We start from the raw sequence: 230,686 nt of genomic DNA on the forward strand, positions 1-230,686 counted from the left end.
ATTATTAGAGAATTGTTATGAAGATGTTAAACCAGATAAATTCATAGAATCTGCCTTAACAATAAGATAAAATACGGTAACAGAATATAAGATAACAACGTAAGTTTTCTTTATGCTTTTAATCTTTTAATTTGATTATTAATAATTTACAAATAATCTATTCTGAAATAAACTAAAAAAAAGAAGCTTGGCGATTAGCCAAGCTTCTACAATTCAAATACTTAAATATGGGATATTATATTATTGACGAGTCCAATCTGATGTCCAGGTATCACTCTCTTGTAATGCTCCTGCATAGTTAGCAGCGTCAAAAAATGCTCCTAGTGTAGAAGGATCAAAATTATCTACACCATCTACCGCAGTAGTATACGAATAAGTTCCTCTAAAACCAGTAATTTCAAAACCAGATGGTATAGCAGTACCTGCACTATTAAAAGGAGCACCAGAACCATCTACAGTAAAATTATTAAAGGTTGCAAAATCTGCGAGATCAACAGTTGCACCACCATGATCTAAATCAAATGACTTTGCATTATCGATAATAGAATTTCTAACAATTACTTCATTATTATTAAGGTTGATCAATGTTTGGTCATCATCAACTTCAATTCCTTTTCCTGGGAAAGCTTTGATAATAGCATTGTACATCGTTACTTTGGTTCCTGCTCTAAATTCGATTCCTTTATTTTCTCCATCACCATCTTCTGCACCGATTAGCGTGATATTAGATAAGGTAGGATTAGAGAATGGTGCTGCATCTGGCGTAGAAGATAAATTATCTGCTTCGATTCCTTTATCTCCAGCTGCAGAAGTTTGCTGTGCGATCCAGAATTGTCCATTTCCAATCCATCCATCTGTCCAGTCAAAAGAATCATCCCCAGCACCAGTTACAATGGCATACTTTAAGTTTACAGTTCCGCCAAAAAACTCTATTCCGTCATCATTTCCATTAAAAGCCTGGATATATTCTAAAGTAGTTCCATTACCAACACCGTATAATGAAAGTCCGTTATATTCTGCATCGTCATTAATTTTTCCTCCTGTATATTCTAAACGTACATAACGTAATATTCCTGAGTTATCTGCCGGATCGGTTCCTCCATAGGTAAGATTTGCAACTTCTGTAGTTGCTGTAGTACCTCTGTTGATAGGGGCTTTACCTGCTAATAATAATCCTCCCCAATCTCCAGGATTAGGAGTAGATTTATTAGACGTAAATACGATAGGTTGCGCTGCAGTACCTTCTGCGATAATTTTTGCTCCTTGCTCGATCGCTAAATATGAGAATACTCCTCCTACATCACCTGCGATAATTTTTGTACCTGCTTCGATCGTTAATGTAACTCCATCTACTACAGATACACCTCCTCTTAGCTCGTATACCTCACTAGATTCTAATGTAACATTTTGTGTAATCTGGCCCTCTAATATTTTGGTTCCAGAAGTGTCACCACCAGAACCTCCCTGGTTGATTGTGATATCTCCGATATTATCTTCCTGTATGGTACAAGCACTAAATAAAACTGCTGTTCCGATTACTATTCCCGTAAGTAAATTTTTAGTTTTCATTTTATATAATGATTAATTTTAGTTGTGTTTTCCGTTTATAATTAAAGTTTAAAAGTAACCCCAAGACTAAAGTTGATTCCGTTATCAAATTTATAGGTGGTAAACTCCTGACCTAAGTCTTCCTGATCCTGGTATCGTTCTATAGATGGGTTTAATAAATTTTTAGCTTTAAGGCTTATTTCAACATGCTTTCCGATCTCATCTTTGAAATTAAAGTTTAGTACTCCAAATCCTTTTTCAAAAATATCTCCTACTCCATTTCCACCAGCAGAATACACTCTATCTCCGAAAATGTTAAAATCTAAAGTTGAAGTAATTTTATGATTACCAAATTCTTTGGCATATACAACATCTGCATTTACCAGAAAAGGAGAAGCTCCTTGTAATTGTCTTTCTACATTAGTTGGTGCAATATTAGAACCATTAAATGTGGTAATGGTTGGGTCAATCTCTACCTTTGTATACATTATTGTAGTATTAACACCAAAGTTTAGGTTGTTCCAGATTGTTTCTTCTGTGTTAAAAAGATTACCCAGGTTCTTTCTATATTCTAATTCTGCTCCAAAGATTACAGCATTATCAGAATTGATAAATGTGTTTACATTTGAAGCTGATGCTACATATACTTTTTCGATTGGGTTTTCGATATATTTACCAAATAATGTAGCCGCTACCAATTCACCTGTCTGCTCAGGAAAGTGTTCCCATTTGATATCTACATTATAGTTATCAGAATTATTAAGAATAGTATTTCCCAGAGTAGCTTCGGTAACATCTTCATCTAAGAAAGGTGCTATTTCTGTGAATTTTGGCAGTGTAACCGTTTTACTAGCTGCAAAACGAAGGTTTGATGTTGAGTTTAACTCATATTTCAAACTTATACTAGGGAGAATAAAAGTTTCGTCTATCTTTTGTGTTTTGAAAGGAGACGTTTCTAAGTCTTGTTGTTCTCTATAAAACACATTTTGCTCAAACAATTCTGCGCGAATACCTCCATTGAAGGTTAGTTTTTCTGTTAATGCATATTGCAAATTTGCATACCCAGCAATGGTTAATAAATCTGCCTCATAAATTCTTGTCGGATTAAGGTTTTCTAAAACAATATATTCTCCATTAAGGAAATTAGTTTCATTTAATAATGCATCCGGATTATTAAAATCTACATTTTGATTTACAAGACTGTTAAGGTTGTAGTTTAACTGATTAGATTCAAAATCTCTATCTTTTGATCTTCCTGCTAATCCAATCGTAAGTGCATTTTTAAAGTTATCATCTTCATCCTTTCCAAAATTAATATCAAAATCAATCTTCCCAGAATAATCATTTTCATTCAATTCCTGATAAAAACGTTGGTTGTTTGCTAAATCCGGACTTGTACGGTTTCCTAAAACAAGGTTTCCATTTTGCAATTCTGTAAACACCAATTGACGTCTGTCGGGTATTAAGCCCTTTGCTTTATTATATGCAAATCCCCAATTTAACTGATACTTTCTTTCGCTAAATCTATGTTCTCCGGTAAGTTGTTGTGTAAACAGGTTATTTTGCTCATAGGTTCCTCTTCTTAAACGAATACCTACATCTGTATCTTCACTACTTACACCATCTGTAAACTCTCTAAGCTCATCTTCGGTATCATTAACAAATAATGTAGTAGCAAGAATCTTATTGTTATTGTTCCATCGGTATCCAATACTTCCTAATACTGTAGTATTCGTAAAATACTCATATCGATCTACATTCTTAAAATTTCCTATTCCAGTAATACTTTCTCCCTGAGAGTTAAAAGCAGCCTGATTACCTCCCAAAGCGGTTCTATGGTTTTGATCAAATGATGCGGTAACCAATACATCTAATTTCTGATCTTCTGCAACTGTAAAGGTTTTTCCACCGGTTATACTCATACCTCCATCGGGAGCATTAAATCTTTTTACAGGATTAAAAGAAGTATCAAAAGGGTAGTACTCTATTTCTGTACTATTATAATTGTAATTCGGAATGTCTAAGAAAACAGGAACTCTTCGTGACCCATCGTCTAATCCCCATTCATCATATTGCCCACCATTAAGTAAGAAAAAATCATTACTAACAGCATTAGAGTTTACTCCCGAACTAAAACCAACTTCTAAAAAACCTTTTCCGGGACGGTCTTTGGTATCAATATTTACACTTGCTCCGGCAAAATCACCATATATATCTGGAGCATACGTTTTATAAATCCCTAAATTCTCAACTATATCGGTCGGAAAAATCCCAAGATCAATAAGTTTTAACTTTGGGTTTAATGACGGAATAGGTAGTCCATTTAAATAAGCATTGTTATAACGATCTCCTAATCCACGAACATATAGTTTATCACTCTGTCTAGAAATACCAGTTGCTTTAGTTAAACCTGTAGCAACATCACTTACTCCTTTTTTAGAAAGTTCTTGCGCTCCTATCTTTTGCTGAATAGTCACCGCATTTTTTTGTTCTAATAAAATAGCTGCTTCAGATTCCTTTTTGGTCGTAGTTTTAATTACAACCTCATCTAATGCAGCCGCGCTTGCTGCCATTGCAGTATTAACTGTAGTGGTTTCGTTTGACTTTACGATTACATCTTTAATGTCTAAAGTTTCATACCCTACAAAACTAAACTCTAGTACATATGTCCCTGGCTCCAGATTTTCAATAGTATATAAACCATCAAAATCTGTAGTCGTTCCTTTTGTTGTTCCTTTAATTAATACATTAGCAAAAGGTAAAGGCTGATTATTAGATTCCTTGTCTAATAATGTTCCGGTAATCGAACCGGTTTCTTGCGCGAAGAGTATTCCTACAAAAAATAACGCAAAAAGTGTAACAATTTTTCTCATTTAACTTGTTCTGAAATTCCCGGCAAAGAACGACAGGCAGTGTTAAATGTGTGTTATTCAAAAATTAATTATGTGTCATATTAATGTTAGAAAATTGTTACCTCTCATTGTTTATAGAATGTTTTCTCAATATTAATCCAGTGTTAGATCTATACATAAACTACTGTAAATAAGAAATTAACCCAGATAAAAATCTTCTTAAAAAAGATCCATTGTATTGTTAAGAAAACAAACAACAAATTAGTAATGTAAAAAAAAATTAAACCTTTCTTAGATTAAAAAATCAAATCATAGAAGGGATATCATTCTTTTTTGAGAGTTTTGGAAAACAAAAAAGACTTCCAATATGGAAGTCTTTTTTGTTTATTTTTTTGTAGTAAAATCTAGTTTTTATAATTCACAACCACATTGTCTTTACCTGACCAAGTTGTTACATCAGCGATTTGATTTTTATTATAATTTACTTCTGATAACTTATCTGCATTCCAGAAAAACCATTTCCCTGTTTTTACTCCATTATCATATTGCCCCATGGCAATTTTCTTTCCTGTAGCATCATACGATTTCCATTCTCCATGAAGCTTACCTTCTTTATTATAGAAACCTTGTTGTCTTACTGTTCCATCTTCAAAATAAAATGTACCTTTAATCTGATCTCCTTGCTTTTCAAAAGTCGGCTTTACATCCTGAGCCATTGCGGTTGCAGAAAATAAAATGGCCATTGCTACTATTATCTTTTTCATGATTTTAAATATTTTAGATTATTTGGGATGTCGACTTATATTATAAAAGTAATATTTATTTTACATTTAAACAACATTTCGGTAACATTAAATTAACATTAATTCCATAATTACCTTATTATCATTCATTTAATACATTAAAAATTGAACCTTTGTAATGTTCAAAATCATCAATCCTATCTCACTTTTGTCATCATGAACAGTATTATATTTATACTTTTGATGACGTTAAATTATTCTGTGTCATTTCATAGATTTATTATATTTAAATGAATAACAAGAAAAGACTTATTGAGGTTGCTATTGTTTTTTTTAAGCTAGGTTGTTTTGCTTTTGGTGGTCCGGCAGCACATATTGCCATGATGGAAAATGAAGTAGTTGATAAAAGGAAATGGATGGACAAACAACATTTTCTGGATCTTATCGGAGCCACCAACTTAATTCCTGGTCCCAATTCTACCGAGATGACCATGCATTGTGGTCATGAGCGTGCCGGAACTGCTGGTCTATTTGTTGCCGGAGCTTGTTTTATTTTTCCTGCAGTAGTCATTACAGGAGCGTTGGCTTGGTTTTATACTTCTTATGGACAGTTACCCGAAGTAACTCCTTTTATTTCTGGTATCAAACCCGCTGTACTTGCTATTATTTTATCGGCAATTCTAAAATTAGGAAAAAAAGCATTAAAAAACTGGGAGCTAGGTATAATAGGAATTTTAGTACTAATTATTAGCTTATTGGGAGTAAATGAAGTTATTGCATTGTTAAGTGCAGGGCTTTTTGGAACACTATATTTTTATTTTAAATCTAAACTAAATACCTCACCTAAATCCATTGCCCCATTCTTCATATTTAAAATTTCTACATTTACTTTTATTAAACTTTCTTCTATAAAAGTTCTTTGGACATTTTTTAAAGTTGGTGCTATATTATATGGTAGTGGTTATGTTTTGTTTGCATATCTTGATGCAGAATTAGTTACAAAAGGCTGGTTAACCAGATCAGAATTGATAGATGCCATTGCAGTTGGTCAATTTACACCAGGTCCTGTTTTATCTACTGCAACCTTTATTGGTTATCAATTAGCTGGATTTTGGGGAGCCATAGCGGCTACACTAGGAATCTTTCTCCCTTCTTTTCTTTTTGTATTACTTCTTAATCCATTAGTGCCCAAAATGAGAAAATCCAAAACACTTAGCTATTTTCTTGATACTGTTAATATTGCGGCGGTCGCTATCATGTTATCGGTATTGTTTGTAATGTCTTTAGATACCTTAATCGACTGGAAAGCAATAAGTATTGCTTTGGTGGGTGTTATTATGATTTTTGGGTTTAAGAAAGTAAATCCTATGTGGATTGTACTTGGAGGATCACTTTTGGGATACGTGCTAAGTCTTGTATAGTGCCACTTTTAACGATAGCTTAAAGTTTTGGTAACATAAAAACTCGCCAAATAAAATATTTTTGGCGAGTCGTAAGACGACATTTGTAGTTTCAAAAAATCATATTAGTTTTTGTCGACTTAGATTTTTGAAATACAGGGCTAACCGAAAACGGTTAGCCTTTTTCATTTCTGCATAAATACTCAAAAAAAACATTTTAATATAATCATTATAAAACATTAAGTTAACATTAACTTAACATAGATACAAGTTCTTTGCAAGCGACAAAAACTAGTATCGATTATGAAATTAAAGAATACACTAACAGCGTTAGTTCTATTTACGCTTTGTTTTGTAAATGCTCAGGAAACTACTGAGACTAAATTTGGAAAAGGAATCTTAAATGTTGTTGCCAAAGACAGCTCATGGAGCATGAAATTTGCAACCAGATTTCAATTACTTTCTACTACCGGTTGGGATATTAACGATAATAATTATAGTAAACCAGAAACCAATTTTCTCGTAAGAAGAGCACGTTTAAAATTTAGCGGTTTTGCTTATAGTCCAAAAATTAAATATAAAATAGAATTGGGGGTATCTAATAGAGATATTTCTGGAGCTTCAGAATTCACTAGCAATGCTCCACGTTATATTCTAGATGCTGTTATAAAGTGGAATTTCTATAAAAACTTTACACTTTGGGCGGGGCAAACTAAACTACCAGGCAATGTAGAACGTGTTATTTCTTCAGCAAACTTACAATTAGTAGATCGTTCTAGGTTAAATAGTCGTTTTAATATAGACCGTGATTTAGGAATACAGTTAAGACATCACTTTAAATTATCAGATAAATTTATCGTTAGAGAAGCTTTTGCAATTTCCCAGGGAGAAGGAAGAAATATTACCAGCGGGAATTTAGGTGGCCATCAATACACAGGAAGATTAGAATTATTACCTTTTGGGAAATTTAAAAGTAAAGGAGATTATAAAGGAGGAGATCTTAAGAGAGAACAAACTCCCAAATTAATGCTGGCGGCAACTTATGACTTTAATGCAGATGCTGTAAAAAACAGAAGTAATCAAGGGTCTTACATGCAAACCGGTACTGGTTTTTATGAAACCAATATTTCTACCATATTTGTAGATGCTATGTTTAAGTATAAAGGCTTTTCTTTTATGGGAGAATTTGCCGATAGAGAAGCTGATGAAGCAATTGCAGTAGAAGAAGACGGGACACCAACCGGAGATATAGTTCAGGTGGGTAATGCGATAAATCTTCAAGCTGGATATTTGTTTAAAAGTAATTGGGAAATAGCAGGACGCTATACTAATCTTAATTATGATGCAATTGTTGGAAAAAATCTTGAAGAACAATATACCCTTGGGGTATCTAAATATGTAGCTGGTCATAACTTAAAAGTTCAATCCGATATAAGTTATACCACTGAAGATGGTAATGGTAGTGGGTTAATGTATAGATTACAATTTGATATACATTTCTAAATCACAAGCTAATACATAACAGTTTGGTAACATTAAGCTGAGAATTGATTATAATATTTGCACCTTAAACAAAAAGTATGGATAATATTTATTTATTAATGGTAGTCGCGCTAGCAATATTAGCGGTTGCCGACCTTATTGTGGGAGTTAGTAATGATGCTGTTAACTTCTTAAATTCTGCTATTGGTTCTAAAGCAGTTTCTTTTAGAACAATAATGATTGTTGCCAGTATTGGTATTGCAGCTGGAGCCGTTTTCTCTAGTGGATTAATGGAAGTAGCAAGGAAAGGAATTTTTAATCCTGGTGAATTCTATTTTGATGAAATCATGATCATTTTTATGGCAGTTATGATTACCGACATTCTCCTTCTCGACTTTTTTAATACACTGGGGATGCCAACTTCGACAACGGTATCTATTGTATTTAATCTTTTGGGAGCAGCAGTATCTATTGCACTAATTAAAATTGGAGCAGATCAAGGGTTAGCTTTTTCTGATTTAGGAAATTACATTAACACCAAGACAGCAACAAAAATTATTAGTGGTATTTTGCTCTCGGTAGTGATAGCATTCTCGGTAGGTGCTATTGTACAATTTATAACTCGTTTATTACTATCCTATAATTTTGAAAAGAAAGCTAAATGGGTTGGTGCTTTATTCGGAGGAATTGCATTAACTGCATTATTGTATTTCATTTTCATGAAAGGAATTAAAGGAACCAATTACGCCAAAGCTATAGTTGATATTCTATACAATGGCGGTCCTGAAGGGCTATTAGATTGGGCTAATAATTATTTTGGTAGTACGTATGAAAATGTAAAGGAACTGGCAAAAGCTCAGAAAAACCTTTTCAAGATAGATGGTGATGCAGGAACAATCAAAATGACCTTAAGAGGATATTTAGAAACCTATGTGTTTCAGATCGTAGCTGCCGGTTTTGTATTGTGGTCAGTATTATCATATATACTTATTAATTTCTTTAAAGTAAATATTTATAAGCTTATTATTATTGTAGGTACATTTGGATTAGCATTAGCTTTTTCGGGTAATGATTTGGTAAACTTTATTGGTGTACCTATAGCGGGCTGGCAATCTTATGAAGCCTGGGTAGCTTCTGGTATTCCTGCTACTGAGTTTTCTATGGATGTTTTAGCCAAAAAAGTAGACACTCCTACCTTACTACTATTTGGTTCAGGAATAATAATGGTACTTACATTATGGTTTTCAAAAAAAGCTCGATATGTTGCCGATACCGAAATTAACCTTTCTAGAGAAGGAGAAGCTAAAGAACGTTTTAAACCAAATTTTCTATCAAGAGGTGTTGTAAGAAGTACTGTTTTGATATCTCAAGGACTTGGTGCAATTACACCAAAACCTGCAATGGAGTTTATAGAAAACAGATTTTCTAAACCTGTTATAGACTTACCAAAGAACAAGACTTATGAAATGCCTGCATTTGATATGGTAAGAGCTGCAGTAAACCTTATGGTTGCCGGAGTCTTAATTTCTATTGCAACTTCTATGGGATTACCACTTTCTACAACCTATGTTACTTTTATGGTAGCAATGGGTACCTCATTAGCAGATAGAGCGTGGGGAACAGAGAGTGCAGTATATCGTGTAGCAGGAGTACTTAACGTAATTGGCGGATGGTTCTTTACTGCTATAAGCGCATTCGTTGCAGCTGCAACAGTAGCGTTTTTGATTAATCTTGGTGGCCCTATAATGGTTGCAGTCTTATTACTTATTGCTGTATTACTTTTGGCAAGAAATACCATTAATTATAGAAAGAGAGTTAAAGCAGAGAAAGCAGAAGATAGTCTTAAAAATTCTGAGAGTAGCTCTGTTCAAGGAGTTATCGAAGAAAGTGCAGATAATATCAAATCCTTTGTAAATAGAGGAAATAAAATTTACACAAGCACGATAGAAAGCCTTGTGAAATATGATTTAATCGCCTTAAAGAAAAGTAAAAAAGGAATTGCTAAACTAGATGAAGAAGTTGAAGAACTAAGAGATAATATTTTCTACTTTATCAAGAATCTGGATGAGTCTAGTGTAGGTGCCAGTAATTTTTATATTAATATTTTAGGGTATCTGCAAGATATGTCTCAGTCTTTAGAATATATCACCAAAGCAAGTCACAAGCATGTAAACAACAATCATAAAAAACTTCGATTTAATCAGATTAAAGATTTAAAAGAAATCGAAGAACAATTAAATGAGTTGTTCAGGCAAATCAAAAAAGCATTTAGTGATAGAGATTTTGATCATATTGATACCATTATTAATGAAAAACAAGAACTCTTTAATAAGGTAAATCAAAAAATAGATAAACAAGTTGCCAGAACGAGAACTGAAGAAAATAGTCCAAAAAACACCACCTTGTATTTTGGATTACTATTAGAAACCAAAGATCTTATTACCGCAACAATGAATTTGTTAGAGACCTATAGAGAACACAAATAGTAGATCTAACTACTAATAAAAATTGCAAAAAAAGGCTAAATATATTGATGTTTAGCCTTTTTTATTTTTAACTTTCACTATACGAATTTGGCACAAAAAACCATCACGTTAAGCAAATGTTATCTACTCACACAACTAATGTTAGCTTATCGTTACCAAATCTATATAAATATGTATACTTCGTATTAAGTGGTATATTTATCCAATGTTATGTAATGCTATACTATAATGAACAAAAAAGATATTTCGATACTATTAGTTGATGATGAACCCGATATTTTAGAAATTGTCGGGTATAACCTTACTGCAGAAGGATATACAGTAATAACTGCAGAAAATGGTGTTGAAGCTGTAAAAGCTGCAAAAAAGAAAAAACCACATCTAATTATTCTAGATGTAATGATGCCAGAGATGGATGGTATAGAAGCCTGTGAGCATATAAGAAAGTTACCAGACTTACAAAATACAATCATTACCTTCCTTACAGCACGTGGTGAAGACTATTCTCAAGTTGCCGGATTTGATGCCGGTGCAGATGATTATATTACAAAACCCATTCGTCCAAAAGTTTTAGTAAGTAAAGTAAAAGCCCTATTGAGAAGACTTAAAGAAGAAGAGTCTTCAGACAATGTTGTTAAAATAGGAAATTTGGTCATTAACAGAGATGAATACAAAATTGTTAAAGACAAAAAAGAAATTGTATTACCAAGAAAAGAATTCGAATTACTATCTTTATTGGCCTCTAAGCCTGGCAAAGTTTTTAAGCGAGAAGATATTCTTGATAAGGTTTGGGGTAATGAGGTCATTGTAGGCGGTCGTACAATTGATGTGCACATTAGAAAATTAAGAGAGAAAATCGGCGATAATAGTTTTAAAACTATTAAAGGAGTAGGATATAAGTTTGTAGTTTAATGGCAGAAAACTTTAAAAAGTCGTATAGATTTGCATATCTATCTTCTTTATATATAACCATATTATTAACGCTCGCATTGAGCGTTTTTTTATACATTCAATCACTGTTTAATCCATTTATTATATTTGGTTTTATAGTGACTTGTTATCTGATTTGTTTTCTCATTATTCAATATAGAGTAGAAAAATTTATTTATCGTAGAGTACGAAAAATCTATGATGATATCGAAATGCTGGAAGTAGATTCTATCGGAGAAGGCCCCGTGACTACAGATATGAGAACTCTTATTAAAGAAGTTGAAAAGTTTGCTCAACAAAGAAAAACAGAGATCGAAACTCTAAAAATCAGAGAAGCCTATCGTAAAGAATTTATGGGTAACGTTTCTCATGAGTTAAAAACACCCCTGTTTACTGTTCAGGGATATATTCTTACCCTCCTGGATGGAGCAATGGATGATCCCGAAATTCTTGACAAATATTTAAATCGAGCAAACAAAGGAGTTGAACGCTTGATTTATATTGTAAATGATCTGGATATGATTACCAAACTTGAAGTAGGTGATCTTAATCTTAATTATACCAATTTTGATATTGTAGAATTAGTACAAAGTGTGTTTGATTTATATGAAATGAAAGCTGCAAAAAAGAATATTGCTCTTACGTTTGATATGAATTATGAAGAACCTGTACTTGTACATGCCGATAAAGAGCGCATACAACAAGTACTTTCTAATTTGATTGTAAACTCAATAAAATACGGAAAAGAAGATGGTACTACAGAAGTAAGCATCGAAGATTTAATCCGAAATAAAACCATTGTTAGAATTACAGATAATGGTGAAGGAATTGCACAAGCCCATATTCCACGATTGTTTGAGCGTTTTTATCGCGTAGACAAAAGTGGATCGCGTAAAGAAGGTGGGTCCGGTCTTGGGCTAGCTATTGTAAAACACATTATCGAGGCACATCATGAGCGCATTTATGTAGAAAGCGATTATCGAGTGGGAAGTGAATTTTCATTTACTATGGAAAAAGTGAAAAAGTTCCCTATAGTCAATATCAGTACTAAAACTACTTAGCCCTCTGTATGCATTTAAATCCCTTAGTTTTGTTAATGTAAACTCGTTCTGGTTACAACTAGGAACTAACTTATTAACCGTTAAACGCTCTGCAAGATATTCTTGCTCAAACTGTCCGGGAGTTGGGATAAAGAAAGCTTTTTTCTTCAGTTTTGCAAGATCCATTACTGTTGTATATCCAGATCTAGAAATAATCAGGTTACTACTATTAATAGTATCTTCCAGATCTTTTCCGGTTAAATAATTATGAATAGTAATATTATTTTTTACAAACGTCTGTTGGGTTTCTTCAATAAGTCCACGTACAAATACAATCCTCTTATCACTTTGTTCAAATTCATAAAACAGTTTTTGTTCTAGTAAAGTACGTTGTGGTTCTGGCCCAGAAAGCAATACCATAATATCGTATTTTTTAGGTACAATTTGATATTCAAATCTACTTAGTGGCCCAAGATAAGTCACGGGAATATTGTTTCTCTTAGGATGCCCTAACTCACCACTAAGATTAGGATCATCTGCCATATCAGGAACCCAACACACATCAAATTTTTTAATATACTTATTATGTAGTTTAGTACTTATAGAAGTAGTTTTTCCGCTTAATACAGTAAGTTGATGTGTAATAAATACCGAAGGAATACTCTTATGTCGTACTCCCATTCTGTTATCAGAGATAATACCACAAAAATTTTCCTCTTCAATGATTTTTTTTATTGCTTTTTTTTCAGCACTAATTGCATGAGCAATTTTAGGACTGTTTAACAACATCTTTAATTTGAAATTACTCCCTTTTTTAGAATACTCTATATTATAAGAAGGGAGTTCTTTGGTAAGTAGCATAGGAAACTCCTTCTTTAATAACGATAAGGCAACCCCATCAGAAGCAATAACAGGCTCCAGACCTTCTGCCAGTAATGCATTGATAATAGGAATACATCGGGTTGCATGACCTAGTCCCCAATTAAGAGGAGCAACAAGTACTTTTTTATTCAAACGTTCTAGTATTTAAGTTGTTATAGTAACTATCAATTTGATTCTTAATAATAAAAGTAATCCTATTTTCTTATGCATATATTTCCTTAATTTTACCAAAAAATTATCTTAAGTGAAATTTTATATTCAAAAACAAGAGTGTATTGATTATTAATTGAATCTGAATGATAACAAATACAGGTATTTCTCGTAGTAAAATGAGGTATAATACAGATATTAGATATAAAAAATTACATCAACCGTATTGAAAAAGACAATATAGAAAAGAGTTGGTGTAACACAAATCGAATTTAAAAGACAAGTAAGTAAAGAAATTAAGAGGAGCAGTGGGTAGTAAGAATAAATTAAAACGATTTAACGAAAACAAAACCTTTCATAATGTAGTAGAACCTACTAGAGAGGATGTAATCAATAATACATTAGGATATAAAGGAAAATGGAATGATAATTTTTTCAAAAACCAAAATCCAATCGTTCTAGAGTTAGGTTGCGGTAAAGGAGAGTATACCGTGGGGCTTGCAGAAAAATATCCTGATAAAAATTTTATTGGTATTGATATTAAAGGAGCACGTTTTTGGCGAGGAGCGAAAACCGCAATAGAAAATGGGATGTCTAACGTAGGGTTTATAAGAACTCAAATAGAATTAATCGATCATATTTTTGAAGAACAAGAGATTGATGAAATATGGATTACCTTCCCAGATCCACAAATCAAATATAAACGTACAAAACATCGATTAACCAATCATGATTTTTTACAACGTTATAAAAAAATTCTAAAACCAAATGGCATTGTACACCTTAAAACAGATAGCGAATTTATGCATGGATACACATTAGGACTACTGCATGGTAAAGGACATAATGTACTCTATTCTAATCATAATGTATATCATAATGAAGGATCTCCAGAGGTTGTAACTGAGATTCAAACTTTTTATGAAAAACAATATTTACAACAAAATAAACCTATAACTTACATCCAGTTTAGGATCACGTAATTACCTCAGTAATTTTGGAAACTGCCAAACTATTTTTAGTTACATTTTTTGCATCACTAGTTGGAGTAATTCCTCCTGGACTGGTAAATATGACTGTAGCCAGAACTTGCCTGGAGAGAGGTAAAAATAACGGAATCTTAGTTGCAATTGGCGCATCAATAGTTGTAATATTTCAGGCATTGATAGCTATTCTTTTGGCTAAGTATATTTTCTTCAATCCGTATGTTAAAAATATATTACTTCGTACAGGAGCAGTCATCTTTTTTTTCATGGCCATCTATTTTTTTGCAAAAGCAAAACAAAAAAGCACAAAAATAAAAGTATATCGAAATAATGACACCAGAAGTTTTTTTAAAGGTGTTATGATGTCTGCAATTAATGTATTACCCATACCCTATTTCTGCGCTATTGCAGCGGGAATGAGTGTTAGTGGAAAAATAGAATACGATACTCTGCGAATTACTGCCTTTATTATAGCAGCTGGAGCAGGAACCTTTGTAACGCTCTATTTTTATGTGTTTTCTTTCCTCAAAATCGAAAAGAAAACTGCATCTATCGCCAAATATTCTAATTATTTTATGGGAATATTAATGTTGATTCTAGTAGTGATAACCTTAGCAAGAATTATATATACATGGGAGTAAAGAAAAATGATATAGATACCGGATCAGAATCTGACACAAATTTTTTTGAAAGAGTATATGAAGTTGCCAAACTTATTCCATACGGTAGAGTCACTTCTTATGGAGCTATTGCAAAATGTTTGGGTGCCGCACGTAGTGCCCGGATGGTAGGATGGGCTATGAATGCCTGTGGAGGTCGTGAAGATATCCCTGCCCATCGTGTTGTAAATAGAAAAGGAATTCTTACAGGAAAACATCATTTTCAAGGTACTAATCTAATGCAACAGTTACTAGAAAATGAAGGTGTTGAAGTTGTAGATAACCAAATCATAGATTTTGAAAAATTGTTTTGGGATCCTATGAAAGAGTTGTAATCCTTCTAATCTCCTAATTTTTGAAAAATTTACAAATATTAGGATATAATCAATAGCGATACTACTATAAATCATTTCAATTTATAGGCTTTATAATCTTAACTTTTCGACCTATCTTTGTGCTTAGGATCAATCTGAATTGATCAAATTAGTTAGAAAAAGAAATAATACTCATGAAGTTAGAGAAATCGGATATCTTAAAAGCATTAGAGACTATCACTGTGGCTGGCGAAGGTAAGAACATGGTAGAAAGTGGTGCTGTAAAAAATGTAATTACTTTTGGTGACGAGGTCATTGTAGATTTAGTTTTAACCACCCCGGCCTTGCATATTCGTAAACGTGCAGAAGTAGATGTAATGAAAGTTATTCATGAGAAAGTATATGAAAAAGCAAAAGTAAAAGTTAATCTTAAAGTTGAAGCTCCTGCAGCTCAACCTCAAAACAACGAGATTAAAGGAAAATCTATCCCAGGAATTACTAATATTATTGCGGTAGCTTCTGGTAAAGGAGGTGTAGGTAAATCTACTGTAACCTCTAATATTGCAGTAACTTTGGCTAAAATGGGATTTAAAGTTGGGGTATTGGATGCAGATATTTATGGCCCTTCTGTTCCTATAATGTTTGATGTAGAACGAGAACGACCTCTTTCTGTAAAAGAGGATGGAAAATCCAAAATGAAGCCCATAGAAAATTATGGCGTTAAGATCTTATCTATTGGGTTTTTTACACAACCAAATCAGGCAGTGGTCTGGAGAGGACCAATGGCGGCAAAAGCACTAAATCAAATGATTTTTGATGCGGCATGGGGTGAGCTTGATTTTATGTTAATCGATTTACCACCGGGTACTGGAGATATACATCTTTCTATTATGCAATCGCTGCCCATAACTGGAGCTGTGGTAGTTAGTACTCCTCAAAACGTAGCATTAGCAGATGCCAGAAAAGGAGTAGCTATGTTTCAACAAGACAGTATTAATGTACCTGTCCTAGGAATTATAGAAAATATGGCATATTTTACACCAGAAGAGCTTCCTAACAATAAATATTATATCTTTGGTAAAGAAGGAGCTAAATACCTTGCAGAGGATCTCGATGTTCCATTTTTGGGAGAGATTCCATTAGTGCAAAGTATACGTGAAGCTGGAGATGCAGGTAGACCTGCAGCATTACAGACAGCAACACCAATAGAAAAGGCCTTTGAAGAATTGACAAAAAATGTGGTTCAGGAAGTAGTAAACAGAAATGATAATCTACCTCCAACCGAAGCAATTAAAATAACAACAATGGCAGGCTGTTCTGCTGTAAAAAAATAGAAAATGACTTCTGAAGAATTAAAAATTAATGTAGAAAAGGCCCTAGATGAAATAAGGCCGTTTTTGGAAAGTGATGGAGGAAACATTTCTTTAATTTCTATTGAAGATGGTAAGATCGTTAAGGTTCAATTAGAAGGCGCATGTGTAGGGTGTAGCGTAAATCAAATGACTCTTAAATCTGGAGTAGAAATGACAATTAAAAAATATGCTCCTCAAATCGAATCGGTACTTAATATAGAATAAGTATATTACTTAATAATACAAAAACCCTATACTTAAGGAGTAAACTCCTTAAGTATAGGGTTTTTTTAGTCCAAAAAATGGGTGTAAAACAGGTATTCTTAAAATGATTAAATGATAAACCATCCAACTCCCTAAAAATGTGCCCAAAATTAATACCGAGAACTTAGATAAAAATCCCCAATCGAGATTCATTACATAATACCCTATTGCAATCATAATTGTTTGATGTAGAATATAAAATGGATACACTGCACGGTTACAGTATGCTAATTTTTTACTCTTCCTATTTAAGAATTTTGCTCCATACCCAAATAGTACCAAAATCCAGGACCACAAATTAATTACTTTAACTAATGCTTCAGAGAAATGTACAAATGTGCTATCTTCTAATCGTAACCATATCCATATTTGCGTACTAAATGTAATAACCCCTATGGTTAATGCTTTAGATTTTATTCGATCTATACTATTCCAGAATTCTTTTCCAGATGCGATGAGAACAAATCCAAAGAAAAATAAAATGAGGCTATTGATAAAATTGAACCAATCATCGATCAAGGCGTGAGTGACAGGAAAAAAAGGTTCTAAAAATGCTTCAGTTAAATATAATGGTATAATAAAAAGATATAGTCCATACTTTTTTTGCACATTTTTCCTGACCCAAATAATTAGTTTGGTCGGATTTTTTTTGATCCAGATAAATACTGGTGAAAGCACTAATGAAAATATTAAAAGATAAGGTAAAAACCAGAGGTGATGCCAACTAAAATTTCCTTCTGGATATATCCCTGTATATGCTATAGTAGTAAAATATTCTACTAGTGAACCAGAAAACTGATGGTTTGCCATACGTTCAAAATATACCTGTGGAGGAACAATAAACAACATTCCAAAAAGTAATGGAATTGCCAACCTTTTAATACGTTCTAAATTGAATTGCCATAAATTTCGGGAAGAAAGCGCATAATAAGTTCCCATACCCGATATTACAAATAAAATAGGTAAACGCCACTGATTTAAAAAAAGCATAGGCCAGCGAAGCCAATCATAAATTATATTGTTTTTAATATGAAACCCCCAGGGCACAAAAAACATTCCTACATGATAAAAAATCAATAACCCAAATACAATAACTCGCAACCAGTCGAGGTCATATCGACGAATTTGTTTCTCCATAATACTTATAAAATTTGTTTTACCAAAAGTGAAGTATTTTGCTCATAACCAGTCCTTAAAAAAAGGGTATTGCGTCTAGAATTATAATTTTAGACACTTTTTACTGGTGTTTAGTCTTAAGAAACAGATTTTTGAAATTTCACAAATGCTTTTGGAGACATTTCTACATGTTTTTTAAAAGCGTTATAGAATGTGGCTTTTGATTTAAAACCAACAGAATTACCAATAGCTTCAATGGTGAGATGATCATAATTTTTATCTAATAACCTTTTTTTCGATTCTTCAATTCGATATTGATTTATAAAATCATTAAAATTCAGATTGGTATTTGCATTTATAATTTGAGAAATATAATTAGAATTAGACCCTAAGCTTTTTGCCAAATCTTTTAATGAAGCTGTAGGCAACAAATAATATGCCTCGTCTTTGATATACGATTTTATTTCTTTTATAGAATTTTGATCATTCTTAATTTTTGAAGTCTCATACTTGTCAGCTATCCACGAATTTTCAAAGAATCTCGATTCTGAAAGCAACACAAAAGTTGTAATTAAAATAAGTGAGGTAAGAAAGATAAAAATATAATGATCACCTGCATCATCCTCAAAATTTAGAAATACTAAAAACACAAGGATAAATGTTGCCAAAAATCCAATAATCGTATTTCTAGAAAAATCATATTTATTAACTTTTATACTATTTGCATTTTTAGTTTTACTAGCATAAAAATGTCTTACTATAAGCCGTATAGATAGTATGATATAAATGATAAAACTGGATAAGACGAGCCATCTAAATTCATCTTTTATCCATAGGTAAGAATAATGGGTATCATCCGGAACAGGGATTCTTTGTATTTCTGAAAAATATGCTCCCAAATATGCATTAATCTTTACAGAAACAGGCTGTATATAATATGTTATCTGAGACAAAAAATATACTGCAGATGGCAAAACATGAATCCAATACTTCTTAAAAGTAATTGAATTTCGTTCGAGAAGCGCATAAATAAACAAATATATCGATGGTCCCAAAAGCAATACCAGTGGCTCGGTACTGTCATTTACATGAGGTACATACTTTAACAGCCCGGTATAACACAAAAAAACATCAATTGCGATAATAGATTGCAGCAATAAAGACCACCCATATATTCTAAAAGCAGTATTTTTTGACGTTCTAAAAAGAATTACCAAACTTAGTAGTATTCCTAAAAACACACCTAAAAACATAAAATATGATACTGGATTATGACGTATCGGGATTTTATCAATTATGTATTGAATACTTTCCATCAAATAAGATCATCTATTCTGTAATAAACTCAGTAAGTTTTTGAGGCCCTTCTAGGGGGACTCTAATGATTTTTAATGTCCCGTCTTCGGTAGTCGAAATTTGCCACTTCATTAAGGTGATACTACCATTTTCGATTTCTATTCCTGTAATAGATCTGGGGTGAACACAACTCCCATCATTAAATAGAGCTAGTTCTCCCGCTTCTGGAAATCGAGGTCTGTGAGTATGACCAATAATAGTTAACAAATTCTTGTTATTGGCAATCCATTTTTTGATTCTACGTTCTATTCGTATAGTTTCTTTGTAGTTTTTTGCAGGACTGGTTGGGTCTGCAATTCCTACTACCTGAAGAGGTTTCCATAAAACCCGTACAAGAAATCTATTTATTCTCCAGCCTATATAATTCATAAAATCTGCCTGGTGGCCATGAATCAGGAAAACTTCCTGCTCTGTATTCTTATGTTTCAATACAATAGCTTCATGGTATTTTATATCAGGAAACAAAGGAACTTCTTTATCTGTATCTGTTTTTTGATCAAAATAAGAACTAAGATGTTTTTTTACATATTTGGGATCTCGATACACCATATCATGATTACCCCAAATCAAATTCAATCTATAGTCTTCGTGAAATAATTGTAATAACTCGTATATATCTTTATGTGCTCTAAATATGGTTTCGAAACTTAAATTCTCCCAAAGTTCATCTCCATCACCTAATTCACAATAGGTAAATCCTTCGGTATAATAATGTTTTAAAGCATGGAAATAAATATTGCGATTATTAGCAAACTCATCTGCAAAACTATTATCTCCCCGGTGACAATCACTAAAAAAGATAAACTTAGATGTATCATCAAACGGAATTACTTTGGCATTTTTATAAGCACGATCCAAACGGGATTGAGAAGACATACACTACGTTTTTAGTAAATATACAATACTATATATTTTATTTGTGCTCGACTACCTAAAAAACATATAGTATTTTAATATTGGTTTGTATTTGATTTTTATTTTAGTTGTCGTGAATACATAGAGTTCTTTACGTATATCTTCAAGCATTTAGGCCCAGGATACCTGATTTATGTCATTTTTATTAGCAAATACTACTCCTATCTTTGAGTAACCTTGAAGCAGATTATTTATGACACGATCACTTCGCATAGTAGAAAGGACCAAAGCTTTTTTTACAGAGATAGGCGATTTGTCATATTTCTCAGGTCGTTTTTTTAAAGAAGTATTTACCAGGCCATTCGAGTTTCAGGAACTATTACGACAGTGCTATAATATGGGTAATCGTTCTTTACTTTTAGTTGGAGTAACCGGGTTTATTTTAGGGCTGGTTTTTACACTTCAGTCTCGACCTACTTTAATGGAATTTGGTGCAGAATCCTGGATGCCTTCTATGGTAGGGATTTCTATTGTAAGAGAAATCGGACCTGTAATTACCGCTCTTATTTGCGCAGGACGCATTGGTTCTGGAATCGGCGCCGAACTTGGATCTATGCGAGTAACAGAGCAAATTGATGCGATGGAGGTATCAGGAACAAACCCTTTTAAGTACCTTGTTGTTACTCGTATTACAGCAACAACCTTGATGCTTCCTATATTAATTATTTTTGGAGATGCAATTGCTTTATTTGGTTCTGCCATTGTCGAAAATTTAAAAGGAGCTGTCTCTTATCAATTATATTTTAATCAAGTATTTGATGCGATAAAGTATAGTGATATCATTCCTGCTACAGTAAAATCATTCTTTTTTGGATATGCCATAGGGTTGGTAGGATGTTACAAAGGATATTACTGCAAAAAAGGAACCGCAGGTGTTGGTGAGGCGTCAAACTCGGCCGTAGTATATACTTCAATGTTATTGTTTGTGATTGATTTCGTAGCAGTATTTCTGGCAGATATATTTTTTGAAATTTAATGAAACCTAAAAAAAACATAACCTCTGTTCTTGAGATCAAAGATCTAAGAAAAAACTTTGGCGATAATCACGTGCTCAACGGATTTAGTCTGCAATTATTTGAAGGAGAAAACCTGGTGGTCATGGGTAAATCGGGTTCTGGTAAATCGGTAATGATCAAATGTCTCGTAGGGTTAATGCAAGCAGATAGTGGTAGTATACGAATAAAAGGGCAGGACATTACTATTTTGGGGCAGATAGAACTGGATCTGCTTCGCACCGAAATTGGTTTTTTGTTTCAGGGTAGTGCTCTATATGATTCTATGACTGTTCGTGAGAATCTAGAGTTTCCTTTACGCAGGCATAAAGATAAATTAAATATGACCGGGCATACCGAAGCATTAGTTATAGAAGCACTAGAAAATGTAGGTTTAGCACATGCAATAGATTTAATGCCATCAGAACTCTCAGGAGGGATGCAACGCAGAGTAGCACTAGCGAGAGCCTTGATTCTAAAACCTAAAATTATTCTTTATGATGAACCTACAACTGGATTAGACCCAATAACTTCTAAAGAAATTATCGAGTTAATGCGTAGTATTCAAAAAAAATACGGAACCTCATCATTAATCATTACACATGATGTGGATTGTGCCAGAGTAATTTCTAACAGAATTATTTTGCTCGTAGACGGAATTAATTATGCAGAGGGAACATATCAGGAATTATCCCAATCAAATAATCCCCAGGTAAAAGCCTTTTTTAAGCATTAGAGGATAGATAAAACTAAAGTGAAACGTTATGAAAAAAACAGCATCCCAAAAGTTGAAACTTGGTGTCTTTGTCGTGATCGGCACAGCATTGCTTATCGCTGCACTATACTCTATCGGAAATCGGCAAAATCTCTTTGGTAGCAATATTAGAATCATGACTCAGTTTACGAATGTCAATGGTCTCGAATTAGGAAATAATGTTCGGTATTCTGGAATTAATGTAGGAACAGTAAGTAAAATTAAGATGATAGACGATACTCAAATTATAGTCGAAATGCTTATTCGAGAAAATATAGGAAAACATATTAAAAAAGATGCCGTAGCAACTATAGGATCAGATGGTTTGGTCGGTAATATGATCGTAAACATTATTCCCAGAGAAAGTAAAAAACTTCCTGTGATTTCGGGGGATACCATACAATCTTACAGTAAAATAGGAACAGATGATATGCTCACCACTCTTAATGTAACTAATGAAAATGCCGCCTTACTTACAGCAGATTTACTAAAAATAACAACAAAAATCATTGAAGGTAATGGGACTATAGGATTATTGATCAATGATTCTATAATGGCAAAAGACCTGAAACAAACTATTTTTCAATTAAAAAATACAAGTACGGGAGCATCACAAGCTATTACCGAACTTAAAGACATCATCTCTTTGGTTAAACAGGGCCAAAGCGTAGCAGGCGTTTTGTTGCAGGATAGCCTATCTGGTCAGAAAATGAAAACCATAGTGAATAACCTAGAGCAATCCAGTGTTGATATCAGTCAGATAACTACAAATCTAGATATAGTATTAAAAGATATAAAAGAAGGAAAAGGAGCACTGCATTATCTAACCGCAGACCCAACTCTGGTTAAAAATATTGATTCTACCATGAATAGTATTAAAGAAGGAACATATCGTTTTAACGAGAATATGGAAGCTCTAAAACATAATTTTTTATTTAGAGGGTACTTTAAAAAACTAGAAAAAGAAAAGAAAAAGGAAGAATCTTCTAATAAAAATAACCATGAAAATTGAACATCTTGAAGAACGAGTTAATGAGTATAGAAATTCTATAAAAACAGTTGTAGATAAAAGAATGCTTTGGAAGAATAAAACCAAAGATATTCTTCTTAAAACCTTACAGGGAATTGTACAACACTATGATATTGGATGGAAAGTTCAGGAATTAAGCTGGATTCATAATAACGAAGCTATAAATATTACTTTTGATTCTTTTCCGCAAGAACTAATAGATTGTACAAACCTAATACCTGCATATCAATTTTTACCTGGAGGAGCCTTGATTTTTTCGCAATCCTACAATGGTGACATTTATGTTTTTATGTTATTCCCCGAGATCGAAAATAAACCTCAAGAAAATAACATGATAGAATTAGGGGTGTATACTCCAGAATCGATAACTCAAAAATTTATTGCTGAGAAAGTAGATGAATTTCTAAAAGAGATTATTAAATGGGAAGTCCCTTCTCTAAAGAATAAAGTAGGGTATTGATACAATTCTGGATAGTTTGTTTCGATATGTGTTCCTAGCTCATTAATTTGTAATCAAGAATAGTAGCTTTAAAATACTTCTGCTTCCCTTTTTTAAGATCCCAGATTGCAGTCATCGTACTCGGAATCAACAATCCATTATAATCTTTATATTCTCCTACTTCTCCAATAAAATCTTCGAGTTCTGTATCTCTATATCTTTTGGTTTTAAAATGATCTATCATCCCGTTTTGGTTAAATATAAAAAAGCCTTCAAGAGCATGATTCTCGTTTACGACAGTAGCCTTTATCGTTCTATAATCTATGGCTTCCCAGGAAATATCAGAGTTTAAAAAACCTATCGGAAACCAGATAAGTTCTCCCAAATACCGTCCTAATGAACTTTGATCTACTTTTTGACCTGTAAACAGAACTATATTTTTTAATCCCAATACACTCACTTTTACTTCACCTTTACCATTAGTATATTTATCTCTGATTAGCATTGGTAATGCTTTTGCTTTCCATATAAATCCAAAATTGTTCGAAGACATGTATTGCGTAGCAGAAAATGGTAACCACTTTTTTTCTGGACTCGTTCTGATCTCTCCTTTTTGCATAAAAATAGCATTGCAATATTTTGGTTTCCCTACAATGTTGACTTTACTAAGGTAGTTTTTCATCAGATCAGGAAAATCATCCAAGTCTTTCTCAGTGATTTTTGCATCTATTTCTCTACTTGTATTGAACAATAGTACTCTTTCTTGTTTTACAGAAACATTAAACGATACTATCCCTACTATAGATATCACAATTAATAGTATTAGTATACTTCCGATTATAACCAATATCATTTTTAAAATTGTTTTTTTATTAAAAAAATATTCAACCTATAATTCTACCATCGCCCATTTCTATAATTCGATCGGTTTTATTTGCAAAATCTATATCATGGGTAACAACCAGAAGTGACAACCCTTCTTCATCACTTAATTGCTTAAAAACATTGAACACATTTTCAGAATTATAACTATCCAGGTTTCCTGTGGGTTCGTCCCCCATAATGATAGCAGGATCATTTATTAGTGCCCTCGCAATGGCAACTCGTTGTTTTTCTCCACCAGAGATGCGTGAAGCTCTTTTTTTGGCAAGATGATCAATTTTAAGGATACGAAGCTTATTCATCGCATCATGCTCAATTTCTTCTATAGATTTTTCGGCTAGTTTTTTGGCAGGAAGCATTACATTTTCTAATACCGAAAATTCGGATAACAGATAATGAAACTGAAATACAAAACCTATATGTTTGTTTCGTATATAAGAGAGCTTCTCTCTTTCTTGTCCTGTGACAAGCTCATTATTAAGGTATAAACCCCCTTCATAATCTGTATCCATAGTTGATAAGATATACAACAAAGTAGATTTACCACACCCAGATTTTCCCATAATAGAGGCAAATTCTCCTTGGCTTACCTTAAAAGAAATATCTTTTAATACATGAAAAAGTACTGGTTTTCTAAAATACTTGTTGATATTTTTGGCTTCGAGAACTGTTTTCATAGTATAATTATTGCCCCCTAATAATACGCACGGGGTCTATTTTTTTTGCTTTCTGAGAAGGTAAATACCCTGCCAAAAAAGTTGAAATCATAGCGAAGGTTATGCCAATGCCATAAAACCAGAGATTATGATTAATAGGATAAGTAGTAATCGTTGGCAGTGCCTCTGTTTCAAAAGGTAACTGATCGATAAGATGAGATAGACCAAATCCAATTAACAATCCTAAAACTCCGCCAACAACACCAATGATTATAGCTTGACTCATAAAAATCAACTGCACATCTTTTCCCGAAAAACCAGTTGCCTTTAGAATAGCAATATCATTCATTTTTTCATAAATAAGCATATTTAGAATATTGTAAATACCAAACCCGGCCACAATCAATAACGTTATAGAAACAGCATAGGTAATTAGATTCCTAATTGTGGTTCCTGTTTCAAATTGTGCATTAGCAGTATTAATATCAATCGCTTTGAGCTTAAACTGTTGCTCTACTTTTTCTGCTAATGTAATGGCTTGTTCAATATGGTGAAGTTTTACATTGATATCTGTGATATAATTTTCTGCTTCTCCCAAAATACGCTGTACAGTTTTAATAGTAGCAAAACTCTGAATGTTATCAATATCGGCAATCCCACTTTGATATATTCCTACAATTTTTAATGGAAAGACATCTCCTTTTATGGTACTGATCTGCACTCTATCGCCAATAGTAAGAGACATTTTTTTTGCGACACCCGCACCTAATAAAATCCCATTATCATTATGCTGCAATGCCTGGGGAGTTCCTTTAACAATATAATCTTTGAAATTAAAAAACTCTACTTCTTTCATAATATCAACACCGGTTAGATTACCTCCCAATTCAATAGATCCTGAGATATAAAATATTTGTGATTTAATCTGTGGTATTGCTCCCCTAACCTTAGGATCTTTATTAAGGTAATTAATAATAGGAAGTGCATTGTGAATTCTTTTCTGACTTTGTTTTGGTTTAATCGAATGCACTACATTAAATGTATTTTGAAGTTCACCATATAAGTCTACAGGTTGTTTTTTTGAAGGTTCAATCTCATTAAAAATATGAATATGTGGTGTCTGATTAAGAATTAAATCATCTAGCATCTTATTCAGCCCAGTCATAAAACAAACCAAAGTAATATATGCACCAATACCAAAAGTCACACCCAAAGCTGCTGTTGCAGTTTGTTTGATTTTGGTCACCAGATGTGTTCTGGCAATGTTTAATATGACTTTCCAATTGGTCATTATTCGGGTTTATAAATCCAGGTATCTTTGGTAATTCCTGATAAGATTTCTACAGTATCCATACTCTGAAGCCCAATAACAATTTCTACTGTTCCTTTTTCAGTTTTCACCTTAGTACCATCAATCAGATATTCTTTTGGTATTGTTAGCACTTCTTTTTTCTGAGCTATGATAATATTTGCCTCTCCAGATAACCCAGGGTATAATACCTCTGGACTTTTATCAAAAAGAGCTTCAACCATAAAGGTCTGATTACGCCCATCTTTTTTAGGGTATATTTTACTCACTTTTGCAGTAAATACCTCTCCATTATATGCATCCAGAGTTATTATAGCTTTCTGGTTTTTTTTAATTTTCACAATATCCACTTCATCAACGAGCATCTCGACAACAAAAACAGTAGCACTACCCACTGCTGCTATGGGTTCTATAGTATTTATAATCTCTCCAAGATTCTTATATAGACCATATACCTTACCATTAATCTTGCTACTAATAGTAAAATCTTTGGTGGTTATTACCGACGTTTTATAATTGTTTTTTGCTTGTTGTAACCGGGTCTTGAGTTCTTCTCGGGTTCTATCGTACTTGTTTTTTAACAGGCTCAAAGAATTTGTAGAAAGTTCATAGGCAAGTTTTTTAGTATCATACTCTATTTTAGAACCTATCTGTTGACTCCACAGGTTTTTCTGACGACAATAATTTATAGAATCATTAGTCATTTTAAGAGTTGCCGATTTAATTTCTTCTTCTATACTACTTAGAATTGCGGCATTACCATTATAGTTTTTTTGAGCAAGTTCAAACGACAACTTAGCATTTTCTGTATTTAACTTAGGGTTACTGTTTATAATCTGAAGTAATGGAGTTCCTTTTTTAACCTCATCTCCTTCTTCTACAAGGTTTTTATCCAAAATACCATGTACCGAAGCATACACTTGATACAAGCTATCTGGCTGGATCGTAACCGATGAGTATACCAATTCTGTAATGCCTGTTACCGCAGGAAGAATTTTTTCTTCTTTATCTGCACAGGATATAAGAACAGTAGTAAAAAACATCCATAATACATGTTTAGACATATATACATATTTTTATCTAATTTCGTTGAAAAGACTGGTTTTCGGAATGATATTTGTCATATTTAAAAAAGATGATAGTCTTTATTTTAGCATAGAGATTAGATCAAAACACCAGCTCTAATGAAGCTCAGAAACTATGTGAATTTTATACTAATACAGAGTAGTATAGATCTAACAATTAAGAACCATAAAATATAAAAAAATGCAAATCAATATTCAATTTGTGCAAATGCCAACTAGTGAAACTATGGAAGGTTATGTACATGAAAAACTAAATAAATTATTCAAAAAATATGACTGGATAATTAAATCAGATGTGTTTTTTTAAAAAAGAAAATGACCCAAAAGGAAAAGGTAAAATCTGTGATGTAGAGTTAAGTTTACCAGGACCAAAACTATACGCTACATCTAATGAGAAAAATTTTGAATTTGCTTTTAAAGAAACGCTTAGTGATCTAGAAAGACAGCTCAAAAAACGAAAACAAGAAATGAAGCCATATATCTAGGCGCTACATTTCTGAAATGAATCAAAAATTTAACAGTCTAAAGTTCAAAAACTGATATTTGTCATGTTTTATGAATCCTAAGAGAATTACTTTAGCTCATGGTTAACAAATGATTTCTTTAAATTTTTAGTTAAAAAGAAATGGGTTTTGTTGTAGAAATGTAACAAAGCCATAACAAAGAAATTAACTCTATTTCTAGGTGAATAGTCCATAAATTATATTTAGCAATAAATTAAATTGAACATTAGGAACTAGTATACCAATTAATAAAATTAATTTCTTTGAAGAAAACAGGTAGGCGAATGCTTACCTGTTTCTATTTTATTAATATATTTAATCATTATTCTATTTACTGGTGTAGTATTATCTACTAATTCTTCTAAGACATGAAATAACGTTATTTTAACAATAACAAAAGTTAATCTAAGTTATTTTTTTATACAAGACCTGCCGGTTCATAACTGAAAAACAACACTTTACGCAACAAAACAACCCATTCGTGTAAGATCGTTTAATCCTTCAAAGTGTCGATTATATATTTAAGGATTATTAATTTTTTAACACAAACTTAATGAAACTTAACAAGTTATTAGGCTTAATAGCCTTAGGGGTTGCGGTAACCATGTTTACCAGCTGTCAAACAGAAGATGAATCTGTAACTACAGAAATTAATCAGGAGCCTTCTAAATCAGAAGCTTCTGCAGAAGTTTATCCTTTAAATGGGAATGAAAAAATTATAACAAAAGACTTTTTTGGTGTCAAAACAGAGTTTAAAAAAGTAGATGGTAATCTTATCCTTGGAGATATGATATTATCTCCCGAACAGGTAGACGAGACCAATGCTCTAGAAAAGGGAGTGATTCGAAGAAATAGGCATTGGCCTAAATCAGGAAGTTATTACTACATTCCTTATACTATTGACAGTAATTTACCAAATAAAAGTCGTGTAACTAATGCGATTAATCATTGGGAAAGCAGAACAAAAATACGATTTGTTAGAAGAACAAACCAAAGAGCCTATATTCGTTTTAGATCAGGATCAGGATGCTCTTCTGCTATAGGAAGAACAGGTGGTCGCCAAAATATCACTTTAGGATCTAGTTGTACCACAGGAAATACTATTCATGAAATCGGACATGCAGTAGGAATGTATCATGAGCAACAACATCCTAGTCGTAATAATTATGTTACTATTAATTTTGATAACATCCGAAGTGGGTATGCATCTAACTTTTATAGAAGATCTTCTTCTTCGGTTAGAACCACAACATTTGATATTGGATCTATCATGATGTATGGTTCTTACTTTTTTAGTAAAAATGGGAGACCAACAATTGTAAGAAAAAATGGAAGTACTTTTAATGTACAACGTCGTGCATTAAGTAGTAGAGATCTAAGTGTGATAAGACGATACTATAACTAAAAAAATCATCAAATTTAGAAAAGGAGAGAAATATCAAATATTTCTCTCCTTATTTTTAATATTCTATTTTTAAACCAATTTGATGTAGTATCCTTAAATAGATTCTGCTCTCTATACTACCCTGATCACAAAATAGTTTTTCTTACCACGTTGTAATAAAACAAATTGATCGTTGATCAAGTCATTATTTGATATCGAGTAAGTATCATTAACCTTTTCTTTGTTTACCGAAATAGAATTTTCTTTCAGTGCTCTTCTAGCTTCTCCATTTGATTTAAGAAATCCTGTATGTTCTGCCAGGGCACCAATCATATCCATACCATTAGCTATCTTATCCTTTGTAATCTCGGCTTGCGGCACACCATCAAAAACATCTAAAAAAGTAGCTTCATCCAAACCTTTTAGATCTTCAGATGTAGATTTTCCGAAGAGAATTGCAGATGCTTTAATCGCATTATCAAGATCTTCCTGAGAATGCACAATAACAGTAACCTCATCTGCCAATTTTTTCTGTAAAACTCGTTGATGTGGAGCTTCTTTATGAGCAGCCACCAGGGTTTTTATTTCCTCTTCGGTTAAAAACGTAAAAATCTTAATGTATTTTTCGGCATCTTCATCACTGGTGTTTAACCAATATTGATAGAATTTATAAGGCGATGTTCGTTTAGCATCAAGCCATACATTTCCGCCTTCAGACTTACCAAATTTAGACCCATCAGATTTTGTAATCAACGGACAGGTCAAGGCATATCCTTTTCCGCCGGCTATTCTTCTAATGAGTTCGGTTCCTGTAGTGATATTACCCCACTGATCGCTACCTCCCATTTGTAAAGTACATGCATGTGCTCTATACAAATGCAAAAAGTCATATCCCTGTACCAGTTGGTATGTAAATTCTGTAAATGACATCCCTTCTGATGATTCTGACGAAATTCGATTCTTAACAGAATCCTTGGCCATCATATAATTTACTGTAATATGCTTACCTACATCTCTAATAAACTCCAGAAATGAGAATTCTTTCATCCAATCGTAGTTATTGACCAATACAGCTGCATTGGGAACATCACTTTCAAAATCCAAAAATCTGCTGAGTTGTGATTTTATAGCCTCCTGATTATGACGAAGTGTTTTTTCATCCAGTAGATTACGCTCTGCCGATTTCCCCGAAGGATCACCGATCATACCTGTGGCACCACCAACCAATGCAAAAGGCTTATGCCCCGCTCTCTGATAATGCGCCAGTAACATAATAGGAACCAGGTTACCGATATGCAATGAATCTGCTGTAGGATCAAACCCTACATAGGCAGATCTCATTTGCTCCATGAGGTATTCGTCGGTCCCAGGCATGGCATCGTGCAACATTCCTCTCCAACGTAATTCTTCTATAAAATTTGTAGTCATTGTACTATAATTCAATTAAGAGCGACAAAGATAAAAATATGGATAATATGCAGCTATGAATATGGTAGAAATTGAATGGTATTGATTTATTGCCCTCACCAATTGTAAAATTTATTCCAACAGGTTTAGCATAACATGTACTGTATATATCAAATCATATTTTCACCTCACAAACAACAAATAAAGTAACATTTTTGCGTTCTTTGTTATTAACATTACACAATGTCATCTATGAAAAAAATACGACCTATTTCTCTAGTTTCTTTAGCCTCTTTTGTCTTTTTTATAACATCAACATATACTACCTATGCACAGGTAGAAAAAGATACTGCATTGGCAGCACAACACTATAGAAAAGCGGATTCTTTGTTAAGGAACAAAAAACGAGATAGCTCTATAATTTATTTTCAAAAAGCTTTACCTATATATGAGAAAAACAAACTCTGGGAAAAGGTAGCAAGTTGTTATAATAAAATCTCAGAAGGTTACAGGCGTACTCGTAAATTAGAAAAATCTTTACAAAACTCTAAAAATGCTTTAGAAATAAGTAACAAGTATCTCACGAATGAGAATGAGCAAGAAGCTCGTGCTTATAGTAATATGGGTAAATATTATGAAAGTATTCCTGATTATGACAAAGCATTATTACACCACCAAAAGGCATTAAATATCCAACAAAAAATATTTCCAGAACAACATATTGATATTGCAACATCTCATATTTATTTAGGTTTAATTTATTATTATACTTCTAATTACCAAAAGGCTCTGCAACATCTAAAAATTGCCTTAGCTATTAACATAAAAAAATTAGGTCCTTACCATCCAAAAACAGGAAAAGCTTATAGTTATATTGGACTTGTATATATACATCTATCAAAACATGAAAAAGCTTTAAATTATTTAAAAAAAGATTTGGAAATAATTTTAAAAAAACCAAAAGAAAACGAATCTTCCTTAGGGCCTTCCTATTTGAACATAGGCATCTGTCATTATTACCTTATGAGATATGACAATGCCTTAAATTATTATCAAAAAGTAGTTCCAATATTTACTACGAGAAATGATTTGTTTGGATTAGCTATGACATATAATAATATAGGTGTTGTTTATTATAAGAAAGGTGAAGATGACAAAGCATTACAATATTATAAAAAAAGTATTGAAATAAACCTTAAAATCAATAATGGACTAAGTCACAAAAAAATTGCTGGCAATTATATGAATAGTGGCATCATTTTCAAAAATAAAAAGGATTACAAAAAGGCATTACTCTATTATAAAAAAGCTTTACCAATTTACAAAACCATATATGGAGAAAATAGTGATGATATGGGAAGTCTATATAGGAATATTGGAGAAGTTTATATGTATGAAAAAAAATATGAGCTCGCATTGACTTATTACGAAAAGGTTTTAAAAATAAGAAAAAAAATCTTTAATAAAGAGAATTTAAAAATTTCAGATATATATCTAAGTATTGCACAGCTGTATCTTGAAAAAGAAATACATACTAGTGCATTACAATATTCTAAAAAAAGTTTAACTATTTTACAAAATTTATATGGAAAAAACCACTTTCATACTATCCAATCCCAAAATCAAATTGCAACTATTCATAAAAGGCAACAGGTTTATAAAAAAGCTATTAACCATTTTGATAATGCTTTACTTGCTAATACCATAAATAAAGGTTCAAAAAAGCACGATAACACCTTCAACCCAAATCGTTACTACGATTTGCATAAGTTATTGGAAACATTAAAAGGGAAAGCCAAAACACTGCAATTACAATACCTAGAAGATCAAGATTTAAAACATCTTGATCAGAGTATCGCTATTTATAAAAATATAGATATGATTATCGATCAAATTAGGCAATCCTACCAAAACTATCAGGATAAAGTAAACTTTGCCAAACAAGTAAAAGAGGTATCTCAAGACGCAATAGCAGCGCACTTATTATTATACGCTTCCAAAAAAAACGAACAATTGTTGGAGAAAGCTCTTTATTATGCTGAAAAAAGTAAGGCTAATACCTTAAAAGAATTACTTAATGATACTAATGCCAAAAATTTCGCAGGATTACCTTCAGAAATAATTGAAATGGGAAAAACGATTAAAACAGATAAAGCATTTTACCAATCTAAAATTACTGAAGAGCATTCAGAAAAAAATATAGACACAACAAAAATCACTCACTATGAAGACAGATTATTTGATATTAATAGGCGACAAGATTCATTAACCCAGGTCTTAGAAAAAAATTACCCCAAATACCATCAATTAAAGTATAAAAACGATATTGTAAGTGTATTAGATATCCAACAACAACTGGATAACACAACTACGTTGTTAGAGTTTTTTACAGGAGATAGTATCACCTATGCTTTTACGATTTCTAAACATGATATTAGTGTACAAGAACTATCTACTCCAAAACTGACTGAGCAAATCGAGATATTTCATAAAAGTATTATTGCCAAAAATACAGGAGCATATAAACAACAAGCATATGCTTTGTATAATACACTTATAGCACCGATTAAAGATAAATTGGTTGGGGATCAACTCATCATGATCCCTGATGGGCCACTATGGCATCTTAATTTTGATCTACTGTTAACTCAGAATGACGATTCTAATAATCCAGCCCTCTTGTCTTATTTGCTTGCCGAATATGCCGTTACCTATGCCAATGCTGCAAACCTGTTGTTTAACACTTTTAAAAGTGATCCAGAAACTAAACCATTACAAGAATGCCTGGCATTTTCTTTTTCAGATAGCACTCAAACTACAGAGACGCGTACAATGAGTATGGCCACTCTAAGAGATGCTGGTGATGATCTACCAGGAACCCGTAAAGAGATCAAGGCCATTTCTGATATTATCGATGGGCAATACTATTTTGGATCACAAGCTATAGAAGCTAATTTTAAGAGCAATGCAGGTCAATACAACATTCTACACCTTGCACTACATGGTGAAGTAGATAACGAACGCCCAGAGAATTCTAAACTCTATTTTACCAAGAGTAAAGACACCATAGAGGATAATCTACTCTATAGTCATGAGCTGTTTGCTTTGGATATCCCTGCAGAACTTACTGTACTTAGTGCCTGTAATACGGGTAGTGGTAAGATTGCCAAAGGAGAAGGGATTATGAGTTTGGGTACTGCTTTTCGGTATGCGGGAACCAAAAGTTTGTTACTCACCAGCTGGGAGGTATCGGATCAAACCACACCAGAGTTAATGAAATATTTCTACACCAATCTTAAGGCAGGAATGCATAAAGGTAAAGCCTTACAGCAAGCTAAACTACAATACCTAAGCACTGCTAATATCAATCGTACAGATCCTTTTTATTGGGGAGGATTTTACCTGGTAGGAGATACTACTGCAATGCAGTTTAATAACAATACCCAACTGTATTGGATTTTAGGATTGGGAGCTGTAGCAGCTATACTCTTGGTGGTGTTTTTGTATAGGAGGAGAATTAAGAAACAATAGATCATTAAATCCATCGCCCTAAATGATTTTTATAACGAAGTGAAAAAGAAGTAATCTACCCTCAATCTGATTACGACTATTCTAATTACACGTTTCTGGCTTTTCACTGAAAACAGGGGGAATGCAGTCTTCAAATAATAATAATTTTCATTTCTATTAATTAAAAATCAATTTATATCATGAAAAAACAAGCAAGTAATTCAAAAAAATTGAATCTTAAAAAATTAGAAATCACAAAATTAAATGGCTTAAACACTATTTATGGAGGGGCACCGCACCATGGAAAAAGTGAAGGAAAAGCACCTACTACAGGTGGCGATCCTGAAGATTCATGTCAACATCAAGGCAGTGTTGCCGGCTGTAAATCTAGAACATTAACAACCATACCCTAATCTCCAATAATATTAGGTGAATTCCTGTTTTAACTAAACCACCTTGTACTTCTAGTGCATTGTGAGTACCAAAAACAGGCTTTTCACTGAAAACAGGGGGAATGCAGTCTTCAAATAATAATAATTTTCATTTCTATTAATTAAAAATCAATTTATATCATGAAAAAACAAGCAAGTAATTCAAAAAAATTGAATCTTAAAAAATTAGAAATCACAAAATTAAATGGTCTAAATACTATTTATGGAGGAGCACCAACTCTAGGAAAAAGTGATAATCAAACACCAACCACTACCGAAGAACCTGATCTTGCAACATGTAGATGTACTGATTATTGCGATTAAGAATATAAAAGACCTCAATAAATTTTTTAAATATTGGGGTCTTTATTATTTAATCAAAAAATGTGCATTATTTGTTTACTTTAGTATCGTAGAATAATATACTATGATATTAGTTACAGGAGCAACAGGTTTAGTAGGAACACATCTACTGGTTAGACTCATACAGGAAAAACAACAAGTACGTGCCTTATACAGAACCGAGGCCAAAAAAGAACAGGCCAAAAAAGTGTTTTCTTCTTATTTCACAAGTGAGGAAAAACACTTGTTTGATACCATAGAATGGGTAAATACCGATATCAATAATATTCCTGTTTTAACTCAAGCTTTTGAAGGAATTACTCATGTATATCATTGCGCTGCCAAAATTAGCTTTAATCCATCTCATTATAAAAAATTAAGAAAAGCTAATATACATGGTACTGCAAATATTGTAAACCTTTGTTTACTCAAAAAGGTAACCAAGCTCTGCTATGTAAGTTCAATTGCAACACTTGGAGAAAATTTATCCAGTTCTCATATTGATGAAAAAGCCGAATGGAATCCTGAAACTCCCAATTCTGTGTATTCAATTACCAAATACGGTGCAGAAATGGAAGTCTGGAGAGGAATACATGAGGGGCTTACCGCAGTAATTGTAAACCCTGGTATCATTATCGGTCCGGGTTTTTTTGATAATGGTAGTGGATATCTCTTTAAAAGAATATATAAAGGAATGAAATATTATACGACCGGAACCACCGGTTATGTAGCCATAGGCGATATTATCGATATTATGTATAAACTTACTACGGGTCCTTATAACAATCAACGTTATATTCTGGTTGGTGAGAATTTGAGTTACAAAAATGCTTTTGGCATGATTGCCAAGGCACTGCACAAACCATTACCTAAAAAGAAAATTTCTCCCTTTTTGATGAAAATTGCCTATAATGTACAACGTGTTAGCCATATTTTGTTTAGAACAAACAGATCCATATTTAGATCATCTATACGAAGTGCATTTTCTACAAGATACTATGAGAATGACAAAATAAAAAAAGAGCTTATCTATAGTTTTACTCCGATTGAAAGAAGCATTAAAGAAACTGCTACTGTTTTTTTGAAGGAGGAGGAGCATTAGTCCTTTTTTTCTTAGCCTCTTCTATCTTTTCCTCGATTACATCTTCTGTAATAACAGGTAGATCCTTAAGCTTAAGCGTATCTTTACTTTTTGCAATAGAATCTTCAATCTTTTTAATAGAATCTTCTTCCTTTTTCAGCTTCTCGTATTTTGCTGTTTCTTTATCCAGATTAGCCTTTACACGAATAAGAATCGCTTCATATTTTTCTATCTGACCAGAATACCAGGCATTATTTTTTGCAAAAATAATACTATCTACACCATGTTTTTTCAGAATAAAATCTTCAGGATTAATACTTTTTTCCTCAAAAATTTTTCTGTTAGAGCTTTTTGCTGCTCTTACAAAAGCAATATCAGTTAGAATTTCAACCATACGGTCTTCTTCTATAAATGATTCTGGTTTAGGGCTTTTATCTATACTCTGGCAAGAAATAATAGTCAGAAAAGCTACAGTATATATTACATTTCTAATCATCTGTCAAAAGTTAATCGTTGTGCGTGTCGCACATCATAGAATTTAAAATTCTTATATACTAAACTTCCATTAACAAAAGTATGCGTAATCCTCGATCTAAAGGTAGTTCCTTCAAAAGGTGACCATCCACATTTATATGAAATATTATCTTTATTTACTGTCCAAGGTGCATTTATATCAACCAAAACAGCATCTGCATAATATCCTTCTTTTATAAAACCTCTTTTCTCGATCTGAAACAATATCGCCGGATTATGACACATTTTTTCAACGATCTTTTCTAAGCTTATTTTATCCTGGTGGTAAAATTCTAACATAGCAGGAAGTGCATGCTGTACCAATGGACCTCCAGATGGTGCTTTGGTATACACATTATCTTTTTCCTCTTTAGTATGTGGAGCATGATCTGTAGCAATTACATCTATTTTATCCTTTAGCAATGCTTTAAACAGAGCATCCCTGTCCTTTGCTGTTTTTACAGCAGGATTCCATTTAATCAATGTCCCTTTTTCTTCATAATCTGTATCAGAAAACCACAAGTGGTGAATACAAACTTCGGCTGTTATTTTCTTTTCCTTAAGCGGAATTTTATTAGTGAACAATTCTAATTCCTTTGCTGTCGAAAGATGAAAAACATGTAATCGCGCTCCCGTTTTTTTAGCCAGTGCTATCGCTTGTGATGAAGATAAATAACACGCTTCTTCACTCCTTATAATTGGATGAAATTTTACAGGGATATCATCACCATACTCTGCCTTATATTTTGCAGTATTATTCTTAATCGTTTCTTCATCTTCACAGTGCACCGCGATTAACAAGTCTGTAGATGAAAATATTTTTTCTAATACTTCTGGATTATCGACCAACATATTTCCTGTAGATGATCCCAGAAAGAGTTTAAGTGCTGCCACTTTTTTAGGGTCTACTTTTAGAATTTCTTCTAAGTTATCGTTTGTGCCTCCAAACATAAAAGAATAATTCGCATAGCTCGTTTTTGCAGCGATTTCAAACTTTTCTTCGAGTTTTTCTATTGTTGTGGTTTGCGGTACAGTATTAGGCATTTCTATAAAAGAAGTAATACCACCGGCTATAGCAGCCCTGGACTCAGTTTCTATAGTTGCTTTATGCGTTAATCCAGGTTCTCTAAAATGCACCTGATCATCAATGACCCCAGGCAATAAGTATTTGCCTTCGGCATCAAAAATGTGCACATCTGGTGATTTTGCACTTATCTGCGGTGCAATTTCTTTAAAAATACCATTTTCTATATATACATCTCCATTAAAAATCTGCCCTTCATTAACGATGTTAGCATTTTTAATAAGCACATTATCCATAATCATATTTCGTAGCGATTAAATAAGCTGTTAAATTTCATTTTTATAACACCAAAAACAGCTTCAGAAATAATTCCTTTGCTCATTTTTGATGTTCCCCTGGTTCTATCGGTAAAGATTACAGGGATTTCTTTTATTTTAAATTTTAATAAATATGCCTTAAATTTCATTTCTATTTGAAAGGCATATCCTACAAATCGAATTTTTTTAAGGTTTATTTTTTCTAATACCTCTCTTTTATAACAGACAAATCCTGCGGTTGTGTCATGAATATCCATTCCTGTTATAAATCGAACATATTTTGAAGCTCCCCAGGATAATAAAACTCTACTCATTGGCCAGTTTACTACATTTACCCCGGTCACATATCTAGACCCAATAGCAACCTGAGAAGATCCTTTTGCACAAGCATTATACAACCGTATAAGATCATTAGGATTATGAGAGAAATCTGCATCCATTTCAAAAATATACTCGTAAGATCGTTCTAGCGCCCATTCGAAACCAGTAATATATGCGGTGCCTAAACCTAATTTCCCTGCTCGTTCTATTAAGAAAAGAGACTCTGGGTGTTCTAACTGTAACTCCTTTATCTTATCTGCAGTTCCATCTTGAGAATTATCATCTACAATAAGAATATGGAAATCACGCTGAAGCGAAAGCACATTTTTAATGATACGCTCCACATTTTCAATTTCATTATAGGTAGGGATTATAACTAAGGCATCCACCATCTAGGCTATTTTTCAGGCAAATATAACTAAATAATTACTAGTTATTTTCTTGTTTTTATGAGTTAATTGATCGTAATTTTGATCCAAGAACAGAATATGGAATTTATTTTACGAGAAATAACATCAACAAATTGGCTAACTATCATAATCACAGTATGCCTGATGCTGCTAGCTACAGCCAAAGGAGTGAATATGCTTCGCTTTACTGATTTCATGATGCTTTTTAGTAACAGTAAATATATTATATCCTATCAAAAGTTAAATAAGCTTTCTTCTTTATTTAATGCGATCTTACTATTGTTTCAGGTCGTTTCGGTATCGTTGTTCCTATATTTATGCTTTGGTGTATTCGAGTGGCAAGTGGTACCCAATCAAATTACATTGTATTTTAAGATTGCAATCATATATACCGTTATCGTTATTTGTAAATTACTTATAGAAAAAATAGTTGCAACTATTTTTTCTATTGACTCTATAATTGATGAATATTTATTTTACAAAGTATCTTATCGTAATTTTATGGGAGTCATATTGTTACCCATTAATATTATATTTATTTATGCTTTACAACCCTCTAAAATTGCGTTCATAATACTCCTAATTTTACTAATTATTCTCAATACAATCATGCTTGTTTCTTTTTACAAGAAAAACGAAAATATTATTTTGAACCACTTATTTTATTTTATTTTGTATCTTTGCGCACTTGAAATCGCACCCTATTTTATACTGTATAAGCTTATTAGTTAATTAGTAAGATCTTTACAAAAAAGAAAGAAAATATATGAAAGTGAAGACAATTTTGGTTTCACAGCCGGAGCCTAAAGTGGAAAATTCACCTTATTTTGATTTAGAAGAAAAGGAAAAAGTAAAAATTGACTTTATCCCCTTCATTCATGTAGAGGGAGTTGACTCAAAAGAAGTAAGGTTACAAAAAGTAGATTTATCATTATATACTGCTATTATCCTTACTAGCCGTAACTCTGTTGATCATTTCTTTAGAATAGCAGATGAAATGCGTTATAAAGTACCTGACACACTCAAGTATTTTTGTCAAAGTGAAGCCGTAGCATATTATTTACAGAAGTATGTTGTATATCGAAAAAGAAAGATATATGTTGGAAAGCGTACATTTCAGGAACTATCTCCTTTGATCAAGAAATATAAAAATGAGAAGTTTTTATTACCTTCTTCAGACAAGTTAAAGCCACTAATTCCTGAAACATTGGATAGTCTAAAAGTAGAATGGAAACAAGCTGTTTTTTACAGAACTGTGGTAAGTGACCTTTCTGACTTAAGAGATGTATTTTATGATATTTTGGTGTTTTTTAGTCCATCTGGAATACAATCTTTATTCGAGAATTTTCCTGATTTCAAACAAAACGATACCAGAATTGCTGTATTTGGAAACTCAACAGTTAAAGCAGCCGAAGAGCACAACCTAATTGTTAACATTCAGGCACCGACTCCAGAGACACCATCAATGACAATGGCGCTTCAAAAATATATTAAAGAAGCAAATAAGAAATAGATAGTTTTATTTATTTTCAATGTATAAAAAAAGGGATCGAATATCGATCCCTTTTTTAGTATTGCAGTGAAAAATCTTATTCAAATTGTTTAAAATTCTTTTTGAAAGAATTTACCAGTTCTTCGGCCTTAGCATCATAAGCTTCTTTATCTGCCCATGTATTTCTTGGATTCAGAATATCTGAAGGTACATCAGGACAGCTTTCTGGCATACTAAGATCAAAATGATTATCAGTAACATAATTTACATCATCAAGTTTACCTTCTAAAGCTGCATTGATCATTGCCCGGGTATATTTCAATTTCATTCGGCTCCCTGTACCGTATGCTCCACCGGTCCATCCCGTATTTACCAACCAGACATTAGCTCCTGTTTTTTCGATCTTATCCATTAGCATATCTCCATATTCTTTAGGATGTAGTGGCATAAAAGGAGCACCAAAACAAGCAGAAAAACTTGGTAACGGCTCATTAACTCCAGCTTCGGTTCCTGCAACCTTAGCTGTATATCCACTAATAAAATGATAAGAAGCTTGCTCTTTGGTTAACATAGAGATAGGAGGTAATACTCCAAAAGCATCTGCAGTAAGGAAAAAGATATTGGTTACCGTTTTACCTCTACTAGGCACCTTGATATTTTCAATATGATCAATCGGATAACTTACTCTTGTATTTTGAGTAATACTAGAGTCTGTATAATCTACAACTCCGTTATCATCTATAATTATATTTTCTAATAATGCTCCTTTTTTAATAGCATTATAAATTTCAGGTTCTTTTTCTGAAGAAAGATCTATTACTTTAGCATAGCATCCTCCTTCAAAATTAAATACTGTATCTTCTTCTGTCCAGGCATGTTCATCATCTCCTATTAATTTTCTCTTAGGATCTGTAGATAAAGTAGTTTTACCAGTTCCTGATAATCCAAAAAACAGAGCTGTTTTACCATCTTCTCCTTCATTTGCAGAGCAATGCATAGGTAAACAATTACGTTCTACCGGAAGAATGAAATTTAAAGCAGAGAAAATCCCTTTCTTAATCTCACCTGTATATCCGGTTCCTCCTATTAAAGCTATCTTTTTAGAAAAATTAAGGATTGCAAAATTATGCTGTCGTGTACCATCTACTTCTGGATCTGCCATAAAGCCGGGCGCATTAACGATCAACCAATCGGGATCAAAAGATTCTAATTCTTTTTTTTCTGGCCTTAAAAACATGTTATATGCAAACATATTAGACCATGGATATTCATTAAGTACCCGAATATTTAATTTATATTCTGGGTCGGCGCATGCATAGCTATCACGCACAAATACTTCTTTTCCTGAAAGGTAATTCGTTACTTTATCATACAATGCATCAAATGCATCTTGATCAAAAGGAATATTAATATCTCCCCACCAGACTTTATCTTGTGTGATATGATCTTTAACAATAAAACGATCCATAGGGGATCGTCCAGTAAATTCGCCTGTATTAATTGTTAATGCACCTGATTTGGTTATTTTCCCTTGACCTTTTCGCACTACTTCTTCTTGAAGATTTTCAGAAGGTAATTGGTAGCGCATTGTAGCATTTTCAATACCGTAATTCTTTAACGAAAACGTTTTCGTAGTTGGATACAGTGGTTCCATATATAATATGTTGTGTTTGTTATGTACGTGCAAAATTATAAATAATAATTACACCATCCGATAAAAAAATCACTTAATCTTTACTAATGAAATTACGAAAAAAACCCATCCAAGTATCAGTAAAAGACCTCCCAAAGGGGTAATAAAACCAATGCTTGACAGAGAAACCCCTAAAACTTCATCGATCACCAAAAGGTATATTGACCCAGAAAAAAGGGTTATTCCCCCCATAAAAAAATAAAAAATACGCTTTCTGGTAACCTCTTGTAAAACAGACATATTCCCCAAAATAATACAAACGATAGCATGATACATTTGATATCGCACCCCGGTAGTAAAAGAATTAATACTTTCTGGATCTACTAACTTCTCTAATCCATGAGCTCCGAAGGCTCCTAATATTACCGCAAGTAATCCCGTCACGGCACCGGTAATCAAAATTGTTTTGTTTGCTGATATTTTATTCATAATTGACTATAACAAGTATTAAATTTTAAACTTTAGACAAAAATTCTTCAAAAATATAATTAATCCGCAGTTATAGAGAACCTAATCTTTACGGTATTTATTACATTCGTATCAAAGTTATCAAAATATCAGAAGGTATGCGAAAGATCTTAGTTATTGGTGCAGGTAAATCTACTGCAGTTCTCATTAAATATTTTCAGGATAAATCTAGTTCAGAAAATTTATATATCACTATTGGTGATATTTCTATTGAAAATGCAAAAAAACTAGCTAGTGATCATCCCAATACAGAAGCAGTACTTCTGGATGTTTTTGATCAGGACTCACGAGAAAAAGCTATTCAAAATGCAGATATTGTAGTATCAATGCTTCCTGCACGGTTTCATATCGAAGTAGCTAAAGATTGCTTACAGTATGGTAAATGCATGGTTACTGCATCATATGTTAGTCCAGAAATGCAAGAACTCGATGCAAAAGTTCGTGAAAAAGGGCTCGTCTTTATGAATGAGATTGGCCTAGACCCCGGTATTGATCATATGAGTGCAATGCAGGTCATTGACAGGATTAGAAATCAAGGCGGTAAAATAATTTTGTTTGAGTCTTTTACAGGTGGCCTGGTCGCTCCCGAGAGTGACACTAACTTATGGAATTATAAATTTACCTGGAATCCTCGTAATGTGGTTATTGCCGGACAAGGTGGTGCCGCAGAGTTTCTACAGGAAGGAACATATAAATATATTCCTTATCATAAATTATTTAGAAGAACAGAATTTTTAGAAGTCGAAGATTATGGTCGTTTTGAAGCCTATGCAAATCGAAATTCTTTAAAATACCAAAGTATTTATGGATTAGATGACATCTTAACCCTATATAGAGGAACCATAAGAAGAGTAGGGTTTTCTAGAGCCTGGAATACTTTTGTACAACTAGGAATGACTGCAGATGATTATACCCTTGCAAATTCGGAAGACATGAGTTATCGTGATTTCACAAATAGTTTTCTTGCCTATTCTCCTTCAGATTCGGTAGAGTTGAAACTTCGTCACTATCTTAAGATTGATCAAGATGATATTATGTGGGATAAACTTCTCGAGCTTGATCTTTTTAACCCAGATAAAAAAGTAGGTATCCCTAATGCTACTCCAGCACAGATTCTTCAGAAAATATTGATGGACAAATGGACTTTGGATGAAGGAGATAAGGATATGATCGTGATGTATCATAAGTTTGGTTATGAGATTAATGGCAAACACAAACAGATAGATGCTACTATGGTAAGTATTGGCAAAGATCAAACATACACGGCAATGGCAAGAACTGTAGGGTTGCCAGTCGCAATGGCTACATTACGAATTCTAAACAAACAAATCACTACTCCAGGAGTACAGATTCCTATTCAGGAAGAGGTATATACTCCTATTCTCAAAGAACTTGAAGAGTATGGTATCGTATTTAAGGAAAGAGAATGCAATTATCTTGGTTATAACCCAGATGGTGTAAAAGGATAGATAAATTAAAAAGCCAGTGCTTCTTAATTCAATCTAAAATCTATTGAATGATTAATTGATTTAATTTTTTAATAATTTCTATTTTTACATTTCAATTATAAACCATTAATTGTATTTTTAGTTGACAATTGTAATTTCAATCCTTATGAAAGGTCAAAACAATACCTTAAAAATTGATGGTATCGATAAAGAGATTTTACGTAATCTCATGGAAGATGCCCGAAGGCCAATTCTTGAAATCGCCAGAAAAGTAGGAATATCTGGCGCTGCAATCCATCAAAGACTTCGTAAGTTAGAAGCTTCGGGTCTTATTGCCGGATCAAAGTTTATTATCGATCCCAAAGTATTAGGATATAAAACAATGGCTTTTGTAGGTGTACATCTGGACAAAGCCGTAAGTAACCCAAAAGCTGTAAAACAATTACGAGACATCCCAGAAGTAATTGAATGTCATTACACTACAGGGAATTGGTCTATTTTTATTAAAATACTATGTAGAGATAATGAACATTTAATGGTTGTATTAAATAAAAACATTCAAGCTATTGAAGGCGTATCCCGTACAGAGACTTTTATATCATTAGACCAGCAAATTGATCGGCAGATTAAGATATAGTATGCTTAACAAGAAATATACTCGGCTATACATCCTAATCTGAATATCCCAAAAAATACAACCTAAACTCTTTTAATCCCTTCTACCCATAAAGATAGAGATAAAGTACAGTAAGGTTGCCAAAGAACCTAAAGCTGCTACTACGTAGGTACGTGCAGCCCATTTCAATGCATCTTTTGCCCCTGCATGCTCCTGGGTAGTAAGCATATTATTATTTTCTAACCATGCTAATGCTCTATTACTAGCATCATATTCTACAGGAAGTGTAATAAATGCAAATAATGTAGTTACTCCGAATAATATAATCCCAATCAGGAAAATAGTATTCCCAAAGATCATTCCTGATGCTGAAAGAACAAGCCCTCCCATAATCACAAAATTAGAGAGTTTACTTGCGATTCCTACAGCAGGTACAATCTTCGATCTCATGGTTAACCAACTATACGACGTAGCATGTTGTACGGCATGGCCACATTCATGAGCAGCAACTGCCGCTGCGGCTGCATTACGCTGATTATATACTCCTTCACTTAAGTTTACTGTCTTATTTAATGGATTATAATGATCGGTAAGCATTCCGGCCGTAGAAACCACCTGCACATCACGAATTCCGTTATCTTGTAGCATTTTTGTGGCAATTTCTGCACCGCTCATGCCGTTTTGTAAACTGATATTAGAATACTTTTTGAATTTACTTTTAAGTTTATTGCTTACATAGGTACTCACCAAGAATATGACACCCGCAATAATATAATACCCCATCATAACTATTCACTTTTTTTTATTGTAATTAAACTTGGTATATAAAATACAAAAACCTCGCCATAATAACGAGGTTTTTGATTAAATAAACTTGAGTTAGCCAATAAATCGAGTTTAATTCAAATATGCATTTACATCTTTTAAAGGAAGATTAAAAGCCTCGGATATCGCAGGATATACGACATCACCGTTAATCACATTTAGTCCTTTTTTAAGTGGTATATTTTCATTACAAGCTTTTTTCCAGCCTTTATTTGCCAATTGTACTGCATATGGCAAAGTGACATTAGTTAATGCCAAAGTTGACGTATATGGTACTGCACCTGGCATATTTGCAACAGAATAATGTACAACATCATCAATAATATATACTGGATCCTGATGCGTTGTTGGTTTTGTTGTTTCAAAACAACCTCCCTGATCTACTGCTACATCTACTACCACAGTTCCTGGACGCATCTCTTTAAGCATATCGCGAGTGATCAATTTTGGTGCTTTTGCACCTGGTATTAATACTCCTCCGATAATTAAATCAGAATCTTTTATATGCTTACGAATATTATACTCGTTAGAATATTCTGTCTTAACATTTGCAGCCATTACATCATCTAAGTAACGTAATCTCTTCATACTAATATCCAAAATCGTTACATCAGCTCCCATTCCTGCAGCCATCTTAGCGGCTTGAGTTCCTACTACACCTCCACCAAGTACTAATACTTTTGCTGGTGGAACACCAGGAACACCACCTAGAAGAACTCCTCTTCCTTTTAATGGTTTTTCTAAAAACTTAGCTCCTTGCTGGATAGACATACGTCCTGCTACTTCACTCATCGGAGTTAATAATGGTAGACTTCGATCTGGATCTTCAACCGTTTCATACGAAACACAAACCGAACCACTTGCAATCATTGCATTCGTTAATGCTTCTCCCGAGGCAAAATGAAAGTATGTAAACACTAATTGATCCTTTTTGATCAATTTATATTCTGGTTCAATAGGCTCCTTGACCTTAATAATCATTTCAGCAGTACTGTATACCTCTTCTATAGTAGGTAAAATTTTAGCACCTGCCTTGATATATTCTTCGTCTTCAAAACCACTTTGAAGACCAGCATTCTGCTGTATGAAAACAGTATGACCATGTCTAACAAGCTCCATAGTCCCGGCAGGCGTAACGCCTACTCTGTTCTCGTTATTTTTGATTTCTTTGGGAACACCAATTACCATATCTTTAATTTTTGTGCCGAAAATATATGTTTTTCGCAAAATACACAATTAAAAAACTCCAAAAAATATAATCTTAATAATTTTGAAGAATCATTGATTTTTCCTAAAAAAATTAGATTTTCAATAGTTTATTTCATTTTTATTGAAATTTTTATAGCAAAAATCAAAAATCACTTACAGATCAATATTTTCTGTTTTTATATTGTTACTCATTTTTTTGAATAAAAAGTAATTAAAACAATAAATTAACATCAAATAACAGTGAAATCATCACATAAAGTGAGGTTGACAATTACACTTTACCTCTTACACATTTTAAGGAACCAACACACTTACAATCAAACTTCTAACCCACTACATTCACAATTTTACCAGGTACTACGATTACCTTTTTAGGTTCTCGACCGGCAAGTTGTTCTTGTGTTTTTTCATGAGCCATCACCGCTGCTTCAATCTCATCTTTGCTTAGGTCTAATGATAACTCCATCGTAAAACGCATTTTACCATTAAATGAAATCGGGTATTGTTTGGTACTTTCTACCAGGTGTTTCTCTTCAAATACAGGAAATGCAGTTATAGATACAGATTCATTATGTCCTAATTTTTGCCATAATTCTTCAGCAATATGTGGTGCATAAGGAGAAATTAATACAATTAGAGGTTCTAGAACTGCTCTAGAAGTACATTTCTGAGCTGTTAATTCATTTACTGCAATCATAAAGGTACTTACCGAAGTGTTAAACGAGAAGTTCTCGATATCTTCTTCTACCTTTTTGATGGTTTTATGTAATGTTTTTAAATTCTCTTTGGTAGGTTCGGTATCGGTTACACCAAACGTCTCTCCATCATGATATAATTTCCATAATCTTTTAAGGAAAGAATGTACTCCCGTAATCCCGGCAGTATTCCAGGGTTTTGCCTGTTCTAATGGCCCCAGGAACATCTCGTACAATCGTAAACTATCTGCTCCATACTGCTCGCAAATACCATCTGGATTAACCACATTGTACTTGGATTTTGACATCTTTTCTACCTCACGACCTACTTTACAGGAACCATCACCTTCAGTAATAAAAATAGCATCTTTAAAATCTGGTCTCCAGTTTTTAAATGCTTCCATATCTAACTCATCAGATGAATTGATCATCGAAACATCTGCATGAATAGGAGTAAATCGAAAAGCATGATAAATTTCTTCAAATGGAAGATCTTTATTTCCATCGTCTATAAAAGCTTCTAATCCCTCCCTTATCTCTTTTTCATAATGACTATTCATGCGAGCCTGAATTTCTTCACCTTGAATGTCATCTAATTTTGATTTCGAAATAAAAATCGGTTTTACCTTTAAATCAAATTTTAAATCATCATCATTTCTAAAATTATCTGTAAGAGCTCTACTAGGTTCATATTCCAACCTATACACAAAAGCACTCGTTCCTAAAATCATCCCCTGATTGATTAGTTTTTTAAACGGCTCATCAACGGTAATGTATGCTCTGTCTTTTAAGAATTTTGTCCAGAAACGAGAATATAATAAGTGACCGGTAGCATGTTCGTTTCCGCCTATATACAAATCTACATTTTGCCAGTACTGCATCGCTTCCGCGGAAGCGAATTCAGTATCATTACCAGCATCCATATATCGAAACGGGTACCATGAGCTCCCTGCCCAACCAGGCATCGTATTTAACTCTAAAGGAAAGACTGTTTCATGATCAATTTTATCATTAGACACCACCTCATTCTTCTCTGCGTCCCATGCCCAAACATCGGCACGACCTAATGGTGGCTCTCCTGTTTCTGTAGGGAGATATTTTTCTACTTCGGGTAGTGCTAATGGTAAATGTGCTACATCGATCATCTGCGGCATCCCATCTATATAATATACCGGAAACGGTTCTCCCCAATATCGTTGACGGCTAAATACCGCATCACGCAATCTGTAATTGGTTTTACCTTGCCCCTGACCTAGTTTTTCTAACTCATAAATAGCAGTCTTGGTCGCTTTTTTATAGTTTAAACCATTAAGAAAATCAGAATTTCCAATTATGGTCTTTTCTTTATCGGCAAACGCTTCTTCAGAGATATCTACCCCTTCAAAAATATTAGTAATAGGGATATCAAAATGTTTTGCAAAATCATAATCTCTCTGATCTCCACATGGCACTGCCATTACAGCTCCGGTACCATATCCTGCCAATACATAATCTCCGATCCAGATGGGTATGGGCGCTTTGGTAAATGGGTGCTCTGCATATGCTCCTGTAAACACCCCACTAATGGTTTTTACGTCTGCCATACGCTCACGTTCGCTACGTTTGGCCGTTGCTTCGATATAGGCTTCTACAGCTGCTTTCTGTTCGGGAGTTGTTATCTTAGCAACCAATTCATGTTCTGGAGCTAATGTCATAAATGTAGCACCAAAAATAGTATCAGGACGTGTGGTAAACACTTCGATTATCTCATTATCATGTTCTTTTACAGTAAAGGTTACACTAGCTCCTACAGATTTTCCGATCCAGTTACGTTGTGATTCTTTTAGAGAATCTGTCCAATCGATGGTTTCTAATCCTTGTAATAATCGCTCTGCATAGGCAGAGATACGCATGCTCCACTGTGTCATTTTTTTACGAATCACAGGATATCCTCCTCGCTCAGAAACTCCGTTTACAATTTCATCATTTGCCAGTACGGTTCCTAATTGCGGACACCAGTTTACTTCGGTCTCTGCCAAATAGGTTAATCTGTATTTTAATAGTACTTCCTGCTTTTCTTTTGAGGAAAAATTATTCCAATCCCCTGCAGTGAATGGTGTTATATTTTCATCACAAACCGCATTTACTTTTGCATTTCCTTCTGAAGCAAAAACAGTTTCAAGATCATCAATCCCTCTCGCTTTATCTGCATCGTTATCGTACCACGAATTAAAAAGCTCTATAAATATCCATTGCGTCCATTTATAAAAATTAGGATCGCTAGTTTTTACTTCGCGACTCCAGTCAAAAGAGAATCCAATTTTATCTAATTGCTCACGATAACGAGCTATATTTTCTTTGGTAGTTATTGCGGGATGCTGCCCTGTCTGGATCGCATACTGTTCTGCCGGTAATCCAAAAGAATCATATCCTTGCGGATGTAATACATTAAATCCTTTATGGCGTTTATATCTTGCATAGATATCACTGGCAATATATCCTAGTGGATGCCCAACGTGTAATCCTGCACCCGATGGATATGGAAACATATCCAATACATAATATTTAGGTTTATCACTGTTGTTTTCTGCTTTAAAAGTACCTTTTTCTGCCCAATATTTTTGCCATCTGGCTTCAATAGTATTAAAATCGTAGCTCATTACGTTTATTTCTGTATTACCATTTTTATGAGAAGTGCAAAAATATGGTATATACTAATATTATTGTGTCTAATTTGAAGAAATGTAATAATATTAGAGGTCTTTTATTTATTTTTTAAAGTTCTGGCTTTAGCCTCCATGGGTAACAAACAACTATATATAAACGTATTTGCAGGTGTTGAAATATCTAATTTTGCTCCTTGTTTTACGATAAAGCCATTAAAATTATCTAATTCTGAAGGTCTGCCTTGCATAATATCACGTTGCATAGAAGCTGTAGAATCATAGGGTTGTTTACCAATAAAAGCCAGGATTCGATGTACAATATCCTCTGGTAATGACACTCCTTTGGCGATACCTACATTATAAATCTCTGCAGCGGTTTGTTTTAAAATACGATAGGTTTCTGGATTTTCATATACCTCTCCGATTGTAGCACGAGTAAGTGCACCAATACCACTAACAGTAGTAATAAACATAAATTTGCTCCAGATATCTACTTCAATATCTTCAGAAATTGTATTAGTAAACCCTGCTTTGTCAAACACTTCTTTCACTACCTCCAGTCGATTCGTTTTGCTTTTGTCTAATTCACCAAAAACAACTTCAGGTTGATGGCCAAAATGAGAAATGATGCCCGGAGCCTCTATCTTACTATAGATTTTACATAATCCTCCCAAAACATGTTTTGCATCTACTACAGAACATACTTTTTCTGCATTATCTGCTCCATTTTGTAATGGAATAACGATAGTATCTTCTTTTAAAATAGGCTGAATTGATTTTGCAGCTTCTGCCACCTGCCAGGATTTTGTACATATCAGTACTACATCTGCTTTTTCTACAGTATCAATCTGATTAGTTGCACAAAATGGGTGAGTTACAAAATCCCCGTTGATACTTTTAACTTGCAGTCCATTCTTTTTAATAGCTGCGAGATGTTTTCCTCTGGCGACCAAAGTTACTTTCTGACCAGAATTAGCTATTTTCCCTCCAAAATACCCGCCGACTCCGCCGACTCCTATAATGACTATATGCATATTAGATTATTCTTTTTAATAGGATTTATGGATTAACTATATACGCTCAAATTTAATAAATTCTTTAAGCTTCATAGCCTTTTGGATCAAAACAAAAAGGGAGTGTCTTTTGTAACAACACTCCCTTGACTGATATAATTATTAAAACGGTATCTTATTTTTTTATAACATATGACAAATAATCGACATATGCTACAATCCCATCATTAGCTTTAGATCTAGCTCCATTCCAGGTTCTTTGGTTAAAGGATGTACCTATGGTATAATTTGAAACAGCCTTATTGTGTTTTTTGTAATCTACCCATTTCTTTGATGTAGTATTATATTGATACACAATATATCTTCTCCCTCCTGATGCTGTATCGCTCCATGGATAACAACTGGCATCACATTCTCCTATTTCTGAGACAACTCTAAAACGCTGATTGCTTCCTGTTTTTACTTTAAAATCGATCACTTGTCCTTTTCCTATTTCTTTTTTTCTCTTATTTATATGACCTTTTGTCGGGAAATGATTGGTATTTTGGTGGTCTATAGTATAACCCCAATGTATTTTTTGGTCTACCAAATACCATCTGCGATTTTTTCTATCATATTTCTCCACATATAATCTTCCAAAAAGCTCGGCTCCACCAGTTTTGTGATCACTACCTTCATGTACAGCAGCATCGAGAGGATCTATTCTAATTGTCTCATAATTTACAAGATCACAATTTGTAACTTCATATTTTATATTCTGAGATACCTTAAACGCTCTATTATTCTTAACATAATTAACTTTATAGGAGATTGGATATCCTGGATTTTGACGGGATACATTTGCTCCTTTTGCCAAAAAATTCACAACCCCATCTAAGTTATTAGCTAATCCAGACAATGATGATGCAATACCATCTGCAGGATTTCCTCCTAATTGCTTAACCCTTACATTGGCATTTCTAAAAACCTTTTTATAACGAGTTTCCAACTCAGAATCAGCATTACCAATTCCTTTATAAGCAAATTTCAAAGCAGCTTCTACATTTAATGCTTTTTCCTTAGACTCGTATATCAAAGTATATAATCTTCCATAGGTTACCGATTCTATGTAAGAAGATGGATTTTTCTTATCATTAGAAACATTTTGATAATCAGTCACATAATCATTTAGGTCTTGTGGAGAAACCCTGTTGTTAAACCAACCATTTTTTCCTATAATCTTATTTTTCGGGGACACAGAAGTAGTAAAAAAACGTTGCTGAAGTGTAACTGCATATCTGGTCTTTTTTTGATTAAAGTTAATCCCCAACTGTCCAGACACATCGACGCTTGGTCCTGAGTATCCTGCTTTTAACGCAACTTGTAATTGTTGTTCGTTGTGTATTCTTTCTATAGATATTTGAAAACTTGCAGGGAAATTTGCACCACTATCATAGTAATTATTTAAAATAGCATTTAGACTATCCTGTACTTTTCCTGCTGTTGGAGCATTGATAGTTCTAGATGTAAAAGAAGGTGTACCAGACAACACATTTATTCTTACTTCTATAGGATTTCGATATTCTCCATCAATCGGAATAGACGAAGGGGATCCTTCTTGTATCGTTCTGGAAGCTAATAAATTACCAGGCCAAAGCAAAGAACCATTAGGGTCTAATAGAAAAAAATTAGAGTCGTTTTGATCAAAAGAAATAGTTTTTGTAATACAGTTTTCTTCTTCTAACCATTTCCCATTAAGATCTTTACCATAATCTTCTGTTATAACCAAATTACTAATACCATCAGGAAGATCTTCATTAAGATATTGTTCTCTTGTTTCTAGATTTTGAGTTATGGTATCCTCTATAATATCATCGTTCTGACAAGATAGTAGTACTCCTAAAAAAAGCCCTGTAAAGGCAATGGCTCTATACCTTAATAATAAACTAGGTTTGTTTGTTTTCATAATTAATTGTGTTTTTGTTAATAAATTGGATTTACGTTAATAAAATTTAGTTTTCATTGAATCAAACCTAATTATTAACCAGTGGAGGGCAAAAAAAGACAAGGGGACAAAAAGTGGACACGGCTTGATAATCAGCAAATTATAAAAGACATAGAATCTTAATTGTTGTTTATACACTATAGCTAATACAATTGACAGTAAAACAAGAAAAATCCCGTTGTACAACGGGATTTTTCTTGTTTTACTGATACTAGTAGTAGTATTGGGTTTACGGACTAAAAATTAGTTTTAATAAGTAATTTATTCCTACTAGCAGTGGCAAAATCCATCATAATAGATCCGTAACGGCCAGAAGTATTGTTTCTAAAATAACTACTTATTTTAGGGTTAATATAGTTAGAAATCTCGGGTATTCTAGGTATACCAAACCAATTTGGTTTGTAACCACTCGCAAAATTAATGTACATCGTATTACTATTTCCGTTTTTGGCAGCTCTCAATAAACTAGTTATACTATTCCATTTATTATTCTTGTCAGAAATTTTGTATTTATCTTGTATCTGTAAAGTTGCATTTGTATTATTTATAGTAAAGGTGGTGTTATCTTTCCAATTGGTAGCATTTATACCTTTGGGTGTACTACTTCTTGTATTAAATCTTCTTAATAATACAATTTTCCCTCTTACGTTATTCAATCTAGGAATATTTTCTCCCAAATACCATTTACTGCGATTTTGGTTAATATAACTGGTTAAAGTAGCTTCAAATGAACGTCTATTATTACTTGGATCATGCTCTTCTTTTACCGACATGATAATGGTTTCTGTAGGATTGCTATTTAAAAAATTAAGGCAATCGTTTAGCACATCATTAAAATTAAGTTTTTGATATACCGATCCATGGTGTATCGTAAAAATGTTATTAATATGCCTGCATCTGATATCCAAAAAGCGAGTGCCGCTATTTAGTTGTTCTCTAATGGTTAAATTTTGGGTTTTTGCTGTACCCGAAAAAAAAGGGTGATCATACCTTGCTCCAGAATCATGTGTCCCAGGAATGCTCAATTCTGAAAGGCTTACATTTTTATTAATTGCCCCCATCCAATTAGATAAGGAATAACTAGGCACGGCTTTTTTAATGTTGCTAGCATCTAATGTGATTTGAGAAACAGTATGTCCAAAATTATCATCCTTTTCGCAAGATTGAAAAAATAAAATTACCGCTACGGCTAAAATGAATTTAGTAATACAATTGATTTTCATAATTATAAATTTTTGGTTTTTGTTAGAGAGTTAAGTTCATAGTCTCTCAAACTTAATTACTGATTAGTGAAGAATAGAAAAAACCAAGGGGACAAAAGGTAGACAGATCTGTAGTACTATTGAAAATAAAGAAGATACACTTCTTTAATTCTCATTTTTTGTATTTATCATTTTGATATAATACTACTTTTTCCTAAAGTATCGTAATCATAAACTTAAAAATACTTTATTGATATACCGAAGTTAATGAAATTGAGAAATCTGTTTTTAAAATTGATAACAAAGTAAAACAGATCCCGTTCTGTAATAGGGTTAACTTGAGTAATTTATTCTAAAATGAGATGCGTTTTAGAATAAAAAGTCTCCTTAACTTTATTATTTTTACGCACAAATCAATTTATTTATGAGCTCATCTTTTGAAAAATACCAAAAACGACGACTAATCTCTTCTTATTTTTCTGTTGTTATTAGTATTTCTTTGGTATTATTTTTATTGGGCTTATTAGGCTTATTGGTATTAAATACTAAAAAAGTAGCGGATCATTTTAAAGAAAAAATTGCACTTACCATTTATTTAAAAGATACCGCCAAAGATGTTGAAATCAAACAACTGGAAAAAACTCTGGCATTGGCAGAATATACTAAATCGACTGCTTTTATTTCTAAGGATGAAGCTGCCGAGGAACACAGTAAAGATATAGGAGAAAATTTTATGGATTTTCTTGGGTATAATCCACTTCAGAATTCTATCGACGTTTACTTAAAAGCTGATTTTGTAGATCAGGCAAAAATTGAAGAAATAAATGCTTCTATCATCAAAAAAGATTTTGTAGATGAAGTGATTTACGATAAGCCTTTGATCTCATTATTAAACGATAATATAAAGCGTATTAGTTTTTGGGTACTTCTCATTAGTGGTATTTTTACTTTTATTGCTGTATTGCTTATTAATAGTTCTATCCGTTTATCGGTGTATTCAAAAAGATTTATCATTAAAACCATGCAAATGGTTGGTGCTACAAAAAAATTTATTCGCAAGCCTTTTGTATGGAAAAGTGTGCGATTAGGCATGATAGGAGCAATTGTAGCCTTAATTGGTGTTGGGATTGTATTATATTATCTTAATAAAACATTCCCAGAACTGGCATTGCTTGATGATGAAATCTTACTTATTATTTTATTTGCAGGTATTTTTGGAATTGGAGTACTCATCACCTGGATCAGTACATTCTTTGCTACGCAACGGTTCTTAAATCTAAGAACTGATGAATTGTATTATTAATCTGTTTTATGGGACCTCTAGAGTGGAATATTGATCCAGAAATCATAAAACTATTTGGAGTATTTCCTCTTAAATACTACGGTCTTCTTTTTGTTTTGGGCATTATATTGGCTTACAGAGTTGCCAAACATATTTATACATTTGAGAATGTTCCTTTAGAAAGACTAGAGAAACTATCTGCCTTTCTTATGATAGGCATATTAACTGGTATGCGACTAGGCCATTGTCTTTTTTATGATTTTGAATATTACTCAGAACATATTCTTGAAATTTTCCTGCCTTTTAAGATTACAAACGATGGTTGGCATTTTACAGGGTTTACAGGACTAGCCAGTCACGGGGGTAGTCTTGGAGCTATTCTTGCCATTATTATATATTCTCAAAAATATAAAACCCCTGTCTTATGGATAATGGATCGCATAGCAATTGTAACCCCTATTTTAGGTGCATTTATACGATTTGGAAACTTTATGAATTCTGAAATCTATGGAAAACCTACTAATGGTAATTATGGAGTTATATTTGTGCGGGATGATATGATCCCAAGACACCCAACACAGTTATACGAAGCTTTTTCATATTTACTGATATTTGGTTTATTATGGTATCTCTATAAAAAGACTAGTGTAGTACAAAAACAAGGGTTTTTATTAGGGATATTATTAGCTGTACTATTTACAGCAAGATTAATCATCGAGTTTTTCAAAGAAAATCAAGTTGCTTTTGAAGATGGTATGATTTTAAATATGGGACAACTTTTAAGTATTCCATTTATACTTGCCGGAATACTTTTGTTAGTCTTTAGCAAAAAACAAACACTATACAAATAAATCAGGCCCTTAAAACAAGGACCTGATTATATTATAAAGGCTATAGTGATACTATTCTTTTTCTGATCTTATTTTTTTACTAATCGTTTAGTGATGGTTTTTCCATCCATAACGAAATTGATCAAGTACATTCCCGGTGATAAATTTACTTCCAAAGTATTGCCATTTATTTTTCCTTGATACATTATCCTACCTGTCATGTTATGTACTTTATATATAGTATTGGCATTGTGTCCCACTATATTAACTTGATTTTGACCACCTAATAACAAGTTAGGATACATCTTTAATTGTTGACTCACTTTGCTTACAGCTACAGAATTATCATGTGATAACGCAGAGGATAATGGTCTTGCAAATACCTGAACCCAAAGATTAGCTACCCTAGCCATTCCTATCTCTGTATAATTAGCACTTAAGATATTTCTTCTATGCCCAGAGCTATTCATCCAGGTATCGTGTACTTCCTGTACGGTGCGCTGTCCATTTGCTATGTTTTCTGCTACTCTGCTCCATGAATACCCTTGATCTTGAACTCTATTACTCACACTTGATCCATTAGAACCTGTATGTGAGAAAAAGTTATTATTTTTCATGTCATTTGCATGAAACTCTGCTGCCGCAACTAGTTTAGCATTCATTTTTAATGGTTGTTTACCATCTGCTGCTCTAGCTTGGTTTACCAATTTTAGAAGATCTAACATTTCTTTAGAAAATCCACCATCGGTTCCTTTTAGCGTAGTGATACTTATTGTATTAGAAAACTCTGATAAATCTCCCTGAACATTTTTTGCTCTTACCGAAAGGCTATACACTGTCTCTGGTGTTAATCCATCTAGAGTAACTGTTTTACTTCCTTTTATGCTTTTTACAACTTCATTATTATTATAAATATCAAAAGTGGTAAGGTTTGTAACTTCCCCTTGAGTCTCCCAGGAAAGACGTACAGAATTACTTGTAATATCAGATCCTACCAAATTTAATGGAGTTGGCGGTGGCGAAGCTTTACCAATAGTAAACGATTTGGATTCTGAAGAAGTGAATGAGCTTCCCGAAACAAGTGTTGTTTCATTTAATGATACTGCATATGATCCTTGCCCATAAGAACAACAAAGTCCATCACCATATGAATCATTAATAATAAATGTATAAACCCCATCTTCTAGGCATACATTTTCTGAAACATCTGGAGCAGAGTTTTGATAACTATTTCCTGATACTACAACTTGCCCATTTTCTCTTTCTATTTTCCAACTGATATCTGAAGCATACCGATCAAAAACAATAGCAACGGCAACTTCTGTACAACTAGCAGTCGCACTAGCCGTAAAACTATTTCTATTGCTGATTTCTGAAACATTTTCAGTTTCGCTATAAATTGCTTTATTCTCAGAATTTCCGAAAACATTAGATCTTGAACTATCAGGATGCTTAGCATAGATAATTGACGTCCAGACAAATACGAATAAAATGATTTTTTTCATGGTTTTAAATTTTTGTGTAATTCTTATTTTTGTTTTGGTTAAGGGAGTAAAACTTAAAACACTGTGTCCTATTGTTTATATAATTGTTAAAATTTATATAATTATTCTTGAAAAAACATAGCTTTGGGTTCTATAAAAAACATCTCATCGTAATCGTTTTTATGCTTAATAGTTAAAAAGATAAGATGCATTACTTTGAAAAAAATAGCACTTATATTAAATCAAAAAACATAATAATATTTCTGTAATGGGTAAAATTGCTAAAATATATCTTTCGATCATTTTTGTACTTTTTATTGCCTTTATGGTAGCAGTAATACAAACATTTCGACCTGTACGTAATGTGCAACCTGATGATGTTATGAAGATTGAAGGAATTGTAACCAACATACAGGAAGGATCGGGGTTTGATATTGTAATTACCCTTAAAAATGATAAACACCACTACTATATTAATCGTGGATTACAATATCAATTAACTGTAGAACAATTACGCTCTGATATTCTTAATAAAAAAGTTACTTTGTATGGTATAGAAAGATGGACTATATTTACCCGTGATAAAAATATGGGACATATATCAAAATTAATAATTGATGATATTGTAATATTTAACGAAATTGATAACGATGAGCATGAAAAAACAATCTAATAAAAATACGCCAAAACCTGATTTTATTTTTGAAAAGAAAAACTATATCGTTATGGCTATAGGGATAGCAGTAATTGCTCTTGGCTTTATTCTCATGGCAGGAGGAGGAAGTGATGATCCTAATGTTTTTAATCCAGACATCTATAATTTTAGAAGAATTCGATTGGCACCAACTATTGTTTTAATTGGTTTTGGTATTGAAATATATGCTATTCTTCTAAATCCCAATAAGAAGAAAAAACAGTAATTTATCATTTTATTTTACGGTAGTTATATCTTTGCGTCAAATTTAAGAAATCCCAAAATTCTCTATGGAAATTATCGACGCAATTATTCTAGGCATAGTACAAGGGCTTACCGAATTCTTACCTGTTTCTTCTAGTGGTCATCTCGAGCTTGGCAAAGCTATTTTAGGTGATCAAAGTGTCCCAGAAGAATCTTTACTTTTTACTGTAGTTCTACATTTTGCAACTGCGCTTAGTACCATAGTAGTGTTTAGAAAGGATATAGTAGAGATTGTAAAAGGAATATTGAAATTCGAAAAAAACGAAGAAACTCTCTTTTCTTTTAAAATCATTATATCTATGATTCCTGCTGTTTTAGTAGGTTTATTTTTTGAAGAACAATTAGAAAAACTTTTTGGAGGCAATATTATGTTTGTTGGTTTTATGTTACTCATTACAGCTGCGCTATTATGGTTTGCAGATAAAGCTAAAAGCACTCGAAAATCGGTTAGCAACTCAAATGCATTTGTAATTGGCGTTGCCCAGGCAATCGCAATGCTTCCAGGAATTTCAAGAAGTGGTGCTACCATATCTACTTCGGTATTGTTAGGAAATGACAAAACCAAAGCCGCTCGCTTTTCTTTCTTAATGGTTATCCCCTTGATTTTAGGAAAAATTGCTAAAGATATACTTGGTGGGGATCTTATTTTTTCATCAGAAAACAGTATTCCTTTGGCACTTGGCTTTCTGGCTGCATTTGTCTCAGGACTTTTTGCATGCACCTGGATGATTTCTTTGGTTAAAAAGAGTAAGTTAACTTATTTTGCCGTATATTGTATACTTGTTGGCTTATTAGCCATCAGTTTTGGTTTTATTAAATAGCCCCCATCTATAATGCTAACCGAACAAAATTATAAAGACGGTCAAATCCTTTTGATCGATAAACCGCTGCAATGGACATCTTTCCAAGTTGTAAATAAACTTCGTTGGCTCATCCGGAAAAATTTTGGTATCAAAAAAATTAAAGTAGGTCATGCAGGAACGCTCGATCCTCTTGCAACAGGATTATTACTTATCTGTACAGGAAAATATACTAAGCGTATACAAGAATTTCAAGGACAAGCCAAAGAATACACTGGGACAATATTACTTGGAGCCACAACACCTTCTTATGATTTAGAAACCGAGATTGATCAGACTTTTCCTGTAGATCATATTTCTGAAGAAATTATTCATAAAACAACTTCTCTTTTTATTGGAGAAATAGAGCAGTACCCTCCTATTTTTTCAGCTTTAAAAAAAGACGGTAAACGATTGTATGAATATGCCCGAGAAGGAGAAACTGTAGAAATTAACTCTCGAAAAATTACTATAACCGAATTTGAAATCACTAAAATCAAATTCCCAGAAGTAGAGTTTAGAGTTGTATGTAGCAAAGGGACATATATTAGATCATTGGCACATGATTTTGGAAAAACATTAAATAGCGGGGCTCACTTAACTGTTTTAAGAAGGACTAAAATAGGATCATTTTCGGTTGAAGATGCGACTACAATTGAGTCTTTTGAAAACCAGTTACGTCCAAAAATTGAAACTACATAAAATATTGTAGAATAAAAGTAGTTATAATTACCTATGGAATTTGTAGAAAAACATAAAGCTTTGATTATCACATCGATGTTGATGGGAATCGTCGTTCTAAGTCTTTACAATATCAATATGATAAATAAGCAAAAAGAACAATCCGAAATCTTAATGGAAATCCCCGAGGAGTTCCTTGCCGAAGAAGAAGAGCCCGAAGAAGAACTAATCGCTCAGGATGATCGACAATTAATTGCCGCCAAAAGAACACATGCCGCTTTTAATGAGGATTTTGAAGACCCAGATGAGTTTGAACAACGAATGAAATCATTAACAGAAGCCGAAAATTCTGCAGAAGAAAGTGAAGAAGCTGCACCAACAGAAGGAGAGGTCCCTATTGATGAAGAGGAAGAAAATGAAAAAAAGGAAAAACCAGAGCCCGAAGGTAAAGAAACCAACAACAGAAACAGCTCTCTTACTTATAGCTTGAAAAACAGAAAATCTATAGATCTACCTAATCCAGTATACACATGTAACGGAAATGGTAAAGTAGTAGTAAAAATCGAAGTCAATAAAAATGGATATGTAGTTAATACCAAAATAGACAAGAGAAATTCTACTACCAGAAACGAATGTCTTTTTGACAATGCTATGGATTATGCCAGGAAAGCTTTATTTTCTCGTTCTGATATCGAAGAACAAGAAGGTACTATTACTTATTACTTTAATTATGGTGGTTAAAGTAATCTAATCTATTAGTTATCCATATTATAAAGCAAGTTAGTGTTTCGCGACACTATTTAGTGTTGAAATTTTTCTCTTTAAACAAATCTAGTAGTAGTATTTATAGTAAGTGAGAAAGAAAAGCTTTTATTCAGTTTGGATAAGGCACCAATCATACCGTATAATTCCCTTTTATTTTAGAACCTTTATTATTTTGGTCAGACTACTATAGTTTGAACTACTTCTAAGACCAATACATCTAAATATGAAACGATACTTATTGTAAACCTTAAGCTATATCCAAGATATATTTAAAAAAATATCAATCTATTGATAAGGTTTATGTTTATAATAGTTTTGGCAAAAATTCACTTGTTTTTTAGGTTGATTTTCTTTCAAAACCATCCTGCCCAGGGTAAATTTTATCATATGAATTTTATGTTATTATAAAGTTATTATTTGTAAAAAATCAAACCAAATACACTTATAATCCATTGATTTTAAATATATTATGTTTTTTCAAAAAGAAAACAACTATCAACTACGGAGATCCCGTATCCTATTTATATCGGTTATTAACTACTTTTATATAGAGGCATTTTACACTTCGAAACAAAAACTTAATCAACTTTATAATAAATCACAAAAATCATGAAAAAAACAATGACAAAAGGGCGTTTTAATTTAGTATCAAAACTTGTATTATCTACTTTTATTTGTTTAACAGCATGCCAATCAAATTTAGATGATGAAATAGAAACAAGTATTGAAAACAATGTAGAAAAAGCAGGAACTGGAGCTAACAGAGATATCAAGCTTGATTTTTACCTGGGCGACAACGGACTAGGGAATCAACAAGGTAATGTCGAGAGCACCGGATGGGTTGCAAATAAGCAGAATCAATGGTCAGAATGGGGAGGAGATTCAAACTTTTATGATCCAGATTGGATTGTCTTAAATCTGATTACCAGAACCACAAAAAATTTAAAAAACCTAGATTTTAGGATTGCTATTCAATTATCAGACGGAGGTAGTTCTGGTAATAATGCTGGCTTAGTTAGATATACCCCTTGGGCAAGCCAAGGTGGGGGATGGTCATCATGGGCCACAGATTCGAATGCGTATGATTTTGATGCTGTTAGGTTTATGATACAAACAAGGCCATATGCAGGATTAACTGTAGAAGATGTTCGGTTTGGAATTCAATTAACAGATGGCGGAACCAGTTCTTCAAAGAAAGGAATTGCTAAATATACTCCATGGTTATCACAAGGTGGAGGTTCTACAGGGTATGCAGGAGATTCAAACTTTTATGATCCAGATGCTATTAGAGTTAAACTAGATATTATTAAGTAATCAAATTTATTTCAGGAAAAAATCTAACATTATTACAATACGTTATTTTTTTTTGAACTCATTTTACCAAACCTCATAAGCTAAAACTTATGAGGTTTTGATATTATATAACTATAACAAATCCGCCAGATCCTCTGCAATATTTGCACCTTTGTCTTTGTTATACCAAACTTGTAAATCTTGCTTAAACTCTGGATCTAAGCTACCGTGTTGCTCTTTATAATCATTTACCATTTGTGTTGCTACAGAAGGTCTGGGACCCCACGAATTTAACACTTCTTTGTTTTGATTATCATACACAATTAATTTAGGTATTGATTTTCCTCCGTTGGTTAAAAAATTATTCATCAACTCATCGTGATCATCTCTAGAGATGATTTTTAAATCTATCCCATCATTTAATTCTGCAAGTTTATTCAATACAGGTAACACATGTGCAGCATCCCCACACCATCCCTCTGTTAATACCACCCAGGTTACATCTAGATCCGTATTAGAAAATGAAGTACTAATAGATTCGTCGATTTTCAAAGTCTTATCCCATCGTTTCATTCTACGGTCATTAAGCATACTATAATTTGTTAATGCTTCAGATTGTTCATGACCAGTAGATTTATTTTTAGTTAATAAACTACTAATCAAACTCTTATATTCTTGGTATGTGAAGGAATTATCAATTCCTTGAGTTATCAATTCGGGTATTGTCATTGTAGTAGGTTGTTCCATAATTATTGGTTTCAAAAATAGGTAAAACAATATTTTTATATCAAAAACGCATAGATCAAAATCGTATAACTGTCAATTTTTGAAGGTTTCTTATACATAGACGATAGTTATCTTTAAAACTTACAGATATTCTATACTCCCTGAAAACAGTGAGTACGTTTATACGGTTAATAGTGTACTCTACATACGATTAGATTTGAATCTTTGTATTCTAGTCTTTTTTTGATTTTAATTATAAAACAGACGTACATATACCATAAAAAGTAGCTCATAACTAATCTAATTATATGGAATCTCCTAAGAATACCGGATCAAAAAACAGTAAAACAAAAACGGATAACGATTATGCTATAGAATTTGAATCTGCAATGAAAAACTGGGGAGAATATTATTCAGACTGGGCAGGATGCAAAAATATTTATGTTGGTGAAGATCGAGAGGTAAAAGGTAATACCATCTATCCCGAAAGTGGTGATTGGGTTGTAAATGACATAAGAGGTAAAAGTGGCACTTATGGTATTGATCATGAATCTTCTAGAATCTATAAAGTAAAACTAAAAAACCCAGAACACTACCCCAAAGTAGATTACAAACAACAAGCATTAAAACTAAAAGTCGATGCGGTAGCACTTATGGAGCGGTACCATTGGTTCTCAATGCTTTTTAGAGACTGGGCACATCAAACAGAAGTAACTCCTTATGGCATATGGGATACCGCCGATGATATCGACAAAGACTATGAAAATGAAAAAACCGAATTTGTAAACGACCCTCATTTAGCTTTATACTGGTTGTTACATTTTGGGTTTTCTTTGGATAATAGATATGAGGAAGTAAAAAACATTGTGCTTACTAACCAATTAGAAGAACAACTAGAATATTTTAAAATGACTCTTGGTTTTTTTAATACAACCGATGCTTTTTATGATCTGCAGATACATGATGAATATTCTTATTGTGATGAGGAGGATAGTTTTGAAAACCTATTCTTAAGAAGACGTGCGCACTTAGTGTTTAATACTCAATCTTATGAATTTAGAGGGAAAGAAGATAATTTACAACAATGGTGGTTATCTATAATTATATATCCCCAGGCAGAAAAAAACATGATCAAACGCATGCGATGGCTAAAAAACAACTTAAAGAAACATAATAAATGGATCGAGTTTGATGAAATAATCAAAACGGCTAAAATAGAAGAAATCAGTTTACTATCTTATATATTGGCATGTAATCCCAATACAAAAGACAAAACAAAACATGCAAATCGTTTTTTAGAAGAACTCCTCGACGGAAAGAAAATCTGGAAAGAAAACATACGACGTAAATTCGTACAAATCATGATTTGGGATTTAAAAGATCTTTTTACAGAAAAAGATACTCTTAAAAAGGCGGTCAATTTTTACTTCAAAGGAAATACTGCCTCCAAAGAATATGCAGATTTATTAACTGTAATGGGAGAACCTACTCCAGATTCTAATACCGTTCAAAAGATTTTAGGAAAACTCGCCGACATTTTTAAAGATTATGATGATTTTGAAACGACCACAGCCGAAAAAGAAAGTTTATATAAAAAAACAGATGCTGTATTCTCTTCTCTAGAAGAAAAACTACTATATCAGGTTATAGAAAACATTAATGAATATGAACTATCAAAACGAGCCTTTTATTTCTTGTATCTAAATGACCTTCCTGATAAGCAACAAACTATTACACAACTGTTTTCTAACTTAGGATTATATCATCATAATATTCCTGAAATTTTCACAAAAGAATTTCCTCACTTAATCAAAGATGAGAACGATCCTAATATCGAAATAGTAAAATCATGGTTTATACTACCCGAAAGTAAATTTGAAAGCAAGTATAATGCACAAAAAGCTCCTGGAGTTGCCTGTATGTTTTTCCTGAATGTTTTATACTTACCTGATATTTTTAATTTCGTTGTCAATACATTATTACTTGATGAAGACACTCTTCAAAAAATACCATACCTATCAGAAGCTATTTTTACACAATTACTTTCTGAAGAATATGATACTAAAATAAACCCTACTAATAGGTTTAATAAAGAGCAAATTGAAACCATGCTCGAAAATACCTTTACGTTTTTAGAAAAAAACCATTCCAAAATTCCCGGAGGTAGTACAGAAGCTATCCGTACCGTTTACCATTGTGAGAATCCACTAGCAAAAAACTGGATTAAAGAACATTACAAAAGTATAGATATTGAAAAACGTTTTGGAAATATGTCTATTGACATGGATGATCTTACCGAAGAAATAAATGATGCTTTAGAAAGTGCTCTGGAATTTATAAGAGATGCAGAACAAAATGTTTATTTAGAATATAAAGACGAAAAATCAGCAAAATTTTGGAAAATAAAATATTACCAGGAAATTTTCACAGTAACTTATGGTAAAATAGGCACAAAAGGACAATCAAAAACAAAAGAATTTAAGGATATAAACACAGCACATAAAGAAGGAAAAAAACTTGTTGAACAAAAAATAAAAAAAGGATATATATCGACCACCGAAAAATATTTTTATCAGAAATAAAACAAAAAAAATATGATTTTAAAGCTAACAGTCAGGAATTTAAATAATAACTTTACAAGAGGGGGAATTATACACTTTACACATTACAGACTTATAGCATTATTTTAAGGGGTTTTCGATAGAAAATTTAAATACATGAAAAAATCATTTACTATAATTATACTATTACTAGGATGTATAACCGCTATTGGTCAGGAAAATAAAATTTACACCTCATTACAAGAGGCATTAATCAATAAAGACCAGACATACAGACTAGATCTTAGCCACACTAAACTCACAAAACTATCTGATTCTATAGCGCAACTAAAACATTTACAATACCTTAATCTGGAAGGAAATGAAATAAGTAAATTACCAGAATCTATTGGAAATCTAAAAAAATTAAGAACACTTAATGTAAAAAAGAATAAACTCGTTGAGCTACCAGGATCTTTTGGTGATTTGCAAAGCATAGAGGTTTTGTTTTTGTCTGAAAATCAAATTATTACACTACCAGAATCTATCGGGAATTTAAAAAAACTAGGATGGCTATTTTTAAAAGATAATCAAATCAAGATGTTACCCGAGTCCTTTGGTAGCCTTACCAGTTTAAAAAAATTAGATTTGAGACAGAATCAACTCGTTGAGTTATCTAATACTTTTAGTAACCTTACCAGCTTACAAGAACTTCTTATACAAGGAAATCGACTTTCAGAATTGCCTCTAACATTTGGAAATCTAAACAATATAGAAGCACTAAACCTATCAAACAATCAAATTGATGAATTGCCTGAATCTTTTGGAAATCTAAATAGTTTAGAGTGGTTGATTTGTAAAGAAAATAAGTTAGATCGTATTCCTGAAACTTTCGGAAACCTTTCAAAATTAAAACTTCTGTACTTAAATGCTAATAAAATAAGTGAGCTGCCAAAATCCTTTCAGAATCTTACCAATTTAAAAGACCTCAACCTATCTGGCAACAGGCTTTCTAAAGCAGAAAAAGAAACAAGCAAACAATTATTACCTAATTGTGAAATTAATTTCGAAAACAGTTACTACTCTTTGCAGAAGGCCTTAGAAAACAAAAAAAATGTTGACATCCTATATCTTTCAGATAGCGAATTAACAGAACTACCAGAATCAATAGGAGAGCTTAAAAATTTGCAAAAGCTATATCTCATAAGCAATCAACTTAAGAAATTACCAAAATCCTTTGAGAAACTTAAAAAATTAGAAACTCTTTCTTTATCCTATAATAGCATTACAAGTTTACCCGAATCACTAAACAAGCTTAAAAATTTAAAACAACTCTATTTAGATAGCAACAAACTCTCTTCTTTACCTGAATCTATTAAAGGCTTAAAAAAATTAAAAATCATCCATCTATCTGGTAACAATTTGTCTGATTTAGAAAAAGAAAAAATCAAAAAACTACTTCCTGATTGTTCGATTTCTTTTTAAAATAAACAGTATTTTAGAGATTTAATCGATAAAACAAACTAAGTATATATTATGCAAAAACACAGATGTGGGTGGTGTATTGGGGACCCATTATACGAAGCCTATCATGACACTGAGTGGGGAGTACCATTACACGACGAACAACTTTTATTCGAATTTTTAATTCTTGAAACTTTTCAGGCGGGTTTGAGTTGGATTACCATTTTACGAAAACGAGAAAATTTTAGGGTTGCTTTTGATAATTTTGATTATAAAATCGTTGCTAAATATAACGATATGAAGAAAGAAGAATTATTACAAAATGCTGGAATCATTCGCAATAAACTAAAAGTAAATTCTGCAATATCCAATGCTCAGAATTTTATTAAAATACAAGAAGAGTTTGGTAGTTTTAATACATATATCTGGAGTTTTGTAGATGGGAAACAAGTTCAGAACAGTTGGCCTCATTATAAAGATTGCCCTGCGACTACAGAAACTTCTGACATCGTAAGTAAAGATTTAAAAAAGCGAGGGTTCAAGTTTGTGGGTTCTACTGTGATTTATGCTTTTATGCAGGCTATTGGTATGGTAAACGATCACGAAGTAGGCTGTTTTAGATACAAAGAAGTTTAACATATCACACACAAAATCATAAAAAATATCAAAAGATGAGTGGAGAAACTAATTTAGCTACTTTAATCAGAAACATGTCTCCTGTATTACAAACTGGTGAGTTTGTTTTTTCTACAGTAAAAAATACAGATCATATCCCCAGAGAAGATAGTATTGGTGAATTTAAAGAACCCGAAGGAGTAACTATTATAATTGATCGTAAAAAGGCAGAACATCTTAATCTCTCTTATGAATATATTGCCTCATGGATAACTTTAAAAATTCATTCTTCACTGGATGCAGTTGGTCTTACAGCTATTTTTTCGACAGAATTAGCAAAACATAAAATTAGTTGTAATGTAATTGCCGGCTATTATCATGATCATATTTTCGTTGACAAAAAAGATGAAAATAAAGCAATTACTGTTCTAAAGAAACTATCTGAAAATTATAAAGGATAGCTTACAATTTTACTCCAAAAGATAAATCTCCGGCATCACCGAGGCCAGGAATAATGTAACTCTTATCATTTAATTTTTCATCGACTGCGGCAATCCAGAGATGAGTATTTTCAGGAAAAACATTTTTAATATATGATATTCCTTGCTCTGAGCCTATTACAGAAACAATATGTACTTGTTCGGGCATACCATGTCTTTTCATTACAGTAAATGTATTCTCGAGGGTTTTTCCTGTTGCCAACATTGGGTCTGCCAAAATCAAGGTTTTATCTTTCAAAGAAGGTGAAGCCAGGTATTTTACAACAATTTCAAAATCATCATCAGTATTTTGATGATCCCTATACGCCGAAATAAATCCGTTTTCTGCAGCATCAAAATAATTTAATAACCCTTGATGCAATGGCAACCCGGCTCTAAGAATAGAACACAATACGATTGCATTCTTAGGCACAGAAATTTCTTTGGTTCCCAAAGGGGTTTGAACTGTTCTAGTTTCATAATCCAACGCTGTACTTAGTTCGTAACTTAAGATTTCGCCTATTCGTTCGATATTTTTCCTAAAACGCATTGCATCTTTCTGTATAGTAACATCTCTTAATTCTAAAACAAATTGATTTAAAATTGAATTTTTTAATCCTAAATTATGAATAACCATTGATACTGCATTTTAAGAAGTTATTAAAACTATTATTTCCAGTTACTTTTTGAAATCAATTAAAGATTAGAATAGATTCCTAATCATATATTACTTCAAATATTTTATAAACGCGGCCCTGGTAATTTCTCTGGCGCCCAGGCTTGCCAAATGATCGGTATACACCTGGCAATCGATCAATTGTATCTCTTTTTTTATTAACCACTCTACCAAGGTAATAAAACCATATTTAGACGCATTACTTACTTTAGAGAACATGCTCTCACCACAAAATACTTTTTTATCTTCCAACAAAATCCCGTACAAACCTCCTACCAAAGCAGATTGTTCCCAAACCTCGACAGAAATAGCATGTCCTTGCTCATGAAGTTTTTTATATGCCTTTTGCATATCGTTTGTAATCCAGGTACCTTCTTGTTCTGGACGTTTGATTGTTGCACAGTGTTGTACAACACTGTCAAAAGCCTTATTAAATGTTACTTCAAACTTATTTTTTCTGATAAGTTGGCGCATACTTTTACTTACCCTAAGTTCTGGCGTAAAAAGTACCATTCTTGGATCTGGGCTATACCATAGGATCGGTTGTTTCTCATCATACCAGGGAAAAATCCCGTTATGATATGCCTCCAATAATCTATCAACAGAAAGATCTCCTCCTATAGCCAAAAGGCCATTAGCATCAGCAAGAGTAACCGGTGGAAATTGTATTGAGTCTGTTAAAATGTACAAAATATACTTATAAACCTTTATACAACGTTAAATATCAATCAGTTGTTTGAATTGACCAAAAAAATCGCAATATTTGTTAGGACCTTTTAAGATAAATTTTGTTCATCATTGCTTTTTTGAGTTTTATTAAAAGGTTAACCTAAAACCACAATAATGAAAAGTCCGATATTATCTTATATCGGACTTTTTTCTTTTTATTAAATAGTGTGCTTAAAACCTATTTAGAACGGTAAATCATCATGTTCTTCTTCAGAAAAATCTTTTGCAGGCTCAAAGGCATCTACTGGTGGAGTTGGAGGAGCAGAAGCATTCTGAGCTGCAGGTTGCAAACTCTCAATTCTCCATCCCTGGATAGAATTAAAATACTTAGTTTCTCCTTGTGGATTTACCCACTCACGACCACGTAAATTAATACTTATTTTTACATCCTGACCAACTTGAAAAGGGTTTAATAAGTCACATTTATCCTGAACAAACTCTACCATGATATGTTGTGGGTATTGCTCTTCAGTAGTAACTACAATTTCTCTCTTTCTAAAACCATTGCTTCCAAAGGTTTGAGTCTCACCGATCATCTTTACTTTACCTTGTACTTCCATCTTATTGAATTATTATTTTGCTGCTAAAATGTTCCATGCTGTATCTATATCATCCTGATCAAGATACTGCTTTGCAAATTTATGAATTTCTATTAGGTTAGCCTCCTGAATTTTACCCTTAATATCATTATGGTTATTAACAAATTCTAAAGCTTCAGTTTTTGTTGGGATTCCTTCTACATTTCCTAGCTTACCTAAATCGTTTCCTGTAAAAATAGTACTGCTTCTTATTTCTTCTGGCAATGCATCTACACCAATCCCTATAGAGCTTAATGGTTTAGGCACTTCAAACATTCCCATGTTGGCTCTACTGTACCAATTACCCCCCATACGAGCAACCTGATCTATCTTATGCTGATCTATTCTATTATTTTCGTCCATCACATTCTCATTAATATGCATAAGAACGACCTCACAGATAATAAGATTACCCGCTCCTCCTTCGGTACCCATAGGAACTACCTGATTAACCTTACATTCAAACTGTACCGGAGATTCTCCTACACGATATGCTTTAACTTTTTCTGAAGGAACCATGGTAAGCCCAGATTTTACAAATTCGTTAACCCCTTCTGGATACTCTGTACTTGATAATGACATCTGCTGTACAATATCATAATTCACAATATTAATGACTACTTCTTTGGTAGATTCTGCATTTTCTAATGTATGTTTAGTTGTATTATCTCTTACTCTTCTCGCCGGAGAAAAAATAAGAATCGGTGGATTTGCACTAAATACATTAAAAAAACTAAACGGAGATAAATTAGCATTGCCATTTACATCCATCGTACTAGCAAAAGCTATAGGTCTGGGACCGATTGCTCCAAGAATTAAACCATGTAATTTTCCTGTAGTAACCTCTGACGGATCGATTGTAATCATAATTTGTTTTATATTGAGCAAATATAACCAAAGTTTGGTTTTAGAATCATTAAAAAAACAGGTTTTAGAATCTGTTTTATAAACAATAAAATCGTTTTAAAACGTTTATATTTAGGATTTAGTTAACTAGTCTGTATGAATTTTTCTGATGAGCGTAATTTTTCGAGCTATTTTATTATTATAGCTGTTTTAGTAATAACTGGCCTCGTTTTATGGAATACATCGTTATTTATGCAACGTCTTAAGGATGACGAACGAACTAAAGTTGAAATATGGGTGCAATCCCAGAAAGCATTAGACAGCGAACAATCCGATGATTATCTTGAGTTATCTATTGTAATAGGAGCAACAAATAATTCTATACCTATCATCATTACAGATTCTAAAGGTGATTTTATTAGAGATTCTTTAGGAAAACCTGACCCAAGTTATTTTAAAAATTTATCTAAAAGTGAAGTAACAGATGAAGATAAGCTTAAGTCATATTTAAAAACGTTAAAATCTGAAAACGACCCGATAGAACTCGATCTTAAAGATACCGTTCAATATATTTATTATGGAAATTCGGATATTTTAAATAAACTGAAATATTACCCAATGACCATTGCCATCATTATATTTTTGCTAATTGGAGTAATTTATTTCTTTTTTACTACCTCTAAAGCTAGTGAACAAAATAAACTATGGGCAGGTATGGCTAAAGAGACTGCCCATCAAATCGGCACACCATTATCCTCATTGGTAGGTTGGAACGAAATCCTTAAAACCGAAAATGTAAATCCAGAATATATCGTAGAAATAGAAAAGGATATTGAGCGACTAAAGATAATTACAGAACGTTTTTCTAAAATTGGTTCTATTCCCAATCTCGAAGATGTTGATATTGTAGAAGAAACCCGAAATGCTTATACATATCTTCAATCCAGAAGCTCTAAACTCATTAATTTTTCGCTTAATTTACCCGATAAACCTATTCAAGTATCATTAAACTCCCAATTATATAGCTGGACAATCGAAAATCTCGTAAAAAATGCTATTGATGCGATGCGAGGAAAAGGAGATCTTGAAATTGACCTTATAGATGATGCAAAGCGGGTATTTATACGAATTAAAGATACTGGTAAAGGTATTCCTAAAAGTAAATTCACCAAAATTTTTGAACCTGGATATACATCTAAGAGCAGAGGATGGGGTCTGGGTCTATCCCTATCAAAAAGAATTATAGAAGAATACCACTTAGGAAAAATTAAAGTTCTTAAATCAGATATTGGTAAAGGCACTACTTTTCAAATCACACTTCGCAAGTCTGGAGTTACTTCTTAATCTTAAATTTTCTTAAAAAGGTATAACAATATTTTTTTCACAACGTTATAGAATACCTATTAAACGCCAAATCTAAACAAAGTGAAAACTGAGTATATTATTTTAAAGGAAACAACTCTTAACAATAATTGTCCAGAATGCTACTCTACTGATGGCATGGTACTTTCTTTCAAACAGCAAAGACTAAAATCAAAATTTCTGGTAAAAACCAAAAGCAATGTTGTCGAAAGTATTAACTGTAACAAATGTGAAAATCAAATTTTTCCAGGACAGTGGACCACAGATATAGAGAGAGTATATGATTACCATAAAAAAACAATCACTCGTCAATCTGGATCATTACGTTTTACCAAATTGTTTTATATTCTAACACTTCTTGCAATAGCTATAGCAGCTTTTCTGTATATCTATCTTTACAGACCTGATCTTTTAGGAATCTAATATTGTTTCATAACCCCTCGTAATTCATCTGTAATCAGAAATGTTTTGTCTGTATTAAAATCAAAACAAACTGCTACATCATGACCTTCTGCACAAAGTACCCCTTCATCATTATACAAATGATGATGTAACCCAAAACTAGAGTTTTTAATAAATTCGACTTTAGTTTTAATTACTACATTTCCCGGAAAAAACAAAGGGTTTTTAAAATCACATCGGGTAGAAACCAACATCGGTCCTTTTTTAGTTTCGGCATATAATGTTGCCAAACCGGTTACTTCCCAGAATTGAACACGTGCACTTTGCATATATTTCATGAAATTTACATTGTTCACATGCTGATAGGTATCCATCTCACTCCAATCAATACGAAGTTGTAGAGATAATTTAAAATCCGATTCTTGCATATGTCTTTATAAATTCGAATGAATCTCTTTTGCCAATGTTTTAAAATCAGACTCTGTCATAGAAATTTTATGCTGAAAAGTCATTTCTTTCATTTCATTTAGCGGAATTAAATGTACGTGTACATGTGGTACTTCTAGACCTACAACGGCAATACCAACACGTTTACAAGAAACTGTTTTTTCTATAGCTTTAGCTACTTTACGAGAAAAGCGCATTAACTCCAGATATTCGTCTTCATCCAGATCAAATATTTTATCTTCTTCTTTTTTAGGAATACAAAGTGTATGTCCTTTTGCATTTGGACTAATATCCAAAAAGGCGTAATAATTCTCATCTTCGGCCACTTTATACGATGGAATTTCGCCATTTACAATTTTAGTAAATAGGGTAGACATTAATTAAATTTTAGTTGGGTTACGGTTTTCGAAATATAGTTTATTTATCTGTAAGTCAAAACCATAAAAAAGCCTTTTTTAAAAAATTAAAAAAGGCTTGTAATAAAATCTAAAAAATTACTTCTTTTATTCTCTTGAAATCTCTACAACATCAAACTTCATAATCCCATTAGGAACCTGTATTTCGGCTATTTCGCCAACACTTTTTCCTAATAGACCTTTTCCGATAGGAGAATCTACAGATATTTTTCCTGTTTTAAGATCTGCTTCACTTTGTGCTACCAATTTATAGGTCATTTCGGCACCATTAGTTTGATTTTTGATCTTTACAGTAGAATGTATAAGGGCTTTAGATGTATCTAATTGAGATTCGTCAATTAAACGTGCATTCGAAAGAGTTTCTTCTAATTTAGAAATTCTCATCTCTAATAATCCCTGTGCTTCTTTTGCGGCATCATATTCGGCATTTTCACTTAAATCCCCTTTATCACGCGCTTCAGCTATCGCTTGAGAAGCTTTTGGGCGCTCTACATCCTTAAGTTGACTTACTTCGTCTCTTAGTTTTTTAAGCCCCTCGGCAGTATAATAAGATACTTTGCTCATAACTTCATCGTTTATATAAATACAAAAAATCCCATAAGAATGGGATTCGTTATTCAAAGATAACAAAAATTTTACTGAAGACTACAAATTTACGTAATTTGCCAATACAATATTAGTGTTATGAAAAAGACTTTATTTTTAGCAAGTATCCTTTTGATTTTATCATGTAGCAGTGATGATAATGGAGATAATAATCAATTTCTACCTCCTTCGAGTGTTAATTATCAAATCAATCTTAATTTACCTCAGTTTAATCCGCTTAAATTTCCAAGTAATCATTTGGTAGATAACTCAGAAAACGGAAGTATTAAAGGAGTCATCATTTATAATATTGATAATACTCAGTATGCTGCTTTTGAGCTTAGTGACCCTAATCATGCTCCCAGCTCCTGTTCTACTCAGACAATTGATGGGATCACCGCTACTTGTAATTGCGATGACGGAAACAGTTACAATATTGTTACTGGACAGCAAACCTCTGGAGAGGGTCAATTTGGATTAAGGCGATATAATGTGCGACGAGAAGGAAATACGTTATTTATATCTAACTAGTTATACAAAGAAAAAACAACTTGGTTTTAGTCTGTATCTTGTCTTTTTGAAATCACAACTTTAAAAGAAAGCGGAAAATCAAAATCCATTAACTTAAATTCATACTCATCGTTCCAGGATGAAGGAGCATATGTATACTCTGTTTCCCCTTGTAAACCATACCTGTAAACCTCTATTTCTCCACAATTATTTCCTTTAGAAAGCGATAGCTGTACACCTGTTTTTGTTGGACCACTGGCACCGTGTGTTGGGCGTTTATGAGAATAACCTGTTAATAGAATAGACAAAGAGTCTGTAAGCATTACTGGTACATTAGGCTTTAGTTCAACCAGTATTGGGTTTACATATTGTATTACTCCTATACCCTCCTCTTGTTGGGCATAACTTAAATGATTCCAAAAAAGAAAAAGAGAAATTACAGCAATTATCCTACTCATAAAAATAAAATTACACATCCTATATCCAAAACAGTTTTAGCCCTTAAATATATTACAATTTATTTCCAATTATAGGCCCAATCTTTCCAAACCACTTCTAATCCTTTATTTTTAAGCATTTTTACTACATCTCCTGTAGAACGTTCATCAGAAATCTCGAACTGTTCTAAAGACTGTGGTTCTACGACATAACCTCCCGGATTAGTTTTAGATTCGGCACTTATAGAAGTGATTCCCAGATTTACAATATGTTCTCTAAACACTTCACTTTCTCGAGTAGACAAAGACAATTCTACATCTTCATCTAACAATCGAAAAGCACATATTAACTGTACCAAATCCGAATCTGTCATTGCTACTTTTGGCTCTAGCCCACCGCTATGTGGTCTTAGTCTCGGAAAGGATATCGAATATTTTGTTTTCCAGTATGTTTTTTGCAAATAGTTAAGATGCAATGCTGTAAAAAAGCTATCCGCCCTCCAATCTTCTAACCCAAAAAGAGCTCCTAATCCTATCTTATGAATTCCTGCTTTACCTAATCGATCCGGAGTTTCTAATCGATAATCGAAATTAGATTTTCTTCCTTTTGGATGATGTTTTTTATACTCTTCTTTGTGATATGTTTCTTGATACACCAATACGGCATACAAACCATTTTTAATTAATAGTTCATAGTCTGACTGATCTAATGGCTGCACCTCTATCGTAATATTGGCAAATTTTGATTGTATGAGCTGTATGGCATTATTGATATAATCTACTCCCACTGTCCTATTAGCTTCTCCCGTAACCAAAAGGATGTGATCATAGCCTTTGGATTTTAGAAAATCTACTTCTTTTAGAATTTCTTGATCGGTTAATGTTCTTCTCGGAATTTTATTAGTCATACTAAATCCACAATACGTACATATATTTTGACATTCATTACTTAAGTACATAGGGGTATACATCTGGATGGTGTTGCCAAAACGTTTTTTAGTAGTATAGCTACTTATTTGCGCCATATGCTCTAAATATGGTTTTGCTGCAGGAGAAATCAATGCTTTAAAATCTTCAAGATCTCTTTTAGGTTTTTCTAGAGCATGAACAACATCTGCTTCTGTCTTAGAAAAAATGCTAGACAGTGTTGCTTCCCAATTATATTGTTCGAATATATCTTTGAAACTACTCATTCAAAAAACTTGTTAACGGACTACTCGCCTCTGCATGTTGTCTAACAGGGGCTAATTTTGAGTCATATGCCATACGACCTGCCTCTACAGCCATTTTAAATGCTTTTGCCATCGTTATTGGTTGTTGAGATACTGCAATAGCCGTATTTACTAATACTGCATCTGCACCAATCTCCATCGCTTGAGCCGCATGAGAAGGGCTTCCGATACCAGCATCTACAATTACAGGAACATTACTTTGATCTATGATAATTTCTAAAAACTCTAATGTCTTTAAGCCTTTATTACTTCCAATAGGCGCACCTAGCGGCATCACACATTGCGTTCCTACTTCTTCTAATCGTTTACATAAAACAGGATCTGCATGAATGTATGGCATGACTACAAATCCTTGTTTTACTAATTCTGAAGCTGCTTTTAAGGTTTCAATAGGATCTGGCAATAAATATTTTGGATCCGGATGAATCTCTAGCTTTATCCAATTGGTCTCTAGTGCTTCTCTTGCCAATTGAGCAGCAAAGATTGCTTCTTTAGCATCCCGAACTCCAGATGTATTAGGGAGTAAATTAATTCTCGGATGATCTAAATGTTTTAATATATCATCGTTTTCATTATTAACATCAACTCTTTTTAATGCTACCGTTATTAGTTCACTTTCTGATATAAGTAATGCATCCCTCATTAACCGGGAAGAGCTAAATTTTCCTGTCCCAGTAAATAAACGGGATGAAAATTCTTTATCTGCAATTTTTAATTTTTCCATTTCTTAACGATTAGCTGATAGCTTTTGAACCATTAGCTTTTTTATAGTTTCTATTTTTTTCTCCAGATTCACCTGGTTTGTCAGTTCCCCAGAAACAGCAATTCCTGATACTCCTGTCTGCATAAGAGTTGTAATATCCTTTTCTGTAACACCTCCAATTGCAATTACGGGTAATTCTGAATTTATAACTTTTAATTTGCCAAGAATATTTGTGTAACCATCAATCCCTAATACCGGACTTAGTTTCTTTTTGGTTATTGTATGTTTATAAGGACCAAGACCTATATAATCTACACCATCTTCTATATGTTGTATACAGTTTTCTAATGTATTTGCAGTACCGCCTATAATAAAATTATCTCCCAGAATTTTTCGTGCCTCTCGGGGATTCATATCATTTAAACCCAAATGTATCCCATCTGCCAGAACAGCTTTTGCTACACTTACATTATCGTTGACAATCATAATAGCATGGTATTGATCACAGATATTACGGCATTGTATTGCTGTATCCAGATATGTTGCTATATCTTCATTTTTAAGACGTAATTGTATCCAACTACAACCTGCTTTACAAGCATTCTCTACATTTTTAAGATGATCCTTTGGGGTTTTACCTTGCGAAATATATTGTAAACCTACTTCTTTCATAATCTTTATTATTAAATTCTATGATATCCCAGTAAACTACTATTAGAACTCAGTACTTTTTCGGTATATCTTTTTCCTCTATAACAAGCTTTAAGCAAAGAAAACCCTAATGCCAAATGTGTTGTGATTGCAGAAGATAGTACACAACCGCTTCCGTGTTTTTCTGATATGTTTTGTCTTTTTGGGTTCAACACAAACTGTTTCCCTTCGCTAGTGAACAACTCATCTTTTCCAATCGCTTCTTTCCTATGTCCTCCTTTAAGAAAAAGGTTCGTTTTATTAGCAATATGAGCGATTGTTTCTTGTATGGTTTTATCTTTGTATAACCTCTCTATTTCATCATAATTAGGCGTGAGAAGATAGATTTTATCTAATATTTTTTCAAAATAGTTCTCGGCATCAAGAGAATTGGTATTAGAAGAACGGAAATCAAAATCTGAACTAGACTTTAATACTGGGTCTAAAACAATTTTAATGGTATTATTTTTTTCTAATAAAACATCAATAATTGCATTAAGTACTTCCCAGTTCTTAACGATTCCTATTTTTACATACGCTATTGCAAAACGATCAAATAGTATTTCTACTTGACTTTTTATCACATCAATATCCGTCCAATAACATGTTTTGAATTCAACATCATTCTGAATAGTATTTGCAGTACAAACAGACAAACCATAGCCCTTTAATGCTTCAATCGTTTTAATATCTGCAGTAAGTCCGGCTCCGCTTGACGGGTCAAAACCTGCTATGGTAAGTATGTACGGTCTTTTTATCATTTTTATTAAGAGTCAGCTTTAAGTAATTTGTATAGTTTTAAGCTTATCATAAATTATTTTGAAACTTTCTAACGAATCCTTTGTATTCCATATTCCTCCTAAAACACCTACTCCTTTAAATCCCAAATCAAATGTTGCTTGTAATGTGTTTTCATTAATTCCGCCCATTCCTATAACAAATTCATCTAGATCATTGACATCAAATCCTTTTCCAGTATAACCAACTTTTGAAATTGAACTAAAAACAGGACTTAATAACACATATTCAAAATTAACCGGGCAATTTTTTATATCCTCTTTAGAATGAAAAGAGCTACTTACTTTATAGCTTTTTGTTTTATAATTATTAATATATTCTTCTAGTTTTTCTTCTAAATTCAATCGTGGTTGTTCCTGAATATGAATTCCTCTCAAATTAAATTCTTCGCATAACTCATGAAATTGATGTATCATAATACGGTTGTAGTATTTTGCATCAATTTGGTTGAGCAAAACTCTGTATCCTTCAATATTCATAGTTGGTTTACGAAAATGTAGTTTTTCTAAACCATTATCGAATAGTGAATTGATTTTATCGGCTTCACTTTCTAATTCTCGTTCTGAGGTTAATATGATTAGCATAGATTTTAAATATCAGGTTTTAGTTACCGGGTATCAGCGATCAGGTATCGGGTTTTTGGTATCAGGATTATTGAAACCTGACACCTGATCACTGTGATCTATAAATACACTTCGCTTCCTTTTTCTTTAAATTCTTCTGCTTTTTCCTGCATCCCTGCTTCGAGTGCTTTTCTATCATCAATTTCTTTTTTTGCAGCATAATCGCGTACCTCCTGAGATATTTTCATCGAACAGAATTTTGGGCCACACATACTACAGAAATGAGCGATTTTTGCACCTTCTGCCGGTAGTGTTTCATCATGATATTCTCTTGCCAGTTCTGGATCCAGAGATAAATTAAATTGATCTTCCCATCGAAACTCAAAACGCGCTTTACTCAAGGCATCATCTCGATGTTGCGCTCCTGGGTGTCCTTTTGCTAGATCTGCGGCATGCGCTGCCAGCTTATAGGTGATCACTCCTGTACGTACATCTTCTTTATTTGGTAATCCCAAATGTTCTTTTGGGGTCACATAACACAACATGGCAGTCCCATACCAACCTATCATAGCAGCTCCGATTCCCGAAGTGATATGGTCGTATCCAGGAGCAATATCAGTAGTCAAAGGGCCTAAGGTATAAAAAGGTGCTTCTCCACAAGCTTCTAATTGTTTATCCATATTTGCTTTGATCATATGCATTGGCACATGTCCTGGTCCCTCGATAAAGGTTTGCACATCATGTTTCCATGCTATTTTTGTTAATTCTCCCAGTGTTTCTAACTCTGCAAACTGTGCCTCGTCATTAGCATCTGCAATACAACCAGGGCGTAACCCATCTCCTAGTGAAAATGCCACATCATATGCTTTCATGATCTCGCATATTTCTTCAAAATGCGTGTATAAAAAGCTCTCTTTATGATGCGCAAGACACCATTTTGCCATAATAGATCCTCCTCTAGAAACGATACCGGTGATACGCTTTGCCGTCATAGGCACATATGCTAAACGCACTCCTGCATGAATAGTGAAATAATCTACTCCCTGTTCTGCCTGTTCGATCAATGTATCTTTAAAAATTTCCCAGGTTAAATCTTCGGCTTTACCATTCACTTTTTCTAATGCCTGATAGATAGGTACTGTTCCTATGGGTACTGGTGAGTTACGGATAATCCATTCACGGGTTTCATGTATGTTTTTTTCCTGTAGAAAGATCCATGATATTATCTGCTCCCCAGCGACATGCCCATACTGCTTTTTCTACTTCTTCTTCGATACTTGATGTTGTAGCAGAATTACCGATATTAGCATTGATTTTTACCAAAAAATTTCTCCCCAAAATCATAGGTTCACTTTCTGGGTGATTGATATTAGAAGGGATTACGGCTCTACCTCGTGCAACTTCTTCTCTTACAAATTCTGGAGTAATTACCTCGGGAATACTAGCTCCAAAATCTTGACCAGGATGTTGTTTAGAAAGGCGTTTTACTTCTTGAAGTTTTTGATTTTCGCGTATTGCTACATATTCCATTTCGGGAGTAATGACACCTTGTTTCGCATAATACATCTGGGAAACATTTTTTCCTTTTTTAGCTCGTTTTGGCTTACGAAGATGGTTAAATCGAAGATGATCCAAACTAGAATCATGTAGTCTCTTATTACAATATTCTGAAGAAAAACTATCTAATTCTTCTACGTCTCCACGATCTAAAACCCATTGCTCCCGAATAGGTTCGATCCCATTATGTACATTGATCTCTTTTGAAGGGTCGGTATATGGACCACTCGTATCATAAACAGTAACAGGTTGATTAACGGTTCTTTTTTCTGTAATGCTATCGACCGTATCACTTAACTCGATCTCTCGCATTGCTACCTTAACTTGTGGATGAATAGCTCCAGGTACATAGATTTTTTTTGAACTTGGAAAAGGTGTGGTACTAATTATAGTGTCCTGTGGTGCTGTATCTTTTTTCTTCATGAATATTGTATTTCAGGTTTTGATTATACCTTTTGCTGTTAGTTTTTCTTACGGTATTAATGATTTGTAATTAACTCTACCCTCCTTGAGTAGCTTTTATGATTACTATATCATCATCGTTTTCTATCATTGTTTGTTCCCATTCTTCTTTAGAAATCACTTCATTATTAATGGCAATAGCAATTCCGTTAGGAAGAATATCTAATTGTTCTAACAATTTTTTTATTGAACTGTTTTTTGAAATTGATTGAGATTGATTGTTAACGTTTATGGTCATTTTTTTTATATTAATTCCATAAACTTTAGGTCGTAATTGCCTAAATAGAGAAGAAAAATCACATGTATAAAAATGTGATATTTACTTTTCCCTTCGTCGGTACTAACCGCATCAGGTTCAAAGGGTATTTCTCAGACCTAACCGAAGTTAAGGACACCCCTAAAGTTTATGTTATAAAAGTAATAAAACTTATATAAAAAAGGAGGTTAAAGCCAAGTTTTAACCTCCTTTTATTTAAAATTTTAATGTTGCTCCAAGTAAAAAATTAATCCCTGCCTGTGGATAAAAACCTGCTCCCTCGACAGTAGTTACTGTGCCTGGATCAGAAAAATCATCATCAAATGTAAAAAAGTATCCATTAGACACATATTCCTCATCAAAGACATTATTAACCAATCCTGTTAATACTATAGATTTAAAAACAGGAATATTTTTAATTTCATATACCACATTAAGGTCATTTATAAAGAAATTATCGAGTTTCGAAACCTCACTATCAATATTTCCCATGTATTGTTCTCCTACAAACTTAGATAGCAACCCTAATTGAAGATTTTTTATAGGGCGATATATAAACATATTACCCGCTACAATATTAGGAGAATATGAGATGTTTGTATCTCCAAGATTTGCTAAACTACCATCTCTAGAGGTTATAAAATCTTTATTCTTATTCGTACTTAATGAAACATTGGGTTTAACTACAAATTGATCAGAAAGTGTAATATCTGCATCTATTTCGATTCCCAAACGATAGCTTTCTCCACTAGTTGCTCTAATTGGCGCACCTACATCATCTAATGCTCCTGTTAGTACCAATTGATCTCTATACCACATATAATAAAGGTTGGTATTTACTATTATTTTGTTTTTTGCTAATCGCCATCCTAGCTCAATATCATTAAGTCTCTCTGCTGTATCTATCCCATTTTCAAAATCATCTCTTCTTGGCTCCCTATTAGCTCTGGCATAAGATACATATAGATGATTTGCATCATTTACATGAAAGGTTGCTCCCATTTTTGGGTTAAAGAATGCGTAGTTTTTATCTACTTGAAGTGCTACTCTTTTTGAAGTTAACCCTGAGGTTTTATAATTTACAAAACGCCCTTGCAAGTCTAAAAATGCACTCCATTTATCATTAATTCTATAGGTGGTTTTACCAAAAACAGAGTATTCGGTTTTCTTTCCATTTCCAAAATAGTATTTGTCTCCGCTCTGAAAACCGATAGGATTCTCTGTCCAAATAATTTCACCAAAATGATCTCCGTCATAATAACTATAGAATCCACCAAAATCGATATCGAGATTATTATCTTTATAATTCACACTAGCATTTGCAACATAAAAATCGTTCTGCAACCATCTTTTACGAAGGTAATCGGTTTGTGTAATTTCTTCTCCGTTAACAGTAACAGGATTTACTCCTAAGAACGCCAAAGTAGCCTGATCAGAAAATAACACATTACTATAATGCCACTCATCTACATATTGCTCAAAGAATCCTCGACCATACGTATAATTTAGGCCTAAATTTGTAGACCAGTTATTATTATACTTTTGGTTCCAATGCAATTGGTAATGATCTTGTTTATAATTATCTACTTCATTTTCATAAAACCCTTGAAGATTTCCTTCGGCATCATATTGAAATCCTATTGGATTAAATCGCCTGTCATTTTCTAAAGTAGTCTTATCAATACCATTCCACGATTGATATGTAATCTCATGTCCACCAAAAGTAATTGCTTTAATTAAAGTGTTATCGTTTACATAAGATCCTTGTACGAAATACGATTTTAAATCTGAAGAAGCACGGTCGATATAGCCGTCTGATGCGATAGCTGATAAACGCCCTGCTATTTCTATCTTTTCGTTAATTAACCCTGTACTAAATTTTAGGTTATGCTTTCTGGTTCCGAAGGACCCCACTGTATTCGAAATTTCTGCATTAGCTTTTTCAGAAACAGCGTCTGTTAATAAGTTTAAACTTGCTCCAAAAGCTCCCGAACCATTAGTTGAAGTTCCTACTCCACGCTGAAGCTGAAGATTTTCGACAGAAGATGCAAAATCAGGAAGGTTTACCCAAAATGTCCCCTGGCTCTCTGCATCATTAAAAGGTATCCCATTTAATGTAACATTTACCCTTGATGCATCACTACCTCTTACTCTAATATATGTATACCCAACTCCAGTTCCTGCATCAGAAGTCGTAACTACTCCAGGTAAATAATTTAATAAAATCGGAATATCCTGACCTAGATTACGTGTCGCCAGTTCCTCTTTAGACAAATTAGAATGGGTGATAGGTGAATCTGCCTCTACTCGTACAGATTTTACTAAAACCTCATCTAGTTTTTCTATCTTGGTTTGAGTAGAATCTGTTGATTTTTCCTGAGCCGTAAGGTTAATGCTCAATAATAAAAGTGTAAGATATAATAATACGTTTTTCATCCGTAAACATTCATTACGAATAAAAGGGGTTATTATTCTGTTATAAAATTAATACTTAAAAAAAGCTTGATACCATTAAGAATATACATACTACCTAAAGTTTTGGTATTTTCTATAATGTCATCTTGCTTATCACAAAAGAGGCACATCGTACCTTTTTTGGTTCCACAGTCCCTTGGCAACATTACTCGCCCAGGTTCATCGGGTATGATCTCAGCCTTTTACATTTTAAACTTAAAAAGCACCCCTTTTGAGATTTTGGCGCAAAAATACTGTGTTTTATTGATTTATTGTACATTTATTTGATGTAATGTAGAATCTATACTAAAACAAAGCAATGCTTTGGGGTTTTTGAAGTTATAAAAGGGTTATGAAGAATACGAAAAGATCGGTTACTTTTAAAATTATTGCAGGTTATCTACTTGCAGGTTTACTTGCTGTAACTGCATTTTGGGTTATCTACCAGCAATTAGGCAATTATACTCAAATTACCGAAATCAAAAATCAAAATAACGAAAAACTCTTTCTTGTTGGTGAAACGATAACAGGATTATACGAGGCCGAAAGCTTAACAAGAAATATCATTCAAACTTCTGATGTTAAAAAGTTTATTACTTATAAAGCTAAAATAGATACCATCTTAAAAACGATTAATCAGGTTTCTGAAATATCTGATGATACCTTACAAACTCGAAAAATCGATAGTATCAAACATCTTATTGATAGTAAAAATAAAAACCTCGAAGAGCTTATTAAAGTTTATGAGCAGCGAAAACAAAAAGGGTTATACGAGACTGCTATTGATGAACTGGAAAAAGTAAACAAAAGCTTTGGCGGGTATACCAAATACGATATTCGATTTAAAAAATATGATCCTCGTACAAGAAGGGCACTGATAAACATTCTAGAATTAACCAAACAAGATAATGCAAAACGACTTACCAATCAGACAGTCGATTCATTAGCTACTTCTGTAAAACAAGTACTTGCTGAGCTTGAACAAAAGGATAAGAAATATAGGCGTGAAATAACGTTAAAGGAGAACAATCTTCTCAAAAAAGATCAAATCATTACAAAACAGTTAAGAGATTTACTTGCTTCTATTGAACGTAATGAAAGAAATGAATATTTTGCACGTCTAGAAGCTTCAAGTCAGGTTTTAAATAATACTGCATATATTATTGTAATAATTGCAGCCATTAGTCTGCTAATAGCAATTATATTTCTGTTTTTGATTACTAAAGATGTTTCTAAAAGTCAAAAATACCGTAATGAACTCGAAGCCGAAAAAACATATACCGAATCTCTTTTAAAAACACGGGAATCTTTAATTAACACGGTTACTCATGACCTTCGTTCTCCTTTAAATACGGTTATTGGATATTCGGATTTATTAGAAAGAACCGGGCTGGACAATAAGCAAAAGCATTATCTGGATCACTTAAAAAAATCATCAGACTATATTCTTCACCTGGTAAATGACCTTCTTGATTTATCAAAACTTGAGGCTGGTCGAATGGTAATTGAAGAGCTTCCGTTTTCTCCACAAAAATTAATAGAAAATACGATTTCTAGTGTTATTCCTATAAATGATAAGAAAAATCTTGATATTAGGATTATAACAGATCCTCAATTAAAAAAACAGTATTTAGGAGATCCTTTTAGAATAAAACAGGTATTGACAAATTTGGTAAATAATGCTTATAAATTTACTAATGAAGGCTCTATAACAATTGACAGTAAGGTTATCGAAAATGGTTTGTCGGAAAAACAATTGGTTATATCTGTAAAAGATACAGGAATCGGAATTACAAAGGAGCAACAGCATTATATTTTCGAAGAGTTTTCTCAAGGAGATGATAATACCGAGAAAAAGTACGGTGGTTTTGGTTTAGGGCTTGCCATTACCAAAAAAATAATTAAACTCTTAAAAGGTAAAATCGAATTAGAGAGTGAACTTAATGTAGGTAGTAAATTTACATTTTATATTCCTTTTAAACAGTCTGGAACATTAATCCTCGAAGAAGAGTCAGAAGTCATAGAAATACAGAATCTTACAAATAAGAAGGTTTTGATCGTTGATGATGATCCTAGTCAATTAGCGCTAACCAGTGAGGTAGCTACATTAGCTGGTCTGACTTATGATATTTGTAAAAACGGTATTGAAGCGATTTCATTATTACAGACCAATACATACGATCTTGTGCTTACTGATATTCAAATGCCAAAAATGGGTGGTTTTGAACTTTTACAATCTATAAAAAGTAATGCAAATCAATCCGCTATACCAGTTGTTGCATTATCGGGTAGAACAGATACTTCTTTTACAGAGTATCAAGAGGCCGGATTTGCTGCCAGCTTGCGAAAACCATATGCCCCAAAAGAATTAATTGATCTTATTGCCAAGATACTTAGTGTTGATTTAACCAATTATAATGGGACAACTCATAATGGTCTTAACCTATCTAACGAACAATATTCTCTTAGTGATCTAATGCTTTTTGCACAAGGTGATTCTGATTCTTTATATGCAATTCTAGATACATTTTATGAAAGTACTATTGACAATGTTAAAGAACTAAAAACAACAATCAGAAAAAAAGACATCTATCATATTAAAAAGATTGCTCACAAAATGCTTCCTATGTTTAAACAGATCAAGGCAAAAGAAGTAGTACCTATTCTAGAAAAGCTAGAACATCCGGATCAATATCTTCTTAATAAAAAAGCGATATTACATCTAACAAATGAAGGTATCGAAAAAATTGAAGATTTAATTGATAAATTAAAAGTAGAAAATTAAAGACTAATATCGTACTGTTTTAATTTATTGTACAGTGTTTTTCTATCTATCAAAAGCATTCTGGCAGCTTTAGCTTTATTTCCATTTGCTTTTTCTAACGCATCAAGAATCAATTCTTGTTCATTTTGGTTTTTAAACAAGCCATAATTTTGTTTTGCATTATGAGGAGCATATGCAATATCATTTGGTAATACATCTAATGTAATCATATCACTTTGAGAAAGAAGAACAGATCGTTTTACCATATTTCTTAATTCTCTTAAGTTACCAGGCCAATTGTATTTTTTAAATGCTTCCAATACTTCATCTGTGAATCCAACTACATGTTTTTCTAATTCGATATTTGATTCTTCAAGAAAGTGATTTGCAAAAAGCATCAAATCTTCAATTCTATCTCGCAATGGTGGCACCTTAATAGAAAATTCATTTAATCTATGATATAAATCTTCTCGAAAATCTCCTTCTTTTACGGCATGACTAAGATCTTCATTAGTAGCGACTATTACTCTAATATCTACTTCTATTTCTTTATTACTACCTACTGGCTTGATTTTTCGTTCCTGAAGTGCTCTTAACAATTGAACTTGTAGTTCATAACTTAGATTACCTATTTCATCTAAAAATAATGTTCCTTTATTGGCAGCCTCAAAATGACCCACTTTATCATTTACCGCACCGGTAAAGGATCCTTTTATATGCCCAAAAAACTCACTAGAAGCTATTTCTTTAGGAATAGCTCCGCAATCTACCGCTACAAATGGTTTATCTGCTCGCTTACTTGCTTTATGAATACTGCTTGCAACATATTCTTTACCTGTACCACTATCTCCTATTACTAAAACAGACATACGTGTAGGAGCTACCAGAGCGACATATTCATTTAGTTTTTTGGAAGCATCACTAACTCCACGAACAAAAGAATCATTAGCCCTTTTTGGTATTTTAGGCTGTGTTACATTAGTTTCCTTTTCTTTAACTGTTTTGTCTGATATAGGTTTTTGTTTATATAGTGCTTTTTCTATAGTATGTAGTATAGTATCTGGATTAAACGGTTTTGAAACATAATCAAAAGCTCCTTGTTTAATAGCACTAACAGCCATATTGATTTCGGCATAACCTGTCATAATAATTACTTGAGTATCCGAGCTATGTTTTAAAATTTCGGCTAATAAGGTAATACCATCACTATCGGGTAATCTCACATCAGAAAGTACAACATCAAAAGTTTCTTTCTTTATTTTTTGAATAGCTTCATTACCAGAAAATGCTGTAAAGACCTCATATTCCTTTTTTTGTAAAAAGGTCTTAAGCATTGTACAAAAAGCCACATCATCTTCAACGATAAGTATCTTAGACATATTTAAAAATTTATTCTCTAAAAAAGCTATTGTATAAAATTACGATTTAAAATACTTAGTTCGAATAAAAACATAAAAAAAGAGACCCTTGGGATTGAGTCTCTTTTTTAGCACTAAACAACTTTATATCGTCCTTGGTTGCAAAACGATATCCTTTTCTACCCCTAGATTTAAGATTTATTGTCGTTTGGCTTTATCCATTCGCCATTAGCGCTTGCAAATACAACTTTTGTATTATCGTCTTTACTTTGCAGGATAATTTTATACGTATTATCCTTAGACATATATGCTTTTACAATCCTTAACTCTGCAAAATCTTTGGCAGCTGCTTCTTGAATTGATAATGGCAATTCTACAATATTAATTTCAGTATATTCCTGCTGCTCATACTCATAATCTCTAAATTCGAGATCATCACTAAGAACGGCTAATTCGTCCTGAGCAACAACACCCTGTGCCGAAAAGATACTTACTACAATCGCTACTATCATTGGTAACTTTTTCATTTTGGGTTACTGAATTATTTCTACAGTTAATAAATAGTAATAATTGTTCCAAAGATGTAATCATAAGTAAAAACAATTTAAATGCCTGATTATCAATATATTATTGTTTTTACATGTATAAATGTATTAGTGTAGAAAATGTAGAATCCACACAAAAGTGTAGAAATATTACACGCTTTTAAAAAAGAGATTAGCTCATAAAGAAGGTTTTTTGCGATTAGCTTTCTTTAATGAATGCTTTTGTTTACTATCCAGACGTTTTTTGATAGCTGTCCTAGAAGGTTTAGTTTGTTTTCTTTTTTTAGGAATATAGAGATTGGCTTTAAGAATCTCTAAAAGCCTTTTAATCACTAGTTCTTTATTTCTATGTTGACTTCTACTATCACCACATTGTAATAATAAAACACCAGATTTGGTTAATCGTGAAGACAACTTTTGGCTCAACCGTAATTTTTCGTCATCGGTAAACCCTGCCGATGTCTTGATATCTAAAGCTAGTTCTATTTTTGAAGATACTTTATTTACATGTTGACCTCCTGCTCCAGAGCTTCGAATAGCTTTAAATTTTAGCTCATTTATGACTATAGAAGTATTCACGAAAAAAGAGTTACCTGGTGTGCAGACTTAAGCAAATCATTTACTGTTTTCACGGGGTTAAATGTAGTTAATGGCACTTCTACAAATACACTAATCCAATTTGCCATTGCACCATTCCATAACCCAGGAAGCTCCAGTGCTTTAAGAATCTTACCATTCAAAGTTTTTTGGGTAATAAATCCTGCATCAGGATCTACAAAATCAAGTAGGTTAAATTTCTTACCGTTATAATCCCGTACACCACACACCAAATCAACCGGGTTAAAATGAGTAGCACTACCAAGAATTTCTTCTTGTCTTCGATCTTTTTTATCAATTTGTGGTGCTTCGATAATCTGTAATACTAATCTTCCATTTTCTCGCTTTATCCAAAATGGGCCTCCTCCTGGTTCTCCTTCATTAATTACCATACCACAAACCCGAATAGGTCGATTTAAGGATTCTCGTAAGAATTGAAGTTTATATTTATCAGAAAATTTATCAAAATCTAGCGGCAATCTTACATTAAGCTGGCGTACCAAAAACTTCTTGATGTCTTTTAGCTCTGCTTCTGAAGGCTTCTTTTCATCGATTGCATTTAATATTCTAAATACTTCGTCCTGAATTTCGATAAGCTTACCTGCTAATACTTTTTTATATCCAGAAACCTCATCTTGATATTTACGTACCACTACATTATCTATATTTTTAATGTAAATAATATCTGCATCCAAATCATTTAAGTTTTCGATCAACGCTCCATGTCCTCCTGGTCTAAACAACAAACATCCATCTTCTTTTCTAAACGGCTCATTATCTTCTGTTACTGCGATAGTATCTGTTTCTGACTTTTGAAATGAATAGGTAATACTAAAATTAGTATTGGTCTTCTCTTCAACTTTTTTCTTAATTCTTTCAAACTCACCTTTAAAAGCTTCGAGATGGTCTTTAGAAATCGTAAAATGCAGTTTAGAATCGCTTTTATCGTTAGTATTATAACCGGCTGCCTCATATAAATGTTCTTCAAAAGAGGTTGCTATGCTATCATCATATTTATGAAAAGGAAATAATCCCTTAGGAAAGGTTCCGTAATTTAATCCTTTCTCTTTTAGCATCATTTCGACAAAAATATACAATTGTTTCCCTTCGGATAAGGATCTAAATTTAGGATAGGCACTTTTTACTTTTTCCATAACTATATCATAGAATGGAAATTTTTCTAAGCCTATTAAAAAAAGACGTATTGCATTTGCTTTTTCATGATTTGTATAGGAGTTAAGGCTTTCTTTCTTAAAATCATAATTATCAAGAAACCGAAATAAATCTTTAAACATTCGTGTAGCTGCACCCGATGCAGGGACAAACTTTATCGTTTCGAGATGCTGCACTCTAGAATCGTATAACTTGGTAAGTTCTGATTGGTAGTGTTCAGAAAATTTAAGGATTCCATTATCCAGTGTCGCTGCACTTCTTAATGCTACAAAAGGGATTTCGTTTTTAAAAGTTTCTATTTGTGTAAGTACCTTATCAATCGTTAATCCTTTTGATTTGATTAACTTAATATCTTTATCTGTTATATTCACTTTTATCTTCTATTAATTGGCTAATGTGTGTCAATGCTTTTTCAAAACGAGATATTTTATCTCCTTTTAAGACGATGTATGGAAGATTATGTTTATCAAGACATTCTTTAAATCTTAAAAACATTTCTTCTCGTTCGTGGGGTTTGTCCCTTAGATCATCGGCAATCCAAGGAATGTCAATATAAGTTAAAAGATACAAATCATAAACATTTTCTAATGAAATTTTATTTAAGGTTTCGGGAACAGCTCCATCGTAGTATGCTTCTGAATATACTTTGAGTTCTAAAAGATTTGTATCACAAAACAGTAGGGTGTTAACTTTTTGAGCGATTTCATTTTCTAATTTCATTTGCCCTTCTGCAATCTGAATCATATCATCATATACACATACTTCTTTAGATTCGTTCCATTTTTTTTGCAAATATTCTCGCATGTATTCGGGAACACACTCCGTATTATAATATGCTGCCAATTGTCTGGATAATGTAGTTTTGCCCGTACATTCTGGACCAAACAATACTATTTTTATACAATTGCCGGGTCGTTGTCTAAGCTTTTCTTCCATGTGATATATCCAAAAATTGCAATAATCGTAAACACTACATATTGCAAACTGGTAAATGTAAATCCTTTATAAAAATATAACGGTACCGAAATAACATCTCCGATAATCCAAAATATCCAATTTTCAATTTTTCTTTTTGCCATTAACCACATTCCAACAAAGAATATCGCTGTAGTTAAGGTATCTATATATGCTGCCCAATCATTTAACTTATCAAAAACAACATAAACTCCATACACAAAAAGCAAGGTCATGACAAAAATTATTGCAGATATATTCTTTTCTTCAGTAGTTGTTCTTGCAATGGGAGTAACATGTGTCTCATCTATTTTTCGGGTCCAGATATACCACCCATAAATACTCATTATGAAATAATACGCATTGATCATCATATCTCCTAATAATGACCATTGTAATAATAAATACACATAAATCGCAGTACTTATAATACCCGTTGGATACACCCAAATCTTATTAAACCAAGCAAAAATTACACTTAGCAGACCAAAAATTGCAGCTATAATCTCGAGAGTTATATGTAAATCGGAGTATTCTGAATACTGTCCAAATAAAAATTCAAAAATGGGGTTCATAATCACTTCTATTACTTTTTACCATTTTCATATACACCAAAACGTGATCCATATCTCCAAACGCGTTTTTAATTTCTAAAGTCAAAAAAGACATTACTTCATCATACTCTCCATAGACTTGAGTACTTAAAGGATTTTCTATAACTGTAAATTCAGATGCCCTTAACCGTTTTATAAAACGAATAATATGTTCTTCAAAATCAGCTTGAAGTGGGGTAAGGGTTAATTCTATTGATATTTGCATGTTATCTTTTTTATGATATTTTCCAAAAAAATATTCATGTATTCGTAGCTACAAAATTTATATTTCAGAAGCTGGTAAAGCATATACACAGGTAAATCCTTCAAATTCTATAAATGCCATATCATAATGCGTTATTTCATCTTTATAATTAACAGCGCCATAAACAAATGGATATTCTAATGTAAAAGGAGAAATATAAACATGTTGCTCAAAACTTAAGCCTGCCGTTGCATATAACTTATACAAAGATTCTTTGGCTCCCCAAATTATAGTTAATGCACGAGTCTTATCCAGATTTTGTTTTTCCAGAGCATCATTCTCAAAATCATTCACAAATTTATGAGCAATTCTATGAATCTTTTCTCTTTGTTTCTCGATATCAATCCCAACAAGTTTATCACTAATTATGATTCCTGCATACTCATAAGAATGGGTGATTGAAATTTGTTTTCCATCTTTAAGATGTGGTTTTCCAAATTCATCATAATACAGATCATGATCGGTATACCCATATGCAGCCAGCAGATGCCTAACGCTCATAAAGCCTCTGCGATGCATATCAGATTTCATATTATCTACTCTATTCTGGCAATGTTGTGTTAATTCTATTCCCTGACAGAGAGAATCATAAGATTCTTCAATCTTCCAAATCAACACATTAGTACTTTCATCTACTGTTATAGTTTTGTAAAGAGGCATTTAAATTCTTAAAGTTATTATGTACCTTTGCAAACCGAAAAAGGAATATTATTCCATTTTTCGGGAAACGAATTTAGAACAATTTAGTGCGAAATACCAGAAAGCACTTCATAAACATAAAATTAACTACTATGAGTACTAAAACTGTACCTTATGTTCCTTACAAGGTGAAAGATATTTCATTAGCTGCCTGGGGAAGAAAAGAAATCGAATTAGCTGAAGCAGAAATGCCAGGACTTATGTCTCTTCGTGAAGAATATAAAGATGAGCAACCTCTTAAAGGTGCTCGTATTGCGGGTTGTTTGCATATGACTATCCAAACTGCAGTGTTAATAGAAACACTTCAGGCTCTTGGTGCAGAGGTAACCTGGAGTTCTTGTAACATATTTTCTACTCAGGATCAAGCTGCAGCTGCAATCGCAGAAGCAGGTACCCCAGTATATGCCTGGAAAGGTATGAATGATGAAGAATTTGACTGGTGTATAGAACAAACTCTATTTTTTGGTGAAGATCGTAAACCTTTAAATATGATCCTTGATGATGGAGGAGACTTAACTAATATGGTTTTAGACAAGTATCCTGAATTGGTAGAAGGAATCAATGGTTTATCTGAGGAAACAACTACTGGAGTTCATAGATTATATGAGCGTATGACAAATGGAACGCTTCCTATGCCTGCGATTAATGTAAACGATAGTGTTACTAAATCAAAATTTGACAATAAATACGGATGTAAAGAAAGTGCTGTAGATGCGATTCGTCGTGCTACCGATGTAATGCTTGCTGGTAAACGTGTTGTTGTTTGTGGATATGGAGATGTAGGTAAAGGTACTGCTGCATCGTTTAGAGGAGCAGGTTCTATAGTAACTATTACTGAAATTGACCCGATTTGTGCTTTACAAGCAGCCATGGACGGTTTTGAAGTGAAAAAACTAGAAACTGTTGTTGGAAAAGCAGACGTTGTTATTACCACTACCGGAAATAAAGATATTGTTCGCGGAGAACACTTTCAAGCAATGAAAGATAAAACCATTGTTTGTAATATCGGGCATTTTGATAATGAGATTGATGTGGCTTGGTTAAATTCGCAAAGCGAGAAAATTGAGATCAAACCTCAAGTAGATAAGTACAACATTGGAGGTAATGACATTATACTTCTTGCCGAAGGTCGTTTAGTAAATCTAGGTTGCGCAACAGGTCACCCAAGTTTTGTAATGAGTAATTCATTTACCAATCAGACTTTAGCACAAATTGAACTTTGGACTAATCTCGAAAATTACGAAAACAAGGTATACATGCTTCCGAAGCACCTAGATGAAAAGGTAGCAAAATTACACCTTGCTAAAATTGGAGTAGAACTTACTGATCTTAGCAAAGATCAAGCTGAGTATATTGGTGTAACCGTTGAAGGACCTTACAAGCCTGAATATTACAGATACTAAAAAAAGATCGCTGTAGCGGTTAGATTTTAGAAATAAATCAAGAAACCCCTTATCTTTCGATAAGGGGTTTTTGTTTAGAATAACAATAGTATTATTATTTCTTTTTCCTGAAGATATAGCTCATCCATACAGGATCATTCTCTTCAGAAACAATAGATTGTCGATCTACGAACTCCCAATTCGCAGCATTCATATAATTCAATAAATCAGAGGTTTTCTCTAGGTCTTCTAGCTGCTTAATGGTTATTTGCTTACCTACCAAAGATGTTTGCTCCTCTACCTTAATTCTTTTTACCTTACCTCTATTATTTGCTTTTTGAATTACAATAACCTCGAGATAATCATATTTAGGAATATCTTGCGAAGTAGCGGTAAATGCTATGCATAAAAAGAAGATAAAGGATACTGTTTTGGTTAGTATAGTATTCATAGTTTTCTATGTATTTAGTACACTTTGCATTTTAAATAGTAAATAAAACGCAAAGTGTACCTATTTTTTTATTTCTCATATCCATTCAATATCATTGTTTTTTGATTATGAATGTATAGATCAGAGATTACTTTGCCTTTTTAAGGATATATTTAGCCATTTCCTTAGCTAGTTTAGCATAACTCTCGGCTATTCTGTATCCAGAGTTATAATCGGCTCCATAAAAATTACTTCCTGGCACTTTAAAATACTTTGTAGAGAATAATATTTTATCAGGATTACCAGTTTCATATACAATAATCGTTGCATTTACTTTAGAGGGTTGTTTCATAACACCCACATTATAACCTGGATAAATCCATGTTGTTTTAACTTTCATAGTATGGGTAGCGCCATCCAGGTTTTTTTCAACTTTAACAACCCCACCATCAAAACGTTTATTGAAAGACTCGATATACTTTGGCTCATATAAATTTTCGCGATCAGCAAACCAGGATTTTTTAAATTTTTCACCTTTACCAGCTTCTTTAGCTTCTCGCTTATCCATTTTATTTTTTAGGAATTCTTCTTCAGTATCAAATTTGTCAACTTTAAGATTTTCGTAGTCGAAAACTAAATTATACGCTGTGATACCTTTTAAATTTTTAATACTTCCTTCCTGGTCTTTTCTTTTTTGACTAAAAGCAAGGGTAACAGTCATTAACAATGTTAATAATAATAACTTTTTCATGATTAGGTTTTTAAATTTGATGATAAATATATTTCTTTTTTTTAAGAATAGGGAAAAAGTCTTTAACTACTCGGTTCTTGGAGGTTAAAACAAAAATTCCTTAAACTCAAAGTAGACATTAGAGAATTTATGATAAACAAAAAACCCTTTTCTATATAAGAAAAGGGTTTTTTTATATTACAAAGGAAAGATCCTTTATGCTTCAAATGGAATTATAGAAACATAGGATTTATTGTCTTTCTTTTTAGTAAATTTCACTAAACCATCTACTTTAGCATGTAGAGTATGATCTTTACCTGCATATACGTTTTCACCTGGCTTGTGGGCTGTACCTCTTTGTCTTACAATGATGTTACCAGCCACGGCAGCTTGTCCACCAAATATCTTCACACCTAAGCGTTTCGATTCTGATTCTCTACCGTTTTTCGAACTACCAACTCCTTTTTTATGAGCCATTTTCTTTCGGTTTTATATTGTTAATACTTACAGGGATTACCTGCCGTTTTTTATTTTCCTTGTAAAGCTTCAATTAATTCTGCTTTCTTCATAGAAGAAATCCCAGAGATTCCCTGCGCTTTAGCCATCTCTTTTAATTCAGCTACTGTCTTAGCGCTTAAATCTTCTTTATCAGCTTTTGGCTTTGCTGCTTCTTTCTTAGGAGCAGCTGCTTTAGTTTCAGCTTTTGGAGTAGAAGCTTTTACTTCTTTCTCTGCTTTAGCTTTTGGTTCAGCTTTTTTAGTTGCAGTTTTCTTAGCTCCAGAAGTTACTATACTTTCGATAATAATTTCTGTAAGAGATTGGCGGTGACCATTTTTAACACGGTATCCTTTACGTCTCTTTTTCTTGAAAACAATAACTTTATCACCTTTAAGGTGTCTTGTGATTTTTGCTCCTACTTGAGCTCCATCTATAGCTGGGGCGCCTAAAGTAACTTTATCTCCATCTGCCGCAAGAAGAACTTTATCAAAAGAGACTTTATCTCCTTCTTCTCCTGCTAAACGATGTACAAATACTTTTTGGTCTTTTGCAACTTTAAATTGCTGCCCTGCTATCTCTACAATTGCGTACATAGCGTAACGTTTAATTAATTATTTTTATAAATAAAGAACTGCACCTATTTCTAAATAGGCGGGTGCAAATATACTGCTAATTAATTAAATGGCAAATATTTTATACCTCTACAGGCTTTGAATTGTGATTTTTTTTAGGATTCCAGCTTTCTTTAAATAATTGCATAAAAGATAATGTAAGCACAAAAGTAGTAGCAAACCCCATAACTGCTGCAACAAACACAACTACCCCTACTCCCACATGATAATGCGAACTCCAATTCGCCAGCATTTCTGGTAAGAAATTAGTGTTGATATTAGTTACATATATTGCAAAAAAGATAATAAAAATAACTGTAGCATTAAACCCTGTAAAAAGTCCTGCCATAAATCCTTTTTGATATTCAAAATCACTTCCTTTTTCCCGTTTGTAGTTTTTCATGGCTTTGTACAAACCAAGAGCAACTATAATACCATTACCTAAACTAAAAACAGGCTTTGTTTGCACACCAACCAGAGAAAGGAGTAAAAAATATGCAATAAGTCCAACCGCAATAAGGAGTCCATATCTAACAGGAATAGTTGATTTTTTCATGGTTTCGCTCTTTAGGATTCTCTCTTAAAAGTAAGAAATTTAAGAGTTTTTTAACCTTAAAAGCTTGTTAATTTATTGTTTAGCAATAAGATAGAGAACTATCTATTTCTATTAGCTAAATATACTCCCAGAATAATAACTCCAGAAGCAAGTACTTGATACAATGTAAATTTCTCATTATCCAATATCCCCCATAGCATAGCTACAATAGGAATAGTATAGGTTACCGAAGTCGCAAATACAGGTGTACTTATCTGCACTAGTTTATTAAACAATACTTTTGCAATACCTGTACCTACTATGGCAAGTATAGAAATATATATCAAGCTCATATGCACTTTTGGACTAGTAACTACTTCGGCTTTAAAAAACCCCGAAAAACATAACACGACCAAAGCAGGGATCACTAATACAATAAAATTTCCGTTAGCAATTGCCATAGGCGGGATATGCTGCATATACCTTTTTATGATATTTACATTTATTGCATAACATACGGAAGCACAAAGCACTAATAGTGCATACCAATAGTTTTGATTTGGGTTTACCGAAGCCCCTTCTAATATCAGAGCAACACAACCTATTAGCCCCACAATCACACCAAAGAATTGATTTTTACTAAATCGAATAGAGAAAATCAACATCCCCAGAATCAAAGTAACCAGTGGTGTGGTAGAATTAAGGATTGATGCTATACCACTATCAATTTCTGTCTCGGCAAAGGCAAATAAAAAAGCAGGGATAAATGTTCCTGCAAAGGCAGATATGATCACCCATTTCCAGTCTGATGCTGCTATTTTTCTCATGCTTCTAAATCCGATCAAGAATAAAAATGTTGCTGCAAACAATGTTCTTAACGCACCCAATTGTAGCGGCGTAAGTCCGATCAATGATTTTTTGATAAGAATAAATGAACTACCCCATACCACAGAAAGTACTGCCAGATATATCCATTTTAGTCTTGTGTTTTGCATTTTTGCGAAGTAAGTTGCAAAAGTGATAAAATTATAAGTACACAGAATACCTTTTGGAAGAAAATTAACTATTAAAAAGCGTATTTGAAGTTTTTTACTCTTTCCAACGAAGCGTTTCCATAAAATACCTCATATCATTACGCAAATAATTCGCAGCAGGAAGTATAGAATCATAGTTAGGTTTCACCTTAAAATACATAGAACCTACTATAAAATGCCGAATACTATCGGTGACATAAAACTGAGATGGAGAAGCTGCATCACCAGAAACCTCATAAAACATACCATATACTTTATTTTCTTCATTTGCATATGGTGTTTGTACAATCCCATCTGCTTTGATTACATGTTCCTGAGTAAGGTTTTGAGCATCCCTAAGTAATGAATCCAGGTTATTGTTAATTTCATAATAAGAAATATACATCGTGGCTCTTAGTTTTTTATACTCTAGATTGTACCAACAATTTTTATTTCTTCTCGCTCTACGTAGTTCTGAAAATTCGTTTTTTTCAAAAGAATAAGGACAAGGCAATGCCAACTCTTTATACTTGGGAGCAGGGTAACTTAAACGCAGCATCCCTTCTGGTTTAGGCAGTATTTCGCCCCCGCAAGAAAATAGCATACATATACTGGTCACTATAAAAAATCTAACTATTTTCGTTTTCATTAATGGTCAATTTCACTTGTTTTATTCGCTTATTATCCAACGATTCTATTTTAAAAGTATACTGATCTACTACAATAATTTCTCCACGTTTTGGGAAACTTCCAGAGATCTCTAGCAACAAGCCTGCAATAGTTTCTGCATCCCCTTTCTTTTCTTCAAAAACCTCATTATCTTCCAGTTTCAGTACTTTATAAAAATCTTTTAAAGCTGTTCTTCCTTCAAAAACATAGTTTTGATCATCTAATTTTGAAAATATTAAATCTTCATCATCAAACTCATCACTAATATCTCCTACAATTTCTTCTATAATATCTTCGAGAGAAATCAAACCACTGGTTCCTCCATACTCATCTACAACTATAGCCAGATGATTTTTTTTATCCTTAAAATCATTAAGTAAATCATCTAGTTTTTTATTCTCTGGTACAAAATAAGGATCTCTTAACAGAGATATCCAATCAAAAGAAGATGTATTAATATAAGGCAATAAGTCTTTTACATACAGAATCCCAATTACATTATCGATACTATCCTCATACACCGGAATCCTGGAATATCCTTTTTCGATAACTACAGGAAGAATTTCTTGATATGCAGTTGCACTATTTAACGCAAAAATATCCATTCTAGGATGCATCACCTGCTTAGTATCTGTGTTTCCGAAAGATACAATACCTTCTAATATTTTCTTCTCTTCGTCTGTAGTATCCTTGTCTGAGGTTAATTCTAATGCCTGTGACAATTGATCTACACTTAAATTAGATTTCTGTTTTCCTAATCGGTTATGAATCCCAACAGTGATGCTACGCATTGGCATACTAACTGGCGAAATGGCCCAATCCAGAATTGCCAGGGGTCTTGCCATAAATTTAGCGAACTTCACCTTATTTCTACTGGCATATAGTTTGGGTAAAATTTCACCAAACAATAAAATCAAGAATGCTGCGACTCCGACTTCTACTACAAATCTCACATTAATCCAACCTAGCCAAACATAATCAAGATTGCTAAAATATATCTTCCCCAAAGTATCAAAGAGCAACACTATCGCTATATTGATAAAGTTATTTGCCACTAATATGGTGGCTAATAACTTTTTAGGGTTATCTAGTAATTTAGATACAATCCTAAGATTCTTAGACGCATTCTCTTCATCTTTAAGATCTGTGGGAGTTAAAGAAAATAGAGCTACTTCACTACCAGATATTAATGCAGAAAAAATGAGCAGCACTACCAGTACAACCACATTAATAGTTTGCATAAAATCGAAAACAAATAGTGAAATAAATAACGGTTCAGGATCAGGGTCCAAATTATCTTTGTTTAGTTAGACATATCAGAACGGAAGATCATCATCTTCTGTTGCTGGTGAATTAGATGAAACTTCCTGCGAATTGCTGGTAGCAGGTGTGTTAGTTTGTGGGGTATTCTGAGGTTTATGCTCAGAAGGTTGGTTCTCATTCTTAGGTGTAAGAAAAGTAAAATCTGTACATTGTATTTCTGTACTATACCTGTCTTTTCCTTGCTCATCTTGCCATTTTCTGGTTTTAAGACGGCCTTCAATATATACCTTATCTCCCTTATTAAGGTATTTCTCGCAAATTTCTGCAGCTTTATTTCTAACCACGATATTGTGCCACTCTGTAGTGTTTACACGTTCTCCTGTACTTTTATTTACATACGAATCATTAGTAGCAAGAGGAAATCTGCCTATGCAACTACCTCCTTCAAAATAATGCATCTTTACCTCATCACCCGTATGCCCTATAAGCATTACTTTATTTAGTGTTCCAGACATTTTAGTTTATGGTTTGTTGTTTTGGTTTATCATTGCAAAGAAATGACAAACTGTATTAAATAACGCTATCCTAATACTTCTTATTTTTCAAAGTAACTTCAAATAACTTTGTTTATAGTAAATGTAATAAAAAAATTAATATATAAATGATCTCTCGATGGTCTTAACTTAGGTTTTAGATCTTTTTAACCTGTTGTGCTTTGAGGTTCTAAATTCATCAATTTTGCTAAAAAAAGGCATCTATAAAATTACCCAACAGAATAGGAACGGGATAGGTATGTATTTCCTCATAATCAACAATTTTTTGATCCTGGTTTATTTTTGAAGGCATATCTGATTTAACGATATAAAATCGGGTATATAAATGCTGATGAGATAATTTATGCACAATAGCCTCTTGTTGATGAGGTACAATCTCATACTCTTTATCTTTTATCATTTCTCTAAAAACAACATGAGATGCAATAGCATCTGTATCTATAGCATCACTTTCTATTAAAGGAAACTCATATAATCCTTTCCATATACCACTACCTACTCTTTGTTGGATGATCGTTTTTTTATCTTCTGTAAAAAACACCAAATAATTAAAGTAGCGTTTTTTGATTTTTAGTTTTTTGATTTTAACTGGCAATATAGCTACTTTTCCATTTTTAAGTGCTTCGCAACTATCTTGCAGTGGACATACAATGCAATACGGACTTTTGGGTTTGCATTGTAGTGCTCCAAACTCCATAATTGCCTGGTTATATTCTGCTGGCTCTTCATGATCCATTAAGGTTATCGCAAGTTCTTTAAATTCTTTTACTCCTTTTGTACTATTAATAGGAGTATCGATTCCAAAATATCGTGACAATACCCGGTATACATTTCCGTCTACTACAGGAACCGCTTCGGCATAACATATAGAAGCTATAGCGCTCGCTGTATAATCGCCAACTCCTTTTAATTGTATGAGACCTTTATATGTATCGGGAAAAACACCATTTAAATCATTTGCTACATATTTTGCCGTAGCATGTAGATTTCTGGCTCTCGAATAATACCCTAATCCCTGCCATAACTTTAACACTTCTTCTTCACTTGCATTTGCAAGATCAAATACCGTTGGAAAAGTTTCTGTAAACGACATATAATAAGGTAATCCTTGCGCCACTCTGGTCTGCTGAAGTATAATTTCACTGAGCCAAATATGATATGGATTTTTAGTTTCTCGCCATGGCATCGACCTTTTATTTTGTAAGTACCACGTAATGAGTTTTTTAGAAAATATCATAGTAAAATTATAAGTTTTGCAAAATTAAACGTTTAAAGATGAAAATATCATCTTAAGTATTGATATTTTGGATTTTAAATTCTTATATTTGCCCCCTTGAAAATTTAAAAACCCCTAAATAGGTAATATAATGACTAAAGCAGATATTGTAGCAAAAATTTCAGAAAAATTAGGAATAGAAAAAGGTGATGTTCAGGCAACGGTTGAAACCTTTATGGAAGAGGTAAAAAGTTCACTAGAGAGTGGAGATAATGTATACCTTAGAGGATTTGGTAGTTTTATAATCAAAACCAGAGCAGAGAAAACAGGCCGTAATATTTCTAAGAACACTACGATCAAAATTCCTGCACACAATATACCTGCGTTTAAACCTGCAAAAGTATTTGTAGAAGGTGTAAAAACTAACGTAGAAGTAAAATAAATAATTATAAATATAAAAAGTACACACTATGCCAAGTGGTAAAAAACGTAAAAGACACAAGGTAGCTACGCACAAGCGTAAAAAAAGAAGAAGAGCCAACCGCCATAAGAAAAAGTAGTTTCTAACTACTTTTTTCATTTAAAAAGTTAAGTTCTTTGAAATCGAAATAAGACATATTACCCCACTACCGGTATCTTTGTTTTATTTCAACGGAATTGTAAAAATTCCTGTGAAAAAATTGTTTAATCCATCTCGATAATTATCGGGATAAAAATCTAATCAGAGTGAACAACGAATTGATCATTAGGTCAGGTTCCTCTACGGATTTTGCCTTATTAAAGGATGGAAAACTAATTGAATTACATAAGGAAGAAGACGACAGCGATTTTTCGGTAGGTGATATTTTTATTGCCAAAATCCGCAAATCTGTCCCAGGTCTAAACGCCGCATTTGTTAATGTAGGCTATGAAAAAGATGCGTTTTTGCATTACCACGACCTTGGTCCTCAAGTATCTTCTTTACTTAAATTCATAAAACGTGTAAGCACAGGTAAATTAAAAAATTATTCTCTTAAGGATTTTCCTTTTGAGAACGATATTGATAAACACGGTACTATTACCAATGTGTTAAAATCAAATCAATCACTATTAGTACAGATAGTAAAGGAACCGATATCTACCAAAGGCCCTCGAATTAGCTCAGAGCTTTCGATTGCTGGTCGATATATTGTTTTAGTTCCTTTTTCGAATCGAATTTCTATTTCTCAAAAAATAGAATCCTCAGAAGAAAAAGAACGTTTAAAAAGGCTTGTAAAAAGTATTAAGCCAAAAGGTTTCGGAATTATTGTACGTACAGTAGCAGAAGGCAAAAAAGTAGCAGAACTAGACAAAGATTTAGAGAATCTAATGGGACGATGGCAAAGCATGTGTAAAAAAATGCACAAAGCTCATCACCCTTCAAAAGTACTAGGTGAAATGAATAGAGCATCTTCTATATTAAGAGATGTATTTAATGACACTTTTACTTCTATTGTTGTAGATGATGAAGATCTCTGCAACCAAATCAAAGAGTATCTGCAAGAAATTGCTCCAAAAAAAGAATCAATTGTAAAACTTCATAATCCTAAAATACCAGTTTTCGAAAAATATGGTATTGAACGGCAAATCAAAACAAGTTTTGGCAAGACGGTGTCTATGAGTAAGGGTGCTTATTTGGTTATAGAGCATACAGAAGCGATGCATGTAATCGATGTAAATAGCGGTAACCGATCTAATAAAGCCAAAAACCAAGAAGATACTGCACTAGAGGTAAACCTAATTAGTGCAGCTGAAGTAGCCCGCCAACTGCGTCTTAGAGATATGGGAGGTATTATTGTAGTCGATTTTATCGATATGAATAATGCAGATAACCGTAGAACGCTCTTCAACCAATTGCGAGAAGAGATGAAAGACGATAGGGCAAAACATAAAATTTTACCGCCAAGTAAATTTGGCTTGATTCAAATCACGCGACAGCGTGTTCGACCAGAAATGAATATCAAAACCCGGGAGGATGATCCAAACGGAATAAATGGCGAAGTTGAGGCGCCTATAGTATTGGTAGAAAAAATTAAAGTCGAACTAGAAAAATTAATTAAAAAAGAACATAAAAAGATAACGTTAAGTGCGCATCCTTTTATTGCAGCTTTTTTAACCAAAGGATTTCCATCCACCCGATCCAAATGGTATTTTAACCATAAACGATGGGTAAAGATTGTACCTAGAGACGCTTACACGTATTTAGAATATCATTTTCACGATAAAAATGGTGAATTGATAAAATAAAATTAAACCCGGCCTGATAACAGTGCCGGGTTTTTTGTTTTTAATGATGTTTATGCAGCTATCATAAGTAAGCTACAATTTCTCATTCCTAACCTTCTACTATACTTTTCATCCATAAAATTATATGTAACAAAAACATTATTAATAAAAAAAATCCCAGTCCCGAAAAATGAAACTGGGATATCGTATTCTTGACCTATGAAATCAATCTCATATACCATCTGTATCATGAAAAATACTATACTCTTCGTCTTATTAACCCTCACAGGGTGGCATCTTAGTGCCCAGGTAGTACTATCAGACAAGAACTATGTACATACTACAGTTCCGCAAACAGCCTTGACGATTGCAGAAATGGAGAATGTAAACTGCTCTAATATCAATGATATCGATAGGGCTATAGAGAGTGTTACTTATTTTGATGGATTAGGTAAGCCTATTCAGGAAAGAGCCATCAAAGCCTCACCAGATGGTAAAGATATTGTGACTCATATCGAGTATGATGCCTATGGCAGACAAGCAAAGCAATATCTACCTTTTGAGGCAGACAATACGATAGGGAGTTATAAAGAGATCAATATTAATACGGATATCAATCAATATTATAAGGATACCTATGCTAATGATTTTCCTGGGATTAGTGATCTTACACAAATTAACGCCTATTCAGAAAGTATTTTTGATAAATCTCCTCTTAATAGAGTAGTAAAAATTGGCGCACCTGGTACAGCCTGGAAAGCAAACCCCAGTAGTGATGCAGATCATGCTATAAAGACAGATTGGTATACTAATAAAGCTAATGAAGTGGTGTATTTTAAAGTTGATTTTGCTAATCCAAATGATACTGAGGCCCCTAGTCTGGTAAAGGATGGGCACTATGCCGTAAATCAATTGCACATAACTATTACTCAGGATGAGAATTGGACTCCGGCAGAAGGTAACAACCATACGACCAAAGAGTACAAGGATAAACAAGGTAGAGTGATCTTAAAAAGAACCTTTGCCAATGTTGGAGCGCCGAGCGTAGTCGAGGCGCACGACACTCATTATGTTTACGATAGATTTGGGAATTTAACCTATGTAATCCCTCCAAAAGTAACCACTAGTGATGGCGTGAGTCAGAGTGAGCTTGCCGAATTGTGTTACCAATACAAGTACGATCAGAGAAATCGCCTTATCGAAAAGAAAATTCCTGGTAAAGACTGGGAGTATATTGTCTATAATAAACTAGATCAACCGATTCTAACTCAGGATGCCAACCTAAAAGCAGATAATGCCTGGCTCTTTACCAAATATGATATTTTTGGCAGGGTTACCTATACGGGTAAGATTACCGATAACCGAGATAGAAAGACCATACAACAAGCTGTGAATACAGAATCTACACTATGGGAACAACGAGATGTTGCTTCCCAGATCGATGGGACTACCATCTATTACAGCAACACGGCATTCCCAAAAACAAACCTGGAGTTACATACCATCAACTATTATGATGATTATGGCTTTGATCTTGCAGGATTAACCAATCCCGGTACTGTATATGGCGAAACTATATCAGATCAAACCAAGACACTACCTACAGGAAGCAAGGTACGAGTACTTGATACTTATGATTGGATCACTACCGTTACTTGGTATGATAAAAAAGCACGACCTATATACGTAGCTAGTAAAAATGAATATCTTAACACTACAGATATCATAGCAACCCAATTGGATTTTGTAGGTAAGGTAGAACAAACCAAAACTACTCATACCAAAGACAATACTACACCAATTATAACCATAGATACCTTTACCTATGATCATATGGGTAGGATGCTTACCCAACGACAATGTATAGAAGATACTTCTGGGGTCAATTGTACTGGTAATACAGGAGTTACACCAGCAGTAACCTTATCACAACCGATTACCCAAACCACAACTACTGTAGCGGGTAATACCATTACCTTATCTAATGGATTTCATTTTGCAGCTACGGCTAGTACTTCTTTCCTTGCTAAGATCCAGAACGAGGAATTCCCGGGAGAATTGATTGTATCTAATACTTATGATAAGTTAGGGCAACTAACTTCTAAAGAAGTTGGTGGTGGATTACAAGATGTACATTATACCTACAATGTACGAGGATGGTTAAAAAACATCAATCAGGATAGTTATGATGATAATGACCTGTTTGATTTCACCATCAATTATAATACCCCACAACATGGGGCTACAGCTTTATATAATGGAAATATCTCTGAAACAGCATGGAAAACTCAAAGTGTAAACCCTAATCCTCCGAACAATCCGGTAAGTAGTTTCTATTTGTATAGTTACGATGCACTTAACAGGATTGTAAGTGCAACAGATAATACTGGCAATTATTCGATAAGCAATATCACCTACGACAAAACAGGAAATATCCTTTCCTTAAACCGAAAAGGGAATCTTAATGAAGCAGCTACTTCTTTTGGAGATATGGATATGCTAGCATACACCTATGATAGCGGTAATAAACTCTTAAGAGTGACTGATACCGGGAATACGACTTTTGGTTTTAACGATGGCACCAATACCAATGATGACTATGCGTATGATGCTAATGGTAATATGACCCAGGATCAAAACAAAGGGATTATAGGGATCACTTACAATCATTTAAACTTGCCTAAAACAGTAACGGTAAATAATGCTTCTCATAATGGAAATATTACCTATATTTATGATGCCACTGGGGTAAAACTAAAAAAGATTGCAACAGAGGGAAGCTCTTTAATTACTGAGTATGCCGGCAATTATATCTATAAGAATGGTACACTAGAATTCTTTAACCATGCGGAAGGAATCGTAGAGCATGAAACCGATGGATATAAATATGTATACCAGTTTAAAGATCATTTAGGAAACATCAGACTCTCCTACAAAGATGCGGATAAAAATGGTTCTATATCCCAAAGTGAAATTATTGAAGAGAAAAATTATTATCCCTTTGGACTACAACATCGAGGTTACAATTTTGCAGTGAATGGGAGCAAACATAACTATGGTTTTGGAGGGAAAGAAGAACAGAATGAGCTTGGTTTAAATTTATATGATTATCATGCTAGAATGTATGAACCATCAATTGGAAGAATGATGAATATTGATCCTCATGCAGACAGTTATTATGGAATTAATCCTTATAACTATACGCTTAATAATCCTGTTTTGTTAATCGATCCCGATGGGAAAGATACTGTGATTTCAATAGAAGGTAATACCATAACTGTATCTACACAAATTTATATTCATGGTAGCGGAGCTACTCAAGAAGAAGCAAATAAAATTCAAAAGAGCATTCAATCACTTTTTGGAAAGCATAATGAGTTTAAATACACAGATGAAGATGGTAACGAGTTTGACGTAAACTTTGAAACATCAGTAGATATATATGATGAAGAAAACACAGAATTAGCAGAAGGTGATAACCTTATTGAAGTTAAAAATGAAGAAGGAAGATCAGAAGTAAGTGAATTAACAGGAGATACAGGTACTTGGTATTCTAAAGAAAAAACAGCTGGAGAAAATTATGGGATATATCCGCATGAATTTGGACATTTGGTTGGATTAAAAGATAGATATTCAGTTTTACACTCCCTAGTTGGAATAAATAAACCTGATAAAAATTGGGAAGATAATTTTATGGCAGATGGGGCCACTATGAATGTCCAACAACGTAATATTGATGGAATTGTAAAAGGGGCAGTAAAAAGTTATAACAGGTACAAAGAGCAATATAGTGATCAAAAGAGTTCGAAAAAACCATACAAATACATAAAAAATACATCTTTTAATAGAATTAGAGGAAATTGATAAAATTTAGATTATGAAAAGAATAATTATTTTTTTAGTAATAAATATAATAGGATTTTTTTTTCAACTCTATGTGTTGATGCCTCATTGTTATCCCTGTAGACCTGGAGAACCCTGTTCTATATGCATGGGTAAAGAGCAAGGAATATTCCTCATTGCTTTACTTCTATTTGATATTTTTTATATATTAAAATATTTTATTAAACCCAGAATAAAGAAAAATAGATAACCTGTTAAAAGAAATATTTTCCTGCTAGCGTAGATTAAAACCAGATCGCTCAGATATGATAGTACAGAAATGTTTTCTGAGCTTCCCTGCTCCCGTTAGCGTCTCACCAGTAGTGTCAAAGCTGTAACAGTATATCAGGACAAGACAGTCTGAGTTTCATATTCCAGATCTTAAACTCGTGACTTTGCATCATAATGCTACTCCTAGTCGTGGATTCCGGATCAAGTCCGGAATGACAAGGATAATGGATTCTGGCGTAAGCCAGAATAACAGAACAAACCTAAAACCTAAAACCTAAAACCTAAAACCTAAAACCTTACTCCTCCAGCTTTTTTATGAAATACGAGGGGTATATCCCTGTTTTTTTGTAGAACGTTTTAGAAAACGCCTCTGCGGTATTAAAACCGACCTCTTGCGCAATAGCTTTAATCGTATATTTTCTGAATCTTGAATCAGATTGTAGTTTCTCTACTACAAAATCGATACGTAGGTCATTGATGTACTGACTTAACGTTTTCTGTTTGCAACAATAGATAAATAATCGTCCTGGCTTAGATACGCCAGGACGATTATTTTTTACTACTTCTTGATTAGTATTTAAGTAGTACTTATTTATTACAATTGTAATAAATATTTATCTATGCGCAACAAGATCATCAATATCTGTTTGATTACCGCCACATTGAGGAGGTCTTTGATGGCTTCGGCAACCTGGTCCAGATTGATCACATCCATTTATTGCTACAGTTTCCATACTCCCAGCTTTTATCTTCGACAGTTTATGCATTGTTAATAATGTAATGTTCAGTTTTTTTAGCCCCAGCTTCTTTGTTTGATGTTGATTTTTCATGAGTTTTTATGTTATGAGTTCAAAACAAATGTAGGGGATTACCTTAAAAAAATAAGGTAAAAAAAGGAAGTGCCAGTCTGTATTCTAAGAAATCAGACTATTAACATTCTCATAATCAATGATTTGCCTATTTACCCTTTTCAAGCTGTTTGATAAAGTAAGAAGGGTAAATTCCCGTCTTTTTGTAGAAGGATTTAGAAAAAGCTTCGGTAGTATTAAATCCAATTTCGCGAGAAATCGCTTTGATGGTATATAATCTAAATTTGGATTCGCGCTTTAGTTTTTCGATCACATAGTCAATACGCAATTCATTTATATACACACTAAAGCTTTTTTTCTTATAGGTATTAATGATCTTAGATAAATATTTAGAATTGGTCTGCAATTTTTTGGCCAACTCCCCGGTAGTAATATTCGCCGATAAATAGCCTTGTTTATCTTCAAACTTTTGCAAGCCTTCTAAGACTGAGTTTACAATCTCCTCAGAAATCCCTATCGCCTCTGGTGTGGCAGGATGCTTATCCGAAATTTCTTTTAGTGCGGTAGCATCAAGGGTTGGTGCATGCATCAATTCTTTAAAACGTTTTCTATACCTTACATTTTTAATATAGATCAACACTACAACAATGATCAGTATTATAGCAAAAATGACGGCAATGATAAATTTTATACTCGTCTTTTTCTCTTTTTGCTCTAAAACATTAATTAAATTCTGCTTTTCTTCTAATAGTTTTGGAGTATCATACTCCTGCACTATTTTTTTACTCAGGTTTTTATAATTGGTATCCAGGATACTATCTACTCTAAATAACTTATCAATATAATATAACTGTTTATTTTTATCATCTATCGATTTATAATGATCGATCAATAGTTCATACCCTTCTCGCATTTCCATAGAAACAAAACCCGAACGCTCATAGGATTGATCAATTTTTAATAAGTACTCCAGGTGCTTTTCGTTTTCACCAAATTCTTTATACAATCTTGCCAGGTAAACATATGCATTAACCAATGATTCCTCTACTCTTGGCTTATATTTCTCAATAAATGGTAATGCTTTGTTAATACTATCTAGTGATCTTTGATATTGTTGCTTATAGTATAAATTAATCCCTTCATGCAATACAAAAAAAGGATAAATATCTAAACTATCTTTAAGCGATTCTTGTATTCCTTTGGTATTATAAAAAGTGGCAGAATCTCCATACTCTAACTTTCTATAGGTATCTGCTAAATACCATATAGTTCCCAAATGCCCTATCCCACCTATATTATTATCTTCTTCATAGTCTATAACCTCTTTAAAGATTACTACAGCATCATCAAGTTCTCCAATTTCTCTTTTTATACTGCCTATATTATGTTTGGTTAGGTAGTAAAAGTCTTTATTATTAGATGCATTAGCATACTTTAAGGCCGCCAAATAACTATCCAATGCTTTAGAATAATCTCCTATCTGTCTATATTCTCCTCCTTTAATAGAATATGGCACTGCAGGATATAACTTATGGTTTAAATCTTTACTTACCGCGATTGAGCTATCCAAATATGCAATTCTTTCAGGAAATTTGTTTTTAAACATAAATACCGCAGATCGATATGCTTTGGCAAGAGAGAGTGGGTCATTTTTCTGTTTTGCTTTGACTAATAACGTATTTGCATAAATTTCATGCCTAATAGAATCATTATAATACTTAAAGCCTAGCTTTTCAATCTCATCAAATGTTTTATTCTTTAACGAATCCGGGATGGTAAACGTACCCGTATTCTGGGCAACCCCCGGGATCATATATAAAAAAAAGATACTAACGATAAGTACTAGTTTTTTCATGATACAGTATAGCTTACTTTTGTTTTTTGGTATCGTACTAAAAAATCATAACACACCAACTCATAAAATCGTTGTTTGGATCTAAAGGCACGGTTTACCAGCATATGTATATAGCTGCTTAGCAAATCGTCTAATGGCATTTCTAATTGGTTATCTTGCTGTGCTTCCATAATCTTTTGTACTACTCCTAATGATTGTTTTGCTTTGTGATCCAGCAAATCATCTAAGACTTTATAATCTTCCTGCATAGAAGTTGTCTCTAAAAAAGAAGAAAGCTTGCTTTTTAACCCCCTATATTTTTTATCTAATTGTTTATTTAGTCCCTTATCGGCATGAAATTCTCGCTTAAATCCCATGCTGTTTCGGGCTACCAACTCTAGTTTTTGTTGTTGTTCATAGCCAAAACTGTTTAACAATCTATCGATTGCTTTTACTACAAATAAAAAGTACAATTCTTCATCTTCGATCAACGCTATGGCATCCAGTAACATGGTACTGTCATAAAAAAACAGAGCTTCAGAAATCCCTATGGTATTTGTACCATAGCGTTCTAATTCTCGTATATAGGTATCGGTTTGCAGTTTATATACTACCCGCTGTTCTACATAATGTTGCATCGCAGCATTAATCTGCAGGATCACGGTTCCTATCGCTCGTATATCAGGTAAACGAAATCGTATCCTAATATGAAAATCGGGATCTCCGTAACGTATAAAAAACCAGGAGTCGATCAGACCTTGTTCCAGCAACTGCGCAGTGAGTGGTTTTATGGTTTCGGTAAGGAGTACATCAGACGTACGAGCACCACAATATATCTTATAATATAGCCACTCATCCCCCAGTATATATGTTCTTTTTGTACTCATGTAGTATCCCCCTTGTTTTGTGTTTTTACTGCTTTGTCATTCCTGCCCTTCGATTTTACTCAGGATAAACTAAAGGCAGGAATCCAAAAATGATCTTAATTATACCTCAACTGCTTTTAATGCTTCGGTGTTCTTTCTTGTCTGCTCTAGTTTTTCTTTATTATACAGCGAGATTACAAACTGGTTGGTATAACTCATACCTTCTTGCTGTACGATACCTTTTTGCTCATTAGACTGTCCTTCTTCTGCAAATAAAAACTCTTCTAATACGCATGTTTTTTTATTTTTTATAGTGTCTAACCACATGTTTATCGAGTTTGTATTCTCCATATGGATCAGCAAAGTATTATCTCCATCTATCAATTGTACCATCTTTGGTATATTATGTTTTGCTCTCCAGGTGGATATCATTGCGATCCTGTTGTTTTCACTATTTTCTTTTAGAAAAAGCAGGTCTGCCATAGTGATCTTCCATCGGGCTTTTGCCAATATAAACTCTTTATACACTACCCTGGGTAAAAAAGTATGCTTCTCTAACGCTTCTCCCCAATAAAACCCAAGGCCTGGTCGACCACCTTGCTTTTGTACATCACATAAGAAATGATATACCGGCAATGCATTAGCACTATAATTATGGGCATTGGTCAAACGAGGAATAATTTCTTTATTAAGTGTTTTAGAGCGTAATATAATACGACCATATCGCACCGATATCATTAAATCTGATATAGATACCTGTTGCTCTATTGGTACATTAGATTTTCCTAAATACGGGATTTCATACTCACGTATGGTTGCCCTGCGAATCACATTACCCGTCCTGGATTCTGGTAAATGAACAACTTCGGCCAGGATCTGGTTTTGATACATTTCTTGTTCTATCGCTGCAATACCTTGTACATGTTTTAAAATATCCTCGTTTCCGGTAGAAAACCGCCCTAACAGATTTGCCGCAGAGGATCCTCCTACAGAAGAAAATATCATCTTTTCTTCACCATCAACCGTTGCAATTTGAGCAATTGTCGACATAGTATCGGGCAAATCACCCCAGTCTAATTCGAGATGTTCAACATCTTTATCTTCGAGCGATAGCGTATATTGGTTTTCCTTATGTATATGTTGTAATTTCTTATTTAGAATTTCCTGTACCGGGGTCCAGTGCATTTCTTGTTTTGAAGCCGGTTTGGAAGGAATATACAGATCGTCTAAAAAAGAAGTAGAGTCACTGGCATCCTGATGCTGAAGGTATCCAATACCTACCTCGGTATCTAAAACAGTAGCCAGAGGAATTTCCTGAGTTTCGTATCGTTTTGTAAATGCATCTTTAAACCGTTGTAAGTGCGTTTCTGATGAAGCGCTATTCATTCTATTTAACAGCTCTAGTGCTCGCGTTAACTTATATCCCCATCGTATATTTAATTGATTAGACTGTGCCTGGGTATACATATCGGTCTGAAAAAGGTATTTTAACTCGAAAGGTGTTTCTAGCTTTGCTACCCGCTCACTAAGTTTTAGGTATTCGCCAGGTCCATTACCCAGTTTCTGATCTATTTGTTCCAGAAATTTTTTATAGAAATCAATCTCTGTTAGTATAGCATCTGTACCTTCTATCTGACTCAAACAGGTTTCTAACTGTTCTAAAAAATCATCTCCGGTTACAGAGGGTTCTATCTCACTCACCAGGATTTGATTGTCTATCAATTCATCTATAAATTCTGAAGCTTCTTCATGGGTAATTTCGTCATCAACCAGAAGAGAAGCTAATTCGTTTATCTTTTTACCAGTCCTGGCACTCTCGATTATAGCTTCGAGATACTCTGCATAGGCTACCGCCTCGATAGAGTGTTCTCGTCTATTATATTTGTTATACTTGTATTCTATATATCGATATTGATCTCCGATTTTATACAGGCTATTATTGGTATACCACAATAGCTGTTTTTTGATGACTTCTTCTTTGGCCATCTTTTGCGAGAAAGCCACCAAAAAGTTCATATCAAACCGCGTTTGTCTTTGATGAGTATCATAATTAGACAATTCTATTGCTGTAGTCTTGCTAAAGGTTCCTATACTACAACCGGCAAATAACCCAAAGGGAGTACAACGCGAACTCATCCTGGATAGATATTTTAACAAAGATGATTCTAATCGTTTCTTCTTTTTAACATCTTTGAGTTGTCCCGACAGCCATTTCTCTATTTCAGAAAACAGTTCTGGTGATGCCAGAAAAATAGCTTCTCTAATGCTGTCATTTTTCCAGACATCTTTAAACATTTCTACAGGTATCTCCTTCTCTTTGGTAAGGTTATGATAAAAATCTAATGGTAAAAGGGGAGTTCTTAGACAAAACTGATCAAAGAAGGTATATGGATTTTTTAGTTTCAAGAGGTGTTGGTATTATTCTATACTTATTTAACAGGATATAAATATACTATTTTCTGTTTTAAGATTTCTTTTAGATAATTATAACAAAACTATATGATAATCAATTGATTACCATTTTAAACTAAAAGTCTGTATTCTGGGAATCCCGTGTTTGTTTTCAGGAATCACGACTTCTTTCCCTTGTTTTTGGGGCTTTATCAAAGGTATATTTGATCAAATCAAAAAACGTAGCAGTCGCTTTAGTTTCACTCAAAAAATCAAAACTTATGATACACGTACTGATCAATTTCATTTCACAATTCACCTCTTTTCTGATGGATCATTTTATCATCATGTATCAATCTATTGTTAACGTTTAAAGAATATTCCAATATGAAACAGTTATTTCCAAAAGAAATTATAGAAAACACCATAGAGGTACATCAGTTTGAACATAGTCGTAAAAGTAAGATGATCTATACAACGATATTAGTTGCTTTTATTATTGCATTGGCACTATTACCGTTCATCAAAGTCGATATCTATACTACGGCAAGAGGAATGCTAAGGCCTAGTAAAGAACGAATTGCTATTACTCCGCTTCAATCAGGTAAAGTTGTTTTTGTAAATATGGTGGATAATCAAAAAGTAAATAAAGGTGACACCTTGCTTATGACGAACACTTCTGTAGTAAAGGAACAAATCACCCGATCCTCGACACAGATTAAAGAGACCGAACAGTTTATTACAGATTGCGAATATCTGATCAATACAGCTAAGCCGAAATTCAACAACATACAATCGGCACGTTACCAAAAAGAATATCTGTACTTCACTCAAAAAATACAGGAGCTAAGAACCCGATTTGAAAAAACAAAAATCGATTACTTGCGTAACCAAAAACTGTTTGAAAAAGGAGTAGTCGCCAAAGTAGATTATGAGAACAGTGCTTTTGAGCATCAACTGGCATCGAGTACACTGCAACAATATCGAAAACAACAAAAAAATAACTGGCAGGCCACAGTAACAGAGTACCACAACACCATAAGAGAATTAAAAGGTGGATTAACTCAACTAAAACAGAATCAAAAAGAGCTGTTGATTACGGCACCAATAGATGGGATTCTTAAAAATGTTTTGGGTATCGAGCCGGGTAGTTTAATTGCAGGAGGATTAACTATTGCCGAAATATCTCCCGATACCGGACTGGTTGCAGAATGTTACCTCTCGCCATCAGATATAGGATTGGTGGGTCGGAATAAATCGGTGAATTTTCAAATCGATGCTTTTAACTATAACCAATGGGGATTAGCTACCGGAAAAATTCTGGAGATCAGCAAAGATGTAGATATCATTAATGAACGACCTGTTTTTAAAGTACGCTGTGCTATAGATCAGGGGCATCTCGAACTTAAAAATGGTTTTAAAGGGAGTTTTAACAAAGGGATGACACTTAGCGCACGATTTCAACTTACGCAACGCACCTTGTATGAATTACTTTATGATAAGGTAGATGACTGGTTTAACCCATCGAGTCCCACTATAGCAGAAGTAGTGAATGTCGAATAAATGAATTGTGAAGTTGAGAAATACGAAAGCGATAAGCTAGACGATAGAGGTCTGGTGTAATGGTCGTCAAGTTGAACTTTTAATTGTCAGTCTGAGCGTATCGAAGACATCTGAATACTCAAATTTGAAAGCACTTCGACAAGCTCAGTGTGACATAGAATTTTAAATCTTATTCTTGACTAATCTAGATTGGAGATTGATAGTTCGAAGTAAAAAATATAAAATAATGAATATGAAAGTGATAAGTAAAAAACCCTGTTACACTCTTTAAAAACAGCGTTTTGTAAGTGAGACAAAAGATGCATAAGTCTCAACACTCACTACTCTTATCTCAATACTAAATAAATTATGGCTAAAACAAAAATAAAACAACACGATATCACTGATTGCGGTGCGGCTTGCCTGGCATCAATTTCGGCACATTATAAATTGCAACTGCCAATCGCACGTATTCGACAGTTTGCAAGTACCGATAAAAAAGGAACCAATGTATTGGGATTAATCGAAGCTGCCGATAAACTCGGGTTTGAAGCCAAAGGAGTACGTGGGGATCTGGATAGTTTGTTTAAAATCCCTAAACCTGCCATCGCTCACGTGATCGTGAATGAAAAATTACATCATTATGTAGTGATCTACGAAGTAACTAAAGAGCACATCAAAATAATGGATCCGGGAGATGGTAGGTTTCATAAAAAAACACATGAAGAATTTAATAAAGAATGGACAGGAGTATTGGTACTACTACTACCAAAAGAAGATTTTACAACAGGTAACGAAAAAGTATCGGTTTATAAACGATTCTGGTTTTTATTAAAACCGCATAAAGGAGTATTGACACAGGCTTTTGTTGGGGCAATCATCTATACCTTATTAGGGTTCTCTACCTCGATATACATCCAAAAACTCACTGATCATGTTTTTATGGGTACCAGTACCAAACTGCTTAATCTGTTAGGAATTGTTATGGTCACATTATTACTTTTAAAACTAATAGTAGGAGCATACAAAGATGTTTTCCTGATCAAAACCGGGCAACAGATCGATTCGCGACTCATTCTTGGGTATTATAAACACCTGTTAAAACTACCACAGCAATTTTTTGATACGATGCGGGTCGGAGAGATCATCTCCCGAATTAGTGATGCTGTAAAAATCAGAAACTTTATCAATGGAGTAGCCTTAAACCTAACCGTTAATATTCTAATCCTGATATTTTCTTTTGGATTGATGTTTACCTACTATTGGAAACTGGCGCTGATCATGCTGGCGATTATTCCAATATATGCGATCATATATGTAATTACGAATAAACTAAACAAGCGTACAGAACGAGGGATTATGGAAAAATCTGCAGATCTGGAGAGTCAGTTGGTAGAATCTCTAAACGCTGTAGGAACTATCAAAAGATTTGGTCTTGAAGGCTTTGCCAATATTAAAACAGAAACCCGCTTTATTGGGTTATTAAAAATAGGATACAAGTCTGCATTAAACAGTGTATTTTCTAACTCCAGTACCGGTACTATTGCACAATTATTTACCATCATCCTATTATGGAGTGGTTCTTTTTTTGTAATTCAAAAAGAAATTACTGCCGGAGAACTTATGGCTTTTTATGCGATTATAGGATATTTTACCAATCCTGTTGCCAGTTTAATCAGTGCTAATAAACAGATCCAAAATGCATTGATTGCAGCAGATCGTTTGTTTGAGATCATGGACCTGGAACGCGAAGAAGGGGAGCAGAAAATAAAACTCACAAAAGATAGCATTGGTGATATCAATTTCTCTAGTGTAGGGTTTAGATATGGCTCCAGAGTAGAGGTTTTTAAAGATTTTAATCTTGAGATTCAGACAGGGAAAATCACAGCCATTATCGGGGAGAGTGGTTCGGGAAAATCTACTCTGATGTCTTTACTACAAAATATCTACCCTATCCAGAAAGGACAAATATCTATAGGAAATCAGGATCTGAAACACATCGAGAATGGTAGTCTAAGAGATCTGGTAAGTGTGGTGCCACAAAAAATAGATCTATTTGCCGGTAATGTGATAGACAATATTGCAGTAGGAGAATTTGCTCCAGATATAGAGCGCATTATGGAAGTATGTAAAGCCATAGGTATTCTTGAATTTATAGAAAATCTGCCTAATAGCTTTGCTACATATCTGGGAGAAAACGGAGCTACCTTATCTGGAGGACAAAAACAACGTATTGCCATTGCCCGAGCATTATATAAAAATCCTGAAGTATTAGTCCTAGACGAAGCTACCTCATCACTGGATAGTACTTCTGAAAATTATATCCAGAAAGCAGTACAAAGTCTGCGCGATCAGGATAAAACCATCATCATTATTGCCCACCGATTAAGTACAGTGATTAATGCCGATAAAATTGTAGTACTCGAAAAAGGGAAAGTAGTAGAAGAAGGAAATCATGAAGTATTATATGCCCGACAGGAAAAATACTATGAACTATGGCAAAAACAAATGCCAGTAGTAGATCATATCCCTAAAATAAATGCTGTTGCATAGCGAAGATGGTTCGGTAAAATTTAATTGATAATTATGTTTTTAAAATGCTAAAAAACTTTTTAATCTAAAATACCTGGTTATGAAAAAAATAGAGCGTCAAATTGAAGTCATAGAACGATTAAATCGGTTGATACGATTAGGAAAAACAGGAACCCCTGATCAATTATCCGAAAAATTGGAAATCTCAAAAGCATCTTTGTTTCAGATTCTTAGAGTAATGAAACAACTTAATGCTCCTATTGTATTTGATATCGCATTACAGAGCTATGTCTATGAAGAATCTGTAAACTTTACTTATGGTTTTTATACCCGTAAACTTTATGGAGAAGAAGTACTAGAAGTATCTTCTTATAGTGCTCAAAGTATTATGATGCAAGTAGATTTTAAATATCCAAGTCTAAGAATAGTATAATAACATTTAAAAAATAAACTCATGGAAAATTATGATCCACAAAAAAACGAAAGCAACCTAACAGAGCACAAATTAGAAACCGATTTTTTACAACAAGAAATCAATGATCCAGAACTAAAACATGTGATATCTGATGTTATTTCCTACTCTGAAGAGTATGAAATCTATATAGATCATGATGATATGAACGATTGGATGTTGTAACAGGATTATAAATCGATTTACAACATGCAATCACATTAATCATTAAGCTATTTATTAATCAAAAAACAAACATTTATGAATATTATCATCAAGCAAATCGAAATGATCGAGAGAATTGACCGACTCATACGCCTACAAGCCACGGGAACTCCAGTAGAATTAGCATCGAGATTAGGGATCTCCAGAGCGCAAACCTATCGGATTATTGATATTATGAAAGAGCTAAATGCTCCTATCACTTATGATTTTACAATACAGAGTTTTGTATATGAAGAAAGCGTAGGTTTTAAATTTGGGTTTTATACAAAAGAACTCGATGCCACAGAGGTTAGGTCTGTTAACGGAGGAAATTCTTTTAAAAGATTACAATGCCTGGCCGCTATCATATAAAATGAAATCTCACAGATACAACCATAGACAAAAGGATTTATATCATTTATTTATAATACTTCCTATAATTTTAAATTGTTCAATATAGATAAACAGAAAAATCATGAAATCAATTCTATTACTAATTGTATATCATACTTATGTTTAACGCAACTATATAAATACACAAACCTAAATTTGGAGAGTAAAATGAAAAAATCTTTTGAATAAAAATCCTGGAAAATCAATTTTCCGGGATTTTTATATTTCACCCTTTCGACTTTATCATTTTAACGTGAATAATGGATAATAAAATTTCGTCAGTTTGAGTGCCAAATCTCTGATTTGGTGTATCGAAAACAAGAAAATTTATTTCTAAAAAGTACTTCTCGACACTAAATTCTTACAGAATTTCACTCGAAGTGAGATATCTGCTATTATACATTATTCACGTCATTTTAATAAATTTTATAAGAGCATCTCATAAAATGAGACCATCGCAAACTATCATTGTAGTGTAAAAGAGATAGCGTAGCTGTCTTTACAGCTATAACAACAAAATCATTAATCATTAAATCGTAAAAAATGAAAAATTTAAGTAACAAAGAGGCATTAGAAACCAATGGAGGATCAGCATTTCCTATTCCTAGTTGGTTACAACCTTTAGCAGATTATTTCTTTGGTGTACCAAAAGAAGAAAAGGAAAACTACACAAATTCAAATAATCACTAATTATAAAAAAATGAAAAAATTTTATTGATATCTGCTACTACACGTAAAATCATTTGCGAAGTTATCCCTGGTTTTTTTTAATATTCCAGCTACTTCGTTTACCCTATCATAATCATCGATAGTAAAAAAGAAAAGATCAAAAGAATTAGATCGTAAAAAAACGAACCATTTGGATTGATAACACATCAGTGTTTGCATTGTAAAAAAAGAGTCTTGTAGTAACAAGACTCTTTTTTGCTTTATGCCAAACAATAAATACTCTTTTTTCCTGAAAAAGTATTAAGAAATTATAGTATGTGTATTTCTGAAAACATCTTAATAACTATAGCCTGCTATCCTGAAAATAAATACTAGATCAGACTCTAAGAAACACGAATAGTAAGGTGCTTAATAGGTTTCGAACATGTCTTAATTAAAAATAATCATGAAAAAATGAAAAAAAAATATCAGTCTCACAAGATGAGACAGCCCCACAGTATCATTGTATTGTGAAAGGGAAACAACAAAACTTTTCACGACTGTTGCAACAACAAAAAACAGTTTACATATCAATTTGACGGAATAGATAGTGTAAGCATAAATTAAAAAAACATTAATCATTAAATCGTAAAAAATGAAAAATTTAAACAACTTAGAATTTCAAGAATTATCACAACAAGAGGCAATAGAAATCAATGGTGGATGCCCTTGGTGTCTTGCTGCTGGAGTTGCAATAGTAGGTGCATTCGTAGTAGGAGCAGCTGTAGGATTAGCTGTAGGTATAAGCAAAGGTATCAGAGAAGAGCTTGATAAAAAATAATAATTTATAAATAATATAATCATGAATACATTAAAATTAGAAAACGTAAACGTTCAAGAGTTAACTGTTTTAGAAACACAAAAAATTGATGGAGGAACTGTAGTGCCTTATGGTCCTATTGTAACCGCTATTACAGCAGCAGCAGCAGGTGGATACCTTGCAGGAAAAGAAATTGGTGAAGAAATAGGTCACTGGATTGGAAAAGCAATCAAATATTTCTCTGAATAAGAAATCAACTTTTTGAAAGCTAAATTATTTCCACACATAAATTATTTTGTGTGGGAATAATTTGCTTCATAATACCAAAAAAGAAGTTTGTAATACTAAAATTTTATAATTGATATGAAATCTAAAGTAATAACAAAATTTAAAACAATGCTTATATATATCATCATCATCATTGCATTTTTAGGTTTCTTAGGAGGCTTAAAATTAGGAAAAAAACTTGGCAATAAAGTAGGTAAAACAATTGCTATAGAGTATTTAAATAAATAATTTTTAAACTGAATATTATGGAATCAAAAGTATTAATACATATCACAAAAGAAATAGAAACAGTAGAAGACACAATACAGATAGAAGAATTTATTACTGATTTATTTGTGTATACCAAGCAAAAAGATAATGATGTTTTCTATAGGAAAGATGAGGATAAAATGTACACTGTAAATGAGATATCAAAAAATGTAACTTATATTTCACTAGATGAAAGGCAACAACAAATTGATCAATTTAGGAAGCTATTTTCTCAAATAGATATTCGTAAAAAAGAAGAAAAAGAAAGTAGAAAAATTTTTATTGAAGGTAAAGGCAATATGGTTGTACTATCTGGAGAGGTAAAAATATCTAAATTTCCCGACATTGAAAATACTGCAAACCTAGGAGCATACAAATTACTAAACAAATCAGCACTGGTAGATATTGATATAGAAAATAACGAAATCACTGATTATGCAGATATTAATGTTAATATTCAAGGAAAAAGAATAAAAAGTAAAACTGTGATAAAAAACATCGAGGTTTTAACCACCGATATTAATCGATATGATTATTTACTTAATTATTCGGTAAACTAACTCCCTAATCTTCTATGTGTATAGAAATCTATCTAAAAGAATCTTTGTGATTTTCGGATAATCTTATGAATCCTATGGTCGTTCGATCGTTCGGCTATCTGAAAATGCATTGCATTCACTCTATTGTATAACCGAAAAAACATTTTATTTTGGACCAAACGGTATTAAAAGTTCTTTTGCAACTTAAAAGAGAACTCTCGCTAGAAATTTCTAGTGAGAAATTAGAATCACTTTTGCTTAGTCATCAGGATTATCCCAGTATCTTTTCTTTTTCTGATACATTAAAAAAAATAGGTGTCGAAAATAAGGCAGGGAGAATCTCATCGGATCAATTACAGCAATTATCTCCTATTTTTCTAGCGTATTCTATAGAAGATGGCCTGGTAATCGTTACTAAAATTTCAAGTACCGAAATAAACTACTATAGTGGTAATAGTAATACCCTTATTGTAGAAAGTTTCGAGGGTTTCTTACAGAAATGGAATGGTATTGTACTTTTGATTGATACCGATGCTATTGTTGAGATGTCTAACGAAGATTTGACTCGTGAAAAACTAAAAAGAACGAAGCATTTTGGAGCTTTGTCTTTATTAGTTATTCTTATCACCTTATCGATAAAAAGTTATCATGGAGTATTTAATCTGTTTTTACTCACAAAATTAGCAGGAACTCTTATTAGTCTACTAATAGTATATACCGAGGTTAGCATCATACATAAATCTAAATTTTGTAAATCTAACGATCATATAAACTGCGAGGGTGTCTTAAATTCTGGGGCTTCCAAAATTTTTTCCTGGCTTTCTATGTCAGATTTAGGGTTATTATACTTTTCAGGAAGCTTTATAGCAGTTTGCATTGCCTCTATGACCTCTAATTTCAAGAGTGTTACTTTTTTGATAAGTATACTTTCCTTTTTTGCATTTCCATATATATTTTTCTCTATTTACTATCAATATAAAATAGTCAAGAAATGGTGCATGCTGTGCCTGGCAATCCAAGGGATATTTTTTATAGAAACCTTACTTTCTTCATATTTTCTTTTTAACAATAACTTCGAATCATCTATACAGGGGTTTCTCATACCTGGTATTTCTTTTTCACTCATCATCATTATATGGTCTTATCTGAAAAACCCTGTATATAAATATTTTCAATTTAAAGAAAGTATGTACAAATATGCAAGGCTAAAAAACAATCCCGAAGTTTTTACACTGCTACAAGAGAAAGAAAACCTTCTTAATACTTCTTTTACTGAAAATCATATCGTATTCGAAAATTCTAAGGATATTGATAAAAGAGCAGCTTTGGTCATAAATCCTTATTGTCATCTTTGCGCAAAGGAGTTCCAAAAAATCCTTGAAATCAATAAAACTTCTGAAGGTATCAATTTCTCGTTGATTTTTTCTGATACAGACAGCAATGAAATCTCACAATTTCTTATTGAACTGTATTATAAAATGACAAAATCAGAATTCTTATCCGTATTAAGTAAGTGGTTTGAACACAAGAATCTAAATACGCTAAAAGAAAAGTACGCTATAGAAATATCTGAAAAATCAAGAGCAACCTATGCCCAACACAAAAAATGGTGTACTCAGAATAATATTCTGCAAACTCCGCTTACTATTTTTAATAATAGAAAATTATCAAATCACTATACTATAGAAGACCTTATCACATTCTAATTGTATTTTCTATACTTTTTTTTAGAAAAAAATGTAGCGTCTCATAAGATGAGACATTCACCTCTTATCATTGTACTATCAAAAGGAAGTGAAAAGACTTATTACCATAAAACAACTATTAATCATAAAAACGTAAAAAATGAAAAATTTAGAAAAACTTGGAGTTCAATCGTTAAGTACCACTGAAACCAGAGAAATACAGGGAGGTATTTTTCCTCCAGGATTTTACACAAGTTTAATAACTGAGGCTGTTATCTTGATACATAACGTAAAAAAAGTAATCAAACAATTATAACAAATTACAAAAATTAAGCATCATGAAAAATCAAGTTATACCCCAGTACACATTATTATCAGCAAAAGAAATTACGACCATCAATGGTGGTTGCGGAGGAGAGGACATTGAGTGTCCAGAATTAGAGCTAATACAAGAAGTGTTAGACAATTTAAAACATCTGCTAGCAGTGCTCTAAACACTTTAGTATCATTAATAATCATCAATCTTAAAACAAAAATCATGAAAAATTTAAAATCATTCGAAGCATTAAACAACGCTCAATTAAGTACTATTAATGGTGGTCTGGTTATCCCAAACCTGGGAGATCTGGATACATTTCCGATTGTACCATTTGGTGATCCTAGAGAATGGGATAACTATTTCCCTAAAAAAGAAACTCCTGGTTTCTAAAACACTTTAATTTCATCAATCATCAATAACCATCAATCTTAAAACGAAATCGCATGAAAAGTTATAAAGCTGAATCCTTTCGGGAATTAAATGCATCAGAACTAATCATAATAGAAGGTGATGCTTTTTTTTCTGCAATTTCTACCTCTGATACACCAGGATTACCTGGCCTTGACCACCAATTTAATAAAGATTGGGGATGGGTCGGAAGCGGTCTCGGAGGTCAAAATACTAGCTTGTAAACTAATGAGTAAAGTTAGTGAGTTCATTTATTTTCTCCTATAATCTATTTGGTTATAGGAGAATTATGCTTCTAAGCTCTTCTTTACAAAAGAATATTCAATTCTATACATCTCTCAAAAACATACACCATGACAAACGAAAAAGAACTACTCTATAAAACCCTTGAAAATTTTAATGGAATGGGGAAAATTGAAGCTTATGATCTAACCCATAAGTTAGAAACCCTTTTGTTTTATGCATCTAATCCAATTAATGCCAAGGAACTTAAACAGCTGATAGTTTCTGATATGGATCATGATCATGAAATTGATCCTTTTCATTTTACCATCCTGCCAAATGGTAATTTTTGTGAGTTTGTAGGTTGCAATAATTGGATGCATGTTTATAAAGAAAACAAGAGAATATTACCCGATTGGCCAGTTTTTGAAACTTATTATTTTAAAACAAGATATGCTCCTTTAGAACTTAAAAAACTAACCAAAAAGAATCTTTTACAAGATGTAAAAGAAAAAAATGAAGATGAAAAAGTAAGAGTCTTTTTAAAGCAATATAATGTTTGTAAAAAGGATGTAGTGACCAATAGATTATTAATTTTAGAAGCATAACTTTTGGGGTAATTATAAAAGTCACTGTACATTTGTGGTCATGTATAGAAATCCCATTACATCTATAACTGTAGCCGAGGCATTGCGAAAAATGGAGCGCTATTGTGCCTACCAGGAACGTTGTCATAAAGATGTAGAGGATAAATTAAGGACGATGAAACTTATCCCAGAGGCTAAAGAAAAAATTATCCTACACCTTCTGGATCAAAATTTTCTTAATGAAGAACGTTTTGCCAAAGCCTTTGCCCGGGGGAAATTTAATATCAAAAAATGGGGTAAACAACGAATAGTACGTGAACTCAAATTTCGTAATATCTCACCCTACAATATAAAAACGGCACTTAAAGAAATACCCGAAAAAGAGTATTTTGAAGCTTTTCATAAGCTTGCCGAAAAAAAATACCACAGCATTACCGAGCAGAACAAAAACAAAAAACGCAAAAAACTAGTTGATTATCTTTTGTATCGAGGCTGGGAGACCACTCTTGTTTATGAAAAAGTAAATGAGCTATTTTCTGTGATTTAAAAAGGGGCAATATATCAATTTAAGAAATACTGCCCCCTTTAATAAAATTTCTATTTACTTAACAGAGCGATCGCTCTTTCTATACCACTATCTTTTTCATTAACAAAATCATCGTTCGAGAATAATGGAACCCTATTCTCTTCACCTGGACCAACCCCAATCGCTTCATAAACCTTTCCATTAGCATCACTATACACCTCATTAGACAATGCTATTGAAGCTCCGTTTGGTAAAGTGTGTACTAAAATATCTGAAAAAACTCCATTTGTATTATCACCAACTAATGTTACATAAGGTAAATCTTTCATACAAAGTGTAAAAACCTCTGCTGCACTTGCTGTTAAAGGGCTTGTTAATACTACTATATCCTCCTTATATTGAAAATCACCTTTGGGAGTCATAGATACCGATGTATTTTTAGTAAAACCGTCTCCTAATTTTGCTTTTTTAGAAAATGCAAGTCGTTCATGATCCAAAAATCGCGAAGCTATATTCACTGAAGCCATATCATATCCCCCACCATTAAAACGAACATCGATTATTAATTTAGAAACTGCCGCACCTTTAAGGTCATTCATTATTTTGTCTAATACCGAGTTTAATATTTCCATCTCATTTTTTGTGGTATCGCTATACCCTTCCATTCCCAAAATATTAATATATGCGATATCATTACCAATCATCCCCCAGACTATTTTTCCTTTTTCATCAGCTTTAAATTCATTACCTAAATACTTTGATGCTATAGTTTGTAATTTCTGGTTATATAGTGTATTATAATCTTCTCCAGATTCGATAATTAAGTTTCCGCTTAAACTTGAATTCAATCTAGAAATCAGATCAGGAGAACCTGCATTGATCGCAATATTATTATCCTCATCATCAATACCAACATGCCCATCTTTCAAAAGAAAAACTAACTCCCCTAGGGTATCATAAAAATTCTCTGAAGTTACTTGTTCTCTTAGGTTCTTGTATTGCGACCAGTTTACATTTCTTGTTTCAAAAAAAGCATAATAATCATTAAAAATATTCCAAAAATGATCAAAATTAATCTTTGGATCTTTAGTATTGGCAATCTGATCAGGGAGGCAAAACTCATTTTGATTTAATAACCTCTTAAACTCAATACTAGATGCGCTAAGCTCTGGAGCTCCTACTAATTTGTCAGGGCCAATTAGATCTAGCGGTATACCCCAGGATTCTTCTGGCACAAAATTATTTTCTATAATAGTGCATCCAACAGAATTTATACCATACAACACTTTTGTTGTGTCGGTAATCTCTACAACATACCCTTTATCTTCGGCTAACCAAAAGCCATTTATAGTTTTTTCTGGTTCAGGCTGGGATTGATCATCATCAGACTGACAAGCTGTAAACAAAATCACGGATAAGATTAAAAAACATCTCTTCAAGTTTTTAATACTGTTGTGTAAATTCATACTAATCAAATTTTTAAAAGTTACATTTCATTGACAAATAAAAAACCTATCGGTTGTATTAAAAACGATCGCAGTGAAGTACTTGCAAACATCAATTTATAAATAGACCGATATGCAATTAATTATTGCCAAAACTAGGTAGGGCTTATAAAATCGATGTCCGATATTATTAAAATTTAAGAATTCGAAACCTTTTTATTTTTAAACTTAAATTGATTAGGTATCAATCCAGTTTCTTTTTTGAACGAAATGTAAAATGTAGTCTTGAATTTAAATTCTGCTTCTAGTCCTATGATTAATAAACTATACTTAATAGTTTATTGACTTAAACTAGGATAACGATAAATACAATCTTTTTGAAGAACTGCATAAATTTCCAGAATATTTTTCAAAATCCAAATCGCCTAAATCATTATAAATGATAAACAGATACAAAATTTCAGTATGTCTCATATTTTGAGACTCTTGCTGCTTAAGTTTGAACCAGAAAATGATAAAAGCTAAAGAACTTATGAAAGAAGCTTTTGGGCAAACTAATCGCTAGAATACTAATTAGAATCATAAATCTGTAAATTATTTAACTATGAAAAATTTAAACGAATTGAAAGTAAGCGAACTAAGTCTTGAAGAAACTACTCAAATAGAAGGAGGAGGCCCCATTGGAGACTTAATTGATGATATTGTAGAAGTTGTAGAAACTGCTATTGAAGTGATTAAGAATTTAAAAAAATTCACCCCAACCTTGTAAACATGCTAAGAGATTTTTAATCAGATTCTTCTCTGTTATTAAACACCCTTAGAAAACAAAACCTTGGCAATGAGTAAAAACTCAGTAGTCGAGGTTTTGTTTATTTATATCATTTTAAGGACTCTATATCTCTTCTTTAGTGTATCCGTTTCTTTTATTCGTTCGCAGAACTGCCTTATTATTTTTATAATCGATCCACTTCTCTCCTCTGGTTTTTCGCATAAAATTATCCAGATATCGCATAAAAAACACGTTATAACAAGCTTTAGAAAACTGAACAACTCCCTGGGGCGCAGAACGAATACTCATAGAAAACCCCGGAGTTAAATACGTCATCTGATGCCAATATCCTTCTGGCATATACAATGTTTCGCCATGTTTTAAATTTGCAATATACCCTCTGGCATGTTGTAATGCAGGCCATTTTTCAAAATCCGGATTTGCATAATCTATTCCTTGATGAGATAGTAATGAATGTGGTAATTTGTATAAATATTTTGTTTCTGAAGGTGGAAATAATATACATTGTTTTTCTCCGTGAAAGTGAAAATGAAGAATATTAGCTAAATCTATATCATAATGCATAAAAACTTTAGAGCCACTACCTCCGAAAAACAAAAATGGTAGTTTTTTCATAAATTTTAATCCTATCTCCTCTGGATATCTAAAATCTTGTTGAAGCCGAGGTACTTCTTTCAGCAAATTATATAAAAAAATACGATAATTGGTAGGCCCTTGTTCAAGTAGAGTAAGATATGCTCCCATTCTCATACTAGTATGAGCTTCATTAAATTTACGCTCAGACGAAACAGGTCTGTCATCATACAAAGGAACGGTCTTATCACCTGCTATATCGTTAATATAAGAAAGATTCCATTTGGTATACGCTGGCCAATCTACAATTAACCGTTCGATTACAACCGGCTTTTGTAGTGTTACATATTTCTTAAGAAATTCCTCTTTGGTAATTGATTTTACCCTTGGTATTTGTTCTAAATTTAATTTCACTTACTAAAAATAAGCCCTAAAAATTAAGGCGATATCTGCCAAAAGTAGGTGATGGCAATATTATACTGATCTACATAAGCGTAGTCTGATGATAAAAAGATGCAGCTAAAAATATGTAAACGCTTATTAACCCTCAATAAGGGTTTTATCACGTTTCTATTTATCTGCTATCACTCCTTTAGCTTTTTCTTTTGCTGCTTGGTTTCTTTCGATAGTATGATCTGGTCTGGACCATTTAGGTTTTTCTCCCAGAGGTTCAAATACAGAATCTTCTGCTTCGACTGTTTCTGGTTGAGCCTTTTTAACAAATGGTTTTTGCGGATTAAGTCCTAATGTTTTAAACATCTCCATATCCTTATTTACATCTGGATTAGGGGTCGTTAATAACTTATCTCCTGCAAATATAGAATTTGCCCCGGCAAAGAAGCACATGGCTTGCCCTTCTCTACTCATTTCGGTCCGTCCTGCAGATAATCGTACTTGTGTTTTTGGCATTACGATTCTGGTAGTAGCTACCATTCTAATCATATCCCATATTGCTACGGGTTTTTCTTCTTCCATTGGTGTTCCTTCTACAGCAACCAATGCATTTATAGGTACTGATTCGGGTTGTGGGTTTAATTTTGATAATGCTGCCAACATTCCTGCTCTATCACTTACTTCTTCTCCCATACCAATAATACCACCACTACAGACAGTTACATTCGTTTTACGAACATTATCAATTGTTTTTAATCGATCTTCATAACCTCTTGTAGAGATTACTTCTTTATAGTATTCTTCTGAAGTATCTAAATTATGGTTATAGGCATATAATCCTGCCTCTGCTAATCGCTGAGCCTGATTTTCGGTAATCATACCTAATGTACAGCATACCTCCATATCAAGTTTATTGATCGTACGAACCATTTCGAGCACATTTTCAAATTCTGGCCCATCTTTAACATTACGCCAGGCAGCTCCCATACATACTCTAGAACTTCCCGAAGATTTTGCACGAAGTGCTTGTGCTTTTACCTGTTGTACGCTCATCAGGTCATTACCCTCGATATCGGTATGATATCTGGCCGCTTGTGGGCAATACCCACAATCTTCAGGACACCCTCCTGTTTTAATAGATAACAGGGTAGATACCTGTACGACATTGGGATCATGATATTCGCGATGAATAGTTGCTGCTTTATACAGTAAATCCATCATAGGTGTATTGTAAATATCAAGAATCTCTTGCTTGGTCCAATCGTGTCTAATAACGCTCATAAATCATCTAAATCTAAAAGTCAAATGTAAGAAAATCTGGTGTATTTGTATCAATTAATATGATAAACTCATATCACAAAAATTAATGCTTTATCTCTAAAAAACTCTCAAACAGTTCAAAAAACTTTTCGGGTTCTTCTAGATACGGGTTATGGCCACTTTTTTCAAACATTACAAACTTTGCCTTAGGCATATAGGTTTTATACTGTATTGCAAATTCTGGTGTTGATACACCATCATAACGGCCGGCAATGATTAAAGTCGGTGATTGTATTTTCTTTAACTCTCTTCTGAAATCTATATCTCCCATATCACCTGTAACATGAAAATCAGCATCTCTTCCAACAATGGTATAATACACATCAGAGTTCCATGAACGTTTTACATCTTTAGGGACAGGTTGCTTTAATTCTGTATTATGATAGTATATATATTTTGTTGGAAAATCCCCATATACTTTTGAAAATTCAGAATCACTCGATACAAACCCTTCTGATCGTAATGAGTCTACTACTTTCCATTTTTCTGGAAAGTGTGTCTTGGCATAATGATTATAGCTATCGCAATTTGCCTGCCACATTAATCCACTATGAAACCCATTAATTAATATCATCTTCTCTGTATATTGAGGATATTTTAGGGCATAAGCTTGAGCAACTACAGTACCATAAGAATGTCCTACTACTGTCCATTTAGACAACTGCAACGCTTTTCTAATACCTTCTAATGTTTCTACATCCCCTTGTATTGAATATTCCTTAATATCTTTGGCATCATCGGATAGGCCTCTCCCTAAACCATCAAAAAAAATTACTTGTCGATTTTTATGATATTTCCCAAAATTACCTTGCATATAATCATGAGAATTTCCGGGTCCTCCCGCAATAAATACTATTGGATTTCCTTTGCCTTTGGTTTCTACATTAATCTTGTATCCATTAATATTGATTAACTGAGACTCAAACTCACCATGAATAGTTTCTTGTGCCTGAGCTGAAAAAAGTAAGATAAGACTCCCTAAAAAAAGAGTGATTTGTGTTTTCATGTATTCTAAATCTTTTTAATGACTTGAGAACGTATACAACTATGCTTCAATATCAAAAATTTTATATTTCAAATATCGCAAAATTAAAGACGCTCGAGCAAAATACTAACGGCATTACCTCCAAAACCAACAGCATTTACTATCATTTTATTTAACTGCTTAGGAAACTTATCATATGCTACATAGGGTACCGGAATAAATTCCTGATGTTTTAGCATTAGTACTGCAAGCTCCAGACTCAAGATCCCGCTGGCACCAAAGGTATGTCCTATTTTCCATTTATTAGTTGTCAAAGCTGGTAATGAATCTTTAAAAACAGCTTTAATAGCATTATATTCTGCCAGATCTCCTTTTGCTGTACCCGGTGCATGCAATACAATAGCATCTACCTCATCTGCAAGGGTTTCGCCTAAAGCCAATTTCATGGATTTTTGAAAACAATCTGCCTCTGTAGATATCGATATATTATGCTTTAATGGTTCTGTAGCATAACCAATACCTCCTATTAAAGCCAAAGCATTTTCTTTTACTCCTTTTTCTAAACATGCAATAGCAGCACCTTCACCAAGAAACATAGAATTTCTTTTTTTATCCCAATTCATTGCTTGGCATGGATATGCCACCTTATCATTTGATGCGTATATCTTAAGGGCTTTCATTTGTGCAATCGTAAATGCCGTTAATGGGGCTTCGCTTCCGCCTACCAAAAATTGATCTGCCAAACCCGATTGCAACCAGGCAACACCATTAAGCACAGCATGTAGTGCTGTAGAACATGTAATCGAGTGACTTATTTCTGGTCCGGTGGTTTGTAAATCATGAGCAATCCATGATGAAATATTTCCAAGCGTAGTCGTAGGTGAACTTAATGTAGACGATTTACCGCTTTTGAGAAATTCCTGGTGGTATTTTTCAAAAAGCCCTGTTGCCCCACGAGAAGAACCGATGTTAATTCCAAAATTACGATCTTCATTCCATCCAGCATTTCTAACTGCTTGTCTGGCTGCAAAAACACCAAAAAGAACTGAGTCATCCAATGCCTCATAATGAGAACTCTCTGCTCTTAGTTCTTTTATTTTCTGTTTTACGTTTTGAGAAAGTAATGCAATCGGGGCTTGTTCTCCTTCAAAATCTTTAAAAGAGATATGATGTGATGGATCTTTATATGCTTTCCATATATCGCCAGAAGAAACTCCCAATGGAGATATAGAAGAAATTCCTGTTATTGATATTTTTTGTTGCAATTTTCAATTTTTGGCAAATGTACAGGTTTGTTCGATCTTGTTCAATAGTTATATCATTTATCATAAGATTTTAGTAACAAAAAACACATTTTAGATACTTATCTTTATAGGATATAATAATAAAAATTATGGAGGATCATATACAACAAAAAAGCTGGTTTGCCAGAAATTGGGGCTGGGCAGTTCCTGTGGGAGGCTGTCTTACTCTAATTGTTTTATTTTTTATTTTTTTAGGCTCTCTGATATTTGGTGTAAGTGAATTAATCACTGAATCTACTCCTTATCAGGATGCTCTTGTTAAAGTAAACGAAGATGAATATGTAGTAAATATCCTGGGAGAACCTATAGAGACTAATGGTATAATGAATGGTAGCCTTTCTTATAAAAATAACACAGGATCTGCAGATATATCAATTCCTATAAAAGGGCCAAAAGGTGAAGCACAATTATATGTTGTAGGTACTAAACAAAATGACCAATGGACGTACAAAGAAATGTATGTAATCATTGATGAAACCGATGAACAAATTGATTTATTAGGATATAAACAAAATGAATATGACAACGAAAACCCATAGTAATTTAGTAGTATTCGGAGTACCAGTACTTCTTATTTTGTTAGTGGTTTTGATCACCAAATCACAAATCTTCGCTTCAAATACCGGTGCATTATCAATTGGGATCACTCTTGATCTACTTTTTACGATACCTATTGTTTATTTTGTATTAATCAAAAAGAAAAATATTCCTAAAACTACTATCGTTCCTTTTTTTATTCTAGGAATGGTTATCGCTTCTTATATTATTCCGCAAGAACATCAGTCTACACTAAATTGGGCAAAAAACTGGATTTTTCCTTTTGTAGAGCTGGGTGTAGGTGTTTTTGTATTTTATAAAGTTCGCCAAACCATAAAACGATATAAAGCAAATGCAAAACAAGAGTTAGATTTTTTCTCTGCATTAAAGGAAACCTGTGGTGAAATTGCACCTGGTAAAATTGCAATATTTCTTACTATGGAGCTTGCGGTATTCTATTATGGATTCGTATCCTGGAAAAAGAGAATCCTAGCAGAAAATGAATTTACCTATCATAAAAATAGCGGAACCATTTCTTTATTAGCGGCACTTATCATAATCATTGGTGTCGAAACCTATGTGCTACATGTTCTTTTATTAAAATGGAGCGTAATTGCGGCCTGGATTGCAAGTATATTAAGTGTATACTCTAGTATCCAGATCTTTGGTTTTTTAAAATCTATTATTAAAAGACCCACCACCATAGAAGGTGATATTTTACATCTACGTTATGGTATCCTTAGTGAAACTACAATAGACATTAACAATATTGCATCTATCGAAATTACAAACAAAGAAATCGAAATCGATACTAAGACTATCAAATTATCTCCACTTGGCGAGTTAGAAAATCATAATATGCTAATCACTTTGAAAAAAGAAAATATGTTTTCTGGACTTTATGGAATGAAAAAGACATATACAACGATAGCATTTTTCATTGACGATAAAGAGAGGTTAAAAAAAATGTTAGAAAGCAATATCTTACATTCCACAAGCAAATAAATCATCTATTTTTTATCTACTCTGTCTCAATCATTTTATCAATTTTAGAGATTCTAAAACACTAGTATATACAGACATATATTGCTTGTTATTTACATCAGATCCTTGTAAACTTAAGGAATATTTATAATTACCAATTACAGTAAATATTGTGTGACATGTGCCGTAGTCAGTTGGGTAGGTAATCCAGCATGCTCTATTCCCCAATAGTTCGGTTTCTTTTTTAATAGTTATTTTAAAAAGAGGTAACCCTGTAATTTCGTGAAATTCAATCCATAAATTAACAAAATCTTTCATTTCTTGTTCTAATGTTTTTGTTTGGCCTCCTAAGTTTTCAATTTCAAATGCGATAACAACAAACTCTTTTGAAAATTTATCTCTATTATTTTTTTCATATTCTGGACTATACAGGTATATAAAATTGATAGATTTATTCGAACCTTCATATATAGAATTTGTTTCAAGTAACCAATCTTTTGGGTTTTTAAATTCGATATTGAAATCTGGAATTTCATGTTTTTTATACTCTTGAGCAATCGTATTTTGTGATACCGCAATAAATGTTATTAGTATATATAACTTAATATAATCCATTTATTTTTTTGTATTAAAGTTTTCCTTCCCTTTAATTGTTTGTGCTGAGTTTCGGCAAGGACAATTTCATTAGAATTTGAAATTTTGTTTAGCGTAGTTTCAAAACTAAGAATAGTGTTTATGTTTTTACACCCTGAAAACAGGGTTATTGTACCAAGTATGGATAACAAAAGGATGTACAACTATAAAAACTAAAGGAATTCTTTAATTTTAATAATAGGTTTAACAATTCAATATCTAAACACTCTCTAATAACTCGACAATAGTAGCATACACTTTCTGTAACTGTTCCTGGGTAATTACATACGGGGGCAGAACATATACTGTACTTCCTAGTGGTCTTAATGCTACACCATTTTTCATGAAATGGTCAAATATCTCATATCGTTTTTTACCATAACGATCCATCTCGATATCCAGATCCAGAGCGTAAATCACTCCTGTCTGCCTGGTTCTTTTAACTTTTGGGTGGTTTTTGATTTTAGTATCAAAATCCTTGTGAGACATTGTTATTCTGTTAATACTATTTTGGATTTCTTCACTTTCTAACAGCTCTATCGCCGCAAGGGCTACTGAACAAGCGATAGGATTGGCAGAATAGGTATGCGCATGAAAAAAAGCTTTACCAATAGAATCATCAAGAAAGGCATCATAGATTTCCTGGGTACAGCTTGTTACTGCCATAGGTACGAATCCTGCTGTTAAAGATTTAGACATCGAAATAATATCTGGTTTGGTTTCTATATGATCAGAAGCAAATGTTTTTCCGGTTTTTCCAAAACCTGTCATTACCTCATCTGCAATGGTAATAATAGTATTGTCTTTACAGATAGTAAGAATTTGATCCAGATATCTCGCTTCGTACATATGCATTGCATTGGCTCCCTGTACCAGTGGCTCATATATAAAAGCAGCTACTTCATGAGTTGCAATACATTCTTGTAATTCTTTTATAACACTATCAATATTTTCAAAATTTGGAGTAGGAATACGTTTAACATTTATAAAAAAATCTTCAAAAGGGCCATTATAAACCGATAATCCCGAGGCAGACATCGCTCCAAAAGTATCCCCATGAAAACCATCTTCAAAAGCGATAATTGTGTTTCTTTTTTCACCTCTATTAAAATGGTATTGTAGTGCCATTTTAATTCCTACTTCATTGGCAGTAGAACCATTATCTGAAAAGAATATCTTTTCCTGATTATCTGGTAATATTTTGATTAATTCTTCAGATAATTTTATAGCAGGCTCATGTGTAAAACCTGCAAATACAATCTGATCCAGCTGCTGCATCTGATGTTTCACTTTCCCTAAAATATAATCATTGCAATGACCATACATAGCAGTATACCAGGATGCAATCCCATCAATATATATATTCTCATCTTCATCATAAAGCAAAGCTCCTTTTGCTTTTATAATTGGTAATGCTTCGGGATGTATTTTATGCTGGGTGAGTGGATGCCAAAGATGTTTTTTATCTCTTTCTTTTAAAGTCATATAGGTGTCGCTTCCGCGGAAGCGAATATTTTTTAGTGAATATTAAAGTGATTTTAATTGATCTCTAAACAGTTCTGCATATTCTGAAACTACCATTTTATCAAAATAAGGTTCATTGCCAATTCTTCCTATAACTGAGGCTCCTGTCATTTTTTTTATGATACTTTCGGTAGTTTTATGTGCTGCCCCATTAAAAATAATAGACACGTTAAATCCTTTTTCTTTTAAAATCTGGATGGTCATTAAGGTATGATTAATACTTCCTAAATAATGCCTAGAAACTACGATAACGTGGTAATCAGAGTGTATTAGATCCAGGATTGTATTGTTATCATTTAATGGCACCAATAATCCTCCGGCACCTTCAATAACCAAATCATTATTGGTTTTGGGGAGTGTTATTTTATTGATTTCAATAGAAACCTGATCAATTTCTGCTGCAGCATGCGGGCTCATCGGGGTTTTTAAGGCATAGCTATTGCTGTGAAACTTAGATTTCGAATTAGACACCAATTCTTGTACTTTATCGGTATCCGAATATTCTAAATCTCCTGCCTGTATTGGTTTAAAGTAATCAGCCTGCAGTGCCTCGACCACAATTGCCGAGGTTATAGTTTTACCTACTTCTGTACCTATCCCTGTAACGAATATCTTTTTATTCATTTTAAGTAAAATATGTGATTACAGTTCTCACATCTATATTTTGTTTTTTGATTAATTGGTAACATAAACAATAGAAGAAGAACTAAACTTTTAATGCTATCGATTGTTGAATCCAGAACTATTTTTTCTCCATTACATTTTGGGCAACAAATAGATTCTCCCTGATCATCTATAGCATATTCTTGTATACTTTCTATAATCTGCAGTGCTTTCTGTTCGTCTTCTGCTTTTACTCTCAATTTAACGCCTCCGATGGCGTTACTAACCAAAGGATCTGTATCAATAGTATGCATATCCATAGTAAAAACCTGGATTCCTTCTGATTCTATTCTTCCTTTGATGATCAATGCTTCTGCCGAATATTGAAAAACAGCGACAGTTTTAAATGTTTCGCTCATATGCATACAAAAGTAGCAAGTAGTTCTAAGACTTCCGAGATTTCTTCTTTAGAATTATAAGAATGTAAACAAAAGCGCAATCGTTCTTTACCTTGTGACACGGTAGGTGACAAAATTGGCTTGACATCAAATCCTTTTTTCTGGATCTCGTTTGCTACTTTTTTTACGTTTTCATTACCCGAAATAATACAGCAATGTATTGCAGAATCACTTTTAATAAATCTTGATGTTAGATGTTTGGATTCAAGCTCTTGGGTAAAAAAAGTAATATTTTCGATAAGTTTTTTAATTTCAGGTGTACGTTGAAGTTCTTCATACGCCATTTGGATTGTTGCGATAGAGTGTGGTGGTAATCCGGTGGTGTATATAAAACTCCTACAAAAGTTGACTAAGTATGTTTTTAGATCCTTTGATCCTAAAATAACCGCTCCATGGCAACCCAAAGCCTTACCAAAGGTATTGATCCTTGCAAAAACCTGATTTTCTACTCCTAATTTCTGAAGTAGCCCCACACCATAATCACCAAATACGCCAGTCGCATGCGCTTCATCTACAATAAGGTGATAATTATATTTTTGGCAAAATGCTATTAAAGATTTTAAGTCTGGACAATCTCCATCCATCGAAAAAACCGACTCTGTAACGATATATATTTCTTGATCACTTCTCTCTTTTTGATTTCGCTCAATCTGAAACTTTAGATCTTCTATATCGTTGTGTTTAAACTTATATGATTTTGCATTACTCATCTGCATCCCATCTCTAATGGAGGCGTGTATTAGTTCATCATAAAAAATAATATCTCCTCGTTGAGGTACAGAAGAAAAAAAGCCAACATTAGCATCATATCCAGAATTAAAAATCAAAGCTTCTTCAGAGTTATGAAAATCTGCAAGCATTTTTTCTGCTTCTACATATAATTTATGATTTCCAGAAAGCAAACGAGAACCTGTCGCTCCGTTTTTTTGTATTGTTTTTTCAATCAATAATCGATGTGTCCCATTAAAAATTTCCTTTGATGATGTAAACCCCAGGTAATCATTAGACGAGAAATCGATGAGAATCTTTTGTTCAGAGAGTTTACGAAGAGCATTACTCTTTTCTCTATTCTTAAATTTTTTATGAAGCTTTTCTGGAAATAGCATAATAATTTCAAAAATAAAACAAATACTTCTTACAAGCAGTCAGGTTTTTAATGAATACTAATTTGACTATAAAACTACTGTTTTATTCATTCTGTTTTGGCTTAATATAATATCTCATGAAACTTCTATAGTATTTGAATACATATCAACTACAGTTGGGGTGAATCTTGAAGAAGATAAGTTTCCTCAATTGATAGTTTTCGTAGGTTGTTGGCTTATTTCTAATCTGAAAAATGAAAATGATTATATGTTTGTAAGACGTATAGTATCAACAGGTTTTGATTTTATTGATTTTGAATTGGCTGGTAGAGAAATTTTGACTAATGAATATCCTGATCATAAAGATATAATGAAGTGATTTAAACTTTTTAATAACGAATTGAAAAAAAATTAAATCACTTCATTAAGAAAATTCACCAGAAACTAAAAACACCTAATTATTAAGCATTTGTTCTATGTTTAATTACGTGCTCTTTTAGGGTAAGGAGGTCGTACTTGCTTTTTAGGAGGATTGTTTTGTAACTCCTTTAATACTATTTCAATTGCTTTTTCTAGTTGAGGGTCATTTCCTTTAATAACTTCTGAAGGTAATTGCTCAACTTCAATATCTGGAGCGACTCCCACATTTTCTACTATAAACCCATCTTCTGTCCAGATGGCAACATTAGGAGCAGTTACACTAGCGCCATCAATAAATTCTGGAAATCCTAATATCCCAACTAAACCTCCCCAGGTTCGCTTACCGACAAGTTGGCCTACCTTAAATTTTCTGAACATCCAAGGCAACATATCACCTCCAGATCCTGCAGTTTCATCAATAAGCATGACTTTAGGGCCTTGAATAGAAGCGCTTGGAGTTTTCAGATCTTTACCATATCTAAAATTCCAATGAGATTGATATGGGTTTAATAATAAATTAATATAATAGTCAGCTATCTGACCTCCACCATTGAATCGTTCGTCGATAATGATAGCTTTTTTATTGGCTTGAGGAAAAAAGTATCTTTTAAAATATTCATGTCCAGCTGTTGCTGTATTTGGCACATATACATAGGCAACCTGTCCATTAGTGGCTTCGTGAACTTTTTTTAGATTACCCTCAACCCAATCCCGATTTCTTAATCTGTATTCGCTTGTTATTGGGGTTGTTTTAATCACTCTAGAGTCTTTATTGTCTGAGTTTGGCCCTACAGTTAGCTCAATTATTTTGTCTGCTGTGTTTTCAAAAAAGCTAAATAAATTATCATTACTATTTATATTCTTTCCGTTTACAGCTAGTAAATAATCTCCTTCTTTAACTTGAACACCAGGTTCTGTTAAAGGAGATCTAAGTTCTGGATTCCAGTTGAGGCCGCCATATATTTTTTTAAATCGATATCTGTTATTGACAATTTCATAATCTGCTCCCAGAAGTCCCCCAGGTATTTGTTTAGGGATATTCAATCGATCTCCTCTTCCTTGTAGACGATGGTGTCCTACAGATAATTCACTACACATCCATTGGATTACTCGATTTAAATCATTTCTAGAAGACAAATGTGGTAAAAACTGTGAGTATTTCTCTTTCATGCCTTTCCAGTCTGATCCGTGCATGCCTGGATCATAGAAATAATCTCTATTGATTCGCCATGCTTCCTCAAAAATGTTCTCCCATTCCTTAGTAGGGTTTATTTTTACCTGAATATCATTGATGTTTAAAACACCTTTGCCATTTTTTGGTTTTTTGCCAGTTTCGGCAACCCCCCATTTATTACCTTTATTGTAAAGCATTTTTTTACCATCAGAAGAAATTACGTAATTATCTAATTCCATAACTTCTTCATCTTTTCTTTCTTTTAGGTCATATTGATGTAGTTTTGAGGGCTCTTCAGAATCATTATTATTAAATGATATGTATAATATTTTATCATCTTCTCCTGAATTTAAATCATAATAATTTCCGCCTTTTATAGGGAGATCAATAATTCTATTTTGAATTCCATCAATATCTATCTGTAAAGGTTCTTTAGGATTGTTCTTTTCTTTTTCTGAGTCTTTTTTATCTTTAGTAGATTCTTCTTTCTCATCTTTTTTTGGTTTTTCTTCATCACTTTCTTTTGCAAATGGCGAGATGATATCTTTTTTCAGCGTTGCTAAATAAATTGAATTCGTCAGAGACATATCTTGGTTTGATTGATCAAACCAGTTAACTACAGGGCCGGCATCTGTTGAAGCGAAAAAATACAAGTATTTCCCACCGGGATCAAAAACAGGGTTACTGGCATTACTTAATCCATCAGATACTGGATAAGATTTAGAATCTTTAATGGAATAAAGGAATACTTGTTCGAAATTACTGTCAATTATTTTAGAGTATACAATCCAATTAGAGTCTGAAGACCAATCTCCAAATAGATTTCTGAATGCGCCGGGAAAATAGTATTCGTCATTAGCTATTTTAGTAATTTTTTTTGAGGCGATATCTAAAATGTATAGGTTTCGGCCATTATCTGAAAAACTAATTTTTTTACTATCAGGTGACCAAGTAGTATGCGCATAAAACCCTGTTCCTGATAATTTATATTTCTTAGGTTCTCCTTTTCCATCTTGAGGTTTGATATATAACTCATATTCACCAGAAGCATCAGAGAAATATGCGATTTGTTTACCATCAGGTGACCAAGCTGGATATTTTTCATGATCACCGGGACTTAATGTAATATTTCTAGAGTTTCCTTTATTTTCAGGTACAGTAATGATTTCGCCTCTATAATCAAATACGACTCTTTTTCCTGAAGGTGATATATCTGCAGAACGAATATATCTATTTCCTTTAATGTAGCGTTCACGTAGCTCTAATAAATCTGTAGCAATACCGATCTTTAGCTTGGTTGATTTTTGTTGTACAATATTATATAAATGAAGATACCCCGCTTGTTCAAAAATAATTTTATCAGAACCAAGTTTAGCATTTGTTATTGGGAAATCATTAAATTGTGTAAGTTGATTTATTGCTTTAGATGTGGTATTATAGGAAAATAGATTAAACTCTCCATTTCTATCGCTTAAGAAAAATACTCTATCTCCTTTCCACATAGGTTGCACATCATTGCTACCTCCTTTTGGTTGAGGAATCTTAACAATAGATTTATCATTGAAAGAGAATAACCAAATATTGGCAGTTGTTCCTCCACGGTAATTTTTCCATTGATGAAACCGCCCACGAATTGGGGTATAAGCCATATTTTTACCGTCTGGAGAATATGTTGCATGCCAAGCATTAGGAATCTCTAATTCTTTAGGAAAACCACCATCAATAGAAACTTGATACAATTTTGAGTACCTATTGGTATGAACTGCTCTTTGTGAATTGAATAAAACTGATTTTCCATCAGGAGAAAAACCAAGCGTAAAATCTCGAACAGGATGCCAAGTAAGCCTTTTTGGTATCCCTCCATTTGTTGGAATGATAAAAACATCTATGTTACCATCATATTCAGCGCTGAATGCTATAGATTGCCCATCAGGAGAAAAGACAGGATTGGATTCAATACCTTTATCTATGGTAAGTCTTTTTGGTTCTGATCCATCTAAATTGGCAACCCACAAATCATCTGCATATATAAATGCAATATGATTTTTTCCTATGGCAGGCTGCATCATCATTCTTGTATCTATTGGATCGATAGAGAATAATTGAAATGGAATAAAAAATAAAATAAATAGAATAAAAGTAAGTGCCGAATTTAGTTTTTTCATGATTTATATGATAAATAATTTTGAATATAAAAACCCCTGTGAAAATACAGTTTTTATGGAAAAAGTTTGTTAATCAAATTCTAAATTCCTAAAAACATTATTTGTTATAAAGATTGTAAAATCGATACTTTCAAGGAATGTTATTGTTTACTAAATGAAGAGAATTGTTTTCAATACGATTATCTAGTTTTTGCTTTAGCTTTCTCGAAACCATGTTTCAAAGGTACCACGAGGTTTTAGAAATTAAAAAATAGGTTTTTTTAATAAAAAATTATCGTTTATCAATAATTTTTATATATTTGTTATCGTTAAACGATAATAAAAATGGAAACAAAACAAGTTTTAAATGCAATGAAAGTAATATCCTGGGTTATATTCATTGGTTTATGTATTAAGTTGGGAGCAATACTTATTTCGAGTACACTAAGTCTTTTTGTAAATGAAGAAGCTGCAAAGAATCTATATCTAGGTTTAGATTTATCAAACCTTTATAACTTTTCTATTCAGTATTATATCATGGTTCTATCACTAATTGTTTCCATACTGGCCTTTAAGGCTTATATGTTTTATTTAGTAATTAAAATTTTTTCAAAGATTGATTTTGACAAACCATTTACTCTTGCTATAGCACATCTAATTTCCAGCATTAGTTACGTTTCATTATGGATAGGTTTATTAGCATATTTTGCAACCAGATATAGCAAAAGGTTATTAAAAAAAGGGGTTGTTTTTGAACACGATTTCGGAAGCTCAGAATTCCTCTTTATGGCAGGAATTATATTCATCATTGCATTGATCTTCAAACGAGGAGTTGAAATTCAGTCAGAAAACGAATTAACAATATAATTATGAAAATGTTCGGAAAAAAATCATTATCGACTCTATTATTTTATTTGACTAGAGTGACTACTATTGGGTACGGGATTTTTCTATTATTTATTGTATTTGCCATGATGAGTAATTCTTTTCTGAATATCTCTGATCATAATTTTCAGATTAAAATTCCTTTTACCGATTCGGTAATAAAGGGAGCATATGAAATCAATACATTTGTGTCAATTATTATGTTTTTCTTATTTTATGTATCATTTTTTTATGTCTTATCACTTGTTTTTAAGACTTTTAAAGCAGAAATTCTATTCTCAAAAAATGCAATACAGTATTTAACTTATTTCACAATTATAAATTTATTCTTTCCCATACTATATGGCGGTATTCAGTTACTTATTTTTCAAGGTGGAAATTTTAATGACCTCTATGCAGTGTTTTTACATATCATACTAGGTATTTTTGCTCTTTTTATTGCAACTATATTTAAACAAGGAGTTCAACTACAGGAAGAAAACGAACTAACAATATAACTATGCCAATACTTGTAAATCTAGATGTGATGCTTGTTAAGCGAAAAATGAAGAGTAAAGAATTGGCAGAAAAAATTGGCATTACCACTGCTAATCTCTCGATACTTAAATCCGGAAAAGCGAAAGCTATACGTTTTTCGACACTAGAAGCCATTTGTAAGGTTTTAGATTGTCAACCATCCGATATTTTAGAATATACCGAGGAATAAATTTATCTCTAGAATTAAGTAATCTCAATTTTCTAAACCACTTATTATAGACAATGATCATATATCATTGCCTAAGTAAACTATTGTCTAACCTTAAATCGAAACAGAAATGAAAAAGATTAAAAAATGGAAATTATTCCTACTTTATCCAATATTAGGAATACTTACCTTAATTCTCATGATTATAATTTACAAACTAAATCAAAGTACTGTTATATTAACCAAGAATGGTATTTACAAAACACTTCAGGTTCCTGTAAAATCTAAATTCATTGATTTTAACGCTAATTTGGCTGGAGTTGCCGATGCCTCAACGTTTGATGATGATTTTATTGAAGGCCCAATTGTTACCTATCAAAAAGACAATACCATATCTGTAGATTGGTACCAAAATAATGAAACACATCATAAAACGTATGATTCTACTATTAAAAACTTCTCTATTGACACCAAAAAACAAATTCTGAATTTCTCTCTACCAGAAATTAAAGTCCCCGCTACAGAAATTACTACTACTCCTGATAAGATTGCCTTTATTAGTGACATTCATGGAGATTATGAATATATGGATACTCTTTTAAAAAACCTTAAAGTTATTGATTCTCTTGGTAATTGGTGTTTTGGAGAAAACCATTTGGTTATTGCAGGCGATATGGTTGATCGTGGAACTAAAGTAAGTACAGTACTCTGGAAAACAGTTCAGCTTTCGGAACAGGCAGAATTAGCTGGAGGAATGGTTCATTATCTACTCGGAAATCATGAACAGTATATTCTAAGAGGTAATTTCAGTCGTGTAAATCCTGCTAATTTGTTTGCCATTCAGCAGATGATGTCTTTTAAAGATGCTTTTTCTAATAAAACATATTTAGGGCAATGGTTAAGAACACGACCAATACTACTAAAAATCGGAACAACCTTAATTACTCATGGAGGAATTAGTCCCGAAACCGCAGCAAAAAAATATACTATTAAGCAAATAAATCAAGCTATTGGGGAGTATTGGGATAACAAACCTATTGATGAAAATCTTAAGGAAATTATATTAGGAAAAACAGGAGTAACTCAATATAGAGGCTACATAAGAAAAAACGATGAAATTAAAAAATCTTCAAAAAAAGAAGTAGAAGAGATTCTTAAAGTTTATAATGCATCTCATATAATTGTCGGGCATACTAATGTACCAACTATTAAACCTCTTTATGATGGGAGTATATACAACATTAATGCCATTGAAACATCTCCGCAGGCATTAGTATTTGAAAACGGAATCCCGAAAATTATGAATACCGGAATTATAAAAGAAGAAAAAACACCACAAGTATATTCAAGGGATTTTTCTTTTTTCGAAGCAAATGATTTGAAGATGGTAGCATTAACAATCAGAAATATTGTTAAACTTTCTAGTATACCCCATCCTTATTAAAAAGTTATCTGAAAAGAATTATAATTAATACCTATATTTGAGTTTCATCATCATTTCACACATAAATCATAAGCCAATCATAATGAAACTAGTACAGTTATTAATTGTAATACTATGTGTTCAATTCAACTTCTCTCAATCAAAAAACCAGTATCATATATCTTTTGAAAATGCTGTTCATCACGAAGCTAAAATACAAGCTACATTTTCTGACCTAAAAACAGAGACTATTTCTTTGCGAATGAGTAGAACATCACCCGGGAGATATGCTCTACATGAATTTGCCAAGAATATATATGACGTAAAGATTACAGACAGTCAAGGTAAAAAAGTTAAGGTAACCCGCCCTAACCCTCATCAATGGGATGTTTCTGGTCATGATGGCACCATTAAAGTATCCTATATTCTATTTGCAGATCGTGGAGATGGGACGTATTCTCAAATTGATGAAACCCATGCACACCTCAATATTCCTGCTACTTTTATGTTTGCTCCTGCTCTTAAAGATAGAGCTGTCGAAGTGACTTTTGATACTAGAAAAGATCTAAACTGGAAGATTGCCACGCAACTTTTTCCTGTTGGAAACAATAAATATACCGCACCTAATCTACAGTATTTTATGGATAGTCCTGTAGAAATTAGCAATCACTCGCTAAAAGCATTTACCGTTCAATCTGAAGGTTCAGAATACACCATACAATTTGCATTACACCACTTAGGGACCGAAGAAGAAGCTAATACTTATTTTGAAAAAGTCAAAAAAGTAGTACTGCAAGAGAAAGAAGTGTTTGGAGAATATCCAAAATTTGACAACGGAACCTATACTTTTTTGGCCTGTTATATGCCGAATGTATCTGGTGATGGTATGGAACACAGAAACTCTACTATCCTGACCAGTACTCGTAGTCTTGCAAAGGAGGGAATGGACAGAAACATAGGAACTGTTTCTCATGAGTTTTTTCATGCCTGGAATGTAGAACGTATACGACCAAAAACATTAGAGCCTTTCGATTTTGAAAAAGCCAATATGTCTGGAGAATTATGGTTTGCAGAAGGATTTACCAGTTATTATACGGGATTAATTTTATGCAGAGCAGGTATTATAAGTCAGGAACAATATATACAAGGGTTAGCAAGGTCTTTTAATTATGTATGGAACTCTCCTGCCAGAGTGTATTTTAATCCTACAGAGATGAGCTACCAAGCTCCTTTTGTAGATGCAGCAACATCTGTAGATCCTGTAAACAGAGGAAATACATTTATATCATATTACTCTTATGGCAGTATGCTAGGGTTAGCTCTGGATTTATCCTTAAGAAACTATAAGGATAGCCTTAATCTTGATGACTACATGAAGCTTGTTTGGCAAAAATATGGAAAAACCGAAATCCCGTATACAGAAGAGCATCTGTTAACCACACTGCGCGAATATGCAGGAGAGTCGTTTGCCAATGATTTCTTTACTAAATATATCAGTAATAGCAAGGTTCCTGATTATAAAACTCTATTTGTTAGTTTTGGAATTTCAATGGTTAATAATCCTAAAAAGGTCTACTTTGCAGGAGTGCCTGTAAAGTTTAAAAACAACGATGCTTTTATCTCTGATTACCCCAAAAAGGATTCTCCTGCTTATATAACGGGATTAGATAAAGATGATGTTATTCTAACGATAAATGAAGATGCTGTTGCAGATGAAAAACAATTATCTGAGGTACTAAAAAAATACACTCCTGGCGAAAAGGTAACGATAACCTACAAAAGGTTAGGTAAAAAAGTAAAAGCTAAAATGACTTTTACTGCACACCCAGATATTGAAACCAAATTATTACAAAACGCTAGTAAAGAAGCCCTAAATAAACGTGAGAACTGGTTAAAAGCTAAATAATACACAATGAATATAACGTACACTGTTATTAGTTCTGAAGTAGAATTGCAACAAATTTTAGTACTTCAGCGTGATAATCTACCGATTTCAATTTCTCAAACAGAAAAAGAAGCAGAGGGTTTTGTTTCTGTGCAACATGATCTTGATATTCTAAGAAAAATGAATAGCAAACAACCTCATATCATTGCTAAGGATGGTGATAAAGTGGTTGGGTATGCATTGTGTATGTTAAAAGATTTTAAGGATGAAATAGAACTCCTAAAACCTATGTTTTCTATCATCGAAAACCACTTAGACCCTTCGATATCCTATGTAATAATGGGGCAAGTATGTATTGATAAAGCCTATCGTAAACAAGGAATTTTTAGAGGTTTGTATCAAACCATGAAAACCGAATTACAAGACAAATATAATCTCCTAATCACCGAAGTAGCATCAAATAATTTGCGTTCTTTACAAGCGCATTATGCCATCGGTTTTAAAACATTAATCACTCATGAGTCTGATGGTATAGAGTGGCATCTTATTCGTTGGAACTGGGCATAATACTAGATGCTCTTGTATTCTCTAAACCATACCCCAAGTCTTTTCCTTTTTGTATTCTAGGAACCCCTTTGGTCATCCATTTAGGAGCAGGCTCACCTTTTAAATAATAATCAAAAAACTGCATCATTCTAATAGAAAGGTCCTGCTTGTTTTTTACTTTTTTCAGATTATGAGCTTCCTCATTATACACTAGTAGCCATACCGGTTTTTGTAATCTACGCATTCCCATAAACATTTCTATACCTTGATAATAAGGTACTGCCCCATCGTTATCATTATGCATCATTAGTAAGGGAGTTTCTATTTTAGGGATACCAAAAAGTGGTGAGTTTTCAATATAAAGATCAAATCCATCCCATAGATTTTTACCTAGCCTACTTTGAGTTCTTTCGTATTGAAATGCTCTACTCAATCCCGATTTCCACCTGATTCCTCCATAAGCAGAAGTCATATTACTCACAGGAGCACCTGCCATCGCTGCTTTAAACTTATTAGTAACAGTTACCAAATATGCCACCTGATATCCACCCCAGCTTTGTCCTTGGATCCCTATATTATCTCTATCTATATACCCTAATTCTTCTAAAGCTTCTACTCCCGAAACGATACAATTATATGCACTGGCTCCTGGTTTACCTTCGTCATATACGATATCAGGAACAAACATGATATAATCATTACTTACCAAATAAGATGGGTTTACAATAGATGCACTGGGTCTGGGCATATGATAATCATGATAGCTATCGGATCGTTTTTCATAAAAATAAGTGATCAAAGGGTACTGTTTAGAAGGATCAAAATCTTCGGGTTTATAAATAATGCCTTCAAGTTTTTTACCATCATATGTTTTCCATGAAAATAACTCTGCGGTTCCCCATTTAAAATCTTTTTGATGTGGGTTTACTGCTGTTATTCTATCAGAATTCTGAAATGTATTTGTAGTTATATAAAGATCAGAAAATGTAGTGAAGTTTTGTTTTCTATAGCTATATACTTCAGCATTCTTTGCTTTTTTATAAGAGCTAATACGAAACCCTGAAGGTCTGATTTTTTCAATCAATTTCCCTTTTCGTAAAGTATACAAGCCCGAAGCTTTTGTCATCTTATCAAAACTGGTAATCAATAATTCTTTATTACAATATGTTGCTTTGTTTTTTTGTTCAGGATCCAACATTTTTGTTCTATACTCAACATTGTTTTTCCTTCCATTTTGCGTAAGATTTATCGGTTTTTCTTTCCCAGAAAGAGCAACTCGCCAAATATCAAACTTATCATAAATCAATGCATTTCCTTTTGAATCAAATCCTCCAAAACCGTAAGGAAATGGTAATGAAGGGTGATCATCATCTTCGTCATAAAATGCTACATCCAACTCTTTGGTAAGGTTTGTTTTTTTCAAGGCAGGTAAATCAATCGAAAACCAATGTTTTTCTTTCATGTCATAATGCAGTGCATATTGTCCGTCTGGAGAAAGAACAGGTTGTCTTCCTTTATTCCTAAGAATCAAATGTTTATTTCCTGTATTGGTATCAATCACATAATAATCTTTTGTCCACGGATAATTCCATGAACGCATTATATCATAAGGAGATGTTGTTGCTCCTATTATATATTGCTGTTGTTTATTTTTATCAAAATTAAGTGTTTCGATAGTATGATCCTGAATATGAACATATTGGTTAGATTTGGTATTATAGTATGATAAAAACGCCTTTTTATTAAGTTGTTCAAATTTTGATTTCTGTTCTGGCTGAATCAATTTATCCTGCCAGTTCCATACATCTACCTGTGGTATTTCATCTTTTAATAATGTAGTATCTTTTGAGTATACTACTTTTGGCTTCGAGTAAAAATACAACCTATCTCCATTATCAGAGAAAAAAGGGGTTTGATCCTTACTCAATTCCCAGTTCTCTCTAAGGTTTTTATCCGGGATATTTACAAGCTCTTGTAGTTTATTATTTTTATAATAGTACATCTCAAACCTTAAGGAGTCTATTGCTGTAGAATCAACCGCAGATAGATAAACAAATTGATTTCCGTCTTTATATACTGCCAGTTTATCATAAATATATTTTGTAGTATCAATAGCAATTTTTGCTCCAGACGTTAAGTTATACTCATAAACTCCAATATCTTTTTGTTTATCCTTTTTATTTTTTAATGTATAATAAAATGTCTTTCCCTTCTCGGGTAGAATAAAATCTTTTATTTGATGAATCGTATCTTTTTGTTTTGTTTTTAGATTGTAAACTAAGGCATAATTTTGTTTAAATGCCATTGGAGCATTGCTGTCTATACTATCGTTTCTTTGTTCAGATAGGTTTTTTTTCTTTCCTATTCTCTTTTTTACTTTTTTAAAATTTTCGACAACCAACCATCCTTCTTGTTTTTTAGGCATTTTATATTTTTTCACCCTTAAGATAGAATCATAAATAGTATTATTTTTTACATCGTAGATAAACAATGCATCTTTAGTTCTATTTTCTTTTTTTACTTCTTCCTTTTTTTCTTTTCTGGTGAGTTGATATTTAGGTCTTTTCTTAAAGACCACATAGTTCTCATCTGAGGATATTGAAGTATTGTACCCATTAGGGTACTTAAATTTAGTTTTATTTTGAGTATTATATATCTCTATATAGCCGTCTCCTCTTTTAGTATTGGTTTCAATAGTAGATACAATTAATTTCCCTTTATCTGATACTTTAACATCAGTAATATTTTTCCATAAATCGTAGTCAGCATGAGTCAACGTTTTTTTCTGAGCAGAAATCAATGAGGTGCTTAGTATAACTACAAAGGTGATCAGTCTTTGAATCATATGTAAGGTTTTAACATTAGAGTGATTAATATGCTCTGGAAAAGTATAAAACCTTTTTACCAAAAAAGGCTGTTTAACATAATTTTATCTAAAAATCAATGATTTAGATTAACTATCACTCAATTATTAATCATTTCCAAAAATTTACCTATATATTCTTTTTCGTAATCAAATAGTGCTTTAATATGCTTGCCCTTTACTTTCCAAAATTCGGTATTATCTTTATTTGAAGATTCGTATAGTTTTTTACCCAAATTATATGGTACCTGTTTGTCATTATGACTATGTATTACCAATACAGGTTTTTTGATTTTTTTGATTTCTTTTTCTGCGGGAAAATCATTATTCATTAACAAAGGTACAAGCGCTTTAAAGTTTTCCATATGTAATGCATTTGCATATACTTTTCCGATATCAGGAAAGGAACTAAACGTACCTTCTACAATAAGGCCATCAATTTTTTCTTGTCTTTCTGCTGCATTCATTATTGCAAAAGCACCTCCTAATGATTGCCCCCAAATAATGATCGGAGTATCTATAACATCTTCATGCTTTGTTATTTCATCAAAAATATAAAGCGCATCTTTTTTTAGTTGTACAGAATTATCTGCTGTTCCTGTAGATTTACCAAAATTTCTTCGCTCAAAACTAAATACCTGAAATCCCTTATCTAATATTGATTTATAATATTTCTGAGATGACATTAAATGCATTCCTTTTCCCGAATAATGTATAATTGTTCCTATAGGAGGAATAGTAGGATCTGGTTTAAAAAGCACTGCATGAATCTTTACATTGTTATCTACCTCATAATAATATTCTTGATGAGCATATTCGGTTTGAAAACTATCATATGTAAGGCCATTAGTTTTATATATCATTGTATCAGTAAATCTCGAAAATCGAATCCACAAAACAATTATAATGAGAATAGAAATAATAGTTATCGCCAACCATTTTATTGTTTTTACTATTTTTTTCATAAGTGTAATTTTTAATTAATGACACAAATGAAAAGAACTCTGTACTCTGAAAAAAAAGAAAGTTATCGCTACTTATTTTTTGTGGTAAACAAATACATTTTGGGGTGAAATACTATTAATTCTTGGCTAATTAGTAGTGTTTTTTACAGATGTAAAGTATGTTTTTGATACCGGAATATAGCCTTCAACATTTTTTAACTGAAGTTTTGCATTTTGAGCATTTCCTTTTAATGAAATAATAAAATCTGGATTAATTAAATATGATCTATGTGCTTTGATTAAAGGTGAGAGCTGTTTTCCTATATTTGTTAAGGTATTTCTAAGCATTTTCTCTTTCAATAATTTCTCTTCTACATAATATATATACACGTAATTATCTTCAGACCTGACATAAACAATTGATGTTTCTTCTACAGAAAACAACTCCTTTTTTAATGCACCTTTCAACTTAGTTTTTGATTGTTCTATAGGAGGTTTTTGCTTTTCTGATATCACATTATTCATCGATTTGTAATGGTTTCTCAATAAAGCCGTGACTACAAGCATGATGACACCAAATCCCAGAAATACCATTTTAAACCAGTTTAAAAACAAAATTAAAGTAAGTCGTTCTGGTGTTTTATTAATGATCACTTCTGTGTAGAAAAAAGCAATTATAATGGCGATAATTATAAAAAATAAGCAAAAAATCAGTTCTTCTATCCATTTCCAGATTTTGAAACGTAAGTAATATCCATTAGAAAAAATTACGGCAATCAAATATGTAAAAAACACAATAATCCCATATCCTGTAAAGTAGAGGGTTTTAAAAGGACTTGTAAAATTATTAGATCCTAATGGGTGTAGAAAAACAATAATAAACACTACTATTATGCCTAGAATGGCAGCGATCAAAAAATGGTATCTAAAAGATATTGAATATGGACATGATTTATTTAAAAGCATAAAAAATCCCTATTAATAATTTAATAGGGATTAAATATATAATAAAAAAACCTTAATTAAGTACCGTACTAATCTGCAAGTACAATAACTTTATTATCTTTCATTTCGATAGTTCCCGAGGTAATAGAAAGTAGTGTTGCTCCATTTCCACCTTTGGTGAATTTATCGGCAACTTCTTCTTCTAGATTCATCTCACCATACACTTTTACATCTCCTTTTCCTAGCAAAGAAACAATAGGTGCGTGATTATCTAACATCTGAAACTCTCCATCTATTCCTGGTACAGCAACCGAAGTTACTTCACCACTAAATAATATTGCTTCTGGAGTTACTATTTCTAAATACATATTTTTAAGTATTGAGTATTGAGTAATTAGTATTTAGACCATAATGAGAAAGAAATTAATCTCACTACTCAATTACTAACTTCTCACTACTGTTTTATGCCTCTGCTAACATTTTTTCACCAGCTTCTATAGCTTCTTCGATTGTTCCTTTAAGGTTAAATGCTGCTTCTGGCAGGTGATCTAATTCACCATCCATAATCATTGTAAATGCCTTAATGGTATCTTTAATATCTACTAAGCATCCTGGGATACCAGTAAATTGTTCTGCTACATGGAATGGTTGAGATAAGAAACGTTGTACACGACGCGCACGTCCTACAGCTAATTTATCTTCTTCAGATAGTTCTTCCATACCAAGGATAGCAATAATATCCTGTAATTCTTTATAACGTTGTAATAGCTCTTTTACTCGTTGTGCACAATTATAGTGCTCATCACCAAGAATGTCTGCCGAAAGGATTCTTGAAGTAGAATCTAGTGGATCTACCGCTGGATAGATACCAAGCTCTGCAATTTTACGAGATAATACTGTTGTTGCATCTAAGTGAGCAAATGTTGTTGCTGGTGCAGGATCGGTAAGGTCATCTGCAGGTACATAAACTGCTTGTACAGATGTAATCGATCCTTTCTTTGTAGAAGTAATACGTTCCTGCATCACACCCATTTCTGTTGCCAATGTAGGTTGGTAACCTACCGCTGATGGCATACGTCCCAGAAGTGCTGATACCTCAGAACCTGCTTGTGTAAAACGGAAGATATTATCTACGAAGAAAAGTACATCTTTCCCTTGTCCATCTCCAGCTCCATCACGGAAATATTCTGCTATAGTAAGACCAGATAGTGCTACACGAGCACGTGCTCCTGGAGGCTCATTCATTTGTCCGAATACGAAAGTAGCTTTAGATTCTTTCATTACTTCTTTATCTACTTTAGAAAGATCCCATCCTCCATTTTCCATAGAGTGCATAAAATCATCTCCGTATTTGATAATTCCAGATTCTAGCATTTCACGAAGAAGGTCATTACCTTCACGTGTTCTTTCTCCTACTCCTGCAAATACAGAAAGACCACCATGTCCTTTTGCAATATTATTAATCAACTCCTGAATAAGTACTGTTTTACCTACACCGGCACCACCAAATAATCCAATCTTACCTCCTTTTGCGTAAGGCTCAATAAGATCAATTACTTTAATTCCCGTAAATAAAACTTCTGTAGAAGTTGATAAATCTTCAAATTTAGGAGCTTGACGGTGAATTGGAAGTCCTTCTTTTCCTGCTTTAGGAAGATCACCAAGACCATCAATCGCATCCCCAATTACATTAAATAGACGTCCATATACGTCACCACCTATTGGCATTTGGATAGGAGCTCCTGTTGCAACTACTTCAATTCCTCTGCTCAATCCATCACTGGAATCCATTGCAATAGTACGCACAGTATCTTCACCAATGTGAGACTGAACCTCTAACACTAGTATACTACCGTCTGTTTTGTTAATTTCTAACGAATCATAAATTTTTGGTAATTCAGTACCAGCTGCGAATTCTACATCGATAACCGGACCTACAATTTGAGATACTTTACCCGTAACTTTAGACATTATATAACTATTTAATGTTTAGTATTTAACTATGTTAAAAAAACCAAGTACTCAACCATACTGAATACTAGCTTTTTTCAGGCTGCAAATATAGTCTTTTAAAATGAAAAAAATAACTCAATTTCTTTAGTTTTTTTCAAGTAACACTTTACTTCTTTTTTCAACTCCCATGACATCTCTTTTTTTACGGTTATATGATAGGTTCGAATTGTTTGAATGAATTAGTTTTTCGAAATAAATATTTTCCTTATTTTTAGATAAAACTCGTTAAATGGAAACTTATGCAACCGCATTAAGCTATGCAATACCCGGCTTTATTGTACTTATACTTATCGAATATTTAATTAGTAGATGGAAAAAAATACCGGTTAATGAAGGTATGGATACAATTTCGAGTATTAGTTCTGGTATCACAAACACGCTCAAAAGCCTGATAGGCCTTACTGTTATTATTTTAAGCTACGAATGGATGGTTGAACATCTGGCTTTAATAGAAATTAAATCTACAATTTTGATATATATCCTAACCTTTATCGGGTTGGATTTTGTTGGCTATTGGTCACACCGCCTTAATCATACGATAAATGTATTCTGGAACCGGCATATTATACATCACAGTAGTGAAGAATTTAATTTAGCATGTGCTTTACGTCAAAATGTATCTGCAATAGTTGCTATTTATTTTTTTCTATATATCCCATTAGCATTAGTTGGAATCCCTGCAAATATAGTCGCATTTGTTGCTCCTATTCATTTCTTTGCTCAATTTTGGTATCATACCCGACTGATCAACAAAATGGGGTTTTTAGAGCATATTATTGTTACTCCTTCTCATCACAGGGTTCATCATGCTATTAACGATGAATATCTGGATAAAAACTATTCTGAAATATTCATTTTCTGGGATAAACTTTTTGGAACTTTTCAAGAGGAATTACAAGACAAACCACCGGTTTATGGTGTAAAAAAACCTGTAAACACCTGGAATCCTTTCTTTATCAATTTTATGCACATTTGGGGAATATTAAAAGATGCTTGGAGAACCCGAAATTGGCTTGATAAAATTAAGATATGGTTTATGCCAACGGGATGGCGACCAGAGGATGTAAAAGAAAAATATCCTATACAAATCATTACAAACCCTTATTCAAGACAAAAATATAAAACAGAAAGTTCATTGATATTAAAATTGTGGTCATGGGTTCAGCTTGTAATCACAGTAGCACTTATGTATTACTTATTGATTAGTGTTGCCGATCTGGAGTTTATCCAAATTGTAAACTACTCTATCTTTCTAGGAGTATCGATATTTGCTTATACATCTCTAATGGATCGACATATAATTTCTTTGTTTGCAGAATGTATTAAACTTGCAATGGGATTGTATTTTATACTTTACTATGGTAGTTGGTTTGATATTGACACCATTTTTCAGGGAGCTACATTTGTAGTTTTAGGATATATACTTATATCTTTTTTACTTTCTATATATTTTCAATTAATAGAAAGAAATTACAATTCTCATACTATTCAGCAAACAGCATAAAAAACCCACTTTAGAATACCTAAAGCAGGTCTTATTATTTTAGATTACACGTTCTATTTTAACAAAGCCGAATAAAAAGTTGGATAATCTACTGCTTTTACCATTGGCAGATTAGAACCGTATGTAGTATTTACAGACTCTATTGCTTTATTTGCTAAAAAAGCATAGCCTCTAGCTGTAGGGTGCACTCCATCTAAAGAAAAAGCACCACCAAAAACCAAATCATCCCGCAGTAAAAAATCATCAAACATTACTCCGTTTTCTGAAGCTTCTTTAAGAATTGTATTTGCATCTACAAATGCTAAACCAGCTTGCTGTATTGCCGTACTTATTATAGTATTAAACGTAGTAGTCGCAGCAGATATTTCCTGTTGTTCGGAAGGTATTAACACCCATTTATCTTCTAAAGGAACTGAAACTCCGTTTATTAACAATGGATTTCCTCCAACGGTAGTACCAATAAAAGAAGAACTTGGTAATATTAATAAATCTTCTGCGGTAGCATGTCTGTAATTTGGCAGACCAGACGTAGTTAGATTTGTTAGACTTTCATCTTCTATTACTACTGCATTTTGCCCTGCTGCAAACTCGATTGTTCTGGCTTTTCTTTCTGCTTCATCAATTCCTCCAAGGCCTTCTATTTGCAACAATCCTGCATTATAGGCCGCATATCCCTGATTAACAGCTCCTGCTGTTGCAGCATCTAAAGGAACAGGGTTATAAGGCACAGTTGTAAAATGTGGTATAGATGTTACATCAGGAATATTAAACGCTACTCCTTTTGCTTGACCAGAAGTTAACGTGGTAATTATCGCATTATAAGCCTGCGTAAATATAGTTTCATCTGTAATCGGATCTGTACCATCTCCTCCCGACAAAGCATATCCCAAAACATCGTTATTACCGATCCATAACGAGAAAAATGTTGGATTCTGAACCATAGCATCTCCAAGTACAGAGGCTGTAGGGCCAGAAGCAATTCTCACAAAATAAGGATTAGCCATACTTGGTAACCCTGCTACATTACCATATCCTGCTGCAGGTAAATGAAAGCTTTTGGCTCCAGGAATTCCCATATTATTAAAAGGTCCTGATATTATATTTGTTATTTCTGTGGTAGGTATTTCTGGAGTATCATCTCCTGGTGTGGTTCCTAATAATCGTGGGCCTGATTCATTAGGCGGATCAGGATTTGGATCACTATAAAAATAAAATCTTGGATTTAAAGTAGGGGTTCCTGCTATCAGGGCTCCTCCTATATTATCATTCATTAAAGGCTGTGTAAATTCTCCTCCCCCTGCCAGAGCAAATTGCTTTGCTAAAATATTAGGCATCGAATTTTCCTGTCCAGCAATAAACAAGGCGCCATCTGTAAATCCGGCAGCTAGAGAATTTCCTAAGGAAACATATTTTGAAAAATCTGCGTTCCCTGAGGTAATTACTATTTCTTCACCTGTGGTAGAAGCATCATCATCCGATTCGCAAGAAATACATCCAAAAATCAACAGGAGTATTAACCATTTATATTGAGTATTCATCTGTTCTTTTTTTATTGTTTTTTTTAATCGTAGCCTACAAATTATTTATTGATAAGCCTATGTAATACTGGGATCCAATAAATCCAGTTCCAAATGCTGTGAAGTATTCATCTCCTCCAATGTTAGTCGCACCAACTTTAAGAGTAGTTTTCAGTTTTGGAATTTTATAATTTATCTGAGCATCGATTACCGAGAAAGATGGTACATTACCATCTCCAAATGAAGCTTCCCACAAGTAGTTATCAGTCCAACGATAACTCGTGTTAAATCCAAAATTTTTAAACAAATTTGCATGTCCAAACGTAGCTTTTACTTTATGTTTTGGTGTATTAAAATTAGTTCTGAAATCAGGATCTTTATCTTTATCAAAATCCTGTTCGGCGTAAGTATAATTAACACCTAAATCAAAATTCCCCGGAATCCTGGTATTTACACCAATCGTAGCTCCAAAAGATTTTATATCTACATCTGAGTTTGTATATGCTTGATACACTTTAAAATCATCATTCTGTAATGCAAGAAGTGATAGCGTTCCATCTCCTACCTGACCGTAATATGGCACTAGCACATTTTCAGTTGATATAAAATCTTTATACTGGTTATAATACCCGCTTAGATCAATGACAAATTTCTTTATTTTACCACGATACCCTATTTCGAAAGCAGTAATTTTTTCTGGCTCTACAAGGGTTGCTCCAGAAGCCTCTGGCGCTCCATTTGTCACAGAACTTGCCGAAAATGAATTTTCATAGGCCGCTCTACCTGTTATAGTAACTGTATCAGACCCTACAATAGTTTCGCCTGCTCCACTTAAATCATCAAATGATCTTACATCTCTATCTAAATTATCTCTTGCTGATCCAACCAATATTGCGCGTCCTACATCCAGACCAATATATAAATCCTGTGTAGTTGGGTTTCTAAACCCTGTTTGTACAGAGGCACGGATATTATGATTTCGCTCATTACCCAAAGTGTATCCTATTGATAATCTAGGTGATAAATTACCATCAAATAATTCAGATTTATCATATCGTATAGATCCTGTTACTTTTACTCTTTCGTCTGCAAATTTTTTCTGAATTTGTGTGTATGCTCCATATTCAGAATACCTAATTGGTCCATCAAAATCCGTAAAGATTGTACCTGAAGAATTCAATTTATACTCTCTAAATGATCCTCCTACCTGAATATCTGCAAAATCTCCTGTAATATGACTTAAATTATAGTTAACATCTACATGTTTTAACTGAGAAGCGTCTTGAAATTTTGATCCTGTTAATAGATTAGGATCACTGGTTACTGCTTTAAAGGCTTGTTCGAATTCTGGTGTTCCTGGCATAAAACGACCTGTATCGGCTGTTTGTCTCCCAATAAGGTGCGCCTGCTCTGGCAATTGGCCCGCTAATGTTGCCTGAACGAAAGCTCCTGCATATTCTCCAAACCAAGTTTGATCATCTTTCCATTTTCTATTAATATTAATTCCGGTAAATCTTGTATCATAAGAATCTCCCGCACTTTCATCTGTTAAATATCCTCTAACAAAAAAATTATTGTTTTTAAATTCTAATTTATGTTGCTGCAAGAAAAAATTACGAATCGAATATCGATTTGCTCCTTGATAAATTGTAGTTCCTCTACCTATTTTTCCGTTATAAATAACTTCAAAATCATTAGCAAATGGCCTATAGTGTAATGCTGCATCAAATTTTATACTTTCTGCTTTATTAGCATTTAAATCTTGCTCATTATACCCTGTTCTACTAACACTTTCGTCTGGCAGCAAGTTTTCGGCTCCAGCCGGTAAAACCCCTCTATTTACAAGAGCTTCTCCTACACCTCTTATATTTGTACTTACCTCATCACCATACACATTAAGACCGTCATAATTAGGGTCTGACCTATCTGTAGCTGGGTTTAAAACATTAACAGTACTGGTTGCAAACCAATCTGTACCTCGTAAGTATGAGAAATTTGCTTTTGCGGCGAATTTCTCTGAGAACTTATGCGCAACCCTAATTCCGTAATCATAAAACTCATTATCTCCTGCTGCTTCTTGTGAGGTAATTCCGCCTTTAAAATATGCACTAATCCCATGATGATCAAATGGGTTTTTACTTGTCATAAACAGAATTCCATTAAAAGCATTCGCTCCATATAGTGCAGAAGATGCTCCAGGCAATAGTTCTACACTATTGACATCTAATTCTGTCATCCCTAACAGATTTCCCAATACAAAATTAAGAGCGGGCGCTGTGTTATCCATTCCATCTACCAATTGCACAAAACGCGTATTAGCAAAATCTGCAAAACCTCTAGTATTAATTGATTTAAATGTTAAACTGTTAGTATTGATATCTACTCCTTTAAGATTTTCTAATCCATCATAAAAATCTACTGAAGGTGTATTTTTAATTTCTTTAATTCCGAAGCGTTCAACACTTACTGGTGATTCGAATATACGTTCTGGAGTTCTGGAAGCCGAAATGACTACTTCATCAAGCTCTGTACCTTCTTTCAATACAATAGTCAAATCTACAGTTTGTGAAGATATATCTATTGATGAAGATTCAAATCCTACAGAACTGGCTATTATTGTAAAAGGGGGTGATTCCTGAACTGTTAAAGTAAAAATACCGTCAAAATCTGCTACTGTTCCGGAAGAAGAATTTTTTAATGTAATATTAGCTCCTGGAATAGGTTGGTTACCATCATCAACGACTTTTCCGCTAATTGTTGTTTGCGCAGTAGCAATAATGCATACCATCATCATTATTACTAATGTAATTTTTTTCATGCCCCTAAGTTTTAATAGTTATGACAACAATATACGTTTTTTTAGTAATCTTTCAATAAAATAGCCAAAACTTTGTGATTTCATTATTGAAAAAACCATTATGCAGCATTATCATCATTTAGTAGTTTTTATTTATTATTCTACCCCTATTAAAAGTTCTAATAAAAGCTAAAAACCCTATCCGAAAATTTCCAGATAGGGTTACCATATTTTAATTGATTTCTATTTAAGAGAACTCGTTATTCTACAGTTACAGACTTTGCAAGATTTCTTGGTTGATCTACATTTTTATCCAACATTACAGCAATATAATATGATAGTAATTGCAGTGGTATTGTTGTAAGAAGAGGTGTCAAAAACTCTTCTGTTTCTGGTATTTCTATAACATGATCAGCCAGTTCTTTCACAGTAACATCTCCTTCTGTAACAATCCCGATAATCTTTCCTTTTCTGGATTTAATTTCCTGAATATTACTTACCACTTTATCATAGTGTCCTTTTTTGGTCGCTATTACAACAACTGGCATTTGTTCATCAATTAATGCTATTGGCCCATGTTTCATTTCTGCTGCCGGGTATCCTTCTGCATGTATATATGATATCTCCTTTAATTTTAATGCTCCTTCTAATGCAACAGGAAAATTATAGCCTCTACCTAAATACAGGAAATTTTTTGCATCTTTATAGGTATCTGCGATAAACTTAATATGATCATTAGACTCTAAAGTCTTTTTAACTTTTTCTGGAATTCGTTCTAATTCCTGCAGGTAATAATGAAAATCGCTATTAGAAATTGTTCCTTTTCTCTCTGCCAGTTTTAATGCTATTAAAGATAGTACTGTTATTTGAGTCGTAAATGCTTTTGTAGAAGCAACCCCTATTTCTGGTCCGGCATGGGTATAAGCTCCAGCATGAGTTTCTCTAGAGATTGAAGATCCAACCACATTACAGACCCCAAAAACAAAAGCTCCATTTTCTTTAGCAAGTTTAATTGCAGCCATTGTATCTGCCGTCTCACCACTTTGTGATATTGCGATTACAACATCATCCTGATGTATTACCGGGTTTCGATATCTAAACTCTGATGCATACTCTACCTCGACAGGTATACGAACTAATTCCTCAAAAATATATTCTGCTACTAAACCTGCGTGCCATGAGGTACCACAAGCAATAACAATGATGCGTTTTGCATTTAATAGTTTAGCAAGGTTATCATCGATACCTGCCATTTTTATAATTCCTTCTGCAACTCGCATTCTACCTCTATAGGTATCGCTAATCGCATTAGGCTGCTCATAAATTTCTTTGAGCATAAAATGATCATATCCTCCTTTTTCTATTTGCTCCAGATTAATTTGTAGTTCTTGCAAATATGGATCTACTGGTTTATCATCTTTAATATTCCTTACTTTAACCCCCTTATTTCTTCTTACAACAGCCATTTCACCATCTTCGAGGTAAATTGCATTATTTGTATATTCTATAAAAGGAGATGCATCTGAGGCTATAAAAAACTCATCTTCACCCACACCGATAGCTAGCGGACTACCCAATCTTGCAACAACAATCTCATCTGGTTTTTGCTTATCAAAAACAGCAATTGCATACGCCCCTATAGTTTGATTTAGAGCGATCTGAACTGCTTTACCCAGTTTTACATTTTCTTTAGTCTTTACATCCTCTATAAGATTTACTAATACTTCTGTATCAGTTTCTGAGGTAAATGTATATCCTCGATTAATCAATTCTTTACGGAGAGCATCATAATTTTCTATGATTCCGTTATGAATGATTACCAGATTACCAGAGTTAGAATAATGTGGATGTGAATTCACATCATTAGGAACTCCGTGTGTCGCCCATCTGGTGTGTCCTATTCCTATAGTTCCTTTTGTAGGAATTTCTTTTAATAATCGCTTTTCCAGATCTGCTACTTTTCCTTTGGTTTTAGACAATTTGATGTCTTTTCCATCGTAAAGAGCTATCCCTGCAGAGTCATAGCCTCTGTACTCTAATCTTTTTAAACCTTTTAAAACAATTGGATAGGCTTCTCTATGCCCTATGTACCCTACAATTCCGCACATAATTTAAGTTTTTAAAATATTGTTAGTTTTCCTTTGATGATGTATAAAAAATATCAAGTTTTAAACGTTTTGATTCAGGAACATTTACTCCATTTCCATAGAGCACTGTCCCTTCATGGGAAACTATTGATGAGGAGGGAATCATCTCATTTTTAGTTGTAGGGGTATCGCCTATTGCGTTTGTTAATATGTTTACGTTTTGAGACACTGATAATCCTAGTTTAGTATTTTCAATTTCACCTTTTAAAATGTTTAGGATATGTTGTGTCATTCTTATTCTATAAAATTCTCCGTTCTTATCAGAATCACGACTGATTCTTCCCAAATGGCTAATAACAGAAGTCAAGGGAGTATCTGCATTAGCACTTCCATCCAAAAAATAATCGAGAAGAACTCCTCCTGTCTCAATATTAAATATAAAGATTCTTTCGGGTTCTGTATCTCCTCCCGTTACTTTATCCTGGTCTATATAGAATTTTAAACTTGCATCGTTAATTAACCAATCTTGCCTTTTTAAGAAACTAAGTTCATTTTCTTCTTCGCCATTTTCATTAGTAACATTGCCTCCAAATAAATCGATTACTGCATATGAACCATCACCACCTTTTAGATACAAATTATCTTCTCCATTTACCATATCCTGGTTCTCTTCTTTTAGCTCTTCAGCAATGGTTGGATCTAAGGTAGTATTTATAGAATTTATAAAAGTATTAGTAAAATTTAAATCCAGTTTATCTTGTTTAATTGTAGTAACCTCATTTGCGGTTTCTTCAAAACTGTAATAAAGGGTTATCTGAGCATTTCTTGTATTAAGGTATATTAGATTTCCGTTATTATTAACAGGTTCTACCTTAATATAAATTCCTCTAAAATAATTTCTAAAATTATTTACACTGCTAAGTTCTGGACTACCTACTTTATCCAGAAACAACGTTGAAAACAGGGTTTTTGCCTCATCTGGAAGTTCAACTCTTAACCTAGGAGTTAACCGCTCTCTTTTGGTTGTAGTCTCCCCATTGGTAACCGTTTCGGTTGTTGTAATAATTTCTTTAGCAGAAGGAACAAAACTATTATTAGTATAAAGCAATGTTTGTTCTACTTCTGCACCAAAATTAGTTTCGACATCATCAGAATAATAGACTTGTCTTTCATTAGATTCTGGATCAAAATCTCTTAAAAAGTAATTAGATTTATACAACGAGAGTTTAACAGGTTGGTTTCCATAAATTGAATCCAATCTATAAGTAGTTGCTGTCTCGGTAACATTACCTATTTGAACCGATGCTGTGCTTGTCGCGGTACTAAAATATGGCAAACTAAAAACAACACTGTCTAATACTGCTTTAGTCCCGAAAGTTGGATCAAATTTTGAAGGTTCAATCTGGGATAAAATACTATATACTGATTGTCCATATATAGGATCATTATAGACTCCTAACAAATTAGAATGAGCAGTTCCTCGTTGATCAATTGGCAAACTATTTGTACGTACTCTTTCGAATTTTTTACTATATGCTATCGGCTCTATAGAGTACTGCTTGTCTTCAAAATTAACACCTCCAACAACCTCACTACCAACAGAATCAAAATCATCGTTACAAGACAAAAAGGTAAAAACAACAGCTACTATAGCCGTTATTCTAATTAAAATATTCTTCAATTTCATAAATAATTTCGTCGTTTTGCTTACGCTTACACCAATACCTCTGTCTGATAGAAGTTTTCATAGGCATCAGCAAATTCATCTGGTTTTTTATATTCTAAAACTGGTTGGTCTATTGTTTTTAAATGTTCTACAAGCTCAGATGGAATTTCTTCGGACCCCACAATAATAGCATCAGAATTATCAACAGCCACCTTCATAAGGTTACTATATGTTGGTTGAGCTAAATCACTTATTTTTTCTTCATCTATTCCGTCAAACTTTACTTTTTCCAACATATTCTTATCCAATATCCCGTCATAACCATTATTATATACAGAAGTAACAATTTTACTTTGACCAAAAAGAGGTTCATTAGCATAATAATTCTTTAAGTATAATGGTAAAAGAGAAGCTAACCATCCATGCACATGAATCACATCTGGTGACCAGTTTAATTTCTTAACTGTTTCAATCACTCCTTTGGCAAAAAAGATTGCTCGCTCATCATTATCTGGAAATAATTTTCCTTCTTCATCAGTTAACGTTGCTTTTCTTTTAAAATAATCCTCATTATCGATAAAATAAACTTGCATTCGTTCTTTTGGAATCGAAGCAACTTTAATAATAAGGGGCATATCCAGGTCATTAATCACTAAATTCATACCCGAAAGCCGAATTACTTCGTGCAACTGATGCCTCCTCTCATTGATATTGCCATATCTAGGCATAAAAATTCTTATTTGCCCCCCTTTATTATTTACCATTCTTGGTGCTTCAAAAGACATAGATGAGATTTCAGTCTCTGGCAGGTAAGGTATTACTTCTGATGATACATACAATATCCTCTTATCTTTCATATAATCGATACTTTTATCGTCCTCCTTTTGGAATTAATTTTGCAAAATTACGAAAATTTATGCAGTCTGCCAGTAATATCTTATTTTTGCACGCCTTTAAGTTATACACCAAATGCGGGTACACGGAAAAAGACGAGATATACTAGACGATGTTGCAGCTTTTAATAAGCAGAACAAAACTATTGGTTTTGTTCCCACAATGGGAGCATTGCATAAGGGTCATCTTGCACTAATAGAAAGAGCTCTCAAGGAAAATCAAAAAGTTGTAGTTAGTATTTTTGTAAACCCTACACAGTTTAATACTACCGAAGATTTAGTTAATTATCCTCGAACTTTGGATTCTGATATTGAGCTTTTATCAGAATTATCTAAAGAAATAATTGTATTTGCTCCTACACCAAAAGAGGTGTACGGAGATGAAATGTTATCGATTAATTATGATTTTGGGGGGTTAGAAAATGAAATGGAGGGCAAATACAGGCCTGGTCATTTTGATGGAGTCGGGACAGTCTTAAAACATTTCTTTACTATTGTTAATCCAGATAAAGCCTACTTTGGCGAAAAAGATTTTCAACAACTTCAAATTGTTAAAAAATTAGTTGAAATTGAAAAAATGTCAGTTCAAATTATTGGTTGCCCTATCTATAGAGAAGAAAGTGGATTAGCTTTAAGCTCTCGAAACAAAAGACTTAATCAGAAACAACTTAGTGAATCTCCTTTGATTTATTCGACTCTGAAGCAGGTAAAAAAAGACTTTGGCACAAAAAGTGTTCATACCTTAAACAAATGGGTGTCAGAACAATTCAAAAACAATGATGAGTTAAAATTAGAATACTTTGAAATTGCAAAGGTACCTGACTTAAAGTCCATTAAACGAAAACAAAAAGATACCAAATACAGAGCTTTTATAGCTGTATTTGCAGGAGAAATAAGACTCATTGATAACATTGCCCTAAATTAAAAAATAACTAACTTTGTAACATGTTTGTACACGTAGTAAAATCAAAAATTCATCGCGTTAAGGTGACTGGTGCCGATCTTAATTATATCGGTAGTATAACAATAGATCAAGATCTAATGGATGCTGCTAATATTGTTGAAGGAGAAAAGGTACAGATTGTAAATAATAATAATGGAGAGCGTTTAGAAACTTACGCTATCCCAGGACCCAGAAACAGTGGTGAAATTACATTAAATGGTGCTGCTGCTCGAAAAGTAGCAAAAGGAGACGTATTAATACTAATCACCTATGCCATGATGGATATTGAAGAAGCTAAAAACTTCAAACCAAGACTTCTTTTCCCAAACGAGGAAAATAATTTATTAAAATAAATAGTGAACCCTAAACTTATAAAGTTTCTTAAAATTATACTCCCTTTAGCATTGGGAGTTTTTTTAATTTGGTATTCCATCACTTCGGCAACCCCAGAAGAAAGACAAAAAACGCTTCAGTATATTACGCAAGCAGATCCCAAATGGATTATTCTTTCTGTAATTTTGGGAATTATCTCCCATCTCTCAAGAGCATACCGGTGGAAATTTTTATTAGAACCTTTGGGGTATCCAATCAAACTATCCAATAGTTTTATGGCTGTTATGGTGGGATATCTTGCAAATCTGGGAATCCCAAGATCTGGAGAAATTCTACGTGGTGGTACGATATCAACGTATGAAGGTGTTCCTTTTAAAAAAGCTTTCGGAACCATTATCTCAGAACGAGTTATTGATTTGCTTATGCTTTTATTAGTGATAGGCATCACACTACTTTTTCAATCAGAACTTCTTTTATCGTACTTAGAAGAAAAAATTGCAAGCCCTTTTATTACTCTTGCTATTTTACTTGGACTAATACTTTTCGGAATAATGTTCCTTAAAATCATAAAAACTTCTAGCAATCCAATACTTATTAAATTGCGAAATTTTGGAAATGGTCTTCTAGAAGGAGTAAAAAGCATTTCTAAGATAAGGCAAAAAAGAGCTTTTGTGTTTCATACTTTTCTTATATGGACACTTTATGTCGTGATGTTTTATGTTATTAAATTTACGGTTCCCGAAACTGCTTCTTTATCTATAGGCCCCATATTGGCCACCTTTGTAGCGGGATCATTTGCTATGTCTACTACTAATGGAGGTATTGGTGCATTTCCTATCGCTATTGCTGCAATTTTATTACTTTTTGATATCGAAAAACCAGCAGGAGAAGCTTTTGGCTGGATATTATGGACCTCACAGACCGCAATAAATATAGTCATTGGGGCGTTATCCTTTTTGTTTCTCCCTATTTTAAATAGAGAACAATAACGAAATAATTTATATATTGTCCCTTGCTTAACCTTAATCCTAATACTTATGAAAAAAAGTGTGACTCTTATTATAGCTTGTATTTTTGTTGTTTCCAGCTATGGACAAACAATATATGAGTCTTTCAGATCTATCAAATTAGACCAAAGTAGAGAGTTAAAAATTCAGCTTCCGCGTAATTATAAGAAAAATGAAGACAAAATATATCCCTTGATTATTGTTCTTGATGGGGATTACTTATTCGAACCCGTTGCCGGAAATGTGGATTATTTTTCCTATTGGGAAGATATGCCAGAATCAATCGTTGTTGGTGTTAATCAAAGAAAAACCAGAGAAGATGATTGCAGATATGATACCGCAGAGTTTTTACCCACTCTAAAAGGAGCAGAATTTTATGAATTTATAGGACAAGAGCTTGTTCCTTACCTAAATGAAAATTATCGTACCGCACAACTTAAAATTATTGTTGGGCATGATTATACTGCTAATTTTATAAATTACTTTTTGTTTAAAGACAATCCTATTTTTCAGGGATATGTATGTATTAGCCCAGAATTAGGGCCACCAATGGGGGATCGAATTTCGAGCAAATTAGAGACTTCATCCGACATTTGGTATTACCTGGCTACTGCAACTAATGATGCCGATAATATCAAAAAGAACCTCATTGCATTAGATGAGAAACTCTCTGTAATAGAAAATCCTGAAATGAGCTATTTCTTTGATAACTTTGAAGAATCTTCTCATTATACTTTGGTTGGAAAAGCTATTCCTAATGCTCTCGAAGGTATTTTTGAAATGTATCGCCCGATAAGCAAGAAAACATATAAAGAAGTTCTTCTTACACTAGAAACTTCGCCCTATGACTATCTTGTAGATATGTATAAAACTACAGAAAAACTGTATGGTATTAAACGTAAAATAAGAATTAACGATTTTATTGCTGTATCTACTGCTCTCGAAAAAAAGGAAAACTGGTCAGAATTAGAACCTTTAGGTAAGCTAGCTATAAAAGAGCATTCTGATTTAATGCTGGGGCATTATTATTTAGGTATGTTCTATGAACAAACAGGAGAACCCAAAAAAGCTATGAGAGCTTATGAAAGTGGTTTTCAACTCTCTGAAGTTGCTTTCTTAACCAAAGATTATATGCTGGATAAGGTTAACAAAATTAAAGAAGATTTTGGTTGGTAAACCTACCAGTCACACGCATAAAAAAAGATCCTGAAAACAGGATCTTTTTGTTTTTTGAATGCTATTGATTTTAACAAATCATACATTCGATATAGCACTCGTAAGGCGTCTGACCCGTTTGCATACAGGCTCCCATGCATGCACGATCAATACAGTTGGGTCTTCCTCCTCCATTAATTTCTTTTTGAGCAATTTTACGTATTGGTTTTACTCCTGTCAATTTTAGAATTTTCATGATTGTATACTATTATTGGTTAAGTACTAAATATACTATATTTTCAATTAAGAAAGTTGGTTTTTGAAATCCAAGCAAAAATATTTGATAGTTATTTTAGGAGTTCATTTTTGTGTACTGTATTATTAAAATAATAGTATTTTTACACTCTTATCAATCTTCTATGGCTAAGACCAAAACTGTTTTTTTCTGTCAGAATTGTGGAGCACAATACTCTAAATGGCAAGGACAATGTACATCCTGTAAAGAGTGGAATACTATTGCCGAAGAAATCGTTCAAAAAGCTTCGACCAGTGATTGGAAAAGTGCTACATCTAGTCCTAAAACAAATAGAACAGCCAAGCCCTTACGAATTTCAGAAATTGACACTAGCCAGGAAGCTCGTTATAATACAGATGACGCCGAATTAAATCGTGTACTTGGAGGAGGGTTGGTGCCTGGTTCTTTAACACTACTGGGAGGCGAACCAGGAATAGGAAAAAGTACATTGCTACTACAAATTAGTCTTAAATTACCATATAAAACATTATATGTTTCTGGAGAAGAAAGTCAGCAGCAAATCAAGATGCGTGCAGAACGTATTCATTCTAAAACAGATAATTGCTTAGTGCTTACCGAAACCAAGACTCAAAATATCTTTAAGCAGATTGAGGAAACTCAACCCGATATTGTTATTATAGATTCTATCCAAACCTTGCACAGTGATTATATAGAAAGTAGTGCAGGAAGTATTTCTCAGATCAGAGAATGCACTACAGAATTAATCAAGTTTGCCAAAGAAACGGCAACGCCTGTAGTATTAATTGGCCATATCACAAAAGATGGTAATATCGCCGGTCCAAAAATTCTGGAGCATATGGTTGATACCGTACTACAGTTTGAAGGAGATCGAAACCATGTATACAGAATTTTACGTGCTTTAAAAAATAGATTTGGATCTACTTCTGAATTAGGGATTTATGAAATGCAGGGAAGCGGTCTACGAGAAGTTACTAATCCCAGCGAGATTTTAATTTCTAAAAAAGAAGAAGAATTAAGTGGTACCGCTATAGCTTCTACTGTAGAAGGTATGCGACCACTCATGATAGAAGTACAAGCTTTGGTGAGTACTGCAGTATATGGGACCCCGCAACGCAGTGCAACAGGATACAACCTTAAACGTCTTAATATGATCCTGGCAGTTTTAGAGAAACGTGCTGGTTTTAGGTTGGGAGCCAAAGATGTATTCCTTAATATCACAGGAGGCATCTCTGTAGATGACCCTGCAATTGATCTGGCAGTAGTTGCTGCCATATTATCCTCAAGTGAGGACATTCCTATACCCAAAGACTTTTGCTTTGCTGCAGAGGTTGGCCTGGCAGGAGAAATACGCCCGGTAACCAAAGTAGAACAACGTATACAAGAAGCAGAGAAACTAGGTTTCTCTACTATCTTTGTTTCTAAATACAATAAAATATCCTTGAAAAATACTCAAATTCAAATTCAGATGGTTACCAAAATCGAAGATGTAGTTGAGTTTTTATTTGGTTAAGGAGCGGGGTTAGGATTATTTTCATGTACTGCCTCAATCTCATCTAAAATTGCATCAGAAAGTGTGATATCGATACTACCAATATTTTCTTTTAACTGATCCAGTGATGTAGCACCAATAATATTACTAGTTACAAAAGGACGGTCATTTATAAATGCCAAAGCCATTTGAGTCAAGCTTATACCATGTTTTTTTGCTATCTCATTATACGCCCTTGTTGCTTCAAACGATTTCTCGTTATGATATCTTGCAAATTGCGGAAATAAGGTTACTCTGGCATTTTTTGGGGTTTCCTCGAGATATTTTCCTGTTAATTGCCCAAAACCAAGAGGAGAATAGGGTAAATGCCCAATATTTTCACGATGTAAAACTTCGGTAAGACCTACCTCATCTTTTCGGTTTAATAAATTATATGGATTTTGAACTGTAATCATTTTTGGTGCTCCTTTTCGAGCTTCTTCAGCATAGCGCATTACCCCATAAGGTGTTTCATTAGAAAGACCTATTTGTCTTATCTTTCCTGCCACAACAAAATCCTGAAGGTAACTTAATACTTCACCAAAATTATCCTCCCATCGCTCTGCTTCGTCATGTGCATATCCTCTAACTCCAAAGAAATTGGTGTTTCGTTCTGGCCAATGCAATTGATACAGATCAATATAATCAGTTTGTAAGCGCTGTAAGCTTTTATGTATCGCATCAGTAAATTCTGCCTTTGTAAAACCTCCTGTACGAATATGATTAACAAAATCTCTGGGGCCTACAATTTTGGTAGCAATAACTACCTCATCCCGTTTATTTGTTTTTTTTAACCATGTCCCGATAATTCTTTCTGTACTTCCTTGGGTTTCCTTATTTGCCGGCACAGAATATAACTCTGCCGTATCAATAAAATTAACTCCTTTATCGATGGCGTAGTCTAACTGTTGATGCCCTTCTTCTTCGGTATTTTGCTCTCCCCAGGTCATGCTTCCCAGGCATATTTTACTTACTCGTATATCTGTACCAGGTAATGTAGTGTACTTCATTATTTTGGTTATAAATTTTTAAGTTGAGAATAAAAAAAACTACAAAATGAGCTACTTAACCCTTTTATAATTTATATAATATAAAATTGAATTCATGATCAAAAGTAGAAACTCTTCTCTTAGTTAGTGTAAAAATTATCATAATAAATCTGATGAAAACATAATCTATATTTCTGCATCTTTTCTTTTCTAAATGTGAAATAAATCCACAATTGGTATATCGGATCAACAGTTTTGAAGTAACAACCCGAAAACACAAAAAACACAATCAATTGATAATCAATATTTTAAACATTATAGAAATTGTTTCAAACTCTGGAATGATAATTTCTTTTTATATAGTAAAGTATAACAAAAACTAATTCTAAAAAATATGAAAAAGATAAGTATCATAGCTGCTATATGTGTTGTTCTATTTTCATTCGAAACCGTATCTGCACAAGAAGTCGAAGAAGCTTTACCTATTACTAAAATAGAAGCTTCTACCAATCAGCAAGATTACAAACAAGTTAAAATAGACAAGCTTTCTGAAATCATTAAAGCCGCTGTTGAAAAAGATTTTCCAGAAGCTAGTATTTCTGAAGCCTATACTGACAAGATTGGAAATTACAAATTAATCCTTGCTATAGGTAACGACACTAAAACGGTATATACCAACGCTAGGGGAGAATGGTTTGATCCAAATAAAAAAAGGTGATACCAAGTTACTGACTTCTTCCTTATTTTAACCAGAAAAGAGCTTCTTATATAAGAAGCTCTTTTTTTAATCAAAACGGATACGACTACCCCTTGTCGCATCCGTTTCACACACTAAACCAACCTAAAATTATTCCTCCAACATCCATCAAATATATTTTAGGAATGAACCTATATTATCTTGTTTCTATATCTAAACACTACATTTCTTCCTTTCGAATTTTACTTTTTTACCCCTTGTTCCAAGTTTAGATACTAGATAAAGTGTTTATATGCTCATTGGTTTACTCAAATGTAAAGCGCAATATCATTTTACAAAACACAGAATGAGTGAACGGTAGTTTTGAGTTAGGGAACTCTTATTTTGAAGTATTATACCAAACTAAGATATTTGTTTGGTGTTATTCTGCATATATTATATTCGCCTCCTGGATATAATGATCAATAAGGTAAGCGGCCAGGTTTGTATTTTTTTGTGCTCTATCCAATATCCAGGCATCAGAGCTTACTACAATATGTGCTGAGCTTGCTAATTCCTTATCTGGGTTATTAACCAAATCTATTGTCCAGGGAAAATCATGCTGTTCTGCTAATTCCCGAAGTGTTGTTTTTAATCGCCCACTGTTAGAAACCGGAGCATCAAAATACCAATGTACCCCACTTACTCCAAGTTTGTTAAGTGTATTTCCTATTATTAGAAGGGCTTCCTCTGTTTTTTGAACTCGTTTATAGGTGCCATGAACACCAGATACATCGCGATAATATCCATCAAGTCCTTTAAAAATATATGCTCCAGACAAGGCACTTTCGAGAATAATCAATAAGTTAAATCCGTCTATCGCTATGATTTGCCCTTTTAACATTTTTGACGTTACCCTATTTTTATTACGAATCGCAATTTGTTGTTCACTACAACTCATACCACGCAAAGCTCTTTGCTGTCGTGCATTAAGGGTATAGCGATTTCCTACCAACTGTACAGATGATTTTTCTGCATAACCGTGAGAAAGGAGATACAACATATCTTTTGCTGCTGCTTTTAATTTTTCCTGCATCGGTAACTCTCCAAACAATCGATCATCACTAGCTTCTCTTCCTCTATTGCGAGTAGTCATTTAGATTTACTTTGATAAAATAGTATATAATAAGTGATGTATACAAACAAAAAAAGCGCTCTCAGCGCTATCTCTATGACATTGGTAATATCTCTATTACTTTACCATATACATTTTTGGTCCACCCGTTAAGGCGTCCTCGGTTATTACCGATCAGCAATCCTCGTTTAGCATTTTTTCCTTTGACCAAATGCGTAAAACAGTTCCCTCTCACTTTACAAAAAACAATGTCTCCTGCTTCGCAATCTTCCCAATGTACGGGTTCAAGTATTACAGGTTGTTTTGATTTTAAGATGGGTAACATAGAATTACCAGGTTCTTTGGAGACAATAGTCTCACCATTCAATAGTTTTTGAATTTTCCAATTCATCATACATAGTTTTAAAAATTAAACATAAATTCATAAACTATGGAGTATGGTATTCTATATCAATTGAATTCCAAAGAACTTGTACAAAAGTAGGCATTTAACTTGAATTATCCATAACTCTTAGTTAACGGTCGTCTTATTTAGGCAAATCTATACTTTAAACATCTTTCAAATGGATCCCAGCCTACGCTGGGATGACAACTCAAATAATTAAACAAATATCAAGTATTGTTTGTTCTCCTCCTATACAAAAACACCACCAAGAGTATAGCTGCTACAGCTCCCAATCCTAAAATCCAATACAGTTGGGTATTGTTATTAAACTGCATTGCAGTAGTATCTCCTACCAGGTAAAATCCTCCCCAATAAAAAGGATCTGTACGATTGATATTAGCAGTACTTAGGTATTGTAGTTTAGCTTGCTGTAAGGCTTTACCTTTATGCATTCCTGCCTTAAGATTGGTGTAGAAATATTTCATTAACTCTGGTGTGGTTTGATCCGATACCTCCCAGCTGGTGAGTAACAAACTTTTGGTCCCCGCATACCGAAAAGCAGTACCCAAACTCATAATCCCTTCTCCTTTGGCAATCTTACCACTACCTGTATTACAGGCACTAAGTACAGTGAGTTCTGCAGGGATATCCAGAGCAAACAGCTCATGACTATAGAGTAGGTTGTCTTCTATGGTGTCTTTACTCTTGGTAAAATAGAGTTTAGAGTTCTCTGGGCGTTCGTTATCTACCTCTCCATGTAGTGCAAGGTGTAGAATGTTGTATTGACCTGCATTGCTCTTAAAATTAGCTTCTATAGCTTGTGATCCAAAATAGTATTGCCCATCGATAATATCAGAAATGGCCTTGATCTCTTTACGGGTTCCTGGTAGATCATCACCAGCATCTCTTAGAGTGGCCATACTCATTGTACGGGAGTCTGTAGTTTGAGTACTATCTGAAAAAGAAAATGCCAGGCATTCTTGTAATGGTTTAGTTTCTGGATCACTTTTAAAAGAATTAAATAATAGTGTTGCAGCATTGGCATAGGTAACCGCATACTCTTTAAGTAAATAAGATAAAAGGGCTGGATTATTAGAATCATCTTTTTGAGTGAGTATTAATTCAAAATTAAGATGCCATAATGGTCCATCGGGGATAATGATGAGTTGATCTCCAACCAATTTATCTTTAATCGGTGCTATAAGTGTATTATACAAAGCATATGCTTGTTGTTTATATACTCCTGTATTTTTGGCAATAATACTTTTACGAAATGCCTCAATTTGCTTGGTAAGTTTTGGAGTAGATAGTTCTTGTACATTAATTTCATGTTTAGAAATTGTAAAAGCATAAGTAGTACTATCTTCTGTAAAAAATTCTACTACTGTGGTCATATCATCCAGTTGTTGTTGGATATCACCAGCCGATATAACATCATTTTTATATTTAAGTTGATGGTACTTGGGGTAATTTTTTTCTAAATTCTCTGTCAATGAATCTTGTCGCCTATTAATATCAAATAGTTTATTCTCATAATAGGTAACTTTTGAAGTATCGATCTCTTTTTCTGACTGCTCTTCTGTGATTTTGGATTGATAAAAAGATCTGTTGGTTCTTAGTTCTTTTTCTAATGCCACTAAGTCTTCAGGTAGTCCTACGAAGTTTTTAGCAACCGAGGTATTCAACAATTCTTTTAAGGTGTTGGCTTTACTCTTTTCGACGTAATGTATCGCTTTTTCTAATGGTTTTGGATCTTGTTTGTTTTTATATAATAATTGCGCCTTAATTGCATCTTTATAGATTTCTTTTGTTTGTTTTGCGAACCATACTTTATCCTGATAATTCTGAAAAGATTGTCGGATATGACTGATCAATATATCTGCTTTTTTATAGACTATAATACTTTGATCAAGTTCCTTTATGTTGTTATTTTTTAAGTATTGTAATTGTAACGTTTTGGCTTTTTCATGAAGAGCTTCTAATAGTAATTTTGACTCAAAAAAATAATTTGGATCAAAAGTATTCTCTAAAATCATCTTATCATCATTTTTGATATTATTTAGTAATGCCTTGTTAAAATAAAAAAGTGCTTTCGGGTACTCTTTTAATTCTTTATAAGTTATCGCAGTTTTAATGTAAGAATCAACCGTAAGCATATGTTGTTCTCCATATTCATTTTGCAGAATGCTTAAATTCTTTTGATAATATAATAATGCATTATCATACTCCCCCTTTTTAAGGTAGAGATCTCCAATGTTTTTATATGATTTTGTGTTTTCAAAATTATTTTTATCAAAGATTGTACTACGTATTTCTAAAGCTTTTTTAAGATAATTTAATGCTGTATCATACTCTCCTTTATCAGTATAAACGTTTCCTATATTTGTATATATATTTGCAACTTTATCATTGTTTTTCCCATATGAATCCTTATAGATTTGTAATCCTTTACTATAATATTGTAATGCCTTATCATACTTTTTTATATCTCGAAAATTAACCCCAATATTCATATAAACATCTGCAACCTTTGGATGATGTTTTCCATAGAAATCAAGCCTTATATGTAGGCTCTTTTTAAAGTATTGTAATGCTTTATCATATTCTCCTTTATTAATTAAAACAACTCCTATATTAACATATGTTACAGATAATCCTTTTAAATCTTCTTTTTCAGTATAAATCGCCAAAGCTTTTTGATAATAATTCAAAGCATTATCATCTTGTCTAAGGTCAGAATAGGATGTACCAATATTAGTATAACCATGACCCACTTGAAGATGATTTTCTCCAATTTTTTTGATTATTATTGCAAGATTTTTTTTATAATATTCAAGGGCTTTAAAATCTTTCCCAAGGCTATCATAAAAAACACCAATATTATTATATGCGTTCGCGGTTTTTTGATGTTCAGCACCAAAAATAGTTAAGTTTATCTCTAATACCTTTTTTTGAAAACGTATAGCCTCTTGATAATCAGATATATAATAATGTATTATCGCTAATTTACCATATGATATTGCAATATCAGGATGGTTTCCATGAAACAACTTCTGTTTAATTTTTAATGCTTTTTGAAAATAAGGTAAAGCTTTATCATAATTGGGAATTCCTTGATAATAATTCCCAATATTATCATACGCTCTAGCTTCTTGAAATGTATTTTTTCCAATATAGTTAGAATTGATCTCTAATACTTTTTTAGCACTAGAGAGCGCTTCTTCAAGTTTTCTGTTTCGCCATTGATTTTCTGATATTCCATTATAACATGCTGCTAACCTTTCCCAGGTTTTTGCATTTTTATAAATAGGCAATGCTTTTGAAAAGAATTCTATAGAACTATCATACTTCTTATCTATTAATAAAGAATCTGCCTTTTTAAAGTATTGTGATGCTATTAATGTATCATTTGTTACTTGTGCATAAGTACTATATGATAGAATCGTGAAAAAAGTAATCCAAAAAAGAAAAACTGAAAAAGTCAATTGTATTTTTTGCATGAATAGTATATTTAGTTGATGGGTAAATAACTAAAAACGTTAGTCTTGTTATGTTTATTTCATGCATCCTTTTATATAAAAAAATGAATTCGATTGTAGAACACTTAATCATGAATCCCAGTCCCGTTCTTCAACGGCATGATAAAGTACTGGGATGACAATTCAAATGATTAAATAAACATCAAGTATTGTTTGTTCTCCTCCTATACAAAAACACCACTAAGAGTATAGCTGCTACAGCTCCCAATCCTAAAATCCAATACAGTTGGGTATTGTTATTAAACTGCATTGCAGTAGTATCTCCTACCAGGTAAAACCCTCCCCAATAAAAAGGATCGGTACGATTGATATTAGCAGTACTTAGGTATTGTAGTTTAGCTTGCTGTAAGGCTTTACCTTTATGCATTCCTGCCTTAAGATTGGTGTAGAAATATTTCATTAACTCTGGTGTAGTTTGATCCGATACCTCCCAGCTGGTGAGTAACAAACTTTTGGTTCCCGCATACCGAAAAGCAGTACCCAAACTCATAATTCCTTCTCCTTTGACAATCTTACCACTACCCGTATTACAGGCACTAAGTACAGTAAGTTCTGCAGGGATATCCAGAGCAAACAGCTCATGGCTATAGAGCAGATTATCCTCTATGGTGTCTTTACTCCTGGTAAAATAGAGTTTAGAGTTCTCTGGGCGTTCGTTATCTACCTCTCCATGTAGTGCAAGGTGTAGGATGTTGTATTGACCTGCATTGCTCTTAAAATTAGCTTCTATTGCCTGTGATCCAAAATAGTATTGCCCATCGATAATATCAGAAATGGCTTTGATTTCTTTACGGGTTCCCGGTAGATCACCACCAGTATCTCTTAGTGTAGCCATGCTCATTGTACGCGTCTCTGTAGTTTGAGTACTATCAGAAAAAGAAAACGCCAGACATTCTTGTAATGGTTTAGTTTCTGGATCACTTTTAAAAGTAGTAAACAACAGATTTGCAGAATTGGCATAACTAACTGCATATTTCTTAAGCAAATACGATAAGAGAGTTGGATTATTAGAATCGTCTTTCTGGGTGAGTAATAACTCAAAATTAAGATGCCATAGCGGTCCATCGGGGATTATGATCAATTGATCCCCGACTAATTTATCTTTAACCGGTGGTATAAGTGTATTATACAAAGCATATGCTTGTTGTTTATATGCTCCTGTGTTTTTGGCAATAATACTTTTACGAAATGCCTCAATTTGCTCGGTAAGTTTTGGAGTCGATAGTTCTTGTACACTAATATCATGTTTAGAAATCGTAAAAGCATAGGTAATACTATCTGCAGTAAAGTATTCTAATAAAGTAGTTTCTTGATCTAACTTTTTTTGAATATCGACAATTGAAATTACTTTGTCATTATACTTTAAATGGTAATATTTAGGGTAATTCTTTTCTAATACCTCATTTAATGAATCTTGCTTCCTGTTTATACTAAATAATTTATTTTTGAATTCTATTAATTTACTTGATTCAGATTTTTCTTTTTGGATTTTTGATTGATAATAGGATCTGTCAATTTTTAATTTTTTTTCGAATTTTATTATCTTTTCAGGTAATCCTGAAAACCTTTTAGAATCATTATTAATCAATTCTATTAAAGTGTTTGCTTTACTTTTTTCAGAAAAATAAAGAACATCTTGTAAATCTAAAATATCATTATTGTACAGCAACATTGATCCTTCTATCCCAATCTTATTAATATCTTTAGCCTTTTTAGAAAAAAATACTTTGTCCTTGTAATTCGTATTATGAAACCTTGCAAAACGTATCAAAGAATCTGAAATTTTACATTGTTTCTGGCTTTTCAAAAGGTTATTCGTATTCAAGTTTTTTCTGTATGCCAATAAATATGCTTTAGCTTGCCCTTCATAAGAACTCAATAAAACATTATGATTCAAAAAATTAGAAAACTTTACTTCTGTTGAAGAATTAGACCTTAGGTTTGATTCAACTGCTTTTTTGAAGTTAGAAATAGCCAAAATATAGTTATTATTAGCCAAATTAGCATTTCCTATTAGGTTGTAAATATGAGATACTCTAGGGTTATTTTCTCCATATTCACTAATTCTTATTTCTAAGGCATCTTGAAGGTATTTTAAGGCAAGATCTATATTCTTACCTCTAGTATATAATTGACCTATTTCTTTATAACTATTGGCAAGAGATACATGACTTCCTTTATATCTTTTGTTTTTAATCTTTAGGGATTTCATGAAAAATTGAAGCGCTTTATCCTTTTCATCTTTAAGCATATATACTGTTCCTAAGTTATTATAACCATCTGCAATAGCGATATGACTTTCTCCATAAATTTTTTCTTTTAAATCAATTGATTTTTTTAAATACTCTATTGCTTTTATATAATTGTCCATTTCTTTATAAATAAGCCCCAATTTGTTATAAATAAAAGCAAACTCTCTATCGTCTTGATTGTTTTTTTCTAATAGACGAATGATTCTCTGGTTGAAGTCAAGAGCCATATTCAAACGCCCTGTAAGATGATATATACTGGCAAGATTATAATAAACAAGATAAAGCTCTAAGTGATCCTCTCCTAACTCCTTTCGGATCATTTTTGAAGTCTTCACTAATATTTCTGACGCCAGGTCATAAAGCCCTTGTTCTTTGTATGAATTGGCCAGGTTAACATTAACTTTTCTTAGTTTTAAATGACCTTCACCAAAAAAAGATTTTTCAATAGCTAATACTTTATTTTGATACTTGATTGCAGTATCAATTTCTCCCTTAATATAATGATATACTCCCAAGTTACCAATAGAAAGACTTGTTTGTAAATTGTTTTCGCCAAAATATTCTTTTCTGATGTTAAGACTTTTTTCAAAATTATCACGTGCTTGTTCGAAATTCCATTTTCGGAGATGATAATGCCCCTTTATATCATAGATATCTGCTATTTTATAATGACTAGACCCATGATGTTTAGTAATTAAAGCAAGTGCCTTTTCAACATTTTTTCTTACGTCTTCATACTTACCTTTATAAATATTTATCCTGGCCAAATTAATATAGAAATTGTATAAATCTGAAGGGTATTGAAAAGCTAGTTTTTCTCGAATGTTTAATGCTTTTTTATAATATTCTTCGGCTTTTTTATTATTGGATTTTATGTAATAATAATAATCTCCTAAATTATCCAGAACTTTTGATTTTTGCTGATCTAATTTATGAGTATAACATAAAGACAATGCCTGTCGCATAGAAGACATTGCCTTTTCATCTTCAATTAAAAAGATGTAGTTTGATGACAATCCGTTATAACAAGCTACAACACGTTCCTGGGCTTTGGCTTTTTCATAAATAGACAAAGCTTTTTTAAAATAAACGATAGAACTATCTGAATACCTATGTACCAATAACGAATCTGCTTTTTTATAATATTGAAAAGCTGGTAAAGTATCATTTGTGACTTGTGCATGAGTAGCCTGTAACGATAGCATACACAAAATAATAGAGAAAAAGGAGGTTAGAAAAATCGATGATAATTTTTTCATAAGAGAGCTTTAATCGATAAACGTAATTATAGTTTTATATTTTATCACATACATAGTTCTATCTCTTTAAAGAGAAGTGTACTGTTCTAAAAAATAGATCACCTAATAAAAGTATGCTCCTCTTTTAGATGATCTTTGGGTAGGATTGATAACAAAGATATAGGTTTATATCTTTTTAGTATTCATTTTTTGTTCTTGCCTATGAACAGATTTGATGTAGCGTTTACTTTATAATGAACTCATCTTAACTTTTTCTAGAAAATAGAAAAAGTTAAGATTTAAAATTTCTTGTCACACTGAGCCCTTCGATAAACCTGTCCTGAGTTTATCGAAGGGCTCAGGACAAGCTTGTCGAAGGGCTTTCAAGTCTGCGTTTTCAAATGTCTTGGACAAGCTACTATTGACGTATTTAATAATGATTTATTTTTCATAAACTTATATACTCATAAATTTCATCTAATTTCCTTTGATTCGGCTTTCTGTTCATTTTAGTTCACAAGGTTTTTATTTGATAATATTGAGTTCGTGAATCTACGATTTCTTTGCTCGCCCGGCAGCAAACAGAAACAAAAGAAAAGGCACTTTTTCAAGGTATTTTTCAGTTGTACTGAAAACCAGTTTTGTGTTGCTAAAATCTTTCCAAGGCTTCAAGATTTTCTAACGCAAAACAAATCTTATACTGGTGAAAAAGATTTTCAAAGCCCTGCTTTGGAACGTCAGCTTAAACACTGGATAAAATATATTGGATGTCTCTAGCTGACAATTATAAACTTAACTAAACGATATTGCAGACTCAGGATGAAAGATATATGTACATCATCAACCATAGAAACAATTTAAAAACGAAAAACTATGAAAGAGTAAATCCTATCATTGTAAACCAATACCAGGACAAATTAAAAGTTGTAGACTTAGGGCGATACCCCTTTACAACACCCTTCGAAGCGTTACTGAAGTCCTTCGAAGACTGCCTTTATGGCCTCGAACCACAAAAATTATCACTTTTACCCCTCCTGCCAAGCCCTTTATGCCATACGATATCAGCTCGAAGCCTGAATGTATCACTTCGAAGGGTCATCACCATCCCTCGAAGCATTAAAATATCAGCTCGAACCATCATTTGATAGGGTACCCCCCATGTCGACAAGGGGGCACCCCCATATCGTGAAGGGTTGTATCGTCTTAAAAAAGCATCAAGAAACTATCCCATAAAAAACACCTGAACTTACATTGGTTCTCGATACATTTTGCTTCACTATGTTTCACAAAACACTCGAACAGACAATATTGCTTCAATTATCACAATGCACCCTACTGTCTCTTCGAGTGGTTTATTTGTAGTGTAACGGAAAATAAATTGTATCGAGAAGCGTTTTAATTTGTAATCTTACCAAGGTGAAAATTTATTACGTATATATATTAAAATGCTCGGATAAAACTTATTATACAGGAGTGACTTCTAATCTTGAAAAAAGATTATTTCAGCATCATTCAGGATGCTATAAGAATTCTTATACCTCATCAAGAAGACCAGTACATTTAGTCTTTTACTGTGAGTTTACCAATATTAATATCGCTATTGAAAAGGAAAAACAAATTAAAAAATGGTCTAAATTAAAAAAAGAAGCATTAATAAATAATGAGTATGATAGGCTTCCTAATTTAAGCAAGAAGCATTTCAATAAGTGATCAGTTCTCGATACATTTTGCTTCACTATGTTTCACAAAACACTCGAACAGACAATAGTACTTCAATTATCACAATGTACACTACTGTCCCATCGAGTAATTTTATCAGTAGTGATAGCGGTTGATAAAATTGTATCGAGAAACAGTTCGTGCTATACCTTATTCGCTTTTTTTAGCGATACCGCATTTTCTTCGGATAGTTCTTTCGGCGAGGGCTGCGACATTTCTGGCCCGATCCTCAGAGCCTCCGTCTTTAATAACCTCATTATATATGGTTTGGTTTTCTATAAGACCACGTAGGATACAGGTAAATCCTGGGCTGTCTTTACCTCTGTAAGGATTCTTTTTTTTGGGTTTTGCGATCAACTCCCCGAACAAGCGATCTTTTAATACGTTATCTTTTTGGACTTCTACTACCAACGTATATAGGACATTTTGATCTTCTGGATCCATATCATTCACCTTATCCATGGCATTAGAATATTCATCATTGGTGAAATTAAAATATGCATAGATGTCAAAGTAGTTGTTTTCTCCTTTTTCATCTTCCTGCACTTCTTCTTCACTTTGTATTTCTTCTTCATTCTGGTACCCTTCTTCGCTTTCCTGGCTTACTCCTTTGATCACGGATACTAGTAATATTATAAAAATGGGGAGCCTCTTCATTTGTTCTATAGTTTTAAATTAATTTAGGTATAATAAACGTTTGGCAACGCCCTTTTGTTACCTGCTTTCCTTATTTTTATACTTTTATATAAAAACAGTATGCTTTTTCATTATATGCATAAATAAGGATTTTATTTTTGTTTACTAAATACGTGGCATGCTTTTTGGTTTTTATCAAATAAATTACCTATTTTGAGGCAATTTTTAAGGTTATTTTAACAATAAAATAAATTTTATCGCGTTCTGATAACCGGTGTAATTAACCTATAAACTATAATACATTATTTTAACACCCAAACATTATGAAAAAATTATTTCTACTTCTATTTGTGCTAGGCGCAGGATTATCAACTCAAGCTCAAGTAACTTGGGAAGAAATGAGCAAAATTTATGATGAGGAATTATATCCTCTCGCAAAAGATGTTTCTGAAATGACAGATAAAGTAATTGCTAATGGCAATGTTGTTTCTATTGTGAAAGATACTGGTACGACTTCTGTTCAGAAGATACAAGATAAGTCTGTACCTGTTAAGTATTTTGACTACTACCTTCTTACTGCTAATGGCAGAAAAATAGGTCCATTAGAAGCTATGCAAGCTCACAAAGTGGTACATAAATTCTTAGACGTACTAAAACGAGTTAAAGAAAATGCATCCCAAGATAATACAAAAGAAATTGAAAACATACTTAATAGTTTATAAGTAAAATAAACTCAAAAAGAGCGACACAATGTGTCGCTCTTTTTGTTTCTAATTACTTCTTACTTAAATATCATTCAATAGCTTAGTGATTTCATCCAATTTTGGAGTTAGGATCACTTCGATTCGCCTGTTTTTACTTTTTCCTGTACTAGTATCATTAGAGGCTACGGGAGCAAACTCTCCTCTACCTGCTGCAGTGATATTTTGTGGGTCAATTTTCTGGTTTTGTAATAAAATATTTACAATCGCAGTAGCTCTCTTGGTAGACAAATCCCAGTTGCCCGATAGCTGTCCGTTACCTGTGTACGGTACATTATCGGTATGCCCTTCTATCAAAACAGCGATATCGGTATTATCACCCAATACCCTACCTAATTGTTTTACTGCTTTTTGCCCTTGCGCTCCTACTGCCCAACTACCAGATTCAAACAGTAGTTTGTTTTCCATAGAAATATAGACTTTACCATTACGCTCTTCTACAGTAAGGCCTTTGCCTTCAAAATTTCGCAGTGCTTTGGATATTGCACTTTTAAGTGCCTGCATTTTGGCATCTTTGGCTGCAATTAACCCTTCTAATTCATCTACTCGTTTAGAACGAGAAGCGAGGTCTCTCTGTAATGCATCCAAACGATTACGTTCTTCGGCCAGCGCTCTTTCTTTTTCTTCCAGTTGCTTTAGCAGTTCTCTGTTTTTCCTGCTATTGGCTGCAATCGCTGCCGAACTGTTTTTCTCTAATGCGTCATACGAGTCTTTTAGGTTTTCATAATTAGCCTGTGCCGCATTATATTTTCCTTGCAAATCATCTCTCTCGGCTTTAACCTTTTGATATTCGGCATCTAATTGCTCTAATGCCTTTCTAGTGGCATCACTTGTTTTTTCTAAAGCTGCTAATTCGTCTTTGGTTTTACGGTTTTCTCGCTTTAGACGAGCATACTTGCTTTCTAATTCTTTGTGTACTTTAGAAGAAACACAAGAAGTCATAAGAGTACCGACAAGTATAACAGATACGATTCTTTTTATCATTTTATGTTGTTTATGGGGTTGTTTTAACTATAAAAATAAAGGAGCTTAAAAGTCGCCTAGTTATGATTTGCTTCGACAAGCTCAGCATGACATACGTCATATTAATATTCTCCATTATCTAAAAAGCATTTTTTTTTAATTAAAATCTACACATCTAATTCGACTACAATAGGGCAGTGGTCGCTATGTTTAGCTTCTGATAGAATAACGGCTCTTTTTAAATTATCTTGTAAAGGTTGAGATACCATACCATAATCCAAACGCCATCCTTTATTATTTGCCCTGGCATTAGCTCTGTAGCTCCACCATGAATATTGATGTGGCTCTGTATTAAAATGTCTAAAAGAATCTATAAAACCACTATCGATAAAATTACCGATCCACTCACGTTCTACCGGTAAAAATCCTGATACTTTTTTATTGCGTACCGGATCATGAATATCAATTGCTTTATGACAGATGTTATAATCTCCTAGTATCACCAGGTTGGGATGTTCTTTTTTAAGTTCATTAATATAGGTCTGAAAATCTGCCATATATTTCAGCTTATGCTCCAAACGATCCATATTGGTGCCACTGGGTAGGTATAAACTCATTACCGATACTCCATTAAAATCAGCTCTTAGATTACGGCCTTCAAAATCCATATAATCAATCCCAGTACCATACTCTACATGATCAGGTTTTGTTTTTGATAGAATAGCAACACCACTATATCCTTTTTTCTGAGCACTGTACCAGTAATTATGTGGATATCCGGCTTCTGAAAACAGATCGAGATCTAACTGTTCTTTATTTGCTTTTATTTCCTGAAGACAGATCACGTCGGGGTCAGTTTGTTGTAACCATTCTAAAAACCCCTTGTTTATTGCTGCTCTAATTCCGTTTACGTTATAGGAGACGATTTTCATACTCAAAATACTATTTGGTTTACATAATTCAAACAATGTCGTTTAGTTAAGGATAAGATTTAAAATTTCTTGTCACACTGAGCCTGTCGAAGTGCTTTCAAATCTGTTTTTTCAAATGTCTTCGACAGGCTCAGACTGACAACTAAAAGCTTAACTAAACGACATTGATAATTCAAATCTACCAATTATTAAAGAAAATAAAGCGTCATATCGATACATTTTAATCATCAATTATGAATTTAAATTGGCATATAAATCCCATCATATTCTAATAAATTTTTATGATCTTTATAGTAAACAACCACAAATCATGAAAAACATGCTTAAAACCGCCTGCTTACTTCTACTATTTAGTGCATATAATTGTGTTCCCGCCAAAGGTGTAAATTCTGAAAGTGCTACAACCACAAAAAATGATATTCAAATCTCGACATCAAAAGAAATGATAGAAAAAGGATTTAGTAAAGGTACTATAGTAAGTAGTAAATCTGAGGGGTGTCCTTATATTCTAAATGTTGAAGAATATAAAGATAACCTGGATCCTATTAATCTTGGTGATTTTTATAAAGCCGAGGTTCCCAAACAGGTTTGGGTAAAATTTTCTAGCCTTAGAATGGCAAGTAGATGTAATAATGCTCGTCCGGTTTCTATTACAGAAATCAATACGCGTAAAGAATAAGCATATTATTTTAACCGGTTGTGCATTTTAGACTTTTTAATTCGAAATTCGTCAATTCGAGTGCTTCGATACTTCGGCGTAGCTCAGTACAGGCCGAAGAAGTGTATCGAGAATAGAGTTTTGAATCAAAAAAGCTATTCTCGATATATTTTGTCTCCATTCCATTACTACAAAACACTCGAATTGACGCTTTTTTGTACTATTAGTTTCTCAAATGCACAATGTATTATTGTACAACAAACCTCGTAGCGTCTGCTTTTCTTTTGTTACCAAATCGTGCAAAATAGACTCCTGATCTCGCATAGGACATATCCAGATCGTATACAAATCTACCATTAGCATCTTTTCTCACTATATTAGAAACGATAACTTGTCCTAGAATGTTAAAAATATAAAGTCTCGTTTCGGTTTCTGGGCCAGAGTCTGATTTGGTAATCAAAAATTGGTTGTCAGGTTCTGTAATTACAATCAATCCTGTATTTAACTCTTCATTTTCTCCTATCTCTACGGTATAATCATGAGTTGTTCCAAAATCCATCGAACCACAGGGATTATTAAGAGGAGCTCCGCTATTGGTATTAACATCTCCTGCACGAATTCTAAGCAAATGACTTCCTAACAAAGCATCAGCGGCAATTGAAACCGTAAAGTCCTGATCGGTATCAGCAGCTTCGATAATTTGATTATCAACCAAAAGTTCTGATTCTTCAAAAACGATATTGTCATTAAAATCAATCCACATAGATACTCGCTCTGATCCATTATTATCTGCAAATCCAGTTTGTACGGTTAATGTATAGTTTCCTATAGATCGATTTAAATTGATAGTAAAGTCATTTGTAAAATCTTCATATCCTGTATCACAGGTAATTTGAGTATTCGTAACATTTGCCAATTCGAAAGACTTAATTCCATCTCCAAATCGCGCACAATTTGCTGTAGGTTTACAAAACGCTCTTTCTATTGTTCTGGTAATAGTATCATTAGTTGTATTTTGATCTGCTGCTAAAGCCGTTCCTAATAGAAATTCGAAAGTCCCCGTTCCTGTAATATCTACCAGAGTAGTAAATGTATAACTTGTTTCTGTTTGTGGTTGCAGGGTACCTGTAAAAACTTCTTCTACTCTGGTTCCATTATTTAAAGTATAAAAAACCGGAATATTAGTTTGCGCAGCAGAACCAAAATTATATAGTGTAATAACAACGGCTTCTGAAGAAGCTGTAATACCACTATCGAGAGCAGGAGATGTTAATTCTGCCACTCCTACATCAACAGAAAATAAATTATTGAGCGTTACCTCACTACAATCATTTTCGGGATTGATATCTCCCGCTGCATTAGTTTCTGCTGTTATAGTATACACTCTTTCTGTACTAAGATCTGCATTGGTAGCAAATGAAAAAGAAGCTGTTCTTAATGGTGCTATAGGACCTGCTAACAGCTCACTAACCGGGGGTCCTCCATTAATAGAGTATGTAACCTGTATATTACTTTGAGCTGTAGTCCCAAAATTCTTAACGGTTACGGTAATGTTTTCAGAATTGGTAAAAGTGGCATCATTTCCTGGCGTGTCTATACTTACTACTCCTACATCGGTTGTAACTGCACCAGCCACTTTAAAAACTCCTACAACATTTCTTGAGTTGTCTCCTGTATTTTCAAAGTATTCTGCAATGTGCCAAAACGTTTGATCATCGACAGGGTCTACAGTAAGCTGTGCATAATCTCCGTATCGTTGTGGATCTCCTTCGCGTTGTATATCGGTTCCGATCTTGATATCTTGCTCTGCTACGGTCATCGTTCCTAATGGATCACCTGCAAGTCTACCGGTATATCGAATTGAAGCAAAACTATCTGCACTCGCCCCGGTACTTGTTGTACCCATTGTTGTGTACCCCATACCAATATTACCATAAATATCCATAGCCATACTCCCACACCAGGCACTTTTACCATCGGGAGAAGTATAGGTTCCTTCTTGAAATACGGTCCAGGGTTGACCATCTCCACTTTGTCGTAATTCGTACCAACGTATTCCTGCTACATCATCTGCATCTGCATCTATATCTACGACATGATTAAGTACTACAGAGTTATAATTACAAAATCGCCTGTAATTACTGGCAAACATAACTGCCCCTTGCAATGCATCAATATTTCGATCGCTACCAGGTTGTGGTAAGTTACCAAAAGACCCGCCATCAAAAGTAGAGTCAAATGGTGTTACCGTAAGTTCTTCTGCTTCTGTAATTGTAGATTGACTGGGAGAAACCCAGTCTACATTAACTTTCCATAATTTTAAAATATCCTGATCAACACCTTCCCACTCATCATCCTGAAAATAAATAATTCTAGCATCACCATCAGGAGGTAATGTTTTTCCTAAAGCATTAAATGATGCCGGACTGTAAAACCCTCCTATTCTAGCTCCAGGAAGTGGAAATCCCACCATTTTTACATTTTCTTGTTCTGCTCCTTGTAGCATTTTTTCTCTTTCGATTACAAATACGATCTCGCTGGTTTGTACCGAATTTTGATCTTTATTAGCTGTTACATAGTATCCATCAGACCAAATTGAAAATTTTGTGTAATCAGGAAACCCTTCTGTATTAAATCGATAGGTATACCATCCGTCATTTACAGGATCTGGTCCTTGGCCTACAGCTACCAAAAATCCATCTGGAGTATTAGAAAACTGAGTGATTACAAATCGATCTGCAAAACTATCATAAAATACAATTGGATCTCCAAGAGTTTCTCCTGGGAATATATTGGCTAATGATGACGAAGCCACTAACTCATTACCACTTCTATCGTGTATTGCAAAAGCAAAGTTTTTGGCACTTACATAATGATTAGGACCAACAGCTCCTGTAGGATCTGAAGGAGCTCTATTGCTAGAATTTGTCTCGAATGTAAGAGAAGGAGCTTTACCTGCTCTCATCATCTGATTGCTCTTTTGTTTTGCAAGTAAAGGATCCATTCCTTTTGGAAAACCTTTTCCCGGAACAATCTTATTTGCATCTGTTCTTCTAGGATTAATCTTACCTTCTCTTGGTTCACCCGGCAATAGTTTTTTCCCTGCCAATGGCCCTATTGCCCTCATATAAGTAGCAGTAGTTACCATACTGGCATTCATGGTTTCTTTCTTTTGTGAAAATCCAATGGTAACAAAAAACAGAAAAGAAACTACTACAATTTTCTTTAATAGCATAAGCAACAATTTATATTAAGACCTGGCTCTTTACTTAGAGACTAAAATACAACTAAACTTCAAAATAAGACAGTTGTAAGGCACTTTATCCTAAGTATTGATAAAAAAACGGTTAATTTTAAAAAAAATTATCAATAATCATCAATGATTATATTGTATTTCTGTTTTTATCAAAATAAAAAAACTGCCTCGTAATGAGGCAGCTTTACCAGGGAAAAAACCTATCCCAAAATTATTTTAACCAATACTCGGCATCTGTTTTTTCAGAAATGATAGTCTTAAGCTCTGTAATCGCCACTCGTTTCTGTTCCATAGTATCCCGATCTCGTATGGTAACCATGTTATCTTTTTTAGTATCGTGATCTATTGTAATACAAAATGGAGTACCATTGGCATCTTGTCTTCTATATCGACGTCCAATAGCATCTTTTTCGTCATAAATAACATTAAATTTCCATTTTAGATCATCAACAATCTGTTCTGCAATCTCTGGCAGGCCATCTTTTTTAACCAAAGGAAGTATTGCTGCTTTTACAGGCGCAACAACTGCTGGTAGTTTTAACACCACTCTACTACTACCATCTTCTAATTCTTCATCTTGTAATGCGGTAGAGAATACTGCAAGAAACATTCTATCTAATCCAACTGACGTTTCGACAACATAAGGAACATAGCTTTCTTTTAACTCGGGATCAAAAAACTGTAATTTCTTACCTGAGTGTTCTTCATGGGCTTTAAGGTCAAAATCTGTTCTGGAGTGAATTCCTTCTAATTCTTTAAATCCAAATGGGAAATTAAACTCAATATCAGCTGCAGCATTTGCATAGTGTGCTAGTTTATCATGATCGTGAAAACGATAATTCTCTTTACCCAATCCTAGTGATAAATGCCAATGTAATCGGGTTTCTTTCCAGTATTCATACCATTTCATTTCCTCACCGGGGCGTACAAAGAATTGCATTTCCATTTGTTCAAACTCCCGCATTCTAAAAATAAATTGGCGCGCTACGATCTCATTTCTAAATGCTTTTCCGGTTTGAGCAATTCCAAACGGTATTTTCATTCGTCCCGTTTTCTGAACATTCAGGAAATTCACAAAAATACCCTGAGCAGTCTCTGGCCTTAAGAATAAATCGGTAGCAGATTCTGCAGATGCTCCTAATTTAGTACCAAACATTAGATTAAATTGTCGCACCTCTGTCCAATTTTTGGAACCAGTATCCGGATCAGCAATTTCTAATTCTTCTATCAGTGCTTTTACATCTGCAAGATCTTCGTTATCCAAAGATTTTGCCATACGCTGTAAAACCTCTTCTTTTTTAGAAAGGTATTTTACCACTCTTGGATTAGTAGTTACAAATTGGGCTTCATCAAAATCATCTCCAAAGCGTTTTTTGGCTTTAGTGATTTCTTTTTGAGCTTTTTGATAAAGCTTCTCTGCATAATCCTCGATAAGTACGTCGGCTCTATATCTCTTTTTAGAATCTTTATTATCAATAAGTGGATCACTAAAGGCATCTACGTGACCCGAAGCTTTCCAGGTTGTAGGATGCATAAATATTGCAGCATCAAGACCAACAATATTCTGGTGCATATTCACCATACTTTTCCACCAATATTCTCTTATATTTTTTTTAAGCTCTACTCCATTTTGACCATAGTCATATACTGCACTTAATCCATCATAAATTTCACTAGAACCAAAAATATACCCATACTCCTTAGCATGGGCAATAACCTTTTTAAATTTATCTTCTTGCTTTGCCATTGCGCAAAAATAACTGAATTTAAATGAATTGAAAACGAATCTGATTTTGTTTTTTATAAAATCTTCATCTGTTGCTAATGCAGGGATTACTTATCGAAAGTAATTTCTGACAAAAGCATAAAAAAACCGTCATATTTTAAGCAATATGACGGTTATTAATTATATATCTAAAAAATTATTTTAGTTCAAACTGAGTGTTTGAGATCATTTTTGGTCCAGAGAATACATTTACAATATAGTTTCCTTTAACTAATTCTCCTTCTGCTGTATCTACTAATACACAAACATCTAGTGCTTCATTTTCGTAGAATACTTTATTAGTCCCACTATAAGTAAGTGTTGCACTATCAAAGTTTACAGCTATTTTATCTCCTATCAAAACATTACTAGGATTAACCACCTGTACATAAAGATTTTTATCTCCTTTTTCGGTTAATTTATTTGGTGCAAGTGTAAAACAAACTCTTACTTTTTCGGCTCTTTTTGCCCTAGTAGTAGTTGATATTTTACCACTGCCACGTACACGTACTCCTTCTGCTTTGATATTTGCCGCAGTAAGTGCCGAACCTCTTTCTACAATATCAGCAAGTTTGCTGTTTTGAGTCTGTAAAGAGTCTGATAAGATTATTCTTTTATTTAATGCAACAGAAGTACTATCTAAATCTGTAGTTAATTGTGTATTTGCAACCGTTAAACTATCTGCAAGCTTAAACAATCTTTCACGTTCCTTCTTAAGTTTACCTACTTCTCTTCTGTAACGAGAGATCAAAGCCAGGTTAGCATCATTATCTTTTACGCTATCCAATAGAACTACGATACGTTCTTTTGCCTTAAGTAAATGATCATCCATTACTTCATTAAGGGCAATAGCATTGTCATACTTTGTTATCAATTCTCCTAATTCACTTTCAATAAGATCCTTTTCTTGTTGCAAAATTGCTTTATTTTGCTTCTCTTCGTTGTAAAACTTATACGTAAATATCCCTAGAATAAGTAACAGTGCTCCTAGAACACCGATAAGGATCTTAAGGGTTAAGTTATTGTTTTGAGTTGTCATAATTAAGATTTATAATTTTTGATGGTTATTTTAATAGCTAAATATAATAATTAATGTTAATCTCCCTAATAAAATGCTAAGAGACTTAGCGTATTTATTCTACCCTATATATTGTGCTGCCTGTGACAGTCCTTTATATGCGAATGAAAGGTTACTGTGTACTTCTTGTAGACACGAGCTTCCTTTGGGCAATTTTCATAACGTAAACGCAAAAAAAATTGAAAAAGTATTTTATGGCCGTGTCAAAATTGAAAATGCTACTGCTTTATTTGTATTTCATAAAGATAGCTTAGTACAAAATTTAATTCATAATCTAAAATATCGCGGAAGAGAAGAAATAGGAAAAGAACTGGGCAAATGGCTTGGTCAGGAACTAATTCAAACACCTGAATACCAGTTTATTGATTCTGTAATACCAGTTCCTTTACACAAAAGAAGATTACGGGAAAGAGGATATAATCAAGTAGGAAAATTCGGAGTCGAAATTGCCAAAAAACTAAATGCCGAATATATTGATTCTGTTTTGAAAAAAATTTCCTACAATAAAAAACAATCCAAACGCGGAAGAATTAGCAGATGGATAAACACTGTTGAAACATTCGGAGTTCAAAATGAGTCCTTACTTGTAAATAAGCATATTTTGTTGGTTGATGATATTGTTACGACAGGGGCTACCATAGAATCTTGTGTAAATGCATTAAAATCTATTCCTGGTATCAAAATAAGTGTCGCCACAATTGCTATAACAGAATAATTAGAATAAGGTTTGATATACAATAAATTTACATTTGAAACCTTGTTATATAAACGCAATTGATCCAACACACTTCTATTTATAAGTCAATTTTGAATTAGCTGTTAAATAGACTTTTATTAAGTTTTTTGTTTTTTAAATATAGTTGTTTCTTTGTGTCCTAAAATTATTGCGGAGATATGAGCAAAAGAATACATATGATATTGCTTACCTTGGTATCACTTGTCATCGTGATTGGTTGTGCCAAAAAAGGTTCTATAACTGGTGGCCCCAAAGATGAGACTCCCCCGGTTTTTATAAAAGCTATGCCTCCCAATTTCTCTACAAATTTCGACAAAAAAGAGATCAGAATCTATTTTGATGAATATGTAAAATTAAAAGATCCTCAAAAACAAATTATCGTTTCTCCTCCTATGGATCCTAAACCAACCATTACTCCTTTGGGAGGGGCTAGTAAGTACATAAAAATTAAATTTCTCGATACCTTATTAGAAAACACAACCTACAGTATTAATTTTGGTGAAAGTGTAGTAGACAATAACGAAGAAAACCCTAATCCTTTTTTTAGGTATGTTTTTTCTACAGGAGATTCCCTTGATTCATTAAGTATAAAAGGTATCGTTGGCGACGCTATTCAAAAAAAGGCAGATTCTTATATTACCGTAGCGTTGTATGAAATTGATGAAAACTACTCTGATTCACTAGTATATAAAACCGTTCCCAGATATATCACTAATACTTTAGATAGTTTAGCTTTTAGCTTACAGAATCTGAAAGAAGGAAAATTTAAGCTCATTGCGTTAAAAGATATTTCTAACAACTATACCTATGAGCCTAAACAGGATAAAATAGGGTTTTATGAAGAGATAATATCACTTCCTGAAGATACTGCCAAAGTTTTTAACCTTAACATATTTAAAGAAGTTTTGGATTTTAAGGCACTAAATCCTAAACAAGTCTCAAAAAACAAGCTTATTTTTCCATATGAAGGTGAAGTAGATAGCATGAAAATCAAGCTGCTAAGTGAAGCACCAGATACATTTGAAACTCGAATCTTTCCTGATAAAGACAAAGACACATTACATTATTGGTTTAGACCATTTTTTGAAGCCGATTCATTAATATTTGAAGTAACTAATGTCAAAAAATATCGAGATACTATACTTACCCGGTTTAAAGATCAATATAAAGATTCTCTCGTAGTATCCTCTGATATTGGAGCTACACTTCCACTTAATAAAGATTTTGTTTTTACCGCAAACACTGCTCTGGATAGTATTAATGAACAATTAATCTCTCTAACCGATAAGGATACACTCGAAATTCCTTTTTCTATCAAATTAGATATTGCAAAAAATGAAGCACAACTAGCTTTTGAAAAAGCTGAGAGTAATGCCTACACTTTACAGTTTTTACCAAACGCTATTAAAGATTTTACCGGCAACGTTAATGACACTATAAGAATCAATTTCAGAACAAAGAAATTAACAGATTATGGAACTATTTTCTTAACACTTCAGAAAGTAGAAGCTTATCCGATTTTGGTTCAAGTCACTAACGAACAAGAAGAAGTGATTTCAGAAAAAGTTGTGCAACGTCAGGAAACTTTGGTTTTTGATTATCTCGACCCGTCCAAATATTACATCAGAATCGTTTTTGACAGTAATAATAATGGTAAATGGGACAGTGGTAATTTTTTAAAAGGAATACAACCCGAAGAAATCCGTTACTTTGCCGAACCCATTGATGTTAGAGCAAATTGGGAAATAAAGCAAACCTTTACATTAGATTAATTTAAAATCATCTTTATCGTCGAGAAAAGGTAATTTATTTCTTGTTTTTTTGACATGAGAAATATCTAAGGTTGTATACAAAATAGCCTCTCTCTCGATAGGGTTTTCTTCTAAAACCGAATTCCCTAAAACATCATATACTCCAGAATGACCATTGTATTCATATCCTTTACCATCTAGGCCTACGCGATTTACCCCGATACAATAACACATATTTTCGATAGCTCTGGCTTTTAGCAATGCATCCCACGCATCAATACGAGGTTTTGGCCAACTGGCTACATACAATAACACATCATATCCCGAAGTATTTCTCGCCCATACCGGAAACCTGAGATCATAACAAATTAGTGGTTTAATTTTCCAACCCTTATATTCTATAATTACATCTTTTTGCCCTGCAGTAAAAACGTCTTGTTCTTTGGCTAGTGTAAATAACTGGTGTTTATCATATACCTCACAGGCCCCATCCGGAAGCATAAAAACCAATCGATTATAATAGTTTCCTTTTTCTTCAATAATAATACTGCCTACAATTGCACAATCTGCCGATTTGGCCATCTTTTCTAACCATTGCAACGTATCTTCACCCATTTTTTCTGCTACTTCTATTACATTCATTGTAAAGCCTGTAGTAAACATTTCGGGTAAGATAATTAGATCTACTTTCTGGGATATCGAATTAATTTTTTGAGTAAAAGCTGCACGATTTTGTACTGGGTTCTCCCATGCCAGATGAGATTGGATTAATGCGACATGTAAGTTTGTATTCATAACACGAAAATAGTAAAAATCTTCATTTTTAATACTTATGTAATATACCGTTTACATAAATTTAGTGTTGTAAAATCTACTTCTATCAATAAACACCTTAAAAACCATCACTTTTTTTAAGGGATTCACCACAAAGCTGTTTTCTTAACATGTATAGTATTTATTATCCCGTTATGTTTGAGATTACATAGAAAACCTGGATTAATAAAAACTTAAAAACAATACTTATGAAAAAAAACACTCTAGTAATCATCAGTTTTATTTTCTCTCTAATTTTAGCTTCTTGTGGAGGAAAAAATAATACTACATCAAATGATAGTGAAGAAACAATAGCTGAAACTTCAGCTGTAGCTTCTTATGACCTATCAGAAAAAGGAATCCCTGCAATTATTGAAGGACCAATAGAAGCTACTATAGGAGAAGGAATGGGTGCTGGAGAAATTGATGGTATAAAAACAATAAGTTTAGGTATAACAAAGGATAAATTTAAGCTAGAGATAAATATGGATAGTGCGCCTTCTGAAAGAACATTAGACGAACTTGTTGCTTTTCATAAGGAATTAAGTCAAGAAGAAGAGGGGTTTGAATTGATAAAAGAAGATTCAAATGGTTTTATTTACAAAACAACCGAGGATGGAGAAACTAATCACAATTTTAATTATGTTAAAATGAATGAAAAAGGAGATGCTTTAGAAATGACAACTGGATTTAGTTTGGTCAACTATACTTTAGAAGAGGTAGAAAAAATGTATGAAGCAGCTAAAAAAGCTACTTGGAAATAGTTTTGTTACCAACAAAATCACCTGGTTGTGAAGCTTTACAGGGATAATAAATTTATATAAGATCGTCTAATAATTACTTTTTAGACGATCTTATTTTTTTATATCCAAATACAACACTTATATCTACTTCTTTTCACCAACTAATTATTTTAATCCAGGCTAAAATCAAAAAGCAAAATAATATAACAACAAACTTTATGGTATTCTAGATAATCTCTATTCTTTTTTCCAGAAAATCCTTATTTTCGCACACTTAATAGAAAGAACGATCAAATGAGCACGAAGTTTCCTGAATATAAAGGACTTGACTTACCTAAAGTAGCTGACGAAATACTGGATTTCTGGCAACAGAATACCATATTTGAAAAAAGTATTAGTGAACGAGATGGAGCAAAACCGTTTATCTTTTTTGAAGGCCCTCCTTCTGCAAATGGGTTACCGGGAATTCATCATGTAATGGCTCGTGCAATTAAAGATATTTTTTGTCGATATAAAACACAAAAAGGATATCAGGTACAACGTAAAGCCGGGTGGGATACACACGGACTTCCGATAGAACTTGGTGTAGAAAAAGAATTAGGAATTACCAAAGAAGATATTGGTAAAAAAATCACTGTAGAAGAGTATAACGAAGCTTGTAAAAAAGCCGTAATGCGTTATACCGATATCTGGAATGATCTTACTCAAAAAATAGGATATTGGGTAGATATGAGCGATCCATATATTACCTATAAGTCCAAGTATATGGAAAGTGTATGGTGGTTGCTTTCTGAGATCTATAAAAAAGGATTATTATACAAAGGATATACGATACAGCCATACTCTCCCAAAGCAGGTACAGGACTAAGTTCACACGAACTGAATCAACCAGGTACCTATCAAGATGTTACCGACACCACAGTTGTAGCTCAATTTAAAGCTAAAAATGAAACATTACCCTCATTTTTGCAGGAGATAGAAGAAGCTATTTACTTTTTGGCCTGGACGACAACTCCATGGACTCTTCCTTCGAATACAGCATTAACAGTAGGTCCTAAAATTGATTATGTAGTTGTAAAAACATTTAATCAATATACTTTTGAACCGATTCATGTTGTTCTTGCAAAAAATTTGGTAGGAAAGCAATTTGCTGGCAAATTTGTGCAGGCAGAAACCAAAGAAGAGCTTACAACTTTTAAAAAAGGAGACAAAAAGATTCCTTATTTCATCTTAAAAGAATGTAAAGGAGCAGATCTGGTCGATATTCGTTATGAGCAACTTATAGATTATGTACAACCTTATCATAATCCAGAGAATGCTTTTAGAATTATTGCCGGTGATTTTGTAACTACCGAAGACGGAACCGGAATAGTACATACTTCACCAACTTTTGGTGCAGATGATGCCTTTGTTGCTAAACAGGCAAAGCCAGAAGTACCAGCATTATTAGTAATGGATGAAAATGATAATCTTGTACCTACTGTAGATTTACAAGGACGATTTATCCCACAAATGGGTGATTTGGGTGGTAAATATGTCAAAAATGAGTATTACGATGATGGTGAAGCTCCAGAGAAATCTGTAGATGTAGAAATAGCCATTAAACTAAAAATAGAAAATAAAGCTTTTAAAGTCGAAAAATATGTACACAGTTATCCAAATTGCTGGCGTACCGATAAACCTGTCTTATATTATCCTTTAGACTCCTGGTTTATCAAAGTAACCGATTTTAAAGATCGCATGCATGAGCTTAATTTGGGTATTAACTGGAAACCTAAAGCAACTGGTGAAGGCCGTTTTGGTAACTGGTTGGCTAATGCTAATGACTGGAATTTATCTCGATCTCGATTCTGGGGAGTTCCATTACCGATCTGGAGAACAGAAGATGGTAAAGAAGAACTTATTATTGGCTCTGTCGAAGAATTAAAAGCTGAAATGACTAAGGCTGTTGATGCAGGAGTGCTCGATAAAGATATATTCTCAGATTTTGTTGTTGGCGATATGAGCGAAGAGAATTATGACAAAATCGATCTTCATAAAAATGTAGTAGACAAAATTACCCTGGTATCTTCTTCGGGAAAACCAATGAAACGTGAGAGCGATCTTATTGATGTATGGTTTGACTCTGGATCAATGCCTTATGCACAATGGCATTATCCTTTTGAGAATAAAGAAAAGGTAGAAGCAGGAGGAAGAAAAGCCGATTTTATAGCCGAAGGAGTAGATCAAACTCGTGGATGGTTCTATACGCTACATGCTATAGGAACTATGATCTTTGATGATGTTGCCTATAAAAATGTAGTATCTAATGGTCTTGTATTAGATAAAAACGGCCAGAAAATGTCTAAAAGACTTGGTAATGCAGCTGATCCTTTCGAGACTTTAAAAACTTTTGGACCAGACGCTACCCGTTGGTATATGATTAGCAATGCTAATCCCTGGGATAACTTGAAATTTGATGCTGAAGGAATTGCAGAGGTTCGACGTAAGTTTTTTGGTACACTATATAATACGTATTCATTCTTTACTTTATATGCTAATATTGACAATTTCACGTATGCTGAGGCAGATATTCCATTAGCAGAACGTCCCGAGATTGATCGTTGGATTCTAAGTGAGCTACATACCTTGATCAAAAATGTAGACACCTATTATAATGATTATGAGCCTACCAAGGCAACCAGAGCAATCTCTGATTTTGTTCAGGAAAATTTAAGTAACTGGTTTGTACGCCTAAGTAGAAGAAGATACTGGAAAGGCGATTATCAAAAAGATAAAGTTTCTGCTTATCAAACATTATATACCTGTATGCTAACAATTGCTAAATTAGGAGCACCGGTAGCGCCATTTTTTATGGATCGATTATATAAAGATTTGGTAACGGGAACCAAAAAAGAAGCTTTTGAAAGTGTTCATTTGGCACATTTTCCTGAGTATAATCAGGATTTTGTAGATACATCTTTAGAACACAAGATGCAAAAAGCCCAGACCATATCTTCTTTGGCACTTTCTCTTCGTCAAAAAGAAAAAATCAAAGTTCGGCAGCCATTACAGCGAATTATGATTCCTGTGCTAAACGAAGCCGAAAAGAATGAAATCAATGACATTGCAGACCTTATAAAAAGTGAGGTTAATGTTAAAGAAATAGAGCTTATAGATGATGCATCAGGTATCCTGGTAAAGCAAATTAAGCCTAATTTTAAAACATTAGGCCCTCGCTTCGGAAAAGATATGAAGCTGATTGCCAACAAGATACAATCTTTCGATCAAGAAACTATTAAAATTCTTGAACAAACAGGGCATTTTGATGTAGAAATTAATGATAAAATTATTACATTAGGTACCGATGATGTAGAGATAAGCTCTCAGGATATTGAAGGTTGGTTAGTAGCAAATTCTGGAGCTTTGACTGTAGCATTGGATGTAACGATAAGTCCTGAGCTTAAAAAAGAAGGAATCGCCAGAGAACTTATAAATCGTATTCAAAACATTCGTAAAGATAGTGGCCTTGAGGTGACTGATAAGATAAAAATTGTTTTTCAGGAAAATGAAGCCATTCAAGAAGCTATCGCCACTAATGAGAATTATATTAAAAATGAAACCTTAACCGAGACAATTGAATTTGCATCAGATGTAATAAATGGTACAGAAATTGCGTTTGACGACATTGCAACCCAATTGATAATAAAAAAACATTAAGAAGTATGGCAGAAGATATCAAAGTAAGGTACAGCGACGCTGATTTAGCGATGTTTAAGGAAATCATCGTAGAGAAAATGGAAAAAGCACAGAAAGATTTAGAATTAATAAGAAGTGCTTACAAAAATGACGGAAATAACGGTACAGATGACACTTCACCAACGTTCAAGGCATTTGAAGAAGGAAGTGAAACGATGTCTAAAGAAGCAAATACACAACTTGCAATTAGGCAGGAAAAGTTTGTACGCGATTTAAAGAATGCTTTATTACGTATTGAAAACAAAACATATGGTATTTGTCGTGTAACAGGAAAATTAATTAATCCTGATCGATTAAAACTGGTTCCGCATGCTACATTAAGTATCGAAGCAAAAAATATGCAGAGTTAAAACAAACAAATAATCTATAATTATAGATTTGACCTCACCGGTTTTTTAAACTAGTGAGGTCTTTTTTTTATCTTGTATGTAACCTTTTTAAAAAAACAAGGTATTAGTAATAGAACCCAACCAAAAGAGTAACATCTTGAAAAATCTAACTGACGAAGAATTAATGATTCTGGTATCCAATGGCAACCTGGATGTAATGAGTATCCTTTTTGAAAGATACCATATCAAAATCTTTAATTTCTTATTAAAAATGACGAGAGATCGAGAGATCAGCCAGGACATTACACAAGAAGTCTTCTATAAAGCAATTAAATATAGAACTTCTTATAAAAAAGGAAAGTTTTCATCATGGATCTATACCATTGCCAGAAATATATTTAGCGATCATTATCAAAGTCAAAAAACAGTCGCTCAACGTTTCGAAAATATTGAATATAAAATAGAGCAAAAAGAACAAGATCATATTGAAATAAAAGAGACTAGTGAAGAATTATACCGAGCATTAAATCAACTTAATAAAACCGATAAGGAGCTCGTTGTCATGAATAGGTATCAAGGAATAAAATACCAGGAAATAGCCGAGATTACAGGCTCTACAGCAGGAGCTGTAAAAACCAAAGTTCATCGGGCTATCCATAAATTAAAAGATTATTATTTACAAAACATATAATTGTTATGAACTGTAAAGACATACAAAATCAACTGATCGATTATATAGATCATAATCTGGATCAGGAAACATATGAAAAGGTAGAAGCACATCTCAAAAATTGTAAGCAGTGCAAAACAGCCTTACAAGAACTTCAAACCGTTTTTGAAGCCGTACATCATACTTCTTCTCAAGAACTTCCGGATAAAAGTTTACAAATGAACTTTGAAGAAATGTTGAGAAAAGAAAAAGAGATACTCAATGATCCTAAGATTGTATCCTTAAATCCAAAAACCAAAAGTTCATGGAAAACAGCTTTACAGATCGCTGCAACCATTGCACTTGTTTTTTCTGGGTATTTCTACGGAAAACTAGAAAACACCGCATCACTTTCTGAGGAAATGGCGGTATTAGAAAAAGAAAAATATCAAATGAAGCAAACGATGACCATTTCTTTAATAGAAAATGAATCTGCGAGTAAACGCCTACAAGCGGTAAACTATGCAGAGGAATTTGAAAAACCCGGAAATGATATCCTTAATGCTTTAATCAATAAAATGCATTATGACGATCATAGCAATGTGCGATTAGCTGCAGCAGAAGCACTGGCAAAATTTTCGGATTCTGAGATGGTTCGTAAAGCATTAATCAATGCCTTGGATATTGAACAAGATCCAGGTATACAAATTGAATTAATTCAAATATTAGTTTCTATTCAGGAAAAACGCGCAGTTCCTTCTATGGAAAAATTACTTCAGAATGAAGAAACACCCGATTATGTAAAAGATCAGGTAAAAATCGGGTTACCAAATTTAATTTAAAAATTCAATCAAAAAACAAATAGTCATGAAGAAAATAGCAATCGCATTACTAGTATTTATAGTAGTAGGAAATCTAACTGCACAAGATTACAAACACTCTCTACAAGGAATCAAAAAAGTAAAAATAGCCTCAGAATCTGGAGTTATAGCAAAGACTCACAGCCAAAATGAAGTATTGATCAAAGGAGAAGGAAGAGAAACTCCTGAAAAAGCCAGAGGATTAAAAGCAGTATATTCTGGCGGAAGCGATAACACTGGCATAGGAATCTATGTTCAAAAAGAAGGAGAAACACTTATTATTAGAAATCTCAAAGGTATGCATAGCGAAACCTTAGAGATTTACCTCCCAAAAGAGATCAACATTACGACAGAGAGCAGTAATCTGGGGAGCTTATCTTTTAGCGGGTTTTCTTCTGAAATAGAAGCAAGAACCAATGTAGGAGGTATTACATTAAAAAATGTTACTGGCCCCATTGTAGCTAAGACTGCGACTGGCGAAATTAATATTGTATTCGACAAAGTAAGTCAAAGTTCACCTATTTCTATTGTATCTGCTACAGGAGCGATCGACGTAAGTCTGCCATCCAGTACTCCGGCAAACTTAGAATTAAAAACTTCTATGGGAGAAATCTATACCGATTTTGATATAAAATTTCCTGTTGAACATAAAAACATGAAGGTAATCAGTGGTAGAAGAGCTATAAACACCAAGCTAAATAACGGTGGCGTTGATATTACATTAAGGTCATCTACGGGAAATATTTACCTGAGAAAAAAATAATAGAGGTCATCAATTAATCAAAAAAAACAACGAACATGAAAACTGTATTAAAACTCATCCTGCTGTGTTTTGTTTCATTACAAATACAAGCACAAAAAGTAATCCAAAAAGAACTTACTACTTCTGCTGATCTAATCAAGGTAGAATTTAAATTTGCCCAAGACATCGTTATCAAAACATGGGATAAAAGCAACGTGTCATTAAAAGCCAACGTAAGTATTAATGGCGGAGAATTTGATGACTATTTTAACTTAAAAATAAAGAACACCTCATCTGTTCTGGACATATCATCTGATTATGGTGATCTATTTGACAAGTGGAAGAAAGAACGTGGATCAAACAATAAAAACAATTGGGGGCCTTGTAATAATTTAGACATTGATGCTATGTACACCCTATATCTTCCAAAAAATTCTACACTAAGGGTAAAAAGTATTTCTGGAAATGTTGAGTCTGAAAACTATCAGGGAGAACTAATTGTAGATATTATTAGTGGAAATATTGATATCAAAAACTATAACGGAGATCTTAATCTTAAAACCATAAGTGGAGATATTGATATTAATGTCTCAAAATCAAGATTAAAAGCCGAAACAGTTACCGGAATGATTTATTCTGATAAAGACATGAAATTTGATCACGGCAAAAACAGAGTAGTAGGAAGTAAGGTAACCGGTACTTTTGGAGATGTGAGAAGCGAACTAAAACTTGGAACCGTGAGTGGTAGCATATTCATTAGAAAGCAATAAATACTACAAAAAATACCATTTTAGGTATAAAAAGAGTTTAACGATATCAAACATTTTATAATGATATCGTTAAACTCTTTTTATGTAGTTGGTACTGATAAAAGTATTTAGAGGCGAGTAAAATGATAAAAAAAAATCGAAGAAACCTTAATAAATAAGAGGGATTAACACTATTTGCACATTTGAATTTGTCTTTCGGACTCTGCGAATTTGAGATTCACTAATAAAACACTATTTTTGTCCGTCGCTTTTAGCACCCAAGCAAACCAGTACTATATGTCCTTAAAGAAATCTATTTTAGTTATAATTTTAGTGTTACTTATTGATCAGATCACCAAAATTTATATTAAAACTCATTTTACTCTTCATGAAAGTGTAGAGGTATTTGGTTGGTTTCGTATCATATTTGTGGAAAACAAAGGCATGGCCTGGGGATTTGAACTTCCTGGGAATTATGGCAAACTGGTTCTTACTCTATTTAGATTGGTGGCCATCACCGGTATCGGATATTGGTTGTATGATTCTGTTCGTAAAAACAATCCCACTATTCTTACTTTTTGTATTGCATTGATTTTTGCCGGTGCTTTTGGAAACATTATTGATTCTATATTTTATGGGATTTTATTTAGTGAAAGTACACCTGTAGAGATTGCAAGTTTCTTACCAGAAGGCGGTGGTTACGAAAGTGTTTTTTATGGTAAAGTGGTTGATATGATTCAGTTTACTTTCTATGATGATATTTTGCCAGATTGGATTCCGTTTATGGGAGGCAAACATTTTTCATTCTTTGATCCTGTATTTAATATTGCTGATTCTGCAATAAGTATTGGTGTATTTCTATTGATTGTTTTTAACAAAAAAGCATTTCCAAAAAAATAAAACAGATCTTAAACCCTAACTAGATCAATATCCTCTCGAAGTCATTTAGCTTAATAGGTTTAGTAAGATAATCTGATACTATATCAATAGATTTGGCACGTTCTATATCTCTAGAGTCTATTGAAGAACTCACTACATAAAGGTCAATTTTTTTTCTAATTTGATTTTTGATTTTAGAGAACTCATTCAAAAATTCCCAACCATCCATCACTGGCATATTAAGGTCCAAAAAGATAATCTGTGGTATCTCTTCGTTTTCTTCTTGCTGTAAAGATTGTAGAAAAAAATCTAAAGCTTCTTTACCGTTATTAAAAACTAAAACAGATTCTGATAGTTTTTTTAGTTCAATAATCTTACTTACCAGATTAATATAAATAAGGTCATCATCAATAATACAAACGCTTTCTATATTTTGGGGCATTTTTTATAGAGTACAAAATTAAAGATATCGAAATATACAAAAGTATTTCTTAATTTAGGAAACCTCTATTTATTTCTTAATCGAATACATTTTTGTTGGAGTAACACAAAAATCAAGCGGTATATCTGCAGTAGTTACATTTTCTATTTCTTCTTCAGCAGAAAAAAAAGAAAGGCCGATTTTTAAAGTATTAGGATTACATTTTGCCAAAAATTTATCATAAAATCCTTTTCCGTAACCTACTCTATTTCCATTTTGATCAAATGCTAGTAGTGGTACAAAAACTACTTCTATTTTATCTTCGGGAATCGGGATTCCATCAACTGGCTCAGGAATTCCCCAGGAATTTACTTTTAATGCAGTAGTGTCTGTGAGTAAAAAATGCTGTAATGTATTGTCCTTAAAATTACTTTTTGACACGATTACGTTTTTATCCTTTCCCAAGAGAATATTCAACAAAAACTCTGTATTGATTTCTTTCTTTTGATGAATAGATAGAAAAATATGATAATACGACTTTTCCCAAACAGGTAGCTCGAGTAATCGGTTTGCGATATCAATACTTAAGTTCTCAACTTCTTCGTTACTTAAATGAGACCTAAGGGTTTTATATTTAGTACGCAGTTCTTTTTTATTCATTTACTAATTCTTTGGTTATACGAAAAATAGCATCTCCTTTATACACAATCGAGGATTCATTTACATTGATAACATATCCTTCATTATTTGCTTTAACCACATGTCTCATTTTACCATAAGGGTCTGTAATTGTTGCCATAACCTCTCCTTTTTCTATATGTTTACCAATGGGTACTTTAATATGTAATAAACCACTGTATTTTGCGCGCATCCATACACTTTTAATAACAATCTGAGTATCAGAATCACGAACTGGAGCTTCGAATTCGACTTTGAGCATTCCCAGATAGTCCAAGATTCGCATAGTCCCCTGCACTCCTTCTCTTGCTATTTCTTTGCTACTGTTTTGAGATTTTCCTCCTTCAAACAATAATATATCTTTTCCTTTCTTGGCACAAGTAGCTCGATATGACCCCTCTAGATTCTTAGACAAAAGAGTAAATGGGGCATTAAAAATCTTTGCTAACCCTATCAATCTTTCATTCTTGGGATCCACTCTGATATGCGGAGCATTAAATCTACTGGCTCCCCCGGTATGAAAATCTAAACAAAAATCTGCCGCTGGTAAAATCTCATTTATAAATTGATAGGCAAAACGACTGGCTAGAGACCCATTTTTGGTTCCTGGAAAAACCCTGTTAAGATCCCGACCATCGGGAAAAAAACGATCCATACTTAAAAACCCAAATACATTAAGTACAGGGATACATATAACACTACCTTTTGCAGGTTTATTGATTTTTCTAGCAATGATTTGCCTCACAACTTCTACTCCATTAATCTCATCTCCATGAATTCCTGCTGTAATAAGTACTATAGGGCCTGGGTTTTTTGATCTTTCTATAATTATCGGTATTTCTACTTTAGTAGAAGTATATAACTTAGCTATATTAAAATTTATAGTTGTACTCGTACCAGGTAATACTTCTTTACCAAGAATATTAAGTATATTTTTTTCTGTTACTTTGGTCATTGTGTTATAAACTTCTTTCAATATAACGAATAATGGTTTTTGCGATATCTTTTCCTGTAGCGTTTTCTATACCTTCTAATCCGGGAGAAGAATTAACTTCGAGAATAAGAGGCCCTCTATCACTTTGTAGCATATCTACACCTGCTACGCCCATTTTTAAAGCTTTCGCCGCCTTTATAGCCGCTTGTTCTTCTTCTTCACTAAGAGTAATCACTGATGCACTACCTCCTCTATGTAAATTAGATCGAAACTCACCTTCTTTCCCTTGTCTTTTCATAGCTCCAACGACCCGCTCATCAACAACAAGAACTCTAATATCTGCTCCTTTGGCTTCTTTTATAAATTCTTGTACAATTACACGAGCCTGTAGTCCATTAAACGCTTCTAACACAGATTCTGCAGCCGTTTTGGTTTCGGCCAATACAACACCTAACCCCTGAGTACCTTCTAGTAATTTAATAATTAGAGGGGCTCCCCCTACATGAGATATCACTTCAGAAACATCTTTAGAATAATTGGTAAATACTGTTTTGGGAAGTCCCAACCCTGCTTTAGATAATATTTGTAAACTTCTTAGTTTATCTCTCGATTGTAGTAATGCCTGTGACTTAAGTGTAGTAAATACATTCATTAACTCAAACTGGCGTACTACTGCAGTCCCATAAAAAGTGATAGAAGCTCCAATTCTGGGAATCACAGCATCTACATGATCTAATTTTTTACCTCGATAATAAATTTCAGGCTTTTGTTTTTCAATAATAATATCACAATTAAGAGGGTCTATCACCTGTACATTATGCTTGCGCTTTACTGCTGCTTGAACCAAGGCATTAGTAGAATACAAACTCGTACCACGAGACAAGATTTTAATGTTCATTACAAATTTTGATTATAAGACTGATTTTCTAATTGGGGGTCAACTAAAAACTTACCGCTTAAAAATTTGCGTCCAATCAATACCGGAAAACGCATATCATCGCGAGAAGACAATGTGAGGGTTATGGGGTGCGTTTTATCAAATACAATAATCTGTGTCCTAATGGCATATCGTACTTCTACTTTTCCATTATTACTTTTTACTGCTGTAATATCGTAATTTTTAAATGTAAATTTTTTACCATTATATTCTGAATGCGTTGCATCAAGAAGACTGCATTGCAATGTTTGATCAATCTCTCTGATATCGATACAATGAATAGATGAAGTATATGCCCCAGTATCGATTTTGGCATCGATACCTTTTAGCTCTAAAAGAGGAAAATCCACTTTATCAGTTCTGCCGATTATTTTCTTTTCTTTCTCCAAAAGATATGATTGATATTTGCTACTAATGTAATAAAAATCAATAAGCATTGTATTACATCCTCTCTATTTAATAGAAAACCATAACACGAACAGTAATTAACAAAAATTTAAACCCCCAATATTTGCATTACAATTCAGGTAAACCCTTAACTTTACCATTAGAATATGCAAGAAGCTACTTTAGACATACAAATTAAAATATTACCTACCAGCCCTGGAGTATATCAATATTATGATAAAGACGACACATTGCTTTATGTAGGAAAAGCAAAGAACTTAAAAAAAAGAGTTTCTTCTTACTTTACAAAAAATCACGATAACTATAAAACTAAGGTTCTTGTAAAGAAAATTTATACTATAAAACATATTGTTGTCGAAACAGAAACAGATGCTCTGTTACTAGAAAACAATCTGATTAAAAAATATTTACCCAGGTTCAATGTCATGCTCAAAGATGATAAGACATATCCATGGATTTGTATCAAAAAAGAGCGTTTCTCAAGGATATTTCTTACTCGTAATCTTATCAAAGATGGCTCAGAATATTATGGCCCTTATACTTCGGTAAAAACAGTACATGTGCTTTTGGATCTTATCAAAGAACTATATCAGCTTAGAACATGCACTTATGATTTATCTCAGGAAAAAATAAATAATGGAAAATATAAAGTTTGTTTAGAGTATCATCTGGGCAATTGCAAAGGGCCTTGCGAAGGATTACAAGATGAAAAAGAATATCTCGAAAACCTTGAAGCTATTCGTCAAATTGTGAAAGGAAATTTTAAAGATTCTCTAAATCGTTTTAGGAATCAAATGATGATACATGCAGAGAAAATGGAGTTTGAAGATGCCCAGCGAATTAAGGAAAAAATACAAATACTAGAAAACTATCAGGCAAGATCAACCGTAGTGAATCCTAAGATAAGTAATGTCGATGTGTTTTCTATCATATCAGATGAATCCTATGGGTATATAAATTTTCTTCAACTGTCCTATGGTGCTATAATTAGATCTCACACTACAGAAGTTAAAAAGAAATTGGACGAATCTGATAAAGAACTTTTAGAACTTGCCATTATCGAACTCAGGCAACGTTTTAACTCTACATCCAAAGAAATATTTGTTCCTTTTAATGTAGAAGTAGGAGAAGGTCTAAAAATCACAATACCACAATTAGGTGATAAAAAAAAGATCGTAGACCTATCTTTAAGAAATGCAAAATACCATAGACAAGAACGTTTTAAGCAAATCAAGATCATGGACCCAGATCGGCATATAAAACGTCTGATGGCACAAATGAAAAAAGACTTAAGGCTACCCGAAGAGCCAAGACATATAGAATGTTTTGATAATTCGAATATTCAAGGGACTAATCCTGTTGCCGCCTGTGTAGTATTTAAAAATGGAAAACCCAGCAAGAAAGAGTACAGAAAATTTAATATAAAAACAGTAGAAGGTGCTAATGATTTTGCTTCTATGGAAGAAGTTGTATATCGACGTTACAAACGATTAACCGAAGAGGACCAGCCATTACCACAACTAGTAATTGTAGACGGAGGAAAAGGGCAGCTTTCTTCAGGGTTAAAAGCTCTGGACACATTAGGCTTAAGAGGAAAAATAACCATAATTGGTATTGCCAAGCGACTAGAAGAGATTTACTATCCCGGTGATTCTATACCATTATATTTAGACAAAAAATCAGAGTCTCTAAAGGTTATACAACATTTACGAAATGAAGCACATCGATTCGGAATCACCTTCCATAGACAAAAAAGAAGCAAAGCTGCTTTGGATACCGAATTAGATTTAATTCCTGGGATTGGAGAAAAAACCGTTATAGAATTATTAAAAACCTTTAGATCTGTAAAAAGAATAAGTGAAGCTTCTAAACACGAATTAAGTGAAGTGATTGGAGATTCACGCGCAACCAAAGTGTACAATTATTATCTTTCTAAAAAAGAATAAGCGTGGCCAGACACAATACATTAAGATTTTTTTTATCCGGGATACTACTTTTAGTGTTCCTTATTCCTAATATAATTTGGTCGCAAGAAAAACAACCCTCAGAGATTCATGATGATCCCGCTATAGAAGATGTAAAAATAGGATTAGTCTTAAGCGGAGGTGGTGCAAAAGGACTTGCTCATATTGGCGCTCTAAAAATAATAGAAGATGCGGGAGTACGTATCGATTACATTGGTGGTACCAGCATGGGAGCTATTGTAGGAGCTTTATATGCCTCTGGATATCGTGCAGCAGAACTCGACTCTATCTTTAGAACTGTTGACTTTGATGCATTTATACAAGATGAACTTCCGAGAAGTGCCAAAACTTTTTATGAACGAGAAGACTCAGAAAAATATGCAGTAACTCTTCCTTTTGATAAATTTAAAATAGGTTTACCCAAAGGGTTATCTAAAGGGCAGAATTTTTATAACCAATTCTCGCGATTTACAGCTCATGTAAGTGAAGTACGCGATTTTAACAATCTCCCAATCCCCTTTTTCTGTATGGCGACTAATATTGAAACCGGAGAACAAGTACTTCTGGACAAAGGATACTTGCCCGATGCTGTTGCTGCCAGTGGTGCATTACCCTCTGTTTTTAGCCCAGTAGAATTAAATGGAATTTTAATGACAGATGGAGGAGTGACCAATAACTATCCTGTTAAAGAAATTAAAGAAAAAGGAGCCGAAATAGTTATAGGGATTGATGTACAAGACAGTTTAATGTCTAGAGACCAGCTAACTTCGGTAACCGATATCATGCTTCAAATAAATAACTTCAGAACTTATGAAGCTATGAAAAACAAAGTTTCTGAAACAGATTTATACATTAAACCTTCGATAACAGATTTTTCGGTAATATCTTTTGACCAGGCTGATAAAATCATTGCTAATGGAGAAAAAGCTGCATTTGCAAACTATGAAAAGCTCAAAGCAATTGCAATGCGTCAAAAACCTGGACCAAAGAACCCTGTAATTGCTAAAAGCTCAGAAAACATATTGGTAAGCAGTTTAGCCATTTCGGGAAATGAAAGATATACAAGAGCCTACATCAAAGGGAAGCTAAAACTAAAAACTCCTAGTGTTACAACTTACGGAAAATTAAATGAAGGCATTAACAACTTATCTGCAACAGGAAACTTTGATCGTGTAAGCCACAAACTTATCGATACAAAAGATGGTAAACACCTAATACTTAATGTAAAAGAGAGTGACAACAAAATGTTATTACGTTTTGCACTTCATTATGATGATCTATATCAAACTGCAGCCTTAATTAATGTTACTAGAAAAAGCCTATTATTTGACAATGATGTATTTTCTGCCGATGCAGCTTTAGGTGATAACATTCGTTATAATCTGGACTACTATATTGATAAAGGTTTTTATTGGAGTACCGGAATAAAATTTCGTTATACCAATTTTAAAAAAGCAATTGATTTTGATTTTATAGGAAGGTTTGGAGAAATCCCGGATTTAGATATTAATACCATTGATGTAGACTATGCCGACTATAATGCGCAAATCTATGCAGAAACCTTATTACAACAAACCTTTTCTGTTGGCTTGGGTGCAGAGTACAAACGCCTTAGTATTATTTCTGAAACATTTGGAGAAGATGAAAATCAAATTCCAAGAACTGTATTTGAAGATAGTGATTATTGGAGTGCCTTTGGATATATTAAATTAGATACATATGACAATAAATATTTTCCGAAGCGAGGATTTTTATTTGAAGGAGATATTCATACTTATCTTTTTTCTTCTGACTTTACTGAAAGTTTTGATGAATTCTCAATTACCAAAGCGCAACTAGGGTTCGCTACACCTTTATATAATGCACTTTCTATGAATATTAGCCTAGAGGCGGGTACTAAAATTGGAAATACTTCCCTAAGTTCTCTCGATTTTTTACTTGGAGGTTTTGGCGCTAAAACCATTAATAATTTTATTCCTTTTTATGGATATGATTTTTTTGGAATGACAGGACAAAGTTTTGTAAAAGCCTTACTATCTGTAGATTATGAGATATTTAAAAAGAACCATATTAACGCATCTGCCAACTTTGCAAATGTAGGCAATAAACTATTTAGTACCGGAAAATGGTTTGAAGATCCAGAATTTTCTGGATATGCCTTGGGGTATGGCCTAGATACCTTTGCTGGACCAATACAAGTCAAATATTCTTACTCCCCAGAACTAGACGAAAGTAGCTGGTTTTTTAGCATCGGTTTTTGGTTTTAAAAAATTATACTGCGAAAGAATAGAAATATTTACGATATTTGTAATGTTATGAACTTGTTTTGGCAGGATTTATTATTATTACTACACTACCTTATTAAGCGCAATCCCGAATAAGGTAGATCTGCTGTTTATTATTGTCTTATCAAAAAAAGTAGTTAATATTTTAAATTTGCAACATCATGCCTTTTTATCATACTCTTGGGGAAATCCCTCCAAAACGTCACACCATCTTTAAAAAACCAGATGGTAATTTATATTATGAACAATTATTTGGAACAATTGGTTTTGACGGAATGTCGACCAACTTATACCATTGTCATAGACCAACACAAGTAAAAGAAATCAAAGGAAGCTATAGTGTAGCTCCCAAAGTAGCTATAAAAAACAATATCAAATCTTATAGATTTCACGGTTTCAAAGTGGATCCAGAAAAGGATTATCTACAAAGTAGAAAAAATGTATTAACCAATAGTAATGCAAGCATTATTTTATCTGCTCCGCAGGAATCCACTACCGATTATTTTTATAAAAATACTGATGCCGACGAATTAATTTTTATTCATCGTGGAAGCGGAAAGTTTCGAAGTCACTTAGGTAATCTCGATTTTAAATATGGAGACTATATTTTAATTCCCAGAGGAACTATTTACAAACTCGATTTTGATACTTCTGATAATCGATTGTTTATTGTAGAATCAAGAAGACCAATTTATACTCCAAAAAGATACCGTAACTGGTTTGGGCAATTACTAGAACATTCTCCGTTTTGCGAACGTGACATTAGGGTTCCTTATGAATTAGAAACTAATGATGAAAAAGGAGATTTTTTAATTAAAGTAAAAAAGCAGGACGAAATTTTTGATATGATCTATGCAACACATCCATTTGATGTAGTAGGATATGATGGATTTAATTTCCCCTATGCTTTTTCGATACACGACTTTGAACCTATTACTGGTAGAATACATCAACCGCCACCAGTGCACCAAACATTCGAGACAGATGCTTTTGTAATTTGTTCTTTCGTACCAAGATTATATGATTACCACCCAGAGAGTATTCCTGCACCCTATAATCATAGTAATATAGATAGTGATGAAGTGTTATACTATGTAGATGGTGATTTTATGAGTAGAAATGATATTGATGCAGGGCATATTTCCTTACATCCTGCCGGGATACCGCACGGTCCTCATCCCGGGGCAGTAGAACGAAGTATTGGAAAAACCAAAACCGATGAATTAGCTGTTATGGTGGACACCTTCAAACCTCTTATGGTTACCGAAGAGGCTATGAAAATAGCCGACGAAGATTACCATAAATCCTGGCTTGAGTAACCTTTAGAAAATGTTTTATAACCAAAATAGCTTTAAAAAAGATAATTTGTTATGCTAAATTACAGGAAAGATATTACAGCGCATTTAAGAGCCATGTGGTAATGTTTTTAAACTAAACGATTCGAGAAAATTATAAATACCTTTTTCTCATTGATTTATTTTTTAACTATATTATTTAAAAACATTATGTCGACCAATATAACACCTCAGAACTTAGAAAAAATAGTTCCTCAAGCAGAAGATTTCTTGCCGCTATTAGGAACAGATTATGTAGAACTCTATGTGGGTAATGCCAAACAAGCTGCCTACTATTATCAAGCAGCATGGGGTTTTCAAATTATTGCCTATGCCGGATTAGAAACAGGACGTAAGGATAGCGTTTCTTATGTACTACAACAAGATAAAATACGATTGGTTCTTACTTCTCCCCTACAACCAGATGGAGATATTAATAAACATATAAATGCTCATGGTGATGCCGTAAAAGTAGTTGCTCTATGGGTTGATGATGCTACCAAAAGCTATCAAGAAACTGTAAAAAGAGGTGCTAAATCTTATATGGAACCCACCGTCGAAGAAGATGAAAACGGTCGTGTTGTATTCTCAGGAATCCACACTTACGGAGAAACTGTACACATTTTTGTAGAACGAAAAAATTATAATGGTGTATTCTTGCCTGGTTATATGGCTTGGAACAAGCCTTATAAAACAGAAACTACAGGTCTTAAGTTTATTGACCATATGGTGGGTAATGTAGGATGGAATGAGATGAACAAATGGTGCGAGTTTTATGCCAAAGTTATGGGATTTGCACAATTAGTATCTTTTGATGATAAAGATATTTCTACAGAATACACAGCCTTAATGAGTAAGGTAATGAGCAATGGCAACGGACGTATCAAGTTTCCAATAAACGAACCTGCCGAAGGAAGAAAAAAATCTCAAATTGAAGAATATATCGATTTTTATAATGGTGCCGGAGTACAACACATAGCATTAGCTACCGATAATATTATTGAAACCGTTTCTGCACTTCAGAATCGAGGGATAGAATTTCTTACTGTTCCTGCCAGTTATTATGAAACTGTTTTGGATCGAGTTGGCGAAATCGACGAAGATCTTGCACCACTTAAAGAATTAGGAATTCTTATCGATCGGGATGATGAAGGGTATCTGCTTCAGATTTTTACCAAACCAGTCTTAGATCGCCCAACAATGTTTTTTGAAATTATACAACGTAAAGGAGCTCAATCCTTTGGTAAAGGTAATTTTAAAGCATTGTTCGAAGCTATCGAGAGAGAACAAGAGCAAAGAGGTACACTATAGAATGCCTTAACACCACATTTTAAGAAAATAGACTTATTATTTTCTTGCCATTTATATACCAATTATTTAGAACTCATCTTTTAATTGGTATATAATGTATGGTATAATATTTCTAAAAATCAAACAAAAGTTTCTCATACAAATAGTTTCCTAAAAAGTAAATTATTATGAGTTATAAACTTTCAAGAAAAACAATACAATGAAATTAGCAACAATAAAAAATAATAGCCGAGACGGACAACTAGTTGTAGTAAGCAGAGATTTAACCAAAGCTGTAAAAGTTCCTGAAATTGCTCAAACCATGCAGGAAGCTTTGGATAATTGGGATGATATCTCTCCTAAACTAGAAAAGGTGTACGACCAGTTACAAAATAATACATTACCAAATACTTTTGATTTTGATCCAACAGAAGCCATGGCCGCAATCCCCAGAGCATATCATTGGGCAGATGGTAGTGCCTATGTTACTCACGTAGAATTAGTAAGAAAAGCCAGAAATGCCGAATTACCAGAAACGTTCTGGACTGATCCCTTAATGTATATGGGAGCTTCTGATGCGTTTATTGGAGCAAATGAAGATATTAAAATTGAAAAAGAAGAATGGGGAATAGATTTTGAATCTGAAGTCGCTGTAATAACAGATGATGTTCCTGCTGGTGTAAGTGCAAAAAATGCTCAAAAACACATTAAACTTGTAGCAATCATTAATGATGTTTCATTAAGAAATTTAATCCCTAATGAGTTAGCTAAACAATTTGGGTTCTATCAATCAAAGCCATGGACTACATTTTCTCCAGTAGTAGTTACGCCAGATGAACTAGATGATGCCTGGAGTAATGCTAAAGTACATCTACCATTGACCTCTACATTAAATTCTAAAGTTATAGGATCGCCCAATGCCGGAATCGATATGACTTTTGATTTTGGCCAATTAATTGCTCATGCTGCTAAATCAAGATCTTTAATGGCAGGGTCGGTAATAGGATCAGGTACCGTTGCAAATCAAGGAAGTCCTAATGGATCAAGCTGTTTGGCAGAAGTTAGATGTTTAGAAATTATAAAAAACGGTAAACCATCTACTCCTTTTATGAGTTTTGAAGATCGTATAGAAATCGAAATGAAAAATAAAGAAGGAGAGACTATTTTTGGAAAAATAGATCAGGTAGTAAAACAATACGAGCCTATAAATTAAGTAAATTATAGATATACTATTTTTAATCAAAAAACGAATCAGTCTATCCTGTGAGAAATAGATCAAATCTTTTTTCAGACTTATGACTGTTCTTGGTTAAAAAAGCAACCAAAATATACTCTTTTTATCAATTAAAGCTATTTTTTGATTTTTGAGAAAAATGCATTTTTCACAGCAAACGATATAAACTTTTGTTAAATTTCACAATAAAAAAACGTTTTCGTTTGATAATTATTCAAAAAAAGTCCATTTTTGCAAATATAGGTGGAGTGGTTACTGCCTATATCTAAAACAATAATTATTCTCATAATTTAAGTTTTTAGTTGGTTAATAAAAGTAAAGAAGAGAGCTGTGGTGGCTCTCTTTTTTTGTTTATATTTTTAGATTAGATAACAACATTCATTTTTATCTCTTCATATTAAATAGTATTTTTGGAATGGATATTGTAATTAATAGGTATATCAAATAATAACAATGCCCTAAACTATGAAAAAGTATATTATAATATTGCTTTTGATAACAAGTATAGTTCCTGCTTTTGCTCAGGATAGCCATAAAGCATTCGATTCTGGAGAATGGTTTAAGTTTAGAATTCATTATGGCCTTTTTACAGCTAGTTATGCTACACTTGAAATTAAAAAAGAAAAGTTAAATGGGAAACCGGTACATCATATAATTGGTACAGGTAAATCATCTGGTTTTTTAAGCGTCTTTTTTAAAGTAGAAGACTATTATGAAACTTATATTGATATCAATAGAGTAAAACCATATCGTTTTATTCGAAAAATAAATGAAGGAGGACATACCAAGAATATAGAAATTAACTTCGATCATAATGAAAACAAAGCATTAGTTTTCAACAAAAAGCACAATACAAAAAAATCTTACCCTATACAATCTGATGTACAGGATATGATGTCTTCTTTTTACTACTTGCGTAATAATATTAATACATCTTCTCTAAAAAAAGGAGACGAACAGTATGTAAATATGTTTTTTGATAATGAAAGCTATCGTTTTAAGTTAAAATTCTTAGGGCGAGAAGTAATTAAAACCAAAATGGGTAAAATTGCATGTTTAAAATTTAGACCCTATGTTCAGGCAGATAGAGTTTTTAAAGAAGAAGAAAGTATGACTGTATGGGTTAGTGATGATGACAATCGAATGCCTGTAAGAATAAAAGCTGACATCCTAGTTGGTTCGATAAAAGCAGATTTAGATGCATTTAAAGGACTTAAACACCCATTTAAAATTATAGTAGATTAATGAATGAATCTATACAACCAGAGATCGCCGAAAAAATAAAGCAACTAGAAAAAAAATTTAAAAATTCTGGCCAGGATTTGGGATCATATTTAGATGGCCTGCTTCATGATCGATATTTAACCTATTGGGATTATATACATTTAGACACTTTATTAAGTTTACAAATCCCTAGAACACATTTTCCCGATGAAGAAATTTTTATCACTTATCATCAAATTACAGAGCTCTATTTTAAACTAATTATACACGAGCTAAAGCAAATTATTGATGATAAATTACAAAATGCAGCGTTTTTTACCGCTAAAATTGATCGGGTAAATCGTTATTTTAGAGTCCTGATCAATTCTTTTGATGTCATGATTAGAGGAATGGACAGAGAACAGTTTCTTAAGTATAGAATGTCTCTTCTACCTGCAAGTGGTTTTCAATCTGTACAATTCAGGTTGATCGAGATATATTCGACCCCTCTGGCAAACCTTGTAAGTACCAAAGAAAGAGATCTATTTTCTGAAAAAGATGTCCTCGAAGAAGTATTCGAGCATTTATACTGGAAATCTGGTGCTACCGATAAAGAAACAGGTGAAAAAACACTTACCCTTAAGCAATTCGAATATCGATATACTCCAAGAATGATGCGTATTGCTAACCAAGTACAACACAGTACTATTTTTCATAAATACCTCGAACTACCAGAAAAAGAGCAAAATAATGTGCTCCTTATCGAAGCATTACGTACTTTTGACACTAATGTGAATGTTAACTGGTTATTAATGCACATGGGTGCCGCCTATAGGTATCTCAATAAAGAGAAGGGTGAAGTTTTGGCTACCGGAGGAACAAACTGGAAAAGTTTCTTACCTCCAAGTTTTCAAAGGATCATGTTTTTTCCTAATCTTTGGACCAAAGAAGAAAAAGAAAACTGGGGTCAACAATGGGTTACTCATCAATTTAATACCGCAAAATAAAATAGTCGTCAGTTGAAGCAAATAGGTTATTTACTACTTATAGCGGTAGTATTATTTTCATGTCAGAAAGAAAAAAAAGAAGCAAAAATTATTGTTCCTGAAGTTATTGAGGAAGAAAAAGCACCTCCTATCATAACCGAATTCGGTTATGTCCTAAATGATTTTAATGTTGTGAAAGACACCATACGTCCCGGAGATAGTTTTGGTGCTATTATGGATACTCATGGCATAAGTAGAACTAAAGTATTCGAGATCACAAATACTATTAAAGATACTTTTAATGTAGCCAGAATCCAGGCAGGAAAACCTTATATGCTTCTTAAATCAAAAGATACTACAGAAAAAGCGCAGGTATTTGTATATCAAAATAACAAAATCGATTATACTGTGATCGATTTTAGAGATAGTATTATTGCCAAAAAAAGTAAAAAACCGGTAACACTGGTTGAAAAAACTGCTTCAGGAATTATAAACAGCAGTTTAATGCAAACATTTGATGATATGGATCTCAATTTTTTGGTTGCATATAACATGGCAGATATTTATGCCTGGACTATTGATTTTACTAGATTACAGGCAGGAGATAGATTTAAGGTAGTTTATACCGAGAAATTTATTGATGACACTATTCCTGCTGGAGTTGACCAAATTAAAGCATCGTATTTTGAGCACAGAGGTAAACCAATCTATGCCTTTAGGTTTATGGATGATTCTATTAACAATTCTATAGATTATTATGATGAAAAAGCTAATAATCTGCGAAGAGCGTTTCTTACCGCTCCGGTAAAATTTAGTAGAATTTCTTCTAGATATAATCTTAAACGCAGAATCAAATACTATGGTAATAAAGTAAGGCCGCATCGAGGTACTGATTTTGCCGCTCCTATAGGCACGCCGATATTAGCCACTTCAGACGGAGTCGTAACCAAATCTGAACGAAGAGGTGGAAATGGTAAATATGTAAAAATAAGACATAACGCTACTTATGACACTCAATACCTACATATGAGTAGACAAGCTGTAAAAGTAGGTGAGTTTGTAAAACAAGGAGATGTTATAGGATATATTGGGATGACCGGTAATACCGGAGGTCCCCATGTATGTTACAGATTCTGGAAAAACGGAAAAGAAGTAGATCCGTTTAAACAAGATCTTCCGGCTTCAAAACCACTAGCCGATAGTCTTAAACAAAGGTTTCATAACCACATTCAACCTTTAAAGACCGAATTAGATAGTATTTCTTTTAAACCACAAAAACCACAGGAAATTTTATAGATCATGACATTACCAACTATTAACCCAACCACCACAAAAGCCTGGGAAGCATTACAATCTCATTACAAAACTATAAAAGACACACATCTTAAAAATCTTTTCGAAAAACAGCCAGATCGTGCTACTGCCTTGTCGATCGAATGGAAGGATTTTTATGTAGATTATTCTAAAAACAGAATCGATAAGACTACAAAAAAATTGTTATTAGATCTGGCTAGAGAAGTAAAACTTGATGAAGCCATACAACGTTATTTTGACGGAAGCACTATCAATGAAACAGAAAATAGAGCTGTTCTACACACGGCTCTTAGAACGCCATCAACATATCAAGTTACCATTGATGGTAAAAATATAATTTCAGAAGTTACAAACGTAAAAGAAAAAATAAAGTCCTTTAGCCATCAGGTTATTTCAGGAAATCTTAAAGGATATACAGGTAAAGCTTTTACCGATATTGTAAATATTGGTATTGGAGGGTCTGACCTTGGCCCTACTATGATTACAGAGTCCTTAGCTTATTATAAGAATCACCTTAACCTACATTTTATTTCTAATGTAGATGGAGATCATGTTCATCAAAACTTAAAAAATTTAAACCCAGAGACTACTTTATTTGTGGTTGTATCTAAAACCTTTTCTACTCAAGAAACGATATCCAATGCTACAACAGCAAGAAATTGGTTCACCAAAAATGCACCAAAAGAAGCGGTAGGAAACCATTTTGTAGCCGTATCAAGTAATATTTCTAATGTGACCAACTTTGGGATTGCAGAAGAAAATATCTTCCCACTATGGGATTGGGTTGGTGGTCGTTTTTCTTTATGGAGCGCAGTTGGGCTATCTATATGTTTATCTATAGGTTATGAAAATTTTGAAGCTCTGCTAGCAGGTGCTCATGAAATGGATGAGCATTTTAAGAATACTCCTTTTGAAGAAAATATTCCAGTAATTTTAGGAATGCTTAGTATATGGTATAATAATTTTTTTAATGCAGAAAGTGAAGCTATTATCCCGTATTCTCAATATTTGCATAGATTACCGGCATACCTGCAGCAAGGTATTATGGAAAGTAACGGAAAAAGTATTGATCGCAATGGTAATCCTATTAACTACCAAACGGGTACGATTATCTGGGGTGAACCAGGCACCAATGCCCAACATGCCTTTTTTCAATTGATTCATCAAGGGACAAAATTGATTCCAGCAGAGTTTATTGGCTTTAAGCACTCTTTATTTGGGGATCAGGATCATCAAAATAAATTAATGGCCAACTTTTTTGCACAAACAGAAGCCTTGATGAATGGTAAAACACAAGAAGAAGTGCTTCAGGAATTAAATGCAATAAATAGCTCTGAAGAAAGACTGAAAAAACTATTACCTTTTAAAGTATTTGCAGGTAACAAACCTACTACTACTATTTTAATTAACACCCTTACTCCTAAAAACTTAGGAGCATTAGTATCAATGTATGAACAACGTATTTTTGTTCAAGGTATCATATGGAATATTTTTAGCTATGATCAATGGGGTGTAGAATTAGGTAAGCAATTGGCTACTACTATCTTATCAGAAATCGATACTCATGAGGTTAAAAAACATGATTCGTCAACAAATACGCTTTTACAACGGTATTTAAAGAAATCTGAATAATAAATCTATTTTCAGGGAATAAAAAAATAAGTTTCAAATCAATTTGTAATCATAAATTGATTTGAAACTTATTCTCTTTTTGGTGCTAGTAATATGTTAATATTAATCTATTTAGCGTCTATTTTTCATACTCTGGACGTTTTTTTTACTTAATGTTGCAAGATTGTATCAATTTTTAATTAACAATTTATTAGTTAATAACTTTTTAATATCTTCAATTAATTAATAATCAATCTGGTACAAAAAAAAATTATCTTAAAAACTATAATACAAATCTGTATAAAATTTAACATTTTAATAAACTATGCACGCATAAAGATTCGTTCTTTTGCGAAGATTATTAACTCTATCAAATATTTACGAAACTGGATACGATTTAAATGATTTTCAAACCTTTTAGTGTCATTATTTTAATCGTTAAGAGTTTCATGAGACAATTAAAAACAATTAAAACACACTCATGAAAAAGATTACATTTTTATTTGTTGTAATCCTTATGGCAGTCGTTGGGGAAACGTTTGCGCAAGGGGTAACCAAATCTTCCATTAATGGTAAGATAACTGATAATACAGGACAAGCTCTTCCTGGTGCCAATGTAGTTGCGATCCACACTCCATCTGGAACAAAATATGGTGCAATTACCGATTTTGATGGCTTTTACAGAATAGCAAATATGAGAACTGGTGGACCTTACAAGGTTACTATCTCTTATGTTGGTTTTAAGGATTATGTAAAAGACAATACTTTTCTTCAATTAGGGGACTCGCAAAATATCAGCACTCAAATGATTGAAGAAGCTAGTGCACTTGAACAAGTTATAATTACGGTAACTAACAATAGTGTTTTTGATTCTGGTAAAACAGGTACAGAAACTACGGTGACAGAGAGGCAAATTAATTCTTTACCTTCGGTATCAAGATCTGTTGCCGACTTTGTAAGAATTACTCCTCAAGCTCAAATAACTGAAGGAGACGATGGTTTTTCTGTTTCTTTAGCTGGGCAAAATAACAGATACAATGCTTTGTATATCGACGGGGGAGTAAGTAATGATGTATTTGGTCTTGCTGGATCAGGTACCGATGGTGGTCAAACAGGAGTAAACCCATTCTCAATCGATGCGATTGAAACTTTTCAAATTAACATTGCTCCTTTTGATGTAAGACAATCAGGATTCTCTGGAGGTGCTATAAATGCAATCACTCGATCAGGAACAAATAACATAGAAGGATCTGCCTATACGTATTTTAGAAACGAAAGTCTTACAGGAAAAACTCCTCCAGATTTAGTAGGAACTGGAGAATCAAGAGAAAAATTATCTGATTACTCTGCAAAAATTTATGGTGCTCGTATTGGTGGTCCAATCATAAAAGACAAATTATTTTACTTTGTTAATTATGAGAGAGAAGAACAAGAAACTCCACAGCCATTTAACTTTAGCAACTACCAAGGAAATGCTACTTTGGCTGATGTTCAAAATCTATCTAATTTCTTACAGACTACATATGGTTATGATACTGGTGGGTTTGACAATAACACAAGAACATTAGACAGTGATAAGTTAACTGTTAAATTAGATTGGAATATTAATGATAACCATCAATTAAGTGTAAAGCACAATTTTGTAAAGGCTGATAATTTAGAAGCAAGAAATAGTGGTAACAGAAATATTGGTTTTATTAATGGTTCTGAGCTTTTTAAAAGTACTAAAAATGAAACTACTTTAGAATTTAGTTCGTCTATAGGAAGCTGGGCTTCTAATAACTTGCTTATTGGTTATAAATCGGTAAGAGATGATCGTGATCCTTCTGGTAATCCGTTTCCAACTGTTGATATTCGTGATGGTGGAGGAACAATTTCTTTTGGAGCAGAACCATTTTCTACTGCAAACTTATTAGATCAGGATATTGTTAATATAGCTAATAATTTTGAGATTTATAGCGGTAAACATACTGTAACCATAGGTACTCAACATGAGTTTTCAAAAATTAAAAACTTATTTTTCGCTTTTAATTACGGAGATTACACCTTTAATAGTTTAAATGATTTCTTTAATGGTATTATTGATGAATATCAAAAAGGATATTCTCTAGTAGGAGGTACTGCTGTAGGTGATGAGTCTTCTGGAGCATCCGAATTTAAATTATACCAACCAAGTTTTTATGTTCAGGATGAAATAAGCGTAACTGATAATTTTAAACTAACAGCTGGATTAAGAGTTGATGTTCCTATTTTTGATGCGGGTGCTGAAAATGCTGATTTTAATGATAGAACTATTCCTCTTCTTGAAGCTGCAGGAAAAGATCTTCAAGGAGCAAGAGTAGGTGAAAAAATTAGACCTTCTGCACATTTATCTCCTCGTGTTGGATTTAACTGGGATGTAAAAAATGACAAGACTACTCAAGTACGTGGTGGTTTTGGTATTTTTACTTCAAGAATCCCATTAGTATGGCCAGGTGGTTCATATAACAATAATGGTATTACTGGTGGATTTACTGGCGGATTTAATCTAGATCCTTCTACAATAACTTTTAACCCAAATGTTAACCAACAACCTGTAGCCGTAGCACCAGGAACTGGAGAAACAGCAGGAAATATCGACATTTTCACTCCTGATCTAAAATTACCTCAGGTAATGAAATATAATATCGCTGTTGATCAAAAATTACCGCTTTGGGGATTAATTGCAAGTGCAGACTTTTTATACACAGATGTTATTACTAATATTTATTATCAAAACTTAAATATTCGTGGACCAGAAGGAACTTTAAATGGTGCTGATAACAGACCGTACTACAGTGATAGTTTCGGAGATCGAATCGATAACACTTATGGAAGAATAATTCTTGGAACCAATACTGGTGAAGGATTCTCTTATAATACATCTTTTACCCTAAGAAAACCTTTTGACAACGGATTTCAAGGAAGTGTATCCTATTCTTATGGTGAATCAGAATCCATTTTTGATGGTACTTCTTCACAAAACAGCTCACAGTGGAGAAATATCCAAACGGTAAATGGTAAGAACTCTAACATCCCAAGATCAAGATCTGATTTTTCACAAGGATCTCGTTTTTCTGCTAATGTTAGTTATGAAAAAGAATACCTAGGGTTTATGAAATCAACAATTGCATTATTTTATGAAGGTACACAAGGCACCCCTCACTCTTTTGTTTACAGAGAAGGTAGAGACCTTTTAAATGATGATTCTAGAGATAACGCTCTTATCTACATCCCGTCAAACGCAAGTGAAATTAACCTTGTTCCTTTTAGAGATAGTGACGGAGACATCATCCCAGGATCAGCTACTCCTGCAGAACAGTGGGCTTCATTAGATGCTTTTATAGAAGGAAATGATTATTTAAGAAAAAGAAGAGGAGGATATGCAGAACGTAATGGAGATAGAGGTCCTTGGAGTCATGCTATTGACTTAAAATTCTTACAGGATTTTTATATCAAAACTGGAGAAAAGAAAAATACGCTTCAGCTTTCTCTTGATATTTTCAACTTTACTAATCTTTTAAATAAAGATTGGGGAAAACGTAAATTTATCCCTGGAAATATTGCATTAATCGAAACGGTAAGAGGGGGAACAGCAGATCCTGAGTTTACCTTTGATGCTAGCTCTTTTGAAGACGGAATTGAACAAATAGATGACAATGGCCTTCAATCATCTAGATGGCAAATGCAAGTAGGATTACGTTATATATTCAACTAAGAAATTTATAAATCAAATATCAAAAACCTCATTCGAAGATCGAATGAGGTTTTTTTATGCTCTCAATTTCTGCTCTTTATTATTATCTATACCTAAATGAATAATAAACCATCACAAACCTCGTTGTAAATTTCTGATATTGAAACATTTATAGCAGTCTATTTTTTTTTCAAAAAAACACTGTTTTATTTGTAAGTATCCCTATATGATAACGACAGTAAAAAATCCAACTTTAACATATATATATTAACACAAAAACAATACTATGAAAAACTTACTTCAATGGGGGTTAGTCCTTGCAATATGTGTAGGGTGTAAAAACGATTCTAAACAAAAAGACAAAGATTACGTCCCTGTTTCCTCAATAGGAAATAAGGCGGTTGCAGTATCAGAACTTGACAAAAAAGCTCGAAAAACTTTTGGTGTATTACCCAAAATAGCAGAAAACCCAGAAAATCCTATAACCCATGAGAAAATAACTCTGGGTAAAACACTTTATTATGACAAACGACTTTCTAAAGACAATACACAAAGTTGCAATACCTGCCATAATCTAAAAACATATGGAGTTGACAATCAATCTTTTTCGATAGGTAATGATGGTAAACCAGGAGGGCGTAACTCTCCTACAACTCTAAATGCCGCACTACATATGGCTCAATTTTGGGATGGGCGAGAACCCGATGTAGAAGCACAAGCCGGAGGTCCTATATTAAATCCAATAGAAATGGCAATGCCTAGCGAAACAGTAGTAGTAGATCGAATATCAAAAATCGAAGAATACGTTGAGCTTTTTGCCAAAGCTTTTCCAGAAGAGAAAGCCCCTATAACCTACAGAAACATAGAAAAGGCCATTGGTGCTTTTGAACGAAAATTAATTACTCCTTCTAAGTTCGACAAATACATGGCTGGCGATGGTTCTGCATTAAACAAATATGAAAAGAAAGGTATGGAAACTTTTATAAGTGTTGGTTGCATTACCTGCCATACAGGGGCACTACTAGGAGGTAATATGTATCAAAAATTTGGGCTTACTGTAAATTATTGGGAGTATACAAACAGTGAAAAAATAGATAACGGTAGATTTGATCTCACTAAAAATGAAGTCGATAAATACGTCTTTAAGGTTCCTTCGTTACTTAATATTGAAAAAACAGCACCTTACTTTCATGATGGTAGTGTTAAAGATCTTAAAAAAGCCATTTCAATTATGGGAGAAACTCAGTTAAATCAAAAATTAAATCCACAGCAAGTTAACGAGATTTATTTATTTTTAGAAACCTTAACAGGAGAGGTTCCGCAGGAAGCTTTAGAATAAAACTAATATATCTAAACTTATTATGAGTAACAATAAGTACAAATAGACCAGACACTTTCTAGAATAAGTCTAAATAAAGACTCCTATCCTACTAGGATGAGGCTTTTTTATGCATTATATGTACCTTTGAATAAACTAAACACATCATTATGTACGAAGCTATTCAAATCGTCCATTCGTATTGGGCTTACCTTGTTGTTCTTATCGTTACACTAGCAACTATTAATGCCCTTGCTGGGTTTTTTACCAAAAGAGAATATGCTCCTAAAGACTTTAGAGTTTCTCTATTTGCACTTATTGTTACTCATATTCAGCTTTTAATAGGTATTATTATTTTCTTTGTATCTCCTCTGGTAGTTTGGTTCTCAGGAACTCACAAAATGGGAGAAATTATGAAAGATGCTACTTTACGATTATATAATGTAGAACACCCTATGGTAATGATCTTAACCATTGTTTTTATCACAATGGGATACTCTAAACATAAAAAGAAACTTACTTCTACACCTAAATTTAAAACACTGGCTATTTTCTATACCATTGCCTGGATTCTTATGCTATCGAGAATACCTTGGGCACAATGGTTTTAAAAGTAATTTAGTTATAATACTAAATTAGACTCATAAAATCTATAATGCTTGTCATTCTGGTTTGCGGTAGAATGGCAAGTTTAATTAGTATAAAAGCAAAATCGTTATATACATAATCACGATTAACTCCTAATCTCTATACTCCATAAGCTGTTAAAACCAGTTTTCTTGGGCCTCCGTAATTTCTATGCTCACAGAGATAAATACCTTGCCATGTTCCTAGATTTAATTCTCCGTTAGTAACAGGAACCAAAACAGAAGCCCCCATCAATGAAGCTTTAATATGAGCAGGCATATCATCAGGACCCTCATAGGTATGTATATAATAAGAAGCATTTTCTGGAACCATAACATTCATATGACTTTCAAAATCCTGTCGTACTGTAGGGTCTGCATTCTCATTTATAGTAAGACTAGCAGATGTATGCTTAATAAACACCTGTAACTGACCTACCTGTATTTGCTTTATCTCATTTATTTCGGCAAGAATTTTAGAAGTAATCAAGTGAAATCCTCTGGGATATGATGGTAATTGTATTTCTTTTTGAAAAAATCTCATGGTATTGTCCCGGTACAACTCGGAATTCCTTTAATTAATATTTAATCTACTTTGGCAGGTGCTATCAAACTGAGTAAAGCTCTTTATTTACTGGCAATTTAATACAAATTTTACAGTTATAATACCCTGTATTTACCCTAACTCTAATACCTTTACAATTTAAAATTATAAATTACTATGGATCTATCACAAATCAAAATGGTTGCTACAGATATGGATGGCACACTTCTTAACACTAATGGTGAAGTTAGCCGTCGTTTTTTTGAACTTTTTGAAGAGTTAAATAGCCTGGGTGTAACCTTTGTTGCTGCTAGTGGAAGACAATACTATAGTATTATTGATAAACTAAAACCAATTAAAGATGATATCTATGTCATTGCCGAAAACGGAGCTCTGACTATGCAACAAGACAAAGAACTTCAGACTACAGAGATCGATCGCGAAACGTATCTGGAATTACTTGATATCACTAAAAAATTACAAGGCTCACAAGTAATAGTTTGTGGAAGAAAACGAGGGTATATTGAAGATTACGGGCAAGATTTTATCGATATGTTTAATGAATATTATTATCGATATGAAATTGTGAAAGATCTCGCAGAAGTAATCGATGATCAATATCTCAAAATTGCGATTTGCAATCAAAAAGGAGCAGAAGAATACCTCTATCCTGCTTTAAAACATCTAGAGAACAAATTGAAAGTAAAAGTATCTGGAGAAATCTGGCTAGACCTTTCTCATAACCTTGCCAATAAAGGCCATGCACTACAACAATTGCAAAAAAATAATAATATATTACCAGAAGAGACTATGGTTTTTGGAGACTACAACAATGACCTCGAAATGATGACCAAAGCAACATATAGCTTTGCTATGGAAAATGCCCATCCAAACGTAAAGGCAATTGCCAATTACTCAACAAAAAGTAATAATGACAATGGTGTAGAATATATGCTACATAAGATGATTGAAGCCAAAAAAGCTAACTAAATCTGCTATTTTATGTTAGCCTGAGAAATATCAATCTCTATAGTAGCTCTTTCTCCTGTTGCCTGCCAAAAATTAAAGAAAAAATTACCCCAATCAGGAGTTCCTTTTTTAGTAAAGTTATCTAGATCTTTATTGATAGCTGTAATCCTTTCATCACTTAATTTTGAAGTAGAAATAACCACAGTAATCCCTTTAAAGCTTTTCTGAGAATTCTCTTCAGAAGGTACGCGGGCTCCATTCTTTGTAATAAGATCTGCTGCTGTAAAAGTTGTAATTTTATCTGCTGTAAATTTACCTCCACCTGCTACTGCTTGTGGATTTTCAGCCACTTGAACCGATTCGAGTTCGCTTTCTTTTATTAATCCCATAAGGTATAATTCTAAATTACCATACGCAAGCGTGTTTCCTCCATTGGCAAAAGTGCCAAATCCATCTTCACCATCTATTTTTCCTTGATAATTACCGCCTCCTAAATCAATAAGCTCGTCAAAACCACCAAGTTGTCCTCCTACGCTAGAATATCCCCAGTGACCACCAACTGTGGTTGGGATAAAATTATAATTTGCCCAATAATGCATGATTTCATGTAAAAAGGGACCGTTTTTAATATATTCTGTTCTAGGCATATGAATAACACTCTTTAATACACCTTTAGAACCATACGATGCAGTATTATCATAAATAGATGATCCCACACCTTCTATATCATTTTTAACTTTTTGATTTACTCCATAATACAAACCATTAGGCTGTTCGGTTTCAACAGAGAGTATAAAAATAAAATCAAAATTGTCATTTAAATACTCATATACCTTTTTAGACACCATAGCAAAATCGCCGTTTCCGGCAATAAACTTATTGTAATCCGCTTCCGATAAAACATAGTTTATAAGCTTACTGTCTTTACCTAAAATAAAATCTTCTGCAAAAACAGTCTGTTCTCCCAATGGATCTGGGTCAACTCCAGTATCGGTAGGATCTGTAGTATCATCATCTTTGCTACAAGAAAGAAAACAAAAAACAAAGAAAGCTATAAAAGATAAGATTTTTAAACTCTGCTTTAATTGGGGCTTTAGCATGATATAAATTCTTAAGTTATAAAAAAACAACGCTATAACAGACACTTTATTTGAATTACACAACAAATAAATTAAACCTATTTACAAGGAACTAATAACCGAATCTCTAATCATTTAGTTTTAATACTGCCATAAATGCTTCCTGAGGAATCTCTACATTTCCTACCTGGCGCATTCGTTTCTTTCCTTTTTTCTGCTTTTCTAATAATTTACGTTTACGAGAAATATCACCACCATAACATTTGGCTGTTACATCTTTACGAAGAGCTTTTACGGTTTCACGAGCAATAAATTTTGCTCCAATTGCTGCCTGTATTGGGATATCAAATTGTTGGCGAGGGATTAATTCTTTTAATTTCTCACAAATCTTTTTACCAATATCATAAGCATTATCTTTATGTAATAATGCAGATAACGCATCTACAATATTTCCGTTAAGTAATATATCAACCTTCACCAGTTTAGAAGAACGTAAACCAATCGGCGCATAATCAAATGATGCATATCCTTTTGATACTGTTTTTAAACGATCATAAAAATCAAATACGATCTCTGCCAATGGCATATCAAAGGTAAGTTCTACTCGTTCTGTAGTTAAATACGTTTGATTAGTAATCTCTCCTCGTTTCTCAATACATAAAGACATTACGGATCCTACAAAATCAGATTTGGTAATAATAGAAGCTTTGATATACGGTTCTTCTACTCTGTTCATAGAAGAAGGGTCTGGTAAATCAGATGGGTTATTTACAATTATGACATCATCAGGGTTTTTATTGGTAAACGCATGATAAGATACATTAGGTACCGTAGTGATCACGGTCATGTTAAATTCACGCTCCAGTCGTTCCTGGATAATCTCCATATGTAACATCCCCAGGAATCCACATCTAAAACCAAAACCTAGTGCTGCTGAACTCTCTGGCACAAACACCAAAGAAGCATCATTAAGTTGTAATTTTTCCATAGAATTACGAAGCTCTTCATAATCTTCTGTATCTACAGGATAAATCCCTGCAAATACCATGGGTTTTACATCCTCAAAACCTTCAATAGCATTTTGTGTAGGTGTTTTGGCATCTGTAATCGTATCTCCTACTTTTACTTCGCGTGCATCTTTAATACCTGTAATAAGATATCCTACATCTCCTGTTTTGATTACCTGTTTAGGTTCCTGATTTAATTTTAATGTTCCTACCTCATCAGCAGAATAGTTTTTCCCGGTAGCCACAAACTTAATCTGTTGCCCCTTTTTAATTTCACCATTAACTACCTTAAAATATGTTTCTACACCTCTAAACGAGTTATATACCGAATCAAAAATCAGGGCTTGTAATGGCTCTTCAGGATTTCCTTCTGGTGGCGGAACACGTTCTATGATGGCGGTAAGAATTTCTTCTATACCTATTCCCGTTTTAGCACTTGCAGGAATTACTTCTTCGGCATCACACCCCAAGAGATCTACAATATCATCAGTTACTTCTTCTGGATTAGCACTTGGTAAGTCTACTTTATTGAGTACCGGAATAATTTCCAGATCATTTTCGAGAGCCAGATATAAATTAGAAATTGTCTGCGCCTGTATACTTTGTGCTGCATCTACAATTAGTAGTGCTCCTTCACAGGCTGCAATAGAACGAGAAACCTCATAAGAAAAATCAACATGACCCGGAGTATCAATAAGATTAAGGATATACTCCTCTCCTTTATGTTTATATTCCATCTGGATTGCATGACTCTTGATCGTAATCCCACGTTCACGCTCCAAATCCATACTATCAAGTAATTGTGCTTGCGCTTCACGAGCGGTTACTGATCCGGTAAAGTCCAATAATCGATCTGCCAGTGTACTCTTGCCGTGATCAATATGTGCAATAATGCAAAAATTTCTAATATTTTTCATGTAGTCTCTCTCTTGTATACCATCAAATCTAACATAATCATTTATAAAGGTATATCAATCATTTTTAAATACCCATTATGGGTTTCATTCTTCTTTTCAATACGTTTTGGGCATGACCCATCATTACATTATGGGTCGGGCTATCCGCGCTACATGGTAGCTTACTCCTATCCCTCACGCAATTTTCATCCTCTTAATGACTTGCAAATATAATCGATTTTAGAAGGTTTATACTATCTCTCCCAGTATTTTTAGATCTTACCTATTTCAAAAAAACAAGACTTCGCAGATCATAGAGATCTGCAAGGTCTTAAAGAATTTGTATTTTTGCCAAAAAAAG

Annotated in this window: 209 protein-coding genes, 1 pseudogene and 1 riboswitch; of the genes and pseudogenes, 104 read left to right on the forward strand and 106 right to left on the reverse strand. The window is 33.2% G+C overall.

All coding sequences use genetic code 11. The annotated features are described in order from the left end of the window. Window positions 1-240: 240 nt before the first annotated feature. The 3 genes from NNH57_RS14885 to NNH57_RS14895 all read right to left on the reverse strand — a co-directional run bounded on the left by NNH57_RS14885 (window position 241) and on the right by NNH57_RS14895 (window position 5,164). Window positions 241-1,569: a hypothetical protein gene (locus tag NNH57_RS14885; protein WP_108809170.1), complete on the reverse strand. Its 1,329-nt coding sequence runs from the start codon at window positions 1,567-1,569 to the stop codon at window positions 241-243. A gap of 41 nt (window positions 1,570-1,610) precedes the next feature. Continuing rightward, window positions 1,611-4,421 carry a TonB-dependent receptor gene (locus tag NNH57_RS14890; protein ID WP_074407053.1) on the reverse strand — a complete coding sequence of 937 codons (2,811 nt, stop codon included), beginning with the start codon at window positions 4,419-4,421 and terminating at the stop codon, window positions 1,611-1,613. A 383-nt stretch (window positions 4,422-4,804) separates the two neighbouring features. Then, window positions 4,805-5,164 carry a toxin-antitoxin system YwqK family antitoxin gene (locus tag NNH57_RS14895; RefSeq protein WP_074407052.1) on the reverse strand — a complete coding sequence of 120 codons (360 nt, stop codon included), beginning with the start codon at window positions 5,162-5,164 and terminating at the stop codon, window positions 4,805-4,807. A gap of 269 nt (window positions 5,165-5,433) precedes the next feature. Between NNH57_RS14895 and chrA the strand changes: the two genes are divergently transcribed. The 5 genes from chrA to NNH57_RS14920 all read left to right on the forward strand — a co-directional run bounded on the left by chrA (window position 5,434) and on the right by NNH57_RS14920 (window position 12,502). Further along, the gene (gene chrA, locus NNH57_RS14900; protein WP_074407051.1) at window positions 5,434-6,564 is read left to right on the forward strand and encodes a chromate efflux transporter; all 1,131 of its coding nucleotides are present in this window, start codon (window positions 5,434-5,436) and stop codon (window positions 6,562-6,564) included. Window positions 6,565-6,846: 282 nt separating this feature from the next. Next, entirely contained in the window at window positions 6,847-8,046 is a 1,200-nt protein-coding gene (locus NNH57_RS14905) for a porin (protein WP_074407050.1), read from the forward strand. A 77-nt stretch (window positions 8,047-8,123) separates the two neighbouring features. Further along, a complete protein-coding gene (locus NNH57_RS14910) occupies window positions 8,124-10,511 on the forward strand; it encodes an inorganic phosphate transporter (RefSeq protein ID WP_074407049.1) in 2,388 nt (795 codons plus the stop codon). Window positions 10,512-10,739: 228 nt separating this feature from the next. Beyond that, on the forward strand, window positions 10,740-11,423 hold the full coding sequence (locus NNH57_RS14915) for a response regulator transcription factor (RefSeq protein WP_034239607.1): 684 nt from the start codon (window positions 10,740-10,742) through the stop codon (window positions 11,421-11,423). Continuing rightward, complete coding sequence (locus NNH57_RS14920) at window positions 11,423-12,502, forward strand: sensor histidine kinase (RefSeq protein ID WP_074407048.1); 1,080 nt, start codon at window positions 11,423-11,425, stop codon at window positions 12,500-12,502. Before NNH57_RS14915 ends, NNH57_RS14920 begins: the two co-directional genes overlap by 1 nt. Here NNH57_RS14920 and NNH57_RS14925 read toward each other — a convergent pair. Then, window positions 12,440-13,495, reverse strand: coding sequence for a glycosyltransferase (locus NNH57_RS14925; protein ID WP_074407047.1), 1,056 nt, complete (start codon window positions 13,493-13,495; stop codon window positions 12,440-12,442). The two genes, NNH57_RS14920 and NNH57_RS14925, sit on opposite strands and share 63 nt — an antisense overlap. 326 nt (window positions 13,496-13,821) lie before the next feature. Between NNH57_RS14925 and trmB the strand changes: the two genes are divergently transcribed. The 5 genes from trmB (at window position 13,822) to NNH57_RS14950 (ending at window position 17,049) form a co-directional block, all read left to right on the forward strand. Next, window positions 13,822-14,496 (forward strand): tRNA (guanosine(46)-N7)-methyltransferase TrmB, encoded by a 675-nt coding sequence (gene trmB / locus NNH57_RS14930; protein ID WP_074407046.1) that lies wholly within the window; start codon window positions 13,822-13,824, stop codon window positions 14,494-14,496. Between the two features lie 14 nt (window positions 14,497-14,510). Continuing rightward, on the forward strand, window positions 14,511-15,140 hold the full coding sequence (locus NNH57_RS14935; protein ID WP_074407045.1) for a LysE family translocator: 630 nt from the start codon (window positions 14,511-14,513) through the stop codon (window positions 15,138-15,140). After that, window positions 15,131-15,493, forward strand: a complete 363-nt coding sequence (locus NNH57_RS14940; RefSeq protein ID WP_074407044.1) for an MGMT family protein — start codon at window positions 15,131-15,133, stop codon at window positions 15,491-15,493. The genes NNH57_RS14935 and NNH57_RS14940 overlap by 10 nt, the downstream gene beginning before the upstream one ends. Before the next feature lie 173 nt (window positions 15,494-15,666). After that, window positions 15,667-16,806, forward strand: a complete 1,140-nt coding sequence (locus NNH57_RS14945) for an Mrp/NBP35 family ATP-binding protein (protein ID WP_074407043.1) — start codon at window positions 15,667-15,669, stop codon at window positions 16,804-16,806. A gap of 3 nt (window positions 16,807-16,809) precedes the next feature. After that, entirely contained in the window at window positions 16,810-17,049 is a 240-nt protein-coding gene (locus NNH57_RS14950; RefSeq protein ID WP_074407042.1) for a NifU family protein, read from the forward strand. Between the two features lie 48 nt (window positions 17,050-17,097). Here NNH57_RS14950 and NNH57_RS14955 read toward each other — a convergent pair whose 3' ends face one another. The 3 genes from NNH57_RS14955 to NNH57_RS14965 form a co-directional block, all read right to left on the reverse strand. Continuing rightward, window positions 17,098-18,225, reverse strand: a complete 1,128-nt coding sequence (locus NNH57_RS14955) for an acyltransferase family protein (RefSeq protein ID WP_199915452.1) — start codon at window positions 18,223-18,225, stop codon at window positions 17,098-17,100. Window positions 18,226-18,341: 116 nt separating this feature from the next. Further along, window positions 18,342-19,520: a helix-turn-helix domain-containing protein gene (locus NNH57_RS14960; protein ID WP_074407041.1), complete on the reverse strand. Its 1,179-nt coding sequence runs from the start codon at window positions 19,518-19,520 to the stop codon at window positions 18,342-18,344. Between the two features lie 13 nt (window positions 19,521-19,533). Further along, window positions 19,534-20,436 (reverse strand): metallophosphoesterase family protein, encoded by a 903-nt coding sequence (locus NNH57_RS14965; protein ID WP_108809171.1) that lies wholly within the window; start codon window positions 20,434-20,436, stop codon window positions 19,534-19,536. Between the two features lie 232 nt (window positions 20,437-20,668). Here NNH57_RS14965 and NNH57_RS14970 point away from each other — a divergent pair, with 232 nt between their 5' ends. Genes NNH57_RS14970 through NNH57_RS14985 form a run of 4 tightly spaced genes read left to right on the forward strand, consistent with a single transcriptional unit; the run spans window position 20,669 to window position 23,711 of the window. Further along, window positions 20,669-21,451 carry an MlaE family ABC transporter permease gene (locus tag NNH57_RS14970; RefSeq protein ID WP_074407039.1) on the forward strand — a complete coding sequence of 261 codons (783 nt, stop codon included), beginning with the start codon at window positions 20,669-20,671 and terminating at the stop codon, window positions 21,449-21,451. Beyond that, window positions 21,451-22,203 (forward strand): ABC transporter ATP-binding protein, encoded by a 753-nt coding sequence (locus NNH57_RS14975; RefSeq protein WP_074407038.1) that lies wholly within the window; start codon window positions 21,451-21,453, stop codon window positions 22,201-22,203. Before NNH57_RS14970 ends, NNH57_RS14975 begins: the two co-directional genes overlap by 1 nt. 28 nt (window positions 22,204-22,231) lie before the next feature. After that, entirely contained in the window at window positions 22,232-23,233 is a 1,002-nt protein-coding gene (locus NNH57_RS14980) for an MlaD family protein (RefSeq protein WP_108809172.1), read from the forward strand. Further along, window positions 23,223-23,711, forward strand: a complete 489-nt coding sequence (locus NNH57_RS14985; protein WP_074407036.1) for a hypothetical protein — start codon at window positions 23,223-23,225, stop codon at window positions 23,709-23,711. Before NNH57_RS14980 ends, NNH57_RS14985 begins: the two co-directional genes overlap by 11 nt. A 34-nt stretch (window positions 23,712-23,745) precedes the next feature. Here NNH57_RS14985 and NNH57_RS14990 read toward each other — a convergent pair whose 3' ends face one another. The 4 genes from NNH57_RS14990 to NNH57_RS15005 are packed head-to-tail and all read right to left on the reverse strand — an operon-like array spanning window position 23,746 to window position 27,601. After that, window positions 23,746-24,543 (reverse strand): DUF6544 family protein, encoded by a 798-nt coding sequence (locus tag NNH57_RS14990; RefSeq protein ID WP_108809173.1) that lies wholly within the window; start codon window positions 24,541-24,543, stop codon window positions 23,746-23,748. A 31-nt stretch (window positions 24,544-24,574) separates the two neighbouring features. Further along, window positions 24,575-25,249 carry an ABC transporter ATP-binding protein gene (locus NNH57_RS14995; RefSeq protein ID WP_074407034.1) on the reverse strand — a complete coding sequence of 225 codons (675 nt, stop codon included), beginning with the start codon at window positions 25,247-25,249 and terminating at the stop codon, window positions 24,575-24,577. 7 nt (window positions 25,250-25,256) lie between these two features. Next, window positions 25,257-26,519 (reverse strand): ABC transporter permease, encoded by a 1,263-nt coding sequence (locus NNH57_RS15000; RefSeq protein ID WP_074407033.1) that lies wholly within the window; start codon window positions 26,517-26,519, stop codon window positions 25,257-25,259. Then, window positions 26,519-27,601 (reverse strand): efflux RND transporter periplasmic adaptor subunit, encoded by a 1,083-nt coding sequence (locus NNH57_RS15005; RefSeq protein WP_108809174.1) that lies wholly within the window; start codon window positions 27,599-27,601, stop codon window positions 26,519-26,521. Before NNH57_RS15005 ends, NNH57_RS15000 begins: the two co-directional genes overlap by 1 nt. 314 nt (window positions 27,602-27,915) lie before the next feature. Between NNH57_RS15005 and NNH57_RS26520 the strand changes: the two genes are divergently transcribed. Beyond that, window positions 27,916-28,107: an HPF/RaiA family ribosome-associated protein gene (locus NNH57_RS26520; protein WP_328517066.1), complete on the forward strand. Its 192-nt coding sequence runs from the start codon at window positions 27,916-27,918 to the stop codon at window positions 28,105-28,107. A gap of 571 nt (window positions 28,108-28,678) precedes the next feature. Continuing rightward, window positions 28,679-29,530, forward strand: a complete 852-nt coding sequence (locus NNH57_RS15015; RefSeq protein WP_074407031.1) for a M12 family metallopeptidase — start codon at window positions 28,679-28,681, stop codon at window positions 29,528-29,530. 111 nt (window positions 29,531-29,641) lie between these two features. Here NNH57_RS15015 and tyrS read toward each other — a convergent pair whose 3' ends face one another. Continuing rightward, complete coding sequence (tyrS, locus tag NNH57_RS15020) at window positions 29,642-30,937, reverse strand: tyrosine--tRNA ligase (RefSeq protein ID WP_108809175.1); 1,296 nt, start codon at window positions 30,935-30,937, stop codon at window positions 29,642-29,644. 231 nt (window positions 30,938-31,168) lie between these two features. Between tyrS and NNH57_RS15025 the strand changes: the two genes are divergently transcribed. The 4 genes from NNH57_RS15025 to NNH57_RS15040 all read left to right on the forward strand — a co-directional run bounded on the left by NNH57_RS15025 (window position 31,169) and on the right by NNH57_RS15040 (window position 36,301). Beyond that, window positions 31,169-34,447, forward strand: a complete 3,279-nt coding sequence (locus NNH57_RS15025; RefSeq protein ID WP_254504196.1) for a CHAT domain-containing protein — start codon at window positions 31,169-31,171, stop codon at window positions 34,445-34,447. A 179-nt stretch (window positions 34,448-34,626) separates the two neighbouring features. Further along, complete coding sequence (locus NNH57_RS15030; RefSeq protein ID WP_074407027.1) at window positions 34,627-34,839, forward strand: hypothetical protein; 213 nt, start codon at window positions 34,627-34,629, stop codon at window positions 34,837-34,839. A gap of 159 nt (window positions 34,840-34,998) precedes the next feature. Next, entirely contained in the window at window positions 34,999-35,181 is a 183-nt protein-coding gene (locus NNH57_RS15035; protein ID WP_074407026.1) for a hypothetical protein, read from the forward strand. 103 nt (window positions 35,182-35,284) lie between these two features. Next, window positions 35,285-36,301, forward strand: a complete 1,017-nt coding sequence (locus tag NNH57_RS15040) for an NAD-dependent epimerase/dehydratase family protein (RefSeq protein WP_108807308.1) — start codon at window positions 35,285-35,287, stop codon at window positions 36,299-36,301. On the opposite strand, the gene NNH57_RS15045 is transcribed toward NNH57_RS15040, so the two are convergent. From NNH57_RS15045 to NNH57_RS15055, 3 genes are read right to left on the reverse strand one after another with little or no spacing between them, the layout of a single operon-like run. After that, on the reverse strand, window positions 36,270-36,776 hold the full coding sequence (locus NNH57_RS15045; protein WP_074407024.1) for a DUF4296 domain-containing protein: 507 nt from the start codon (window positions 36,774-36,776) through the stop codon (window positions 36,270-36,272). The genes NNH57_RS15040 and NNH57_RS15045 overlap by 32 nt on opposite strands. Further along, window positions 36,773-38,113 carry a dihydroorotase gene (locus NNH57_RS15050; RefSeq protein WP_025664413.1) on the reverse strand — a complete coding sequence of 447 codons (1,341 nt, stop codon included), beginning with the start codon at window positions 38,111-38,113 and terminating at the stop codon, window positions 36,773-36,775. Before NNH57_RS15050 ends, NNH57_RS15045 begins: the two co-directional genes overlap by 4 nt. A 2-nt stretch (window positions 38,114-38,115) precedes the next feature. Continuing rightward, on the reverse strand, window positions 38,116-38,847 hold the full coding sequence (locus NNH57_RS15055; RefSeq protein ID WP_025664414.1) for a polyprenol monophosphomannose synthase: 732 nt from the start codon (window positions 38,845-38,847) through the stop codon (window positions 38,116-38,118). A 96-nt stretch (window positions 38,848-38,943) separates the two neighbouring features. Here NNH57_RS15055 and NNH57_RS26555 point away from each other — a divergent pair, with 96 nt between their 5' ends. Both NNH57_RS26555 and NNH57_RS15060 read left to right on the forward strand, forming a co-directional pair. Beyond that, window positions 38,944-39,597, forward strand: a complete 654-nt coding sequence (locus tag NNH57_RS26555; protein WP_074407023.1) for a DUF4271 domain-containing protein — start codon at window positions 38,944-38,946, stop codon at window positions 39,595-39,597. Between the two features lie 34 nt (window positions 39,598-39,631). Continuing rightward, window positions 39,632-40,378, forward strand: coding sequence for a uroporphyrinogen-III synthase (locus NNH57_RS15060; RefSeq protein ID WP_074407022.1), 747 nt, complete (start codon window positions 39,632-39,634; stop codon window positions 40,376-40,378). A 76-nt stretch (window positions 40,379-40,454) separates the two neighbouring features. Here the strand turns inward: NNH57_RS15060 and pckA are convergent, their stop codons facing one another. Beyond that, window positions 40,455-42,011 carry a phosphoenolpyruvate carboxykinase (ATP) gene (gene pckA, locus NNH57_RS15065; protein WP_074407021.1) on the reverse strand — a complete coding sequence of 519 codons (1,557 nt, stop codon included), beginning with the start codon at window positions 42,009-42,011 and terminating at the stop codon, window positions 40,455-40,457. 69 nt (window positions 42,012-42,080) lie between these two features. Continuing rightward, on the reverse strand, window positions 42,081-42,479 hold the full coding sequence (locus NNH57_RS15070) for a DUF423 domain-containing protein (RefSeq protein WP_074407020.1): 399 nt from the start codon (window positions 42,477-42,479) through the stop codon (window positions 42,081-42,083). A gap of 137 nt (window positions 42,480-42,616) precedes the next feature. Here NNH57_RS15070 and NNH57_RS15075 point away from each other — a divergent pair, with 137 nt between their 5' ends. Both NNH57_RS15075 and NNH57_RS15080 read left to right on the forward strand, forming a co-directional pair. Then, complete coding sequence (locus NNH57_RS15075) at window positions 42,617-43,987, forward strand: saccharopine dehydrogenase family protein (RefSeq protein ID WP_074407019.1); 1,371 nt, start codon at window positions 42,617-42,619, stop codon at window positions 43,985-43,987. 145 nt (window positions 43,988-44,132) lie between these two features. Next, complete coding sequence (locus NNH57_RS15080) at window positions 44,133-44,603, forward strand: Lrp/AsnC ligand binding domain-containing protein (protein ID WP_074407018.1); 471 nt, start codon at window positions 44,133-44,135, stop codon at window positions 44,601-44,603. Window positions 44,604-44,675: 72 nt separating this feature from the next. Here the strand turns inward: NNH57_RS15080 and NNH57_RS15085 are convergent, their stop codons facing one another. The 6 genes from NNH57_RS15085 to NNH57_RS15110 form a co-directional block, all read right to left on the reverse strand. Continuing rightward, a complete protein-coding gene (locus NNH57_RS15085) occupies window positions 44,676-45,368 on the reverse strand; it encodes a zinc metallopeptidase (protein WP_025664420.1) in 693 nt (230 codons plus the stop codon). A 111-nt stretch (window positions 45,369-45,479) separates the two neighbouring features. Then, window positions 45,480-46,595 (reverse strand): alanine dehydrogenase, encoded by a 1,116-nt coding sequence (gene ald / locus NNH57_RS15090; protein ID WP_074407662.1) that lies wholly within the window; start codon window positions 46,593-46,595, stop codon window positions 45,480-45,482. Between the two features lie 346 nt (window positions 46,596-46,941). Beyond that, window positions 46,942-49,950, reverse strand: a complete 3,009-nt coding sequence (locus NNH57_RS15095) for a leucine--tRNA ligase (protein WP_074407016.1) — start codon at window positions 49,948-49,950, stop codon at window positions 46,942-46,944. A gap of 104 nt (window positions 49,951-50,054) precedes the next feature. Beyond that, the gene (locus NNH57_RS15100; protein ID WP_108807306.1) at window positions 50,055-50,990 is read right to left on the reverse strand and encodes a 2-dehydropantoate 2-reductase; all 936 of its coding nucleotides are present in this window, start codon (window positions 50,988-50,990) and stop codon (window positions 50,055-50,057) included. 154 nt (window positions 50,991-51,144) lie between these two features. Next, window positions 51,145-52,914, reverse strand: coding sequence for a thiol-activated cytolysin family protein (locus tag NNH57_RS15105; protein WP_108807305.1), 1,770 nt, complete (start codon window positions 52,912-52,914; stop codon window positions 51,145-51,147). Between the two features lie 275 nt (window positions 52,915-53,189). Continuing rightward, window positions 53,190-54,176, reverse strand: coding sequence for a phosphatidylinositol-specific phospholipase C (locus NNH57_RS15110; protein ID WP_108807304.1), 987 nt, complete (start codon window positions 54,174-54,176; stop codon window positions 53,190-53,192). Between the two features lie 403 nt (window positions 54,177-54,579). Here NNH57_RS15110 and NNH57_RS15115 point away from each other — a divergent pair, with 403 nt between their 5' ends. Next, window positions 54,580-55,458 (forward strand): cell division protein FtsX, encoded by an 879-nt coding sequence (locus NNH57_RS15115; protein WP_074407012.1) that lies wholly within the window; start codon window positions 54,580-54,582, stop codon window positions 55,456-55,458. 8 nt (window positions 55,459-55,466) lie between these two features. Then, window positions 55,467-56,288, forward strand: coding sequence for a prolipoprotein diacylglyceryl transferase (lgt, locus tag NNH57_RS15120; protein WP_108807303.1), 822 nt, complete (start codon window positions 55,467-55,469; stop codon window positions 56,286-56,288). A gap of 68 nt (window positions 56,289-56,356) precedes the next feature. On the opposite strand, the gene NNH57_RS15125 is transcribed toward lgt, so the two are convergent. Further along, a complete protein-coding gene (locus NNH57_RS15125; protein WP_074407010.1) occupies window positions 56,357-57,772 on the reverse strand; it encodes a CAP domain-containing protein in 1,416 nt (471 codons plus the stop codon). Window positions 57,773-58,019: 247 nt separating this feature from the next. On the opposite strand from NNH57_RS15125, the gene NNH57_RS15130 reads away from it, so the two are divergent. The 6 genes from NNH57_RS15130 (at window position 58,020) to NNH57_RS15155 (ending at window position 62,308) form a co-directional block, all read left to right on the forward strand. Then, window positions 58,020-58,424 (forward strand): hypothetical protein, encoded by a 405-nt coding sequence (locus NNH57_RS15130; RefSeq protein ID WP_082994799.1) that lies wholly within the window; start codon window positions 58,020-58,022, stop codon window positions 58,422-58,424. Further along, on the forward strand, window positions 58,408-58,671 hold the full coding sequence (locus NNH57_RS15135) for a DUF3098 domain-containing protein (protein ID WP_025664427.1): 264 nt from the start codon (window positions 58,408-58,410) through the stop codon (window positions 58,669-58,671). Before NNH57_RS15130 ends, NNH57_RS15135 begins: the two co-directional genes overlap by 17 nt. A 64-nt stretch (window positions 58,672-58,735) precedes the next feature. Further along, the gene (locus tag NNH57_RS15140; RefSeq protein WP_074407009.1) at window positions 58,736-59,530 is read left to right on the forward strand and encodes an undecaprenyl-diphosphate phosphatase; all 795 of its coding nucleotides are present in this window, start codon (window positions 58,736-58,738) and stop codon (window positions 59,528-59,530) included. 12 nt (window positions 59,531-59,542) lie between these two features. Beyond that, window positions 59,543-60,250: a tRNA pseudouridine(55) synthase TruB gene (gene truB / locus NNH57_RS15145; protein ID WP_074407008.1), complete on the forward strand. Its 708-nt coding sequence runs from the start codon at window positions 59,543-59,545 to the stop codon at window positions 60,248-60,250. 33 nt (window positions 60,251-60,283) lie between these two features. Beyond that, window positions 60,284-60,970: a hypothetical protein gene (locus NNH57_RS15150; RefSeq protein ID WP_074407007.1), complete on the forward strand. Its 687-nt coding sequence runs from the start codon at window positions 60,284-60,286 to the stop codon at window positions 60,968-60,970. Window positions 60,971-61,603: 633 nt separating this feature from the next. Further along, window positions 61,604-62,308 carry a hypothetical protein gene (locus NNH57_RS15155; protein ID WP_108807302.1) on the forward strand — a complete coding sequence of 235 codons (705 nt, stop codon included), beginning with the start codon at window positions 61,604-61,606 and terminating at the stop codon, window positions 62,306-62,308. 111 nt (window positions 62,309-62,419) lie between these two features. Here NNH57_RS15155 and NNH57_RS15160 read toward each other — a convergent pair whose 3' ends face one another. Next, the gene (locus NNH57_RS15160) at window positions 62,420-63,034 is read right to left on the reverse strand and encodes a thioredoxin family protein (protein ID WP_199915401.1); all 615 of its coding nucleotides are present in this window, start codon (window positions 63,032-63,034) and stop codon (window positions 62,420-62,422) included. 287 nt (window positions 63,035-63,321) lie between these two features. On the opposite strand from NNH57_RS15160, the gene NNH57_RS15165 reads away from it, so the two are divergent. From NNH57_RS15165 to NNH57_RS15180, 4 genes are all read left to right on the forward strand, one after another. After that, window positions 63,322-65,595, forward strand: a complete 2,274-nt coding sequence (locus tag NNH57_RS15165) for a WGR domain-containing protein (RefSeq protein WP_199915400.1) — start codon at window positions 63,322-63,324, stop codon at window positions 65,593-65,595. A gap of 135 nt (window positions 65,596-65,730) precedes the next feature. Continuing rightward, window positions 65,731-67,038: a leucine-rich repeat domain-containing protein gene (locus NNH57_RS15170; RefSeq protein WP_108807301.1), complete on the forward strand. Its 1,308-nt coding sequence runs from the start codon at window positions 65,731-65,733 to the stop codon at window positions 67,036-67,038. Window positions 67,039-67,089: 51 nt separating this feature from the next. Then, a complete protein-coding gene (locus NNH57_RS15175) occupies window positions 67,090-67,653 on the forward strand; it encodes a DNA-3-methyladenine glycosylase I (RefSeq protein WP_074407005.1) in 564 nt (187 codons plus the stop codon). 35 nt (window positions 67,654-67,688) lie between these two features. Next, window positions 67,689-68,093 (forward strand): ACT domain-containing protein, encoded by a 405-nt coding sequence (locus NNH57_RS15180; RefSeq protein ID WP_108807300.1) that lies wholly within the window; start codon window positions 67,689-67,691, stop codon window positions 68,091-68,093. Between the two features lies 1 nt (window position 68,094). Here NNH57_RS15180 and upp read toward each other — a convergent pair whose 3' ends face one another. The 4 genes from upp to NNH57_RS15200 form a co-directional block, all read right to left on the reverse strand. Beyond that, window positions 68,095-68,748 carry a uracil phosphoribosyltransferase gene (gene upp / locus NNH57_RS15185; protein WP_108807299.1) on the reverse strand — a complete coding sequence of 218 codons (654 nt, stop codon included), beginning with the start codon at window positions 68,746-68,748 and terminating at the stop codon, window positions 68,095-68,097. A gap of 90 nt (window positions 68,749-68,838) precedes the next feature. Continuing rightward, window positions 68,839-69,477, reverse strand: a complete 639-nt coding sequence (aat, locus tag NNH57_RS15190; RefSeq protein ID WP_108807298.1) for a leucyl/phenylalanyl-tRNA--protein transferase — start codon at window positions 69,475-69,477, stop codon at window positions 68,839-68,841. A gap of 221 nt (window positions 69,478-69,698) precedes the next feature. Then, the gene (locus NNH57_RS15195; protein WP_074407001.1) at window positions 69,699-70,076 is read right to left on the reverse strand and encodes a DUF3127 domain-containing protein; all 378 of its coding nucleotides are present in this window, start codon (window positions 70,074-70,076) and stop codon (window positions 69,699-69,701) included. A 12-nt stretch (window positions 70,077-70,088) separates the two neighbouring features. Then, a complete protein-coding gene (locus tag NNH57_RS15200) occupies window positions 70,089-70,961 on the reverse strand; it encodes a flavin reductase family protein (protein ID WP_074407000.1) in 873 nt (290 codons plus the stop codon). Window positions 70,962-71,096: 135 nt separating this feature from the next. On the opposite strand from NNH57_RS15200, the gene NNH57_RS15205 reads away from it, so the two are divergent. Then, a complete protein-coding gene (locus tag NNH57_RS15205) occupies window positions 71,097-72,284 on the forward strand; it encodes a sensor histidine kinase (protein WP_074406999.1) in 1,188 nt (395 codons plus the stop codon). Window positions 72,285-72,365: 81 nt separating this feature from the next. Continuing rightward, window positions 72,366-72,725: a hypothetical protein gene (locus tag NNH57_RS15210; protein WP_074406998.1), complete on the forward strand. Its 360-nt coding sequence runs from the start codon at window positions 72,366-72,368 to the stop codon at window positions 72,723-72,725. Here the strand turns inward: NNH57_RS15210 and NNH57_RS15215 are convergent. The 3 genes from NNH57_RS15215 to greA all read right to left on the reverse strand — a co-directional run bounded on the left by NNH57_RS15215 (window position 72,722) and on the right by greA (window position 74,131). Then, window positions 72,722-73,132 (reverse strand): acyl-CoA thioesterase, encoded by a 411-nt coding sequence (locus NNH57_RS15215; protein WP_074406997.1) that lies wholly within the window; start codon window positions 73,130-73,132, stop codon window positions 72,722-72,724. The two genes, NNH57_RS15210 and NNH57_RS15215, sit on opposite strands and share 4 nt — an antisense overlap. Before the next feature lie 6 nt (window positions 73,133-73,138). Next, a complete protein-coding gene (locus NNH57_RS15220; protein ID WP_074406996.1) occupies window positions 73,139-73,528 on the reverse strand; it encodes an HIT family protein in 390 nt (129 codons plus the stop codon). Window positions 73,529-73,654: 126 nt separating this feature from the next. After that, window positions 73,655-74,131 (reverse strand): transcription elongation factor GreA, encoded by a 477-nt coding sequence (gene greA, locus NNH57_RS15225; protein ID WP_074406995.1) that lies wholly within the window; start codon window positions 74,129-74,131, stop codon window positions 73,655-73,657. A gap of 120 nt (window positions 74,132-74,251) precedes the next feature. Here greA and NNH57_RS15230 point away from each other — a divergent pair, with 120 nt between their 5' ends. Beyond that, complete coding sequence (locus tag NNH57_RS15230; RefSeq protein WP_108807297.1) at window positions 74,252-74,683, forward strand: Rieske (2Fe-2S) protein; 432 nt, start codon at window positions 74,252-74,254, stop codon at window positions 74,681-74,683. Between the two features lie 26 nt (window positions 74,684-74,709). Here the strand turns inward: NNH57_RS15230 and NNH57_RS15235 are convergent, their stop codons facing one another. The 9 genes and pseudogenes from NNH57_RS15235 to NNH57_RS15275 form a co-directional block, all read right to left on the reverse strand. Continuing rightward, the gene (locus NNH57_RS15235; protein ID WP_074406993.1) at window positions 74,710-75,120 is read right to left on the reverse strand and encodes a hypothetical protein; all 411 of its coding nucleotides are present in this window, start codon (window positions 75,118-75,120) and stop codon (window positions 74,710-74,712) included. A gap of 59 nt (window positions 75,121-75,179) precedes the next feature. Further along, window positions 75,180-76,292, reverse strand: coding sequence for a 2-iminoacetate synthase ThiH (gene thiH, locus NNH57_RS15240; RefSeq protein ID WP_074406992.1), 1,113 nt, complete (start codon window positions 76,290-76,292; stop codon window positions 75,180-75,182). Beyond that, window positions 76,285-77,055, reverse strand: coding sequence for a thiazole synthase (locus NNH57_RS15245; protein WP_074406991.1), 771 nt, complete (start codon window positions 77,053-77,055; stop codon window positions 76,285-76,287). Before NNH57_RS15245 ends, thiH begins: the two co-directional genes overlap by 8 nt. Window positions 77,056-77,058: 3 nt before the next feature. Next, complete coding sequence (locus NNH57_RS15250) at window positions 77,059-77,706, reverse strand: thiamine phosphate synthase (protein WP_108807296.1); 648 nt, start codon at window positions 77,704-77,706, stop codon at window positions 77,059-77,061. Window positions 77,707-77,717: 11 nt separating this feature from the next. Next, window positions 77,718-78,485, reverse strand: coding sequence for a hydroxymethylpyrimidine/phosphomethylpyrimidine kinase (locus tag NNH57_RS15255; RefSeq protein ID WP_108807295.1), 768 nt, complete (start codon window positions 78,483-78,485; stop codon window positions 77,718-77,720). Between the two features lie 18 nt (window positions 78,486-78,503). Next, a complete protein-coding gene (locus NNH57_RS15260) occupies window positions 78,504-79,106 on the reverse strand; it encodes a beta/alpha barrel domain-containing protein (RefSeq protein WP_074406987.1) in 603 nt (200 codons plus the stop codon). A 98-nt stretch (window positions 79,107-79,204) separates the two neighbouring features. Continuing rightward, window positions 79,205-81,065: pseudogene (gene thiC / locus NNH57_RS15265) on the reverse strand (phosphomethylpyrimidine synthase ThiC). Window positions 81,066-81,141: 76 nt separating this feature from the next. Beyond that, window positions 81,142-81,342, reverse strand: a complete 201-nt coding sequence (gene thiS / locus NNH57_RS15270; protein ID WP_074406985.1) for a sulfur carrier protein ThiS — start codon at window positions 81,340-81,342, stop codon at window positions 81,142-81,144. A gap of 71 nt (window positions 81,343-81,413) precedes the next feature. After that, window positions 81,414-81,513, reverse strand: a riboswitch (TPP riboswitch). Window positions 81,514-81,576: 63 nt separating this feature from the next. After that, the gene (locus NNH57_RS15275) at window positions 81,577-83,796 is read right to left on the reverse strand and encodes a TonB-dependent receptor (RefSeq protein WP_108807294.1); all 2,220 of its coding nucleotides are present in this window, start codon (window positions 83,794-83,796) and stop codon (window positions 81,577-81,579) included. A gap of 370 nt (window positions 83,797-84,166) precedes the next feature. Between NNH57_RS15275 and NNH57_RS15280 the strand changes: the two genes are divergently transcribed. Next, a complete protein-coding gene (locus NNH57_RS15280; RefSeq protein WP_108807293.1) occupies window positions 84,167-86,599 on the forward strand; it encodes a hybrid sensor histidine kinase/response regulator in 2,433 nt (810 codons plus the stop codon). On the opposite strand, the gene NNH57_RS15285 is transcribed toward NNH57_RS15280, so the two are convergent. The 8 genes from NNH57_RS15285 to NNH57_RS15320 form a co-directional block, all read right to left on the reverse strand. Then, the gene (locus NNH57_RS15285) at window positions 86,596-87,957 is read right to left on the reverse strand and encodes a sigma-54-dependent transcriptional regulator (protein ID WP_108807292.1); all 1,362 of its coding nucleotides are present in this window, start codon (window positions 87,955-87,957) and stop codon (window positions 86,596-86,598) included. The two genes, NNH57_RS15280 and NNH57_RS15285, sit on opposite strands and share 4 nt — an antisense overlap. 170 nt (window positions 87,958-88,127) lie before the next feature. Then, window positions 88,128-88,463 (reverse strand): hypothetical protein, encoded by a 336-nt coding sequence (locus NNH57_RS15290; RefSeq protein ID WP_074406981.1) that lies wholly within the window; start codon window positions 88,461-88,463, stop codon window positions 88,128-88,130. 195 nt (window positions 88,464-88,658) lie between these two features. Beyond that, on the reverse strand, window positions 88,659-89,060 hold the full coding sequence (gene arfB / locus NNH57_RS15295) for an alternative ribosome rescue aminoacyl-tRNA hydrolase ArfB (protein WP_108807291.1): 402 nt from the start codon (window positions 89,058-89,060) through the stop codon (window positions 88,659-88,661). After that, window positions 89,057-90,622: a DUF4301 family protein gene (locus NNH57_RS15300; RefSeq protein ID WP_074406979.1), complete on the reverse strand. Its 1,566-nt coding sequence runs from the start codon at window positions 90,620-90,622 to the stop codon at window positions 89,057-89,059. Before NNH57_RS15300 ends, arfB begins: the two co-directional genes overlap by 4 nt. Next, window positions 90,606-91,187: an AAA family ATPase gene (locus NNH57_RS15305; RefSeq protein WP_074406978.1), complete on the reverse strand. Its 582-nt coding sequence runs from the start codon at window positions 91,185-91,187 to the stop codon at window positions 90,606-90,608. Before NNH57_RS15305 ends, NNH57_RS15300 begins: the two co-directional genes overlap by 17 nt. Then, the gene (gene pnuC, locus NNH57_RS15310; protein WP_074407657.1) at window positions 91,148-91,780 is read right to left on the reverse strand and encodes a nicotinamide riboside transporter PnuC; all 633 of its coding nucleotides are present in this window, start codon (window positions 91,778-91,780) and stop codon (window positions 91,148-91,150) included. Before pnuC ends, NNH57_RS15305 begins: the two co-directional genes overlap by 40 nt. Beyond that, entirely contained in the window at window positions 91,764-92,024 is a 261-nt protein-coding gene (locus NNH57_RS15315; protein WP_074406977.1) for a hypothetical protein, read from the reverse strand. The genes pnuC and NNH57_RS15315 overlap by 17 nt, the downstream gene beginning before the upstream one ends. Window positions 92,025-92,081: 57 nt before the next feature. After that, complete coding sequence (locus NNH57_RS15320) at window positions 92,082-92,723, reverse strand: 4'-phosphopantetheinyl transferase family protein (protein ID WP_074406976.1); 642 nt, start codon at window positions 92,721-92,723, stop codon at window positions 92,082-92,084. A gap of 131 nt (window positions 92,724-92,854) precedes the next feature. On the opposite strand from NNH57_RS15320, the gene ahcY reads away from it, so the two are divergent. After that, window positions 92,855-94,165 (forward strand): adenosylhomocysteinase, encoded by a 1,311-nt coding sequence (gene ahcY / locus NNH57_RS15325; RefSeq protein WP_074406975.1) that lies wholly within the window; start codon window positions 92,855-92,857, stop codon window positions 94,163-94,165. 94 nt (window positions 94,166-94,259) lie between these two features. Here the strand turns inward: ahcY and NNH57_RS15330 are convergent, their stop codons facing one another. The 10 genes from NNH57_RS15330 to mutY form a co-directional block, all read right to left on the reverse strand. Continuing rightward, window positions 94,260-94,595 carry a hypothetical protein gene (locus NNH57_RS15330; protein ID WP_074406974.1) on the reverse strand — a complete coding sequence of 112 codons (336 nt, stop codon included), beginning with the start codon at window positions 94,593-94,595 and terminating at the stop codon, window positions 94,260-94,262. 127 nt (window positions 94,596-94,722) lie between these two features. Continuing rightward, on the reverse strand, window positions 94,723-95,325 hold the full coding sequence (locus NNH57_RS15335; RefSeq protein ID WP_074406973.1) for a hypothetical protein: 603 nt from the start codon (window positions 95,323-95,325) through the stop codon (window positions 94,723-94,725). A gap of 195 nt (window positions 95,326-95,520) precedes the next feature. Further along, the gene (gene rpmA / locus NNH57_RS15340; RefSeq protein WP_034239735.1) at window positions 95,521-95,781 is read right to left on the reverse strand and encodes a 50S ribosomal protein L27; all 261 of its coding nucleotides are present in this window, start codon (window positions 95,779-95,781) and stop codon (window positions 95,521-95,523) included. 50 nt (window positions 95,782-95,831) lie between these two features. After that, complete coding sequence (gene rplU, locus NNH57_RS15345; RefSeq protein ID WP_108807290.1) at window positions 95,832-96,395, reverse strand: 50S ribosomal protein L21; 564 nt, start codon at window positions 96,393-96,395, stop codon at window positions 95,832-95,834. Window positions 96,396-96,495: 100 nt separating this feature from the next. Beyond that, window positions 96,496-96,969: a DUF4199 domain-containing protein gene (locus tag NNH57_RS15350; RefSeq protein WP_074406971.1), complete on the reverse strand. Its 474-nt coding sequence runs from the start codon at window positions 96,967-96,969 to the stop codon at window positions 96,496-96,498. Window positions 96,970-97,067: 98 nt separating this feature from the next. Then, window positions 97,068-97,943: a DMT family transporter gene (locus NNH57_RS15355; RefSeq protein WP_108807289.1), complete on the reverse strand. Its 876-nt coding sequence runs from the start codon at window positions 97,941-97,943 to the stop codon at window positions 97,068-97,070. Window positions 97,944-98,037: 94 nt separating this feature from the next. Continuing rightward, window positions 98,038-98,610, reverse strand: coding sequence for a gliding motility lipoprotein GldD (gene gldD, locus NNH57_RS15360; RefSeq protein ID WP_074406969.1), 573 nt, complete (start codon window positions 98,608-98,610; stop codon window positions 98,038-98,040). Continuing rightward, entirely contained in the window at window positions 98,591-99,922 is a 1,332-nt protein-coding gene (locus NNH57_RS15365; RefSeq protein ID WP_234423319.1) for a gliding motility-associated protein GldE, read from the reverse strand. Before NNH57_RS15365 ends, gldD begins: the two co-directional genes overlap by 20 nt. A 24-nt stretch (window positions 99,923-99,946) precedes the next feature. Further along, a complete protein-coding gene (locus tag NNH57_RS15370) occupies window positions 99,947-100,408 on the reverse strand; it encodes a single-stranded DNA-binding protein (protein ID WP_025664476.1) in 462 nt (153 codons plus the stop codon). Window positions 100,409-100,634: 226 nt separating this feature from the next. Next, window positions 100,635-101,684, reverse strand: coding sequence for an A/G-specific adenine glycosylase (mutY, locus tag NNH57_RS15375; protein ID WP_108807287.1), 1,050 nt, complete (start codon window positions 101,682-101,684; stop codon window positions 100,635-100,637). A 130-nt stretch (window positions 101,685-101,814) separates the two neighbouring features. Here mutY and NNH57_RS15380 point away from each other — a divergent pair, with 130 nt between their 5' ends. From NNH57_RS15380 to NNH57_RS15390, 3 genes are all read left to right on the forward strand, one after another. Beyond that, entirely contained in the window at window positions 101,815-102,105 is a 291-nt protein-coding gene (locus tag NNH57_RS15380) for an HU family DNA-binding protein (RefSeq protein WP_024768281.1), read from the forward strand. A gap of 284 nt (window positions 102,106-102,389) precedes the next feature. Further along, the gene (locus NNH57_RS15385; RefSeq protein ID WP_074406966.1) at window positions 102,390-103,928 is read left to right on the forward strand and encodes an Rne/Rng family ribonuclease; all 1,539 of its coding nucleotides are present in this window, start codon (window positions 102,390-102,392) and stop codon (window positions 103,926-103,928) included. 228 nt (window positions 103,929-104,156) lie between these two features. Further along, window positions 104,157-107,771: a DUF6443 domain-containing protein gene (locus NNH57_RS15390; RefSeq protein WP_159099149.1), complete on the forward strand. Its 3,615-nt coding sequence runs from the start codon at window positions 104,157-104,159 to the stop codon at window positions 107,769-107,771. Window positions 107,772-108,316: 545 nt separating this feature from the next. Here the strand turns inward: NNH57_RS15390 and NNH57_RS26560 are convergent. The 5 genes from NNH57_RS26560 to NNH57_RS15410 all read right to left on the reverse strand — a co-directional run bounded on the left by NNH57_RS26560 (window position 108,317) and on the right by NNH57_RS15410 (window position 113,935). Beyond that, on the reverse strand, window positions 108,317-108,634 hold the full coding sequence (locus NNH57_RS26560) for a helix-turn-helix domain-containing protein (protein WP_082994844.1): 318 nt from the start codon (window positions 108,632-108,634) through the stop codon (window positions 108,317-108,319). After that, window positions 108,635-108,850, reverse strand: a complete 216-nt coding sequence (locus tag NNH57_RS15395; protein ID WP_074406963.1) for a hypothetical protein — start codon at window positions 108,848-108,850, stop codon at window positions 108,635-108,637. 127 nt (window positions 108,851-108,977) lie between these two features. Continuing rightward, on the reverse strand, window positions 108,978-110,684 hold the full coding sequence (locus NNH57_RS15400; protein ID WP_108807285.1) for an AraC family transcriptional regulator: 1,707 nt from the start codon (window positions 110,682-110,684) through the stop codon (window positions 108,978-108,980). Further along, complete coding sequence (locus tag NNH57_RS15405; RefSeq protein WP_108807284.1) at window positions 110,681-111,550, reverse strand: thiopeptide-type bacteriocin biosynthesis protein; 870 nt, start codon at window positions 111,548-111,550, stop codon at window positions 110,681-110,683. The genes NNH57_RS15400 and NNH57_RS15405 overlap by 4 nt, the downstream gene beginning before the upstream one ends. 99 nt (window positions 111,551-111,649) lie before the next feature. Next, window positions 111,650-113,935 (reverse strand): lantibiotic dehydratase family protein, encoded by a 2,286-nt coding sequence (locus NNH57_RS15410; protein WP_108807283.1) that lies wholly within the window; start codon window positions 113,933-113,935, stop codon window positions 111,650-111,652. A gap of 372 nt (window positions 113,936-114,307) precedes the next feature. On the opposite strand from NNH57_RS15410, the gene NNH57_RS15415 reads away from it, so the two are divergent. The 17 genes from NNH57_RS15415 (at window position 114,308) to NNH57_RS15495 (ending at window position 125,354) form a co-directional block, all read left to right on the forward strand. Continuing rightward, the gene (locus tag NNH57_RS15415) at window positions 114,308-115,483 is read left to right on the forward strand and encodes an HlyD family secretion protein (protein ID WP_074406959.1); all 1,176 of its coding nucleotides are present in this window, start codon (window positions 114,308-114,310) and stop codon (window positions 115,481-115,483) included. 348 nt (window positions 115,484-115,831) lie between these two features. Further along, the gene (locus NNH57_RS15420; protein ID WP_108807282.1) at window positions 115,832-118,015 is read left to right on the forward strand and encodes a peptidase domain-containing ABC transporter; all 2,184 of its coding nucleotides are present in this window, start codon (window positions 115,832-115,834) and stop codon (window positions 118,013-118,015) included. 79 nt (window positions 118,016-118,094) lie between these two features. Continuing rightward, window positions 118,095-118,427, forward strand: coding sequence for a hypothetical protein (locus NNH57_RS15425; RefSeq protein ID WP_074406957.1), 333 nt, complete (start codon window positions 118,095-118,097; stop codon window positions 118,425-118,427). A gap of 21 nt (window positions 118,428-118,448) precedes the next feature. After that, entirely contained in the window at window positions 118,449-118,631 is a 183-nt protein-coding gene (locus tag NNH57_RS15430) for a hypothetical protein (RefSeq protein WP_074406956.1), read from the forward strand. 75 nt (window positions 118,632-118,706) lie between these two features. Then, on the forward strand, window positions 118,707-119,021 hold the full coding sequence (locus tag NNH57_RS15435) for a hypothetical protein (RefSeq protein ID WP_074406955.1): 315 nt from the start codon (window positions 118,707-118,709) through the stop codon (window positions 119,019-119,021). Window positions 119,022-119,585: 564 nt separating this feature from the next. After that, window positions 119,586-119,732, forward strand: a complete 147-nt coding sequence (locus NNH57_RS15440) for a hypothetical protein (protein ID WP_159099148.1) — start codon at window positions 119,586-119,588, stop codon at window positions 119,730-119,732. A gap of 613 nt (window positions 119,733-120,345) precedes the next feature. Continuing rightward, window positions 120,346-120,531 carry a Blp family class II bacteriocin gene (locus NNH57_RS15445; protein ID WP_074406953.1) on the forward strand — a complete coding sequence of 62 codons (186 nt, stop codon included), beginning with the start codon at window positions 120,346-120,348 and terminating at the stop codon, window positions 120,529-120,531. Window positions 120,532-120,552: 21 nt separating this feature from the next. Then, the gene (locus NNH57_RS15450) at window positions 120,553-120,759 is read left to right on the forward strand and encodes a hypothetical protein (RefSeq protein ID WP_074406952.1); all 207 of its coding nucleotides are present in this window, start codon (window positions 120,553-120,555) and stop codon (window positions 120,757-120,759) included. 114 nt (window positions 120,760-120,873) lie between these two features. Then, window positions 120,874-121,026 (forward strand): hypothetical protein, encoded by a 153-nt coding sequence (locus NNH57_RS15455; protein ID WP_159099147.1) that lies wholly within the window; start codon window positions 120,874-120,876, stop codon window positions 121,024-121,026. A 17-nt stretch (window positions 121,027-121,043) separates the two neighbouring features. After that, window positions 121,044-121,607 (forward strand): hypothetical protein, encoded by a 564-nt coding sequence (locus NNH57_RS15460; protein WP_074406951.1) that lies wholly within the window; start codon window positions 121,044-121,046, stop codon window positions 121,605-121,607. A 149-nt stretch (window positions 121,608-121,756) separates the two neighbouring features. After that, window positions 121,757-123,292, forward strand: a complete 1,536-nt coding sequence (locus NNH57_RS15465) for a vitamin K epoxide reductase family protein (RefSeq protein WP_108807281.1) — start codon at window positions 121,757-121,759, stop codon at window positions 123,290-123,292. Window positions 123,293-123,431: 139 nt separating this feature from the next. Next, a complete protein-coding gene (locus tag NNH57_RS15470; RefSeq protein WP_159099146.1) occupies window positions 123,432-123,587 on the forward strand; it encodes a hypothetical protein in 156 nt (51 codons plus the stop codon). A gap of 22 nt (window positions 123,588-123,609) precedes the next feature. Next, window positions 123,610-123,765 (forward strand): hypothetical protein, encoded by a 156-nt coding sequence (locus NNH57_RS15475; protein WP_159099145.1) that lies wholly within the window; start codon window positions 123,610-123,612, stop codon window positions 123,763-123,765. A 44-nt stretch (window positions 123,766-123,809) separates the two neighbouring features. Next, window positions 123,810-123,980 carry a hypothetical protein gene (locus NNH57_RS15480; protein ID WP_159099144.1) on the forward strand — a complete coding sequence of 57 codons (171 nt, stop codon included), beginning with the start codon at window positions 123,810-123,812 and terminating at the stop codon, window positions 123,978-123,980. Between the two features lie 53 nt (window positions 123,981-124,033). After that, the gene (locus NNH57_RS15485) at window positions 124,034-124,222 is read left to right on the forward strand and encodes a hypothetical protein (protein WP_108807279.1); all 189 of its coding nucleotides are present in this window, start codon (window positions 124,034-124,036) and stop codon (window positions 124,220-124,222) included. A 129-nt stretch (window positions 124,223-124,351) separates the two neighbouring features. Further along, window positions 124,352-124,828 (forward strand): hypothetical protein, encoded by a 477-nt coding sequence (locus NNH57_RS15490; protein ID WP_074406948.1) that lies wholly within the window; start codon window positions 124,352-124,354, stop codon window positions 124,826-124,828. Window positions 124,829-124,868: 40 nt separating this feature from the next. Beyond that, window positions 124,869-125,354: a regulatory protein RecX gene (locus tag NNH57_RS15495; protein WP_074406947.1), complete on the forward strand. Its 486-nt coding sequence runs from the start codon at window positions 124,869-124,871 to the stop codon at window positions 125,352-125,354. Between the two features lie 50 nt (window positions 125,355-125,404). Here the strand turns inward: NNH57_RS15495 and NNH57_RS15500 are convergent, their stop codons facing one another. Further along, window positions 125,405-126,799: a S41 family peptidase gene (locus NNH57_RS15500; protein WP_108807278.1), complete on the reverse strand. Its 1,395-nt coding sequence runs from the start codon at window positions 126,797-126,799 to the stop codon at window positions 125,405-125,407. Window positions 126,800-127,382: 583 nt separating this feature from the next. Between NNH57_RS15500 and NNH57_RS15505 the strand changes: the two genes are divergently transcribed. Further along, on the forward strand, window positions 127,383-127,547 hold the full coding sequence (locus NNH57_RS15505; protein WP_159099143.1) for a hypothetical protein: 165 nt from the start codon (window positions 127,383-127,385) through the stop codon (window positions 127,545-127,547). A 123-nt stretch (window positions 127,548-127,670) separates the two neighbouring features. On the opposite strand, the gene NNH57_RS15510 is transcribed toward NNH57_RS15505, so the two are convergent. The 4 genes from NNH57_RS15510 to NNH57_RS15525 all read right to left on the reverse strand — a co-directional run bounded on the left by NNH57_RS15510 (window position 127,671) and on the right by NNH57_RS15525 (window position 132,104). After that, entirely contained in the window at window positions 127,671-128,555 is an 885-nt protein-coding gene (locus NNH57_RS15510; protein ID WP_108807277.1) for a cupin-like domain-containing protein, read from the reverse strand. Between the two features lie 156 nt (window positions 128,556-128,711). After that, window positions 128,712-129,815 (reverse strand): biotin synthase BioB, encoded by a 1,104-nt coding sequence (gene bioB / locus NNH57_RS15515; RefSeq protein ID WP_074406944.1) that lies wholly within the window; start codon window positions 129,813-129,815, stop codon window positions 128,712-128,714. Window positions 129,816-129,897: 82 nt separating this feature from the next. Next, window positions 129,898-130,860 carry an alpha/beta fold hydrolase gene (locus NNH57_RS15520; protein WP_108807276.1) on the reverse strand — a complete coding sequence of 321 codons (963 nt, stop codon included), beginning with the start codon at window positions 130,858-130,860 and terminating at the stop codon, window positions 129,898-129,900. Window positions 130,861-130,943: 83 nt separating this feature from the next. Next, the gene (locus NNH57_RS15525) at window positions 130,944-132,104 is read right to left on the reverse strand and encodes a beta-ketoacyl synthase N-terminal-like domain-containing protein (RefSeq protein WP_108807275.1); all 1,161 of its coding nucleotides are present in this window, start codon (window positions 132,102-132,104) and stop codon (window positions 130,944-130,946) included. Between the two features lie 128 nt (window positions 132,105-132,232). Here NNH57_RS15525 and NNH57_RS15530 point away from each other — a divergent pair, with 128 nt between their 5' ends. Together NNH57_RS15530 and NNH57_RS15535 are read left to right on the forward strand one after the other, a co-directional pair. Next, entirely contained in the window at window positions 132,233-132,682 is a 450-nt protein-coding gene (locus tag NNH57_RS15530) for a cytochrome c oxidase assembly factor Coa1 family protein (RefSeq protein WP_108807274.1), read from the forward strand. Further along, the gene (locus NNH57_RS15535) at window positions 132,663-133,685 is read left to right on the forward strand and encodes a hypothetical protein (RefSeq protein ID WP_234423318.1); all 1,023 of its coding nucleotides are present in this window, start codon (window positions 132,663-132,665) and stop codon (window positions 133,683-133,685) included. Before NNH57_RS15530 ends, NNH57_RS15535 begins: the two co-directional genes overlap by 20 nt. A gap of 30 nt (window positions 133,686-133,715) precedes the next feature. Here NNH57_RS15535 and NNH57_RS15540 read toward each other — a convergent pair whose 3' ends face one another. The 5 genes from NNH57_RS15540 to NNH57_RS15560 form a co-directional block, all read right to left on the reverse strand. After that, on the reverse strand, window positions 133,716-134,279 hold the full coding sequence (locus NNH57_RS15540; protein ID WP_074406939.1) for a hypothetical protein: 564 nt from the start codon (window positions 134,277-134,279) through the stop codon (window positions 133,716-133,718). A gap of 237 nt (window positions 134,280-134,516) precedes the next feature. Continuing rightward, entirely contained in the window at window positions 134,517-135,782 is a 1,266-nt protein-coding gene (gene bioA / locus NNH57_RS15545; RefSeq protein WP_074406938.1) for an adenosylmethionine--8-amino-7-oxononanoate transaminase, read from the reverse strand. 42 nt (window positions 135,783-135,824) lie between these two features. Beyond that, complete coding sequence (bioD, locus tag NNH57_RS15550; RefSeq protein ID WP_074406937.1) at window positions 135,825-136,445, reverse strand: dethiobiotin synthase; 621 nt, start codon at window positions 136,443-136,445, stop codon at window positions 135,825-135,827. Then, the gene (locus tag NNH57_RS15555) at window positions 136,442-136,843 is read right to left on the reverse strand and encodes a putative signal transducing protein (RefSeq protein ID WP_074406936.1); all 402 of its coding nucleotides are present in this window, start codon (window positions 136,841-136,843) and stop codon (window positions 136,442-136,444) included. The genes bioD and NNH57_RS15555 overlap by 4 nt, the downstream gene beginning before the upstream one ends. After that, complete coding sequence (locus NNH57_RS15560) at window positions 136,840-137,988, reverse strand: aminotransferase class I/II-fold pyridoxal phosphate-dependent enzyme (protein WP_074406935.1); 1,149 nt, start codon at window positions 137,986-137,988, stop codon at window positions 136,840-136,842. Before NNH57_RS15560 ends, NNH57_RS15555 begins: the two co-directional genes overlap by 4 nt. 142 nt (window positions 137,989-138,130) lie before the next feature. Between NNH57_RS15560 and NNH57_RS15565 the strand changes: the two genes are divergently transcribed. Then, entirely contained in the window at window positions 138,131-138,346 is a 216-nt protein-coding gene (locus tag NNH57_RS15565; protein ID WP_255411996.1) for a cupin domain-containing protein, read from the forward strand. Between the two features lie 101 nt (window positions 138,347-138,447). On the opposite strand, the gene NNH57_RS15570 is transcribed toward NNH57_RS15565, so the two are convergent. Then, a complete protein-coding gene (locus tag NNH57_RS15570) occupies window positions 138,448-141,726 on the reverse strand; it encodes a S41 family peptidase (RefSeq protein ID WP_074406933.1) in 3,279 nt (1,092 codons plus the stop codon). Between the two features lie 324 nt (window positions 141,727-142,050). Here NNH57_RS15570 and NNH57_RS15575 point away from each other — a divergent pair, with 324 nt between their 5' ends. The 6 genes from NNH57_RS15575 (at window position 142,051) to NNH57_RS15600 (ending at window position 147,150) form a co-directional block, all read left to right on the forward strand. Further along, window positions 142,051-142,572 (forward strand): DUF2975 domain-containing protein, encoded by a 522-nt coding sequence (locus tag NNH57_RS15575; RefSeq protein ID WP_108807271.1) that lies wholly within the window; start codon window positions 142,051-142,053, stop codon window positions 142,570-142,572. Window positions 142,573-142,574: 2 nt separating this feature from the next. Beyond that, entirely contained in the window at window positions 142,575-143,087 is a 513-nt protein-coding gene (locus NNH57_RS15580) for a DUF2975 domain-containing protein (protein ID WP_074406931.1), read from the forward strand. Between the two features lie 2 nt (window positions 143,088-143,089). Continuing rightward, entirely contained in the window at window positions 143,090-143,296 is a 207-nt protein-coding gene (locus NNH57_RS15585; RefSeq protein ID WP_025664510.1) for a helix-turn-helix domain-containing protein, read from the forward strand. Between the two features lie 109 nt (window positions 143,297-143,405). Next, window positions 143,406-144,719: a metallophosphoesterase gene (locus NNH57_RS15590; protein WP_108807270.1), complete on the forward strand. Its 1,314-nt coding sequence runs from the start codon at window positions 143,406-143,408 to the stop codon at window positions 144,717-144,719. 82 nt (window positions 144,720-144,801) lie between these two features. After that, window positions 144,802-146,604 carry a M61 family metallopeptidase gene (locus NNH57_RS15595; protein WP_074406929.1) on the forward strand — a complete coding sequence of 601 codons (1,803 nt, stop codon included), beginning with the start codon at window positions 144,802-144,804 and terminating at the stop codon, window positions 146,602-146,604. Window positions 146,605-146,610: 6 nt separating this feature from the next. Further along, on the forward strand, window positions 146,611-147,150 hold the full coding sequence (locus NNH57_RS15600; protein WP_074406928.1) for a GNAT family N-acetyltransferase: 540 nt from the start codon (window positions 146,611-146,613) through the stop codon (window positions 147,148-147,150). Here the strand turns inward: NNH57_RS15600 and NNH57_RS15605 are convergent. The 5 genes from NNH57_RS15605 to atpD form a co-directional block, all read right to left on the reverse strand. Beyond that, window positions 147,128-149,974 carry an alpha/beta hydrolase family protein gene (locus NNH57_RS15605; protein WP_132065813.1) on the reverse strand — a complete coding sequence of 949 codons (2,847 nt, stop codon included), beginning with the start codon at window positions 149,972-149,974 and terminating at the stop codon, window positions 147,128-147,130. The genes NNH57_RS15600 and NNH57_RS15605 overlap by 23 nt on opposite strands. Before the next feature lie 119 nt (window positions 149,975-150,093). Next, window positions 150,094-150,957, reverse strand: coding sequence for an alpha/beta hydrolase (locus tag NNH57_RS15610; protein WP_108807268.1), 864 nt, complete (start codon window positions 150,955-150,957; stop codon window positions 150,094-150,096). Between the two features lie 126 nt (window positions 150,958-151,083). Then, complete coding sequence (locus tag NNH57_RS15615) at window positions 151,084-151,902, reverse strand: LytR/AlgR family response regulator transcription factor (protein WP_082994795.1); 819 nt, start codon at window positions 151,900-151,902, stop codon at window positions 151,084-151,086. 68 nt (window positions 151,903-151,970) lie between these two features. Continuing rightward, window positions 151,971-152,249: a F0F1 ATP synthase subunit delta/epsilon gene (locus NNH57_RS15620; RefSeq protein WP_106790997.1), complete on the reverse strand. Its 279-nt coding sequence runs from the start codon at window positions 152,247-152,249 to the stop codon at window positions 151,971-151,973. Window positions 152,250-152,343: 94 nt separating this feature from the next. Further along, a complete protein-coding gene (gene atpD / locus NNH57_RS15625; protein WP_074406923.1) occupies window positions 152,344-153,852 on the reverse strand; it encodes a F0F1 ATP synthase subunit beta in 1,509 nt (502 codons plus the stop codon). A gap of 271 nt (window positions 153,853-154,123) precedes the next feature. On the opposite strand from atpD, the gene NNH57_RS15630 reads away from it, so the two are divergent. Continuing rightward, complete coding sequence (locus NNH57_RS15630; RefSeq protein WP_108807267.1) at window positions 154,124-155,398, forward strand: sterol desaturase family protein; 1,275 nt, start codon at window positions 154,124-154,126, stop codon at window positions 155,396-155,398. 53 nt (window positions 155,399-155,451) lie between these two features. Here the strand turns inward: NNH57_RS15630 and NNH57_RS15635 are convergent, their stop codons facing one another. From NNH57_RS15635 to NNH57_RS15655, 5 genes are all read right to left on the reverse strand, one after another. Next, window positions 155,452-156,936, reverse strand: a complete 1,485-nt coding sequence (locus NNH57_RS15635) for a G-D-S-L family lipolytic protein (RefSeq protein ID WP_108807266.1) — start codon at window positions 156,934-156,936, stop codon at window positions 155,452-155,454. Between the two features lie 34 nt (window positions 156,937-156,970). Then, a complete protein-coding gene (locus tag NNH57_RS15640) occupies window positions 156,971-159,733 on the reverse strand; it encodes a TonB-dependent receptor (RefSeq protein WP_108807265.1) in 2,763 nt (920 codons plus the stop codon). 239 nt (window positions 159,734-159,972) lie between these two features. Next, window positions 159,973-161,820, reverse strand: a complete 1,848-nt coding sequence (glmS, locus tag NNH57_RS15645) for a glutamine--fructose-6-phosphate transaminase (isomerizing) (protein WP_074406919.1) — start codon at window positions 161,818-161,820, stop codon at window positions 159,973-159,975. A gap of 22 nt (window positions 161,821-161,842) precedes the next feature. After that, window positions 161,843-163,486 carry a DUF4270 domain-containing protein gene (locus NNH57_RS15650; protein ID WP_108807264.1) on the reverse strand — a complete coding sequence of 548 codons (1,644 nt, stop codon included), beginning with the start codon at window positions 163,484-163,486 and terminating at the stop codon, window positions 161,843-161,845. Window positions 163,487-163,512: 26 nt separating this feature from the next. After that, window positions 163,513-164,322 carry a glycogen/starch synthase gene (locus tag NNH57_RS15655; RefSeq protein WP_074406917.1) on the reverse strand — a complete coding sequence of 270 codons (810 nt, stop codon included), beginning with the start codon at window positions 164,320-164,322 and terminating at the stop codon, window positions 163,513-163,515. Between the two features lie 112 nt (window positions 164,323-164,434). Here NNH57_RS15655 and panC point away from each other — a divergent pair, with 112 nt between their 5' ends. Genes panC through NNH57_RS15675 form a run of 4 tightly spaced genes read left to right on the forward strand, consistent with a single transcriptional unit; the run spans window position 164,435 to window position 167,817 of the window. Then, window positions 164,435-165,283, forward strand: coding sequence for a pantoate--beta-alanine ligase (panC, locus tag NNH57_RS15660; RefSeq protein ID WP_108807263.1), 849 nt, complete (start codon window positions 164,435-164,437; stop codon window positions 165,281-165,283). A gap of 20 nt (window positions 165,284-165,303) precedes the next feature. Further along, complete coding sequence (panD, locus tag NNH57_RS15665) at window positions 165,304-165,654, forward strand: aspartate 1-decarboxylase (RefSeq protein WP_024768330.1); 351 nt, start codon at window positions 165,304-165,306, stop codon at window positions 165,652-165,654. A gap of 3 nt (window positions 165,655-165,657) precedes the next feature. Further along, on the forward strand, window positions 165,658-166,623 hold the full coding sequence (locus tag NNH57_RS15670) for a lysylphosphatidylglycerol synthase transmembrane domain-containing protein (protein WP_074406915.1): 966 nt from the start codon (window positions 165,658-165,660) through the stop codon (window positions 166,621-166,623). 48 nt (window positions 166,624-166,671) lie between these two features. Next, complete coding sequence (locus tag NNH57_RS15675; protein ID WP_108807262.1) at window positions 166,672-167,817, forward strand: alpha/beta hydrolase; 1,146 nt, start codon at window positions 166,672-166,674, stop codon at window positions 167,815-167,817. A gap of 70 nt (window positions 167,818-167,887) precedes the next feature. On the opposite strand, the gene NNH57_RS15680 is transcribed toward NNH57_RS15675, so the two are convergent. Continuing rightward, window positions 167,888-168,052 (reverse strand): hypothetical protein, encoded by a 165-nt coding sequence (locus tag NNH57_RS15680; protein ID WP_159099142.1) that lies wholly within the window; start codon window positions 168,050-168,052, stop codon window positions 167,888-167,890. Between the two features lie 163 nt (window positions 168,053-168,215). Between NNH57_RS15680 and radA the strand changes: the two genes are divergently transcribed. Then, window positions 168,216-169,583, forward strand: a complete 1,368-nt coding sequence (radA, locus tag NNH57_RS15685; RefSeq protein ID WP_108807261.1) for a DNA repair protein RadA — start codon at window positions 168,216-168,218, stop codon at window positions 169,581-169,583. Here the strand turns inward: radA and NNH57_RS15690 are convergent. Then, window positions 169,580-170,611 (reverse strand): aldo/keto reductase, encoded by a 1,032-nt coding sequence (locus NNH57_RS15690; protein WP_108807260.1) that lies wholly within the window; start codon window positions 170,609-170,611, stop codon window positions 169,580-169,582. The genes radA and NNH57_RS15690 overlap by 4 nt on opposite strands. A 373-nt stretch (window positions 170,612-170,984) precedes the next feature. Between NNH57_RS15690 and NNH57_RS15695 the strand changes: the two genes are divergently transcribed. Continuing rightward, the gene (locus NNH57_RS15695; RefSeq protein ID WP_108807259.1) at window positions 170,985-171,308 is read left to right on the forward strand and encodes a hypothetical protein; all 324 of its coding nucleotides are present in this window, start codon (window positions 170,985-170,987) and stop codon (window positions 171,306-171,308) included. Between the two features lie 400 nt (window positions 171,309-171,708). Here the strand turns inward: NNH57_RS15695 and NNH57_RS15700 are convergent, their stop codons facing one another. The 4 genes from NNH57_RS15700 to NNH57_RS15715 all read right to left on the reverse strand — a co-directional run bounded on the left by NNH57_RS15700 (window position 171,709) and on the right by NNH57_RS15715 (window position 179,836). After that, complete coding sequence (locus tag NNH57_RS15700; RefSeq protein ID WP_074406910.1) at window positions 171,709-172,422, reverse strand: DUF434 domain-containing protein; 714 nt, start codon at window positions 172,420-172,422, stop codon at window positions 171,709-171,711. 73 nt (window positions 172,423-172,495) lie between these two features. Then, entirely contained in the window at window positions 172,496-172,792 is a 297-nt protein-coding gene (locus NNH57_RS15705; RefSeq protein ID WP_199915399.1) for a phage repressor protein, read from the reverse strand. A 221-nt stretch (window positions 172,793-173,013) separates the two neighbouring features. Next, a complete protein-coding gene (locus tag NNH57_RS15710; protein WP_254504198.1) occupies window positions 173,014-176,286 on the reverse strand; it encodes a CHAT domain-containing protein in 3,273 nt (1,090 codons plus the stop codon). Window positions 176,287-176,467: 181 nt separating this feature from the next. Continuing rightward, window positions 176,468-179,836, reverse strand: coding sequence for a tetratricopeptide repeat protein (locus tag NNH57_RS15715; RefSeq protein ID WP_108809179.1), 3,369 nt, complete (start codon window positions 179,834-179,836; stop codon window positions 176,468-176,470). A gap of 1,395 nt (window positions 179,837-181,231) precedes the next feature. Between NNH57_RS15715 and NNH57_RS15720 the strand changes: the two genes are divergently transcribed. After that, on the forward strand, window positions 181,232-181,525 hold the full coding sequence (locus tag NNH57_RS15720) for a GIY-YIG nuclease family protein (protein WP_074406907.1): 294 nt from the start codon (window positions 181,232-181,234) through the stop codon (window positions 181,523-181,525). Window positions 181,526-181,684: 159 nt separating this feature from the next. On the opposite strand, the gene NNH57_RS15725 is transcribed toward NNH57_RS15720, so the two are convergent. Further along, a complete protein-coding gene (locus tag NNH57_RS15725) occupies window positions 181,685-182,191 on the reverse strand; it encodes a hypothetical protein (protein WP_132065878.1) in 507 nt (168 codons plus the stop codon). Between the two features lie 302 nt (window positions 182,192-182,493). Here NNH57_RS15725 and NNH57_RS15730 point away from each other — a divergent pair, with 302 nt between their 5' ends. Further along, a complete protein-coding gene (locus NNH57_RS15730; protein ID WP_025664539.1) occupies window positions 182,494-182,892 on the forward strand; it encodes a hypothetical protein in 399 nt (132 codons plus the stop codon). Window positions 182,893-182,955: 63 nt separating this feature from the next. Here the strand turns inward: NNH57_RS15730 and NNH57_RS15735 are convergent, their stop codons facing one another. Next, window positions 182,956-183,915, reverse strand: a complete 960-nt coding sequence (locus NNH57_RS15735; protein ID WP_108809182.1) for an OmpA/MotB family protein — start codon at window positions 183,913-183,915, stop codon at window positions 182,956-182,958. Between the two features lie 146 nt (window positions 183,916-184,061). After that, window positions 184,062-184,826: an exodeoxyribonuclease III gene (locus NNH57_RS15740; RefSeq protein WP_074406903.1), complete on the reverse strand. Its 765-nt coding sequence runs from the start codon at window positions 184,824-184,826 to the stop codon at window positions 184,062-184,064. A gap of 310 nt (window positions 184,827-185,136) precedes the next feature. On the opposite strand from NNH57_RS15740, the gene NNH57_RS15745 reads away from it, so the two are divergent. After that, window positions 185,137-185,505, forward strand: coding sequence for a hypothetical protein (locus tag NNH57_RS15745; RefSeq protein ID WP_074406902.1), 369 nt, complete (start codon window positions 185,137-185,139; stop codon window positions 185,503-185,505). A 226-nt stretch (window positions 185,506-185,731) separates the two neighbouring features. Here NNH57_RS15745 and NNH57_RS15750 read toward each other — a convergent pair whose 3' ends face one another. The 3 genes from NNH57_RS15750 to NNH57_RS15760 form a co-directional block, all read right to left on the reverse strand. After that, window positions 185,732-188,719: a GEVED domain-containing protein gene (locus NNH57_RS15750; protein WP_108809183.1), complete on the reverse strand. Its 2,988-nt coding sequence runs from the start codon at window positions 188,717-188,719 to the stop codon at window positions 185,732-185,734. A 232-nt stretch (window positions 188,720-188,951) separates the two neighbouring features. Beyond that, window positions 188,952-190,487, reverse strand: a complete 1,536-nt coding sequence (locus NNH57_RS15755) for a glycine--tRNA ligase (RefSeq protein WP_074406900.1) — start codon at window positions 190,485-190,487, stop codon at window positions 188,952-188,954. A gap of 175 nt (window positions 190,488-190,662) precedes the next feature. Next, window positions 190,663-191,544: a hypothetical protein gene (locus tag NNH57_RS15760; protein WP_074406899.1), complete on the reverse strand. Its 882-nt coding sequence runs from the start codon at window positions 191,542-191,544 to the stop codon at window positions 190,663-190,665. Between the two features lie 73 nt (window positions 191,545-191,617). On the opposite strand from NNH57_RS15760, the gene NNH57_RS15765 reads away from it, so the two are divergent. Both NNH57_RS15765 and NNH57_RS15770 read left to right on the forward strand, forming a co-directional pair. Then, entirely contained in the window at window positions 191,618-192,298 is a 681-nt protein-coding gene (locus tag NNH57_RS15765; protein ID WP_074406898.1) for a ComF family protein, read from the forward strand. Between the two features lie 179 nt (window positions 192,299-192,477). Further along, window positions 192,478-194,091 carry an Ig-like domain-containing domain gene (locus tag NNH57_RS15770; protein ID WP_074406897.1) on the forward strand — a complete coding sequence of 538 codons (1,614 nt, stop codon included), beginning with the start codon at window positions 192,478-192,480 and terminating at the stop codon, window positions 194,089-194,091. Here NNH57_RS15770 and NNH57_RS15775 read toward each other — a convergent pair. Next, window positions 194,083-194,865, reverse strand: a complete 783-nt coding sequence (locus NNH57_RS15775; RefSeq protein WP_074406896.1) for a nitrilase family protein — start codon at window positions 194,863-194,865, stop codon at window positions 194,083-194,085. The genes NNH57_RS15770 and NNH57_RS15775 overlap by 9 nt on opposite strands. Before the next feature lie 227 nt (window positions 194,866-195,092). Between NNH57_RS15775 and NNH57_RS15780 the strand changes: the two genes are divergently transcribed. The 8 genes from NNH57_RS15780 to NNH57_RS15815 all read left to right on the forward strand — a co-directional run bounded on the left by NNH57_RS15780 (window position 195,093) and on the right by NNH57_RS15815 (window position 203,593). Then, window positions 195,093-195,647 carry a hypothetical protein gene (locus NNH57_RS15780; RefSeq protein ID WP_108809184.1) on the forward strand — a complete coding sequence of 185 codons (555 nt, stop codon included), beginning with the start codon at window positions 195,093-195,095 and terminating at the stop codon, window positions 195,645-195,647. Window positions 195,648-195,920: 273 nt separating this feature from the next. Next, complete coding sequence (gene ileS / locus NNH57_RS15785; protein ID WP_074406894.1) at window positions 195,921-199,325, forward strand: isoleucine--tRNA ligase; 3,405 nt, start codon at window positions 195,921-195,923, stop codon at window positions 199,323-199,325. Window positions 199,326-199,330: 5 nt separating this feature from the next. Beyond that, a complete protein-coding gene (locus NNH57_RS15790; protein ID WP_074406893.1) occupies window positions 199,331-199,714 on the forward strand; it encodes a TraR/DksA family transcriptional regulator in 384 nt (127 codons plus the stop codon). Between the two features lie 136 nt (window positions 199,715-199,850). Further along, complete coding sequence (locus tag NNH57_RS15795; RefSeq protein ID WP_132065876.1) at window positions 199,851-200,384, forward strand: RNA polymerase sigma factor; 534 nt, start codon at window positions 199,851-199,853, stop codon at window positions 200,382-200,384. A gap of 5 nt (window positions 200,385-200,389) precedes the next feature. Continuing rightward, complete coding sequence (locus NNH57_RS15800; RefSeq protein ID WP_074406891.1) at window positions 200,390-201,184, forward strand: HEAT repeat domain-containing protein; 795 nt, start codon at window positions 200,390-200,392, stop codon at window positions 201,182-201,184. A 25-nt stretch (window positions 201,185-201,209) separates the two neighbouring features. Continuing rightward, window positions 201,210-201,965, forward strand: a complete 756-nt coding sequence (locus tag NNH57_RS15805; protein ID WP_074406890.1) for a DUF4097 family beta strand repeat-containing protein — start codon at window positions 201,210-201,212, stop codon at window positions 201,963-201,965. Window positions 201,966-202,000: 35 nt separating this feature from the next. Further along, window positions 202,001-202,714: a DUF4097 family beta strand repeat-containing protein gene (locus NNH57_RS15810; RefSeq protein ID WP_074406889.1), complete on the forward strand. Its 714-nt coding sequence runs from the start codon at window positions 202,001-202,003 to the stop codon at window positions 202,712-202,714. Window positions 202,715-202,990: 276 nt separating this feature from the next. Next, a complete protein-coding gene (locus tag NNH57_RS15815) occupies window positions 202,991-203,593 on the forward strand; it encodes a lipoprotein signal peptidase (protein WP_074406888.1) in 603 nt (200 codons plus the stop codon). 19 nt (window positions 203,594-203,612) lie between these two features. Here NNH57_RS15815 and NNH57_RS15820 read toward each other — a convergent pair whose 3' ends face one another. From NNH57_RS15820 to NNH57_RS15840, 5 genes are all read right to left on the reverse strand, one after another. Continuing rightward, window positions 203,613-204,014 (reverse strand): response regulator, encoded by a 402-nt coding sequence (locus tag NNH57_RS15820; RefSeq protein WP_074406887.1) that lies wholly within the window; start codon window positions 204,012-204,014, stop codon window positions 203,613-203,615. A gap of 69 nt (window positions 204,015-204,083) precedes the next feature. Next, a complete protein-coding gene (locus NNH57_RS15825) occupies window positions 204,084-204,653 on the reverse strand; it encodes a 5-formyltetrahydrofolate cyclo-ligase (RefSeq protein ID WP_074406886.1) in 570 nt (189 codons plus the stop codon). Next, window positions 204,646-205,626 carry a succinylglutamate desuccinylase/aspartoacylase family protein gene (locus tag NNH57_RS15830; protein WP_074406885.1) on the reverse strand — a complete coding sequence of 327 codons (981 nt, stop codon included), beginning with the start codon at window positions 205,624-205,626 and terminating at the stop codon, window positions 204,646-204,648. The genes NNH57_RS15825 and NNH57_RS15830 overlap by 8 nt, the downstream gene beginning before the upstream one ends. A 4-nt stretch (window positions 205,627-205,630) precedes the next feature. Then, entirely contained in the window at window positions 205,631-206,503 is an 873-nt protein-coding gene (gene rimK, locus NNH57_RS15835) for a 30S ribosomal protein S6--L-glutamate ligase (RefSeq protein ID WP_074406884.1), read from the reverse strand. Then, window positions 206,503-206,979 carry an ATP-dependent zinc protease family protein gene (locus NNH57_RS15840; protein ID WP_074406883.1) on the reverse strand — a complete coding sequence of 159 codons (477 nt, stop codon included), beginning with the start codon at window positions 206,977-206,979 and terminating at the stop codon, window positions 206,503-206,505. The genes rimK and NNH57_RS15840 overlap by 1 nt, the downstream gene beginning before the upstream one ends. 117 nt (window positions 206,980-207,096) lie before the next feature. Between NNH57_RS15840 and uvrC the strand changes: the two genes are divergently transcribed. The 12 genes from uvrC (at window position 207,097) to NNH57_RS15900 (ending at window position 225,815) form a co-directional block, all read left to right on the forward strand. Further along, on the forward strand, window positions 207,097-208,896 hold the full coding sequence (uvrC, locus tag NNH57_RS15845; RefSeq protein WP_108809186.1) for an excinuclease ABC subunit UvrC: 1,800 nt from the start codon (window positions 207,097-207,099) through the stop codon (window positions 208,894-208,896). Window positions 208,897-208,898: 2 nt separating this feature from the next. Then, on the forward strand, window positions 208,899-211,181 hold the full coding sequence (locus NNH57_RS15850) for a patatin-like phospholipase family protein (RefSeq protein ID WP_108809187.1): 2,283 nt from the start codon (window positions 208,899-208,901) through the stop codon (window positions 211,179-211,181). A gap of 179 nt (window positions 211,182-211,360) precedes the next feature. Further along, window positions 211,361-212,518, forward strand: a complete 1,158-nt coding sequence (locus NNH57_RS15855) for a homogentisate 1,2-dioxygenase (protein ID WP_108809188.1) — start codon at window positions 211,361-211,363, stop codon at window positions 212,516-212,518. Between the two features lie 186 nt (window positions 212,519-212,704). Further along, entirely contained in the window at window positions 212,705-213,844 is a 1,140-nt protein-coding gene (gene hppD, locus NNH57_RS15860; protein WP_074406880.1) for a 4-hydroxyphenylpyruvate dioxygenase, read from the forward strand. A 199-nt stretch (window positions 213,845-214,043) separates the two neighbouring features. Further along, on the forward strand, window positions 214,044-215,036 hold the full coding sequence (locus NNH57_RS15865; protein WP_074406879.1) for a fumarylacetoacetate hydrolase family protein: 993 nt from the start codon (window positions 214,044-214,046) through the stop codon (window positions 215,034-215,036). 486 nt (window positions 215,037-215,522) lie between these two features. Further along, a complete protein-coding gene (locus tag NNH57_RS15870; RefSeq protein WP_074406878.1) occupies window positions 215,523-216,302 on the forward strand; it encodes a DUF3108 domain-containing protein in 780 nt (259 codons plus the stop codon). Continuing rightward, entirely contained in the window at window positions 216,302-217,267 is a 966-nt protein-coding gene (locus tag NNH57_RS15875; protein WP_074406877.1) for a tryptophan 2,3-dioxygenase family protein, read from the forward strand. Before NNH57_RS15870 ends, NNH57_RS15875 begins: the two co-directional genes overlap by 1 nt. Before the next feature lie 12 nt (window positions 217,268-217,279). Continuing rightward, complete coding sequence (locus tag NNH57_RS15880; RefSeq protein WP_074406876.1) at window positions 217,280-218,542, forward strand: peptidoglycan DD-metalloendopeptidase family protein; 1,263 nt, start codon at window positions 217,280-217,282, stop codon at window positions 218,540-218,542. A 3-nt stretch (window positions 218,543-218,545) separates the two neighbouring features. After that, window positions 218,546-220,192 (forward strand): glucose-6-phosphate isomerase, encoded by a 1,647-nt coding sequence (gene pgi, locus NNH57_RS15885; RefSeq protein ID WP_108809189.1) that lies wholly within the window; start codon window positions 218,546-218,548, stop codon window positions 220,190-220,192. A 460-nt stretch (window positions 220,193-220,652) separates the two neighbouring features. Continuing rightward, a complete protein-coding gene (locus NNH57_RS15890) occupies window positions 220,653-223,907 on the forward strand; it encodes a TonB-dependent receptor (RefSeq protein ID WP_108809190.1) in 3,255 nt (1,084 codons plus the stop codon). Between the two features lie 265 nt (window positions 223,908-224,172). Further along, entirely contained in the window at window positions 224,173-225,225 is a 1,053-nt protein-coding gene (locus NNH57_RS15895) for a cytochrome-c peroxidase (RefSeq protein WP_082994794.1), read from the forward strand. 149 nt (window positions 225,226-225,374) lie between these two features. Then, a complete protein-coding gene (locus NNH57_RS15900; RefSeq protein ID WP_074406873.1) occupies window positions 225,375-225,815 on the forward strand; it encodes a hypothetical protein in 441 nt (146 codons plus the stop codon). A gap of 136 nt (window positions 225,816-225,951) precedes the next feature. Here the strand turns inward: NNH57_RS15900 and NNH57_RS15905 are convergent, their stop codons facing one another. Further along, complete coding sequence (locus NNH57_RS15905) at window positions 225,952-226,374, reverse strand: secondary thiamine-phosphate synthase enzyme YjbQ (protein WP_108809191.1); 423 nt, start codon at window positions 226,372-226,374, stop codon at window positions 225,952-225,954. Between the two features lie 177 nt (window positions 226,375-226,551). On the opposite strand from NNH57_RS15905, the gene NNH57_RS15910 reads away from it, so the two are divergent. Continuing rightward, window positions 226,552-227,364 (forward strand): Cof-type HAD-IIB family hydrolase, encoded by an 813-nt coding sequence (locus tag NNH57_RS15910; protein ID WP_074406871.1) that lies wholly within the window; start codon window positions 226,552-226,554, stop codon window positions 227,362-227,364. 5 nt (window positions 227,365-227,369) lie between these two features. On the opposite strand, the gene NNH57_RS15915 is transcribed toward NNH57_RS15910, so the two are convergent. After that, window positions 227,370-228,443: a hypothetical protein gene (locus NNH57_RS15915; protein ID WP_108809192.1), complete on the reverse strand. Its 1,074-nt coding sequence runs from the start codon at window positions 228,441-228,443 to the stop codon at window positions 227,370-227,372. 106 nt (window positions 228,444-228,549) lie between these two features. Beyond that, the gene (gene lepA / locus NNH57_RS15920) at window positions 228,550-230,346 is read right to left on the reverse strand and encodes a translation elongation factor 4 (protein WP_074406869.1); all 1,797 of its coding nucleotides are present in this window, start codon (window positions 230,344-230,346) and stop codon (window positions 228,550-228,552) included. Between the last annotated feature and the right edge of the window lie 340 nt (window positions 230,347-230,686).

Origin of the sequence: Aquimarina spinulae (assembly GCF_943373825.1) — a bacterium.
Lineage (GTDB): Bacteria > Bacteroidota > Bacteroidia > Flavobacteriales > Flavobacteriaceae > Aquimarina > Aquimarina spinulae.

Bases quoted from the DNA above. Each gene is read 5' to 3' on its own strand.
- NNH57_RS14885 (WP_108809170.1), bottom strand. From the start codon at position 1,569: ATGAAAACTAAAAATTTACTTACGGGAATAGTAATCGGAACAGCAGTT.
- NNH57_RS14890 (WP_074407053.1), bottom strand. From the start codon at position 4,421: ATGAGAAAAATTGTTACACTTTTTGCGTTATTTTTTGTAGGAATACTC.
- NNH57_RS14895 (WP_074407052.1), bottom strand. From the start codon at position 5,164: ATGAAAAAGATAATAGTAGCAATGGCCATTTTATTTTCTGCAACCGCA.
- chrA (WP_074407051.1), top strand. From the start codon at position 5,434: ATGAATAACAAGAAAAGACTTATTGAGGTTGCTATTGTTTTTTTTAAG.
- NNH57_RS14905 (WP_074407050.1), top strand. From the start codon at position 6,847: ATGAAATTAAAGAATACACTAACAGCGTTAGTTCTATTTACGCTTTGT.
- NNH57_RS14910 (WP_074407049.1), top strand. From the start codon at position 8,124: ATGGATAATATTTATTTATTAATGGTAGTCGCGCTAGCAATATTAGCG.
- NNH57_RS14915 (WP_034239607.1), top strand. From the start codon at position 10,740: ATGAACAAAAAAGATATTTCGATACTATTAGTTGATGATGAACCCGAT.
- NNH57_RS14920 (WP_074407048.1), top strand. From the start codon at position 11,423: ATGGCAGAAAACTTTAAAAAGTCGTATAGATTTGCATATCTATCTTCT.
- NNH57_RS14940 (WP_074407044.1), top strand. From the start codon at position 15,131: ATGGGAGTAAAGAAAAATGATATAGATACCGGATCAGAATCTGACACA.
- NNH57_RS14945 (WP_074407043.1), top strand. From the start codon at position 15,667: ATGAAGTTAGAGAAATCGGATATCTTAAAAGCATTAGAGACTATCACT.
- NNH57_RS14950 (WP_074407042.1), top strand. From the start codon at position 16,810: ATGACTTCTGAAGAATTAAAAATTAATGTAGAAAAGGCCCTAGATGAA.
- NNH57_RS14955 (WP_199915452.1), bottom strand. From the start codon at position 18,225: ATGGAGAAACAAATTCGTCGATATGACCTCGACTGGTTGCGAGTTATT.
- NNH57_RS14960 (WP_074407041.1), bottom strand. From the start codon at position 19,520: ATGGAAAGTATTCAATACATAATTGATAAAATCCCGATACGTCATAAT.
- NNH57_RS14965 (WP_108809171.1), bottom strand. From the start codon at position 20,436: ATGTCTTCTCAATCCCGTTTGGATCGTGCTTATAAAAATGCCAAAGTA.
- NNH57_RS14970 (WP_074407039.1), top strand. From the start codon at position 20,669: ATGACACGATCACTTCGCATAGTAGAAAGGACCAAAGCTTTTTTTACA.
- NNH57_RS14975 (WP_074407038.1), top strand. From the start codon at position 21,451: ATGAAACCTAAAAAAAACATAACCTCTGTTCTTGAGATCAAAGATCTA.
- NNH57_RS14980 (WP_108809172.1), top strand. From the start codon at position 22,232: ATGAAAAAAACAGCATCCCAAAAGTTGAAACTTGGTGTCTTTGTCGTG.
- NNH57_RS14985 (WP_074407036.1), top strand. From the start codon at position 23,223: ATGAAAATTGAACATCTTGAAGAACGAGTTAATGAGTATAGAAATTCT.
- NNH57_RS14990 (WP_108809173.1), bottom strand. From the start codon at position 24,543: ATGATATTGGTTATAATCGGAAGTATACTAATACTATTAATTGTGATA.
- NNH57_RS14995 (WP_074407034.1), bottom strand. From the start codon at position 25,249: ATGAAAACAGTTCTCGAAGCCAAAAATATCAACAAGTATTTTAGAAAA.
- NNH57_RS15000 (WP_074407033.1), bottom strand. From the start codon at position 26,519: ATGACCAATTGGAAAGTCATATTAAACATTGCCAGAACACATCTGGTG.
- NNH57_RS15005 (WP_108809174.1), bottom strand. From the start codon at position 27,601: ATGTCTAAACATGTATTATGGATGTTTTTTACTACTGTTCTTATATCC.
- NNH57_RS26520 (WP_328517066.1), top strand. From the start codon at position 27,916: ATGTGTTTTTTTAAAAAAGAAAATGACCCAAAAGGAAAAGGTAAAATC.
- NNH57_RS15015 (WP_074407031.1), top strand. From the start codon at position 28,679: ATGAAACTTAACAAGTTATTAGGCTTAATAGCCTTAGGGGTTGCGGTA.
- tyrS (WP_108809175.1), bottom strand. From the start codon at position 30,937: ATGACTACAAATTTTATAGAAGAATTACGTTGGAGAGGAATGTTGCAC.
- NNH57_RS15025 (WP_254504196.1), top strand. From the start codon at position 31,169: ATGAAAAAAATACGACCTATTTCTCTAGTTTCTTTAGCCTCTTTTGTC.
- NNH57_RS15030 (WP_074407027.1), top strand. From the start codon at position 34,627: ATGAAAAAACAAGCAAGTAATTCAAAAAAATTGAATCTTAAAAAATTA.
- NNH57_RS15035 (WP_074407026.1), top strand. From the start codon at position 34,999: ATGAAAAAACAAGCAAGTAATTCAAAAAAATTGAATCTTAAAAAATTA.
- NNH57_RS15040 (WP_108807308.1), top strand. From the start codon at position 35,285: ATGATATTAGTTACAGGAGCAACAGGTTTAGTAGGAACACATCTACTG.
- NNH57_RS15045 (WP_074407024.1), bottom strand. From the start codon at position 36,776: ATGATTAGAAATGTAATATATACTGTAGCTTTTCTGACTATTATTTCT.
- NNH57_RS15050 (WP_025664413.1), bottom strand. From the start codon at position 38,113: ATGGATAATGTGCTTATTAAAAATGCTAACATCGTTAATGAAGGGCAG.
- NNH57_RS15055 (WP_025664414.1), bottom strand. From the start codon at position 38,847: ATGGTGGATGCCTTAGTTATAATCCCTACCTATAATGAAATTGAAAAT.
- NNH57_RS26555 (WP_074407023.1), top strand. From the start codon at position 38,944: ATGGAATTTATTTTACGAGAAATAACATCAACAAATTGGCTAACTATC.
- NNH57_RS15060 (WP_074407022.1), top strand. From the start codon at position 39,632: ATGAAAGTGAAGACAATTTTGGTTTCACAGCCGGAGCCTAAAGTGGAA.
- pckA (WP_074407021.1), bottom strand. From the start codon at position 42,011: ATGGAACCACTGTATCCAACTACGAAAACGTTTTCGTTAAAGAATTAC.
- NNH57_RS15070 (WP_074407020.1), bottom strand. From the start codon at position 42,479: ATGAATAAAATATCAGCAAACAAAACAATTTTGATTACCGGTGCCGTG.
- NNH57_RS15075 (WP_074407019.1), top strand. From the start codon at position 42,617: ATGCGAAAGATCTTAGTTATTGGTGCAGGTAAATCTACTGCAGTTCTC.
- NNH57_RS15080 (WP_074407018.1), top strand. From the start codon at position 44,133: ATGAAAGGTCAAAACAATACCTTAAAAATTGATGGTATCGATAAAGAG.
- NNH57_RS15085 (WP_025664420.1), bottom strand. From the start codon at position 45,368: ATGATGGGGTATTATATTATTGCGGGTGTCATATTCTTGGTGAGTACC.
- ald (WP_074407662.1), bottom strand. From the start codon at position 46,595: ATGGTAATTGGTGTTCCCAAAGAAATCAAAAATAACGAGAACAGAGTA.
- NNH57_RS15095 (WP_074407016.1), bottom strand. From the start codon at position 49,950: ATGAGCTACGATTTTAATACTATTGAAGCCAGATGGCAAAAATATTGG.
- NNH57_RS15100 (WP_108807306.1), bottom strand. From the start codon at position 50,990: ATGCATATAGTCATTATAGGAGTCGGCGGAGTCGGCGGGTATTTTGGA.
- NNH57_RS15105 (WP_108807305.1), bottom strand. From the start codon at position 52,914: ATGAAAACAAACAAACCTAGTTTATTATTAAGGTATAGAGCCATTGCC.
- NNH57_RS15110 (WP_108807304.1), bottom strand. From the start codon at position 54,176: ATGAAAATCAATTGTATTACTAAATTCATTTTAGCCGTAGCGGTAATT.
- NNH57_RS15115 (WP_074407012.1), top strand. From the start codon at position 54,580: ATGAGCTCATCTTTTGAAAAATACCAAAAACGACGACTAATCTCTTCT.
- lgt (WP_108807303.1), top strand. From the start codon at position 55,467: ATGGGACCTCTAGAGTGGAATATTGATCCAGAAATCATAAAACTATTT.
- NNH57_RS15125 (WP_074407010.1), bottom strand. From the start codon at position 57,772: ATGAAAAAAATCATTTTATTCGTATTTGTCTGGACGTCAATTATCTAT.
- NNH57_RS15130 (WP_082994799.1), top strand. From the start codon at position 58,020: ATGGGTAAAATTGCTAAAATATATCTTTCGATCATTTTTGTACTTTTT.
- NNH57_RS15135 (WP_025664427.1), top strand. From the start codon at position 58,408: ATGAAAAAACAATCTAATAAAAATACGCCAAAACCTGATTTTATTTTT.
- NNH57_RS15140 (WP_074407009.1), top strand. From the start codon at position 58,736: ATGGAAATTATCGACGCAATTATTCTAGGCATAGTACAAGGGCTTACC.
- truB (WP_074407008.1), top strand. From the start codon at position 59,543: ATGCTAACCGAACAAAATTATAAAGACGGTCAAATCCTTTTGATCGAT.
- NNH57_RS15150 (WP_074407007.1), top strand. From the start codon at position 60,284: ATGGAATTTGTAGAAAAACATAAAGCTTTGATTATCACATCGATGTTG.
- NNH57_RS15155 (WP_108807302.1), top strand. From the start codon at position 61,604: ATGAAAAAAACAATGACAAAAGGGCGTTTTAATTTAGTATCAAAACTT.
- NNH57_RS15160 (WP_199915401.1), bottom strand. From the start codon at position 63,034: ATGGAACAACCTACTACAATGACAATACCCGAATTGATAACTCAAGGA.
- NNH57_RS15165 (WP_199915400.1), top strand. From the start codon at position 63,322: ATGGAATCTCCTAAGAATACCGGATCAAAAAACAGTAAAACAAAAACG.
- NNH57_RS15170 (WP_108807301.1), top strand. From the start codon at position 65,731: ATGAAAAAATCATTTACTATAATTATACTATTACTAGGATGTATAACC.
- NNH57_RS15175 (WP_074407005.1), top strand. From the start codon at position 67,090: ATGCAAAAACACAGATGTGGGTGGTGTATTGGGGACCCATTATACGAA.
- NNH57_RS15180 (WP_108807300.1), top strand. From the start codon at position 67,689: ATGAGTGGAGAAACTAATTTAGCTACTTTAATCAGAAACATGTCTCCT.
- upp (WP_108807299.1), bottom strand. From the start codon at position 68,748: ATGGTTATTCATAATTTAGGATTAAAAAATTCAATTTTAAATCAATTT.
- NNH57_RS15195 (WP_074407001.1), bottom strand. From the start codon at position 70,076: ATGGAAGTACAAGGTAAAGTAAAGATGATCGGTGAGACTCAAACCTTT.
- NNH57_RS15200 (WP_074407000.1), bottom strand. From the start codon at position 70,961: ATGATTACAATCGATCCGTCAGAGGTTACTACAGGAAAATTACATGGT.
- NNH57_RS15205 (WP_074406999.1), top strand. From the start codon at position 71,097: ATGAATTTTTCTGATGAGCGTAATTTTTCGAGCTATTTTATTATTATA.
- NNH57_RS15215 (WP_074406997.1), bottom strand. From the start codon at position 73,132: ATGCAAGAATCGGATTTTAAATTATCTCTACAACTTCGTATTGATTGG.
- NNH57_RS15220 (WP_074406996.1), bottom strand. From the start codon at position 73,528: ATGTCTACCCTATTTACTAAAATTGTAAATGGCGAAATTCCATCGTAT.
- greA (WP_074406995.1), bottom strand. From the start codon at position 74,131: ATGAGCAAAGTATCTTATTATACTGCCGAGGGGCTTAAAAAACTAAGA.
- NNH57_RS15230 (WP_108807297.1), top strand. From the start codon at position 74,252: ATGAAAAAGACTTTATTTTTAGCAAGTATCCTTTTGATTTTATCATGT.
- NNH57_RS15235 (WP_074406993.1), bottom strand. From the start codon at position 75,120: ATGAGTAGGATAATTGCTGTAATTTCTCTTTTTCTTTTTTGGAATCAT.
- thiH (WP_074406992.1), bottom strand. From the start codon at position 76,292: ATGAGTAGTTTCAAAGATATATTCGAACAATATAATTGGGAAGCAACA.
- NNH57_RS15245 (WP_074406991.1), bottom strand. From the start codon at position 77,055: ATGGAAAAATTAAAAATTGCAGATAAAGAATTTTCATCCCGTTTATTT.
- NNH57_RS15250 (WP_108807296.1), bottom strand. From the start codon at position 77,706: ATGAAAGAAGTAGGTTTACAATATATTTCGCAAGGTAAAACCCCAAAG.
- NNH57_RS15255 (WP_108807295.1), bottom strand. From the start codon at position 78,485: ATGATAAAAAGACCGTACATACTTACCATAGCAGGTTTTGACCCGTCA.
- NNH57_RS15260 (WP_074406987.1), bottom strand. From the start codon at position 79,106: ATGCTAATCATATTAACCTCAGAACGAGAATTAGAAAGTGAAGCCGAT.
- thiS (WP_074406985.1), bottom strand. From the start codon at position 81,342: ATGACCATAAACGTTAACAATCAATCTCAATCAATTTCAAAAAACAGT.
- NNH57_RS15275 (WP_108807294.1), bottom strand. From the start codon at position 83,796: ATGAAAAACGTATTATTATATCTTACACTTTTATTATTGAGCATTAAC.
- NNH57_RS15280 (WP_108807293.1), top strand. From the start codon at position 84,167: ATGAAGAATACGAAAAGATCGGTTACTTTTAAAATTATTGCAGGTTAT.
- NNH57_RS15285 (WP_108807292.1), bottom strand. From the start codon at position 87,957: ATGTCTAAGATACTTATCGTTGAAGATGATGTGGCTTTTTGTACAATG.
- NNH57_RS15290 (WP_074406981.1), bottom strand. From the start codon at position 88,463: ATGAAAAAGTTACCAATGATAGTAGCGATTGTAGTAAGTATCTTTTCG.
- NNH57_RS15305 (WP_074406978.1), bottom strand. From the start codon at position 91,187: ATGGAAGAAAAGCTTAGACAACGACCCGGCAATTGTATAAAAATAGTA.
- pnuC (WP_074407657.1), bottom strand. From the start codon at position 91,780: ATGAACCCCATTTTTGAATTTTTATTTGGACAGTATTCAGAATACTCC.
- NNH57_RS15315 (WP_074406977.1), bottom strand. From the start codon at position 92,024: ATGCAAATATCAATAGAATTAACCCTTACCCCACTTCAAGCTGATTTT.
- NNH57_RS15320 (WP_074406976.1), bottom strand. From the start codon at position 92,723: ATGCCTCTTTACAAAACTATAACAGTAGATGAAAGTACTAATGTGTTG.
- ahcY (WP_074406975.1), top strand. From the start codon at position 92,855: ATGAGTACTAAAACTGTACCTTATGTTCCTTACAAGGTGAAAGATATT.
- NNH57_RS15330 (WP_074406974.1), bottom strand. From the start codon at position 94,595: ATGAATACTATACTAACCAAAACAGTATCCTTTATCTTCTTTTTATGC.
- NNH57_RS15335 (WP_074406973.1), bottom strand. From the start codon at position 95,325: ATGAAAAAGTTATTATTATTAACATTGTTAATGACTGTTACCCTTGCT.
- rpmA (WP_034239735.1), bottom strand. From the start codon at position 95,781: ATGGCTCATAAAAAAGGAGTTGGTAGTTCGAAAAACGGTAGAGAATCA.
- rplU (WP_108807290.1), bottom strand. From the start codon at position 96,395: ATGTACGCAATTGTAGAGATAGCAGGGCAGCAATTTAAAGTTGCAAAA.
- NNH57_RS15350 (WP_074406971.1), bottom strand. From the start codon at position 96,969: ATGAAAAAATCAACTATTCCTGTTAGATATGGACTCCTTATTGCGGTT.
- NNH57_RS15355 (WP_108807289.1), bottom strand. From the start codon at position 97,943: ATGCAAAACACAAGACTAAAATGGATATATCTGGCAGTACTTTCTGTG.
- gldD (WP_074406969.1), bottom strand. From the start codon at position 98,610: ATGAAAACGAAAATAGTTAGATTTTTTATAGTGACCAGTATATGTATG.
- NNH57_RS15370 (WP_025664476.1), bottom strand. From the start codon at position 100,408: ATGTCTGGAACACTAAATAAAGTAATGCTTATAGGGCATACGGGTGAT.
- mutY (WP_108807287.1), bottom strand. From the start codon at position 101,684: ATGATATTTTCTAAAAAACTCATTACGTGGTACTTACAAAATAAAAGG.
- NNH57_RS15380 (WP_024768281.1), top strand. From the start codon at position 101,815: ATGACTAAAGCAGATATTGTAGCAAAAATTTCAGAAAAATTAGGAATA.
- NNH57_RS15390 (WP_159099149.1), top strand. From the start codon at position 104,157: ATGAAAAATACTATACTCTTCGTCTTATTAACCCTCACAGGGTGGCAT.
- NNH57_RS15395 (WP_074406963.1), bottom strand. From the start codon at position 108,850: ATGAAAAATCAACATCAAACAAAGAAGCTGGGGCTAAAAAAACTGAAC.
- NNH57_RS15400 (WP_108807285.1), bottom strand. From the start codon at position 110,684: ATGAAAAAACTAGTACTTATCGTTAGTATCTTTTTTTTATATATGATC.
- NNH57_RS15405 (WP_108807284.1), bottom strand. From the start codon at position 111,550: ATGAGTACAAAAAGAACATATATACTGGGGGATGAGTGGCTATATTAT.
- NNH57_RS15415 (WP_074406959.1), top strand. From the start codon at position 114,308: ATGAAACAGTTATTTCCAAAAGAAATTATAGAAAACACCATAGAGGTA.
- NNH57_RS15420 (WP_108807282.1), top strand. From the start codon at position 115,832: ATGGCTAAAACAAAAATAAAACAACACGATATCACTGATTGCGGTGCG.
- NNH57_RS15425 (WP_074406957.1), top strand. From the start codon at position 118,095: ATGAAAAAAATAGAGCGTCAAATTGAAGTCATAGAACGATTAAATCGG.
- NNH57_RS15430 (WP_074406956.1), top strand. From the start codon at position 118,449: ATGGAAAATTATGATCCACAAAAAAACGAAAGCAACCTAACAGAGCAC.
- NNH57_RS15435 (WP_074406955.1), top strand. From the start codon at position 118,707: ATGAATATTATCATCAAGCAAATCGAAATGATCGAGAGAATTGACCGA.
- NNH57_RS15440 (WP_159099148.1), top strand. From the start codon at position 119,586: ATGAAAAATTTAAGTAACAAAGAGGCATTAGAAACCAATGGAGGATCA.
- NNH57_RS15445 (WP_074406953.1), top strand. From the start codon at position 120,346: ATGAAAAATTTAAACAACTTAGAATTTCAAGAATTATCACAACAAGAG.
- NNH57_RS15450 (WP_074406952.1), top strand. From the start codon at position 120,553: ATGAATACATTAAAATTAGAAAACGTAAACGTTCAAGAGTTAACTGTT.
- NNH57_RS15455 (WP_159099147.1), top strand. From the start codon at position 120,874: ATGAAATCTAAAGTAATAACAAAATTTAAAACAATGCTTATATATATC.
- NNH57_RS15460 (WP_074406951.1), top strand. From the start codon at position 121,044: ATGGAATCAAAAGTATTAATACATATCACAAAAGAAATAGAAACAGTA.
- NNH57_RS15470 (WP_159099146.1), top strand. From the start codon at position 123,432: ATGAAAAATTTAGAAAAACTTGGAGTTCAATCGTTAAGTACCACTGAA.
- NNH57_RS15475 (WP_159099145.1), top strand. From the start codon at position 123,610: ATGAAAAATCAAGTTATACCCCAGTACACATTATTATCAGCAAAAGAA.
- NNH57_RS15480 (WP_159099144.1), top strand. From the start codon at position 123,810: ATGAAAAATTTAAAATCATTCGAAGCATTAAACAACGCTCAATTAAGT.
- NNH57_RS15485 (WP_108807279.1), top strand. From the start codon at position 124,034: ATGAAAAGTTATAAAGCTGAATCCTTTCGGGAATTAAATGCATCAGAA.
- NNH57_RS15490 (WP_074406948.1), top strand. From the start codon at position 124,352: ATGACAAACGAAAAAGAACTACTCTATAAAACCCTTGAAAATTTTAAT.
- NNH57_RS15495 (WP_074406947.1), top strand. From the start codon at position 124,869: ATGTATAGAAATCCCATTACATCTATAACTGTAGCCGAGGCATTGCGA.
- NNH57_RS15500 (WP_108807278.1), bottom strand. From the start codon at position 126,799: ATGAATTTACACAACAGTATTAAAAACTTGAAGAGATGTTTTTTAATC.
- NNH57_RS15505 (WP_159099143.1), top strand. From the start codon at position 127,383: ATGAAAAATTTAAACGAATTGAAAGTAAGCGAACTAAGTCTTGAAGAA.
- bioB (WP_074406944.1), bottom strand. From the start codon at position 129,815: ATGAGCGTTATTAGACACGATTGGACCAAGCAAGAGATTCTTGATATT.
- NNH57_RS15520 (WP_108807276.1), bottom strand. From the start codon at position 130,860: ATGAAAACACAAATCACTCTTTTTTTAGGGAGTCTTATCTTACTTTTT.
- NNH57_RS15530 (WP_108807274.1), top strand. From the start codon at position 132,233: ATGGAGGATCATATACAACAAAAAAGCTGGTTTGCCAGAAATTGGGGC.
- NNH57_RS15535 (WP_234423318.1), top strand. From the start codon at position 132,663: ATGACAACGAAAACCCATAGTAATTTAGTAGTATTCGGAGTACCAGTA.
- NNH57_RS15540 (WP_074406939.1), bottom strand. From the start codon at position 134,279: ATGGATTATATTAAGTTATATATACTAATAACATTTATTGCGGTATCA.
- bioA (WP_074406938.1), bottom strand. From the start codon at position 135,782: ATGACTTTAAAAGAAAGAGATAAAAAACATCTTTGGCATCCACTCACC.
- bioD (WP_074406937.1), bottom strand. From the start codon at position 136,445: ATGAATAAAAAGATATTCGTTACAGGGATAGGTACAGAAGTAGGTAAA.
- NNH57_RS15555 (WP_074406936.1), bottom strand. From the start codon at position 136,843: ATGAGCGAAACATTTAAAACTGTCGCTGTTTTTCAATATTCGGCAGAA.
- NNH57_RS15560 (WP_074406935.1), bottom strand. From the start codon at position 137,988: ATGCTATTTCCAGAAAAGCTTCATAAAAAATTTAAGAATAGAGAAAAG.
- NNH57_RS15570 (WP_074406933.1), bottom strand. From the start codon at position 141,726: ATGAAAAAACTAAATTCGGCACTTACTTTTATTCTATTTATTTTATTT.
- NNH57_RS15575 (WP_108807271.1), top strand. From the start codon at position 142,051: ATGGAAACAAAACAAGTTTTAAATGCAATGAAAGTAATATCCTGGGTT.
- NNH57_RS15580 (WP_074406931.1), top strand. From the start codon at position 142,575: ATGAAAATGTTCGGAAAAAAATCATTATCGACTCTATTATTTTATTTG.
- NNH57_RS15585 (WP_025664510.1), top strand. From the start codon at position 143,090: ATGCCAATACTTGTAAATCTAGATGTGATGCTTGTTAAGCGAAAAATG.
- NNH57_RS15590 (WP_108807270.1), top strand. From the start codon at position 143,406: ATGAAAAAGATTAAAAAATGGAAATTATTCCTACTTTATCCAATATTA.
- NNH57_RS15595 (WP_074406929.1), top strand. From the start codon at position 144,802: ATGAAACTAGTACAGTTATTAATTGTAATACTATGTGTTCAATTCAAC.
- NNH57_RS15600 (WP_074406928.1), top strand. From the start codon at position 146,611: ATGAATATAACGTACACTGTTATTAGTTCTGAAGTAGAATTGCAACAA.
- NNH57_RS15605 (WP_132065813.1), bottom strand. From the start codon at position 149,974: ATGATTCAAAGACTGATCACCTTTGTAGTTATACTAAGCACCTCATTG.
- NNH57_RS15610 (WP_108807268.1), bottom strand. From the start codon at position 150,957: ATGAAAAAAATAGTAAAAACAATAAAATGGTTGGCGATAACTATTATT.
- NNH57_RS15615 (WP_082994795.1), bottom strand. From the start codon at position 151,902: ATGCTTTTAAATAAATCATGTCCATATTCAATATCTTTTAGATACCAT.
- NNH57_RS15620 (WP_106790997.1), bottom strand. From the start codon at position 152,249: ATGTATTTAGAAATAGTAACTCCAGAAGCAATATTATTTAGTGGTGAA.
- atpD (WP_074406923.1), bottom strand. From the start codon at position 153,852: ATGTCTAAAGTTACGGGTAAAGTATCTCAAATTGTAGGTCCGGTTATC.
- NNH57_RS15630 (WP_108807267.1), top strand. From the start codon at position 154,124: ATGGAAACTTATGCAACCGCATTAAGCTATGCAATACCCGGCTTTATT.
- NNH57_RS15635 (WP_108807266.1), bottom strand. From the start codon at position 156,936: ATGAATACTCAATATAAATGGTTAATACTCCTGTTGATTTTTGGATGT.
- NNH57_RS15640 (WP_108807265.1), bottom strand. From the start codon at position 159,733: ATGAAAAAAATTACATTAGTAATAATGATGATGGTATGCATTATTGCT.
- glmS (WP_074406919.1), bottom strand. From the start codon at position 161,820: ATGTGCGGAATTGTAGGGTACATAGGGCATAGAGAAGCCTATCCAATT.
- NNH57_RS15650 (WP_108807264.1), bottom strand. From the start codon at position 163,486: ATGAAATTGAAGAATATTTTAATTAGAATAACGGCTATAGTAGCTGTT.
- NNH57_RS15655 (WP_074406917.1), bottom strand. From the start codon at position 164,322: ATGAAAGATAAGAGGATATTGTATGTATCATCAGAAGTAATACCTTAC.
- panC (WP_108807263.1), top strand. From the start codon at position 164,435: ATGCGGGTACACGGAAAAAGACGAGATATACTAGACGATGTTGCAGCT.
- panD (WP_024768330.1), top strand. From the start codon at position 165,304: ATGTTTGTACACGTAGTAAAATCAAAAATTCATCGCGTTAAGGTGACT.
- NNH57_RS15675 (WP_108807262.1), top strand. From the start codon at position 166,672: ATGAAAAAAAGTGTGACTCTTATTATAGCTTGTATTTTTGTTGTTTCC.
- NNH57_RS15680 (WP_159099142.1), bottom strand. From the start codon at position 168,052: ATGAAAATTCTAAAATTGACAGGAGTAAAACCAATACGTAAAATTGCT.
- radA (WP_108807261.1), top strand. From the start codon at position 168,216: ATGGCTAAGACCAAAACTGTTTTTTTCTGTCAGAATTGTGGAGCACAA.
- NNH57_RS15690 (WP_108807260.1), bottom strand. From the start codon at position 170,611: ATGAAGTACACTACATTACCTGGTACAGATATACGAGTAAGTAAAATA.
- NNH57_RS15695 (WP_108807259.1), top strand. From the start codon at position 170,985: ATGAAAAAGATAAGTATCATAGCTGCTATATGTGTTGTTCTATTTTCA.
- NNH57_RS15700 (WP_074406910.1), bottom strand. From the start codon at position 172,422: ATGACTACTCGCAATAGAGGAAGAGAAGCTAGTGATGATCGATTGTTT.
- NNH57_RS15705 (WP_199915399.1), bottom strand. From the start codon at position 172,792: ATGAATTGGAAAATTCAAAAACTATTGAATGGTGAGACTATTGTCTCC.
- NNH57_RS15710 (WP_254504198.1), bottom strand. From the start codon at position 176,286: ATGCAAAAAATACAATTGACTTTTTCAGTTTTTCTTTTTTGGATTACT.
- NNH57_RS15715 (WP_108809179.1), bottom strand. From the start codon at position 179,836: ATGAAAAAATTATCATCGATTTTTCTAACCTCCTTTTTCTCTATTATT.
- NNH57_RS15725 (WP_132065878.1), bottom strand. From the start codon at position 182,191: ATGAAGAGGCTCCCCATTTTTATAATATTACTAGTATCCGTGATCAAA.
- NNH57_RS15730 (WP_025664539.1), top strand. From the start codon at position 182,494: ATGAAAAAATTATTTCTACTTCTATTTGTGCTAGGCGCAGGATTATCA.
- NNH57_RS15735 (WP_108809182.1), bottom strand. From the start codon at position 183,915: ATGATAAAAAGAATCGTATCTGTTATACTTGTCGGTACTCTTATGACT.
- NNH57_RS15740 (WP_074406903.1), bottom strand. From the start codon at position 184,826: ATGAAAATCGTCTCCTATAACGTAAACGGAATTAGAGCAGCAATAAAC.
- NNH57_RS15745 (WP_074406902.1), top strand. From the start codon at position 185,137: ATGAAAAACATGCTTAAAACCGCCTGCTTACTTCTACTATTTAGTGCA.
- NNH57_RS15750 (WP_108809183.1), bottom strand. From the start codon at position 188,719: ATGCTATTAAAGAAAATTGTAGTAGTTTCTTTTCTGTTTTTTGTTACC.
- NNH57_RS15755 (WP_074406900.1), bottom strand. From the start codon at position 190,487: ATGGCAAAGCAAGAAGATAAATTTAAAAAGGTTATTGCCCATGCTAAG.
- NNH57_RS15760 (WP_074406899.1), bottom strand. From the start codon at position 191,544: ATGACAACTCAAAACAATAACTTAACCCTTAAGATCCTTATCGGTGTT.
- NNH57_RS15765 (WP_074406898.1), top strand. From the start codon at position 191,618: ATGCTAAGAGACTTAGCGTATTTATTCTACCCTATATATTGTGCTGCC.
- NNH57_RS15770 (WP_074406897.1), top strand. From the start codon at position 192,478: ATGAGCAAAAGAATACATATGATATTGCTTACCTTGGTATCACTTGTC.
- NNH57_RS15775 (WP_074406896.1), bottom strand. From the start codon at position 194,865: ATGAATACAAACTTACATGTCGCATTAATCCAATCTCATCTGGCATGG.
- NNH57_RS15780 (WP_108809184.1), top strand. From the start codon at position 195,093: ATGAAAAAAAACACTCTAGTAATCATCAGTTTTATTTTCTCTCTAATT.
- ileS (WP_074406894.1), top strand. From the start codon at position 195,921: ATGAGCACGAAGTTTCCTGAATATAAAGGACTTGACTTACCTAAAGTA.
- NNH57_RS15790 (WP_074406893.1), top strand. From the start codon at position 199,331: ATGGCAGAAGATATCAAAGTAAGGTACAGCGACGCTGATTTAGCGATG.
- NNH57_RS15800 (WP_074406891.1), top strand. From the start codon at position 200,390: ATGAACTGTAAAGACATACAAAATCAACTGATCGATTATATAGATCAT.
- NNH57_RS15805 (WP_074406890.1), top strand. From the start codon at position 201,210: ATGAAGAAAATAGCAATCGCATTACTAGTATTTATAGTAGTAGGAAAT.
- NNH57_RS15810 (WP_074406889.1), top strand. From the start codon at position 202,001: ATGAAAACTGTATTAAAACTCATCCTGCTGTGTTTTGTTTCATTACAA.
- NNH57_RS15815 (WP_074406888.1), top strand. From the start codon at position 202,991: ATGTCCTTAAAGAAATCTATTTTAGTTATAATTTTAGTGTTACTTATT.
- NNH57_RS15820 (WP_074406887.1), bottom strand. From the start codon at position 204,014: ATGCCCCAAAATATAGAAAGCGTTTGTATTATTGATGATGACCTTATT.
- NNH57_RS15825 (WP_074406886.1), bottom strand. From the start codon at position 204,653: ATGAATAAAAAAGAACTGCGTACTAAATATAAAACCCTTAGGTCTCAT.
- NNH57_RS15830 (WP_074406885.1), bottom strand. From the start codon at position 205,626: ATGACCAAAGTAACAGAAAAAAATATACTTAATATTCTTGGTAAAGAA.
- rimK (WP_074406884.1), bottom strand. From the start codon at position 206,503: ATGAACATTAAAATCTTGTCTCGTGGTACGAGTTTGTATTCTACTAAT.
- NNH57_RS15840 (WP_074406883.1), bottom strand. From the start codon at position 206,979: ATGCTTATTGATTTTTATTACATTAGTAGCAAATATCAATCATATCTT.
- uvrC (WP_108809186.1), top strand. From the start codon at position 207,097: ATGCAAGAAGCTACTTTAGACATACAAATTAAAATATTACCTACCAGC.
- NNH57_RS15855 (WP_108809188.1), top strand. From the start codon at position 211,361: ATGCCTTTTTATCATACTCTTGGGGAAATCCCTCCAAAACGTCACACC.
- hppD (WP_074406880.1), top strand. From the start codon at position 212,705: ATGTCGACCAATATAACACCTCAGAACTTAGAAAAAATAGTTCCTCAA.
- NNH57_RS15865 (WP_074406879.1), top strand. From the start codon at position 214,044: ATGAAATTAGCAACAATAAAAAATAATAGCCGAGACGGACAACTAGTT.
- NNH57_RS15870 (WP_074406878.1), top strand. From the start codon at position 215,523: ATGAAAAAGTATATTATAATATTGCTTTTGATAACAAGTATAGTTCCT.
- NNH57_RS15875 (WP_074406877.1), top strand. From the start codon at position 216,302: ATGAATGAATCTATACAACCAGAGATCGCCGAAAAAATAAAGCAACTA.
- pgi (WP_108809189.1), top strand. From the start codon at position 218,546: ATGACATTACCAACTATTAACCCAACCACCACAAAAGCCTGGGAAGCA.
- NNH57_RS15890 (WP_108809190.1), top strand. From the start codon at position 220,653: ATGAAAAAGATTACATTTTTATTTGTTGTAATCCTTATGGCAGTCGTT.
- NNH57_RS15895 (WP_082994794.1), top strand. From the start codon at position 224,173: ATGAAAAACTTACTTCAATGGGGGTTAGTCCTTGCAATATGTGTAGGG.
- NNH57_RS15900 (WP_074406873.1), top strand. From the start codon at position 225,375: ATGTACGAAGCTATTCAAATCGTCCATTCGTATTGGGCTTACCTTGTT.
- NNH57_RS15905 (WP_108809191.1), bottom strand. From the start codon at position 226,374: ATGAGATTTTTTCAAAAAGAAATACAATTACCATCATATCCCAGAGGA.
- NNH57_RS15910 (WP_074406871.1), top strand. From the start codon at position 226,552: ATGGATCTATCACAAATCAAAATGGTTGCTACAGATATGGATGGCACA.
- NNH57_RS15915 (WP_108809192.1), bottom strand. From the start codon at position 228,443: ATGCTAAAGCCCCAATTAAAGCAGAGTTTAAAAATCTTATCTTTTATA.
- lepA (WP_074406869.1), bottom strand. From the start codon at position 230,346: ATGAAAAATATTAGAAATTTTTGCATTATTGCACATATTGATCACGGC.